The organism is Streptomyces sp. NPDC047022 (genome assembly GCF_040644155.1).
Classification (GTDB): Bacteria; Actinomycetota; Actinomycetes; order Streptomycetales; family Streptomycetaceae; genus Streptomyces.
In genome coordinates, this window is sequence record NZ_JBEYVV010000003.1 from 113,059 (window position 1) to 338,073 (window position 225,015).

At 69.6% G+C, this 225,015-nt stretch carries 201 protein-coding genes, 2 tRNA genes, 1 pseudogene and 1 riboswitch; of the genes and pseudogenes, 82 read left to right on the forward strand and 122 right to left on the reverse strand.

The genetic code is table 11. The annotated features are described in order from the left end of the window. Positions 1 to 2,039: 2,039 nt before the first annotated feature. The 14 genes from ABZ845_RS05620 to ABZ845_RS05685 form a co-directional block, all read right to left on the reverse strand. Positions 2,040 to 2,894 (reverse strand): nuclease-related domain-containing protein, encoded by an 855-nt coding sequence (locus ABZ845_RS05620; protein WP_360973294.1) that lies wholly within the window; start codon positions 2,892 to 2,894, stop codon positions 2,040 to 2,042. Positions 2,895 to 3,084: 190 nt separating this feature from the next. After that, on the reverse strand, positions 3,085 to 4,458 hold the full coding sequence (locus tag ABZ845_RS05625; protein WP_360973296.1) for a site-specific integrase: 1,374 nt from the start codon (positions 4,456 to 4,458) through the stop codon (positions 3,085 to 3,087). Continuing rightward, positions 4,455 to 4,625 carry a helix-turn-helix domain-containing protein gene (locus ABZ845_RS05630; RefSeq protein WP_360973688.1) on the reverse strand — a complete coding sequence of 57 codons (171 nt, stop codon included), beginning with the start codon at positions 4,623 to 4,625 and terminating at the stop codon, positions 4,455 to 4,457. Before ABZ845_RS05630 ends, ABZ845_RS05625 begins: the two co-directional genes overlap by 4 nt. A 16-nt stretch (positions 4,626 to 4,641) precedes the next feature. Next, a complete protein-coding gene (locus ABZ845_RS05635; protein WP_360973298.1) occupies positions 4,642 to 6,108 on the reverse strand; it encodes a replication initiator in 1,467 nt (488 codons plus the stop codon). Next, on the reverse strand, positions 6,105 to 6,275 hold the full coding sequence (locus tag ABZ845_RS05640) for a hypothetical protein (RefSeq protein ID WP_360973300.1): 171 nt from the start codon (positions 6,273 to 6,275) through the stop codon (positions 6,105 to 6,107). The genes ABZ845_RS05635 and ABZ845_RS05640 overlap by 4 nt, the downstream gene beginning before the upstream one ends. A gap of 5 nt (positions 6,276 to 6,280) precedes the next feature. Beyond that, positions 6,281 to 6,463, reverse strand: a complete 183-nt coding sequence (locus tag ABZ845_RS05645; protein WP_360973302.1) for a hypothetical protein — start codon at positions 6,461 to 6,463, stop codon at positions 6,281 to 6,283. A 94-nt stretch (positions 6,464 to 6,557) separates the two neighbouring features. Beyond that, positions 6,558 to 6,875, reverse strand: coding sequence for a SpdD-like protein (locus ABZ845_RS05650; RefSeq protein WP_360973304.1), 318 nt, complete (start codon positions 6,873 to 6,875; stop codon positions 6,558 to 6,560). A 24-nt stretch (positions 6,876 to 6,899) separates the two neighbouring features. Next, positions 6,900 to 7,055, reverse strand: a complete 156-nt coding sequence (locus ABZ845_RS05655) for a hypothetical protein (RefSeq protein WP_360973306.1) — start codon at positions 7,053 to 7,055, stop codon at positions 6,900 to 6,902. An 11-nt stretch (positions 7,056 to 7,066) separates the two neighbouring features. Further along, complete coding sequence (locus tag ABZ845_RS05660; protein WP_360973308.1) at positions 7,067 to 7,258, reverse strand: mobile element transfer protein; 192 nt, start codon at positions 7,256 to 7,258, stop codon at positions 7,067 to 7,069. Between the two features lie 20 nt (positions 7,259 to 7,278). Continuing rightward, positions 7,279 to 7,929: a DUF2637 domain-containing protein gene (locus ABZ845_RS05665; RefSeq protein WP_360973310.1), complete on the reverse strand. Its 651-nt coding sequence runs from the start codon at positions 7,927 to 7,929 to the stop codon at positions 7,279 to 7,281. A 76-nt stretch (positions 7,930 to 8,005) separates the two neighbouring features. Beyond that, complete coding sequence (locus tag ABZ845_RS05670) at positions 8,006 to 8,203, reverse strand: hypothetical protein (protein WP_360973312.1); 198 nt, start codon at positions 8,201 to 8,203, stop codon at positions 8,006 to 8,008. Positions 8,204 to 8,205: 2 nt separating this feature from the next. Further along, positions 8,206 to 8,397, reverse strand: coding sequence for a hypothetical protein (locus ABZ845_RS05675; protein WP_360973314.1), 192 nt, complete (start codon positions 8,395 to 8,397; stop codon positions 8,206 to 8,208). An 84-nt stretch (positions 8,398 to 8,481) separates the two neighbouring features. After that, positions 8,482 to 9,825 carry an FtsK/SpoIIIE domain-containing protein gene (locus ABZ845_RS05680; RefSeq protein ID WP_360973690.1) on the reverse strand — a complete coding sequence of 448 codons (1,344 nt, stop codon included), beginning with the start codon at positions 9,823 to 9,825 and terminating at the stop codon, positions 8,482 to 8,484. Positions 9,826 to 9,827: 2 nt separating this feature from the next. Beyond that, on the reverse strand, positions 9,828 to 10,184 hold the full coding sequence (locus tag ABZ845_RS05685) for a hypothetical protein (protein ID WP_360973318.1): 357 nt from the start codon (positions 10,182 to 10,184) through the stop codon (positions 9,828 to 9,830). 438 nt (positions 10,185 to 10,622) lie between these two features. On the opposite strand from ABZ845_RS05685, the gene ABZ845_RS05690 reads away from it, so the two are divergent. Then, positions 10,623 to 11,666, forward strand: a complete 1,044-nt coding sequence (locus tag ABZ845_RS05690; protein ID WP_360973692.1) for a helix-turn-helix transcriptional regulator — start codon at positions 10,623 to 10,625, stop codon at positions 11,664 to 11,666. Here the strand turns inward: ABZ845_RS05690 and ABZ845_RS05695 are convergent. Beyond that, entirely contained in the window at positions 11,650 to 12,444 is a 795-nt protein-coding gene (locus tag ABZ845_RS05695; protein ID WP_360973320.1) for an NUDIX domain-containing protein, read from the reverse strand. The two genes, ABZ845_RS05690 and ABZ845_RS05695, sit on opposite strands and share 17 nt — an antisense overlap. Before the next feature lie 1,176 nt (positions 12,445 to 13,620). Here ABZ845_RS05695 and ABZ845_RS05700 point away from each other — a divergent pair. The 4 genes from ABZ845_RS05700 (at position 13,621) to ABZ845_RS05715 (ending at position 21,378) form a co-directional block, all read left to right on the forward strand. After that, positions 13,621 to 16,692 (forward strand): N-6 DNA methylase, encoded by a 3,072-nt coding sequence (locus ABZ845_RS05700; RefSeq protein WP_360973322.1) that lies wholly within the window; start codon positions 13,621 to 13,623, stop codon positions 16,690 to 16,692. An 89-nt stretch (positions 16,693 to 16,781) separates the two neighbouring features. Further along, entirely contained in the window at positions 16,782 to 18,338 is a 1,557-nt protein-coding gene (locus ABZ845_RS05705; protein ID WP_360973324.1) for an AAA family ATPase, read from the forward strand. A gap of 987 nt (positions 18,339 to 19,325) precedes the next feature. Further along, positions 19,326 to 19,871: a GIY-YIG nuclease family protein gene (locus ABZ845_RS05710; RefSeq protein ID WP_360973326.1), complete on the forward strand. Its 546-nt coding sequence runs from the start codon at positions 19,326 to 19,328 to the stop codon at positions 19,869 to 19,871. 127 nt (positions 19,872 to 19,998) lie between these two features. After that, positions 19,999 to 21,378 carry a YDG/SRA domain-containing protein gene (locus ABZ845_RS05715; RefSeq protein WP_360973328.1) on the forward strand — a complete coding sequence of 460 codons (1,380 nt, stop codon included), beginning with the start codon at positions 19,999 to 20,001 and terminating at the stop codon, positions 21,376 to 21,378. Positions 21,379 to 21,466: 88 nt separating this feature from the next. Here ABZ845_RS05715 and ABZ845_RS05720 read toward each other — a convergent pair whose 3' ends face one another. Both ABZ845_RS05720 and ABZ845_RS05725 read right to left on the reverse strand, forming a co-directional pair. After that, entirely contained in the window at positions 21,467 to 22,324 is an 858-nt protein-coding gene (locus ABZ845_RS05720; protein WP_360973330.1) for a DUF6551 family protein, read from the reverse strand. Between the two features lie 579 nt (positions 22,325 to 22,903). Continuing rightward, the gene (locus ABZ845_RS05725; protein ID WP_360973332.1) at positions 22,904 to 24,856 is read right to left on the reverse strand and encodes a DUF262 domain-containing protein; all 1,953 of its coding nucleotides are present in this window, start codon (positions 24,854 to 24,856) and stop codon (positions 22,904 to 22,906) included. 1,125 nt (positions 24,857 to 25,981) lie between these two features. Here ABZ845_RS05725 and ABZ845_RS05730 point away from each other — a divergent pair. Together ABZ845_RS05730 and ABZ845_RS05735 are read left to right on the forward strand one after the other, a co-directional pair. Further along, the gene (locus ABZ845_RS05730; protein WP_360973334.1) at positions 25,982 to 26,245 is read left to right on the forward strand and encodes a CopG family transcriptional regulator; all 264 of its coding nucleotides are present in this window, start codon (positions 25,982 to 25,984) and stop codon (positions 26,243 to 26,245) included. Continuing rightward, positions 26,242 to 26,655, forward strand: coding sequence for a DNA-binding protein (locus ABZ845_RS05735; protein ID WP_360973336.1), 414 nt, complete (start codon positions 26,242 to 26,244; stop codon positions 26,653 to 26,655). Before ABZ845_RS05730 ends, ABZ845_RS05735 begins: the two co-directional genes overlap by 4 nt. Positions 26,656 to 26,820: 165 nt before the next feature. On the opposite strand, the gene ABZ845_RS05740 is transcribed toward ABZ845_RS05735, so the two are convergent. From ABZ845_RS05740 to ABZ845_RS05755, 4 genes are all read right to left on the reverse strand, one after another. Beyond that, entirely contained in the window at positions 26,821 to 28,497 is a 1,677-nt protein-coding gene (locus ABZ845_RS05740) for a hypothetical protein (protein WP_360973694.1), read from the reverse strand. A gap of 830 nt (positions 28,498 to 29,327) precedes the next feature. Further along, complete coding sequence (locus tag ABZ845_RS05745) at positions 29,328 to 30,263, reverse strand: ribosome-inactivating family protein (RefSeq protein ID WP_360973338.1); 936 nt, start codon at positions 30,261 to 30,263, stop codon at positions 29,328 to 29,330. Between the two features lie 19 nt (positions 30,264 to 30,282). Next, positions 30,283 to 30,831, reverse strand: a complete 549-nt coding sequence (locus ABZ845_RS05750; protein WP_360973340.1) for a hypothetical protein — start codon at positions 30,829 to 30,831, stop codon at positions 30,283 to 30,285. 488 nt (positions 30,832 to 31,319) lie between these two features. Then, entirely contained in the window at positions 31,320 to 32,342 is a 1,023-nt protein-coding gene (locus ABZ845_RS05755) for a MarR family transcriptional regulator (RefSeq protein ID WP_360973342.1), read from the reverse strand. A gap of 500 nt (positions 32,343 to 32,842) precedes the next feature. Here ABZ845_RS05755 and ABZ845_RS05760 point away from each other — a divergent pair, with 500 nt between their 5' ends. Continuing rightward, positions 32,843 to 33,226 (forward strand): hypothetical protein, encoded by a 384-nt coding sequence (locus tag ABZ845_RS05760; protein ID WP_360973344.1) that lies wholly within the window; start codon positions 32,843 to 32,845, stop codon positions 33,224 to 33,226. 176 nt (positions 33,227 to 33,402) lie between these two features. On the opposite strand, the gene ABZ845_RS05765 is transcribed toward ABZ845_RS05760, so the two are convergent. Together ABZ845_RS05765 and ABZ845_RS05770 are read right to left on the reverse strand one after the other, a co-directional pair. Further along, the gene (locus tag ABZ845_RS05765; RefSeq protein ID WP_360973346.1) at positions 33,403 to 34,599 is read right to left on the reverse strand and encodes an NAD(P)/FAD-dependent oxidoreductase; all 1,197 of its coding nucleotides are present in this window, start codon (positions 34,597 to 34,599) and stop codon (positions 33,403 to 33,405) included. Between the two features lie 34 nt (positions 34,600 to 34,633). Further along, on the reverse strand, positions 34,634 to 35,122 hold the full coding sequence (locus ABZ845_RS05770; protein ID WP_360973348.1) for a hypothetical protein: 489 nt from the start codon (positions 35,120 to 35,122) through the stop codon (positions 34,634 to 34,636). A gap of 106 nt (positions 35,123 to 35,228) precedes the next feature. Between ABZ845_RS05770 and ABZ845_RS05775 the strand changes: the two genes are divergently transcribed. Next, positions 35,229 to 35,888 (forward strand): PadR family transcriptional regulator, encoded by a 660-nt coding sequence (locus ABZ845_RS05775; RefSeq protein WP_360973350.1) that lies wholly within the window; start codon positions 35,229 to 35,231, stop codon positions 35,886 to 35,888. A 302-nt stretch (positions 35,889 to 36,190) separates the two neighbouring features. On the opposite strand, the gene ABZ845_RS05780 is transcribed toward ABZ845_RS05775, so the two are convergent. The 4 genes from ABZ845_RS05780 to ABZ845_RS05795 form a co-directional block, all read right to left on the reverse strand. Next, complete coding sequence (locus tag ABZ845_RS05780; RefSeq protein ID WP_360973352.1) at positions 36,191 to 37,354, reverse strand: metallophosphoesterase; 1,164 nt, start codon at positions 37,352 to 37,354, stop codon at positions 36,191 to 36,193. A gap of 284 nt (positions 37,355 to 37,638) precedes the next feature. Then, positions 37,639 to 38,715 carry a zinc-dependent alcohol dehydrogenase family protein gene (locus ABZ845_RS05785; RefSeq protein ID WP_360973354.1) on the reverse strand — a complete coding sequence of 359 codons (1,077 nt, stop codon included), beginning with the start codon at positions 38,713 to 38,715 and terminating at the stop codon, positions 37,639 to 37,641. A gap of 12 nt (positions 38,716 to 38,727) precedes the next feature. After that, entirely contained in the window at positions 38,728 to 39,174 is a 447-nt protein-coding gene (locus tag ABZ845_RS05790) for a hypothetical protein (RefSeq protein WP_360973356.1), read from the reverse strand. A gap of 149 nt (positions 39,175 to 39,323) precedes the next feature. Further along, positions 39,324 to 39,446 carry a hypothetical protein gene (locus ABZ845_RS05795; protein ID WP_360973358.1) on the reverse strand — a complete coding sequence of 41 codons (123 nt, stop codon included), beginning with the start codon at positions 39,444 to 39,446 and terminating at the stop codon, positions 39,324 to 39,326. 152 nt (positions 39,447 to 39,598) lie between these two features. Here ABZ845_RS05795 and ABZ845_RS05800 point away from each other — a divergent pair, with 152 nt between their 5' ends. Continuing rightward, complete coding sequence (locus ABZ845_RS05800) at positions 39,599 to 41,101, forward strand: hypothetical protein (RefSeq protein ID WP_360973360.1); 1,503 nt, start codon at positions 39,599 to 39,601, stop codon at positions 41,099 to 41,101. Positions 41,102 to 41,304: 203 nt separating this feature from the next. Here ABZ845_RS05800 and ABZ845_RS05805 read toward each other — a convergent pair whose 3' ends face one another. From ABZ845_RS05805 to ABZ845_RS05820, 4 genes are all read right to left on the reverse strand, one after another. Continuing rightward, on the reverse strand, positions 41,305 to 41,910 hold the full coding sequence (locus tag ABZ845_RS05805) for a DUF4232 domain-containing protein (RefSeq protein ID WP_360973362.1): 606 nt from the start codon (positions 41,908 to 41,910) through the stop codon (positions 41,305 to 41,307). Between the two features lie 39 nt (positions 41,911 to 41,949). Continuing rightward, the gene (locus tag ABZ845_RS05810) at positions 41,950 to 43,611 is read right to left on the reverse strand and encodes a trypsin-like serine protease (protein WP_360973364.1); all 1,662 of its coding nucleotides are present in this window, start codon (positions 43,609 to 43,611) and stop codon (positions 41,950 to 41,952) included. Positions 43,612 to 44,287: 676 nt separating this feature from the next. Beyond that, positions 44,288 to 46,228 carry a collagenase gene (locus tag ABZ845_RS05815; RefSeq protein ID WP_360973366.1) on the reverse strand — a complete coding sequence of 647 codons (1,941 nt, stop codon included), beginning with the start codon at positions 46,226 to 46,228 and terminating at the stop codon, positions 44,288 to 44,290. 151 nt (positions 46,229 to 46,379) lie between these two features. Next, positions 46,380 to 47,339, reverse strand: coding sequence for a LysR family transcriptional regulator (locus tag ABZ845_RS05820; protein ID WP_360973368.1), 960 nt, complete (start codon positions 47,337 to 47,339; stop codon positions 46,380 to 46,382). 670 nt (positions 47,340 to 48,009) lie between these two features. Between ABZ845_RS05820 and ABZ845_RS05825 the strand changes: the two genes are divergently transcribed. Beyond that, a complete protein-coding gene (locus ABZ845_RS05825) occupies positions 48,010 to 49,776 on the forward strand; it encodes a beta-ketoacyl-[acyl-carrier-protein] synthase family protein (protein WP_360973370.1) in 1,767 nt (588 codons plus the stop codon). Between the two features lie 49 nt (positions 49,777 to 49,825). Here the strand turns inward: ABZ845_RS05825 and ABZ845_RS05830 are convergent, their stop codons facing one another. Beyond that, on the reverse strand, positions 49,826 to 50,965 hold the full coding sequence (locus ABZ845_RS05830) for a Ku protein (protein WP_360973696.1): 1,140 nt from the start codon (positions 50,963 to 50,965) through the stop codon (positions 49,826 to 49,828). A gap of 42 nt (positions 50,966 to 51,007) precedes the next feature. On the opposite strand from ABZ845_RS05830, the gene ligD reads away from it, so the two are divergent. After that, positions 51,008 to 51,895 (forward strand): non-homologous end-joining DNA ligase, encoded by an 888-nt coding sequence (gene ligD / locus ABZ845_RS05835; RefSeq protein WP_360973371.1) that lies wholly within the window; start codon positions 51,008 to 51,010, stop codon positions 51,893 to 51,895. Positions 51,896 to 51,930: 35 nt separating this feature from the next. Here the strand turns inward: ligD and ABZ845_RS05840 are convergent, their stop codons facing one another. Beyond that, positions 51,931 to 52,734 (reverse strand): nuclease-related domain-containing protein, encoded by an 804-nt coding sequence (locus ABZ845_RS05840; protein WP_360973373.1) that lies wholly within the window; start codon positions 52,732 to 52,734, stop codon positions 51,931 to 51,933. Between the two features lie 97 nt (positions 52,735 to 52,831). On the opposite strand from ABZ845_RS05840, the gene ABZ845_RS05845 reads away from it, so the two are divergent. The 5 genes from ABZ845_RS05845 to ABZ845_RS05865 all read left to right on the forward strand — a co-directional run bounded on the left by ABZ845_RS05845 (position 52,832) and on the right by ABZ845_RS05865 (position 58,495). Then, positions 52,832 to 53,338: a dual specificity protein phosphatase family protein gene (locus tag ABZ845_RS05845; protein ID WP_360973375.1), complete on the forward strand. Its 507-nt coding sequence runs from the start codon at positions 52,832 to 52,834 to the stop codon at positions 53,336 to 53,338. Between the two features lie 88 nt (positions 53,339 to 53,426). Further along, complete coding sequence (locus ABZ845_RS05850; RefSeq protein WP_360973377.1) at positions 53,427 to 54,209, forward strand: hypothetical protein; 783 nt, start codon at positions 53,427 to 53,429, stop codon at positions 54,207 to 54,209. Then, positions 54,206 to 55,507, forward strand: coding sequence for an ATP-binding protein (locus ABZ845_RS05855; RefSeq protein ID WP_360973379.1), 1,302 nt, complete (start codon positions 54,206 to 54,208; stop codon positions 55,505 to 55,507). Before ABZ845_RS05850 ends, ABZ845_RS05855 begins: the two co-directional genes overlap by 4 nt. Positions 55,508 to 55,598: 91 nt before the next feature. Beyond that, positions 55,599 to 56,972, forward strand: a complete 1,374-nt coding sequence (locus ABZ845_RS05860) for an FtsW/RodA/SpoVE family cell cycle protein (protein WP_360973381.1) — start codon at positions 55,599 to 55,601, stop codon at positions 56,970 to 56,972. Beyond that, on the forward strand, positions 56,972 to 58,495 hold the full coding sequence (locus ABZ845_RS05865; protein ID WP_360973383.1) for a penicillin-binding transpeptidase domain-containing protein: 1,524 nt from the start codon (positions 56,972 to 56,974) through the stop codon (positions 58,493 to 58,495). The genes ABZ845_RS05860 and ABZ845_RS05865 overlap by 1 nt, the downstream gene beginning before the upstream one ends. Before the next feature lie 66 nt (positions 58,496 to 58,561). On the opposite strand, the gene ABZ845_RS05870 is transcribed toward ABZ845_RS05865, so the two are convergent. The 3 genes from ABZ845_RS05870 to ABZ845_RS05880 all read right to left on the reverse strand — a co-directional run bounded on the left by ABZ845_RS05870 (position 58,562) and on the right by ABZ845_RS05880 (position 61,338). Beyond that, entirely contained in the window at positions 58,562 to 59,473 is a 912-nt protein-coding gene (locus ABZ845_RS05870) for an ADP-ribosylglycohydrolase family protein (RefSeq protein WP_360973385.1), read from the reverse strand. 41 nt (positions 59,474 to 59,514) lie between these two features. After that, on the reverse strand, positions 59,515 to 60,144 hold the full coding sequence (locus ABZ845_RS05875) for a Uma2 family endonuclease (protein WP_360973387.1): 630 nt from the start codon (positions 60,142 to 60,144) through the stop codon (positions 59,515 to 59,517). Positions 60,145 to 60,225: 81 nt separating this feature from the next. Next, on the reverse strand, positions 60,226 to 61,338 hold the full coding sequence (locus ABZ845_RS05880; RefSeq protein ID WP_360973389.1) for a ferritin-like domain-containing protein: 1,113 nt from the start codon (positions 61,336 to 61,338) through the stop codon (positions 60,226 to 60,228). Positions 61,339 to 61,474: 136 nt separating this feature from the next. Between ABZ845_RS05880 and ABZ845_RS05885 the strand changes: the two genes are divergently transcribed. From ABZ845_RS05885 to ABZ845_RS05900, 4 genes are all read left to right on the forward strand, one after another. Further along, positions 61,475 to 62,413, forward strand: coding sequence for a diiron oxygenase (locus ABZ845_RS05885; RefSeq protein WP_360973391.1), 939 nt, complete (start codon positions 61,475 to 61,477; stop codon positions 62,411 to 62,413). Positions 62,414 to 62,484: 71 nt separating this feature from the next. After that, positions 62,485 to 63,210 (forward strand): helix-turn-helix domain-containing protein, encoded by a 726-nt coding sequence (locus tag ABZ845_RS05890; RefSeq protein ID WP_360973393.1) that lies wholly within the window; start codon positions 62,485 to 62,487, stop codon positions 63,208 to 63,210. A 139-nt stretch (positions 63,211 to 63,349) separates the two neighbouring features. Next, positions 63,350 to 63,664 (forward strand): hypothetical protein, encoded by a 315-nt coding sequence (locus ABZ845_RS05895; protein WP_360973395.1) that lies wholly within the window; start codon positions 63,350 to 63,352, stop codon positions 63,662 to 63,664. A gap of 102 nt (positions 63,665 to 63,766) precedes the next feature. Then, positions 63,767 to 64,957 (forward strand): NlpC/P60 family protein, encoded by a 1,191-nt coding sequence (locus ABZ845_RS05900; protein ID WP_360973397.1) that lies wholly within the window; start codon positions 63,767 to 63,769, stop codon positions 64,955 to 64,957. Positions 64,958 to 64,983: 26 nt separating this feature from the next. On the opposite strand, the gene ABZ845_RS05905 is transcribed toward ABZ845_RS05900, so the two are convergent. From ABZ845_RS05905 to ABZ845_RS05925, 5 genes are read right to left on the reverse strand one after another with little or no spacing between them, the layout of a single operon-like run. Further along, positions 64,984 to 66,219, reverse strand: a complete 1,236-nt coding sequence (locus ABZ845_RS05905) for a styrene monooxygenase/indole monooxygenase family protein (RefSeq protein ID WP_360973399.1) — start codon at positions 66,217 to 66,219, stop codon at positions 64,984 to 64,986. Positions 66,220 to 66,258: 39 nt separating this feature from the next. Beyond that, positions 66,259 to 66,903: an ATP/GTP-binding protein gene (locus ABZ845_RS05910; protein WP_360973401.1), complete on the reverse strand. Its 645-nt coding sequence runs from the start codon at positions 66,901 to 66,903 to the stop codon at positions 66,259 to 66,261. Next, entirely contained in the window at positions 66,884 to 67,318 is a 435-nt protein-coding gene (locus ABZ845_RS05915) for a DUF742 domain-containing protein (protein WP_360973403.1), read from the reverse strand. The genes ABZ845_RS05910 and ABZ845_RS05915 overlap by 20 nt, the downstream gene beginning before the upstream one ends. After that, a complete protein-coding gene (locus tag ABZ845_RS05920; protein WP_360973405.1) occupies positions 67,315 to 67,818 on the reverse strand; it encodes a roadblock/LC7 domain-containing protein in 504 nt (167 codons plus the stop codon). The genes ABZ845_RS05915 and ABZ845_RS05920 overlap by 4 nt, the downstream gene beginning before the upstream one ends. Continuing rightward, the gene (locus tag ABZ845_RS05925; RefSeq protein WP_360973407.1) at positions 67,815 to 70,766 is read right to left on the reverse strand and encodes a nitrate- and nitrite sensing domain-containing protein; all 2,952 of its coding nucleotides are present in this window, start codon (positions 70,764 to 70,766) and stop codon (positions 67,815 to 67,817) included. The genes ABZ845_RS05920 and ABZ845_RS05925 overlap by 4 nt, the downstream gene beginning before the upstream one ends. Before the next feature lie 366 nt (positions 70,767 to 71,132). On the opposite strand from ABZ845_RS05925, the gene ABZ845_RS05930 reads away from it, so the two are divergent. Further along, on the forward strand, positions 71,133 to 71,921 hold the full coding sequence (locus ABZ845_RS05930; protein WP_360973409.1) for a protein phosphatase 2C domain-containing protein: 789 nt from the start codon (positions 71,133 to 71,135) through the stop codon (positions 71,919 to 71,921). Positions 71,922 to 71,950: 29 nt separating this feature from the next. On the opposite strand, the gene ABZ845_RS05935 is transcribed toward ABZ845_RS05930, so the two are convergent. The 3 genes from ABZ845_RS05935 to ABZ845_RS05945 all read right to left on the reverse strand — a co-directional run bounded on the left by ABZ845_RS05935 (position 71,951) and on the right by ABZ845_RS05945 (position 76,302). Next, positions 71,951 to 72,490, reverse strand: coding sequence for a MarR family transcriptional regulator (locus ABZ845_RS05935; protein WP_360973411.1), 540 nt, complete (start codon positions 72,488 to 72,490; stop codon positions 71,951 to 71,953). 312 nt (positions 72,491 to 72,802) lie between these two features. Then, on the reverse strand, positions 72,803 to 75,220 hold the full coding sequence (gene lon / locus ABZ845_RS05940) for an endopeptidase La (protein ID WP_360973413.1): 2,418 nt from the start codon (positions 75,218 to 75,220) through the stop codon (positions 72,803 to 72,805). A gap of 305 nt (positions 75,221 to 75,525) precedes the next feature. Then, the gene (locus tag ABZ845_RS05945; RefSeq protein ID WP_360973698.1) at positions 75,526 to 76,302 is read right to left on the reverse strand and encodes a rhomboid-like protein; all 777 of its coding nucleotides are present in this window, start codon (positions 76,300 to 76,302) and stop codon (positions 75,526 to 75,528) included. A gap of 223 nt (positions 76,303 to 76,525) precedes the next feature. Between ABZ845_RS05945 and ABZ845_RS05950 the strand changes: the two genes are divergently transcribed. From ABZ845_RS05950 to ABZ845_RS05980, 7 genes are all read left to right on the forward strand, one after another. Then, the gene (locus ABZ845_RS05950; protein ID WP_360973415.1) at positions 76,526 to 77,230 is read left to right on the forward strand and encodes a spermidine synthase; all 705 of its coding nucleotides are present in this window, start codon (positions 76,526 to 76,528) and stop codon (positions 77,228 to 77,230) included. A 112-nt stretch (positions 77,231 to 77,342) separates the two neighbouring features. After that, positions 77,343 to 78,080, forward strand: coding sequence for a response regulator transcription factor (locus tag ABZ845_RS05955; protein WP_360973417.1), 738 nt, complete (start codon positions 77,343 to 77,345; stop codon positions 78,078 to 78,080). After that, positions 78,077 to 79,171: a HAMP domain-containing sensor histidine kinase gene (locus ABZ845_RS05960; protein ID WP_360973419.1), complete on the forward strand. Its 1,095-nt coding sequence runs from the start codon at positions 78,077 to 78,079 to the stop codon at positions 79,169 to 79,171. Before ABZ845_RS05955 ends, ABZ845_RS05960 begins: the two co-directional genes overlap by 4 nt. A gap of 294 nt (positions 79,172 to 79,465) precedes the next feature. Next, a complete protein-coding gene (locus ABZ845_RS05965; RefSeq protein WP_360973421.1) occupies positions 79,466 to 83,290 on the forward strand; it encodes a multifunctional oxoglutarate decarboxylase/oxoglutarate dehydrogenase thiamine pyrophosphate-binding subunit/dihydrolipoyllysine-residue succinyltransferase subunit in 3,825 nt (1,274 codons plus the stop codon). A gap of 135 nt (positions 83,291 to 83,425) precedes the next feature. Beyond that, positions 83,426 to 83,605 (forward strand): DUF6104 family protein, encoded by a 180-nt coding sequence (locus tag ABZ845_RS05970; RefSeq protein ID WP_028420339.1) that lies wholly within the window; start codon positions 83,426 to 83,428, stop codon positions 83,603 to 83,605. 180 nt (positions 83,606 to 83,785) lie between these two features. Continuing rightward, positions 83,786 to 84,676, forward strand: coding sequence for a hypothetical protein (locus ABZ845_RS05975; RefSeq protein ID WP_360973424.1), 891 nt, complete (start codon positions 83,786 to 83,788; stop codon positions 84,674 to 84,676). A 1-nt stretch (position 84,677) separates the two neighbouring features. Then, positions 84,678 to 85,724, forward strand: coding sequence for a helix-turn-helix transcriptional regulator (locus ABZ845_RS05980; RefSeq protein ID WP_360973426.1), 1,047 nt, complete (start codon positions 84,678 to 84,680; stop codon positions 85,722 to 85,724). Between the two features lie 114 nt (positions 85,725 to 85,838). Here the strand turns inward: ABZ845_RS05980 and ABZ845_RS05985 are convergent, their stop codons facing one another. The 4 genes from ABZ845_RS05985 to ABZ845_RS06000 form a co-directional block, all read right to left on the reverse strand. Further along, on the reverse strand, positions 85,839 to 86,405 hold the full coding sequence (locus ABZ845_RS05985; RefSeq protein WP_360973428.1) for a Clp protease N-terminal domain-containing protein: 567 nt from the start codon (positions 86,403 to 86,405) through the stop codon (positions 85,839 to 85,841). Further along, a complete protein-coding gene (locus ABZ845_RS05990) occupies positions 86,405 to 86,614 on the reverse strand; it encodes an HTH domain-containing protein (protein WP_360973430.1) in 210 nt (69 codons plus the stop codon). The genes ABZ845_RS05985 and ABZ845_RS05990 overlap by 1 nt, the downstream gene beginning before the upstream one ends. Positions 86,615 to 86,800: 186 nt before the next feature. Continuing rightward, a complete protein-coding gene (locus ABZ845_RS05995) occupies positions 86,801 to 87,766 on the reverse strand; it encodes a zinc-binding dehydrogenase (protein WP_360973432.1) in 966 nt (321 codons plus the stop codon). A 220-nt stretch (positions 87,767 to 87,986) separates the two neighbouring features. Then, on the reverse strand, positions 87,987 to 89,210 hold the full coding sequence (locus tag ABZ845_RS06000) for an NADP-dependent malic enzyme (protein ID WP_360973434.1): 1,224 nt from the start codon (positions 89,208 to 89,210) through the stop codon (positions 87,987 to 87,989). 535 nt (positions 89,211 to 89,745) lie between these two features. Between ABZ845_RS06000 and ABZ845_RS06005 the strand changes: the two genes are divergently transcribed. The 4 genes from ABZ845_RS06005 to ABZ845_RS06020 all read left to right on the forward strand — a co-directional run bounded on the left by ABZ845_RS06005 (position 89,746) and on the right by ABZ845_RS06020 (position 93,363). Next, positions 89,746 to 90,708 (forward strand): ABC transporter substrate-binding protein, encoded by a 963-nt coding sequence (locus ABZ845_RS06005; protein ID WP_360973436.1) that lies wholly within the window; start codon positions 89,746 to 89,748, stop codon positions 90,706 to 90,708. A 30-nt stretch (positions 90,709 to 90,738) separates the two neighbouring features. Then, positions 90,739 to 91,659, forward strand: a complete 921-nt coding sequence (locus ABZ845_RS06010) for an amino acid ABC transporter permease (protein WP_360973438.1) — start codon at positions 90,739 to 90,741, stop codon at positions 91,657 to 91,659. Further along, positions 91,656 to 92,456, forward strand: coding sequence for an amino acid ABC transporter ATP-binding protein (locus ABZ845_RS06015; protein WP_360973440.1), 801 nt, complete (start codon positions 91,656 to 91,658; stop codon positions 92,454 to 92,456). Before ABZ845_RS06010 ends, ABZ845_RS06015 begins: the two co-directional genes overlap by 4 nt. A gap of 277 nt (positions 92,457 to 92,733) precedes the next feature. Next, positions 92,734 to 93,363 (forward strand): CGNR zinc finger domain-containing protein, encoded by a 630-nt coding sequence (locus ABZ845_RS06020; RefSeq protein ID WP_360973442.1) that lies wholly within the window; start codon positions 92,734 to 92,736, stop codon positions 93,361 to 93,363. Here ABZ845_RS06020 and sodX read toward each other — a convergent pair. Next, positions 93,267 to 93,698, reverse strand: coding sequence for a nickel-type superoxide dismutase maturation protease (sodX, locus tag ABZ845_RS06025; protein WP_360973444.1), 432 nt, complete (start codon positions 93,696 to 93,698; stop codon positions 93,267 to 93,269). The genes ABZ845_RS06020 and sodX overlap by 97 nt on opposite strands. Before the next feature lie 145 nt (positions 93,699 to 93,843). Between sodX and sodN the strand changes: the two genes are divergently transcribed. Further along, positions 93,844 to 94,239 carry a superoxide dismutase, Ni gene (sodN, locus tag ABZ845_RS06030; protein WP_360973446.1) on the forward strand — a complete coding sequence of 132 codons (396 nt, stop codon included), beginning with the start codon at positions 93,844 to 93,846 and terminating at the stop codon, positions 94,237 to 94,239. A gap of 264 nt (positions 94,240 to 94,503) precedes the next feature. Here sodN and ABZ845_RS06035 read toward each other — a convergent pair whose 3' ends face one another. Continuing rightward, on the reverse strand, positions 94,504 to 94,986 hold the full coding sequence (locus tag ABZ845_RS06035) for a hypothetical protein (protein WP_360973448.1): 483 nt from the start codon (positions 94,984 to 94,986) through the stop codon (positions 94,504 to 94,506). Positions 94,987 to 95,208: 222 nt separating this feature from the next. Then, on the reverse strand, positions 95,209 to 96,513 hold the full coding sequence (locus tag ABZ845_RS06040; protein ID WP_360973450.1) for a hypothetical protein: 1,305 nt from the start codon (positions 96,511 to 96,513) through the stop codon (positions 95,209 to 95,211). 389 nt (positions 96,514 to 96,902) lie between these two features. On the opposite strand from ABZ845_RS06040, the gene ABZ845_RS06045 reads away from it, so the two are divergent. Both ABZ845_RS06045 and ABZ845_RS06050 read left to right on the forward strand, forming a co-directional pair. Continuing rightward, positions 96,903 to 97,250 (forward strand): GntR family transcriptional regulator, encoded by a 348-nt coding sequence (locus ABZ845_RS06045; protein WP_360973452.1) that lies wholly within the window; start codon positions 96,903 to 96,905, stop codon positions 97,248 to 97,250. Next, entirely contained in the window at positions 97,247 to 98,254 is a 1,008-nt protein-coding gene (locus ABZ845_RS06050; RefSeq protein ID WP_360973454.1) for a DUF1648 domain-containing protein, read from the forward strand. Before ABZ845_RS06045 ends, ABZ845_RS06050 begins: the two co-directional genes overlap by 4 nt. Positions 98,255 to 98,296: 42 nt before the next feature. Here ABZ845_RS06050 and ABZ845_RS06055 read toward each other — a convergent pair whose 3' ends face one another. Together ABZ845_RS06055 and ABZ845_RS06060 are read right to left on the reverse strand one after the other, a co-directional pair. Further along, positions 98,297 to 98,809, reverse strand: coding sequence for a PaaI family thioesterase (locus ABZ845_RS06055; RefSeq protein WP_360973456.1), 513 nt, complete (start codon positions 98,807 to 98,809; stop codon positions 98,297 to 98,299). A gap of 55 nt (positions 98,810 to 98,864) precedes the next feature. Next, complete coding sequence (locus ABZ845_RS06060) at positions 98,865 to 99,161, reverse strand: antibiotic biosynthesis monooxygenase (protein WP_360973458.1); 297 nt, start codon at positions 99,159 to 99,161, stop codon at positions 98,865 to 98,867. A 124-nt stretch (positions 99,162 to 99,285) separates the two neighbouring features. Between ABZ845_RS06060 and ABZ845_RS06065 the strand changes: the two genes are divergently transcribed. Next, positions 99,286 to 100,275 (forward strand): helix-turn-helix domain-containing protein, encoded by a 990-nt coding sequence (locus ABZ845_RS06065; RefSeq protein ID WP_360973460.1) that lies wholly within the window; start codon positions 99,286 to 99,288, stop codon positions 100,273 to 100,275. Positions 100,276 to 100,457: 182 nt separating this feature from the next. Here the strand turns inward: ABZ845_RS06065 and ABZ845_RS06070 are convergent, their stop codons facing one another. Next, the gene (locus ABZ845_RS06070) at positions 100,458 to 103,589 is read right to left on the reverse strand and encodes a BTAD domain-containing putative transcriptional regulator (protein ID WP_360973462.1); all 3,132 of its coding nucleotides are present in this window, start codon (positions 103,587 to 103,589) and stop codon (positions 100,458 to 100,460) included. Between the two features lie 48 nt (positions 103,590 to 103,637). Between ABZ845_RS06070 and ABZ845_RS06075 the strand changes: the two genes are divergently transcribed. Both ABZ845_RS06075 and ABZ845_RS06080 read left to right on the forward strand, forming a co-directional pair. After that, positions 103,638 to 104,081, forward strand: a complete 444-nt coding sequence (locus tag ABZ845_RS06075) for a helix-turn-helix transcriptional regulator (protein ID WP_360973464.1) — start codon at positions 103,638 to 103,640, stop codon at positions 104,079 to 104,081. A gap of 114 nt (positions 104,082 to 104,195) precedes the next feature. Continuing rightward, a complete protein-coding gene (locus ABZ845_RS06080; protein ID WP_360973466.1) occupies positions 104,196 to 104,612 on the forward strand; it encodes a VOC family protein in 417 nt (138 codons plus the stop codon). Between the two features lie 16 nt (positions 104,613 to 104,628). Here the strand turns inward: ABZ845_RS06080 and ABZ845_RS06085 are convergent, their stop codons facing one another. The 6 genes from ABZ845_RS06085 to ABZ845_RS06110 form a co-directional block, all read right to left on the reverse strand. After that, the gene (locus ABZ845_RS06085; RefSeq protein WP_360973468.1) at positions 104,629 to 104,850 is read right to left on the reverse strand and encodes a hypothetical protein; all 222 of its coding nucleotides are present in this window, start codon (positions 104,848 to 104,850) and stop codon (positions 104,629 to 104,631) included. Then, a complete protein-coding gene (locus ABZ845_RS06090; protein ID WP_360973470.1) occupies positions 104,847 to 105,194 on the reverse strand; it encodes a DUF952 domain-containing protein in 348 nt (115 codons plus the stop codon). The genes ABZ845_RS06085 and ABZ845_RS06090 overlap by 4 nt, the downstream gene beginning before the upstream one ends. A 9-nt stretch (positions 105,195 to 105,203) precedes the next feature. Continuing rightward, positions 105,204 to 105,389, reverse strand: coding sequence for a hypothetical protein (locus tag ABZ845_RS06095; RefSeq protein ID WP_360973472.1), 186 nt, complete (start codon positions 105,387 to 105,389; stop codon positions 105,204 to 105,206). A gap of 58 nt (positions 105,390 to 105,447) precedes the next feature. After that, positions 105,448 to 106,044, reverse strand: a complete 597-nt coding sequence (locus ABZ845_RS06100) for a GNAT family N-acetyltransferase (RefSeq protein ID WP_360973474.1) — start codon at positions 106,042 to 106,044, stop codon at positions 105,448 to 105,450. 244 nt (positions 106,045 to 106,288) lie between these two features. Beyond that, the gene (locus ABZ845_RS06105; protein WP_360973476.1) at positions 106,289 to 107,425 is read right to left on the reverse strand and encodes a family 2 encapsulin nanocompartment cargo protein polyprenyl transferase; all 1,137 of its coding nucleotides are present in this window, start codon (positions 107,423 to 107,425) and stop codon (positions 106,289 to 106,291) included. 129 nt (positions 107,426 to 107,554) lie between these two features. Then, on the reverse strand, positions 107,555 to 108,961 hold the full coding sequence (locus ABZ845_RS06110) for a family 2B encapsulin nanocompartment shell protein (RefSeq protein ID WP_360973478.1): 1,407 nt from the start codon (positions 108,959 to 108,961) through the stop codon (positions 107,555 to 107,557). A gap of 196 nt (positions 108,962 to 109,157) precedes the next feature. Between ABZ845_RS06110 and ABZ845_RS06115 the strand changes: the two genes are divergently transcribed. Further along, positions 109,158 to 110,108: a pyridoxal-phosphate dependent enzyme gene (locus ABZ845_RS06115; protein WP_360973480.1), complete on the forward strand. Its 951-nt coding sequence runs from the start codon at positions 109,158 to 109,160 to the stop codon at positions 110,106 to 110,108. Here ABZ845_RS06115 and ABZ845_RS06120 read toward each other — a convergent pair. Then, a complete protein-coding gene (locus ABZ845_RS06120; RefSeq protein ID WP_360973482.1) occupies positions 110,090 to 111,685 on the reverse strand; it encodes a Na+/H+ antiporter in 1,596 nt (531 codons plus the stop codon). The two genes, ABZ845_RS06115 and ABZ845_RS06120, sit on opposite strands and share 19 nt — an antisense overlap. A gap of 87 nt (positions 111,686 to 111,772) precedes the next feature. On the opposite strand from ABZ845_RS06120, the gene ABZ845_RS06125 reads away from it, so the two are divergent. From ABZ845_RS06125 to ABZ845_RS06135, 3 genes are all read left to right on the forward strand, one after another. Beyond that, entirely contained in the window at positions 111,773 to 112,033 is a 261-nt protein-coding gene (locus tag ABZ845_RS06125) for a UBP-type zinc finger domain-containing protein (RefSeq protein ID WP_360973484.1), read from the forward strand. Between the two features lie 321 nt (positions 112,034 to 112,354). Further along, positions 112,355 to 112,768, forward strand: coding sequence for an anti-sigma regulatory factor (locus tag ABZ845_RS06130; RefSeq protein WP_360973486.1), 414 nt, complete (start codon positions 112,355 to 112,357; stop codon positions 112,766 to 112,768). Continuing rightward, positions 112,765 to 113,934, forward strand: coding sequence for an RNA polymerase sigma factor SigF (locus ABZ845_RS06135; protein WP_360973488.1), 1,170 nt, complete (start codon positions 112,765 to 112,767; stop codon positions 113,932 to 113,934). The genes ABZ845_RS06130 and ABZ845_RS06135 overlap by 4 nt, the downstream gene beginning before the upstream one ends. An 89-nt stretch (positions 113,935 to 114,023) precedes the next feature. Here the strand turns inward: ABZ845_RS06135 and ABZ845_RS06140 are convergent, their stop codons facing one another. Then, positions 114,024 to 114,473 (reverse strand): hypothetical protein, encoded by a 450-nt coding sequence (locus tag ABZ845_RS06140; protein ID WP_360973490.1) that lies wholly within the window; start codon positions 114,471 to 114,473, stop codon positions 114,024 to 114,026. A gap of 131 nt (positions 114,474 to 114,604) precedes the next feature. Here ABZ845_RS06140 and ABZ845_RS06145 point away from each other — a divergent pair, with 131 nt between their 5' ends. Continuing rightward, a complete protein-coding gene (locus ABZ845_RS06145; protein ID WP_360973492.1) occupies positions 114,605 to 115,573 on the forward strand; it encodes a diacylglycerol kinase family protein in 969 nt (322 codons plus the stop codon). A gap of 319 nt (positions 115,574 to 115,892) precedes the next feature. Next, complete coding sequence (locus ABZ845_RS06150) at positions 115,893 to 116,150, forward strand: WhiB family transcriptional regulator (protein WP_040248489.1); 258 nt, start codon at positions 115,893 to 115,895, stop codon at positions 116,148 to 116,150. 267 nt (positions 116,151 to 116,417) lie between these two features. Here the strand turns inward: ABZ845_RS06150 and ABZ845_RS06155 are convergent, their stop codons facing one another. Next, entirely contained in the window at positions 116,418 to 117,893 is a 1,476-nt protein-coding gene (locus ABZ845_RS06155) for a PAS domain-containing sensor histidine kinase (RefSeq protein ID WP_360973495.1), read from the reverse strand. A 422-nt stretch (positions 117,894 to 118,315) separates the two neighbouring features. Continuing rightward, positions 118,316 to 119,050: a TetR/AcrR family transcriptional regulator gene (locus ABZ845_RS06160; protein ID WP_360973497.1), complete on the reverse strand. Its 735-nt coding sequence runs from the start codon at positions 119,048 to 119,050 to the stop codon at positions 118,316 to 118,318. A 160-nt stretch (positions 119,051 to 119,210) separates the two neighbouring features. On the opposite strand from ABZ845_RS06160, the gene nagB reads away from it, so the two are divergent. Beyond that, positions 119,211 to 119,996, forward strand: coding sequence for a glucosamine-6-phosphate deaminase (nagB, locus tag ABZ845_RS06165; protein WP_360973499.1), 786 nt, complete (start codon positions 119,211 to 119,213; stop codon positions 119,994 to 119,996). 72 nt (positions 119,997 to 120,068) lie between these two features. On the opposite strand, the gene ABZ845_RS06170 is transcribed toward nagB, so the two are convergent. From ABZ845_RS06170 to ABZ845_RS06185, 4 genes are all read right to left on the reverse strand, one after another. Then, the gene (locus ABZ845_RS06170; RefSeq protein ID WP_360973501.1) at positions 120,069 to 121,562 is read right to left on the reverse strand and encodes a glycoside hydrolase family 3 protein; all 1,494 of its coding nucleotides are present in this window, start codon (positions 121,560 to 121,562) and stop codon (positions 120,069 to 120,071) included. Positions 121,563 to 121,570: 8 nt separating this feature from the next. Beyond that, positions 121,571 to 122,431, reverse strand: a complete 861-nt coding sequence (locus tag ABZ845_RS06175; RefSeq protein WP_360973503.1) for a carbohydrate ABC transporter permease — start codon at positions 122,429 to 122,431, stop codon at positions 121,571 to 121,573. Further along, positions 122,428 to 123,414 (reverse strand): sugar ABC transporter permease, encoded by a 987-nt coding sequence (locus ABZ845_RS06180; protein ID WP_360973505.1) that lies wholly within the window; start codon positions 123,412 to 123,414, stop codon positions 122,428 to 122,430. The genes ABZ845_RS06175 and ABZ845_RS06180 overlap by 4 nt, the downstream gene beginning before the upstream one ends. A gap of 168 nt (positions 123,415 to 123,582) precedes the next feature. Then, complete coding sequence (locus ABZ845_RS06185) at positions 123,583 to 124,863, reverse strand: extracellular solute-binding protein (protein ID WP_360973507.1); 1,281 nt, start codon at positions 124,861 to 124,863, stop codon at positions 123,583 to 123,585. A 423-nt stretch (positions 124,864 to 125,286) separates the two neighbouring features. Here ABZ845_RS06185 and ABZ845_RS06190 point away from each other — a divergent pair, with 423 nt between their 5' ends. From ABZ845_RS06190 to ABZ845_RS06215, 6 genes are all read left to right on the forward strand, one after another. Then, a complete protein-coding gene (locus ABZ845_RS06190) occupies positions 125,287 to 126,051 on the forward strand; it encodes a GntR family transcriptional regulator (RefSeq protein WP_360973509.1) in 765 nt (254 codons plus the stop codon). Positions 126,052 to 126,212: 161 nt separating this feature from the next. Beyond that, the gene (locus ABZ845_RS06195) at positions 126,213 to 126,479 is read left to right on the forward strand and encodes a DUF3311 domain-containing protein (RefSeq protein WP_360973511.1); all 267 of its coding nucleotides are present in this window, start codon (positions 126,213 to 126,215) and stop codon (positions 126,477 to 126,479) included. Continuing rightward, a complete protein-coding gene (gene mctP, locus ABZ845_RS06200) occupies positions 126,476 to 128,107 on the forward strand; it encodes a monocarboxylate uptake permease MctP (protein WP_360973513.1) in 1,632 nt (543 codons plus the stop codon). Before ABZ845_RS06195 ends, mctP begins: the two co-directional genes overlap by 4 nt. A gap of 391 nt (positions 128,108 to 128,498) precedes the next feature. Then, the gene (locus ABZ845_RS06205; protein WP_360973515.1) at positions 128,499 to 129,005 is read left to right on the forward strand and encodes a GNAT family N-acetyltransferase; all 507 of its coding nucleotides are present in this window, start codon (positions 128,499 to 128,501) and stop codon (positions 129,003 to 129,005) included. Positions 129,006 to 129,050: 45 nt separating this feature from the next. Further along, positions 129,051 to 129,204: riboswitch (cobalamin riboswitch) on the forward strand. Between the two features lie 124 nt (positions 129,205 to 129,328). Continuing rightward, on the forward strand, positions 129,329 to 131,707 hold the full coding sequence (locus tag ABZ845_RS06210; protein WP_360973517.1) for a ribonucleoside-diphosphate reductase subunit alpha: 2,379 nt from the start codon (positions 129,329 to 129,331) through the stop codon (positions 131,705 to 131,707). After that, positions 131,707 to 132,726: a ribonucleotide-diphosphate reductase subunit beta gene (locus tag ABZ845_RS06215; RefSeq protein WP_360973519.1), complete on the forward strand. Its 1,020-nt coding sequence runs from the start codon at positions 131,707 to 131,709 to the stop codon at positions 132,724 to 132,726. Before ABZ845_RS06210 ends, ABZ845_RS06215 begins: the two co-directional genes overlap by 1 nt. A gap of 84 nt (positions 132,727 to 132,810) precedes the next feature. Here the strand turns inward: ABZ845_RS06215 and ABZ845_RS06220 are convergent, their stop codons facing one another. From ABZ845_RS06220 to ABZ845_RS06265, 10 genes are all read right to left on the reverse strand, one after another. Further along, positions 132,811 to 134,214, reverse strand: coding sequence for a cytochrome P450 (locus ABZ845_RS06220; RefSeq protein ID WP_360973521.1), 1,404 nt, complete (start codon positions 134,212 to 134,214; stop codon positions 132,811 to 132,813). Then, the gene (gene cyc1 / locus ABZ845_RS06225) at positions 134,211 to 135,296 is read right to left on the reverse strand and encodes an epi-isozizaene synthase (protein WP_360973523.1); all 1,086 of its coding nucleotides are present in this window, start codon (positions 135,294 to 135,296) and stop codon (positions 134,211 to 134,213) included. Before cyc1 ends, ABZ845_RS06220 begins: the two co-directional genes overlap by 4 nt. Before the next feature lie 274 nt (positions 135,297 to 135,570). Then, positions 135,571 to 136,221 (reverse strand): peptide deformylase, encoded by a 651-nt coding sequence (gene def, locus ABZ845_RS06230; protein ID WP_360973525.1) that lies wholly within the window; start codon positions 136,219 to 136,221, stop codon positions 135,571 to 135,573. 168 nt (positions 136,222 to 136,389) lie between these two features. Beyond that, positions 136,390 to 137,394: a hypothetical protein gene (locus ABZ845_RS06235; protein WP_360973527.1), complete on the reverse strand. Its 1,005-nt coding sequence runs from the start codon at positions 137,392 to 137,394 to the stop codon at positions 136,390 to 136,392. A gap of 141 nt (positions 137,395 to 137,535) precedes the next feature. Next, the gene (locus ABZ845_RS06240) at positions 137,536 to 138,807 is read right to left on the reverse strand and encodes an HD domain-containing protein (RefSeq protein WP_360973529.1); all 1,272 of its coding nucleotides are present in this window, start codon (positions 138,805 to 138,807) and stop codon (positions 137,536 to 137,538) included. After that, complete coding sequence (locus ABZ845_RS06245) at positions 138,804 to 140,195, reverse strand: HD domain-containing phosphohydrolase (protein ID WP_360973531.1); 1,392 nt, start codon at positions 140,193 to 140,195, stop codon at positions 138,804 to 138,806. The genes ABZ845_RS06240 and ABZ845_RS06245 overlap by 4 nt, the downstream gene beginning before the upstream one ends. 273 nt (positions 140,196 to 140,468) lie before the next feature. After that, the gene (rsrA, locus tag ABZ845_RS06250; RefSeq protein ID WP_360973533.1) at positions 140,469 to 140,771 is read right to left on the reverse strand and encodes a mycothiol system anti-sigma-R factor; all 303 of its coding nucleotides are present in this window, start codon (positions 140,769 to 140,771) and stop codon (positions 140,469 to 140,471) included. Next, a complete protein-coding gene (gene sigR / locus ABZ845_RS06255) occupies positions 140,768 to 141,451 on the reverse strand; it encodes an RNA polymerase sigma factor SigR (RefSeq protein WP_360973700.1) in 684 nt (227 codons plus the stop codon). The genes rsrA and sigR overlap by 4 nt, the downstream gene beginning before the upstream one ends. Before the next feature lie 257 nt (positions 141,452 to 141,708). Beyond that, complete coding sequence (locus ABZ845_RS06260; RefSeq protein ID WP_360973535.1) at positions 141,709 to 142,365, reverse strand: alpha/beta family hydrolase; 657 nt, start codon at positions 142,363 to 142,365, stop codon at positions 141,709 to 141,711. A gap of 1 nt (position 142,366) precedes the next feature. Next, the gene (locus tag ABZ845_RS06265; RefSeq protein ID WP_360973537.1) at positions 142,367 to 143,182 is read right to left on the reverse strand and encodes an SOS response-associated peptidase; all 816 of its coding nucleotides are present in this window, start codon (positions 143,180 to 143,182) and stop codon (positions 142,367 to 142,369) included. A gap of 50 nt (positions 143,183 to 143,232) precedes the next feature. On the opposite strand from ABZ845_RS06265, the gene ABZ845_RS06270 reads away from it, so the two are divergent. The 4 genes from ABZ845_RS06270 (at position 143,233) to ABZ845_RS06285 (ending at position 146,880) form a co-directional block, all read left to right on the forward strand. Further along, a complete protein-coding gene (locus tag ABZ845_RS06270) occupies positions 143,233 to 143,979 on the forward strand; it encodes a M50 family metallopeptidase (protein WP_360973539.1) in 747 nt (248 codons plus the stop codon). Between the two features lie 105 nt (positions 143,980 to 144,084). Further along, positions 144,085 to 145,401, forward strand: a complete 1,317-nt coding sequence (gene aroA, locus ABZ845_RS06275) for a 3-phosphoshikimate 1-carboxyvinyltransferase (protein WP_360973541.1) — start codon at positions 144,085 to 144,087, stop codon at positions 145,399 to 145,401. A gap of 16 nt (positions 145,402 to 145,417) precedes the next feature. Beyond that, positions 145,418 to 146,428, forward strand: coding sequence for a ribosome small subunit-dependent GTPase A (gene rsgA / locus ABZ845_RS06280; RefSeq protein WP_360973543.1), 1,011 nt, complete (start codon positions 145,418 to 145,420; stop codon positions 146,426 to 146,428). 128 nt (positions 146,429 to 146,556) lie between these two features. Further along, positions 146,557 to 146,880, forward strand: coding sequence for a multidrug efflux SMR transporter (locus ABZ845_RS06285; protein ID WP_360973545.1), 324 nt, complete (start codon positions 146,557 to 146,559; stop codon positions 146,878 to 146,880). Positions 146,881 to 146,922: 42 nt separating this feature from the next. Here the strand turns inward: ABZ845_RS06285 and ABZ845_RS06290 are convergent, their stop codons facing one another. Then, entirely contained in the window at positions 146,923 to 147,531 is a 609-nt protein-coding gene (locus ABZ845_RS06290) for a TetR/AcrR family transcriptional regulator (RefSeq protein WP_360973547.1), read from the reverse strand. Positions 147,532 to 147,739: 208 nt separating this feature from the next. Between ABZ845_RS06290 and hisN the strand changes: the two genes are divergently transcribed. After that, positions 147,740 to 148,540 carry a histidinol-phosphatase gene (gene hisN, locus ABZ845_RS06295; protein WP_360973549.1) on the forward strand — a complete coding sequence of 267 codons (801 nt, stop codon included), beginning with the start codon at positions 147,740 to 147,742 and terminating at the stop codon, positions 148,538 to 148,540. A 404-nt stretch (positions 148,541 to 148,944) separates the two neighbouring features. Further along, positions 148,945 to 149,343: a CBS domain-containing protein gene (locus ABZ845_RS06300; protein ID WP_360973551.1), complete on the forward strand. Its 399-nt coding sequence runs from the start codon at positions 148,945 to 148,947 to the stop codon at positions 149,341 to 149,343. A 106-nt stretch (positions 149,344 to 149,449) separates the two neighbouring features. Here the strand turns inward: ABZ845_RS06300 and ABZ845_RS06305 are convergent, their stop codons facing one another. Further along, positions 149,450 to 150,922, reverse strand: coding sequence for a catalase (locus tag ABZ845_RS06305; protein ID WP_360973553.1), 1,473 nt, complete (start codon positions 150,920 to 150,922; stop codon positions 149,450 to 149,452). Positions 150,923 to 151,049: 127 nt separating this feature from the next. Between ABZ845_RS06305 and ABZ845_RS06310 the strand changes: the two genes are divergently transcribed. Then, entirely contained in the window at positions 151,050 to 151,466 is a 417-nt protein-coding gene (locus tag ABZ845_RS06310) for a Fur family transcriptional regulator (protein WP_360973555.1), read from the forward strand. 371 nt (positions 151,467 to 151,837) lie between these two features. Here ABZ845_RS06310 and ABZ845_RS06315 read toward each other — a convergent pair. From ABZ845_RS06315 to ABZ845_RS06330, 4 genes are all read right to left on the reverse strand, one after another. Then, positions 151,838 to 151,911 (reverse strand) — tRNA-Met (locus tag ABZ845_RS06315). A 77-nt stretch (positions 151,912 to 151,988) separates the two neighbouring features. After that, entirely contained in the window at positions 151,989 to 153,794 is a 1,806-nt protein-coding gene (locus ABZ845_RS06320; RefSeq protein ID WP_360973557.1) for a tetratricopeptide repeat protein, read from the reverse strand. A 231-nt stretch (positions 153,795 to 154,025) separates the two neighbouring features. After that, positions 154,026 to 154,099, reverse strand: a tRNA-Met gene (locus tag ABZ845_RS06325). Positions 154,100 to 154,142: 43 nt separating this feature from the next. Continuing rightward, entirely contained in the window at positions 154,143 to 157,115 is a 2,973-nt protein-coding gene (locus tag ABZ845_RS06330; RefSeq protein WP_360973702.1) for a UPF0182 family protein, read from the reverse strand. A 164-nt stretch (positions 157,116 to 157,279) separates the two neighbouring features. Between ABZ845_RS06330 and ABZ845_RS06335 the strand changes: the two genes are divergently transcribed. Beyond that, a complete protein-coding gene (locus tag ABZ845_RS06335) occupies positions 157,280 to 157,822 on the forward strand; it encodes a PPA1309 family protein (protein WP_360973559.1) in 543 nt (180 codons plus the stop codon). Positions 157,823 to 157,928: 106 nt separating this feature from the next. Here the strand turns inward: ABZ845_RS06335 and ABZ845_RS06340 are convergent, their stop codons facing one another. The 4 genes from ABZ845_RS06340 to ABZ845_RS06355 form a co-directional block, all read right to left on the reverse strand. Next, the gene (locus ABZ845_RS06340) at positions 157,929 to 159,026 is read right to left on the reverse strand and encodes a PDZ domain-containing protein (protein ID WP_360973561.1); all 1,098 of its coding nucleotides are present in this window, start codon (positions 159,024 to 159,026) and stop codon (positions 157,929 to 157,931) included. An 83-nt stretch (positions 159,027 to 159,109) separates the two neighbouring features. After that, entirely contained in the window at positions 159,110 to 159,274 is a 165-nt protein-coding gene (locus ABZ845_RS06345) for a hypothetical protein (RefSeq protein WP_360973563.1), read from the reverse strand. A gap of 186 nt (positions 159,275 to 159,460) precedes the next feature. Next, positions 159,461 to 159,922, reverse strand: coding sequence for a molybdenum cofactor biosynthesis protein MoaE (locus ABZ845_RS06350; protein WP_360973565.1), 462 nt, complete (start codon positions 159,920 to 159,922; stop codon positions 159,461 to 159,463). 248 nt (positions 159,923 to 160,170) lie between these two features. Continuing rightward, complete coding sequence (locus ABZ845_RS06355) at positions 160,171 to 161,226, reverse strand: SDR family oxidoreductase (protein WP_360973567.1); 1,056 nt, start codon at positions 161,224 to 161,226, stop codon at positions 160,171 to 160,173. A gap of 300 nt (positions 161,227 to 161,526) precedes the next feature. On the opposite strand from ABZ845_RS06355, the gene ABZ845_RS06360 reads away from it, so the two are divergent. Beyond that, on the forward strand, positions 161,527 to 162,978 hold the full coding sequence (locus ABZ845_RS06360) for a zinc-dependent metalloprotease (protein ID WP_360973569.1): 1,452 nt from the start codon (positions 161,527 to 161,529) through the stop codon (positions 162,976 to 162,978). Beyond that, positions 162,975 to 163,490, forward strand: a complete 516-nt coding sequence (locus ABZ845_RS06365) for an NUDIX domain-containing protein (RefSeq protein WP_360973571.1) — start codon at positions 162,975 to 162,977, stop codon at positions 163,488 to 163,490. The genes ABZ845_RS06360 and ABZ845_RS06365 overlap by 4 nt, the downstream gene beginning before the upstream one ends. Before the next feature lie 74 nt (positions 163,491 to 163,564). Here the strand turns inward: ABZ845_RS06365 and ABZ845_RS06370 are convergent, their stop codons facing one another. The 4 genes from ABZ845_RS06370 to ABZ845_RS06385 all read right to left on the reverse strand — a co-directional run bounded on the left by ABZ845_RS06370 (position 163,565) and on the right by ABZ845_RS06385 (position 167,565). Next, on the reverse strand, positions 163,565 to 164,320 hold the full coding sequence (locus ABZ845_RS06370) for an AIM24 family protein (protein WP_360973573.1): 756 nt from the start codon (positions 164,318 to 164,320) through the stop codon (positions 163,565 to 163,567). Between the two features lie 16 nt (positions 164,321 to 164,336). Then, positions 164,337 to 165,017 carry an AIM24 family protein gene (locus tag ABZ845_RS06375; protein ID WP_360973575.1) on the reverse strand — a complete coding sequence of 227 codons (681 nt, stop codon included), beginning with the start codon at positions 165,015 to 165,017 and terminating at the stop codon, positions 164,337 to 164,339. A gap of 11 nt (positions 165,018 to 165,028) precedes the next feature. Next, the gene (locus ABZ845_RS06380) at positions 165,029 to 166,735 is read right to left on the reverse strand and encodes a TerD family protein (RefSeq protein ID WP_360973577.1); all 1,707 of its coding nucleotides are present in this window, start codon (positions 166,733 to 166,735) and stop codon (positions 165,029 to 165,031) included. Positions 166,736 to 166,968: 233 nt separating this feature from the next. Next, positions 166,969 to 167,565 (reverse strand): M48 family metallopeptidase, encoded by a 597-nt coding sequence (locus tag ABZ845_RS06385; protein WP_360973579.1) that lies wholly within the window; start codon positions 167,563 to 167,565, stop codon positions 166,969 to 166,971. A gap of 223 nt (positions 167,566 to 167,788) precedes the next feature. Between ABZ845_RS06385 and ABZ845_RS06390 the strand changes: the two genes are divergently transcribed. Continuing rightward, on the forward strand, positions 167,789 to 169,012 hold the full coding sequence (locus ABZ845_RS06390; protein WP_360973580.1) for a TOMM precursor leader peptide-binding protein: 1,224 nt from the start codon (positions 167,789 to 167,791) through the stop codon (positions 169,010 to 169,012). Continuing rightward, complete coding sequence (locus tag ABZ845_RS06395; protein WP_360973582.1) at positions 169,005 to 170,366, forward strand: AarF/ABC1/UbiB kinase family protein; 1,362 nt, start codon at positions 169,005 to 169,007, stop codon at positions 170,364 to 170,366. Before ABZ845_RS06390 ends, ABZ845_RS06395 begins: the two co-directional genes overlap by 8 nt. An 8-nt stretch (positions 170,367 to 170,374) precedes the next feature. Here ABZ845_RS06395 and ABZ845_RS06400 read toward each other — a convergent pair whose 3' ends face one another. The 5 genes from ABZ845_RS06400 to ABZ845_RS06420 all read right to left on the reverse strand — a co-directional run bounded on the left by ABZ845_RS06400 (position 170,375) and on the right by ABZ845_RS06420 (position 174,259). Then, a complete protein-coding gene (locus tag ABZ845_RS06400) occupies positions 170,375 to 170,596 on the reverse strand; it encodes a hypothetical protein (RefSeq protein ID WP_360973584.1) in 222 nt (73 codons plus the stop codon). 113 nt (positions 170,597 to 170,709) lie between these two features. Continuing rightward, entirely contained in the window at positions 170,710 to 171,036 is a 327-nt protein-coding gene (locus ABZ845_RS06405) for a hypothetical protein (protein ID WP_360973586.1), read from the reverse strand. After that, on the reverse strand, positions 171,033 to 171,401 hold the full coding sequence (locus ABZ845_RS06410; protein WP_360973588.1) for a WhiB family transcriptional regulator: 369 nt from the start codon (positions 171,399 to 171,401) through the stop codon (positions 171,033 to 171,035). The genes ABZ845_RS06405 and ABZ845_RS06410 overlap by 4 nt, the downstream gene beginning before the upstream one ends. A 174-nt stretch (positions 171,402 to 171,575) precedes the next feature. Next, complete coding sequence (locus ABZ845_RS06415) at positions 171,576 to 171,896, reverse strand: hypothetical protein (RefSeq protein ID WP_360973590.1); 321 nt, start codon at positions 171,894 to 171,896, stop codon at positions 171,576 to 171,578. Positions 171,897 to 172,060: 164 nt separating this feature from the next. Continuing rightward, a complete protein-coding gene (locus tag ABZ845_RS06420; RefSeq protein WP_360973592.1) occupies positions 172,061 to 174,259 on the reverse strand; it encodes an ATP-dependent DNA helicase UvrD2 in 2,199 nt (732 codons plus the stop codon). A 218-nt stretch (positions 174,260 to 174,477) separates the two neighbouring features. Here ABZ845_RS06420 and ABZ845_RS06425 point away from each other — a divergent pair, with 218 nt between their 5' ends. Then, positions 174,478 to 174,720, forward strand: a complete 243-nt coding sequence (locus ABZ845_RS06425) for a mycoredoxin (protein ID WP_360973594.1) — start codon at positions 174,478 to 174,480, stop codon at positions 174,718 to 174,720. Between the two features lie 83 nt (positions 174,721 to 174,803). Here the strand turns inward: ABZ845_RS06425 and nudC are convergent, their stop codons facing one another. The 5 genes from nudC to ABZ845_RS06450 all read right to left on the reverse strand — a co-directional run bounded on the left by nudC (position 174,804) and on the right by ABZ845_RS06450 (position 185,023). After that, positions 174,804 to 175,745: an NAD(+) diphosphatase gene (gene nudC, locus ABZ845_RS06430; RefSeq protein WP_360973596.1), complete on the reverse strand. Its 942-nt coding sequence runs from the start codon at positions 175,743 to 175,745 to the stop codon at positions 174,804 to 174,806. A 174-nt stretch (positions 175,746 to 175,919) separates the two neighbouring features. Continuing rightward, positions 175,920 to 177,314 carry a dipeptidase gene (locus tag ABZ845_RS06435; protein ID WP_360973598.1) on the reverse strand — a complete coding sequence of 465 codons (1,395 nt, stop codon included), beginning with the start codon at positions 177,312 to 177,314 and terminating at the stop codon, positions 175,920 to 175,922. Between the two features lie 10 nt (positions 177,315 to 177,324). Continuing rightward, positions 177,325 to 180,921, reverse strand: coding sequence for an ATP-dependent DNA helicase (locus ABZ845_RS06440; protein WP_360973600.1), 3,597 nt, complete (start codon positions 180,919 to 180,921; stop codon positions 177,325 to 177,327). A gap of 124 nt (positions 180,922 to 181,045) precedes the next feature. After that, positions 181,046 to 184,459, reverse strand: a complete 3,414-nt coding sequence (locus ABZ845_RS06445) for an ATP-dependent DNA helicase (protein ID WP_360973602.1) — start codon at positions 184,457 to 184,459, stop codon at positions 181,046 to 181,048. 198 nt (positions 184,460 to 184,657) lie between these two features. Further along, positions 184,658 to 185,023, reverse strand: a complete 366-nt coding sequence (locus ABZ845_RS06450; RefSeq protein WP_360973604.1) for an MGMT family protein — start codon at positions 185,021 to 185,023, stop codon at positions 184,658 to 184,660. 186 nt (positions 185,024 to 185,209) lie between these two features. Here ABZ845_RS06450 and ABZ845_RS06455 point away from each other — a divergent pair, with 186 nt between their 5' ends. The 3 genes from ABZ845_RS06455 (at position 185,210) to ABZ845_RS06465 (ending at position 191,438) form a co-directional block, all read left to right on the forward strand. After that, positions 185,210 to 187,954, forward strand: a complete 2,745-nt coding sequence (locus tag ABZ845_RS06455; protein ID WP_360973606.1) for a lysylphosphatidylglycerol synthase domain-containing protein — start codon at positions 185,210 to 185,212, stop codon at positions 187,952 to 187,954. Between the two features lie 186 nt (positions 187,955 to 188,140). Then, positions 188,141 to 189,706 carry an alpha/beta hydrolase gene (locus ABZ845_RS06460; protein ID WP_360973608.1) on the forward strand — a complete coding sequence of 522 codons (1,566 nt, stop codon included), beginning with the start codon at positions 188,141 to 188,143 and terminating at the stop codon, positions 189,704 to 189,706. 196 nt (positions 189,707 to 189,902) lie between these two features. After that, positions 189,903 to 191,438 (forward strand): alpha/beta hydrolase, encoded by a 1,536-nt coding sequence (locus ABZ845_RS06465; RefSeq protein WP_360973610.1) that lies wholly within the window; start codon positions 189,903 to 189,905, stop codon positions 191,436 to 191,438. Between the two features lie 107 nt (positions 191,439 to 191,545). Here the strand turns inward: ABZ845_RS06465 and ABZ845_RS06470 are convergent, their stop codons facing one another. The 10 genes and pseudogenes from ABZ845_RS06470 to ABZ845_RS06515 form a co-directional block, all read right to left on the reverse strand. After that, on the reverse strand, positions 191,546 to 192,205 hold the full coding sequence (locus ABZ845_RS06470) for an NAD(P)H-dependent oxidoreductase (protein WP_360973612.1): 660 nt from the start codon (positions 192,203 to 192,205) through the stop codon (positions 191,546 to 191,548). A 223-nt stretch (positions 192,206 to 192,428) separates the two neighbouring features. Then, positions 192,429 to 193,607: an adenylyltransferase/sulfurtransferase MoeZ gene (gene moeZ / locus ABZ845_RS06475; protein WP_360973614.1), complete on the reverse strand. Its 1,179-nt coding sequence runs from the start codon at positions 193,605 to 193,607 to the stop codon at positions 192,429 to 192,431. Positions 193,608 to 193,671: 64 nt separating this feature from the next. Then, positions 193,672 to 194,427 (reverse strand): spherulation-specific family 4 protein, encoded by a 756-nt coding sequence (locus ABZ845_RS06480; RefSeq protein WP_360973616.1) that lies wholly within the window; start codon positions 194,425 to 194,427, stop codon positions 193,672 to 193,674. Beyond that, complete coding sequence (locus ABZ845_RS06485) at positions 194,415 to 195,374, reverse strand: NAD-dependent epimerase/dehydratase (RefSeq protein WP_360973618.1); 960 nt, start codon at positions 195,372 to 195,374, stop codon at positions 194,415 to 194,417. Before ABZ845_RS06485 ends, ABZ845_RS06480 begins: the two co-directional genes overlap by 13 nt. 183 nt (positions 195,375 to 195,557) lie before the next feature. Then, on the reverse strand, positions 195,558 to 196,703 hold the full coding sequence (locus ABZ845_RS06490) for a hypothetical protein (protein ID WP_360973620.1): 1,146 nt from the start codon (positions 196,701 to 196,703) through the stop codon (positions 195,558 to 195,560). Beyond that, a complete protein-coding gene (locus tag ABZ845_RS06495) occupies positions 196,700 to 198,439 on the reverse strand; it encodes a DUF3492 domain-containing protein (RefSeq protein ID WP_360973622.1) in 1,740 nt (579 codons plus the stop codon). The genes ABZ845_RS06490 and ABZ845_RS06495 overlap by 4 nt, the downstream gene beginning before the upstream one ends. A 350-nt stretch (positions 198,440 to 198,789) precedes the next feature. Next, positions 198,790 to 199,101 (reverse strand): annotated as a pseudogene (locus tag ABZ845_RS06500) (ABC transporter ATP-binding protein); the annotation flags it as partial. A 130-nt stretch (positions 199,102 to 199,231) separates the two neighbouring features. Continuing rightward, positions 199,232 to 199,318, reverse strand: coding sequence for an Ms4533A family Cys-rich leader peptide (locus ABZ845_RS06505; RefSeq protein ID WP_360973704.1), 87 nt, complete (start codon positions 199,316 to 199,318; stop codon positions 199,232 to 199,234). Positions 199,319 to 199,379: 61 nt separating this feature from the next. After that, a complete protein-coding gene (locus ABZ845_RS06510) occupies positions 199,380 to 200,792 on the reverse strand; it encodes a DUF3152 domain-containing protein (protein ID WP_360973624.1) in 1,413 nt (470 codons plus the stop codon). An 8-nt stretch (positions 200,793 to 200,800) separates the two neighbouring features. After that, positions 200,801 to 201,835, reverse strand: a complete 1,035-nt coding sequence (locus ABZ845_RS06515) for an alpha/beta hydrolase (protein ID WP_360973626.1) — start codon at positions 201,833 to 201,835, stop codon at positions 200,801 to 200,803. Between the two features lie 246 nt (positions 201,836 to 202,081). Between ABZ845_RS06515 and ABZ845_RS06520 the strand changes: the two genes are divergently transcribed. From ABZ845_RS06520 to ABZ845_RS06535, 4 genes are all read left to right on the forward strand, one after another. After that, positions 202,082 to 202,303 carry a hypothetical protein gene (locus ABZ845_RS06520; RefSeq protein ID WP_360973628.1) on the forward strand — a complete coding sequence of 74 codons (222 nt, stop codon included), beginning with the start codon at positions 202,082 to 202,084 and terminating at the stop codon, positions 202,301 to 202,303. A 297-nt stretch (positions 202,304 to 202,600) separates the two neighbouring features. Next, on the forward strand, positions 202,601 to 203,245 hold the full coding sequence (locus ABZ845_RS06525) for a TetR/AcrR family transcriptional regulator (protein ID WP_360973630.1): 645 nt from the start codon (positions 202,601 to 202,603) through the stop codon (positions 203,243 to 203,245). Between the two features lie 164 nt (positions 203,246 to 203,409). Next, positions 203,410 to 203,637, forward strand: a complete 228-nt coding sequence (locus ABZ845_RS06530) for a DUF3107 domain-containing protein (RefSeq protein ID WP_360973632.1) — start codon at positions 203,410 to 203,412, stop codon at positions 203,635 to 203,637. Positions 203,638 to 203,898: 261 nt separating this feature from the next. Continuing rightward, positions 203,899 to 204,168, forward strand: coding sequence for a hypothetical protein (locus ABZ845_RS06535; RefSeq protein ID WP_360973634.1), 270 nt, complete (start codon positions 203,899 to 203,901; stop codon positions 204,166 to 204,168). Positions 204,169 to 204,541: 373 nt separating this feature from the next. Here ABZ845_RS06535 and ABZ845_RS06540 read toward each other — a convergent pair whose 3' ends face one another. Next, complete coding sequence (locus ABZ845_RS06540; protein ID WP_360973636.1) at positions 204,542 to 205,279, reverse strand: ferritin-like domain-containing protein; 738 nt, start codon at positions 205,277 to 205,279, stop codon at positions 204,542 to 204,544. A gap of 463 nt (positions 205,280 to 205,742) precedes the next feature. Here ABZ845_RS06540 and ABZ845_RS06545 point away from each other — a divergent pair, with 463 nt between their 5' ends. Together ABZ845_RS06545 and ABZ845_RS06550 are read left to right on the forward strand one after the other, a co-directional pair. Then, the gene (locus tag ABZ845_RS06545; protein WP_360973638.1) at positions 205,743 to 208,106 is read left to right on the forward strand and encodes a DEAD/DEAH box helicase; all 2,364 of its coding nucleotides are present in this window, start codon (positions 205,743 to 205,745) and stop codon (positions 208,104 to 208,106) included. A 148-nt stretch (positions 208,107 to 208,254) separates the two neighbouring features. Then, the gene (locus ABZ845_RS06550) at positions 208,255 to 209,136 is read left to right on the forward strand and encodes an alpha/beta fold hydrolase (protein WP_360973640.1); all 882 of its coding nucleotides are present in this window, start codon (positions 208,255 to 208,257) and stop codon (positions 209,134 to 209,136) included. Between the two features lie 87 nt (positions 209,137 to 209,223). On the opposite strand, the gene ABZ845_RS06555 is transcribed toward ABZ845_RS06550, so the two are convergent. Next, a complete protein-coding gene (locus tag ABZ845_RS06555; RefSeq protein ID WP_360973642.1) occupies positions 209,224 to 210,120 on the reverse strand; it encodes an NYN domain-containing protein in 897 nt (298 codons plus the stop codon). A 252-nt stretch (positions 210,121 to 210,372) separates the two neighbouring features. Between ABZ845_RS06555 and ABZ845_RS06560 the strand changes: the two genes are divergently transcribed. Beyond that, positions 210,373 to 210,528, forward strand: a complete 156-nt coding sequence (locus ABZ845_RS06560) for a hypothetical protein (protein WP_360973644.1) — start codon at positions 210,373 to 210,375, stop codon at positions 210,526 to 210,528. A gap of 105 nt (positions 210,529 to 210,633) precedes the next feature. On the opposite strand, the gene ABZ845_RS06565 is transcribed toward ABZ845_RS06560, so the two are convergent. The 3 genes from ABZ845_RS06565 to ABZ845_RS06575 form a co-directional block, all read right to left on the reverse strand. Next, positions 210,634 to 211,239, reverse strand: a complete 606-nt coding sequence (locus ABZ845_RS06565) for a MarC family protein (protein WP_360973646.1) — start codon at positions 211,237 to 211,239, stop codon at positions 210,634 to 210,636. A gap of 228 nt (positions 211,240 to 211,467) precedes the next feature. Continuing rightward, positions 211,468 to 212,340: a PHP domain-containing protein gene (locus tag ABZ845_RS06570; protein ID WP_360973648.1), complete on the reverse strand. Its 873-nt coding sequence runs from the start codon at positions 212,338 to 212,340 to the stop codon at positions 211,468 to 211,470. Between the two features lie 128 nt (positions 212,341 to 212,468). Continuing rightward, complete coding sequence (locus ABZ845_RS06575; RefSeq protein WP_360973650.1) at positions 212,469 to 213,110, reverse strand: DUF6758 family protein; 642 nt, start codon at positions 213,108 to 213,110, stop codon at positions 212,469 to 212,471. A 200-nt stretch (positions 213,111 to 213,310) separates the two neighbouring features. Between ABZ845_RS06575 and ABZ845_RS06580 the strand changes: the two genes are divergently transcribed. Further along, complete coding sequence (locus ABZ845_RS06580) at positions 213,311 to 214,582, forward strand: MFS transporter (protein ID WP_360973652.1); 1,272 nt, start codon at positions 213,311 to 213,313, stop codon at positions 214,580 to 214,582. An 81-nt stretch (positions 214,583 to 214,663) separates the two neighbouring features. Here the strand turns inward: ABZ845_RS06580 and ABZ845_RS06585 are convergent, their stop codons facing one another. Then, complete coding sequence (locus ABZ845_RS06585; protein ID WP_360973654.1) at positions 214,664 to 215,248, reverse strand: suppressor of fused domain protein; 585 nt, start codon at positions 215,246 to 215,248, stop codon at positions 214,664 to 214,666. Between the two features lie 546 nt (positions 215,249 to 215,794). On the opposite strand from ABZ845_RS06585, the gene ABZ845_RS06590 reads away from it, so the two are divergent. Together ABZ845_RS06590 and ABZ845_RS06595 are read left to right on the forward strand one after the other, a co-directional pair. After that, positions 215,795 to 216,910: a magnesium and cobalt transport protein CorA gene (locus tag ABZ845_RS06590; protein WP_360973656.1), complete on the forward strand. Its 1,116-nt coding sequence runs from the start codon at positions 215,795 to 215,797 to the stop codon at positions 216,908 to 216,910. A 24-nt stretch (positions 216,911 to 216,934) separates the two neighbouring features. Then, positions 216,935 to 217,444 (forward strand): hypothetical protein, encoded by a 510-nt coding sequence (locus ABZ845_RS06595; protein WP_360973658.1) that lies wholly within the window; start codon positions 216,935 to 216,937, stop codon positions 217,442 to 217,444. 23 nt (positions 217,445 to 217,467) lie between these two features. Here the strand turns inward: ABZ845_RS06595 and ABZ845_RS06600 are convergent, their stop codons facing one another. Further along, a complete protein-coding gene (locus tag ABZ845_RS06600; RefSeq protein WP_360973660.1) occupies positions 217,468 to 218,223 on the reverse strand; it encodes a hypothetical protein in 756 nt (251 codons plus the stop codon). Between the two features lie 205 nt (positions 218,224 to 218,428). Here ABZ845_RS06600 and ABZ845_RS06605 point away from each other — a divergent pair, with 205 nt between their 5' ends. Genes ABZ845_RS06605 through ABZ845_RS06615 form a run of 3 tightly spaced genes read left to right on the forward strand, consistent with a single transcriptional unit; the run spans position 218,429 to position 221,461 of the window. Next, on the forward strand, positions 218,429 to 219,712 hold the full coding sequence (locus ABZ845_RS06605) for a CBS domain-containing protein (protein WP_360973662.1): 1,284 nt from the start codon (positions 218,429 to 218,431) through the stop codon (positions 219,710 to 219,712). Beyond that, a complete protein-coding gene (locus tag ABZ845_RS06610) occupies positions 219,702 to 220,283 on the forward strand; it encodes a DUF1003 domain-containing protein (protein WP_360973664.1) in 582 nt (193 codons plus the stop codon). The genes ABZ845_RS06605 and ABZ845_RS06610 overlap by 11 nt, the downstream gene beginning before the upstream one ends. A 44-nt stretch (positions 220,284 to 220,327) precedes the next feature. Then, positions 220,328 to 221,461, forward strand: a complete 1,134-nt coding sequence (locus ABZ845_RS06615; protein ID WP_360973666.1) for an Mrp/NBP35 family ATP-binding protein — start codon at positions 220,328 to 220,330, stop codon at positions 221,459 to 221,461. An 87-nt stretch (positions 221,462 to 221,548) separates the two neighbouring features. Here the strand turns inward: ABZ845_RS06615 and ABZ845_RS06620 are convergent, their stop codons facing one another. The 3 genes from ABZ845_RS06620 to ABZ845_RS06630 all read right to left on the reverse strand — a co-directional run bounded on the left by ABZ845_RS06620 (position 221,549) and on the right by ABZ845_RS06630 (position 224,630). Continuing rightward, positions 221,549 to 222,205: a hypothetical protein gene (locus ABZ845_RS06620; protein WP_360973668.1), complete on the reverse strand. Its 657-nt coding sequence runs from the start codon at positions 222,203 to 222,205 to the stop codon at positions 221,549 to 221,551. Positions 222,206 to 222,438: 233 nt separating this feature from the next. Beyond that, positions 222,439 to 222,882 carry a sec-independent translocase gene (locus ABZ845_RS06625; protein ID WP_360973670.1) on the reverse strand — a complete coding sequence of 148 codons (444 nt, stop codon included), beginning with the start codon at positions 222,880 to 222,882 and terminating at the stop codon, positions 222,439 to 222,441. A 206-nt stretch (positions 222,883 to 223,088) separates the two neighbouring features. Beyond that, positions 223,089 to 224,630 (reverse strand): trypsin-like peptidase domain-containing protein, encoded by a 1,542-nt coding sequence (locus ABZ845_RS06630; RefSeq protein WP_360973706.1) that lies wholly within the window; start codon positions 224,628 to 224,630, stop codon positions 223,089 to 223,091. A gap of 27 nt (positions 224,631 to 224,657) precedes the next feature. Between ABZ845_RS06630 and ABZ845_RS06635 the strand changes: the two genes are divergently transcribed. After that, positions 224,658 to 225,015, forward strand: a 358-nt coding sequence (locus ABZ845_RS06635) for a hypothetical protein (protein WP_360973712.1), incomplete at its 3' end; no start/stop codon positions are given.

Consider the following 225,015-nt stretch of genomic DNA (forward strand, 5'->3'; position numbering starts at 1 on the left):
ATACCGCCGCCTTGCCGCACCAAGCTCGGCAAGGTTCTACTCTCGTGACCCATGACGCACCGCACCCGGTGACGAGCGTTCACCCCAAGCCATGTCACCTCCAGCACGGTCCCGCCCAGCTCAGCCACCCGCGCCTGAAACTCCCGCTCCGCCACCTGCGGATCATTGCCCGCACACGTCCGACAGATACCGCCGCCTTGCCGCACCAAGCTCGGCAAGGTTCTACTCTCGTGACCCATGACGCACCGCACCCGGTGACGAGCGTTCACCCCAAGCCATGTCACGTCAAGCACGGTCCCGCCCAGCTCAGCCACCCGCGCCTGAAACTCCCGCTCCGCCACCTGCGGATCATTGCCGGCACAAGTCCGACAGATACCCCGTCCTCGTTGGACGTTGTTGGGTCGCGGAGTGCAGTCGTGCCCAGCCGCGCACCGTACCCGGTGAGGCACAATCGCCCCGAGCCAGGTCGGTTCCACTACGGCCCCGCCCAACTCGGCCACACGCGCTCGGAACTCCTGCCAGGCTTCGAAGGATTTCCGCGACAACGGTCGTGCTGTGCCCACGCCGTTTCTCCCAGATGCTAAGGCGCTTTTGTGCGCTGGTTGAATCGTAGCGACTGAGTATGACAAGCGGTCGCAACCGACTACTGGAAAAGCACGACAACTTATCGCGACTGCCCCGGGCCGCCAACGCCTGGCGGCATCATGAGCTCATAACCAAGCCGACACCGCGGCCAGCTCTGTTCCACGGCCTTCGCGCACAGACCACCTGGACGGAGGGGCTACCTGGACCGCTCACCGCCGCCAAGGCCAAGGCAACCTGCAAGGCGCAGGCGCCGCAAGGTGTGACCGATCTGGACCCCAACTACGAGAATGGCTTCAACGCGGGTACGACCGCCGCGATCGCCAAGTACTGCTTCACGGTCAACCGAGAGACTCGCTGGTGCTAGCGGGTCTCTCGCCCCGTTAGACCGAGCTCACCGACGCCCACCACACGCTACGGGTCATCGCCGACTCCTCTAAGCGCTTGTCCTCTCTCGACTCCCCCCGGTACAGCACCAGAAATCCAGAGGATGCCCTCGCCCCAAGGTAGTTAGAGCGACGGGTTCTCACTGCAGTGGTCCGATGCCGCTTCAGGTACCGACAGGGCGTCCGGCGCGAAGACGCCCGACACACCTCCGACACAGTCCGTGTCGCTGATGCCCTTCGATGGACTCCGTCACAGGTCAGAGGCTTACGCGAAGTGATCGACGCATTCACTCCGGAGCCGTGTGCGCAGGTTCGAATCCTGCCGGGGGCACCCTGTATGAGGTGCCCAAAGACCCCGTCACCAGCGAGAACGCTGAGGCCGGGGTCTTCGCGTATGTGCAGGCGTATGCGGCCCGAAGCGGCCGTATGCCGGGGCCTGTGGACGAGGCGTGGACGGGATCATGGAGCGTTACCGCAGGTGGGCGCCCAGAAAGCCATGCCGTCGCTGGACGGTCGGTCCACAGCCCCCCTGTTCCGAAACTACCGAATGCCGGTAGGCGTCGAGGCGCGGAAGCGGGAGGGCCGGGCAACCAGAAGGAGAAGAGGCACGCACGCGAGTTCGCCGAGGGCCACGAGCGGGAAGCCGCCGGCTCCGGTCAGGACAGTGACAGCGAGGTGGCCAAGGGCGAGGAAAAGGCAGTCCCGGGACCAAGTCGCGGTCGGCCGGTGGCGGGCGAAGACCCGGAAAGCGCCCCAAAGGCATGCGCCGACCCAGAGCAGAGCGAGGGCGAAGGACACATAGGTCATCCACGTAGGGCCGGGGCGGTCAGGTTCGCGAGGGAAGGCCACAGCGATAACAGTGATGCCGGCGAGCAGAACAAACAGCCAGACGGCCTCGACTATCAGGACCAAACCGAGGGCGATGCAAACGACCCTGCGCACCGGCGCTCCTCTGCGGAGGGGTAAGGGATGAAGGCGACGGAACAATAGCGCCGGAGACGGACACTCAAGTCCTGCGGGGCCGCCCATGGCTCCAGTGGGAACGGCGGCACCCCATCGGGATGCCCCGGCTCAGGCCTGGTTCCAAGCCTGGCGATGGCGAGCAACGCTGTACACCTGCTCCACCTGGTCGGCCGTGAGAACGCCTGAGAGTGGAGCAAGTGCCGATACCTGGCGCTCCTGGTACACCCGGACACTGAGCTGCGTAGCGACCACCTTCAGCTCGGTGACACCAACGAAGACGAGCACTGGCTCCACCGGTACCGGGAAGTCGCAATAGCGCTCAAGCACTCGAACGACCCGCTTGGCCTCGGCCCGGCTCTTGCGCGCGTAGGGCGCCGGTTTCCCGTGATCGACTTTCACGGAATCGTCCCCGACCCATACGGCCCTCTTGTGGTGGTGCTTCGTGTTAATGCTGAACACCCCACCGGGCCCGATCAGTAAGTGATCGATATCCACTTTGTTAGCCAAGGGGATGGAGTGCAAGACGTGCCAGCCGTGGCGCCCTAAGCGGTTCAACTCGGTTCCCACTCGCCGCTCCCCCGCTAATCCCTTTCGCCAGGAGTCCCACTCCGTGGGCCGCCGCAGAAGCCGTGAGACGACTCGTTCCATTAGCCCCGGGCCGGATTCCGCAAGCAGATCACGCAGGGACTGCCCGGGAGGGTTGACGGCCAGGTCGTCAGCCAGCGTCAGAGGTGGCAGCATCGGACGCGCCTGATCCTCGGGCGCCCTGTCTGGCGGGACAGGCTCGGTGAGGCCCTGTAAGTGCTTTGTGAGCACAGCGATCATGTCGTCGCGATACTCGGCCCGCAAGACCGTAATGTCCCCCGTCGTGACATCCGCCCAACCGACCGCGGTGCCATCAGGCAGGTTGGCGTACAGACGGTCATGTCCGTACCGCTTCCAGCGCGTGACGTGCAGCTCCACAAGGCCCCCCGGTGCTCCCGCATTGGCGTTGCCGACATGCCAGCAGCAAGCACGACGAGGGCACAAGACCGCAGGGCACGCGACGCTGCTCAGTTGGCGCCTTTCGTATGAAGCATCGCTGCAGCTAGGGCACGAAACGAGGGAGGCCCTAGGCGGCATGTCTAGGGCCTCGGGGTGGCTGCAGGTTGTCTCACTCGTACTCGCGGAGCAGGTCCTCGATGCGGCGGTTGGCAACGTCCTGCCGACCGTCGAGACACTTCGCGTAGCGGGTCAGCAAGACCTCAACGCTGTTGCCGGCGCGCTCGGCAACCTCGGTGGGATCAACCCCGGCGTTGAGCCATGTCGACAGCGCCGAATGTCGAAGGTCGTACGGCCTACTCGCGAGCGGCGAGGCCGCGACAGCCGGCGGAAGCGCCAGGAGCCGAGCCTCTTGCCACACGCGGTAGTAGGTCGAGGACGGGACGACCGAGCCCTTCTCACTGAAGAAGAGTCGCCCGTCCTCCGCCGTGCCGAAAGTGGTGAGGTGATCGCGGAACACCACGACGAGCTGAGGCGGAATGGGCACCCGCCGAACGTCCTCAGCCGGCCGATTCTTGAGCCCGCGGTCATCGTGGGTCTCGCCCGAATCGGTCCACCGCTTGCCCACCGACGGACGGGTCCGGTGCAGCAGCGCTGAGCCCCATCCGCGTTCGGGGAGGTTCAGGTCAGTCTCGGCGAGGCCGATCACTTCCGCCGGCCGGAGACCACCGAAATACATGGCGGCGAACAGACCCACAAGGCGTCGGCCCCGGGCACGCCGGTAGCCGCCCACGTAGGACACTGCCGTCAGGAGATTACGAGCTTGCTCCGGGTTAGCGACCACTCGCGGATCAACCTGGCTAGCTACCTTGGGTTTCTGCCAGCGAACGGCCGTGATCGGGTTCTCTCGCAGCATTCCCAGGTCAACCGCGTAATTCGCAGCATTGACGAGAGTACGGCGCTTACGCCTGACGGTTTCGGCAGCTGCCCCTGTGCCGTCGAGCTTGAGTTTCAGGGAGTCGAGCACCGCCCGCGCCGTGGCAGGTTGGGCGAGATCCGCGAGCGGTCGGGATGCCTTGGAAACCCAATGAAGAACATTGCGGACGTCGTCCGGCACTTCTCGTTCGTGCGGTGCCGGCAATACGAAAGCCCAGTTGCGAAGTGCTTTGCGGACCATCTCGTCTGACGGTCGTCCGGGACGCTCACCGAGAAGTTCCATGGTCACGCTAGTGAGCGATTCGTTGATGCCGTCTCGTGTGTTGGGGGCAGCATGTGGCCACTTCATCGCGAGATACCCAAGGGCAAAGTCGTACCAAGTCACGGCCGACTTCGTCTCCTGCATCGATGCCGGGAGGCCAGTCCCCGTGTCGAACTCCTCGCCGTCGCGCATCGCACGCATGAGCTTCGTGCGGTAGTGGTCAGCGAGCGCCTTGGTGCGGAAAGACTCGGAGAAGACGTTGCCGGCTACTGACCAACGGACTCCGTAGGAGGGTGTTTTGGTGTCCCGCTTTCGGACGCCCCAGACCTTCACGTCGAGAGACTTCACGCGGCGGTCTCCAACTGCCGCAGCCAGGTCCGGAAGTCGCTCCGCCAAACCCGCAGTTCCCCATTGGGGAGCTTGAAAGCGGCCGGCCCCTGGCCCAGCTCACGCCATCGGTAGAACGTCCGCCGTGAAACTCCCCCGAGCTCATCGAGGATCTGGCGGACGGTCATCAGCTCGTCTTTCACGTCAGGCTCCTTCCAGGGCCGAGAGTTCTTCGCGGGCGGTTTGGCGATTGAGTTGGAGGTCGCGGGCGATGGTGGCGGCGAGGGCGGATTCGCCGGGGGTGTGGCCGTGTCCGGCGTACTGCCAGTCGGCGAGGACGAGGACGGTGTCCGGCTCGACGTCGTCCAGGCCGAGCGCGTCACGTTCCTGGGCGGCACGGAAGTCGGCGCGTGCCTGTCGGAGGGCCCCCAAGGTGGTGGAGTAGCGGCGGGATTTGGAGCTGAAGTGGCCGCGGAAGCCGAGCATGTGGGCCCAGCGGGCGAGGGGGCGGTCGGGATAGTGCGGTTGAAGCTGGACGCAGGCGGCCATGAGGCGGCGGGCGTGGTCGGGGACGTCCAGCCCAGCGAGGTCTTCGCCCAGGCCGGTGCCGCGGCAGGTGACACAACGGCTGAGGGCTGAACCAGCGCGGTCGTACAGGCGGGATCGGCCCATTCCCCGGCAGGAGCGGCAGTAGACGGCCGTGTCGGGGGTGCCGGTGGTCTCGGCGGCTTTGGTGGCGTACTTGGCGACGTAGGAGGCAACTGCCTGTTCGGTCAGATCGGAGCCGTCACCGAAGGCCTTCACGGGCCGCACGTCGAGCTGCTTGCCCCAGCGGAACGTGCGGGTGGGCTGGTCGCCGGAGGCGGGGACGCTGACGCTGGTGTAGGTGTGTGCGGCGGCGGCGCGGATGGCGTCGGTGAGTAGTTCGGTGCTGGCCCAGAAGGGCGGCGCCGACTCTGGGCCGTCGGGTCCGTCGAGGCGGATCACGGCGTGAAAGTGGATGGCACCACGCTTTTGGAATTCGGCGACCTTCCCGTAGGAGACGCGGCAGTCCTCGGCCAGTTCGCGCTGTGTCAGCCCGGCACGAGCGGCGATCTCTCGGCGAAGCCGGTTCGCGAAGCGCACCCACAGCTCACCCGCGTGATTGTTGAAGAGCACGGCGCCCGCGTAGTCGTAGGTCTTGGGGTCGAGTGCCGTACCGAGGGCGGGACTGTCTGGAGCGTGCCGCATGCCGCAGCGACAGACGCCGCGGTCGGGGCGGTTGTGGACGGGACCGAAAGAGGGAGCGGTGAGGGTGGCGAACACGCGGGGGTGGTCGCGGACGGTTGCCGGGATTTCTTTGGCGTCGTCTCCGGCGAGTCCGGCGCGGATGAGGTGGTAGGTGTCTCCGGCGTACGTCCAAGCGCAGGAGGGGCAGCGGGAGGCGCGGCGGTTGCCGCAGGCGATGCGGAGGAGTCCGCCGGGTTCGTTCTCGGTGGTGTAGTGGTGCAGGGTCTGGCCGGTGGTCTTGTCCTTGTGGAGGGTCCAGCCGGTCAGGTGGATGGGGTCGGCGCAGCCGCCGGTTCGGCGGATCTGGTCTTGCCAGCGGTCGAAGCCGGGGGACCCGGCCACCCGGAGGAGATCCCCCAGGGTGGTCGGGTCCAGGTCCGCGAAGGACGCGGGGGTGGTCACTTCGGGTCCTCCTTGGGGGTGTGGTCGTCAATCCACTGCTCTGCGCAGACCTTGTGGACGGGCTTGCCGCGGTCGGAGCGCAGTGGGGTGGGCTTGGTCCAGATCACGCACGGCTTGTCGCCGCTGTGATCGAAGTGCTCGGGCGAACGCCAGTCGAGGAGAGCCACGGCAGTCACCTCCCGGTCCGGATGAGGACGGGGGCGGGGGTGGTGTGGCCGGTGCCCTTGCAGGCCGGGCACGTGATGCGGAGGGTGGCGCGGGTGCCGTCGCGGTGACGGGTGCCGGTGGTGATGGCGGCGGTGGCGAAGCCGTCGCAGTGGCGACAGACGGGCGTGCTCGGGGCATGCTGGGGCATGATGAGGTCTCCCTTTCGGGTCCGTTGGATCTGGAAAGTGGGAAGGCGCCCGGAGCGGACGAAACTTGGCGGTAGAGGCCGCTCCGGGGGCCGGTTAACGCCGCTTGGCCTCGGCGGCGAACAGCGAGCGGACGACGAGGGCGCAGACAGCGACTGAGGCGCCGGTGATGGCGACCGCGAGCAGGAGCGAGACCAGGACGGCGCCGACAACCAGGACCACCGCGGTGCCGCCTGCGACCAGTGCGAGCGCGGTAGCGGGGGTGAGCTGGATCGTCGGCCGCGACGGCACCGGGGCTGCCGGTGCGGGCGACGGGGTGGGGGCCGTGCTGGTGACGGTGGCCTGTTCGGCCACGGCGGGCGGGGCAGCGTGGACTGTCGGGGTGGGCATGGCTGGGATCTTCGGGTGGAGCATCAGTGATCTCCTTTCTGTGTCGGGCTACTTGATGAGGCTGTTGATGGCGGGGGCTAGGACGCTGTCGGCGAGGAGGTAACCGCCCAGGAGCAGTACGGCGATGAGCCAGGTGGGCGGGCGGACGAGCTTGATGCCGAGGTAGCCGACGACGAGCAGGGCGAACCAGAGCGGTACTTGCATGGCGGGTTCTCCTAGCGGACGTGGCAGCGGTGGCCCTGCGCGGCGACCATGGCCGCAGAGACGTCGTCGTACTCGACGGACCAGCCGCAGTCTTCGGCGGCGCAGGCAGCGACGTACTTGACCTGACCGCCGCGGCCGAAGGCGGTGCCGACAGTGACCTGTCCGACGCGGCGCAGGTTGCGGAAGATCTGATAGATGCCCATGGGTGGTGCTCCTTCCGGGATTAGGTGAGTTGGGCGGCGATCGCGTCGGCGAGGTGAGGCGGGACGCCGAGGCGGGCGCGGAGGGTGTCGGTGTCGATCGGGGTTCCGGTGCGGGAGCGGTGGTCGTCAGCGACCTTGCGGGCGTGGTCGACCAGCGCGGCCGGGACCGGGACGGGCGCAGCCGGGGCGGCGGGCAGAGCCGGTGCCGTCTCGGGCTCCAGGGCAGGGGTTGGTGCGGGTGTGGTGTCGGGTTCGGGTGCTGGGGCTGCGGGCGCCGGCGGATCCGGGACCCGGTCTCCGGTCGGGGCGGGTGAGGAGGAGTGGGCGAGCAGGGTGCCGCCGAGGAAGGCCAGGGCAGGCCATCCGGCGATGCCGAGGCGGAGCAGGGCGGGCGGGTTGGCCAGGTCGAGGAATCCGGCGGTGGCGACGTTGGCACCGAGCGAGGCGACCAGGGCGATCAGGAACCAGGACCAGGCCAGCCGGGACGGTCCCTGGCTACGGAGGCGTCGCCAGGCGGCGACCAGAAGCAGGTCAACCGAGATGGGGTAGGCCCAGGCTTTCCAGCCCGACTGCCCGGCCGCAGCGGCAAGGTCATGCAGGTGGGCGAAGGACAGGGCACCGGCGATCACGGCTTGTACGAGGACGGCGTCCGGGCGGATCGAGCGGGTCATGCCTGTCACCTCCTTCGCGGGGTTGAGCCGGGGCGGGGCGGAGATCGGGTCCGGCCGCCCAGCCCCGGACGATGGGTCAAGCGGGTGCTTCGCCGGTGCCCCAGCAGGTGAAGCAGAGACCGGTCTGGTGGTCTTCGGTGATCCGGCTCTTGCGGGCGCCGACGCGGACGGCTTCGGTGATCTCGCCGTGGCCGTGGCAGTCCGGGCACTTCGCGGGCTCAGGCTTGGGCGGGGTCGTCTTGCGTCGGGTGGCGGGCCGTTTCGCGGTGGCCATGGTCACCACCCCTGGCCGGGGTACTCCGGGCCCTCGTTCGGCACGTGGCCGGGCGGGATGTCGGGCAGCGACATGGCCAGGGATGGACTGACGGATTCCACGAAGTCGAGGTCAGCGCCGGTGGTCTCGGCGTAGAGGGCGAGCTGGCCGAGCATCACCACGGTGCGGGCGAAGTCCTCGCAGTCGGGGCACATGCGGGTGGTCTCCCTTGCTTGAGGCATGACGGGGGTAGGGACCTGGCGCGAAGACGGTCGCGCCGGCCATGAAGCGGGGAGGGTTCAGACGGCTTCGACTACCGCGGGCGCCTCGACGGGCGCGAGATCCACCAGCGGCCGGAAGTCGGCCAGCTCCGGCAGATCCGGGACCAGATGGGCGTACCGGTTGCAGGCGGCGACGGCTTGCCGCATGGAGGTGTGCGGGGTGCGGATGCGGACCCATTCGCCGGTCGAGTAGCCGACCACGGCCATGCCACGACGGGTGTTGGGGATCTGCGTGGCGGCGAACACGGCGTGCGGGGAGATGTCGCCGAACGCCATCTTCGCGGTGGCTTCGTCGTTGACGCGGTGCACCATCCGGCCGGTGAGCTGGGCACGCAGCATGGTGATGCCGTCGCCGAGTTCGGAGCCGAAGCGCTGTCCGTAGATGTCCAGGAAGATCCCTGCAGCCCGGCCGAGCTGGGCCAGCCGGATCAGCGCGGTGACGATCCGCTCACGGCGAGGGTCGTTCCTCTTGGTGCTCATGGTGAGTTCGGCGATCTCATCGATCGTGACCACGATGGGCACCGGGCGGCAGTCTTCGGGCAGGTCCCAGATGTTCGCGGCGATCTCCGCGTCAGGCATGTCCGCGCTGATCCGCTGCTCGCGGCGGATCATGTCGTAGATGCCGGCCATGCGGGTCACGAGCGCTTCGAGGAGGTCAGCCGCGTCGTCCGGGTTGTCGGCTATCGCGGAGAAGCGGCGTGCGAACGGACCTAGCTCGATTTTCTTGCAGTCGATCCCGACCAGGGCAACGGGCTGTGCGGCGAGTTCTTTGATCACGGTGCGTTGGGTGACGGACTTGCCGGACTGGGTGGCGCCGACCGTCACCGAGTGCGGGATCTCCCGGTAGTCGCGGTAGTGGACCGAGCCGTCCTCCGCCAGAGCCACCGGGATCTTCAGCGGGCGGCGGTCACTCCTGCCGGGCATCTGTACCTGTTTGAGGACGTCGTATCCGGTCAGCGCAATCTCGACCACGCCGGGTTTGGTCTCGCGGGAGGTGACCTGATGGACGGCGAAGGAGTGGCGCAGCCGGTCCGCGGCGGCGGAGAACTCGAAGGCGTCCTGACCGGGCTGCATCTTGATCCGGAGCCGGAGGCCGATCCGGGTCGGCTTGATCCACAGCAGCCGGGGAACCCTCTGCTGCGGAATCGGCTTGTTGAACCAGCGGGCCAGCGCCAGCCGCATCCGGGAAGCCGGAACGGTGAGCTGACAGGCATCCATCACGGACGCGTAGCGGAACCGGACCCGCAGCAGGGCGAACACGACGCCGAAGGTGAGCCAGTACCAGGCGGGGCGGCGCCACTTCAGCAGCAGCGCCAGCCCGACCACGACCGCGAGCACTACGGCGATCGTTAACCGGTCCATCATCAGGCCGCCTTCGGCTTCGCGGGAGCCTCAACCAGCGAGGTGACCGCGACGGCGCGGAATGAGATCCCGTGCCGCTTCTGCCCGTTGAACTCGTTCTCCCACGGCACGCCCACCAGGCCCGTGAGCGCGACGGGGGTACCCATCGCCAACTCACCGGAGATGTCCGGCTCGGCCACGGTCACCGTGACGACCTCCGCGTTGCCGTTCATCACGAACAGCACGTCCACGGTCACGAGCGTGTGACCGGTGTCCCGGTCGGTAGCAATCACTCCGTTGCGCTTGTCCTTCATCTTCGTCTGCGGGGGCTGAGCGACCATCAGGGTCGCGCCGTTCGTGTCGACGGGAATCTGACGCATGATTGAACTTCCCTTCAGAGGGCGGGGCGGCGTACTTGCTTGGCGGTGGGTCGCCGCTCCTGTGTTGTCGTTGAGCCCGGAGGCGAACGCCTGCGGGTGTCTCACGTTCCCAACTGGTGCGCACCAATAGGTTGCGACTGGTGCGCACCAGATGTCAAGCGGTGTCGCCACTCGGCTTTCTCAACTCGCCTTCCTGCGACACTTCTAGGGAACTGCGCAACTCAACCCAGCGGTAGCCAACAGAGGTTCACGGCAGCACCGTTAAGGTTGGGGTTAACCCCTCACGACCTGCACCAATGTGAGGCATGCTGGTGTTAGGGATCAGTAATCACATGCAGGGCGGTGCACGTGAGTAGCGGACTCCGAACCGTGCGAAGCGCGCGCGAGTGGTCGCAAGAACGGCTCGTGCGCGAGATCGAGAAGTACGCGCGTCAGCACATGCTTGCGATTGCGTCCACGGCAAGCCTGCGCGTCTACGTCTCGGAGTGGGAAAACGGCAAGAGGTCGATCAGCGAGCGGTACGCGAAGATCCTGCGGGCTCTCCTCGGCGTGACCGATGACGAGTTGCACGGCAGGCATGTAGCCTCGGCCGAGCCTCTCCAGACCGACGGCTACGACGACCTAGTCACCCGCATCGATGCAGCACGTAGCGTCAGTCTGACCATGGTCAAGACGTTCATGGATCAGACGGAACTTCTTCGCACGGTCGATCGACAGATGGGGGCCACAAGCCTTGTCGATCAGATGACCGGCCACCTGTCCACGCTGGAGGACGCACTGACCTTTGCCGTACTTCCGGAGACTCGACGCCCCGTCGCTCGCGCGCTGGCGGGAGCGGCGACACTGGCAGCCTGGCAGGCTCTCGACGTCGGCGCCGTCGAACGTGCGTGGCGTCACTATGAGTTAGGCAAGCAAGCGGCCAAGGAGGCTGACGAGCCCATGTATCTCGCGCATGCCACAGCCGAGCAGGCGTACGTGCTCTGTGACGCTGGCCGTCCCGCGATGGCAGTTGGGCTCGTGCGTGATGCTCAACGTCTCGGCGGCAAGATGATGTCGCCGCGACTCCAAGCGTGGCTGTACGCGGCTGAGGCAGAGATCTGCGCCAAGGCCGGGATGCCCGAAGAGTGCCGGCGGGCGCTGGACATGGCTGTGAGCGCGTTGCCGCCGGGCGAAGATGCACGTGATCCCGACATGTTGAGCATCTTCCTGAACGGGGGCCACCTGGCGCGATGGCGCGGGAACGCTCTCGCCTTGCTGGGAGACGACGACGCCGTAGACGACCTGTATGTCGCGCTGGACACCGCGGACCCGACGTTTGTTCGGGCAATGGCAGGAATGCGATGTGACCTTGCGCAAGCCCACCTTGCACGCGGCGAACGCGACCAGGCGCACGAACATCTCCGTCAGGCTCGATTGTTGGCCAACCGAACCGGATCGGTACGCCATCGGCGACGCATCGAGCAGCTCACGCGCTTGTTGTAGGCGGTGGCACAGTTGTACGCGACGCGAGGACGTTGAGCAGGGCGACGAGAGTGCCCGAGCCCATCAGTTCGCCCCGTTCCATGAGCCCAGGGATGTCTGCGAGCGGGACCCAGGCGACGTGCCCAGACTCCTCGATGTCGGTGGGATTACCGATGTGCTGGGCGCCTCGGCCTACGAAGATCTCGTGCGGTGAGTCGACCATGCCCACCATGGGCTGATAGGTGACCACGTGCTCAAGCGAGTCCGGTCGCCATCCGGTCTCTTCCTCAACCTCACGTAGCGCGGCCTCTGCCGGTTCTTCACCCTCGTCCACAATGCCGCCGGGAAGCTCCCAGCCGAATGACTCGGGTACGAAGCGGTAGCGCCAGAGCATGAGCACGCGGTCCTGGTCATCGAGCACAGCAGCGATCGCAACGTGGTGCAGCCGTACAACGTGATGTTCGAACCGCTCTACCCCCGGCGGCTCGACATCGACAAGGCTCAGCTTCACCCATCGGTTGTCGTACAGCGTCCGCTCACCGTGGATCTGCCACGGCTCCAGATCTGTCGGGGCCTGAATGTTCACCGAGCGGTCAGGGAGGCGGTAGGAGCTTCGACCATGAACCTCGATGACGCGCTCATTCACGAGCTTCGCAAGCACCTGGCGGAGAGCCGTACGGCCGATGTCCAACTCCTCAGACAATGTCCGTTCAGACGGGAGCTTGGAGCCAGGCAGGAACTTGCCTGTTGAGATCCACTCGCGAATCGTGCGGTACACCCGCTCCGACTTCGGTCCCATCCGCTGAGCACGCTCCCGTCATCTCATGCTGCCAGCATCAGCGTACCTACCACCTACTAGTAACTAGTAGATGGGCGGTCCGACAGCCGTTGGTGACGATCAGCGGTGCGGTGGGAGTTTCCCTACTTCATCAAGGCTCGCTTCGCTCGCTGGTCCGGCGGCCACCGGCGCTCTTCGATCATCGCCAACCCGACCGCCGCACACTCCGCCCAAGCGCATCAACGGCCGCTCCCGGACCACATGCCGCCGCCACCACGATCCGGCCTCAGGAAGGGAAAGAGGCAACAGCAGCTCGACCCCTACGCCCCGCTCCCGGGGCCACCGCGCACCCTTCCACCCGGTTGCCTACTTCCGGTAGGTCGGATCAAGGACCCGAGGGCCGCGCCAAGCGCGGCGGCGCCGGTCGGTCGCCGCCGCGCCGCCTCTATGTCTCCGCCACCGGCGCACGTCGCCGCCCGCCCGTCGCCGCACGCAGCGGCCACATTCCAACACGGGCACAGGGGCGAACGATGATCCCCAACAGGGCAGGTCAAAGACGCTTTGTGCTACTGAAAGAGGCCGGATCGTGGTGGCGGCGACATGCGGGCCGATGCTGCCAGATGCGCGGGCGTTCGTACGGCCCGCTGATCCCGCACCGGGCTACCGGTCGGCCGGCGGGCGCGGCCATGAGAGGGGGAGAACCCCGCTGTGGCTGGGGCGGTCGGCTCCGCGACTTTAGCCAGCCACTTTGGCGCGAGCCTCGAAGATCACGGCCCCAACGTCGTGCTTTACCGGGCAGGTCCACAGACTGCCCGACTCGCCGGAAGCTTACGGGGCCATGATCACTCGCGCCAAAGCAGCTCCCGGCCAAAGTCGCTCCACCGACCGCAGTCGTTCACAGATCCGTCCCACGGGTGCGGGTCGGCTTCATGCAGCCTGTAGCTGCCAGTGGCCGCAAGCCGGCAGCCCTTGACCGATGGTCTAGGACGAAACACAGACCGCAAGTAGTTCGAAGGGGTGATCATTGGGGCTCCAAGCGGCAGAATGGGTCCGCTACCAGGCAAGCCGCCACGCCACAGTCGACGCTCGCGTCGCGGAAGAGGAAGGAAGGGGACGCCACCAGGACCCGAAGAGGCCACGTCCACGAGTCTTGGACGTCCCCTCGGTCGTCCAGCGAGCAGTGCGTCCATTGTGACTATGACCACTAGCCCACAGAACAATCTCGAAAAACTGCTCGCACGACTACTCAAGCGCACGGCCAGTAGGTCGGAAGCGGAAGTCCAGGCAGACGTGCGCACCTTGCTCCTGGATGGCGGTTTGAACCTAGGTGATGACGACCTCCATGAAGAGGTGATGCCGCGCCTCGAGAGTCAGGTTGGCGATCGTCGGCGCATCGACATCGAAATCGGCTTCACCGCGATCGAGATCAAGAAAGATCTACGCAGCAAAACCCTTCGAGAGGCCGCAGAGGCGCAGCTCGCTGGGTATGTGCGCACACGAACTGAACAGCTGGGGCAACGATACGCGGGCATCCTTACCGACGGGGTCGACTGGCGCGCCTATAGCTTGGCTGGCGATGACTTCATCCAGGTGAGCCGATTCGAGCTCAAGCCCCGCGTGCCGCTCGAAGATCTTTTGCTGTGGCTAGAAGGTGTCCTCGCTACCGCCCAGGGCATCAAGCCCACGCCCTCCGCAATCGAGGCTCGTATGGGCGCGGACAGTGCTTCACACCAGCTCGACCGCGCGACACTCGCCGCGCTCTACGAGCAGCACAAGAATCTACCCACGGTGAAACTGAAGCGTGAGCTGTGGGCACGACTTCTGCGGAGCGCCCTAGGAGCACAATTCGACGACAGCGACGAACTGTTCATCGAACACACACTGCTTGTCAATAATGCTGCGATCATCGCACACTTGGTGCTTGGAATCGACGTCAAGGACGTACGGCCGGCCACCCTCGTTCAGGGGCAGTTGTTCACCAGAGCCAACATCTTCGGCGTAGTTGAGTCCGACTTCTTTGGGTGGCCCATCGAGGTCGATGGTGGTGAATCCTTCGTACACACGCTAGCTCGACGACTGGCGAGGTTCGATTGGCATGAGGTCGAGCATGACGTCCTCAAGGTGCTGTACGAGTCCGTCATTGCACAGGAAACACGTAAGAAGCAAGGTGAGTACTACACTCCGGACTGGCTTGCCGAGAAGATGGTCTCCGAGACCATCACAGATCCCCTGAACCAGCGGGTGCTTGACCCGTCATGCGGATCGGGAACGTTCCTCTTCCACGCTGTCCGCCGGTACCTCGAAGCTGCAGAGGCTACAGGTCAACCACTCAAGCACTCACTTGATGAACTCATCGACCACGTAGCGGGAATCGACCTCCACCCCGTGGCCGTATCCCTGGCCCGCGTTACTTACTTGCTCGCCATTGGACAAGAACGTCTCACCTCAAGTGACCGCAGGTACATAAGGGTTCCGGTATACCTTGGGGACAGCTTCCAGTGGCAGCAACGCACTGACCTACTGGATCACGGTCACCTGGTAATCCGAACGGGCGCCGGCGGCCAATTCTACGAGAATGAGCTTCGATTCTCTGAGAACCTTCTCGCCGACGCCGTTAAATTTGACGACCTTGTCAACGAACTCGCAGACAAGGCAACGAATCGCCCGTCAGGTAAAATCCCTCCCCTTACGGCGGTGTTCAATCGCTTGGCGATCAACTCCGAGCAAGACCGGCAGGAGTTGACTCACAACTTCAGATTGCTGTGTGAACTCGTCGACGAAGGCCGCAATCATATCTGGTCATACTATGTGCGAAACCTTGCTCGACCTATGTGGCTCTCTCGCGCAGAGAACCGAGTGGATGTCCTGATCGGCAACCCGCCGTGGTTGTCCTATCGGCACATGCCGAGAGACATGCAAGAACTTTTCAAGGAGATGTCTCAGTCTCGCAAGCTTTGGCGCGGAGATGAGGTGGCAACTCATCAGGACCTCTCGGGCTTGTTCATCGCGAGGGCAATCCAGCAATATCTTCGCGAAGACGGAATTTTCGCCTTTGTGGTTCCGAATCCTGTACTAGATCGTCCATACTGGTCAGGATTCCGAGCTGGCGACTACCCCGACCCTGAGACACCCGTGAAGGTCGCCTTCTCCGGATCGTGGGACCTACGCCGACTACGCCCCCACTTCTTCCCCCGTGGCAGTGCCGTCATTTTTGGGCGCCGCATCACAGTAGGCATTGGAGCCTCGGCACAGGGAAACAACCCAACTCCGCTTTCCAAGTTCACCGAACGGTGGACCGGGAAAATTTCTCGCACAGCAACAACCTGGGCACAGGTCAAGGGCTGGATTAAGCGGGAGGAAGCTCAACTCAAGTACGCCAAAGAGTCGCTGATCTCCTCTCCTTACCGTTCACGCTTCAACAATGGGGCCACGATTTACCCTAAGTACCTGTTCTTTGTGAAATCGGAACAGGCTAACCCTTTGGGCCTGGGTGGCGGACGCGTCTCTGTACGTTCCGAACGGAATAACCTTGAGAAGACGCCATGGAAAAATCTGCCTGACATGGAAGGGATCGTTGAGAAGGAATTCATCCGTCCCGTCCTTCTCGGCGAAAGCATCCTTCCCTACATGGTATTGGAGTCGAAACAAGCAGTTCTGCCTATCGAGGCTACGGGCACGCTGATGGATGGCGATCACCCTCACTTGGATCGATACCCCGACCTTGCTCGTTGGTGGAGGAACGCCGAAGACCAGTGGAACACGCATCGTCGCAGCGAAAGGCTCTCACTACTGGAACAGTTGAATTTCCGCAAGAAGCTGACGGATCAGTTGCCTGGCACCCCACTGCGTGTGGTGTACGGGGCCTCCGGGATGCACGTGACTGCTGCACTCGTCGACGACCCAAACGCCGTGCTGGAGCACAAGCTCTACTGGGGAACTGTATCGAGCCAAGCGGAAGGCTTCTATTTGACGGCGATCCTGAACACGCCGGCGCTGACCGAATTGGTCCGACCCCTCATGTCCTACGGGAAGGACGAGCGTGACATCGACAAGGCGGTGTGGGAGCTACCCATCCCTACGTACGATCCATCGGAGGCCACACATTCGAGGATCGCTGAGATTGGCGCCGCGGAACACCGCAGAGTCTCCGAACTGCGGCTCGACGAGTCCAAGGGGTTCGTCAAACTGCGTCAAGTAGTCCGACAGGTACTCAGCACTTCTCCGGACGCTGAGGAATTGGACCAACTGGTTCGCCTTTTGATCGAGTAACTCCGGTGAGGTCCGCCGCCCGGGCACACAGCTAGACGCTCACTAGACGCGCGTGCGCCCGGGCGGGCTCGACATACATAAGGGGGGTCATGCAGTTCGAAGTGATACAACAAGGCGAGAGAGAACCAACAAGCCTTCGCTATTGCGCGCTGCTAATCGCGGACAGATGGGCTGACTTGGGATTCGCCACTCTGTTCTACCTGGTTATCTATGACGAGCATGGCGTGCGCCATGATATTGGGGAAGTGAAGATTGGCAAGCATGGGATGCGAGCGCGCTCGCCACTCTCTCTCCCAGCTCGCTTTGACCATTTGTCTGAGAGATTCTTTTCTCTAGGGCAGGATGACAGTTACTACACCAATCTAGTCAACCTGGGGCATCAAACACGAGACGTTGTGCTGGTCGCTTTGCGGGACATGGTCTATGACGAGGACATCTACCAGCAAGCCCGGACTGAACCAGTCACCCAGAAGTCGTTGATGCGTTTTGTGCAGGCCACTGCCGTTCAGGACCAATTCCGCCGGATCGCCCGTGGTGGCGAGCGCATTCGTGGATTCGAAGTCATCTACGAGCCACCAGTACCCGAAGGTAGCAGCGGAGACTCGATACTGCTACCTTTTACTGTTATTCCTCAGTCAGTACCACCAACAAACATTCACGTTCTCATCGGCCGCAATGGCGTCGGCAAATCATATTTGCTGAACAAGCTTACGCGCTGCATCGCGGATAGGCATTCAAATGCAGCGGAGGTCGGCAGGATTATCGAGGCCGGTCGCGGGAATCTGGACACTTTCGCCAATCTAGTGAGTGTCACATTTAGCGCCTTTGATGAGTTTCCTCAGATTCGCGATGACGACGTAGGGATTGATCGGTACTCATATGTTGGGCTAAAGCTACCCGGCCCATTTGGTCAGATCCCTAGAACAAAGGCACCGGATCAACTCGCTCATGACTTCGCCGAAAGCGTGGAGGCCTGTCTAACCGGCAGGCGTGCGCAACGTTGGGCGAATGCCCTTCGCACACTGCGATACGCAGGAAGTGGTTTCTTGCAAGATTCATGGGTGGAGGACTTCCTGGCAATCGAAAGCCCCGAGCAACGCAAGCGGAAGGCCACAAAACTCTTCAAGAACCTGAGTTCGGGGCACAAGGCTGTCCTTTTAACGCTCACGCGCCTCGTTGAACACGTCACGGAACGCACGCTCGTGGTGATCGACGAACCGGAGTCTCATCTGCATCCCCCGCTTCTAGCCGCTTTCATTCGGGCACTTTCCGATCTGCTGACCGATCGCAATGGACTCGCAATAATCGCTACCCATTCGCCAGTAGTGTTGCAGGAAGTGCCGACTTCATGCGTATGGAAGTTGCGCCGTTATGACGATCAGATGGTGGCTGAACGTCCCGCCATCGAAACATTCGGAGAGAATGTAGGAATCCTAACTCACGAGGTATTCAGCCTTGAAGTTACGGACTCTGGGTATCACCGGTATCTGAAACAGCTCGTACGACAGGGGCTGAGTTTCGAGGAGGTGTTGAGCACCTTCGGAGGACAGCTTGGCGGTGAAGCTCGTGCTATTACTCAGGGGCTCATCACTGTGCGCGACCTAGGGGGAGGTCTAGGGCCGGCGGTGGAGGATCGATTCAGATGAGACCATTGCCGCGTCCCGACATACCAGTACTAGACTTCTATCTCGAATGCATTAGTTCCGCGCGCGCAGTCACGCAGCATCGCCTCAAAGCGCTCGCAGGTGATGTTGTCAATGCCACCAAGCACTACGAGGCTGCGGCAGCAAGAACCGCTCTTCACACGTTGGCGGCTCTCAAGGGTATGCCGGAAGACGAGGACGACCGAGCAGAACTCCTCAAAACCTATAAAAGCAGAATGGTGCCATCTGGATCCCCCGGGAATGATGTCTACAATAGACTCAAAAAGGCACCCAAGCACGGCATATGTCCCCTCTGCGGACAGCGTACCGTTGAGACGCTGGACCACCAGATGCCTAAGGCTCATTTTCCGTTACTTGCTGTGTCACCCTCTAATTTGGTGCCCGCGTGCAGCAGTTGCAACTGGATCAAGAGTTCAACCTTCCCCAAGACAGCCAGCGATCAGACCCTTCACCCCTACTTCGATGACGTTACACGTGAACAGTGGCTCCACGCTCACGTCATCGAATCCGAAGTCGCACCCCCAGCGGTAGTTTATTTCGTAGAGCCCCCGAAGGGCTGGGACCACGTCCTGTCAGACCGGGTACGTCTTCATTTTCGCACCTTCGGACTAGCTGAGTTGTACACGTCCCATGCGGGCCAAGAGATCAGCGGGCTCCGCGCTTTTCTCTCATCTTTGCCAGAACAGGCCCTACCCAGCTATTTGGACCGAATGGCCGACAGTATTGCTAGTAGCCAGGACACCGGCGGCCTGAACCATTGGCGGGCGGTTATGTATCAGGCCCTTGCCCACAATTCCTGGTTTATACGGGGTGGGTACAAGAATTTTTGACATGGGCACTCAGGGAGATCTGATGGGCACCACTACACAAGGGGCAAAGCTGATGTCACGAAGCTGCGCAGGCCAGAGGCGCTCTGTCAGCGTCGACCAGTAACCTGCAACGATCAGCCGTGGCACGCCTGGAGGCTCCGTGGAAGCTACCGCTCTCGTAAGTCCCGACCGGTTGTGGTCGGCGCAGGAGGTTTTGGCGCGCCCGAGCCCTGTCCCTGCAGCGGCAGGGGTCTACGGGTGGCATTTCAAGGAACCGCCCCACCCAGACCTGGACGCCGGGCGCCTGCTCTACGTCGGCATAGCCCCGCGGTACATGGCGAACCGGACCAGTACCCAGAATCTGCGCAAGCGAGTGCGCTATCACTACCGGGGCAACGCGGCTGGCTCGACCCTGCGGCTCACCCTCGGGTGCCTGCTCGGACTTGATCTGCGTCGTGTGGGCAGCGGTAAGCAGATGACCTTCTGCAAGGCCGGCGAAGCCGCCTTGAGCCACTGGATGGCGGACAACGCGCGAGTGTGCTGGGTCGAGCAGAATGGGCCGTGGGCCTTGGAGTCACAGCTCATCTCCGAGCTCGACCTCCCGCTGAACCTCGACCAGAACCGCCACAACGCGTTCCACAGCCGCCTGAAGGAGATACGGGCCCAAGCACGTGAGCGAGCCCGGGAACTGCCGATTAGTCCGTAGGTCGTCGGCTGGGCTGCTGACGGACCGATCTTCTCGTCTGCGCATGACCGTGCGGAGCAATCGTAGTGTCCTAGTGACCTCTACAGTCAGGCACAGCGCTACTTGATCACGTCCAGAAGGGGGCGTTGTGCTAGAGCAAGACGGCGTGGAGGAGTTCTGTGCTGCGATTACGGCTCTGCGGGTGGATCATTCCACGGGACTGCCGGCGCGACATCAGCCGATCACGCTGCTGTGGGGACTCGGCCGTGCCGCGGCCGGGCACCCGCGGTTGGTGCCATGGACTGATGCGCGCACCGAGTTGCGCCGTCTGATGAGCAGGTATGGCCGCCCGGGTTCGGATCCCTCACCGGAGTACCCGTTCGTGGCCCTCAGCCGATCCCCACTGTGGGAGCTCGACGGTGTGACCGGCGAAGTGCCGCAGGCGCGTGGTTCAAAGCTACGGCAGTGGCTCACTGCCCAGAACCCGCGCGGTGGCTTGCGTAACGAGGTCTATAGCACCACGGCTGTGGACCCGGCGGCGCGCCAACGAATGGTCGACGCGCTTCTGCTCCGCTTCTTCGACGGCGAAGATCCCTCACTGCTACTACATGACTGCCGACTAACCGACCCGGTTTTCGACGGGTTCGGAGCCATGCCTGGCATAGACGTGGGCCAGCCCTTCCCAGACCGACGAGCGTTGGCAGCCGCGCGGGTTCACCGTCCCAACCAGGCAGGCATCTGCGGGACTGCGGAACAGGGCGCGGAGTCCATCGTGGTCTCGGGCGGCTACGAGGATGACGAGGACTACGGCGATGTGATCGTCTACACCGGCCAAGGCGGACGTGACCCCGACACCGGCCGACAGGTCCGTGACCAGGAACTCACACGAGGTAATGCCGCCTTGGTCACCAGTCTGACCACTGGCGCATCGGTGCGCGTAGTGCGTGGAGCCGGCGGCGATCCTGAGTACTCGCCAACGACTGGACTGCGCTACGACGGACTGTTCCGCGTCGAGGATTATTGGTCCGAGCGCGGACGCTCCGGCTATCTGGTCTGGCGCTACCGGCTCACCCAGCTTCCCCAGATAGAAGCGGCCCCGCAGCCGACCATGCCAGCTCCGCGCCAGCCGGAGGGGCGACAATCCCCTGCACGTACAAGCGTGACCACCCAGCGCATCGTACGCAGCACCGCGGTCGCGGACTTCGTCAAGCGCGCACATGACTACACCTGTCAGGTCTGCGACTTTCGTTTGGCTACCCCAACCGGGGCCTACGCTGAAGCCGCCCACATCCAGCCTCTCGGCCGCCCCCACGCCGGCCCTGACATCGCGGCCAACGTTTTGTGCTTGTGTCCCAACCACCACGTGCTCTTTGACCTCGGCATGCTGACCATCGGCGACGACTTGACCGTCACCAGCCGCGCCGGCGGATTCTATCGGGAACGACTCCGCGAGGTCGCCTCCCACCAAGTCGGCCGCGAATACCTCGCCTACCACCGCACCCACCACAGCGCGACGTACATCGCATGATCAAGCCAACGACCATGACCAGCCTGGGTAAAAAGAGCGCGGTGCCCCTCCCCTCAGGTGAGGGAGCGGGGCACCGTGTGCGCCGGGGTTACTCGAAGATGTTCGGGACGGGAATGCGGTTGACGCGGCGGTTAGCGTTCCAAGCGGCGGCAACCGCCAGGTGAGCGGCCTTGAGGCGGCCCTTGGTGCCGTCGGCGCGGGTGTTGTTGTTGGTGGCGATGGTCTGGATCTTGGCCTTGAAGGCAGTGGGGTCGCCCTGACGCTTGAGCTTCTGCGCCAACTCCTGGGGGTTCAGCACATCGGAGTGTTTGGACATCACCGTGGCGATGCCGCCGATAGTCACGGCGTGCCAGGTGTCGGGAGTGCGACCCCAAGCGTCCTCGGCGATGGTGAGCGACAGGTCCAGTATCTCGGGTCCGTTCTCCATAACGATGCTGAGGATTCCCTTGATGCCGCGCACACCGTTGGCGGTGCTGCTGCCGACCTTGAGCTGGTGCTTCTCCAGGACAGTGTTGGTGTCCTGGAAGAGCGGGTGCCCGGCCAGCACACCGATCCTGAACTCGTCATTCGGTCCGACCTTCGAGGACTCCTTGTTCTTGATGATGAACAGCGACGCCTCGTTGGCCATCGAGAGGCCGGAGTGGACTTCGCAAGTGATGGTCTGGACAGCCTTGCCAACTTCCTCCGGGGCCGAGACCTTCCCGGTCAGGATGAGCTGGCAGGCGTAGACGCGGTGCATACCGTCCACCGCGTACAGACCGTCCTCGCGCTGCGAGATGATCGGCGTTCCGAGGGCGGTGGGGACCAGCTTCTCGGCGATGGCTTCCGCACGGGCCTTGTTGAGGTTGCGCTGCGCGCGGGGGTCGAACTTTATGGTCCTCGGGTCCACCTTGATGTACTCGATGGGGTGGTCCGGGATGTCGTAGCTGTAGTCCTTGCCAGGCAAGGCTTCTCCTCTTGTGTCAGCGCCCCAGTGGGGGCGACGGCGACACATGTCAGCTCCCGAATGCGGGAGACGGCGACTAAGCGCTGATCAGCGTATCGGACAACTGCACTATCTACAGGCTGAGTTGTCGATTGATCCAAATGCCCGCATAGTTGGATCTGTCTGCAATGAAGCTACTTGCAAGGGGGTTGAGTTGAGAGCGCGACCCTCAGTAGCGCACAGAACGCCCGTGGACTATCTGTGGACGAGTCGCGTCCCATCTGTCATCCATGGGACCGTGACCTGCGTGAACGACAGGGACAAGAATGGCCTCCAGATCCACGACCGACGGTCGCATCCGCTGAAGCGGTGCACGACTGTCCCGGTCTTCGATGGGTTTGGAACCTTGCCCCGAATCGACGTAGGCCAGGCCTCGCAGCGCGGTGCTCCCTGACGACCGCGCGCGTCCATCGCCCCTGCGCGCAGGCATCTGTGGTACTGCGGAGCAGGACGCGGAATCGATCGTGGTCTCAGGTGGCTACGAGGATGACGAAGACTACGGTGACGTCATTGGTGCTCCGCATCGTCGGGCCGTCCCCTTCAGGCAGCCTGACCGCCTTGGACGTTGTCGACGTACCGGCTCAGCGACGCAACGCTGTGGAAGACCCGATATTCACTCGCCTCCAAGGCAGCCTGCTCTGCCGGTGTGGTCTCCGGGACGAGGACCACAGGGTCTCCCATCTCCTCCTGAAGCCCCTGAGGCCAGAATGCGACGGCCACGAGGATGGGGCTGCCTGTGTGGGGGTCGGTCACCTCGCTGTCCAGTTCCGGTGACGCGAAACCCTGCTTCTTGAGTGCGTCCAGCAGCCCGTACAGGCCAGGCATGTCCTCCTCCGGCATCCGCTCAGGCATCGGGACGGATTGCCGCCGGGGAAGCGTGGCTGTACCGCCCCTTGGCGTCAGTGCTACTGGTGACGGCCCTTCGAACAATTTGGTGAGGAAGTTGTTGGACGCTTCGGCCAGAAGTTCACGCCTTGTGCTGAGGAATGAGCGGTATGCGTCGAGGCTCCAGAGATCCGGGTCGGTGGGGATCCACTGCGATTCCAGAGCGCCTGGCACGCTTTGAGTGATCTCAGCCAGGTAGTCCTCCGGGCGCTTCGCACTGATCTGCAGGTTGGTGTCCTGGGTAAGGAAACAGAAGTTGGCGACCGCGTTCACCTCGCCTCTGCTGTAACCGTGCTTGTAGAGCTGCGCTTTCGGGAAGATATGGTGCACCTGGAGGGAGCTGAGCTTGCCAAGCAAGCCATCTTTCAAGGGAACTCCACTGGACAGATCTTGTGCACCGTGGACTCGGGAGAGCATGTAGAGGAGCGGATAGAACCGTGACCCCATGCTGGCGCCCTGGAAGTCCTCGGGCCTGATCTCCAGTCGTCCACCGCGGCTTTGCCTCAGGGTTTCAATCAGCTGGTCGACGCCACCGGCGTCGACCGCCGCGAGGTCCTGGTTGAGGGCAGTTTCCGTGGCCCCGGTGTGCCTACCCCAAAGGAAGCTGTGCACGAACCAGTAGAAGAGTCGATCGCGGGTCATGGCGTTGGGGAACTTGAAGGAATGGTGGCGCAGTAGACGGCTCATGACGGGAAACGCAGCCCGGCCGTTGAGCACGCGGTCGTGGTCAAGGCCCAGACGTCCACCCAAGGCGTTGAGCAAGTAGCTGATCGACTCGACGGTGTCATTCAGTCCGGTCTGGAACTCCTGTGGATCCACGTCCGCCAGCTTGGAAAACTGCGCTTCGCCTGTGATGACGGCGTTGACGTTGCGCAGCAGCCAGTCCAGTTTGAAGGCGAAGCCACTGTCCGACCAGTTCTTCAGCGCCTCGTTCATGGTCTGGCGGGCTGGCGACCAAGAGGCACAGATGGCCGCCAGCGCAAGGTCACCCTTTGACAGTTTTGTGCCACCGGAGTTTACCCGGTTGAAGATCTCCACGACCACATCAATGGTCATGCCCTCGCCGGTTACCTCCTCGATGTGAATGTTGCGATCCCTGATCTGGGTAATACGATTCAAACGCTCGATATAGGCAGACAACTGACTGGCATCGCCGTCGGCGAGGGCGGTGATGGAGGGCAGAAGTGCGGTCAGTCCCCCACGGAAGAGTGCGGTAACGTCCACCCAGGACGGGTTGTCCTTCATCTTGGCCGGCGCATAGAACTCGAAGGACTCAGTCTCCAGACTGAAATGAACTCCGCTCAGGGCAGACGGGTTGCCCTCGAAGAAGCGGGGCGAACGGCCTCGCATGACGCCGTAGAGAGTGGTGACCCTCTGCTGCCCGTCGAGGAGCATCTGCACGGTTCCGTCGGTCGCCGGGCTCCCACCACGGGTGCTGGCGCTCTCCGCCTTAGTACTCCAGGTGAGGAATCCCCCGATCGGGTAACCGCGGTACAGAGACTGGAGAAAGCCACGGACCTGGTCGCGTGTCCAGACGTAACCACGCTGGAACTCGGGCAAGGCGATGTCTCCGGAGTCGACCTTGTCCAGGATCTGCGAAATCTTCATATGCCGCCTGCTTCGGTGGGCCCGCCAGTATCCTGCAAGGACTCAGGCCTCTGGGACAACTATGCCGACAATCCTGGAGGTTACACCCACAATCTGACAAGCGGCGGGGAGTTGGTGCTGCGCCAACCACCTCCAGGCTTGGCCGTGACCGGTGGCCGATGGTCCGAGACTCATCGACGACCTCAGATGGCCGATGGAAGAGTGGATGTCCCATTCATCAGCGGGGACAGGCGATCAAGCGCACCGGCTCGGAGAGCACCAGCGCAGCGGCTTCCAGATCCGTCAGCCGTCTCGCCAGTGTCGATGCAGCAAGCTTTCGGGGCAGGGTATCCGCGAACTTCAGGCCCTCGACGGCCCTGTTGCTTGCCCGCAAAGCCAAGGCCTGAGCGAAGGTCGTCCGCCGGGTGCAGCGTTCCAGCACAGCACGTCGTCATCCGCCAACAGCAGCATCCAGCTTCGGACGACGACGCGGCGCCGGCAGTTCGGCAGTAGACCCCATGCGCGACATCTAACGTGCTCGCTGGGGTTGCGGACTATCCGTGGACGCAGTCCACGCGGTTAGCAGTAAGTAACGCTCCTACCTGCTCTTTTGCCGGGTTCCCACGAGGCCTCCGGAGCCGTATGCGCAGGTTCGAATCCAGCCAGGCACTCGCACCCGCGAACCCGACGCCGGCCACAAGGGTGCGCGGCCTGGGGGTGCGCCGACGAGGCGGTCGCGATGCGCTGGATGTCGATGCCTGCGGTCACATCCGCTGAGGCGTGGTGACTCCCAAGAGGTCCAGACCGCAGCGCAGGGCCCTTGAGACGTGTCCACGAGAACGACCAGCAACGGTTCACCACAACGGAAGGTGCCTGCCTCCGGCTCTGTTCGATGGCCTTCTCCTATGTGTGGTGGCGGGCTCACCGAGGCCCAGATGAACGGCCTCCTGCTGTGGTCGCACCGAACATGCGAGGGAGCCTGAGGTGGAGCGCCTCCTGAGCGCCCTCCTTGGACATCCGGCCGACATCCCGCTCCTCGCCGACGCCATGGCCGAGCTTGATGGCTACCGCGCCGACCACGGTCGGGAAAGAGCCGCGGCGGCCGTGCGTCACGGAGCTAGGAGGATGAGAGGTAGGATTAGTAGCATGAGTGAGCCTACCGGCAAGTACTCGATCACTATGCCGCGCGACATCGCCGAAGCGGCCAAGGCCCGCAGCGGCCCCTCCGGCTTGTCCGCCTACGTGGCCGCGGCTGTCGCACGCCAGATCGAGCGGGACGACCTGAACGAACTCATCCAGGTCGCCGAGGCCGAGCACGGCCCCATCACGGACGAGGAGATCGAATCTCTCCGTGATCAGCTCCACCGGTCCCGGCGCGAACAAACACAGGGCGGAGCGAACGCCGCGTGACCCGCTCCCCCGCCGTCCCTGGCGGCACCCTGGTCCTCGACAGCGAAGGGGTGGCCAAGGCTGTCCTGCGCGACCGCACGGTGACCGGCTGGCTGGCCTTGGCCCGCGCAGATGACCTGCGGGTGATCACCTCGGCGGCCACGCTCGTCGAAGCGGTCCACCCGCGGATCAACCGCGCAGCCTTGGAGTGGACACTCTCCCGCCTCGTCGTGGAACCGGTCACCGAGTCGACCGCGCGGCACGCTGCCGCGCTCCTCGCCGACGCCGGTCTCCACGGGCACAAGCACGCCATCGACGCCATGCTCAGCGCCACCGCGCTGGCCGCCCCCGGCCCCGTCACGGTCCTGACTTCCGACGCCGAGGACCTCACCTCGCTGTGCGGCGGACGCGTCACCATCATCAAGGTCTGACTACAGCCGCCTAGACCAGGGCCAGCGACAACGGACCGTTCACATCAGCTGACCGTTCGACCGGCTGGCCGGGTCTCAGGCCGCGCGAAGACCATGACGAGCACCATCCGGTGCCAGGGGGCGAGTGCAGCGCGGGCCGGGTGAGCCTCCGAGACGCCGACCGGCTCACAGACCGTTTTCGTCCATCAGGCGCATCAGGTTCCGCTTGCGCTTCTGGGCAGTGCGGAGGGCCGTGACGTACACCGCGAACTCGTCCTCCGTGCCCAGCCGTCGGTGGCAGTCTCGGCTGCTCAGCAGCAGACTGACGAGCTGCTCGTAGATCGCGTTGCCGGTCTGCTTGGTGAGCGGCTCTGCCAGGCGCAGGTAGACGCCGAGCGCGTCGGCGGGACGGTCGACCCGCGCCTGGTCGGCGAGGGCAAGCCACTGCCTGTCGTGGGCCCCGGTTTGGGTAGCGGCCCGCCAGGCGGCGTCGACGTCCTTGTCGTCGAGCAGGACGTCGACCAGGACCGGTCCGCCGTACCAGCCACTTTGCCGTTGACCCGCGTCGGCGCGCAGCACGTCCAGCGCCCCCTCGCGCTCGGCCGGCCAGCAGTCGGCGGTCTGTGCCGCAGCCCGCAGTTGCTGGTACGCCAGCAGGGAGCGGTGGGCACCGAAGTGGTCGCGGCGCACGGCGACGGCGTCCGACAGGCGGTCCGCCTGGGTGTAGCGGTCGCAGAGGTAGTCGACGACGGCAGTGTCGACGGCGGCGAGGTCCCGGGTTTCCCGGATGCCGCGTTCCGCCCAGCGCAGGGCCTCGTCGGAGCGCCGGGCGGCATCCAACTCGCGGGCGATGACAAGGTGCGTGTGGCCGTCGGGTGAGAGATCGGCGGCGTGCACGGCGATCACCGCGTCGATATCGCCGCCGGCCTGGGCCAGGCGTTCCATCAGATACTTCTCGGCCCAGCCACGGCGGTTGCCCTGCCACGCCTTGACCGTCGACTTCCGCATGACGGCCATTCCCTCTTCGCCGAGGGCATCCTCGTAATCGAGCGGATCGATGTCGGTCAGGCCGCCATAGGTGTCGCCGAGCACATGGCCGACCAGCCAGCGTGCGAGCTCATCGGGATCGGGGCGTGCCGCACGGCAGGCGTCGAGGTGGGCGTCCGCGAGGTCCGCGCCGATCTGGCCGAGCCATCCGTCCGAGTCGTCGATGCTCTCCGCCGCCTCGGCCAGCAGCCGCATCGCCTCCCGGGCCAGGGTGATCGCGTCGACGGCCCGGCCTGAGCCGGTCAGCGCCCTGATCGAGGAAACCGCCTGTCCTGCCTGGTCGGCGTAGGCGCGGGCATCGGCGTACTCGACATACCCGTACTGCGCGAAGGGGTCGATGTCGAGCAGATCACGGATACCGGACCGGACCGCGGCAAGGTCCCCGCGGCCGCTCGCGGCCCGCAGTTCCAGGCGGCGCCGCAACTGCCGGTCCGCGTGGACCTGTTCCCGCAGTAGAGCGAGCAACTCGTCCTTGGACAAGGCGGACAGCCACCCGTCCAGGTCCTGCGCGCGCTCCCGGGCCGCCTTCCGCTGCCGCGGCAGGCTCTCCCGCCGGGCGAGCACCCGCAGGCCCAGGGCGACCAAGTGCTTGCAGAAGTTGCCCTCCATGCCGTACGGGCAGTCGCACTCGCCGGCCAGGCCGCCGGGCCCGTCCAGGGTCAGTTCCACCTCGTACCGTTCCGTGCCGTGAACGCTCGCGGTGATCCATCCGTCACCGATCTCGACTCCGGACACCGCATCCAGGTACCCGAGCGCCCGCTCGAAAGAACGGGCACCGGCCAGCTTCTTGAGATTGGCCTTGGTGAGACTGCCCACGATCGCCGCCCACTCCGCGTTACGCACTTGACAATCCACCAGCCTAGGGCTGCCAGGATGCGAGGAACCACAAGTTCGGCCGCTGGACCGTCAATGCCGCCACCCCACGAGACCCCGGGATGTCGAGGCCCCCGGCGCGAGCCTCTCTCATGAGGTGCCGATGCACCGAGGCCATCAGATACGCCAATTGAGGGATCGCCGCGTACCTGCGGCCCACAGGGGTCCCGGTGTCGAGCACCGATTCAGAGTTCGAATACGTGATCGCCCTTGGAATGGGCGGCGACGATTGTGCGCCGTGCACCGGTGAATCGGCTACACGGGTCCGCTTCCGCCTGACAGAGCGGGGGTCACAGCGGGCACGGTCCTCGGTGCCGAGAGCGGCCATGCCGTAGGCAGCGGGTCACGCCCCGGTAAGCGTCTCTCTGTGCCTCAGTCATGCGCCCCGCCAGGGACTCGAGCCCGCCGCTACGCGCCACGGCCTACCGGTTCAGCTGCACCACTGTTTGAATGACCAACTGCCCGCCAGCGACCAACGGTTCCGACCCCCAAGCTCCGAGCCCCCGCCGGGGGCACCCGCCGGTCGGCCTGCAAGAATCAAGCTCTGACCAGCGCGAATAGCGCGAATGCCGACTTGAGAGAGCGGGAGACAGTCTCACTGTCTCCCGCTCTAGCTCGTTGTCTCTCACTGTCCGCGCACCATCGCGATTCACGCGACACACCTTCGACACGTGTACCCGCAGGGCGCCCCTGACGACGTCGGGCGGCTGTGCGGAAGGATGTGGACATGGCGGAGTACGACTGCGGCAGCCCTCGGTGAGCGGGGCGGTAGGTCAGCGTTTCGGCGGTGGCTTGATCAGGTAGATCCGGCGGGCCAGATCCAGCGCGGTCAGCAGCACGTTGGCGCCATTCCAGGTGTACCGGCGCTGCTGCTGCCACACGGAGCCGAAGGTGCCGCTCGGGTCGGCAGCGTGCGCGTTCACGACGATCGTGGACCGATCGCTCCAGTCATGGAGCTCTTGTTCGTGGGCGCCTACTGTCCAGGTCTGCCCGCCCCGGATGTGCTGGGCGATCAGCCCGGGAATCACCTGGAACCGCGACCCTTCGGCCAGGGCCACGGCCAGCCTCTCGACACCGTCCTGCAGTCCGTGGGTGCTCGTGCCGGGGTCGTGGTCGAACAGTAGGCGTACGGCATCCCTCAGGAGGCCCCGGCCGACTTGGATGCTGGGGAGGTCGCGATAGGTCACGGGGAAGGGGAAGCGCGACCTTCGGACTTGCGGGTACACGTTGCCCGGGATCATGTCGCGCCCGCCCTCGGTGAACGTGTAGACGGTCTCGCGGTTCCCGTTACGCACGTAGAAGCCCAGCAGATACATGTCGGACCGGCGGAAGAGCCCTCGGACCATGCCGCCGTCGACGGTGTCACGCTCAGCGAACCGTCCGATGTTGATCGACTGGAAGGCGTTGGGGTCGGGGTTCCGGATCAGATGGCCGGCCCCGGGCTGCCGGGCGGCCTCGTCCCCCAGCATCGCGCTGCGGATGTTCTGAACCGTGTGCGTGTAGAGGTTGGCGAACTCCTCGTCGCTTCCCACCGCCCTCAGATGAGGCTGGGCCTGCGTCTGCGTCTGCGTCTGCGTCTGCGGCCGGGCCTCCAGCCCGTTCTGGGCGACCGCGCTTCCCGCGCCGAGGGCGCCCGCCAGCACGGAAACCACGACCGTCGCACTGATCAGCCGCCGCCGCAGCGGTCGGTCTTCAGCTCCTCGCGTCATCTCTTCTCGGCCGTCCACGTCAGACCCAGAATTCGAACTCGGCCTGCAGATGGCCCTTGGTGACCCGGCCTCCGTCGCTCCAGTAGCGAGCCTTGAACTCCGCGCCGTGCTGCAGGCTCACGTCGATCAGGGTCGAGCCGTACGCGGCGCAGTGGGCGTTGCCGCAGGCCCAGTCCCACGCGACGCGTTTGCCCTTGCTGTTCACGATCTCGATCCAGTCCCAGCCGTCGTACGCATCCCGCCCCGAGGGCGCCATCCACGTGACGTTGATCCCCTCGATGTGGGACTGGTACCACGAGCCCCGGAACTGCGCGGGCGTCACCTCGTTGATCAAATAGTCGGTGTTGAGCTTCTCCTGCTCCGTCCCGGCTGTACTGAGGTCCTTGTTCTGGTACGTCGGCGGCTGCCAGTGCTCACGCGCCGAGTCGGCAGCCGGAGCGGCCGGCACAGCCGCCTGCGTCGACCTGTCCGAAGTCTGTGAGGCCGCGGTGGATGTCCCCAGCGCCACCACGGACACACCCGCCAGCACCCCGGCCACGACCGCGCCCCGCCGCCGAGGCGTGTTCACCCCGGCGGATAAGGAAGAGATCCGGCCCTTTCCTCGTGTACGGAATAACATGCGTACTCCACCCTGTCGTTGATCGATGACCAATGAGCCAGAAACGCTAGGGAACGGCGTTCAACGTTCCTTTGACGACCGCTAAACGCGAGCGTTCACGCATGTACGCAGGGCATGACGATGGCGTCGCAGACCTTCTCCTCAATGTCCCACAGGGGTTAACAGGCCATCTCATTTGGACGGCTGAAAGGATGATCACTGCTCTCCGACAGGAGTCAGGGCTGTGAGGAGTGCTCGCCTGAGAGGCTCGATTGCTGCATCCTCCGCAATATTCTTGCCACCCCCCATGTGTCCGACTGTCCGGTCGGGACTCTGGCCTTGGTTGATGGGACGCACACCCTCTGAGGGCCGGTGTCCGGGTCTGGAGGCTGCAACTCCGGGGTGTTTCATGATCGGTCGGGTGCTGGCTATTTCCCACAGAGGGGGCACTGATGAAGTCAGACCCGTGCCGAGTGACTGCGCGGCTGTTCGGGAGCCGACATCCTCTCTGTGCCGCGCTCAGGATCGTTGCCAGTGGTTGAGCTGTACACCAGGTCCGTGCCGAGCCGTGTCGGGGCATGGTGGACTGTCTGGCCGTTGCGGACGGTGGCGATGAGCCCGGACTCGCGAAGGACGGCGGCGTGACGCGAGGCTGCCGCGGCCGACACTCCGAGGGTCGTCGCGAGTCCTCCGGTCGTCAGGGCCGGCGCCCTGACCACGGCGACCAGTGCCGCGGCCCTCGTTGCCCCCAGGAGCGACACCAGGGAAGGGGCCGGACCCCGAAGCTCGGGGTCTCGCGTGATGGCGCCGACGGTAGCGGGATACATGACAGTCACAGAGTCGACCAGCGGATCGAAGATGATTCGGGTGGCCAGCGCAGTGGGCTGGAAGATCAAAGGACGCCCCTCGAGGGACTCGTCCGCGTCGACGAGGGTGTTCAGAAGCAGTCTCCGCCCGTCCCACCGGATCGACGGATGCAAGGAGTTCAGCATGCCGTCGATGCCGCCGAGCGCGACACGGACTCCTGCCTGCGCTGAAGCGGTGGCTACTACCGAGGTGATCCTTCGGCGGTAGGGGTCCAGGCCCGTCACGCGGAGACCGGCGAGTACGCGGTTCAGCGTGCTCACCGCGCCCGGGTGGCCGTCGGCGAGCGCACGGGTGAACGGAGTCAGGGCGCCGGAACGGGCCAGGTCCCGCAGATGGGCGGTAGCCGAGAGGGAGTGAAGGTCGATCGTTGACGGTGTCGGCCGGGCGGCCTGATCGAAGAACGCCGGAACATAGAAGTTCGTGTACAAGTCGAACAGTCTGTTGTGGTCCGGGTTCCAGCTCCGGGCGACTTCCAGCCGCCACGCCGACGGTTTCCGCCTGGAGGTCCGGTCGGCCAGGTGGGCCCCGCCCAGCGCGAGCTCATACCCGAAGTCAGGCACGTCGGCGACCTGTAATCGCTCCAGGTCGCCCGCCGACAGACTGATGCGAATCAACCTGGTACCCCCGGGATCATGCGCCGACGAGTCCGCCCCAGACCTTTTGCATGCTGACGCAAAAGCCTAGCCGGTGGGGAATTGGGGGTCGATCGTTGAATCAAGCCTTCGGCAGCGGCCGGCGTCGCCGGCGGCTTCTACCGGGCCTTGCGCAGGGCAGGCCCAAGCAGTCCGAGACAGGTGGCTCCCGAACAGCGGGAGCGGAACAGGGGGACAGCAGCGAAAGGGCGAGCAGGGGGTAATGCGGGCCGCGTTGCGGGGATCGCCGGCGTAATCGCGCCGTCATGGCCCGGACCGGCCTGGCCAATTCTGCACCGGAACGGTGTGTACACACCACGGCGCGGCGCCAGGGAACGCGGCCTCGCCACGGTGCGCAACGGCAGGGCGAGAACAGGACTCCCGGCCCAAGGAAACTGCCGCAACTCGTCACCTTCGTCAGACCACACGGCTGTCGCGGCCATCGTGCCCGCGACGTCGCCACTCGATCAGGAGGAAGACTCATGTACATCGGCAAGAGGTTGGCCGCGACCACGGCGCTGATCGGCGCCATAGCCACGGCCGGGGTGCTGGCCGCAACCCCGGCGAGCGCGGATGTGGGTATCCGGCTGAGCACCAGTCACAACGTGGGTGTGTACGGGGACTACCATGTGATCACCAACAACGACAAGGTCGCCAAGGACCTCTCCCCCGCAATGCACGACGGGATCGACGCCGACTGCTACAGCCGCCTGGGGAAGGACCTGGGCTTCGGGCCCGTCTGGTACCACACCATCGCCGAGTACCACAACGACCTCGGGTTTTCGCAGTACGTGTACGGGTGGACCTACGCTCCCTACGTGGACAACAGCGCCGCCGTGGGCAGTCTTCCCAACTGCGGCTACTGATCTCCACGGGTTCTGAGCAGGGTCGGGGACTGGCACGGTGGCTGTGCCCGGTGTCCAGTCCCCGTCGCGTCAGTCTGGTCAGGTGCCTGAGGCGCTGAAGCTGTCGCTGATCCTCATGCACGCGAACAACCTTCAACTGCCAGCAGCCGGCGGACCTGTCGGATGTCGCCTGCGCGTCAGGCGGGCACCACAGGCGCGTCCCAGTCGATCCGGTATCGGTGCGTCCAGCCGAACATCTTCTCCGGCGTCAGGAACGTCCGCGTCGCCAGCGGCATCAGCAGGGCCATGATCCTCGTCGCGACCGGGCCCATCGACTTCTGGCTGTTGGTCCTCGCGGCCTGGGCCGCGACCTTTTCCACCCGGCCCCGCCTCAGCTGCTCGTACGTCGCGAAGGCCGCGCGCACGTCGGGGATGTCCCGTAGACATCGCGCCAGTTGCACCGCGCTCTCCACCGCGAGGGACGCGCCCTGTCCGGAACTGGAGGACGGCGCGTGGGCCGCGTCGCCGACCAGGACCATCCGTCCCCGGTGCCACTTCGGCACCGAAGGCAGGATCTCCAGCCCTCCGAACGTGAGCAGTTCGTCGTCGCCCGTGCCCCGGAGCAGGTCGCGGCCGGGCACGTCCCTGGCGTACTTCTCCCGCAGGATCCCCATCCATGCGGCCGACGGCGTCGCGCGGGCCTGCTCCGCGCTGAGCGGCTCGTCGTAGGGAAGGTTGCCGAACCAGGCGGTGCCTCCCCCGGGCACAGGCCAGTAGCCGAGGAACGCGTGCTCGCCGAAAGCGAAGTACATGGTGTCCGGCCCCGCCCGAGGGACCTCCGCCTTCGAGTACGCCCCGAAGCCGAGCAGGCCGGCGTACCGGGGGCCGGGCGCTGACGGGTCGATCAGCCGCCGGACCGTCGACCGGATGCCGTCGGCCCCGATCAGGACGTCCGCGGCCACCTGGGTCCCGTCGGTGAACTCGGCGCTGACGCCCGCCGGGGTTTCCTCGACCCCGGCCAGCCGCTTGCCGTACACGGTCGGTACGCCCACCGTGGCGGCCCGCTCGCGCACCGCCCGGTACAGGTCGGCACGCCACATCACCTGGCTGGGCGGCAGGCCCGTCAGCCCGCCGAACTCGCCCATCCTTCGGCCCTGTCCGTCGGTCATGACCATGCGGTGGATCGGCTGGCCGGCCAAGCCCTGGTTCACACCGGCGACCTCGAGGGCGCTGAGCCCGTTCGGGGCGACCATCAGCATGCCGCCGGTGCCGTCCGCGGTGTTCTCGTAGGCCTCGTAGACGGTCGCCTCGATGCCCGCCCTGTGGAGCGCGAGGGCCGTTACCGGTCCGGCTATACCGCCTCCGATGACGGCCGCCGTCTTGATCGCACTCATGGGTCTGCCCCTTTCCCGTGCCTGGGTCGGATGTTCAGTGGCCGTGCGGGCGCGCCGGGTCGTCGACTGTCGGGTGACCGCCGGTCCGGTGAGCGAGCCGCAGGTCCTCGAGGTAGGCGCGGGAGCACATGGCGCTGAGGACCGCGATGCCGCCGCGGTGCACGCGGACCTCACTGTCGGTTGCGGCACCGGTCAGTCGGATCCGACGGGCGCCGGCGATGGCCGGTCCCTCGGCGGTCCTGCCCTGCGCGTCCTTGACCTTGCCGCGGCCCGTCCAGTGCAGGTCCCAGTGCTCGACGACGGCGTCGTCCGGCACCAGCAGCTTGACCGTGGCGCGCTGGAGTTCCAGGCGTAGCTCGATGTCGTCGGGCAGGTCCGGGGAGCGCAGGTCGATCACGGCCAGGCCCCTGCGGGCGCGCACCTGGATGTGTCCGGCGCGGGTCCAGTTGCCCAGCCGCTTGGTCACGGTGTGGTCGGCGTGAACGCGCTCGGCAGCGGTCGTCTCAGTGCTGGTGGTGATCATCTCCGTGGTCTCCGTCCGCTCGTGGTTCCTGCTCTTTCCGCTGAATCGATAGTTGCAATGAAACTAGTCTCATGTCAACTAGTCGCACCGTGGGTAGCATGTGAACATGAGCACCTCGTCCCGCAACTCCCCGCTGGCTCTGACCGTGCTGGCCCTGCTGCATTTCCAGCCGCTGCACCCGTACGGAATCCAGAGATTGATCAAGCAGTGGGGGAAGGACCAGGTCGTCAACGTCGGCCAGCGCGCGAGTCTCTACCGGACGATCGACCGGCTGCTCGCAACGGGCCTGGTCGCGGTCCGGGAGACCGGCCGCGACCAGCAGTACCCCGAGCGGACGGTGTACGAGCTGACCGACGCGGGGCGCTCGACCATGCGCGTCTGGCTGGACGAGATGCTGGCCGCGCCGAAGCAGGAGTTCCCGCAGTTCCCCGCCGCGCTGTCCTTCGTCCTCATGCTCGCCCCGGAGGAGGCCCTGGACGTGCTGGAACAGCGCGCCGCGGCCCTCGCGCAGACCCTTGACGCGCACGACAAGTCCCTGACGGAGGAGTCGGAGGTCCACGGTCTGCCGCGGGTGACCATGCTCGAAGGGGAGTATCTGCGCGCAATGACCGCCGCAGAACTGGACTGGATCCGCGCCGTCACGGACGATCTGCGCAGCGGCCGGCTCAGCTGGAACCGTGAGGAGCTGATCGGCTTCGCCCAGAGCACCGGGCAGCAGGCCCTGGCCGCTCAGACGCCCTCAAAGCCGGACCACGACCTGCGGTGACCACAAGCCGTGCGGCTCGAACACGCCTCACAGGTGGGATGCCCTCGGCACGCCGGGCCTCCGGACGTGCGCCAGATGGACCGTACGAGGTCGGTCGACGCCCGCCGACAACGACAGAAGCCCACGGCATCTGAGCTGTTCAGAGCCGTGGACTTCTTCAGTCCCGCCGGTGAGCGAGATCGTCGATCAGTAGACCGGCTACTGATCGACCGGGGCTGTCCGTCTCTACTCGGCGGGTGCCGCCAACGCCCGTTCCGTCCAGGTGGGAACGTCGGGGATCGGTGTGAGGGAAGGGTGGGGCCTCACTTGCAGGTGCCGCTGCCGGAGTCGTTGTACCGCAGCGCCGTGGAGTCGAAGCCGGGGCCCGGCAGGACGGGCTTGTAGTCCCAGCTGTAGCTGTTGGACTTGAGGGTGAGCTTCATGCCGCCGAAGGCGCTGGCCTGGGCGGTGACCACGTTGGGGTTGTCGTAGTTGCCCGGCGTGCCGGCGAGGGTGTCGATGGCCTCGCCGCCAGAGCCGACGATGAACTCCGGGATGCCGTGGGTCGGGTCGTACTGGCCGGCCGGGTTCATCGGGCGCAGCCGGGCGTACGCGTGCTCGTGACCGTTGAGGATGAGCGTGGCGTGGTGCTGGTAGAGGAGCTTCCACCACGCGTCGGCCGCTGCACCCTCGGTGCCGCCGGCGCCCGGTGCGGACGCCGGCACCGTGGCGGTCGAGGCCGTCGTGGCGCTGAAGGTCGGCTGGTGCCAGTACGCGATCGTGCACTGACGCGTGTTGGCGGCCAGGTCATGCGAGAGCCACTGGGTCTCCTGGCCGAGGAGGCCGTTGTCCGTCGTGGAGCAGTCGTGGTTGAACGCGTCGGAGCCGCACTCGGCATTGAGCGAGATGATGTGCCAGTTGCCGAGGTTGTAGGAGTACCACCCCTGTTTGCCGGCGGTGTCGTCGCCGGCCTGGCCCTGGGTGTTCGGCGTGCCGGCCTGATCGTGGCCGTTGAAGTAGCCGAAGTAGCCGAGTCCGTTCTGCCCGGCCTCGTTGTCGCCCTTCTTGGTGTACGAGTAGTACTCGTGGTTGCCCGGCGCCGGACGCTCGAGCATCTTCAGGCCGCCCCATGCCTGCTCGAAGGACTGCTCGAAGTCGGTCAGCTTGCCGACCTGGTACTGCTCGTCGCCCAGCAGTGCGACGGCATCGGGGTGCATGTCCGTGGCCTGCTTCGCGGTGGCGAACTCGGCGCTCATGCCGCCCAGAGTCGGGCTGCCGCACTTGAGCGACGTCGGGGTGACGGCGTTCTCGGTGTCGTCGGGCTCGCAGGCGATGTCGCCGACAGCCGCCAGGGTGTACGACGCCGCGCTGTGGTGGGCGTAGGGCCAGTCGTTGTCGCTCTGGTTGGCGGCGGCAATGGCGGTTCCGGTGACCGCGAGGACGGCCAGGCCGACAGCTGCGGCGGAGACCTTGGTGGCGCGTCTCATGTGCGTGTCCTTCCAACTACAGAAGTGATCAACGCACGTTAAGCAGTCCGTCCAGCAGTTGCTACAAACGCGTTCTGACGGCTCGGTGAATTGCTCTTCCCCCCTCCCCGGTCGGCCGAGCGGGAGCGTCAAGTCGCCCCGGCGATCCGGTGGAGTCTGTCAGCCAACGGAGTTGCCGGCCTTCCTGTCGGCTGGACCATGCTCAACACCGCCGTAGGGCGGAGTCCGTCTCACCGGCTCCCGCCCTCTTTCGTTGTCACTCAGCGTTCGCGCCACACCGCGTACTACCTGTCGTCGCCGTCCCGGCTGTCTTCGAAGACGAAGAGTGGCTTGGCGCCACGTGCGGGCGTTTCGGCGAGCGCGATCGCTTCGGTGAAGCGTTCGAGCGGGAATGGCCGGCCCTGGGGGATACTCAGCGCTCCATCAGTGACGAGAGTGCGAACCTCGGACAGCGCGCGCAAGGCATCCGCCGGTGAGGCGGTGCCGAACCATCGGTTCAGCCAAAAGCCGCGGACCGCTTTGGTCTCGTAGATGACCGAGCGTGCCTGCAGCGGGATCGCCAGCGCGGCGGGGTCGGTCTCCCGATGGGTGGAGAGCGCTCCGTAGACCACGACCTCTCCTCCCGGAGCGAGTGCCTGGGATACCTGGGCACCCACATGGCCCGCGACACAGTCGATGGCCTTGTGCACGCCGGCCGGTCCCGCGATCTCGGCCACACGCCCCAACAGGTCCTCGTTCTCGGTGCAGATGACCTCGTCACCGCCAAGCGCCTTGATCTCCTCAACGGCATCGCGCCGCCGCACGACATTGATCGTGCGAATACCCAGGTGCCTGGCAAGCTGAATGACGAGCCGGCCGACGGTGGAGCCCGCGGCCGTCTGCAACAACCATTCACCCGGCTGCACGTCGAGTTCGCGTGTCACCAGGAGCAGCGCGGTCAACGGGTTCACGGCGAGTTGGCAGGCGTCGGAGTCGCTCAGTTGATCGGGGACCGGCAGGAGCCGTCGTGTATCGGCGACAAGGTATTCCTGCCAAGTGCCGGTCGTAGGGGGCCCGGGTACCGCCGGGACTGCGACGGCCACCACGCGCTCACCGGTCTTCAGCCCCTCCGCGTCCGGGCCCAGGGCCTCGATACGGCCCACGCATTCCATGTGCCCCCCAACAGTGGGAAATTCGGGGGAGAAGCCGTAGCGGCCGCGCAGCACGTGCAGATCGCTGGCGTGAACCGGGGTCGCCTTCACACGGATCAATGCCTGACCGGCTTCTGGCGTGGGAACAGGCCGGGATTCCAGCCGCAGGACATCGGCCGGCTCGCCGACCTTTCCGGCTACGAGCGCGCGCATGGATTGTGGCACGGTCATGAGATCTCTCCTTCAGCCGCGCTCGGCATCGGCCGACGGGGTGGCGAAGTACTGGGCGTACCGTGTCCCGGCGAAGTGCTCACCCATCAGCCGGGAGAAGAGCAGGACCGACGACAGCGGGCGGTGGTTCACCACCAGATGTTGCGTCTGCCCCTCTGGGTTCCTGTAGACGACGGCGATGTTTGCGATCGGCTCACCGCGCACCTTCGATGCGTAGTCTTCGACGAAGCCATTCTCCCCGTATTCGCCGATGTAGACGAAGTCCTGGTGCTCGTACAGAGTGCGCGCATAGGCCAGCAGCCTGCGAACGTCCTCGGCCCCGCGCACGATCCCGTTCAGAACCGAGCCCTCCATCGTCACATCGTCGGCAAGGTTGTCCAGCCAAAGGGGGTAGTAGTCCGTGCGCTGCCGCGCCGGGTCGCCGCTGCCCAGATACGTCGGCGTCGTCTTGTCGGTCATCTTTCATCCGTTCTGGTAGGAACCGGCTGTGGTGAGCAGCCCTGACGGATACGAAACAACCGTTACACCTTTACCTATTTCCCCCGGTTCCGCAATGAAGCCGCACATTTATGTGATACGGCACATATCGTCACTGTTCCCCTGTCCGGTCAGCCCACACGCTCCGCGACGGGTACGGGCCGCGCAGCCGCCCCGAGCGGCCGGAGGGAGGTCAGCATCCGACTGCGGACGAAGATCGTGGCCAGCCGCGTGACCACCTCGGTCAGTGCCATCGGTTGTCATGCCCTCAAGCCTGCTCTGACCAGGCGGGAAGCGCCTGGACCCGCGGGTGGAGCCAGGGGTGGAGATCGGCGCGCGAGCGCACTCCACCCGAGCCGGGCGGATTGCGTCGACAGGATCGGTTGATCACTGCCACGATGCTTCGATGCCCTCCTCCCTCGCCGAACCGTGGCTCCGCGGCGTCGCCGCCAACACGGCCGCGCCGTCCGACGTCCTGCTGCGCCTGCTGCACCCGGATGCACGCGCAGCCTGGGAGATCCTGTGCCAGGAACGCGCGCTTCCCGCAGACGTGGTCGACGCGGTGATCGCGCATCCGGAACGGTCGGTCCGCCGGGCCTTCGCCCGCAATCGCTACGCCACCCCAGCACAGCGGAGCCGGCTGGTCGACGACCCCGATGCTTTCGTCCGCGCCGACCTCGCCGGCGGCCCCCGCCCGCGGCTGGGGCGGGTCGAAGCGCTCCCCGACGACATCATCGAAATCCTGCTGACAAGGCAGGACAACGCCGATCACGACCAGCCGGTCACGGCTGACGAGATCCGCCAGGAGCTGGCGTTCTCCGGACAGATACCCATGTCCTTCCACCGTGGGATGTGGGCTCACAAGAACCCCGAACTACGGGTGCAGGGAGCCGGCTGGTGGCTCTGGCTCACCCCCGGGCAACGCGATGCCCTGCTGGCCGACCCGGATCCTGCCGTACGCGACGCCGCGCGCAGGAACAGCCGGATCCTGGATCCCGAGGCCATGGAGGCCGACTTGCCGGAGGCCGACTGCCACCACCGGGGGCTCCTGCTCTTCAACTACGCCGTCTCTCGCGGCGTGGCCGAAACATGCCTCGCCGAGGGACGGGACCTGCGGTCGCTGGCCGGCAACCGCTACACGCCCGCCGACGCCGTCGCGCGCCTCGCGCGCCATCCCGATCCCCATGTACGGCAGCGTGTGGCCGGCCGGGCCGACCTCGATCCCCTACTGCTGAAGGAGCTCGCCGAGGATCCGGACCACACGGTGCGGACGCGAGCGGTGGTGCACCCTCTGCCGCGCACCTGGGCCCAGCGCGACGCCATCGACCGGGTCGACGGCCGCACCGCCGAGGCCATCGGCCCGGTCGGTGAGATGCCCGTGGAGCCGGAGACCGACTGGTACGGCGCATGCGCCGTATCCCCGCATCCTCTGCTCCGCCGAGTCGCCGCGACCTGCCCCGGACTTCCCCGGGTACTGGTACATCGTCTGGCCGACGACCCCGACCCACAGGTGCGGTATCTCCTCGCCCACAACCACCCGCTCGCCCCGCCCGTAACGGTGCTCGACGCCTTCATCGCCACTCCACGGCAGCGCCCGTATCTCCTCACGCTGCCCCATCTGCCACGCACCGGCCTGCGGCATCTCCTCGACCATGAGGATCCGGACGTCCGGGGGCTGGCCGCCGCCGACCCCACACTGGACCGGCCGCCCATCCATCTGCTCACCGACACCGACGCCGACGTACGTCGGGCCGCCGCCGCCAGCCCGCTCCTGTCTCTTGATCTGATCGCGACACTTCTGGACAGCCCTGAGACCGCGGAGGGAGCGGCGGCCAACCCGAGCCTGTCCGCCGAACGCCTCCACGAACTGCTCGACCGGGCCGATCTGCCCCGCACCACCGCAAGGTGAACCGCCGCGCCGGCCACGTCTCGTCCGACACCACGGCATCAGCGCATGGCGGCCAGAGCTCTCCATGAGCCAGAGCTCTCCATAAGAAGGAGAGCTCTGGCCTGAAAAGGTGCCCCGAAGTAGGAAAGGGCCCCGATGACCACAATCAGCCGAGACGTCATCACGCTGGCTGTTCACTCTCGGGATTACCTCACGGTCGTTGCTCACGGTGGGGTGTAGCGCGGAGGTGACATGGAGATGGAGCCGCCGCAGGCGTCGATCTGTGCGGCGTGATGGTGTGCGTCCATGACCGGGACGTCCGTGCGGTCGCTGTCGGGGTTGTGCGGGGCCGAGACCAGTGCCTCGCTGTCCCGCACGCAATAGCCGCCGGCGCCCTTCTCATCGCTCGGGGTGTATCGAAGGTCGACCGTCACCTTTGCTCCCTTGCGCAGGGTGACGGCCTTGGGGTGTCCGTGGCCGACGCCTTGGAGGCTGTTCGCCTTGCCGTTGTGGACGAGGACAGCCGGGTAGCCGGAGAAAACACACGCTTCGGGTCCATTGTTGGCAGCGGTCAGTCGCGCGTCGCGGGGACCGCTGCTCTTCGCGGGAAGCAGGACCAGGGTCCACCTCAGGGAGCGGGTTCGGCACTCGGCGGGCTTCGGCGACAGGGGCGGAGAGGCGGCCGGGGAAGCGGGCGGGGTGGCGGATGCATGCGTCGCGCGGTCCGCCGGAGTCGTGGACCCGTCCGCGGTCGAGTGCCCACAGGCCGCGGCGGCCAGGCCGAGCGCGAGTACGGAGATGCCACCGGTGAGACGGGTCGTCGCTCGCATGATTCTCCCGCTGGGAAGTGCGTGTGAACCTTAAGAGTGTCAGGTGCCGGGGTGGACCAGCGTGTTCTCAGTACCCAGATTCCGCGGTGCGGTGTCCGCGTACAGGGTGGTCTCGCCGTCCGACCACCGGACGATCACGTCATCGCTGCGGTTGTCGGATGTGTGGTTGCCCGCCGTCATGACCAGCTCGTGCTTCCACAAGCCGTTGGGGTCGCGCACCCTGGCCTCCCTGCCCAGTCCTGCGGCCGAGGTGGCCACGTACGTGTCGAGTTCGCCGTCCGCCCAGCGGACGAGCAGGTCCCAGTCGCCTTTGCCGCTGAAGTTCCCACTGGTCAGCAAAGTGGCTTTCTTCCAGGTCCCGTTCGGTGCCAGCAGCCTGTTCTCGGTTCCGAAGGTTCCGGCGCCGACGTAGGTGTAGAGGGTCAGTTCGCCGTCGGCCCAGCGGACCATCAGGTCGGTCGCGTACTTCCCGATGTGGTACCGTCCGGCCGAGATCTGGACGGCGTTCTTCCAGATGGAACCGGGAGGCGCCATCCGGATCTCTCTGCTCATGCCGGACCTGCTGACGTCCGGGTAGAGGGTGACCTCTCCGTCCGACCAGCGCACGAGGAGGTCGGACAGATCACTGCCGGTGAAGTCTCCGCTCGTGATGGTTTCCGCATGGGTCCAGGTGGAGTTGGGCTTCTGGAGCCGTGTCCCGGGCAGGAACCCGCCCTTGCCGTCACCGGGGTACAAGGTGACCTCGCCGTCGGACCAGACCACGATCAGGTCACCGCGGTGGCTGCCCGTGCAGTCGCCCGAGGCCATCAGCTTCGCGTGCTGCCACAGCGCCGCCCCTCCAGGAAGCCCTCCAGGAAGCCTTGCCTGCAATCCCTGGTACGGAGGGAGGTCGGCCGGAGGGTCCTGGTTGGCGACGGCGTGGGCGAGGAGTCCGGCGGCGTCGGATCCGAACGCCGGGGCGTAGCTGATGTAGTCGACCTCCGCGTCATTGCCGCCGCCGTTGTAGCCGCCGAGGTTGCCGATGACATGGCCGGTGCGCGCGTCGTCCTTGTAGTCGGTGATCCACGGGCTGCCGGACACGCCGCCGTAGTAGCCGCCGCAGGTCATCGACATCTGGCGGAACCCGGGGAGTTGTCTTGTCGGCACGGTGCACTTGACGGACCGGCCCGCGCCATTGTGGTCGTTGCCCGGGTAGCCCACGACGGTGATGTTCTTGTTGTCGTAGCCGGACGGCTGGGTGAAGGTCAGTCCACCGCCCACGGCGTCCTGGAGTTTCTGGCCGCGCTGATTCGCCGACACGCGGGCGAAGGCGGTGTCCAGGTCCGACACGGCTTTCCTGGTCGTGCTGCGGGGCTTGTCGGGTTTGTAGCGGGGGTCGATGAAGATGTGCTGGATGGGGAAGATTCCGTAGGGCTGCTGATCGGAGCCGGCTCCCCTTTTGAATTTCGGTACGAATACATAGTTGTTGCTGTAGCCCAGTCCGCAGTGCGCCGCGGTGAGGATCACATTCCTGGCCAGGGTGTCGATCACGCTGCCGGTGCACGACCAGTCGGTGCCCGTCGTACTGCTGGAGCCGAAGAACGTTCCTACGAGGCGGGTCCCGGCGAACATGGTGCCCTGGGGAACAGCCGCCGCGATCACCCTCTGTTTGCGGGCGGCGGGCGTCGACCGGAGGGCATCCAGCGGCCGGGCGCTCGCCATACGCTGAGCGGTCCAGTACTTGGCGGCCTCTCGGGCCTCCTGACCTGCGGCCGGCCTCGTGGACGGCGATGAGGGCGCCGGCGCGGACGAGGACGCGGGGGGAGAAGCGGGCGCGGAGGGGCCTCCTCGGGCCGCAGCGGGTGCCGGTGTGGCGGGCAGCGCCCTCGATGCCGGGACGGCGGGCGCGGCACGATGCGTGGCGGAGGACGGATGGCGGGAGGGTGACGGTGACGCCCCCCGGGCGGTCGGCCCCGCGGCGCAGAGTACGGCCGCGCACAGGACGGCTACGACGGGCAGGTGTCGTCGATACGAGAACATTTCCCTTCCCGAAGGCCGGGCCGATCTGCTTGCTTGGTCTGGCTGCTGGACAGAAGGACTGCGGTCTGGTGAGGGGCGGTATTTCTCTTCAAGTTGTTGACCCTCCGTGCAATCTGGCCGTCCGTCATCCGACGCTGGTCGGGCGTCGACGTTCCGCCGATTAAAGGTCAACTTATATGATCAGCATGTTCTGATCTATGAGATCGTTTACGTCGGCGCGTCAAGCTCCGCTACGGCCTGAGCCGGCAGACGCCCGGCAGAGCGACGAGCACCCCTGTCGGCTCCGCCGCTCGCCCGCGCGGCGGAGCCGACATCTCCTTGTTCGTCGGGGCTTCCGGTCTCAGGGACCCTGCTGCGGCTAAACCCCTCGGCCTTGCGCGGCGCAGGCGCCCGAGGCGCAGAGCGTGAGCCAGTGGTCGAAGTCGGCGTCGTAGCGGGTGCCGATGCCGTCGTTGTAGACGGCGTACCCGCCCGGGTAGTCGCCGACGCGGAAGCGGGCCAGCATGCGCTGGACGTCATCCGGGTGGTTCTCGAACATGTAGCGGACCGCCAGATAGCCCCACGGGTAGGTGCGGGTCACGTCGCTGTTGGCGTAGGTGTTCTGGAACAGCGTGCTCAGCCGGTAGCCGTGCTTGCCCGCCTCCGTCACCGCCTCGGTGTCGGGGGTGCCGCGGTAGCTGTAGGAGACGTACTCGGCCAGGCCCTCGATCCACCAGACGTCGGGAACGCTCGTCTGGCGGCCGAAGTCGCCCTTCATGTCGTCGCGGGCGTCGAGGAAGTGCGTGTACTCGTGGTTGAGGTTCCAGATCCGCGCCACGAACCCGTCGTCGTAGGGCTTCTGGTACATGATCGACATCGGCTGGTTGGCGGGGTCGGTGGGGTCTCCCGTCAGGGTGATGCCGCCGTTGTCCGTGTCGACGCCGTAGATCGCCCCGCCGTAGACCTGGTAGTCGGCGCGGCTCGCGAAGACGACGAGCTGGATGGTCGAGACGTGCTGGCCGGGTATGGGGCCGTCGTCCTTGACCACGCCATGGAAGTACGCGTCCTGAGCCAGCACGCTCGCGCAGGCGGCGTCGAGGTCGGCGGGGGTCAGGGACTGGGCGCGGATGGTGTGGTCCGCGTCGCAGGGGTGAGTGACGGGCAGAGCCGCGGCCGTCAGCCGGGCCGACAGGTCGCAGACGTCGTAGTACGCGCAGTTGGAGCCGTCGTAGGCGGAGGCCTGCGTCGCCACCGTGACCCACAGCGCGGCGGTCGGGCCGGTGATGTGGGAGGCGTCCAGCAGCTGCCTGGTCAGGGGCCGGACCGTGGCCTGCAGAGACGGGTGTTCGACGTAGCGGGCCAGGTTCATCCCGGCGTTGGAGTCCAGGTAGGCGCGGTCGGTGCCGAGCAGGTCCATGTGGTCGAGCGCGAAGTCGTCGAGGGTGGCGGCCATGTCCGGGTCGGCGGATACCGCGTCGACGTAGTCCGGGTTCCAGTTGCCGCGCCACAGGGGCGTGTAGACGTCGTTGACGGCCGCGACCATGCTGTAGAACGCGTCGTAGGAGCTGTCGTAGCTGTCGAGCGTCCGTTGGTACACGTCCAGGTAGCGGGCCTGCTGATCGGCGCTGTCGGTGAGGATGACGACGTCGCCGAGCACATCGCCGTTGGCCTCGGTGACGTCCTCGGAGTGCGGGCGGGCGAAGAAGGCGTCCAGGCCGCGTACGGTGGCGCGGGCGAGCGTGGCTCCGTAGGGGCCGACGTCGGCCGGGTTGTTGAACTGCACGTAGTAGCCGGCGCGCAGGAACAGGACGAGCTGCCAGATGTGGGAGGAGTTGTCACCGCGGTAGTGACGCGCCTCGTTCGTGAAGGCCTGTGCGACGGAGACCATCTGGGACTGGCGGAAGATGTTGTGCGCGTTGTTGCCGGTGACCGCGAACAGGGTGTTCACGCAGTCCGTCGTCGAGTTCTCGACGAGGGTGACGAGGGCGTTCCCGGTCCGGCTGCCGAAGTCGGCGGGGTCGCATGAGCCCTGCTTCGATGCCGTGGCCATGGGGTCGCTGCCGGCGCGGTCCCGGTCGGACGCCGGGGCCAGAGGAGGCAGTTGGGCCGGAGTCATGGGCCGTGCCTGGAGGGCGGAACGTTCGGTGCCGACGGCGGTGACGCCGGTCGGGGGCGGCGCCTTCCGGGACGTGTTCACCACTGGGGTGCCGGTCCCTGTGCGGGGTGCTGCCAGCGCCGGTGCCGCGAGCAGAGCGGAGAGGGTGAGGCAGGCGGTGAGGACACCTGCCATGCGTCTGGGCAGCGTCGAGCGATAGCGCATCAAAGCTCCTTCACGGACGGATGCGCCTCGATAGGGGAGTTGAGGCGTGTGCGGCACTGTCTCAACGCCGACTTGCCCCAACAATGGGATGTGGCATAGCACATGGCGCCGGGCGGCCATAACATCCGTCATCACACCCGGTGTTCGACTGCTAGGTTTCGGTCACGCTCCACGCACGCGAAGCCCACGTCTTCAAATGCGGTGATCTGCCGACGAGTTCGCGGTAGGCGGCGGTGGCGGAGTGGAACAGCGCCTCCGTCTCCTCCTCGCCCACCGCGTCACGCCGCCAGGCAAGGACGTAGCGGCACCACAGAGGAGTTCCGGCCAGGGGGCGGATCACCACGTCCCGGGTCGGGCGCAGGGTCGGCTGGACGACGGACACGCCGAGGCCGTCGGCGATCATGCTCTGCAACTGCAGCTGGTCACCGAGGAATTCGTGGACGGCCACCGGCGTGAAGCCGGCCGCCGCGCAGGCCGCGTAGAAGACCCCCGGCCAGCCGGCACCGTCGTCCGGCGTCAGGAACCAGGCGTCCTCGGCGAGATCGGCGAGCGAGACCTGGGCGCAGCGGCCGAGCCGGTGGCGGGAGGGCAGGGCTACGAACGTCGGCTCGGTGACGATGCCGCGGTGCGTCACGGCCGCCGAATGCCGCAGCTCCATGCCCGGGTAGTCCGCGGCGATGGCCGCGTCCACCCTGCCGTCCTCGAGGAGTTCGACGATCCGGGAGGAGGAGTACACGCTGCTCACCACGAGCGCGCGGTCCGGCAGTACGGTGCGCAGCCGGGACACCATGCCCGAGAGCATCGGGGAGTTGGTCGCCGCGACCCGCAGCGCCCGGCGTGTCCCCGGGGGCCCGGTGGCCGGACCGTGGGCGAGCGCTTCCGCACGGGCCAGGATGTCTCGGGCGCGTACGACGACCTCGGCCCCGTAACTCGTGGGCCGCACGCCCATGGTTCCGCGCTCGAAGAGCGCCTGCCCGAAGTGGCGTTCGATGCGCTGGAGCTGGGCGCTCACCGCGGGCTGCGAGTACCCCAGGTCCGAGGCGGCCCGGCCTACGCTCCCCGCGTCGGCGAGCGCGCACAGCACGCGCAGATGGCGAAGCTCCAGATCCATCCGCCCTCCCCGACCCATCCCGCACCAGGCCCGCGACGGAAGGGAAGCGTTCCACCGCACCGGCGCCCGCACAAGACGCGCGTCCGGCCAGGGTGGTCGGCCGGGGGTCCCCGTGCGAGCGGCGCTGTGCCGCGCAGGGCGTCGCGACGGGCGGACGCGCGGCTGCGTTCCCGCGGGGGACCCTGCGGGAACGCACTGCTGGGGCAGGGCGGGCGCGTGGACGCCGTCGTGACGTCCGCTCCCCGATCGCGGACACGGCGAGACAGCGGGACGGACAGCCGTCCCGGAGGTTGGCCCCCACGCGCCCGCCGTCCCGGAACCGGCGGGCCGGTGCCCCAAAGCACCGTCGCGGGGTAACCGGAACCTACGCCTCCACCAGCTGGAAGGGAAGCCCCTCCCGGTATTGACTTGCCCGGCCGGGGACGCTCCGGCCGGAGCCCGCTCGGGACGCGACCGGCAGACCCGTGATCGTTCGCAAACGTATCGCGCAAGCGTGGACTCATTCACGGCATAACCAGCCATTATGTGAGGAGCGTTGAAGACCTGGCCGATCCCGGCCGCGAAGAATCGCGGCACGGTGGCACGCGCGCGACGCCAGACCGCCTGCGCGCCTGCGCGCCTGCGCGCCTGCGCCACGGGCTCGACCAGCCACAGAAAGCACAGACGTACGATGCGCCACTCCTCCGGCAGCCCCCCGGGGCCCCACACCGTCACCGCCGCCGAAGTCCTCCCCGGAGATCTGCTCGCCCTGTCGGAGCGGGATGCGGCCGAGCACACCTGGTACGCCGTGATGCACACCGTGCCGGAGGGGCCGGGGGCCATACGGCTGACCCTGCGACCGCCGCTGGGCGGCACCGATCACGAGGAGGTCGTGGACCGCACGCTGCCGGTGACGGTCTCCGGACCCCGGGTGGACGTCGCCGCCGTCCCCTTGGTCACCTCGAGCGACCTCGACGAAGCCGCCTTCCGCGACGGGGACCGGGTCACGTCCCTGCGCGCCGTGGACCCCCGGGCGGTGGAGCAGACCTACGTACGCCGCTGGGGCGTCTGGTACCGCGACCTGGAGGACCCGGCCGGCCCGCTCCTGACCGACGGGGAGTTGCGGGAGCTGGCGGAGCGGGACCGGGACCGGGGCCATCTCGTACGGCATCACGCGCGTCCGCGCCGCACCGCTCATGGCGCGCGCCCGAGGAGGGTGGTGGTCAGCGGGCTCGGAGCCGTCACACCGCTGGGCGTCGGCGTGAACGAGCTGTGGCAAGGGCTCCTCGGAGGCCGTTGCGGAATACGGGAATTGGCGGGCGAGGAGTTCTCCGGGCTGCCCGTCCGGGTGGCCGGGACGGTGCCCGTGGACCCCGTCCCGCTGTTGCCCAGGCCGCAGGCACGCCGGATGAACCGGGCCGCCCTGTTCGGGGTCCTCGCGGCGCGGGAGGCCTGGCGCGACGCGGGCTTCGACACGGCGGGCACGGCGGCCGGCGGCCTCGACCCCGAGCGCGTCGGCGTCTCGGTGGGCGCGATCCTCGGTGACGCCTCGGTCCTGGTCGGTGGTGACCGCGCCCTGCGCGACCGGGGGCCCCGCGCCGTCTCCCCGCTGACGACTCCGATGACGGTGCCGTCCCAGGCGGCCTCCCAGATTTCGCTCGACCTGCGGATCAGGGGTGAGGCACGAACGCTCACGAGCGCCTGCGCGTCGGGGACCGAGGCGATCGGCCAGGCCATCGACCGGATCCGGTACGGGCATGTTGACGTGGCCCTCGCGGGCGGCGCCGAAGCCGTGGTCACCCCCGCGATCATGGCGTCGTTCGCAGCGATGCGCGCCCTGTCGCACCACGGCGTCGGTGACGTCTCCCCCTCCCGCCCGTTCGCCAGGGACCGCGACGGCTTCGTGAACGGCGAAGGCGCCGGGTTCCTGCTGCTGGAGGCGGAGGAGCACGCGCTGGCGCGGAGGTCCCGCGTCTACTGCGAGGCCGCCGGCTGGGGACTGTCGGCCGATGCCCACCACATGGCGGCGCCGGACCCGTCCGGCAGGGGGGTGGCACTCGCACTGCGCCGCGCGCTGCGGGACGCGGAGGCCCATGCCGTGGACGTCCTCCACGTCAACGCGCACGCCACCGCCACGCCCGAGGGTGACCTCGCGGAGGCGACCGCGCTGCGGGCGGTCCTGGGCGGCGGGGTGCCCGTGACGGCCGTGAAGGGGAACCTCGGCCATCTCCAGGGCGCGGCGGGCGGGGTGGAGGCGGTCGTCACGGTCCTGACCTTGTTCCACGGGGTCGTCCCGCCGACGATCGGCGGCGGGGAGGGCGATCAGGACGAGGAGATCGGCCTCGACGTGGTCCGGGGCGCCCCCCGCCCCCTCCCCGACCGGGGCGATCTGGCCCTGAGCAACTCCTTCGGCTTCGGCGGCCACAACGCCGTACTGGCACTTCGCCGCAGAGCCTGACGGCGGGCGGCCGTACGGCACCTGTCGGTGTGGAGAGCGTGCGGGAACGTCACGCCGTATGCCTGCGCGCCGCCGTCTTCTTGGCTGCGGTCTTCTTGGCTGCGGTCTTGCCGGCTGCGGTCTTCTTGGCCGTCGTCTGCTTGGCCGTCGTCTTCTTCGCCCCTGAGTTCTCCGCGGTCGTCTTCTTCGCGGTCGCCTTCTTCGCCTTGGCTACCGTCTTCTGCGCCGTAGCCTTCTGCGCCGGAGCCTTCTTCGCCGCCGACTTCTTCGCCGCCGACTTCTTCGCCGTCGCCGACGTCGACTTCTTGCCGCCGACCTCCTTCGGCGACCGCTGCCCCGTCTTGCGGGCCGGAAGATGCCTGACCTCGGCCGTCCCGCCCTCCCCCTCGGCCTTGCCGCCATCCCCGCCCCGCGACGCCTTCGCCGCACTCACGCTCTTCTCCAGGGCCGCCATCAGGTCCAGGACCTTGCCGCCCTCGGGCTCGGGAACCGAGGGGAGCTCCTTGCCCTCCGTCTTCGCGGCGATCAGCTCCTCCAGCGCGTGCCGGTACTCGTCGTGCAGGTCATCGACGTCCACCTCCCCCAGGGTGTCCATCAACGCGTCCGCCAGATCCAGCTCCTTGTCACGGACGGTGACGCCGGTGTCAGGAACCACTCCTTCCGGTGCGAGGATCTCGTCCGGCCACAGCAGTCCGTGCATCCCGATCACGTCGCCGACCGCTCGCAGCATCCCGAGCCGCTCCCGCCCCCGCAGCGCGTACTTCGCGACGGCCACCTTTCCGCTGTGCCTGAGGGCCTCCCGCAGCAGCGCGTACGGCTTGGCGGCCGGGGCGCCGTTCGCGGACAGGTAGTACGCCGTGTCCAGTTGCAGCGGATCGATCCGCTCTCCCGGCAGGAAGGCCAGGATCTCGATGGTCCTGGCCGTCGGGAGAGGGAGCTTCGCCAGGTCCTCGTCGGTGACCGGGATGATGGTGCCGTCCGCGTCCTCGTACCCCTTGCCGATCTCGGACTGCGTGACCTCGCGGTCCTCCAGCTCGCAGAACTTGCGGTAGCGGATGCGGCCGGAGTCCTCCAGATGGATCTGGCGGAACGAGATCGAGTGGCTCTCGGTGGCGTTCATCAGCTTGACCGGGATGCTGACCAGACCGAACGAGATGGCGCCGTTCCAGATGGATCGCACGTGCCGCACCTTATCCATGGATATCAGGCGATTTCATGGGACTCTCATGGTATGACGCCGATCACGGAGGTGGAGGGACGGCGGCTCGCGCTCAGCAACCTGGAGAAGGTCCTGTATCCGGCTTCCGGCTTCACCAAGGGCGAGCTGCTGCACTACTACGCGACCACCGCGGACGCGCTGCTGCCCCACCTCCGCGACCGGCCGCTGTCCTTCTTGCGCTACCCGGACGGGCCGGACGGCCAGGTGTTCTTCGCCAAGAACGTGCCGCCGGGTACGCCCGACTGGGTCACCACGGCCGAGGTGCCGCACTCGGAGGGGCCGGCCCGCATGGTGGTGATCGAGAGCCTGGCCGGGCTGATGTGGGCGGCCAACCTCGTCACCGAGTTCCACACCCCCCAGTGGCGCGTCGAAACCCCCGACGAGGCGGACCGGCTGGTCTTCGACCTCGACCCCGGCGTGCCCGCCACCGTCGTGGAGTGCTGCGAGGTCGCCCTGTGGCTGCGGGAGCGGCTCGCGGCGGAGGGCATCGAGGCGTACGCCAAGACGTCCGGCTCGAAGGGACTGCACCTGCTGGCGTCCGTCGACCCGACCCCGTCGCAGCGGACGACGGAGTACGCCAAACAGCTCGCCGTGGCGGCCGAGCGGACCATGCCCCGTCTGGTCGTCCACCGAATGACCCGCAGCCTGCGGCCGGGGAAGGTCTTCGTCGACTGGAGCCAGAACGCGGCCCGCAAGACGACCGCCGCGCCCTACACCCTCCGCGCCCGCGCCGAACCCACCGTTTCGGCGCCCGTGACATGGGAGGAGGTGGCGGACTGCACATCACCCGACGCCCTCGTCTTCCGCGCACCGGACATCGCGCCCCGCCTCCAGGCGTACGGCGACCTGCTGGCCCCGCTCCTCGACCCGGCCCGCACGGCACCGCTGCCCCTGCCATGAACCCGTCGAGCTCCGGGGTGACCCCACCGCCTCCGTCACACCCTCCCCCACGTCCTCCGATCCCGAGCCATCGCGTACAGCGCCTCCACGTCGGCCGGCTTCAGCACACCGCCCAGGCGGGCGAATCCAGGAACATCCGTCTCCGTCAGGACGCGGACCTCCCGCAGCGGGGCGGTGACCTCCAGGCGGCCGGGTTCCACCAGGAGCAGGACCGGGCGGACCTCGGCGGTCAGCGCGTACGATGCCCGGGCCGCGTCGGCGCGCACCCGGCGCAGCAGCGGCCGCGGCGCACGGCGGCCCAGCGTGACCATGGGGTCGGTGACGAGGATCCGCTGTCTGCGGGCGGCCAGCGCGCACACCGCGAACAGGCCGCCGGGGCCGATCACCAGATGGTGGATGCGGTCACCGCCGGGCAGCGGCACCGAGTGCAGGGTGCGCCAGCCTCCCCCCTCCAGACCGTCCAGGGCCTCCCCGGCCGTCTGCTCGGCGGTGAGATCCCGGCGCCGCGGGTCGGTGCGCAGGCGGTGGGCGGGTCCCGGGTCGCGGTCGAGGGCGATGAGCAGGGCCTCGCCGGGACGGTTGGGGGCCAGGTCGTCGTCCGGGTGGAGGGCCAGCCGGGCGAGTTCCGCCGCGGTGGGCACGGGTGGCGGACCCACGGTCACGGGGCCGGTCAGGAAGGGGCCGAGCGCCTCGAGCACGTCCTGGCGCAGATCCTCGCTGAACAGGTGGACCCGGCCCGCCTCACGGTCGTACCAGGCGACGTTCCTGCCGTCGGTGCCGCATACGTACAGGCGTTCCCGCCCGCTCCGCCAGGACGGTATGACGCGCAGTCCGCTCATACACCATCACCTCCCGACCATGGGACCAGGCGGGGTGCTCCAGGGGCAAGAACCCGGTTACCTTTGGGAGCAGTTGGGGATTCGGTCGGAGGCGCCGTTGCGGACCCGCAGAAAGCAGCCCGATGTTCCCGCTCCGGGCAGCCCGTGGAGCGAGATCGTGCCCGGCCTGTGGATGGGCGGACATGAATTCACGGGTCGTACCGGCGCGCTCGAACTCGCCGTCGTGCGCGACGAGTTCGATCTGGTGCTCACGCTGCTGCGACTGCCCGGGCACGGGCCGGACCAAGGGGTCGAGCACCATGTGTGGCCGATTCCGGACGGCCCGCTCGACGGGACGCAGATCGCGGGCGTGATGCGGCTCGCTCAGGCCGCCGACGACGCCCTGGAGGACGGCCGCCGGGTCCTCGTGCGCTGCTACCACGGGTACAACCGCTCCGGTCTGGTGGTCGGCCAGGCCCTGATCCGGGCCGGTCACACGGCCGACGAGGCGATCCGTATGATCCGCGCCCGGCGCGGGCCCTGGGCGCTGCACAACGACCTGTTCGTGGAGTACCTGCGCACGGGCCTGGACACGGCCCGGCTCCTGGAGGAACTCGCGGAGTGACGTCGCACCGGGGCCATCCTCGGCCGCTCCGGCGACCTACGCCATAGAGTGAGCAACCGGCCAACAGGTGACCAAAAGGACGTACCCCGTGTTCTCCAGCAGCCGTGTCCGTCGTGCGTGCGCAGCCCTCGGTCTCGCCGTCACCGCCGTGCTGCTGACCGGGTGCGGCGACTGCGGCTCCCTGCGCGGGGCCGGCCCCACCCCCACCGCGGTCGGGCCGGTGCGCCTGTGGCCCCAGCTGGCTCCCGCCTCCACGCCCGCCGTCGACTACGGGGAGGCGGACACCGCGACCGTCAGGGGCCTCACCCCTCCGGGCGATGACCTCCACCGTGTCGACCCGCTGGAGGTCGTCCTCGCCGAGGTCGCCGCGCACCCGGACGCGTACTCGGGCTCGCACGCGACCTACGCGCGGACCGGGCGGCAGCTGAAGGACTGCGGCAAGAAGGGCGCGCCGGGACGGCAGTGCCCGCTGCTCAAGGCGTACTACGGGGATCTCACCGGGGACGGCAAGGACGACATGGTGCTCGGCATCCGTTTCCCGAGCAATCAGCTGGCGGTGCGCGTCTACACCGTGGAACACCACCGGATCGTGCAGGTCATGGGCACCTCGGACAGCGTGATCAGGGTGGAGCTCGCCGACCGTGATGTGATCATCCGCTCGCCGTCGACGCTGCCCGGGTACGAGTTCCGCACGGTGTGGTCCTGGGACCCGCACCAGCACGCGATGCTGGCGACCCGGGACGAGATCCTGCGCGTGGGCACCGCTCTCCCGAGCCGGCGGCCCGTCTCGGCCGCGGGGCCGGGGCGGCTCCCGGCCCCGGACGTCCCCGCCGGGAGCCCTCCGGCTCTCCCTTCCAGGAGTCCCCGATGAACGCGACGACCCCGGCGAGCCGCACCCTGGTACGGCAGGTGCGGCTGCCCCGCTGGACCGCGGCCCTCACCTGGAAGGCCGCCGCCTTCATCGCCGTGATGTGCTGCGGCCTCGCCGCGCTGCTCGGGGTGCTCGTCCATGTCCAGGTCACCAACCGGACCGTGGGTGAGGCCCGGAACCGGGCCCTCAGCCGGCTCGCTCGGGCGACACAGGCGTACGAGGCGGGCGACCGCCTTCCGGTCGACTCGGGCATCGATCTGCCGGGGCTGCCGCACAGGCTGCGAGCCCTCGCGACGCACGGGCACCGCGGCACGATGGTCGGCACCGACGACCCTCGGCCCACGATGTGGGCGGCGGGTCCCGCCGACGGCGGACGGGCCATCGCCGTCCAGGTCGACTACGCGTCGGGCACCCGCATCATCGCCGCCCTCGACCGCGCGATCCTGTGGTCCTCGGCCCTGGCGATCGGGGTGACGCTGGTCATCGGGGCGTTCGCGGTGACCCGGGTGACCCGGCGGCTGCAGACCACCGCGCAGGTGGCCCGGCGGATCAGCGCGGGCGACCTGGACGCCCGCGTGGACGACCCCCGTACGGCGAACGCGAGGCGCCCGCAGGACGAGGTGGCCGCGGTAGCCGGGGCTCTCGACACGATGGCGGCCACGCTGCAGGGCAAGCTGCTGAGCGAGCAGCGGTTCACCGCGGACGTGGCGCACGAACTGCGCACCCCGCTGACCGGTCTGCACGCCGCGGCGGAACTGCTGCCGCCCGGACGGCCGACCGAACTGGTACGCGACCGGGTGGCCGCGCTGCGCACGCTCACCGAGGATCTGCTGGAGATCTCCCGTCTGGACACCAAGAGCGAGCGGCTCGAACCGGAAACCGAGCGGCTCGCGCCGCTGGCGCAACGGGTGGTGCGGGCGTCCGGCACCGCGACCCGGGTACGGGTGGAGCGCGACGCCCAGGTGGAGACGGACCGGCGGCGACTCGAACGTGTGCTCGGCAATCTGGTGGCGAACGCTCACCGGCACGGGCGGGAGCCGGTGGAACTGACGGTCGACGGCCCCCGGGTCACGGTACGGGACCACGGGGACGGCTACCCGGAGTACCTGCTGGCGCACGGGCCCCAGCGCTTCCGTACCGAGAGCGGCGGGAAGGGGCACGGACTCGGGCTGACGATCGCACTCGGGCAGGCGGAGGTGCTGGGGGCCCGGCTGGAGTTCGCCAACGCCCCGGACGGCGGCGCGGTCGCCACCTTGACGCTGCCTCAGCCAGGAACGCCGGGGAGTGCCGGGGAGTAGCGCGCCGGCACTCCACCCCGGCCGGTACCTCGACGTGCTGATTGCACGTACAAAACGGGACATCCCGGCCCTCGCTTGCTACGTTCCGCTCATGGCTCAGCCCGGAACGCCAGGACCGGCGGGGACAGGGACAGTGGCGTTGGCCTCCGCTCCCGCCCCGCACCTGCCGCGGCGCCGTGGCATCGAGTTCGGCCTCATCGCCCTGGCCGTCCTCCTCTCCGTGTACGGCTACTGCGCCGTCGGGCTCGCGAAATCCGGCACTCTCCCGCCCGGCGCCGTCCGCTACGGCGCCGGGCTCGCGCTGCTCGCGCTGCTCGCGCACTGCGCGGTGCGTCTGCGCGCCCCGTACGCCGATCCGCTGCTGCTGCCCATCGCCGTCCTGCTCAACGGAATGGGCCTGGTGCTGATCTACCGTCTCGACCTGGAGACGCCGGGTGACAGTGCCGCGCCCACCCAGCTGTACTGGTCGACGGTCGGCGTCGGGCTGTTCATCGCCGTGGTGCTGCTGCTGCGCCACCACCGGGTACTCCAGCGCTACAGCTACCTCTGCGTGGTCGCCGCCCTGGTCCTGCTCACGCTGCCGATCTTCTTCCCGGCGGTCAACGGCGCCCGGATCTGGCTGAGGATCGCCGGGTTCTCCATTCAGCCGGGCGAGTTCGCGAAGGTGCTGCTTGCGGTGTTCTTCGCCGGATACCTGGCCGCCAACCGCCATGCACTGGCCTTCACCGGCCGCCGCGTATGGCGGTTGCAGCTCCCCACCGGACGGGTGCTCGGCCCCATCGCGGCGATCTGGCTGCTGAGCGTCGGCGTGCTGGTCCTGGAGCGCGACCTCGGCACCTCGTTGCTGTTCTTCGGGCTGTTCGTGGTGCTGCTCTACGTCGCCACGGGCCGCACCGGCTGGATCGCCGTGGGGCTGCTGCTCGCCGTCCTCGGCTCGCTCGCCGTGGGCCGGCTGGAACCGCATGTGCACGCCCGGGTCGCGGACTGGCTGCACCCCTTCGCCTCCATCGAGGCGGGCCTCGGCCCCAACCAGCTCGCCCAGTCCCTGTTCGCGTTCGCCGCGGGCGGCGCGCTCGGCACCGGTCTCGGCCGCGGCCATTCGATCCTCATCGGGTTCGCCGCCAAGTCGGACTTCATCCTGGCGACGGCGGGCGAGGAACTGGGTCTCGCGGGGCTGTCCGCGCTGTTCCTGGTCTACGCCCTCATCGTCGAGCGCGGCTACCGCGCCGGGCTGGCGCTGCGGGACCCGTTCGGGCGGCTGCTCGCCATCGGTCTGGCGTCGATCGTCGCGCTCCAGGTGTTCGTGATCGCGGGCGGGGTGACGGGCCTGATCCCCCTGACCGGCATGGCGATGCCGTTCCTCGCCCAGGGCGGTTCGTCGGTGGTCACCAACTGGATCATCGTGGCCCTGCTGATCCGGATCAGCGACTCGGCCCGCAGCCAGTACGACGGGACGGCTGCCTGATGAGCCTGTCCGGCGGTCTCGACCCGGCCCGGACAGGGGGAACGCGCGCCATCCGCCGGGCGGCGGCCCTGTGCGCGCTGCTCCTGGTGGCCCTGCTGGTGAACGCCACCCGGGTGCAGATCTTCGAGTCCGCCCGCTACGACGACAACCCGGCCAACCGCCGCGGGTCGATCGCCCGGTACGGCAGTCCGCGCGGCGACATCGTGGTCGGCGGGCGCGCGGTGACCGGCTCCCGCAGGACGAGCGGGATGTTCCGCTACGAACGCACGTACACGGACGGCCCGCTGTACGCCCCGGTCACCGGCTTCGCCTCGCAGGTGTACGGGACGACGCTGCTCGAGAACACCCAGGACTCGCTGCTCGCGGGCAGCGACCCGATGCTGTCGGCGATTCCCTTGTGGAACGACGTCTCCCGCACCCGCCTGCCCGGCGGCGATGTCGTCACGACCCTCAACGACGCCGCCCAGCGCGCGGCGTTCCAGGGCCTGGCCGGGCGCAAGGGCGCGGTGGCCGCGATCGAGCCGTCGACCGGGCGGATCCTGGCGCTGGTCTCGACGCCGTCCTACGACCCCGGCCAGCTGTCCGGATCGGCGGATTCCGTCACGGGCTCCTGGAAGCGGCTGAACGCGGACGCGGCCCAGCCGATGCTCAACCGGGCGATCCGGCAGACGTATCCGCCCGGTTCGACGTTCAAGGTGGTCACGGCCGCGGCGGCGCTGGACGCGGGGGTGGTGCCGCATCTCGACGCGCCGACGGACTCCCCGGACCCCTACCGGCTGCCGGGCACGAGGACCCAGCTGACGAACGAGGTGAACGGGTGCGCGAACGCGTCGCTGCGGTACGCGTTCATGTGGTCGTGCAACACGGTGTTCGCGCGGCTGGGTGTGCAGACGGGGCTGCGGCGGATGGCGGACGCGGCCGGGCGGTTCGGCTTCAACGACGAAAAGCTGAGGATTCCGGTCGCGGTGGCACCGAGCACGTTCGACCGGAAGCTGGACGAACCGCAGTTGGCGATGTCCTCTATCGGCCAGTTCGACACGCGTGCGACACCGCTGGAGATGGCGATGGTCGCGGCGGCGGTGGCGTCCGGGGGAACGGTGAGCGCGCCGTACCTGGTGGAGCGGACGACGACGCGTTCGGGCCAGACGGTCCGGGCGACCACCCCGCGCACGCTGCACCGCGCGATGAGCCCCGCGACCGCGGCCCAGTTGCGGGAGATGATGGCGGACACCGTGAGCGCGGGAACGGGCCGCAACGCGGCGATCCCCGGCGCCTGGGTGGGCGGCAAGACCGGCACGGCCCAGCACGGCGTCGGCAACTCCGCACGGCCCTATGCCTGGTTCATCTCCTGGGCACAGGCGGACTACGCGATCGAGCCGGCGGTCGCGGTGGCCGTCGTGGTGGAGGACCCCGCGGGCCGGCGCGGGGAGATCAGCGGGGGCGGGGACGCGGCGCCGATCGCGAGGGGGGTGATGGAGGCGGTCCTGGCCACGGAGCAACCGGGCCCGGGCCGAGGACGCTGAAGGACCCGGCCGACGGGACGGGGACCGAGGCACCAGCCTGCTGCGCCTGCGAGCGCGGCCTCGGGCTCAGGCCGCCGGTCCGAACGGCGCCTCCCGGCGGCTCAGCCACTCCCGCGGCACGCCGCCGACTCCCGTACGGGCCCCCACGATTCCGCCCGTGATCGCGCAGGTGGTGTCGACGTCCCCGAGGCCCTCGGCCGTGCTCCACAGCGCGGCGGCCAGGTCGTCCGGGTGGCGTGCCGCACACCAGACGGCGAACGGAACGGTGTCGTCGGCGCGGATCCGCTGCCCGTTGCCCAGGATGTCGGCGGCCTTCCACGGCTCGGTGGTGAAGGGCAGCCCGGCGGCCCGCACCAAGCCCTCGCGCACCGTACTCGGCGGGGTGAGGGCCGCCACCTGATCGACGCGCACCCGCGACACGGCGGACAGCGCCGCCGCCACGGCCACGGCGACCGCTCCGGCGATGCCCTCCGGGTGAGCGTGGGTCACCTCGGCCGCCAGGGTCGCCTGCGCCACGACGGTCCGGTGGTCGTCATGGAACCAGGCCCCCAGCGGGGCGGCCCGCATCGCCGCGCCGTTGCCCAGGCTTCCCTCGCCGTCGAAGAGCTGCCGGGACAACTCCCGCCAGCGCTCCGGCTCTTCGAGCAGCAGGGGCAGGAGCTGGTGCATGCCGTACCCGTACCCTCTCGCCGGGTCGGCGTCATAGCCGAGCGCGAACGCCTGGGCCAGCTCCGCCTGGCGGATCTCTCCGTGCTCCTCGAGCACTCGGAGGATGCCGAGCGCCATCGCCGTGTCATCGGTCCAGTGCCACTCCGCTTCCTCGGGCGTGCGCCGGGCGCGAATCTCCCGGTACGCCTGCCGGGGGTCGCGGAAGAGCGGGAACCAGCGCTCGCCGAAGGCATCGCCGAGGGCCAGGCCTTCCAGGGAGCGCCGGGCGGCGGTACGGCGGGATTCGTCGGCACGGGCGGGTGTCGTCATACGGCCATGGTGTCGCCCTGACCGGCGGCGTGCCGCTGGATTTACGCCGTGCCCGTCGAGGGGGGCGCGGCCGATGGGCGCCGGTTGATCGCGGTGAGGTCGATGTCGATGGGGAACGGCTGGCTGAGCTTCAGCCTGTTGTGGAAGATGCCGGTGGGCACGTACGCCTTGGTGGCCGGATCCAGTTCGTAGACGTAGACCACGGGGAGCCCGTCGCTCTCCTCGACGCGCCAGAAGTGCGCGATGCCCACAGCCGCGTACTTGCGGGGCTTGACCTCGCGGTCCCGGGTGCGGGAGTCCTCCGAGACCACCTCGACGGCCAGAATGACGTCACCGCTCAGGAGCCGGGTCTTCTTGGGCCCGATGTCGGCTCCGGCCCGGGCCACCAGCACATCCGGCTCAGGGCGGTTCTGAACGTCGAGGGTCACAGTGAACTCGCGGTAGACATCGAACTCATCCGGCGCCTGGTAGCAGAGGGCGACGTCCAGCAGGCGAATCGCGCGCATGTGGAAACTGGTCTGCGGACTCACGAAGACAAGACTCCCGTCGATCAGCTCCGTGTGCGGAGGCAGGTTGGGAAGCTCGTCGAGGTCGTCCGCCGTCCAGCCGCCCTCCGGCGGACGAGCCCACTCGTAGTCGTCGTCCAGCCCGTAGTCGCGTGCGGCGCTCATGATCGCTCCCATGTGCCGGAGTCTGCCTGGCACGGTCAGCGTACTCGGCGGAATATGCCGATTCGCCCATCGAACGAGTGATCAGCCGCTGAGTCGTTGACCCTCCTCGATCGCCTCCTCCACCTCCGCGACCCGCTCCCGCTCCTCCGCCGCGAAGCGCTCGGCATCCAGTTTCTCGGCGATCTCCTCGTCCTGGGCCATGAGGAGGTCCAGGTTCGAGTTGCCCATCTCGAAGACGCCCATGTCCACGTATGCCTGCTGAAGGCGTTTGCCCCACAGGCCGATGTCCTTGACACAGGGGACTATCCGGCTGAAGAGGAGCTGGCGGAAGAGCTGGAGGTACTCGGCGTGCTCGCTCAGCTCCTCCGCCTCCGCCCTGGGGATGCCGAAGTTCTCCAGCACCTCGACCCCGCGCAGCCGGTCGCGCATGAGGTAGCAGCCCTCGATGACGAACTCCTCGCGTTCGCGCAGTTCCGCGTCGCTGAGCTGCTTGTAGTAGTCGCGCAGCGCCATCCGGCCGAACGCCACATGACGGGCCTCGTCCTGCATGACATACGCCAGGATCTGCTTGGGCAGCGGCTTGTCCGTGGTGTCGCGGATCAGGCCGAAGGCCGCCAGCGCCAGGCCCTCGATGAGCACCTGCATGCCCAGGTACGGCATGTCCCAGCGGCTGTCCCGCAGGGTGTCGCCCAGCAGCGCCTGGAGGTTGTCGTTGATCGGATAGAGCATCCCGATCTTCTCGTGCAGGAAGCGGGCGTAGATCTCCGCGTGCCGCGCCTCGTCCATCGTCTGGGTCGCCGAATAGAACTTCGCGTCCAGGTCGGGGACGGATTCCACGATCCGCGCGGCGCACACCATCGCGCCCTGTTCGCCGTGCAGGAACTGGCTGAACTGCCAGGCGGTGTAGTGCTTGCGCAGCTCACCCTTGTCCCGGTCGGTCATCTTCGCCCAGTACGGCGTTCCGTAGAGGCTCAGCGCCTCGTCGGGCGTCCCGAGCGGATCGTGCGGGTCCACCTCCAGGTCCCAGTCGATCCGCTTCTGGCCGTCCCACTGCTTGTCCTTGCCCTTCTGGTACAGGGCGAGCAGCCGGTCACGGCCACCGTCGTACTCCCAGCTGAACCGAGCGGCTCCGCTCGCGGGGACCTGCCAGTGGGGGTCCCCCGGGTCCTTGGCGTACAACTCATGCGTCGGCATGCAACCCACGCTCACACGTGGTAGACGCCGCGTCAACAAGTCGGACGCAGGGGATTGACGTCCTTGCTGACAGGCAGTCTCATAAGACGTGACCGCCGGTAACGGCGGCCCGTGCGACGACGTGGTGGGGACAGCGATGACAACCGTGACCGACGTGACCGAGGCGGAAGTGCTGCGCGACGCGCTCGGCCTGCTCAAGGACCGGGAACAGGTGGCCGAGCGGTTGCTCGCCTCCTCCGCCAAGCACTCCTTCGACCCGGACAAGGAGCTGGACTGGGATGCTCCGTTCGAGGACGGCAAGTGGTTCTGGCCGCCGGAGCTGGTGTCCCTGTACGACACCCCCCTGTGGAAGCGGATGGGCGAGGAGCAGCGGATCCTGCTGTCCCAGCACGAGGCCGCGGCGCTCGCCTCGCTCGGGATCTGGTTCGAGCTCATCCTGATGCAGCTGCTGGTCCGGCACATCTACGACAAGTCGGCGACGAGCGCGCATGTGCGGTACGCGCTGACCGAGATCGAGGACGAGTGCCGGCACTCCAAGATGTTCGCCCGGCTGATCGCGCACGGCGGGACGCCCTGGTACCCGGTCAGCCGGGCCCACCGGACGCTGGGACGTGTCTTCAAGACGATCTCGACGACGCCCGGCTCCTTCACGGCCACGCTCCTCGGCGAGGAGGTCCTCGACTGGATGCAGCGGCTGACCTTCCCGGACGAGCGGGTGCAGCCGCTGGTCCGCGGGGTCACACGCATTCACGTGGTCGAGGAGGCCCGTCACGTGCGGTACGCACGTGAGGAGCTGCGCCGCCAGATGGTGACCGCCCCGCGGTTGTCGCAGGAGTTCACCCGGGTCACATCGGGCGAGTTCGCACGGGTGTTCTCGGTCGCCTTCGTGAACCCCGAGGTCTACACGAACGTGGGCCTGGACAAGCACGAGGCCATGGCACAGGTGAAGGCGAGCGGGCACCGCCGGGAGGTCATGCAGACGGGCGCGAAACGGCTCACGGACTTCCTGGACGACATCGGCGTACTGCGCGGGGTCGGCCGACGGCTGTGGCGGGCATCGGGCCTGCTGGCTTGAACACGCTTCCGCGCCGGGTTGCCGTATCGGCGCCCGCCTGCTCCCCCGGCAACACGATTACGCTGCGAAGCATGACCTCCGAGGCCCCCACCCGCGCGTACCGTCGGCTCAGTGTGGCGGAGCGGCGCAGCCAGCTGCTCGACGCCGCGCTGTCCCTGTACGCGCACCGTGCTCCGGAGGAGGTCACGCTGGACGACGTGGCGGAGGCCGCGGGGGTCTCACGGCCCCTCGTGTACCGCTACTTCCCGGGCGGCAAGCAGCAGCTGTACGAGGCCGCGCTCCGCTCCGCCGCGGACGAGCTGGAGCAGTGCTTCGCCGAGCCTCCCGAGGGACCGCTCACCTGGCGCCTGGGCCGCGCGCTGGACCGCTACCTCTCGTTCGTCGACCAGCACGACACCGGTTTCAGCGCGCTGCTCCAGGGCGGCAGCGTGGTCGAGACGTCCCGCACCACCGCGATCGTGGACGGGGTCCGCAGGGCCGCCGCCGAGCACATCCTCAGCCATCTCGAGGTGACGAAACCCGGGGCGCGCCTGCGGATGACGGTACGGACATGGATCACCGCTGTGGAGGCCGCGTCCCTCATCTGGCTGGACGAGGACAAGCAGCCGCCGGTCGACGAACTGCGGGACGTGCTCGTGGAGCAGTTCGTGGCCTGCCTGGTGGCAGGCGCGGGCCGCGACCCGCAAACGGCGGCGGTGGTACGGGCCGCGCTGGCGATGGAGAGCGCGGAGGGCCCGATCGGCACGCTGGTCCGGCGCGTACTGCCGGTACTGGCGGACGCGGGGCATCTGCTGTGAGGGGCGCGGAGCCCCGCTGACAGGCGGCTCCGCCGCGCGGGCACCGGAGCCGCCCGTCAGCCACGACGCGCCCGCGGGCGACGGCGTGCCAGCGCTCGCGCGAAGCGCTCCGGTCTCCCCGAGAGGGGACACTGGTGCCGTGAAGAGCCAAGACACCCTGTTCGTGGGCGGCCCCCTGGACGGCCGGGTCCTCCCCATCCTCCTCGGCCCCACCGGACACCCGCCGAAGACATACCGCGTCCCCGTCCCGGACGCGGCCGGCGGCCCCCCGTCCGTCCTCGTCTACCGTCGCGTCGAGGGTGGTCGCAGCAAGCGCCTCGGCCTGCCGCGGGGCTGGAAGTACGAGTACGACCCCGAGGGCGACGACGGCGGCCGGCTGCGCTGGCCCTGGAGCAAACCGCACCGCACACCAGGCGCCACGCCGGGCGACCACGCGGACACCGCCGACGAGTGACCTGACTGAGCCGAACCGCCCACCCGGAGGGCGTCCGGGTTGCGCGCACCCGATCCTGCCGGTGCGAGGTGGACAGGCCGCCTCCGCAACGGAGGTGATGGCATGTCAGGAAGGCTGCTGCGCTTGGTCTGTACGGCGGCGATGACCGCCTCGACCCTGCTCGCCCCCGCACCCGCGGTGGCCACCCCCTCCGCTCCACCCGCCCCGGACCCTTCCCCCGCTCCCAGCACCGGCCCGACAGGCCAGACGGGCACCCGCTCGATCGGGAGCCTCCTGACAGACCTTCAGCAGCGTTACCGGCAGGTGGAACAGGCCGCCGAGCTGTACGACGCCACCACCCAGACCCTCAAGAAGAAGCAGGCCGAGGTCGACCGCCTGGACAGGTCCCTGGCCGGCACCCGGCTGGCCCTGCAGAGCAGCCGCAGCGAGGTCGGCCGGCTCGCCCGGCAGCAGTACCAGAGCAGCAGTGGTGCCATCTCCCCTTATCTACGACTGCTGCTCGCCCGTGATCCGCAGCATGCGCTCGACCAGGGCCACGTCATCGCGCAGCTGACTCGCGAACGTCTGGGCAGCGTACGGCAGCTGACCGGCGCCGAGCAGCAGGCCGACGCACTTGCCCGCCAGGCACGCAAGGCCCTGGACGACGAGCAGACCCTGGCCGGCCGGCAGCAGAAGAACCGGGACACCGTGGAGCAGCAGCTGAAGGACATCGAGAAACTGCTCGCGTCCCTCACCCCCGAACAGCTCGCCGCGCTGGACGAGTTCGAGAACGACGGAACGACCGCCGCGCAGCGCAGCCTGGTGTCGTCCGGAGCCCTCAACGACGACGGCCGCCCCCCGTCCGCGGAAGGCGTCCGGGCCCTGCGCTACGCCGTGGAGCAGATCGGCAAGCCGTACCGGTGGGGCGCTCAGGGCCCGGCGTCGTACGACTGCTCGGGCCTGACGTCGCAGGCCTGGCAGAGCGCGGGGCGAGCCATCCCGCGCACCAGTCAGGAGCAGTGGGCCGAACTGCGGCACGTGCCGCTGACGCGACTACGGCCCGGGGACCTGGTGGTCTACTTCCCGGAGGCCACGCACGTGGCCCTCTACCTGGGCAGCGGAATGGTGGTGCAGGCGCCTCACCCGGGCACGGAGATCAAGGTGTCCCCGATCGCGGCCAACCCGGTGCTGGGCGCCGTACGGCCCGACCCCGGCGCACAGCCCCTGAGCACCTACGTACCCCCGAGACTCCCCCGTGCCGTCCGCTCCCCCGCCATGAAGGCCGGCCACGAATCCGCCGCCTCGGCCTCATAGAGCCGGGGCCGAAGCCCGAGCCACCGTCAGGCCCCGGCGACCGATGTCAGGTAGGCCTGCGTCTTCTCCGGGTCGAAGAAGAAATTCTCGAAGTCCGCCGGGTTGTCGAATCCGTTGGCGAAGCGGTCGGCCACCGGCTGGAGCGTGCCCGCCGCGCCGAGCAGATTGAGGACGTGCTCCGGGGGCACGCCGAGCATCGCGTTCGTCCACTTGGTGGTGTGCCGGGCCACGTCCCAGTAGCGGTCGAAGGTCCCCCGCATCCAGGCCTCGTCGAATTCCTTGTCCCCGTGTTCGAGGATCGAGGCGAGGTAGGACGCGGCGCACTTGGCGGCCGAGTTGGAGCCCTGGCCCGTGATCGGGTCGTTCGCCACGACCACGTCCGCGACGCCCAGGACCAGCCCGCCCCCGGGCAGACGCCCGATGGGGTTGCGGACGGTGGGCGCGTAGCGGCCGGACAGCGTGCCGCCCGCGTCGGTCAGCTCCACCTTGGTGGCCCGGGCGTACTCCCAGGGCGTGAACCGCTCCATGAGTTCCAGGGTCAGGGAGAGGTGCTCCGCCGGGTCCTTGACACCCTTGAAGACGTCCAGCGGGCCGCCGGGTATGCCCTCCCAGAACAGGATGTCGGCACGCCCGGAGTTCGTCAGGGTCGGCATCACGAAGAGTTCGCCCACGCCGGGGACGAGGTTGCATCGGACCGCGTCGTAGTCCGGGTGCTCCGGGCGGGGGCCGAGCCCGTGCACGTAGGAGACGGCGAGGGCGCGCTGCGGCTCGCTGTAGGGCGAGCGCGAGGCGTCGCGGCCGAACATCGAGACCAGTTCGCCCTTGCCCGCCGACACCAGCACCAGGTCGTAGGTGCGGGAGAAGTAGTCCAGGTCGGAGACCGCCGCGCCGTGGATGACCAGCTGGCCGCCGCGCTGCGCGAACGTCTCCATCCAGCCGGCCATCTTCAGCCGCTGGTCGACGGACTGGGCGTAGCCGTCGAGCCTTCCGACCCAGTCGATCACGCGCTGCGACTCGGGGCCGGCCACGGACACGCCGAGCCCCTCGATCTTCGGGGCCTGGGACTCCCAGAAGTTCAGCTGGAGGTCGCGCTCGTGCTGCAGCGCCGTGTCGAACATGCACTGCGTCGACATGACCCGGCCGGTGCGGATCTCGTCCGCCGTCCGGTTGGACATCAGGGTGACCTCATACCCGTGGGACTGCAGGCCGAGGGCGAGCTGGAGTCCGGACTGGCCGGCTCCGACGACGAGTATCTTGCGCATGCGGGGACTGTGCTCCTAACAGGGACAGGGCTACCGGGACTACTCGGGGGTGACGTCGAGCGCGTGGCCGACGAGGGCCAGGAGGGTCTCGATCACCGAGATCCGGCGGCGCGCGTCCATGACCATGACGGGTATGTGTTCGGGGATCGTGAGGGCCTCGCGCACGTCCTCGGGCTCGAACCTCTCACTGGCGTCGAAGTGGTTGACCGCCACCATGTACGGCAGGCCGCTGCTCTCGAAGTAGTCGAGCGCCGGGAAGCAGTCCTCAAGACGCCGGGTGTCCGCCAGGACGACCGCGCCGATCGCACCGCGTACCAGGTCGTCCCACATGAACCAGAACCGCTGCTGGCCCGGCGTGCCGAAGAGGTAGAGCACCAGGTCGTCGTCGAGCGTGATGCGGCCGAAGTCCATGGCCACGGTCGTGGTCAGCTTGTCCGGCGTCCCGGTCAGGTCGTCGGTCTCCTCGCTGGCCTCGGTCATCAGCGCCTCCGTCTGGAGGGGCGTGATCTCGGAGACCGCGCTCACCAGCGTGGTCTTGCCGACGCCGAAGCCGCCCGCCACCACGATCTTCGTGGCGATGGGGGCGCGCGTACGGTCCGTCTGCCAGTTCTGCAGCTGTTCCTCGTCATCGAGGCCGAGGAGTGGGGAGACGCCCGGGGAGGCGTCAGAGACGGCGGAGTCCACTCAGCACCCTTTCCAGCAGAGCGCGGTCCGGCTGTCCCGGGCCGTGACCGGTTCCGTACACACGGATCTTTCCCTGGTCCGCCAGGTCGCTGAGCAGCACTCGGACCACCCCGAGCGGCATCCTCAGCAGCGCGGCGATCTCCGCCACCGTGCGCATACGGCGGCAGAGTTCGACGATGGCCCGCATCTCGGGCATCACCCGGAAGGCCGGCGAGCCTGCCCCGTTGCCAATGGCGCGGGCGGTGCCCCCCGTCAGTTCGCGCCGTTCCTCCGGGGCGTCCAGCGCGGCCACGAAGGTCTCGACGAGCAGTACATGGCCGAAACGGGTACGGCCGCCGGTGAGTGAGTAGGGGCGCACACGGGCGGGTTTGCGGTCGCCGCCGCGCACGGGGAGCCGCTTCGCTGTACCGCTCATCGGGCACTCCCGGCCGACTCGGTCTCCAGGGACTTGCGCAGCTCACTGCGGACTTCGGGGGTCAGGACGTGTCCGGCGCGGCCGACGAAGAGCGCCATGTGGTACGCCACCACGCTCATGTCGCAGCCCGCGGAGCCGTGCACGCCGAGCAGCGAGCCGTCGCTGATGGACATGACGAACACGCTGCCCTCGTCCATCGCGATCATCGTGTGCTTGACCCTGCCGGAGCCCATCAGCTTCGCGGCACCGATGGTGAGGCTGCCGATGCCGGAGACGATGGTGGCGAGGTCGGCGGAGGACCCCTTTGGCCCGCTGGGACTCGCGTTCCGGTCCGCGCGGGCCTGCGCGTTGCGTCCCGGGTCGGAGGAGAGCAGGAGCAGGCCGTCGGAGGAGACCACCGCGACCGACAGCAGTCCCGGCACCTCCTCGACGAGGTTCGTGAGCAGCCAGTGCAGGTTGCGGGCCTCACTGCTCAGTCCGAAGGTACTGGGCGCGGTCAACTGGTTGCCTCCTCGACGGTGCCCCCCGATGCTTCTACGTCCTGTGCCGTGCCGGGTGTCGCGGTGTGCTGCGGTGCTGTGGGTCCGCCGGGGTCCGTAGGTCCGGCGGGGCCGTTGGCGGGCGCCTGCGTCTGACCTGTCCGCTCGGTGGTCTCCGCCTCGGCGTGCCGGTAACCCTCCTTCGCCCCTCGGTGGAATCCGCCGAGCCTGCGGCGCAGTGCCTCGGCGTCCACGCCGCCGGTGCGCGGCTGCGGGGCGGGAACGGGGGCGGAGATCCTGGGGGTGCGCTTGGGGAGGCCCTTCGCGGTGAGGCGGGGGGCGGGTGTCTGCTGCGGCTGCGCCCCCGGCTCCGGAAGCGGCTGCTCCGTGCGCTGCTCCGCCTGGGGTCCCGGGGCCGGCCGCTGCTCGTCCCCGTCGGCGATGCGTTCGTGGGTGTCGGGGCCGATGGCGTAGGGGTCGGCCGAGGTCTGGGCGGGGATCCCGGGGGCGGGGGGGTGCTCGTCCATCCGGGGCGACGGAAGCAGCAGCTCCATCGTGGTCTCGGGGCCGAACTCGGGATCCACGTCGTCGGCGCGCCCGGCAGGCGGCTCGGGGCGCGCGACCGTCGGCTCCGGGGCGGGCTCCGGGGTGGGCGCCTCGTCCGCTCCCGGTTCGCCGGGCTCCCCCGCCTCGTCCCGCTCCCGTACCGCCGCCTCCGCCGCCGCGATCAGCGGGTCGCCGTCCTTCTCGGGTTCCTGGCCGACGGCCGTACGCGCGCGGCCCGCCAGGACGTTGGAGTTGGCCTCGGAGTCCGCGCCCGGCAGCGACGTGCCGTAGGCGCCGGATGCCGCCGGACCGGTGGCGGGCACCGCTGCCGCGGGGGCCGCCGAGAGCAGCGGCTTGGGCAGGACGACGACGGCGGCGACACCGCCCTGCTTCTGCTCGCGCAGCCGGACGCGGACCTGGTGGCGGTGGGCCAGCCGGGCCACCACGTACAGGCCGAGCCCGAGCCCCTCGCCGCCCTCGTGGTCGTAGGGCTCGTCCGGGTCGAAGTCGGCGAGGCGGCCGTTGAGCGTCCGCATCCGCTCGGTGGTCATGCCGATGCCCTCGTCCTGGACGGAGAGCATCACCTCGCCGCTCTCCAGCAGCCAGCCCGAGACCTCCACGGCGACGTCCGGCGGCGTGAAGGAGGTCGCGTTCTCCAGGAGTTCGGCCATCAGGTGCGAGAGGTCGTCGGCTGCGAAGCCCGCGATGTGCGCGTGCGGGGGCAGCGCGGCGATACGGACGCGCTCGTACCGCTCGATCTCGCTGACGGCGGCGCGCACGACATCGACCAGCGGAACGGGACCGGCGTGCTGCTGGACGTGCTCGGTGCCTGCGAGGACGAGGAGGTTCTCGCTGTGCCGGCGCATGACCGTGGCGAAGTGGTCGAGCTTGAAGAGCGTGGCGAGGCGCTCCGGGTCCTGCTCGCGCTCCTCCAGCCCCTCGATGACGCTGAGCTGGCGCTCGACCAGGCCGAGGGTGCGCAGGGCGAGGTTGACGAAGGTCGAGTGGACGCTGTGCCGTACCTGCTCCAGGTGCCCGAGGGCCTCGGTGAGTTCGGCGCGCAGCTTGGCGCGTTCGTCGGCCATGGACTGGCGCTGGCCGACCAGGTGCTTGCGGTCGGTCTCCAGGGTGGACAGGCGCTCCTGGAGGGCGACGGCGTGCGCGTGCAGGGCGTTGACGGAGCGCACGACCTGGGCGAACTCGTCGTTGCGGCCGGTGAACTTCACCGGTTCCTCGGCGGCCGGGTCGGCGGCCACCCGGGCCGAGCCGAGGCGCAGAACGGCCAGGGGGCGCGTGAGGCTGCGGGCCATGCCCATGGCGACGCCGACGGCGACGAGCATCAGCGCCCCGAGGACGGCGATGCGGATCTCCAGCGCGGTGACGTCGTCGTCCCGCACGTGGGCGAGGTCGTGGCCCCGGTTCTCGTAGAGCGAGGACTCCACGCCCCGCATCATCTCGATGCGGGCGGAGAGGGCGTCGTCGACCTTCTTGGTGCTCAGGCCGAGGTCGTCGTCGGACAGCGTGGGCTGGTCGGTGAGGTCCTTGAGGTACTTGTCGGCGGTGCCGACCTCGGCTCCGGTGACCGTGGAGTCGTACGAGTTCCTGGCCGCGTCGGGCGCGTTGTCCCGGAAGTCGGCGAGGGCCGCGTCGGAGCGTACGGAAGCCTGCTGGGCGGCTGCGGAGAGGGCGTCGCGCTGCTTCCTGTCGGCGTCCGAGGAGATCGTGGTGGTGGTCGGCAGACCGGTGACCGGGCTGATGACGGTCTGGGTGGTGTGCGGGACGTTCAGGGCCGCGAGGAGCAGTCCCCGGGCCGCGGCCGACTGCTGGACGGCGCTGTCGAGCTCGGCGAGCGTGTACGCGCCGGAGCCCGCCCGGGCCGGCATCCTCTCGGCCAGCTGGTCGGCGAGGGCGTGCAGCTCGGTGATGGCGGTGGAGTACGCCTGGTGCGTCTCGAGAGCGGTGCTCTTGCCGACGAGCGCCGCCCTGCGTACCGCGGCGATGTCATCGAGGTCCTTGCGCAGCTGTGCCGGGATGTCCTGCTCGGCGCGCAGATCGTCGGCCTCGCGGTCGACACGGGCGCTCTGCTGCTCGGCGGGAGCCTTGGACTTGGGCCGTCCGGCGGCCACCCACGAGGTGACGCCGTCGCGCTCGTCGGCGAGCGCGTGCGCGAGCGAGAGGGCGTCCTGGGTCTGCCCGGCGAGCGTCACCAGGTCCTGGGAGTCGCTCACCTGCCCGGAGGCCGCGATGAGGCTGGGCGCCCCGGCGGCGGCGATCGCGGCGGCGACCACGGCCACCGCGATGACAAGCCGGTTGCGCACGTGGGCGGGACGGCCGGTGCCCGTGGGTCCGGACGAATGGTCCCGGTCGGGGGTCGTCTGCTTGCCTGTGCGCCGAGGCCGCATCTTCTGCACCGGTGCTCGCATTCCTGACTCGTGACTCGTGTACCCATGGACCCGGGTGACGGCCCGTCAACTGGGATGTCGACCCGGTACGACGGTTTCCGACCATCCCAGTGCCAGTGGGCAGAGGTCCCGCTTCGCCTGACCCGCCACCCGAAGGAGTGAACCCCGGGGGTGAGTTGGCGGGCAAGTTCTCCGCACCCGCGCCCGGACCCCTCAGGACGCGCCGGTTGGACGTGGGCGGCGCGCTTTGACAGGATTCGCCGCCACGCCCTACCGGAATCGATTATTCCCTGCCAAAACAGGCGCTTGACCTGGACAGTCGTGCCCATTCGGCAATCGTTGCCAACTGTTCATGACCTATGTGAAGGGGTCGTGCAGACTGGCCGAATGCGCACTGCACTGATTTCCGAACCCGCCGACGCGGAGCGTCCGAACGAGGACTTCGCGGCACTCGCGCTTCCGGCGTCAGGGCAGGGCGGCGCGCTGGTCGTACTGGACGGGGTGACTCCGCCCCGGAGTGACGACGGCTGTCTGCATTCCGTCCCCTGGTTCTGCGCGCGACTTGGCGGTGCACTGACCGAACTGTCCCTTTCCCGCCGGGATCTGACCCTGCCGGAGATCCTCTCCCAGGCCATCGCCCGCACGGCCGAGGCACACGCGGCGACCTGTGACCTTTCTCACCCGCGCACGCCACAGGCGACCGTGGTCGTGGCCCGCTGGGCCGAGGCGGCGGTGGAGTACCTGGTCCTGTCGGACTCGGTCCTGCTGGCCGAAGGCCCCGACGGCACGGTCACCGCTCTCCTGGACGACCGTCTCGACAGGGTCCCGCGCGCCGCCCTGGCGACCGAGGCCATCGCGGACGCCACGGTCCGCAACAAGGAGGGGGGATTCTTCACCGCGGCGGCGGACCCGTCGGTCTCGGCCCGCGCGGTCACCGGCGCACTTCCCCGCGCGGCGGTGCGCACCCTCGTGGCGCTCACGGACGGCGCGACCCGCTGGACGGAGAAGTTCCGCCAGGGCGACTGGACGGACCTGTTCGGCTTCGTGCGCGACGAGGGGGCGGCGGCGCTGGTGGACCGCGTACGGGCGCTGGAGGCCGCCGACCGCGAGAAGCGGGCGCATCTGGGCCGCGGCAAGACGCACGACGACGCGACGGTGGTGTACGTACGGCTGTGACGCGGTCCGCCGCGTGCCTTCCGCGTGTCCTACTTCTCCATGCTCCGGTTCAGCTGGTGGAGCAGATGAGCCAGTTCGGCCACCTCGCTCCGGTCCCAGTGGGAGAGCTGGCTCACGTACCGCGCCCGGCGCGCCTCGCGGACCTTTCCGACACGGCAGCGCCCCTCCTCGGTGAGGTGGACCAGCCAGGCGCGGCCGTCGGCGGGGTCGGGTTCGCGGGCCACCAGGCCCAGCTCCTCCAGGGCCCGCAGCTGGCGGGACATGGTGGCCTTGCCGACGCCGATGTAGGCGGCGAGTTCCGTGGCGCGCTGACGGCCGTGTTCGTCCAGGCGGACCAGGAGTCCGTAGGCCGCGGGCTCCAGATCCGGGTGGACCTCCCGGGCCATCTCGCCCTGGTTGGCCCGGGCCCGCCGCAGGAACACCGTCAGCTCGCGCTCCAGCGACAGGAACTCCCGGTCCGCGCCGCTCTCGTCCACGGCACCGCCCCGGTCCGCGCCTCTTCGGTCCACGCCGGTCCCCGGCGCGCCGGACTCGCCCGGACGCCCCTCGCCGTTTCCGCCCTCGTGCACGTGAGCACCCCTGCCCCGGTTTCCCGTTCCTGAAAGTTTCCGCATAACGCGACAAACACTGCCAACGCCGCCATTGCCGCAGCTCCGTCAGTATTTCGCAGGCTTCGGCCGGCGGTGCCCTCCGACCCCCCTTCCCTACCAGAGAGCCATGGCATGCCCACGCCAACATTCGGCCGACTGTCGGCTTCCGACTGCCGACTGCCGCCCCGTCGGCCGCGACGCAGGCGCAGGCGCAGGCGAAAGGCCCGGGCCCCTGGAAGGCGCCGAGAGCGCCTTCGCGAAGCCCGGGCCCCTCACCGGCCCGGCGCCAGGTCACGCGGCCACCGGCACCTCCGGCTCCACGCCGTTCACGGCCGGCGCGAGCGCCAGCTCCAGGACCTGGCGGACGTCCGTGACCGCGTGGACGTCCAGCTTGTCCAGCACCTCGGCCGGGACGTCGTCCAGGTCGGGCTCGTTGCGCTTGGGGACGATCACGGTCGTCACTCCCGCCCGGTGCGCGGCGAGCAGCTTCTGCTTGACGCCGCCGATGGGCAGCACACGGCCGGTCAGCGAGACCTCGCCCGTCATCGCCACGTCCGTGCGGACCAGCCGGCCCGACAGGAGCGAGGCCAGCGCGGTCGTCATGGTGATGCCCGCGCTCGGGCCGTCCTTGGGCACCGCGCCCGCCGGGAAGTGGATGTGCACGCCCCGGTCCTTCAGATCGCCCACGGGCAGTTCGAGTTCGGCGCCGTGGGAGCGCAGGAAGCTCAGCGCGATCTGCGCCGACTCCTTCATCACATCGCCGAGCTGTCCGGTGAGGGTCAGGCCCGCCGCGCCCGTCTCCGGGTCGGCCAGGGACGCCTCCACATAGAGCACGTCGCCCCCCGCGCCGGTGACCGCGAGTCCGGTGGCGACACCGGGGACGGCCGTGCGCCGCTCGGCCGGGTCCTGGGCGGACTCGGGCACATGGTGCGGGCGGCCGATCAGAGCGCGCAGGTCCTCGTCCCGGACGGTGAGGGGCAGTTCCTTCTCCCCCAGCTCGTGCTGGGCGGCGACCTTGCGCAGCAGCCGCGCGATCGAGCGCTCCAGGTTCCGTACACCCGCCTCCCGCGTGTACTCCCCGGCGAGCTTGCGCAGCGCGCCCTCGTCCAGCGTGACCTCGTCCGGTTTCAGGCCGGCGCGCTCCAGCTGGCGCGGCACCAGGTGGTCCCGGGCGATGACGACCTTCTCGTCCTCGGTGTAGCCGTCGAGGCGGACCAGCTCCATACGGTCGAGCAGGGCCTCCGGGATGGCTTCGAGGACGTTCGCCGTCGCGAGGAACACCACGTCGGACAGGTCGAGTTCGACCTCCAGGTAGTGGTCGCGGAAGGTGTGGTTCTGGGCCGGGTCGAGGACCTCGAGGAGCCCCGCGGCCGGGTCGCCCCGGAAGTCCGAGCCCACCTTGTCGATCTCGTCGAGCAGGACGACCGGGTTCATCGAACCGGCCTCCTTGATGGCGCGCACGATCCGGCCGGGCAGCGCGCCCACGTATGTGCGCCGGTGGCCGCGGATCTCGGCCTCGTCCCGTACGCCGCCGAGCGCGACGCGGACGAACTTGCGTCCCATGGCGTGCGCGACCGACTCGCCGAGGCTCGTCTTGCCCACACCGGGCGGTCCGACCAGCGCGAGCACGGCACCGCCGCGCCGCCCGCCGACCACGCCGAGGCCCCGGTCCGAGCGCCGCTTGCGCACCGCCAGGTACTCGGTGATCCGCTCCTTCACGTCCTCCAGACCGGCGTGCTCGGCGTCGAGGACGGACTTGGCGCCGCGAATGCCGTACGCGTCCTCGGTGCGCTCGTTCCACGGCAGTTCGAGGACGGTGTCGAGCCAGGTCCGGATCCAGGAGCCCTCGGGCGACTGGTCGCTCGACCGCTCCAGCTTGTCGACCTCCTTGAGCGCGGCCTCGCGGACCTTCTCGGGCAGGTCGGCGGCCTCGACGCGGGCCCGGTAGTCGTCGGACTCCTCGCCGTCCTTGGCGTCGCCGTTCAGCTCGCGCAGCTCCTTGCGGACGGCCTCGAGCTGACGGCGCAGCAGGAACTCGCGCTGCTGCTTGTCGACGCCCTCCTGGACGTCCTTGGCGATGGACTCGGCGACGTCCTGCTCGGCGAGATGGTCGCGCAGCTGCTGGGTGGCCAGCTTGAGCCGGGCGACCGGGTCGGTGGTCTCCAGCAGTTCCACCTTCTGCTCGGTGGTCAGGAAGGGCGAGTAGCCGGAGTTGTCGGCGAGCGCGGAGACGTCCTCGATGGCCTGGACGCGGTCCACCACCTGCCAGGCACCGCGCTTGCGCAGCCAGCTGGTGGCGAGGGCCTTGTACTCCTTGACCAGGTCGGCGACATGGCCGGGCAGCGGCTCGGGAACGCTCTCCTCGATCCTCGTGCCCTCCACCCACAGGGCCGCGCCCGGGCCGGTGGTCCCGGCTCCGATCCTGACGCGGCCACGGCCGCGGATCAGGGCGCCCGGGTCGCCGTCGGCCAGCCGGCCGACCTGCTCGATGGTGCCGAGCACACCGGTGCTCGCGTACGTCCCGTCGATGCGCGGCACCAGCAGCACCCTGGGCTTGCCGGGCTCCGAGCGGGCGGCGGCCTGGGCGGCCTCCACTGCGGCGCGCACCTCGGAATCACTCAGGTCCAGCGGAACAACCATCCCGGGCAGCACGACCTCGCCGTCGAGCGGCAGCACGGGCAGGCTGAGCGTAGTGGACGTCGAAGCCATGATCTCCCCTTCGGCAGTCAAGTTGAGCTATGTCGACTCAATGCACGGAGAGATGCGATTGTTCCCCTGAGCGTGTTCGCTGTGAGCGATCACGGCGGGCAGTCCTGTCGAGCGCTTCCAGTCCAAGCGGGCATGACGAGCAGTCATTCCCGAGTGGCCGGGCAGCCGTTCCCGGGTGGCCGGGCAGCCGTTCCCGGGTGGCGTGCCGAGTGGTCATCGCGAACGGTCACTCGAAGCGGTTACCCGCAGCCGTTGCGCGCAGCCGTTGCGCGAGGCGGTCACGCCTGACGATCGGCCAGAACCCGTCAGGCCACCGTCGGCGCCCCGGCCAGGCCGCCGACGGTGGCCCGCCGACCGGTCCGGTGCCAGCGCCGCACCACCGGCCACAGCGCGATGCCGACGACCAGCGACAGCAGATGCCCCCAGTTGCTCATCGGGTCCGCGAACGCGGCCAGGTCCTGAAGGAGTATCGAGGCGAAGGCGATCAGCACGGGCCAGCGCAGCCACGGCCGCATCAGGCCCGTCAGCGCGCCGAGGCTCGCCGCGACTCCGAAGCTGATGCCGTAGTCGAGCCGGTGCAGCGAGGTCTCCGGAAGATGGCCCGCCAGCACGGCGAGGCCCACGGAACCCTCGGTGGCCAGAGTGGCGAGCACATGCCCCGCCAGAAAGACGGCCGCCGCGCGCCGTGCCCCTATCCGCCGCTCCAGAGCCGTCAGAACCAGCAGGAAGACCAGTGTGTACGTGGAGGTGATCCCGCCCGCGATCCACAGCGCGCTCGCCACCAGCACCAGCGCTGGATCGTGCACCAGATGGGCGACGTCGGTGCTCGATGCCTGGTACAGGGCGCGTATCAGGGACGGCGCGGCGTAGCGGGCGAACAGCGACGTCACACAAAGGACGACGGCGTATCCGAAGGTGAACGGCGTGCTCTTGGGGCTCGGCAGCAGCAGCCAGGGGCGCGGATCCGCGGTGCGCGCCGGGAGCGTCGGCGCCGTGACCGGGGCGACGCGCCCGGGCGGTGCGGTGCGCTGGCGCGGCATGCCGTCCAGGAGGGGCGCGCCCGTCTCGGGGTCCGTGAGCATGGCGTCAGCCGCCGAGACCGTACGTTCCAAGGCGTGGCGCTCCTTCCGTTGTGCACCACCCTTGGCGGCAGCAGGGGCGGTGTCTATGACCGACGCCACCCGAGACGCGATTCATAGCAACTTTTCAGGTGCCGTGTGCGTCCGGGGCCCGAATCCCGACACCGTCCATACGCGCCGGGAAAATCCCTCGTACGTGATCAGGCCCGTCACCAGAATGTGACCCATGCCTCCTCCGTACGACACTCACGACACGTACGACACCTACGACGCCCCGGAGGTCCTCGACCGCCGTCAGGGGCCCCACGGCGAGGTCGTGCTGCGACGGCACGGTGTGCTGCTGCAGATCGTCGCCAACGGCTGCTTCCTGATGGACACCTCCGACGGCCGCTCGGAACGGCTGCTCGTCGACGCCGCGCTCGGCGCCCTCGGCGGAAGGCCGGAGCCGAGTGTGCTGATCGGCGGCCTCGGCGTCGGCTTCTCTCTCGCACACGCGGCGGCGGATCCCCGCTGGGGAGAGATCGCCGTCGTGGAGCGTGAGCAGGCGATCATCGACTGGCACCGCGACGGCCCCCTGTCCGCACTGTCCGCGAAGGCGCTCGCCGATCCGCGGACCCGCGTCCTGCCGACCGATCTCGTCACCTACCTCGATGAGACTTCGGACACGTACGACGCCCTGTGCCTGGACATCGACAACGGGCCCGGCTGGACCGTCACGGAGGACAACAACAGCCTCTACGGAGCGACCGGACTGGCAAGCTGCACAAGGGTGTTGCGGCCTGGTGGGGTACTCGCGGTGTGGTCGGCCCGGCCCTCTGAGGATTTTGAAGGATCTCTCAGGAATGCCGGATTCCGGCAGGTGCATACCGAAGAGGTCCCCGTTGCCCGGGGCGTTCCCGACGTCGTGCATCTCGCTGTCCGCCCTGGATAGCCGACCGGCGGTAACTCCCCGTACGCTGCTCCCCTGGCGCGGATCATTCAAGCGTCAAACGCAGTCATGGGATCACCCCACGGATTCCGGAAAGCAACCCCAGGGGCGGGCGATGGAGCAGACACACACCTCGCACAACGGCACGACGACGACCCCGGGCGCGCAGCGGCGCGTCCTGGTGGTCGAGGACGACACCACGATCGTCGAGGCCATCGCCGCCCGCCTGCGCGCCGAGGGATTCCTCGTGCAAACGGCAGGCGACGGGCCGTCCGCGGTCGACACGGCCGAGGCCTGGCAGCCTGACCTGCTGATCCTCGACATCATGCTGCCGGGCTTCGACGGCCTGGAGGTCTGCCGCCGGGTGCAGGCGCAGCGGCCCGTGCCGGTGCTGATGCTGACCGCGCGCGACGACGAGACCGACATGCTGGTCGGGCTCGGTGTCGGCGCCGACGACTACATGACCAAGCCGTTCTCGATGCGGGAGCTGGCGGCGCGCGTCCATGTGCTGCTGCGCCGGGTCGAGCGCGCGGCGCTGGCGGCGACGACGCCGCGCAGCGGCATCCTGCGCCTGGGAGAGCTGGAGATCGACCACGCGCAGCGCCGCGTCCGGGTGCGCAACGAGGACGTACATCTCACGCCCACCGAGTTCGATCTGCTCGTCTGCCTGGCGAACACGCCGCGCGCCGTGCTCTCGCGTGAGCAGTTGCTCGCCGAGGTGTGGGACTGGGCGGACGCGTCGGGGACCCGCACGGTGGACAGCCACATCAAGGCCCTGCGACGGAAGATCGGCGCGGAGCGCATCCGTACCGTGCACGGCGTCGGCTACGCGCTGGAGACCCCGACGCCATGAGCGGCCCTCCGGCGAGACGGAGAGGCCCCGGCGAGCGCTGGGGGGGCGTACGCCCGTTCTCGATCAAGACCAAGCTGGGCGCGCTGGTCGTCATCTCGGTGCTGATCACCACGGGCCTGCTGATGATCGCGGTGCGCACCGAGACCGAGCTGCGCTTCATCACGGTGTTCTCGATGATTGCCACACTGCTCATTACGCAGTTCGTGGCCCATTCGCTCACCGCACCGCTGGACGAGATGAACGCGGTGGCCCGGTCCATCTCGGGGGGTGACTACACCCGCCGGGTGCGTGACACGCGCCGTGACGAACTGGGTGACCTGGCCCAAACGATCAACCTGATGGCCGACGAGCTCGAGGCCCAGGACCGCCAGCGCAAGGAACTCGTGGCGAATGTCTCGCACGAGCTGCGCACGCCCATCGCGGGTCTGCGTGCCGTGCTGGAGAACATCGTGGACGGCATCTCGGCCGCCGACCCGGAGACCATGCGCACGGCGCTGAAGCAGACGGAGCGGCTCGGGCGCCTGGTGGAGACCCTGCTGGACCTCTCACGCCTGGACAACGGTGTGGTCCCGCTGAAGAAGCGCCGCTTCGAGGTGTGGCCGTATCTCTCCGGCGTGCTCAAGGAGGCCCAGATGGTGTCCTCCGCGCGTGCGGGCATAGCCTCCGGCTCCGGCAGCCACACCCGTACGGACGTCCATCTGCACCTCGATGTCTCTCCGCCGGAGCTGACCGCGCACGCGGACCCGGAGCGCATCCACCAGGTCGTCGCCAACCTGATCGACAACGCGGTCAAGCACAGCCCGCCGCACGGCCGTGTCACGGTGAAGGCCCGGCGCGGCGCCGGTCCTGAGTCACTGGAGCTGGAAGTGCTCGACGAGGGTCCCGGCATCCCGCAGTCGGAGTGGCACCGGGTCTTCGAGCGCTTCAACCGCGGCGCCGTGAGCGCGCCGCACGGTCCGGGCAGCGACGGCGGCACGGGCCTGGGGCTGGCGATCGCCCGCTGGGCGGTGGATCTGCACGGCGGCCGGATCGGGGTGGCCGAGTCCCCTCGGGGTTGCCGGATCCAGGTCACTCTTCCGGGAGAGCCGTAACCGTCGAGTTGACGTAGAGTTCGAAGCGGAACGACAAGATCCACGCAGCTTCACGCCGATGGACACGTGTGATCAGGCACAGACCCGCGCATCCCCCGCGCCGGGCCGGGCCCGTCGCACCCGCCGCGTACCGGAACCCCGCTTGTTTCCCGCCATTTCCGGCCCCGAAACACGCTCTCCGGTGTGACTTACACGACGAAGAACCGGCCCGACCTGACCTTCACTGCCGGGGAGGCGTAGCCTTAATCCCCGCTGTCCAGTCATCTTGTGAAGCGGAAGAGGGCGGTTACCGCCGTGTCGTCACAGTCCCCCAGTAACTCGAGCATCTCCACCGACGACCAAGCCGGGAAGAACCCGGCGGCTTCGTTCGGCGCGAACGAGTGGCTCGTCGACGAGATCTACCAGCAGTACCTCCAGGACCCGAATTCGGTCGACCGTGCCTGGTGGGACTTCTTCGCCGACTACAAGCCGGGTGCGCCGGCTTCCCCGGCCGCACCCGTCTCCCCCGCGCCGGCGGGCACTGCGGCCGCGGGGGCCGCAGAGACCACCGCCGCGGTCCAGGCCGCCCCGGCATCCGTCGCCCCGGCCGTGCCCGCTCCTGCGCCCATGAGTGCCGCGCCCACGAGCCAGGCCGCGCCCGCCGCCGCGCCCGCGAAGCCGGCCGCCGCGCCTGCCGCCGCCCCGGCGAAGCCCGCCGCGGCGCCCGTCGCCCCGAAGAAGGTCGAACCCGTGGCCGAGGCGCCCCAGGGCCCCGAACTGGTGACGCTGCGCGGTCCCGCCGCCGCCGTCGCGAAGAACATGAGCGCCTCGCTGGAGCTCCCCACGGCCACGTCCGTGCGCGCGGTGCCGGTGAAGCTGCTCTTCGACAACCGCATCGTCATCAACAACCACCTCAAGCGCGCCCGGGGCGGGAAGATCTCCTTCACGCACCTGATCGGCTACGCGATGGTGCAGGCCATCAAGGCCATGCCGTCGATGAACTGGTCCTTCGCCCTGAAGGACGGCAAGCCGACCCTGGTCAAGCCGGACCACGTCAACTTCGGTCTCGCCATCGACCTGGTCAAGCCCAACGGCGACCGCCAGCTCGTCGTCGCGGGGATCAAGAAGGCCGAGACGCTGAACTTCTTCGAGTTCTGGCAGGCCTACGAGGACATCGTCCGCCGCGCCCGTGACGGCAAGCTGACGATGGACGACTTCAGCGGGGTCACCGTCTCCCTCACCAACCCCGGCGGCCTCGGCACGGTCCACTCGGTGCCGCGTCTGATGCCCGGCCAGTCGGTGATCATGGGTGTCGGCTCGATGGACTACCCGGCGGAGTTCCAGGGCACCTCCCAGGACACCCTGAACAAGCTCGGCATCTCCAAGGTCATGACACTCACGTCGACCTACGACCACCGGGTGATCCAGGGCGCCGCGTCCGGCGAGTTCCTGCGCATCGTCGCGAACCTCCTCCTCGGTGAGAACGGCTTCTACGACGAGATCTTCGAGTCGCTGCGCATCCCCTACGAGCCGGTCCGCTGGCTCAAGGACATCGACGCCTCGCACGACGACGACGTCACCAAGGCCGCGCGCGTCTTCGAGCTGATCCACTCCTACCGGGTCCGCGGCCATGTCATGGCCGACACCGACCCGCTGGAGTACCGCCAGCGCAAGCACCCCGACCTGGACATCGTCGAGCACGGCCTCACGCTGTGGGACCTGGAGCGCGAGTTCGCCGTCGGCGGCTTCGCCGGCAAGTCGATGATGAAGCTGCGCGACATCCTCGGCGTGCTGCGCGACTCGTACTGCCGCACCACCGGCATCGAGTACATGCACATCCAGGACCCCAAGCAGCGCAAGTGGATCCAGGACCGTGTGGAGCGCCCGCACTCCAAGCCGGAGCGCGAGGAGCAGCTGCGCATCCTGCGCCGCCTGAACGCGGCGGAGGCCTTCGAGACCTTCCTGCAGACCAAGTACGTCGGCCAGAAGCGTTTCTCCCTGGAGGGCGGCGAGTCCGTCATCCCGCTGCTCGACGCGGTGATCGACTCCGCGGCCGAGTCGCGTCTGGACGAGGTCGTCATCGGCATGGCCCACCGCGGCCGGCTGAACGTGCTGGCGAACATCGTCGGCAAGTCGTACGCGCAGATCTTCCGCGAGTTCGAGGGCAACCTCGACCCGAAGTCGATGCACGGCTCCGGCGACGTGAAGTACCACCTGGGCGCCCACGGCACCTTCACCGGCCTCGACGGCGAGCAGATCAACGTCTCGCTGGCCGCCAACCCCTCCCACCTGGAGACGGTCGACCCGGTCATCGAGGGCATCACCCGGGCCAAGCAGGACATCATCAACAAGGGCGGCACGGACTTCACGGTCCTGCCGGTCGCGATCCACGGCGACGCGGCCTTCGCGGGCCAGGGCGTGGTGGCCGAGACCCTGAACATGTCGCAGCTGCGCGGCTACCGCACCGGCGGCACGGTCCACATCGTCATCAACAACCAGGTCGGCTTCACCGCGGCCCCCGAGTCGTCGCGTTCCTCCATGTACGCGACGGACGTGGCCCGCATGATCGAGGCCCCGATCTTCCACGTGAACGGCGACGACCCGGAGGCCGTCGTGCGCGTCGCGCGGCTCGCCTTCGAGTTCCGCCAGGCGTTCAACAAGGACGTGGTGATCGACCTCATCTGCTACCGCCGCCGTGGTCACAACGAGTCGGACAACCCGGCCTTCACCCAGCCGCTGATGTACGACCTGATCGACAAGAAGCGCTCGGTGCGCAAGCTCTACACCGAGTCCCTGATCGGTCGCGGCGACATCACCCTGGAAGAGGCCGAGCAGGCGCTGCAGGACTACCAGGGCCAGCTGGAGAAGGTCTTCACGGAGGTCCGCGAGGCGACCACCTCGCAGCAGCCGGCCGCGCCCTCGCCGCAGGCGCCTCAGGACGGCTTCCCGGTGGCGGTCGACACGGGCGTGTCCGCCGAGGTCGTCAAGCGGATCGCCGAGTCCCAGGTCAACATCCCCGACCACTTCACCGTCCACCCGCGCCTGCTGCCGCAGCTGCAGCGCCGTGCGTCGATGGTCGAGGACGGCACGATCGACTGGGGCATGGGCGAGACCCTGGCCATCGGTTCCCTCCTCCTCGAGGGCACGCCGGTCCGCCTCTCCGGCCAGGACTCCCGCCGCGGCACCTTCGGCCAGCGCCACGCGGTTCTGATCGACCGCGAGACGGGCGAGGACTACACCCCGCTGCAGTACCTGTCGGAGGACCAGGCGCGTTACAACGTCTACGACTCCCTCCTGTCCGAGTACGCGGTCATGGGCTTCGAGTACGGCTACTCGCTGGCCCGTCCCGACGCGCTCGTGATGTGGGAGGCGCAGTTCGGAGACTTCGTCAACGGCGCGCAGACCGTCGTCGACGAGTACATCTCGGCGTCGGAGCAGAAGTGGGGCCAGACCTCCGGCGTCACCCTCCTGCTCCCGCACGGCTACGAGGGCCAGGGCCCGGACCACTCCTCGGCCCGCCCGGAGCGGTTCCTCCAGCTGTGCGCACAGAACAACATGACGGTCGCGATGCCGACCCTGCCGTCGAACTACTTCCACCTCCTGCGGTGGCAGGTGCACAACCCGCACCACAAGCCGCTGGTGGTCTTCACGCCGAAGTCGATGCTGCGCCTGAAGGCCGCCGCGTCGAAGGCGGAGGAGTTCACGTCGGGCCGGTTCCGCCCGGTCATCGGCGACTCCTCGGCGGACCCGGCCGCGGTCCGCAAGGTCGTCTTCACCTCCGGCAAGGTCTACTACGACCTGGAGGCGGAGCGTAAGAAGCGCGGTGCGACCGACACGGCGATCATCCGTCTCGAGCGCCTGTACCCGCTGCCGGGTGCGGAGCTCCAGGAGGAGATCAAGAAGTACCCGAACACCGAGAAGTACCTGTGGGTCCAGGAGGAGCCGGCGAACCAGGGCGCCTGGCCGTTCATCGCCCTGAACCTCATCGACCACCTGGACCTCGCGGTCGGCGCGGACATCCCGGCCGGCGAGCGCCTGCGCCGCATCTCGCGCCCGCACAGCTCGTCCCCCGCCGTCGGCTCCGCGAAGCGGCACCAGGCGGAGCAGGAGCAGCTGGTGCGTGAGGTCTTCGAGGCGTAACGCTCGCCGCGAGGGGTTCACCAGCCCGGTGTGAAGGGCCCGTTCCCGAGCTTCGGCTCGGGAACGGGCCCTGTTCTTTGCCGCCTATCCTTTTCCTGTCGCCTTTTCCCTTACCGAACCGACGGAGCACCACTCATGTACTTCACCGACCGCGGCATCGAGGAACTGGAGAAGCGGCGGGGCGAGGAGGAGATCACCTTCGAGTGGCTCGCCGAGCAGCTGCGCACGTTCGTCGACCTCAACCCGGACTTCGAGGTACCGGTGGAGCGGCTGGCCACCTGGCTGGCGCGGCTGGACGACGAGGACGACGAGTAGGCGCGCACGGCTGCGCGCCCGCCCTGAACGTTCGTTCCCCGAGGCCCCCGAACGAGTGGGGGCCTCTTGACTTTCCCGGGCCGCGATATATCGTGAATCACGTAAGACGCGATATGGCGCGTCGGGGGGGTGGCCTCGCCGTCGCGCACGCCGTCCGCACCGGCCGAGGAGGTCAGCACCATGTCCGAGTGGTCCGTCGGCGAGCCGAGGAAGCTCTCCTTCGACGCCCCTGTCACGGCACTCCATGTACGCATCGTCAACGGAACGGTGAACGTGGTGGGCACGGACGAGAGTTCCGCGCGTCTGGAGGTGTCGGCGATCGAGGGGCCGCCCCTCACGGTGACCCAGAAGGACGGCGCTCTCACGGTGGCGTACGACGACCTTCCCTGGAAGGGCTTCCTCAAGTGGTTCGACCCCAAGGGCTGGCGCCGCAGCGTGGTGGTCTCCCTGGCCGTGCCGGCGTCCACCCGTGTGGAGGTGGGCGTGGTCGGGGCCACGGCCGTGGTCTCGGGGATCGACGCCGGTGCCGACGTGAAGGGGGTCACGGGAGACACGACACTCGTCGGCCTCTCCGGACCGGTCCGCGCCACCACGGTCTCGGGCAACGTTGAGGCACAGGGCGTCGCGGGCGATCTGCGGCTGAACTCCGTCTCCGGCGACCTCACCGTGATCGAGGGCACCTGCCCGTCCGTCAAGGCCGACTCCGTGAGCGGCTCGATCATCCTGGACCTCGATCCCTCCGGCGGCCCCACCGACGCCCGCCTGACGAACGTGTCGGGTGAGATCGCCATCCGCCTGCCGCACCCGGCGGACGCCGAGGTCGAGGCGAACACCGCGAGCGGCGCCGTGTCCAACGCCTTCGACGATCTGCGCGTGACCGGCCAGTGGGGAGCCAAGAAGATCACCGGACGGCTGGGCGGGGGCACCGGCCGCCTGAAGGCGACCACGGTCTCCGGATCCATCGCGCTGCTGCGCCGCCCGCAGTCGGAGGACGAGCCATGGGACGCACCACGCCCGCAGAAGGCGCCCGCCGGCACCGACGACGCTCCGACCGAGCAGAAGGGGCTCTGACATGCCTCCCGTCTTCGCCCATGGACGACTGCGCCTCTACCTGCTGAAGCTGCTCGACGAGGCACCGCGCCACGGATACGAGGTGATACGGCTGCTGGAGGAGCGGTTCCAGGGGCTGTACGCGCCCTCCGCCGGCACCGTCTATCCGCGGCTGGCCAAACTGGAGGCCGAGGGGCTGGTCACCCATACCACCGAGGGCGGCCGCAAGGTGTACGCGATCACCGACGCGGGCCGTGCCGAACTCGCGGACCGCAGTGGTGAACTGGCCGACCTGGAGCTGGAGATCCGCGAGTCGGTCGCCGAACTGGCCGCCGAGATCCGCGCCGACGTCCAGGGGGCGGCGGGTGATCTGCGGCGCGAGATGCGGGCGGCGTTCTCCGAGGCCAGGAAGGGTACCAAGGCCCACGGCGACGCCCATGGGGAGTACATCGACGCGTCCGAAAAGGAGGCGTGGCGTGCCGCCAAGGAGGAGATGCGCCGCGTCAAGCAGGAGTGGAAGGAGCAGGCCCGGCGCGCCAAGGACGAGAGCCGAAGGGCCCGCGAGGAGGCACAGCGGGCACGCCACCAGGCCAAGGAGGCGCAGGACCGGGCCCGCGCCCAGGCGCAGGAGGAGATGCAGCGCATAGCGCGCCGGGTCCAGGAGCATGTGCAGGACCATTTCTCACGGGGCGACTGGCCGACGGGCGTACGGGAAGGGCTGACCGAACTGGCCAAGGAATTCGGAGAGTTCGGGAAGGAGTTCGGCTTCGGGCGCACGGGTGCCGCGGACACGACGAAGAATGCGGGCTCCTCGCGGGACACGTCGGAGCCCGAGTACGCGGCGACACCCGAGGACTTCCCCGGCGCGTACGAACCCTCCTGGGCGCACGAGGACTCCACGGGCGACCCGGCCCGCGACCTCGACCGGCTCCTGGACCGCTTCCGGGACGGCATCAGGGACGCCGCCCGCGACCACGGGGTGACGGAGCAGCAGCTCCGTGACGCCCGGCGGCACCTGTCGACAGCGGCGGCGCACATCGGGGCGGCGCTTCGGGCGCACCAGGACTGACGAGGGGCACGCCCAAGGTCCGCCCCCTGGAACTGCCGTGCGTGGCCGTATGGTCCGGTGCCGCCCTCTCCCGCCGGGTGCGGGAGAGGGAGCAGCACCGAGTCGCTCATCCGGTCAGCCGGTCCCCGCCTCGCCCTTGCCGCCCCACAGCGCGCGTTCGACTGCCGCGCAGGTCACTCCGTGATCGGCGAGGACCTCGGCCGGGACGCCGGGGCGCAGAGTCAGGGCGAGCAGGAGATGCTCGTCCCCGATGTGCCGGTCACCATGGGCGACGGCGGTGCGCAGGGATGCCGCCAGTACGCTCTTCGCCTCGCGGGTGAACGGCCGGCGTCCCGTTCGTCGCGCCCCGCCCCTGCCGCCCGCCGTCAGCGCGCCCTCGCCGTGAGTGCGCTCGACCCGGGTGACGATCTCCGCGAGATCGATGCCGAGACCGGCGAGGGCGTCCGCGTCGGACCGGGACAGACCGCCTCGGCGGCGTGCCTCGGCGAGGTCCCGCTCCACCGCGTCACGCCGCCCGGCGAGACCGAGCGACGACAGCGCGCCGGCGGCCCGGCCGCCCTCATGGTCAAGGAGGGCGAGCAGCAGGTGCGCCTGGTCGACGCGCTCCTCGCCCATTCGTTCGCAGCGCTCGACCGCGCCGGTGACCACCGCGCGGGCGTCCTTGGTGAACCTCTCGAACATCACTGCCTCCCGTACTTCTTGTGCACGGCCTGCCTGCTGACTCCGAGTTCCGCGGCGATCTCCTGCCACGACCAGCCCTGATTGCGCGCGCTGCGCACCTGCACCGCCTCCAGCTGCTCCAGCAGCCTCCGCAGCGCGGCGACAGCCCGCAGCCCGACCCGTGGATCGCGGTCGCCGGCGCGCTCGGCGAGATCCGTTGCTTTGGTCATGATGTCAACCTAGATTGACAAGCCTCGTTTGTCAACCATAGTTGACAAACGGGGCCCCGGACATACGGACGGCGGGCCCGGAAGAGGAGATCCGAGCCCGCCGTGGAAGCGGAGGGAGCCGCGGCAGCGGAAGGAGGTCGGCGGTGGGCCGTACGCCCGGCGGCGTGATCCGGGCAGGCGCGGAGGTCAGTTCGCGGTGAGCACGATCTTGCCGAACTGGTCGCCCGCCGCCAGCCTCTCGAAGCCCTCGCGTGCGCGGTCGAGCGGGAGGACCTCGTCGATGACGGGACGCACTCCGGTGACCGCGCAGAAGGAGAGCAGATCCTCCAGTTCGTCCTTGGAACCCATGGTGGAGCCGACGACCTTCAACTCCAGGAAGAAGATGCGGGTGAGTTCGGCATGGGAGGGGCGGTCGCCGCTCGTGGCCCCGGAGATGACCAGCGTGCCGCCGGGACGCAGCGACTTGACGGAGTGCGACCAGGTCGCGGCGCCGACCGTCTCGATGACGGCGTCCACCCGCTGCGGCAGCCGCGCCCCGGACTCCAGGGCCTCCACGGCGCCCAGTTCGAGGGCCCGCTTGCGCTTGGACTCGTCACGGCTGGTGGCGAAGACCCGCAGTCCCGCCGCCTTGCCGAGCACGATCGCGGCTGTCGCGACACCACCGCCCGCCCCTTGGACGAGGACGGAGTCGCCGGGCCGTACACCGGCGTTGGTGAACAGCATGCGGTAGGCCGTGAGCCATGCGGTGGGAAGACAGGCGGCCTCCTCGAAGGAGAGCCCCTCGGGCTTGGGCAGGAGGTTCCAGGTGGGCACGGAGACCTGCTCGGCGAAGGTGCCCTGGTAGCGCTCGGTGAGGATCGACCGGGGCTCGTCGGGCCCGACCCCGTGGCCCGTCTGCCCGATGACGGAGTGCAGGACGACCTCGTTACCGTCCTCGTCCACACCGGCCGCGTCGCAGCCGAGGATCATCGGGAGCTTGTCCTCGGAAAGCCCGACGCCCCGAAGGGACCAGAGGTCATGGTGGTTGAGGGACGCGGCCTTGACATTCACGGTCGTCCAGCCGGGCCTGCGCCCGGGGGCCGGGCGCTCTCCCAACTCAAGGCCGGTGAGCGGGTGGTCGCGGTCGATGCGGGCGGCGTAGGCAGCGAACATGACCTTGACGATAGGCAACACCGGGGCCGGAGGGAACGAAGGTCCGCTGTGACACACGTCCCGCCACGGAACCTTCGAGCCTCCGCACACACGTGAGCGGGCGGGTGCACCACCCGCCCGCTCGATGTGAGGCGCGCGAAGCGCGCTCTTGAGGGGCGCGGGGAACTGCGCGCCCAGCCACAACAAACTCGCGGCTGAGAACCGGCATCCCCGCGGATCGCTACCGGCGCGCGACCCCTTCGGCCCGCGCGGCGGCGGCGACCGCCGCCGTCACCGCCGGGGCCACCCGCTCATCGAACGGCGAGGGGATCACATAGTCCGCCGCGAGGTCGTCCCCGACGACCGCGGCCAGCGCCTCGGCCGCCGCGATCTTCATCCCCTCCGTGATGCGGGACGCCCGCACCTGGAGGGCTCCGGCGAAGATGCCGGGGAAGGCCAGCACGTTGTTGATCTGGTTCGGGAAGTCGGAGCGGCCGGTCGCAACCACGGACGCGTACTTGTGCGCGACGTCCGGGTGCACCTCCGGGTTCGGGTTGGCCATCGCGAAGACGAAGGCACCCTCCGCCATCGAGGCGACGGCCTTCTCCGGGACCGTACCGCCGGAGACGCCGATGAAGACGTCGGCGCCCGCCAGGGCGTCCTCGAGGGACCCGGTGATTCCCGCCTTGTTGGTGAACCCGGCGAGCTCCTGCTTGACCTGAGTCAGATCGCTCCGGTCCGGCGACACGACACCCTTGCGGTCCGCGACGGCGACATCGCCGATGCCCGCCTCGATGAGCATCTTGGCGATGGCGACCCCGGCCGCGCCCGCGCCCGAGATGACCACACGCAGCGCACCGATGGAGCGCCCGGTCAGCTTCGCCGCGTTCCGCAGTGCCGCAAGCGTCACCACGGCCGTACCGTGCTGGTCGTCGTGGAAGACAGGGATGTCGAGCCGCTCCTGGAGCCGGCGCTCGATCTCGAAGCACCGCGGCGCCGAGATGTCCTCCAGGTTCACGCCTCCGAAGGAGGGCGCGAGCCGGACCACGGTCTCGATGATCTCGTCCACGTCCGTGCAGTCGAGGGCGATCGGGACCGCGTCCACCCCGCCGAACTGCTTGAACAGGATCGCCTTGCCCTCCATCACCGGGAGGGACGCCTCGGGACCGATGTCCCCGAGGCCGAGGACCGCCGTTCCGTCGGTCACCACGGCGACGACCGACGACTTCCAGGTGTAGTCGTGGACCAGCTCCGGCCGTTCCGCGATGGCGGTGCACACCCGGGCGACGCCGGGCGTGTACGCAAGGGACAGGTCGTCCTTGTCGCGGACCGGCACGGTGGCCTGCACGGCCATCTTGCCGCCGCGGTGCAGCGCGAAGGCGGGATCGAAGGAATCGTGGGGCTCGGCCCCGCCGTCCTGATCCGCATGGTTGTCGCTGCGAGGATTGACGATCTCCGCTGCCACTGTGTCGTACCCCTTAGGTGTTCTGGTTTGAGGGTGACCGCTCCTGATTGAGGAGCGGGCGGGCACCACGCATGACCCTGATGACTGATGCGTACGGGTGCATACGCGACGGGCGCGCCGCACACGCGCCCTGAGCCCCGGATGAGGGGTGTAAAGAACCTTCTTACCGGACGGATGGTGTCCCGGACGAGTCCATAAAACGAAGGTCACACGCCGGTGAGATGACTCATGGCGGAAAATGTGGACAAGACGGCGCCACCCATGCTCATGATCACGTGTACGGACAGCGACCGGCCACATCGTGAGACACGTCGAAGATCCTGCGGCCGGAGGGAGTGATTCCGGTATAACCTCCGGCGCCGGTCGGCCCCGTGAGGCGGTTCGGGGGTCACCCGTTATGCGATTTTGACACGGCCGGCCCCCTGAGTTCGTCCCAATGGATGGCAAGATGCCTCAACCAACGAGGTCGCGGCACCCGATGGTGTGTGTCCTCGTCGACCCACGGCAGCATCTCATCCCGCCGGAGGAACCGATCATGACCGCAAGCACCTCCCGCCGTACGACCGTCAAGCGTTCCCGGATAGCTGCGGTCGGCGCCATCGCGGTTGCGGGCACCCTGCTGGTGACCGGCTGCGGCGACCACACCGACAAGGGCAGCGGCAACGGCTCCGGCACGTCGAACGCCTCGGCGCCGCTCGGCGGCAAGCTCCCCGCGGACATCAAGAAGGCGGGCGTCATCAAGGTGGGCTCCGACATCGCCTACCCGCCGGTCGAGTTCATGAAGGACGGCAAGGCCGTCGGTATCGACCCCGACATCGCGGACGCCCTCGGCAAGCAGCTGGGCGTCAAGTTCGATTTCCAGAACGGCAAGTTCGACAACCTGATCGTGGGCCTCCAGGCGAACCGGTTCCAGATGGTCATGTCCGCCATGAACGACACCAAGAACCGTCAGAACGGCATCGACTCCGACACCGGCAAGAAGGTCGGGGCAGGCGTCGACTTCGTGGACTACTTCACCGCCGGTACCTCGATCCTGGTCCAGAAGGGCAACCCGAAGGGCGTCAAGTCGCTGGACGACCTGTGCGGCAAGGTCGTGGCGCTGCAGAAGGGCACCACGTCCGAGGGCATCGCCAAGACGCAGAGCAAGAAGTGCACGACGGACGGCAAGAAGGCCATCGACCTGCAGACCTTCGACACCGACCCCGAGGCGCTGCTCCGTCTCAAGCAGGGCGCGTCCGTCGCCGACCTGAACGACTTCCCGGTGGCCGCGTACAACGCGAAGACCTCCGGCGGCGGCAGTGACTTCGAGGTCGTCGGCGACCAGATCGAGGCCGGCCCGTACGGCATCGCCGTCAGCAAGGACAAGACCCAGCTGCGCGACGCGCTGCAGGCCGCGATGAACGCGATCATCAAGAACGGCGAGTACCAGAAGATCGTGCAGAAGTGGAACGTCACGCAGGGCGCGGTGACCGAGGCGAAGACCAACGGCGGCTCCTGAGTCTTCGCACAGCGCTGAAAGGCCCTCACCGTGACTGACACCGTCGACCAGTCCCCGGCGCCGCCGGAACAGATCAAGGCCATCCCCGTTCGCCACTACGGCCGCTGGGTGGCAGGAGTCGTGGTCCTCGCCCTCGTGGCGCTGATCGCGGTCGCCTTCTCCAACGCGAAGATCAACTACAGCGTCATCCCGGACTACCTGCTCGACCCGGGCATCGTGTCGGGCGCCTGGACCACGCTGTACATCTCCGTGCTGGCCATGGTGCTCGGCGTCGCGCTCGGCGTGGTCCTCGCCGTGATGCGGCTGTCCTCGAACCCGGTCACCAGCACCGTGTCCTGGTTCTACATCTGGTTCTTCCGCGGCACGCCGGTCCTGGTCCAGCTGCTGCTCTGGTACAACATCTCGCTCGTGTTCCCCATCCTGAACCTGGGGTTCTACAAGGACGAGATGAACCAGGTGATGACACCCGTCCTCACCGCGCTGCTGGGACTCGGCCTGAACGAGGCCGCGTACATGTCCGAGATCGTCCGCGCCGGCATCCAGTCGGTCGACGAGGGGCAGACGGAGGCATCGCACGCGCTGGGCATGACCCAGGGCCGGACGCTGCGCCGGGTGATCCTGCCGCAGGCGATGCGGGTCATCATCCCGCCGACCGGCAACGAGTTCATCAACATGCTGAAGACCTCTTCGCTCGCCTACGCGGTCCAGCTCCCGGAGCTGATCAAGAGGGCGACGGACATCTCCAGCACCTCGCTCGCGGTGGTCGAGATGTACTTCGTGGCCTGTATCTGGTACCTGCTGCTCACCACCGTCTTCAGCATCGTCCAGTACTACATCGAGCGGCGTTACGCCCGCGGTTCGACGCGCAACCTGCCGCCGACCCCGTTCCAGCGGCTGAAGAAGAACCTCCGCATGTTCGGTTCGTTCCGCCGTCCGGAGGTGGCCCGATGACCGGTCTCAGCAAGGACATCACCCCGCCCAGCAGCGGCGCCCCGATGGTCAAGGCCGAGAGCGTGCACAAGTCCTTCGGGCTCGCGCACATCCTCAAGGGCATCGACCTGGAGGTGAATCCGCGTGAGGTGTTCTGCCTGATCGGCCCGTCCGGTTCCGGCAAGTCCACCTTCCTGCGGTGCATCAACCACCTGGAGAAGATCAGCGCCGGCCGGCTGTACGTCGACGGCGAGCTGGTGGGCTACCGGCAGAAGGGCGAGAAGCTCTACGAGCTGAAGGAGAAGGAGGTCGCGGCACAGCGACGGGACATCGGCATGGTGTTCCAGCGCTTCAACCTCTTCCCTCATATGACGGCTCTGGAGAACGTCATGGAGGCGCCGGTCCAGGTCAAGCGCGAGTCGAAGGCGGTGGCCCGGGAGCGCGCGGAGCGTCTGCTCGACCGGGTGGGCCTCGGCGACCGCAAGGGCCACTTCCCGGCGCAGCTCTCCGGCGGCCAGCAGCAGCGCGTCGCCATCGCCCGCGCGCTGGCGATGCAGCCGAAGCTGATGCTCTTCGACGAGCCCACGTCGGCCCTGGACCCGGAGCTGGTCGGCGAGGTTCTCGATGTGATGCGGGACCTCGCCGAGGACGGCATGACGATGATCGTCGTCACGCACGAGATGGGCTTCGCGCGCGAGGTCGGCGACTCGCTGGTGTTCATGGACGACGGTCTGGTGGTCGAATCCGGCCACCCGCGCGACGTACTGACGAACCCCCAGCACGACCGGACGAAGTCGTTCCTGTCGAAGGTGCTGTAGCACCGTCGATGACGGTGATGGGCCCTGTTGTGCCACTCCGGCACAGCAGGGCCCTTCGCCTTGCCGCCGGCTGCCTCGGCTGCCTCTGCGCGAGCGGCAGCGGCAGGAGCCCGGGCCGGCCGTGGTCCGTGAGTCCGGCCTCGACGAACATCACACGGCTGTCCGCCGATGTCCGCCATGTCCCCCTCCATCAGGTCCGCCACGTAATACCCTGGATGCGCGACCGTCTGTTACGTGACCGCCACACGACCATAGAGCGCCCCCGTAAGGACTACAAGTGGAATTGGCCTATTACTCGGACTACGCCGTGCGTCTCGTGAACAGCGAGGAGCCGACCCGGGGCAAGGACTCGCTCACCTCGGTGGAGGCCGTCCGCGACCTCTTCGGCGTCAACCAGTCGGCGGCCCGGCGTGCCACCGACGCGGATGTGACCCGCTTCCGTTCGGTCAGGGCCCGCCTTCGCGCGGTCTTCGAGGCCGCCGACTCCGGCGACGAGACACTCGCCGTGGACCTGCTGAACTCGCTCCTGCTGGAGTTCCCGGTGAGCCCGCAGATCTCCGGGCACGACCATCGCGACGACGACGGGCGCCCGCTCTGGCACATGCACCTCGCCGACCACCCCTCGAACGCGACCGCCGGCTACGCGGCGATCGCCACGATGGGGCTCGCGTTCCACCTCACCGAGTACGGCGTGGACCGCCTCGGTCTGTGCGAGGCGGCCCCCTGCCGCAACGCCTACCTCGACACCTCGACCAACCGCTCCCGGCGCTACTGCTCGGACCGCTGCGCCACGCGCGCGAACGTGGCGGCCTACCGCGCCCGCAAGCGCCTGGAGGCGGACCGGCCGGAGAGCACGGGCCTTGCCGCGGAGAACGCCCAGCGCGCCAGCGCGAAGGGCGCGCGCTGACCCTTCAGCGGCCGGTAGCGCAGCCACACCTTCCCGAGCACGAGTTCCTCGGGGACGGTGCCGTAGTCGGTGCTGTCCCCGCCCGCGTACGGATTGTCCCCGAGCACCCACCAGCCGCCCTCGCGCAGTTCCACCGCGCGCTTGACGACCAGCAGGTCCTGCTGGAAGGGATGCCGCAGGACGATGACGTCGCCGGGCCTGACGCGCGCCCCGTACTGCACGAGGAGCCTGTCCCCGTGCTCGAGCGTGGGCACCATGGACGGTCCCGTCACCTCCGCCGCCCCGAACGGCAGAAGAGCTTTCGTACGCTCGGTCTCCTGTGACAGCTCCGGCATCGCCGGCACCTCCCCGGTCCGATCCTCCACCTGTCCAAGTCTCACCCGGGACTTTTGACGTAAGCCCATGGGGGCACTCGCAAAAACCCGTCCCTCACGGAGTAATGTCCCACCTGAGAAGACGATCACGAGGAAGGACAGCTTCATGCTCTCCCGCCTGTTTGCCCCCAAGGTCAAGGTCAGCGCCCACTGCGACCTGCCCTGCGGCGTGTACGACCCGGCCCAGGCCCGCATCGAGGCGGAGTCGGTGAAGGCCGTGCAGGAGAAGATGGCCGCCAACGACGACCCGCACTTCCAGGCGCGCGCCATCGTCATCAAGGAGCAGCGCGCCGAGCTTGCGAAGCACCACGTCTCGGTGCTGTGGAGCGACTACTTCAAGGCCCCGCACTTCGAGAAGTACCCGGAGCTGCACCAGCTGGTCAACGACACCCTGAAGGCCCTCTCGGCCGCCAAGGCGTCCTCGGACCCGGCGACGGGTCAGAAGGCCCTGGACTACATCGCCCAGATCGACAAGATCTTCTGGGAGACCAAGAAGGCCTGATCTTGGATCATGTCATCTGACCTGCGTTTTCCTTGTTCGCAGTGTCTCCCTGTCCGCACCCGGTCCGCAGGCCGCCGAGCACGGCGTCCATGGCGGACCGGGTGCGGTCGTCTTCGGGGAAGCCGTCCCGGAGGATCCGGGGCGGTTCGCTCGGTACCTGTGCTGCCTCCGCAGTGACATGCGCGCGTGCGGTAGTGAGCTGCGCAGAGGTACGTCCATGGAACTCATGGGCACGCATGAGGTCTGCGGTACAGCCGGAGACTCCTAGTAGACGATGTCCCAGTGGTTGCGTTCATCGCAGTACAGGTCGCCCGATCCGGACTTCCACAGCGCGAAGCCGTCCTCGCGGAGGCCGACGTACTCGAAGGTGCGCCTGATGTAGCTGTTGAGAGCGGGGCTGGGCCGAAGGTCGATCTTGTAGCCGTTGGCGTGGCTGTACTTGCCGTCCGCGCCGTGGCCGACCTCGGTGCCGCCGATGACGGTGAGGCTGTCGAGGCCGCTGGCCTTCTTGAGGTTGATCACTCCGTCCACCGTGCCGCTGAGGATCCCGTCGTACGAGACGCAGCTCGGATTGTTCCTGTCGGTACAGTTCCCGGGGGATTCGGCCGTGATGCCGTTGGGGATCAGCCGTGCCTCCGCCTGATCCTGGGTCAACGGCGTGCCTGCGGCCGTGGCGATCCCGGCGGTGAGCATCAGAGCGGCCCCGATCCCGGTGACAGTGAATGTCAGTTGGGGCAGTACGCGCATGGTGCCTCCTGAATGTGGGGGGATGTGACGCCTACCGTGCGTCTCGAAATACAACGAGCGTTCTGTGAACTGGTGCCGGGTGGCCAACGCTTCCGGCCGAAGCCAGGAGCAGCGGTCGCGCACCCACGGCAGTTGCCGACGCCGACGGGCGGGTCGGCCCCGGCGCATCGCGGGAATACCCCCGCGCCACGTTCACCGGGGCGCGGGCGTCCGGGTGGCGTGTCAGCCGCTGCAGTTGGTGACGGGCTGGGGGCTCAAGAGGCAGTTGGTGGGGGTGTTGCCGGTGAAAGTGGTGCCCGCGTCGACGGTGGTGATGGCCACCGTGGTGTACACGCCTCCGGGGGCGGGCGCGAGCGGCGCGGTGTTGTTGTTGACGCTGGAGACGTTGCTGAAGGAGAAGGTGCCGCCGTTGTTGTAGACGCCCGCGACGGCGGAGCCGGTGCCGGTGACCTTGTTGGCATCGATGTGGGAGCCGTCCACCGACACGGTCAAGCCGTTGGTGGAGGTGTCGGCGTAGAGTCCGGCGCCCTGTGAGTAGCGGCCGGAAGCGAGGTTGCCGGTGACAGCGGTGTCTTGCTGCAGCGTCAGCGTGGCCGCTGAAAGGAGTCCTTCCGCCGCGATGCCCGCGCCTTGGCCAGAGGTGCCGATGAGCCGGTTTCCGGTGACCCGGGTGTGGTTCAGGGTGAGGGAGCCGCCCAGACTGAAGATCCCGCCGCCCCGGTTGCTGAAGCCGTCGGGCGTGGTCCACCCGGTGACGGTGTTGCCGCTGATCATGGAGTCCGCGATCGTCGCGGTCGCGCCGGCCAGCGGATTGAACAGGATTCCGCCCCCGCCGTTGAAGCTTTGGGGGACAAGGTTGTCCGTGATCGCGGTGCCTGTGACGGACAGCGAACTGGAGCCGCTGTAGTTGATCCCGCCGCCTTGCTGCTGTGCGGTGTTGTCGCGGATGGTGCTGTTCATGATGATCGCCGGCGAGCTGACGCTGCTGAAGTACAGGCCCCCGCCGATGGCCCTGGTGCGGTTGCCGGAGATGGTCACCGAGTTCAGGGTGACCGGAACCGACCCGAAGGCGAGAATGCCGCCACCACCGTTGGGGGCATGGTTGTCGCTGATGGTGCCGCCGGTGACGGAGAGCGTCGTATGGGGCCCGGCGGCGATGCCGCCGCCGGTGCTGGCCCTGTTGCCCTGGAAGTTCACGCCGGTGGTGATCAGCGACGCGTTGGTGGTGTTGAGCAACACGCCACCGCCTTGGCTGCCGCCCGCGTTGCCGTTCATGACGGTGAGGGTGTCCATGGTCAGCGAGGTGGCGCCGACACGGAAGATACGGAAGTTGGTGGTGGCTGCGGGATCGCGGCGGATGGTGGCGTTGTTGCCGTGGATGATGAGCGGCTGGATGATCTGCGGGAGCTGGCCGTCGGCGTCGGTCATTGTGTAGACGCAGTACGACGTCAGCGACAGTGTGTCTCCGCCCACCATTCCGTTGGACGCGTTGATCGCCGCGATCAGGTCGGTGTCCGAACACCCCACGTTTGTCAACGCATGCGCCGGGACTGTCGCCGACGCGGCCAACAGAACGCCCGCCACCAGCGTCACCCCGACCCGCACACCCCGCCTGCCCATTTGGTTCCTCCGCTGACTCGTACGGGCTCATCCGGTCCGCCGATGCGGAACAGCAGCACCAAACCTAACCGGGGCATCCCACCGCGAGCGCTGACATTTCCTCACATATTGGGTCGTCACACGGTCGGCCCACACCGGCCGGGCAACGGCGAGAAGCCCACCGAGGCTTCTTCGGTGGCAGCGCCCGGCGTTCGGCCTTCAGCGCTCACCGAACTCGACACCCTGCACCCGCCCCTTGGACCAGCGACGGCGAGCCGGTCCTCCATCGAATGGTTGGTGCTATTGTCATTAGCACCATGCTGCTGCGTCTGGACAAGAGAGACACCCGCCCTCTGCACGAACAGGTGGCGGGCGCCATCCGTCGCGCCATCGCCGACGGTGAATGCGGGCCGGGGGATCGCCTGCCTGCGGCACGCGATCTCGCCGAGGCGCTGGACATCAACGTCAACACCGTCCTGCGAGGACTGCGCAGCCTGCGGGACGACGGTGTGCTGGAGTTCCGCCGGGGCCGAGGCGTGACCGTGGCCGAGGGAGCCGGGGGGCGGTCGGATCTGCTGGACCGCGTCCATGCGCTGGTGACCGAGGCCGCGTGCCTGGGCTACAGCAGGGCCGATCTCATCGAGATGATCAGGGGGATGCAGTGAACGACCGCAACGAGGCCGAACGCGGAGCGCGTTGGGGCACCGCAGTGTGGACAGCGGGCACCGCGGCCTTGATCGCCGCGCTGCCCTGGGCCGCGAGCGGACGGCTGCCGGACCGGCTGGCCACCCACTGGAGTGCCGGTCGCACCGCACCTGACAGCTCGATGCCCCTCTGGGCGGCTTCGCTCTTCCCGGCCCTGATGTGGCTGGTGCTGGCAGCGGCCGTGACCTTGACGCTACGGCAGGTCGGCGCTGCCGCGCGTACCGCGACTCGCCGCTGGACCACCTGCGCACTTCTGTCGGGGGGCGTACTGCTGTGCGGTGCCCAGGCGTCCATCATCCGCGCCAACCTCGATCGCGAGGACTGGCACCAGGCGGACCTGCCGAACGTCTGGATCGTCGCCGCCCTGGTGGCCGCGGGTGCCGCGGGAATCGTGGGATGGCTGGTGAGCGCACGCGAACAGGCCGCCACCACTGATGCGGTGGCGGCCCGTCAGGAAGGGCCCACCATCGAGGTCCCCGCGGATCAGCGTCTGGTCTGGTTCTCCCGCACCGCCAACCCCTGGATACAGCTGGGGGCGGCGGTGACCGGCCTGATCGCCGTCGGAGCGGTCATCGCCCTCGTGAGCGGCATCGCCGCCCCGGGGGCATCGTGGGCACTGCTCGTTCCTTTCGCACTCGCCTCCATCGCTCTGACCTGCTGCGCGTCGGTACAGGCGCGCGTGTCGGAGCAGGGACTGGCGGTGGCGTTCGGCCCGCTCGGCCGGCCGGTCCGGCGCTGGCAGGCCGCGGAGATCGAGTCCGCCCGTGCCGAGTACCGCACCCCCGCCCAGGCCGGCGGCTGGGGATACCGGCTCAGCGGCCTCGGCACCACGGTCATGCTCCGCGGCGGGGAGTGCCTGGTCATCCGTACGCGCGGCAAGGGAAAGGAATTCGCCGTGAGCGTGGACGACGCCGAGCGGGGTGCCGCCCTGTTGAACTCACTGAACGCTCCTCGGCCGAGCTGAGCGCGGCGCCCTCGACGGTCCCGCGACCGCACCCGGGCCGTGTCAAGGGAGTGCGAGGATCGCGCAGGTCGTCGTCGCGTGGGCGTACAGCTTGCCGTCGGCGGCGCCGATGACCCTCCCCTCGGCCGTCGCCATGGTCCGGCCCACATGGACGGTGGCCGCCTCGCACCTCAGCCGGGGGGTGTCGGCGAGGACCGGGCGCACCATGTGCACGTTGAGCTGCATCGTGGTGTAGACGCGACCCCTGGGCACCACGGTGGCGATCGCGCTGCCCAGGGCGGAGTCGAGCAGCGTGGCCACGAAACCCCCGTGCACGGTGCCCATCGGGTTGAGCAGGTGCTCGCCGGGATCGCCTTCGAACGCCGCCGCCCCCTCCCCTGCCTCCACCAGGCGGAATCCGAGCGTGCCGCCGATCGGCGGCTCCGGGATCTCCTCCTTGAGGATCTTCTGGAGCATTTCCAGGCCGGTCAGATCACCGGCCTCGTTCCAGGGCAGGGGCGGGCGCCAGGTGTGCGTCCGTGAGCGAATCTCGTGGGGGTTCGTGGTCGCTGTCATGCTGTTCCGCTCTCCTGACTCACTCCTGGCTCGGACGTACCGCGCGGGCTCCCCGTCAGGGGACCTTCACTCCGAGCAGGTCCACCGGGGAGATGACGGGAGCCGAACTGAGCATGGTCTCCGCGGCACCCATGAGCGCGGCGGCGATCTTGCCCTCCAGGTGGCCCTGCCGCCCCTGCTCGTCCTCGAACGTGTCGAACACCCCGAAGGTGGTGGCGTCCAGGCGGAACGAGAACCAGGCGACCGTGTGCTGCTCCTGCTCGGCCAGCGCCACCGCGTCGCGCAGCATCGCCTCGACCTTGTCGGCGTACTCGGGCTTGGCCTCGATACGCGCCAGCAGACCGATCTTCATCGTGGTCACTCCTCATGCGGAAACGGTTGGGAACGTCGCCGGATCTCCGGCACACAGCGAACCTACGGCGCCGGCCGACACCCCCATCAGTGGCAGAAACGACATCATCGATATTGTTTACGCCATGAAGATTGCGGTTCTTGTCTACGACGGGGTGTTCGACTCCGGCCTCTCGGCGATCCTCGACGTCCTGGACGGCGCCAACGCGATGGGCGAGGAGGCCGGCACGATGGGCGAGGAGATCCATGAACCGCCGTCCTGGGATGTGACGACGGTCGGCCTCCAGCCCCAGGTGCGCACCGGAGCGGGACACCTGATCGCCGCCAAGCCCCTCGCGCACGCCGAGACCGCGGACCTCGTGGTCCTGCCCGCCCTCAAGGAACGACGCCCCGCGGCGCTGCTCGAATACGTCGGCGGCGACCGGTCGCTTCCCGTCCGCAATCTGATCGCACGGACCCGTGACCGCGGCACCCCCGTCGCCTCGGCCTGCACCGGAACGTTCCTGCTGGCCGAGGCGGGAGTACTCGACGGCCGGCGTGCCACGACGTCCTGGTGGCTGGCGCCGCTCTTCCGCGCCAGGTACCCGCAGGTCCGGCTGGACCAGAGCAGCATGGTCATCGCCTCGGAAGGCGTCACCACCGCGGGTGCTGCCTTCGGCCATGTCGACCTCGCCCTGTCGATCGTCCGGGCCCGCAGCCATGCGCTGGCCGACCTGGTGGCCCGCTACCTGGTGGTCGACGAACGCCCGTCCCAGTCCGCCTACACCATCCCCAGCGCCCTGGCACAGAGCGATCCCACCGTCGCGGCCTTCGAACGCTGGGTCCGCGAGCGCCTCGCCGAGCCCATCAGCATCCCCGACGCCGCCCGGGCCATCGGCGTCAGCAACCGCACGCTGCAACGCTCCGTCCAGCGCGTCCTCGGAACCTCCCCCATCCGCTTCGTCCAGGACGTCAGGATCGAGCAGGCGTCCCACCTGCTGCGCACCACCGGACTGTCCCTGGAGACCATCGCCCGGAGAGTGGGCTACGAGCACCCCAACACCCTGCGCGTGCTCCTTCGCGAACGCACCGGCAGGACCACGACGGACCTCCGGGGGACTGAGCGGAGCACCTGAGGTCCACGGCCCTGTACCAGCCCTTCACCCCGGTCACCGAGATCCTGCGCGGTCTGCTCACGGGCACGGAGATCGGCGGCAGCGGGAGCATCGCGGCCGCCTGGTGCGTCGGCCCCACCGCCCTCGGCTGCCCGAGGGCGCGCTCGGCCTACGACAAGGTGTGAGCGATGCCGGGCGGCGCGTCACCGGCGGCTGTCGAAGGCGTCGAGCAGCCCCAGTGCCTCGGCCCGCAACTCCTCACGCCCCAGGGCGGCGTACGCGGACACAGCGTCCTCGTAGGCCGCCCTGTCGGCGTGCGCCAGTGCCTCCCGCACGCGCGCTGAGGACATCGTCGGCTGGAAGCTGCGCAGCATCCGGCAGCGTTCGGCCAGGGCGATCGACCGGGCCGCCGGGGTCGGGGCACCCCGGTCGAGATCCACGACGGCCAGCGCGAACAGCAGGACCCCGCAGACGGAGAGATGCGCGGCGTACGCGGGCCGGTCGACGGCCGGTCCGGACAGCAACGCACGCAGCTTGCCCGGGAGTTCCTCCACGAGGCCCGCCACCCGGTCGAGACGCCCGTGCCGGGCGTGAGCGACGACCGCGACGCCCTGGGCCTCCAGGGCCCATGTCTCCAGTCCGCGTGGTTCGATGTTCAGGAACGGCTGCTGCATCACCGGGGCCGGCTCCGCGGTCCGGCGCCACATGCGCAGCCCCGCCTCGGTCTCCCCCCGGGCGAGCAGGATCTCGGCGCGCACCCCGCTCCGGAACGTGGCTTGTCCATAGGTGTCGTCCGCGTCCTCGGCGTACTGGGACGTCGTCAAGTCGTACCAGTGCTGCGCCTCGTCGACCTCGCCGAGCAGCAGCGACGCCATGACGAGCCCCCAGCGGATCCCGATCTCCTCGCAGGCGCTGCCGAGCAGCCGTTCCTGGAGGTGCAGTGCCACCCGCAGATGGTGCCGGGCCCGCTCGCCCTGTTCGGTCTTCAGGCTGAGCTCGCTGATGCGGGAGTGGGCGTGGAGCAGGACGACGGGACCCTGGCCGTTCCCGAGGGCGTCGAGCACGCGGTCGGCGGCGGCGAGGGCGCCCTCGATGTCGCCCCGCGCCTCCCGTACATAGCCCGTGACGGTCCCGGCGACGGCGACGGCCAGCGGTGCGTCGTACACCGCGGCATCGTGGTCCGGGCCGAACACGGCGGGCACGTCGGCAAGGACCGCCGCGAGGGCACGGGGGACGGTGTCGGGCGGGGCGGACGGCAGCCGGCGCAGCACGGCCACGAACCGCAGGGCACGCGCGCCCTGCCCCTCCAGCAGGAAGAGGTCGGTGGCGAACAGGGCGGCGGCCGTGCGGGTGGCTTCCACGAGTGCCGGCTCGGGCCGGAAATGGCTCAGCAGATGGCCGGTCTCCTCGATGAGGGTGGCCATACGGACATAGCGGGGCTCGATGTTCCACAGGCCGGCCAGCACGGCGGCGCAGGCCACGACCGTGGGCCGCTCCTCACGCGCGAGCGCCAGGCGCAGGGCGTGCAGCAGGTTGTCCTGCTCGTCGCGGACCGGGTTCAGGTCGGCGATGGAGTCGGCCTGGGCGACGGACGTGTGGCGCGCGAGGCCGAACTCCCGCGCCCACTCCAGGAACTGCCCGGTCACCCGCTCCGTCTCGCCCGCGTCCGCTCGGCGGGCGGTGCTGAACTGCCGCACCGTCTCCAGCATGCGGAAACGTGCCCCGGAAGGAGTGTCGGCGACCTTCAGCAGGGACTGGTCGACCAGGTCCTCCAGCACCCAGGCGTCGCCGACCAGGTGTTCCGCCGCGTCCGCGGTGAAGCCGTCCGGGAAGACGGACAGGGCACACAAGGCGCGCTGTCCGGTCTCGTCGAGGAGGTGCCAGCTCCAGTCGACGACGGCGAGCAGGGTGCGGTGCCGTTCGGGCGCGTCGCGTGCGCCGCCGCGCAACAGGGCGAAGCGGTCGTCCAGGCGGCGGGCTATCTCGGTGACGGACATGACCCGCACTCGGGCGGCGGCCAGTTCCGCGGCGAGGGGCAGCCCGTCCAGACGACGGCACAGCTCCTCCACGGGTCCGGCGGGGAGTTCGGCACCGGGGCGGGCCGCACGCGCCCGCTGCTCGAACAGTTCGACGGTGGTCGCCAGGCTCAGCTCGGGCAGCAGGTACACGGATTCGGAACTCAGTCCGAGCGGGGCCCGGCTGGTGGTGAGCAGGCGCAGGTCACGGGTGAGGGAGACCAGGGCCTGGACGAGGGCGGCGGCGCCACGGACCACCTGTTCGCAGTTGTCGAGGACGAGCAGGGCGGGGCCGGGGCCCAGAACGCTCGCGATGCCGGTGCTCAGGTCGGGGTGCACGGCCTCGCCGACCCCGAGGGCGGTGGCGACCTCGGAGGCCACGTCGTCGTCCCTCGTCACCCCGGCGAGCGGTACGAAGTGCACGGACTTCTGCCCGGCCTCGCGTCCGACCACCTGTGCGAGCCGGGTCTTGCCCAGGCCGCCCGCCCCGACGACCGAGACGACGCGTGAGGTGCGCAGCAGCCCGGCCACGGCCGCGATGTCGTCGGCCCGGCCGAGCAGGGGGTTCGGCTCGTGCGGGATACCGCGGCGGACGCCCGGTGCCTCGTCCCGCAGCAGCTCCTGGTGGACCGTGCGCAGGGCGGGCCCCGGGTCGGTGCCGACGTCGTCGCGCAGGGCGCGGCGATAGGCGTCGTAGCGGGCCAGCGCGGCGGCGGGCCCCTTGGTGGCCGCTTCGCAGCGCAGCAGTTCGGCGAGGATCTCCTCGTCGCGGGGATGAGCGGCCGCGAGCCCGGTGAGGGGTCCGGCGGCCTCGGCGTGCCGGCCGAGCCGTGCCAGCGCGAGTGCACGGGCGCTCACCAGTGCGGCGTAGGTCGTCGCGCGCGCCGCGCGCAGGGCGGAGACGGGGTCGCCGGGGGCCTCGTCCCCGGGCGGACCGTCCCAGTGGGCCAGCGCGGCCTCGGCGTGCGCGAGGGCGGCGGCGTGGTCGCCGGCGCGGGCGGCGCGGCCCGCGCGGGTGGCGGCGAGCAGCACGGCGGAGGTGTCGACGGCGTCGGCGTCCAGGGTGAGCCGGTAGCCGGTGGCGGTGCTTGCGATGGTGTCGGCGCCGAGCTGGGAACGGGCCCGGGAGACCAGCACCTGCAGGGCCTTGGCGGGGTTCTCGGGCTGTTCCTCGGGCCACAGCCCGTCCATCAGACGGGCCGCGCTGCACCCGGTGCGGAGCTCGTCCGCGAGCAGCGCGAGCAGTCCGCGCAACCGGGGTCCGGCGATCTCCCGGCCGCGATGGGACACCCGTGCGAGGAAGGTCAGCTCGGTCGTCACCCGAGTAGGTTAGAACGCTCCCATCTCCCGCTGTCGGTGGTCCGTGCCATGCTGTGGGACGTGGATGTGGAGGACCTGGTCCGGCTTCGGCGGGCCCGCGACCGGATGGACCGCGAGTACGCGGAGCCGCTGGACATACCGGCGCTCGCGCGCACCGCGCTGATGTCCCCGGGGCACTTCCAGCGCAGCTTCCGGGCGGCCTACGGGGAGACGCCGTACAGCTACCTGATGACCCGCCGTGTCGAGCGGGCCAAGGCGCTGCTCAGGCGCGGCGACCTGACCGTGACGGAGGTCTGCCTCGCCGTCGGGTGCACCTCGCTGGGCTCGTTCAGCTCACGCTTCACCGAGCTGGTGGGCGAGACCCCGAGCGCCTACCGCGCACGCTCACACGACCAGAGCGCGCCGATCCCGCCCTGTGTGACCAAAACCCTGACCCGCCCCCGCCGAGGCCACTCGCCCACGACCCGGACGGATCCCCGCACCCAGCGTTAGAGACGCCCGGCATGTGCCGGGCCCCGCGCGAGCCCCGGCCCGGTCGACACGCGGCTGAGCCGCGCGAGCGCGATGGGCCACCCCAACCCGCGCGGAGCGCATAGCGTGGGCCACATGGACCTGAAACTCTCCCAGTGCTTCATCGCCGTAGACGACCACGACAAGGCACTCGCTTTCTACTGCGACGTCCTGGGCCTGGAGGTCCGCAACGACGTCGGCTTCGAGGGCATGCGCTGGGTCACGGTCGGCTCACCGCTCCAGCCGGACGTCAAGATCGTCCTGGAACCCCCCGCCGCCAACCCGGACATCTCGCCGGCCGACCGCCAGGCGATGGCGGAGCTGCTCGCCAAGGGCATCCTGCGGGGCGTGATCTTCTCGACCGAGGACTGCGACGCGCTGTTCGCCCGTGTCGAGGCGTCCGGCGCGGACGTCCTCCAGGAGCCCATGGACCAGCCCTACGGCGTGCGGGACTGCGCATTCCGGGACCCGGCGGGCAACCTGCTGCGCTTCACACAGCGCCGCGCCGCCTGACTCCCCGCCGGTCCCTCTACCCGCAGAACACCGGCGTCGGCCGCGTCGCGTGGACCGGCACCGGGCACGCCGGGTCCGCGGTCTGCTGCGGAGTCGGCGCCTCCTGCCACTGGGCGGGCGGAGGCGGCTCGTTCGCGTCCTGGAGCCACAGCGTCAGTCCGCCGCCCGTCACTGCGAGCGCGGCCCACACCCCGGCCGCCCACCGCCAGGCCCTGCGCCGTCCCCCCGCCCCGGTCACGCGGGCGCCGCAGTGCCGCCGTCCCAGACCTCCACGTCCACCACGGCGGACACGGGTATCGGCCCGTAGATGTGCGGGAACTCCTCGCCGCCGGGCTCCGGGGCCTCGTGGCGTACAGGGGCGGTGAGGCGGTCCGGATCGATGACGAGCAGCACCAGTTCACCGGGCCCGGTGTACTCGCCGTACACCCAGCGCGCCACGCGGGGAACCTGGTGCCGCAGTGAGCAGTGGATGAAGCCCTCTTCCTGGAGGGTGCGGCCACGGGTCGACATCTCGTAGGTGCCCGTTGTGAGGGCCGCCTCCCACAGGGAGCGCTCGGTGAGGTGCACAAGAGGTTCCGGCATACCGCCAACCTATGCCCTGCCCCGCTTGTCCCGTGACTGCTCGGGGTGCTCCCGGCCCGCGTACCGGGGGCATCGCGGGTTTTGGCAAGGACCGGGGCGCCATACGGGAACGAACGCGCCCAGCGTCTTGTGGCGCCTTACGACGGCGGCGACGGGCTGCCCGCACGACGGACAGACCTGGTGCTCTCTGTCCATGTCCTCAGGGTAGGACGACCCCGGCGGCCGGGCCCCCCGGCCCCCAGAGCAGAGCGGCTCAGCGCGGCTCGCGCCACATCGGCCACATGCGGGGGCCGTCGGGAAGGTCGACAGCACGGTTGGTGAAGCCGAAACCCAGGCGTTCGTACAGCTTGGCGCTGCGGGCGGTGCTCGCCTCCAGATAGGCGGGCTGCCCTTCGCGGTCGCAGCGGTCGATGACTTCCCGGATCAGTGCGGTGCCCAGGCCCTCGCCCTGGCGTGCGGGCGCCACAGCGATCATCCAGAGGTACTCATGGGCCCGGTCCACGGGGTGTACCTCGGCCATCAGCCGGGCGACGCGCTCGACCCTCTCGTTCCCCGGGTCGACCGCCTCGCGCAGCCGCGCCGCGCCGTCCGGGTCCTCGGCCGTGGAGTGGCGGCCGGGGGATATCGGCAGCCACAGCGCGCACGCCGAACCGTCCTCGGTCACATCGATGCGCCCCTCGGCCAGCACGATGCCGGTGAAGGCCGCCATCAGTCTGTGGTGCGTCGTGCGCCGGTGCTCCTCGCCCGGAAAGACCCACCTGCTGACCGGATCGTTCTGGAACGCGTCATCCAGCAGCCGGACGATCAGCTCCCGGTCGTTCCCCTCCGCCTCCCGGATCGCCACGCCCATCCCTTCACCACCTCTTCGTGTCTGTTGAGCTCCCTACCGTCAACTTCCCCATTCTGTATAGCTGTTGCCACTCATCCGGAACAGTCGCGTCCGAGTCAGGACACCCGGGCGGACAAAACGGACAAGACGGGCCCCGCACACAGTGGGGAGGTGCGGGACCCGCCCCGGCCCCGAGCCTCCCGGTGCCGAGCGGGGTCAGGACCAGCACGGCACCTGGGCTCGGGGGGTCCTGCGCCCGCGCCTGTCAGCTGCTGCGCCGGGTCACGAACTCGGCCAGGGCCAGCAGACCGCCCGCCGCCTCGGGATCGGGCACCGCGCGGGACAACTCCTGCATCGCCCGGCCCATGCGGTCCGCCGCCTGAAGCTGCGCCCAGTCCCGGCCGCCCGCCTGCTCGACGGCGAGCACCGTGCGCTCCAGCTCCCCCTCCGTGTAAGGGCCGCGATACAGCTCGGCCAGATCCGCCGCCGCCGGGGTGCCGGAGGCGAGCGCGGCGACCACGGGCAGCGACTTCTTGCGGGCCATGAGGTCCGCCCCGGCCGGCTTGCCGGTGCGGCTGGGATCCCCCCAGATCCCGATCACGTCGTCGATGAGCTGGAAGGCGAGCCCGGCCTCGCGGCCGAAGGCGTCCAGCGCCTCGACGTCCTCGTCGTCGGCTCCCGCGTACAGCGCGCCCAGGGAGCAGGCGCAGCCGAGCAGTGCCCCCGTCTTCGCCTCGGCCGTGGCGAGCACCTCGTCGAGGGTGACCTCGTCGGGGCCGCGCCGCTCCATGGCCGTGTCCGTCTGCTGGCCCGCGCACAGCTCCACGACGCAGGCGGCCAGCCGGGCGGCCGCGGCCCCGGACACCGGGTGCCGGTCCTGGGCGAGCAGGCCCAGGGCCAGTGCCTGCAGGGCGTCCCCGGCGAGGATCGCGTCGGCGTCGCCGAACACGGTCCAGGCCGTTGGGCGGTGCCTGCGGGTGGCGTCCCGGTCCATGAGGTCGTCGTGCAGCAGCGTGAAGTTGTGGATCAGTTCGACGGCCGCGGCGGCCCTCACGGCCACGGCCTCACGCCCGCCGAGCGCTCGGGCCGCGGTCAGCACGAGTGCGGGGCGTATGGCCTTCCCCGCGTTTCCGGACGCCGGTGTGCCGTCCGCGTGCTCCCAGCCGAAGTGATAGCGCGCGATACGCCGCAGGGGCCCGGGAAGCGAGTCGACGGCCCGGCGCAGCTCCGGGTCGACCGCGGCGCGGGCCCGCTCCAGGATCGCCGTCGCCTCCTGCCCGTCGGCCGGTACCGCGATCGGTACCGCCGGGGCGGGCAGTGTGTCGCGCCGGCCGCGGGAGCCGGCCGGGCCCCGCCGCCCGAGCATCGTGCCCGGCTTCGGCCCCGTCATGAACTCACCCATGAAACCGCCTCGAAGAGTCCCCGGACGGTGACGCCTCCGCTGCCGCCGGGTCAGTATTCCGAGGGTGTACCCGCCCTGACGGGCGGGCACACGGCGTGCCGCTTGCCTGCGGCGACGGACGACTGGACGTCACCTCCAGCGGCCGATCTCGACGTTCTCCAGGACTCCCAGCGCGTCGGGCACCAGGACCGCTGCGGAGAAGTAGGACGTCACCAGGTAGCTGATGACCGCCTGTTCGTTGATGCCCATGAAGCGGACCGACAGGCTGGGCTCGATCTCGTCGGGGATGCCGGACTGCCGCAGGCCCACCACACCCTGGTCGTCCTCCCCGGTACGCATGGCGATGATCGAGGTCGTACGGGCGTCGCTGACCGGGATCTTGTTGCAGGGGTAGAGCGGCACACCGCGCCAGGTGGGGATGCGGTTCCCGCCGACGTCGATGGTCTCCGGGACCAGTCCGCGCTTGTTGAGTTCCCTGCCGAAGGCGGAGATGGCACGCGGGTGGGCGAGGAACAGCTTGGTACCGCGACGCCTGCTGAGCAGTTCGTCCAGGTCGTCCGGGCTCGGCACGCCGTCGTGCGGCTGGAGCCGCTGGTCGTACTCGCAGTTGTGGAGCAGTCCGAAGTCGCGGTTGTTGATCAGCTCATGTTCCTGGCGCTCCTTCAGTGCCTCGACCGTCAGCCGCAACTGGTGCTCGGTCTGGTTCATCGGCTGGTTGTAGAGGTCAGCCACGCGTGTGTGGATGCGCAGGACGGTCTGCGCGATGCTCATTTCGTACTCGCGGGGCACGGCGTCATAGTCGACGAAGGTGTTCGGGATGTCCGGCTCGCCGCTGTGGCCCGCGGCCAGGTCGATCGCCTTCTCGCCGTACTTGTTGGTGCGCTGCGCGGGGATCGAGCGCTGCTGCCTGAGGTGCTCGCGCAGCGACCCGGCGCGCTCCGCGACCTGTTCCACGTCCCGGCGGGGCAGGGCGAGCACCGTGCAGGCGGTGACCGCGCGGGCCGTGTACTCCCAGATGGCGTCCGGGTCCAGCAGCGCCTGATCCCCGAAGTAGGCACCGTCGGCCAGTACTCCGAGCACGGCGTCGCCCCCGTACGGCCCGGTGCCGATCTTCTCGACCTTGCCATGGGCGAGCAGATAGACCTCGTCCGTCTGGCTCCCGAACTCGGCGAGCACGTCCCCCGGTGCGAACCTGCGTTGCTGGCACCGCTGGGCGAGTTCGGCGAGCACGTCCTGGTCGTCGTACTCGCGAAGGGCGGGAAGCTCGCCCAGTTCGGCGGGGATGACCGTCACCTGGTCCCCCGTCTTCACGAACGTCACGCGTCCGTCGCCCACGGAGTAGGTGACGCGACGGTTCACCCGGTACGTACCACCCTGCACATTCACCCACGGCAGCATTCGCAGCAGCCACCGTGAGCTGATCTCCTGCATCTGGGGCGCGGACTTGGTGGTGGTGGCCAGATTCCGTGCGGCCGCGGTGCCGAGACTCTGCTGCGGCTTGTTCTCGTCCGCGCGGACCTCTTCGCCTACCGACATTGAGATTGTCCCTCCCGGTCTTGCACCGATCTGCCTTGCGCTGATCTGCGAAAAGAAGCCTCTCAGCACGGAGCGTGCCCGTGCCATTACCCAAATGAGCGGGAATGGATCATCCGCGGCCTGGGCAGAGGGAGGCGCGTTCCACCGGCCGGTCCCCGACCGGGCCGCCCCGCGCCGGGTGTTCGACAATGGCCGGGTGACCAGCCCCGATGCGCCGAAGCCCGGAACGCTCGACCTGGCCCTGCTGCGCCCGCGCCTGCCGTCGCCGCTGCAGGAGGCCGCGGACGAACGCTTCGCCCGGCACGGTGTCCGGCTGCTGCTGAAGCGGGACGACCTGATCCACCCCGACCTCGTCGGCAACAAATGGCGCAAGCTGGCCCCCAACCTCGCCGCCGCCGCGGGGCGCCCCCTGCTCACCTTCGGCGGCGCCTACTCCAACCACCTGAGGGCGACGGCCGCGGCGGGCCGGCTGCTGGGCCTCGAGACCATCGGCGTGGTCCGCGGCCAGGAGCTCGCGAACCGCACGCTGAACCCCTCTCTGGCGGTGTGCGCGTCGGACGGCATGCGGCTGCACTTCGTCGACAGGTCGACGTATCGGCGTAAAGCGGAGCCGGAGACCCTGGCAGGGATCCTGCGCGCCGCGGGCGCCGACGATGCGTACGTGGTGCCGGAGGGCGGCAGCAACGCGCTCGCCGTGCAGGGCTGCCTCGCCCTCGGCGAGGAACTGCGCGACCGAGCCGACGTCGTCGCCGTCGCCTGCGGCACCGGCGGCACGCTCGCGGGCCTGGCCGCCGGCCTCGGACCCCGCCAGCGGGCGCTCGGCGTGCCGGTCCTCAAGGGCGAATTCCTTGCCGCCGACACGGAGGCCCTGCAGACCCGGGCCTTCGGCGGCCGACGCGGGAACTGGTCCCTGGACACCCGCTTCCACTTCGGCGGATACGCCCGCATACCCAGCGAACTGGAGGAGTTCGCGCTCGACTTCGAGTCCCGCCACGGCCTGCCCGTGGAACATCTCTATGTCGCCAAGCTGCTGTACGCGCTTGTCGCCCTGGCCGAGGAGGGCGCGTTCCCGCGGGGCACGGCACTGGCCGCCGTGATCACCGGAAGGCCCCTCCCCCAGGCGCCGGTTCAGGCCGTCTCGCGGTAGGCCGCCGCCTCCTCCAGGTCCAGGCGCCGCAGCAGGGTCCGGAGCATCTCGTCATCGATGTACCGGTGGTTGCGGAGCCTCACGAAGACCTCCCGTTCCGCGCCGATCATCTCCCGGGACAGCCTGCGGTAGGTGTCGTCGGCCGTCTCACCGGTCACCGGGTTCACCGCGCCCAACCGCTCCCAGACCGAGTTGCGCCGGCGCTCCAGGACATGCCTCAGCCGGTCGGCGAGCGGCGGTGGCAGGGCGTTCCCCTGGTCGTCCAGGAGCTCGTCCAGGCGCTGCTCGGCGGCCCTGGACGCCTGCGCCTGGGCGTTGGCCTCGGCGAGGGTCTCCGCCTGGGGGTCCCGTCCCGGCAGCCGCAGCAGCCGGATCAGCGGGGGCAGGCTCAGGCCCTGCACCACGAGCGTGCCGATCACCGTCGTGAAGGTGAGGAAGAGGATCAGGTTGCGGTCGGGGAACGGGGAGCCGTCATGCATGCTCTTCGGGATCGAGAAGGCGATGGCGAGCGAGACGACGCCCCGCATGCCCGCCCAGCTGATGACGAACGCCGACTTCCACGTGGGGGCCTCCTCGGCGTCCCGGACGCGCCTGGACAGCAGGGGCGGAAGGAAGGTGGCCGGATACACCCAGACGAACCGCGACACGACGATCGCGAGGAAGACGGCCACCGCGTACCAGGCCGCGCGTGTGCCCTCGTACCGGCCGAGCCCCTTGAGGACGACCGGCAGTTGCAGGCCGATGAGCGCGAACACCGATGACTCCAGGACGAACGCGACCATCTTCCACACCGCCTCCTCCTGGAGCCGGGTCGCGAAGTCGACCTGCCAGTTGTGATACCCGAGATAGAGGGCGACAACGACCACGGCGAGCACCCCGGACGCGTGGACCCACTCAGCGGTGCCGTAGGCGACGAACGGGATCAGCAGGGAGAGGGTGTTCTGCAGCAGCGCCTCCTTCATGTGCGTGCGCAGCCAGTGGATCGGCACCATCAGCAGCAGACCGACCGCCACGCCCCCGACCGCCGCGAGCAGGAACTCCTTCACCCCGCCCATCCAGGTCGCGCCCTCCCCGACCGCTGCCGCGAGCGCCACCCGGTAGGCGGTGATCGCGGTCGCGTCGTTCACCAGCGACTCCCCCTGCAGGATCGTGGTGATCCGCGACGGCAGCCCCACCCGTCTGGCGACCGCGGTCGCCGCGACCGCGTCCGGCGGGGCGACCACCGCGCCCAGCACCAGCGCGGCCGTCAGCGGCATGCCCGGCACGAGCAGATACACCGCCCAGCCCACGACGAGCGTCGAGAACAGCACATACCCGACGGACAGCAGCGCCACGGGCCGCATCTGCGCGCGCAGGTCCAGATACGAACTGTCCGTGGCGGCCGTGTAGAGCAAGGGCGGCAGCACCAGCGGCAGGACGATCTCCGGGTCGAGGGTGTACCCGGGCACCCCGGGCAGATACGACACCACGAGCCCTACCGCGACGAGCAGCAGGGGTGCCGGCACCGGGGTGCGGCGCGCCGCACCGGCGACCGCGGCGCTGCCCGCGACCAGCAGCAGCAATGGCAACACGTTCATCGTCTTTTGCCCGCCCTCGTCATCCGCGCGGCTTCCCGCCCTCGAATTCCGCGCCGCATCGCGCGGAGCCGTCGTAACCTGGCCATCATGAAACAGTGCACGCACGCGGGAGCGCTGCCGCACCCCGAGCCCACACCCCAGAGCGCCACATGCCTGGAGTGCCTCGAAGCCGGCACAGACCCTGTGCAGCTGCGGATGTGCCTGGAGTGCGGGCACGTGGGCTGCTGCGACTCCTCACCCCTGCGGCACGCGACGACGCACCACCACAACAGCGGTCACCCGGTGATGCGCACCTTCGAACGGGGCGAGAACTGGCGCTGGTGCTTTGTCGATCATGTACTTGTGTGACCTCGATTCCGTCCTCGGGCGACGCCGGCCATCCGTACGCGTGCACCTGTGGAGATCCGTACTCATGTGACTCCGGATCCGGACGGTTCGACGGTCTGACGCCGGGGTACGTCAAACCGGCGCGCGCTCTTCCCAATTGGGCCCGCAGGCCTCTAGCCACTGTGCGTATTCACAGGTTTACTATGAGTGACAGCAGGGGTCGGGGCCCAGGGGACAGGAAAGTCATCAGCGCGATAGCGTCACCGCTGAACCACGTAGGGCGTTACCCCGGGGGGCGACCCTCGGCCCCCGGATAGAGCTTGTACCACCTTGGAGGTGAGGGTGTCCGAGATCGCAGGCGAGCCCGCGACCCAGGACTTCGTGGAAGTCCGGCTGCCGGCGGCGGGTGCCTACCTGTCGGTGCTGCGCACGGCCACGGCCGGTCTCGCGGCACGTTTGGACTTCACCCTGGACGAAATCGAGGACCTGCGTATCGCGGTCGACGAGGCATGCGCGATCCTGCTCCAGCAGGCCGTGCCCGGCTCGGTACTCAGCTGTGTCTTCCGGCTCATCGACGACTCACTCGAAGTCACTGTCGCGGCCCCGACCACGGACGGTCACGCCCCCTCGCGTGACACCTTCGCCTGGACCGTCCTGTCGGCCCTGGCCGGCAAGGTCTCCTCAGCGGTTGCCGACGACAAGACCGTGTCCATCAGCCTCTACAAACAGCGCGGCGCGGGACCCGGGCCGGCGTGACGAACGGGGACGGGCCGGTGCGGGACGACGAGCGCGGCACACGGGAGCTCTCCGCGGGCAGCGGCGATCCTGGCGGATCGCGCCGCATGGCGGACGGCATGGACGGCATTCCCGAACAGGCCCGTCCGCACCCGGAGGACGAGACCTCGGCGGCCGGAGCCTCCGCACAGGCGGGGCCGGTCGCCACGGGTGGACCGCCCTCCGTCCGGGGCGACGGACGCCCGGATCCGGACGGACGCGTCGCGTCCTCCCAGGACATCGGGACCTCCCCGGCTCATGGGGGTCCCCCCGCTCGAGCGCGGTCGAGAGTGGGGGAGGAGGCGGGAGCGCGGGGAAGGGTGACGGGCGGGACGATGAGCGAGCACGAGCGAAACGCTGAGCAGAGTGTGCCGGTCGGCGCACGGCACGACCCACAGGACCGCACGGGAGCGCGGGCCATGTTCGTGGAGCTGCGCACGCTGAAGGAGGGCAGCCGGGAGTACGCCGAGCTGCGCAACAAGCTGGTCCGTATGCACCTGCCGCTCGTCGAACACCTCGCGCGCCGCTTCCGCAACCGAGGCGAGCCGCTGGACGATCTGACCCAGGTCGCGACCATCGGCCTGATCAAGTCCGTGGACCGTTTCGACCCGGACCGGGGCGTCGAGTTCTCGACGTACGCGACCCCGACGGTCGTCGGCGAGATCAAGCGCCACTTCCGTGACAAGGGCTGGGCGGTGCGGGTGCCGCGGCGTCTGCAGGAGCTTCGCCTGGCCCTGACGACGGCCACCGCGGAGCTGTCCCAGCTGCACGGACGCTCTCCGACCGTCCATGAGCTGGCCGAGAAGCTGGCCATCTCGGAAGAGGAGGTCCTGGAGGGGCTGGAGTCCGCCAACGCCTACTCGACGCTGTCCCTGGACGTCCCGGACACGGACGACGAGTCGCCCGCGGTCGCCGACACTCTCGGCGCCGAGGACGAGGCCCTGGAGGGCGTCGAATACCGCGAGTCGCTGAAGCCGCTGCTGGAGGATCTTCCGCCGCGAGAAAAGCGGATCCTTCTCCTCCGGTTCTTCGGCAACATGACACAGTCACAGATCGCGCAGGAGGTCGGCATCTCGCAGATGCACGTCTCACGTCTGCTGGCCCGGACTCTGGCGCAACTCCGGGAGAAGCTCCTCGTGGAGGAGTGACACCTCCCGGCGGAGCGGCCGGGGAACGACAAAGGGCGACCGGCGATCCGATCGCCCCGAGGCGCACGCTCCGGCAGGAGCCCCGGCGGCTACTTCTGGTCGGGTGCGCTGCCAGGGGTCCTGATGCCCAGGGCCCGCGTGGTCGCCGGATTCACCAGGAGCACCAGGGCGGCCACCGCGACGACCGCGAGCGCGATCCCTCCCGGGATCGCGACGCTGTCGGCCTGAAGCAGGCTGTAGGCCACCGGAAGCGCCATGATCTGTGTGATGACCGCGGGCCCCCGGCTCCAGCCGCGCCGCAGCAGCAGGCCGCGCGCCGCCAGCAGGGGCAACAGCGCGAGCACCACGAGGGTGATGCCGCCCGTGACGGCCGGCACACGGCTGTCCGACGAGCCGGTCAGTCCGCGCACGAGCATCCAGATGCCGCCGACGACCAGGACAAGGCCCTCCAGTCCGGCCAGTGCCGCCGCGGCGGTCAGCCGCGCCGGACGCTGCCCGGCTTCGGGGGCCGGAGGGGTGGGGTTCTGCTCAGCGCTCACCCCTGAAGGGTAGCCGCCGGCCGTATCCGCGCGGCCGGCACCGGCATTGTGCCCAAGACCACTCCCTCATCTCTTACTGGTTCCCTACCTCGGCATGGGGCGAGTACCGCCCAGTAGGTACGCTGCACCCCATGCGTGCACTTCTCGTGGTCAATCCGGCAGCTACTACGACAGGCGCACGTACCCGTGACGTACTGATCCACGCGCTGGCGAGCGAGATGAAGCTCGAGGTGGTCACCACCCAGTACCGGGGCCACGCCCGGGACCTCGGCCGCCAGGCCGCCGAGAGCGACGACATAGAGCTGGTGGTGGCGCTCGGCGGCGACGGCACGGTCAACGAGGTCGTGAACGGCCTGCTGCACCACGGCCCCGACCCCGGCGGTCTGCCCCGCCTCGCCGTGGTCCCCGGCGGCTCCACCAATGTCTTCGCCCGCGCCCTCGGCCTGCCCAATGACGCCGTGGAGGCCACCGGAGCGATCCTCGACGCCCTGCGCGAGAACCGCGAGCGCGAGGTCGGCCTCGGTCTCGCCGCGGGCACGCCGGGCACGGTGGACGAGGCCGTACCCTCCCGCTGGTTCACCTTCACCGCGGGTCTCGGCTTCGACGCGGGCGTGGTCGGCCGCGTCGAGCAGCAGCGCGAGCAGGGCAAGCGCTCGACCCATGCGCTGTATCTGCGCCAAATGGTGAGGCAGTTTCTGGACGAACCTCACCGCAAGAAGGGTCTGATCACTCTGGAGCGCCCCGGAGAGGACCCGATCACCGGTCTCGTCCTGTCGATAATCTGCAACGCGACGCCTTGGACGTTTCTCGGCAATCGTCCGGTGTACGCGTCACCTAAAGCATCGTTCGATACAGGACTCGATGTGACGGCTCTCAGCCGCATGTCGACGGCCTCGGTTGCCCGGTATGCCACCCAGTTGCTCACTTCGTCCCCCGATCGCGGCCCGCGTGGCAAGCATGTGGTCTCGCTGCACGACCTGAGCGAGTTCACCTTGCATTCGAAGGCGCCCCTCCCCCTTCAGATGGACGGTGACCACCTGGGGCTGCGTACGAGCGTGACGTTCACAGGCGTACGCCGTGCACTGCGTGTGATTGTGTGAGCAGAAGACGCCAAAGTCCTTTCACTCGAACGTTTAGGCCAGGATCCACCCCTTGGAAGTACGGCTGTGACCTAGTCGACACCAAGGAATCAAAAAAAACTTTCCGGAAGGGGTTGTATCCGCCGCTGAGGTTTGCGAGTCTCTACGTGGCGCTCGGGACGGCCCGCAACACCGGCCCCCACAGAGAGCCCGAACCCCTCCTCAAACCACAGGACCACGTCAGTGAGTCTGACGATCGGCCCTTCACTTGTTGAGGGATTCGTGAAAGCGTTCACATTCACAAGCAATCTGCACGTAATACCACGGAGAGGTAACAGCCATGGACTGGCGTCACAACGCCGTTTGCCGCGAGGAAGACCCCGAGCTCTTCTTCCCCATCGGCAACACCGGTCCTGCGCTGCTGCAGATCGAGGAAGCCAAGGCCGTCTGCCGTCGCTGCCCGGTTGTCGAGCAGTGCCTGCAGTGGGCGCTCGAGTCCGGCCAGGACTCCGGCGTCTGGGGTGGCCTCAGCGAGGACGAGCGCCGCGCCATGAAGCGCCGCGCCGCCCGCAACCGGGCCCGTCAGGCATCCGCCTGACCCACCCACCCCGTACGGGCCTGAGCTTGGCGGCGCGTATGCCTCAGGGCATCACCGAGTAGACAGCGAGTACGCTTCTCCCGCCTCCGAGCCGCAGCGCGCAGTACCCCCGATGCGCCCAGCACTAGCGGGGAACGAGCTTTTAGCCCCGGACCACTTGAGGTCCGGGGCTCATTGCTGTCCGGAGCCCATTCCTGTCCGGAGCCCCTGGCCGTCCGGGCCCTGCGCGTCGTTCACGGTCCGATGTCCCCGCCCCGCGCGGTGGGATCACTTCTGCGAGCGGACCGGAATGTCCAGGATGACCCGAGTGCCGCGCTCCGGGGCGGGGACCATGTCGAAGGTGCCGCCCAACTCGCCCTCCACCAGCGTCCGTACGATCTGCAGACCGAGGTTGCCCGCCGTGTGCGGATCGAAGCCTTCGGGCAGACCGACCCCGTTGTCCTGGACGGTGACCAGGAGGCGCTCCTCCTTCGTCGTGCCGCCGCGGACCGCCGAGACCTCGACCGCGCCGGTGTCGCCCTGACGGAAGCCGTGTTCCAGGGCGTTCTGCAGGATCTCGGTCAGCACCATGGACAGCGGGGTCGCGATCTCGGCGTCCAGGATGCCGAAGCAGCCGCTGCGGTGGCCGGTGACCGAGCCGGGCGAGATCTCGGCGACCATCGCGAGCACCCGGTCGGCGATCTCGTCGAAGTCCACCCGCTCGTCCAGGTTCTGAGACAGCGTCTCATGCACGATGGCGATCGAGCCGACCCGCCGTACGGCCTCCTCCAGGGCCTCCCGGCCGCGCTCGGACCCGATACGACGAGCCTGGAGGCGGAGCAGGGCGGCCACCGTCTGGAGGTTGTTCTTGACCCGGTGGTGGATCTCCCGGATGGTCGCGTCCTTGGTGATCAACTCGCGTTCGCGGCGCCGCAGTTCCGTGACGTCCCGGAGCAGGACGAGCGAACCGATGCGCGTGCCCTTGGGCTTGAGGGGGATCGCCCGGAACTGGATCACCCCGTCGTTGGCCTCGATCTCGAACTCGCGCGGCGCCCAGCCGCTGGCCACCTTGACCAGCGCCTCGTCGACCGGACCCCTGGTCGGGGCGAGTTCGGCCGTGGTCCTGCCGAGGTGCTGGCCGACCAGGTCGGAGGCGAGACCCAGACGGTGATACGCCGAGAGTCCGTTCGGCGACGCGTACTGGACGACACCGTCAGCGTCCAGCCTCATCAGCCCGTCACCGACACGCGGTGAGGCATCCATGTCGACCTGCTGGCCGGGGAAGGGGAACGCTCCGGCCGCGATCATCTGGGCGAGGTCGGAGGCACTCTGGAGATACGTCAGCTCAAGACGGCTCGGGGTCCGCACGGTCAGCAGATTGGTGTTGCGCGCGATGACGGCGAGGACGCGGCCCTCGCGGCGCACCGGGATGGACTCGACCCGGACCGGGACCTCCTCACGCCACTCGGGGTCGCCCTCGCGCACGATCCGCCCCTCGTCGAGCGCCGCGTCCAGCATCGGGCGCCGGCCGCGGGGGACGAGATGGCCGACCATGTCGTCCTGGTACGAGGTGGGGCCGGTGTTGGGGCGCATCTGGGCGATCGACACGTACCGCGCGCCGTCGCGTGTGGGCACCCACAGAACCAGGTCCGCGAAAGAGAGGTCGGAGAGCAGCTGCCACTCCGACACCAGCAGATGCAGCCACTCCAGGTCGGAGTCGCTGAGGTCGGTGTGCTGGCGGACCAGTTCGTTCATGGAGGGCACGTCAGCGAGAGTACCCGGGGGTTCGGACACCGATCGAAACAGGCCAGGTGGCCGACCCGGCACTCCCCCGAAAACACCCGCGGGCCGCGGCGCCTGAGAGGGACCCTCAACCCTCCCGGCACCGCAGCCCGGAGCAGCAACGGCCGTGGGGTGTGCGGTCCCGGTCGGCCGAAGGCCGAGGAGCCGGAGCGGTCAGGGCAGAGAGCGCCGGATCCTCGGTCCGCCTTCCTGTGCGGGGAAGGCGGAAGTCTGTGTGTATGCGTCGCGTCCTCTCGCCGGTGGAGCGAGAAGGCTTTACCGATTTTACCCAGTGCGTCGGCGTCCCTGCGCCCGCGCATCATGGACTAGACCACATCCATGAACCATGTTCCTGCGTCCGGCGGCATGTGTCCATGCGTTGGCGGATGTTTGTTGTTGTCTCTTTATCGGACGTCCGCCGTCGGCTCACGCGCAGCGTAGCCTCCTTCGGCCCCCGCCGGGGGCCAGATCGCCATGGCGATGTCCGCGAGTGCCTCCAGCTCTTCCCGGCCGGCCCCGTCGCGCGCCTGCTGGGACATGCCCTGGATGACCGCGCCGGTGTACCGGGCGAGAGCACGGGCGTCGGTACCGGCGGGCAGTTCGCCCGCAGCGGCACCGGCTCTGATCCTGGCCTCGTAGGCGGCGATGTGCGCGTTGCGCCGGGCCCGCAGGGACTCTTCCACCTCGGGGGTCGCGCAGTTGGTGGCGGCATGGAGGACGAGGCAGCCGTGCGGACGTCCGGGGGCCGTGTACAGGGAGGCGGCCTCACGGAGCATCCGGCGGAAGGCGTCGCGGGCCGTGGGCTCCTCGGCGAGGGCGCGGTCGCCGAAGGACCCGTAACGCTCGTCGTAGACGGCGACGACCTCCTCGAACAGCGACCGTTTGTCGCCGAACGCCGCGTACAGGCTGGGGGCGCCGATGCCCATGACCCGGGTGAGGTCGGAGACGGATGTGGCCTCGTACCCGCGCTCCCAGAAGGCCATGACGGCCTTCTCGAGCGCGGTGGCCCGGTCGAAGGAGCGGGGGCGGCCACGCGGCCGGGGAGGGGCCGGGGAGGGGGCCGGACGGCCGTTGTCCGGCCCCTCCCCGGCCGAAGGTCCGGGCACGGATCGCACTTCCTGCTCCCGCCTGTTCACCATGGGGTGGATTTTATAGCGAGCGCTAGAGAAATGTCAGCGGGCCGTAGTAGCTTCTTTTGCACGGCACCTCCGCGGCGGCCGCTTCTGCTAGATTGGTCTATACCACACGTGATGTCCCTCCGGTTCCCCTGCGAGCCCTCTTCAGATCGGCAGGCCCAGCGTGGAAGTTGTCATCGTTCCGGATGCCAAGGCGGGTGGCGAGCTGATCGCCGAGGCCATGGCGCAGCTGCTTCGGCGCAAGCCCGATGCCCTGCTCGGCGTGGCCACCGGGTCGACCCCGCTGCCCATCTACGAGGCGCTGGCGGCCAGGGTCCGCGCGGGCGCCGTGGACACCTCGCGTGCGAGGATCGCCCAGCTCGACGAGTACGTGGGGCTGCCGGCCGACCATCCGGAGTCGTACCGTTCGGTGCTCCGCCGTGAGGTGCTGGAGCCGCTCGGCATCGGCATGGGGGCGTTCATGGGGCCGGACGGCACCGCCGAGGACGTGCCGGCGGCGTGCGAGGCATACGACAGGGCGCTCGCCGCGGCGGGCGGGGTGGACCTCCAGCTGCTCGGCATCGGCACCGACGGGCACATCGGGTTCAACGAGCCCTGCTCCTCGCTCGCCTCGCGCACCCGGATCAAGACGCTGACCGAGCAGACCCGGGTCGACAACGCGCGGTTCTTCGGCGGCGACATGGACCAGGTGCCGCATCATGTGATCACCCAGGGCATCGGGACCATCCTGGAGGCACGGCATCTGGTGCTCCTCGCCACCGGCGAGGGCAAGGCCGATGCCGTCGCCGCGACGGTCGAGGGCCCGGTCGCCGCGGTCTGCCCGGCCTCGGCGCTCCAGCTCCACCCGCATGCGACGGTCGTCGTGGACGAGGCCGCGGCCTCCAAGCTGAAGCTCGCCGGCTACTTCCGCCACACCTACGCCAACAAGCCCGGCTGGCAGGGCATATAGGGATCCTTGCGCGGACGGGGTTGCCGGCCGCTCCCGGAAGAGCGGCCGGCGGCTTCGCCGCACCGGACCCGCTCACGCGCCCGCGATGACCTCCGCCGCCGCGCGCCCGCACACCCGCGCCGCCCCGTGCGTGGCGATGTGCAGGGCACCACGGGGAGCGGCCCGCGGGACGCCCATCTCGACCACGACAGTGTCCGGGCGTTCCCGCAGGAGCGTGCCGAGGGCCGCGGCCATCCAGGGGTGGCGGTGCTCGTCGCGGACCACCGCGACGATCCGCCGGGCCCCGGCCGCCTCCAGCGCCTCGCGCCCCGCGTCCTGACCGGCGAAGCTGCCCGTCCCGGTGCCGGGGAGCAGCCGGGACAGTTCCGCCGCCAGACCCCAAGGGGTCTCGTCGCCCACCGCGATGTTCGCGACGGGGGTGAACGCCACGACGTAGGGCGGCCGGGTGAGCGGGGTGAAGCCCTCCGCCCCGGTGACCGTCAGCGCGCGCCGGGCCGCCAGCAGACCGACATCGGTTCCGGCGGACGGCTGCGCGCCGGTACCTCGCGCGTTTGCCGACGCGGTCCACCGAGCCAGGTCCCGCACTCGCTGCGCCGCCGCGGCCAGCCGCTCCTCGGCCAGTTCACCCGACCGTACGGCCGTGACGAGGGCGTCCCTCAGGCGTCGTACCGTCTCGTCGTCCGCGAGGCCACCGCCCACGCAGATGGCGTCCGCCCCGGCCGCGATGGCGAGCACGCTGCCGCGCTCGATGCCGTACGTCCCGGCGATGGCCCGCATCTCCATGCCATCGGTGACGATCAGGCCGTCGTAGCCGAGTTCGCCGCGCAGCAGGTCGGTCAGGATGCGCCGGGAGAGTGTGGCCGGACGGTCGGGGTCCAGGGCCGGGACCAGGATGTGCGCGCTCATCACCGCTTTGGTGCCCGCCTCCACGGCCGCGCGGAACGGGACGAGTTCACGCTCCTGGAGCACCGAAGGGGCCGCGTCGATGCGTGGCAGGGCATGGTGGGAGTCGACCGCCGTGTCGCCGTGTCCGGGGAAGTGCTTGGTGCAGGCCGCGACGCCCGCCGACTGCAGGCCCCTGACGTAGGCGGCGGTGTGCCGGGCCACCAGGCCCGTGTCGGCCCCGAAGGAACGTACGCCGATGACCGGGTTCGCGGGGTTGGAGTTGACGTCGGCCGAGGGGGCCCAGTTGAGGTTCACTCCGCACTCCGCGAGCCGCCGTCCGAGTTCGTGGGCCACCTGGCGGGTCAGGTCCACATCGTCCACCGCCCCCAGGGCGTTGTTGCCCGGGAAGGAGGATCCGCACCTCACCTCCAGCCGGGTGACATCGCCGCCCTCCTCGTCGATCGCGACGAGGACATCGTCCCGCTCGGCACGCAACTGGGCGGTCAGGGCGGTGAGCTGCTCGGTCGAGTCGATGTTCCGGCCGAACAGGCCCACGGACGCCAGCCCCTCGCCGAGGTGGCGCAGCAGCCAGTCGGGGGCGGTGGTGCCGGTGAAGCCGGGCTGGAGGACCGTCAGCGCGTCGCGCGTCAGGGTGTCGGTACCGCTGGCGAAGGTCGTCATCAGGGGCGTCATCCCTTCACGGCGCCCGCGGTGAGACCCGCGGCCATCTTGCGCTGGACGAGGAGGAAGAGCACGACGATCGGTACAGCCATCATCGTGGCGCCGGCCATCATCGGGGCGTATTCGGTGCCGTGCTTGGTGGTGAAGTTGCCGAGCCAGACGGTCGCGGTCTGGTTCTCCTGGCTCATCAGCATCAGGGCGTAGAGGTATTCGTTCCACGCCTGGATGAATCCGTAGACCGAGGTGGCGACGAGCCCGGGGGCGAGCAGCGGGAAGACGACCCGCAGGAAGGCGCCGGTGCGCGAGCAGCCGTCCACCATCGCGGCCTCCTCCAGTTCGCGCGGGATGTTGACGATGAAGCCCCGCAGCGTCCACACCGTGAAGGGGAGGATGAAGGTCAGATAGGTGAGGATCAGGCCGGACAGCCTGTCGTACTGCCCCAGGTCGTTGAGGAGCAGGAAGACAGGAATGATCATGGCGACGAGGGGCACCATCTGGACCGCCAGGATGCCCACGATCACGGCCTTCCGGCCGCGGAAGGCGAAGCGGGAGATGGCGAGCGCCGCCAGTATGCCGACCACGATGCCGATCGCGACCACCGACAGCGACACGATCAGGCTGCGGCCCACCGGCCCCCAGAAGTCCGCGATGTCCAGCGCCCGGCGGAAGTTGTCCAGGGTGATGCCCGTGGGCAGCAGGCTCGGGTCCGGGTCGATGGCGTCCTTCGCGGGTTTGAAGGCCGTGTCGGCCATCCAGTAGGCGGGGAAGCCCGCGGTGACGAAGACGAGCAGGCCGAGAAGGTTCCAGCCGAGCCGGGACCTCCCCCGGCGGCGGGCCGCGGTGCGGCCGGAAAGGGCCGTCGCGCTCATTCCACCTCTCCGATCTTCAGCATCTGACGCATGTAGACGGCGACGACGCCGAACAGCAGCAACACGGTGATCAGTGCGATCGCGGAACCCTGTCCGTAGTCGTTGACCACGAAGGCCTTGTCGTACGAGTACGTGGTGAGCAGCTGGAACTCGGCCTCGGGGTGACCGCCGCGCATCACGAAGACCTGCGGGAAGACACCCATGTCCCAGATGACGGAGAGGGTCGTGAGCATCACGATGACCGGCTTGAGGATCGGCAGCGTCACAAAGCGGAAGACGCCCCAGGGCCCCGCTCCGTCGAGCCGGGCCGCCTCCTGAAGCTCCTTGGGCACCTGGGTGAGACCCGCGCCGAGTGTGATGACCACGAACGGTACGGCGCCCCAGACCACCAGGAGCATGATCACGGCCAGGCCCTGCGGCCCGCTCGCGAACCAGTTGTGGCCGATCAGATCGACCCCGGGCAGCTTGCTGAGCAGCGCGTTCAAGACGCCGTAGTCCGAGTCGAAGAGCCACTTGAAGACCGTGGTCGCGACGATGACCGGCATGCCCCAGCTGGCCACCAGCACGATGTTGACCAGTGTCCTCACCCAGGCGGAGACCCGTTGGAGCAGCAGTGCGACCAGCATGCCGATGACCATGGTGAAGATCACCGAGCCGGCTGCGAAGACGATCGTGCGCAGCACGACCGCCCAGAACTCCCCGTCCCCGAGCACCTCGGTGAAGTTGGCGAAGCCGGCCGGCTCCGCGGGCTGGAAGCCCCACAGCTGCGACTGGCCGAACTTCTGGAAGGAGAGCGTGACCAGTCGGACCAGCGGATAGCCCATCACCAGGGCGAGGATCAGCAGACAAGGGGCGAGCAGCGCCCAGGGGACGGCGCCCGCGCCCGGCGTCCGCGCTCTGCCCCGTCGGCCGGCGAGCGCCGGGGGCGGGGCGGCCCGCGGCGGCGGCACCTTGGCGGGGGTGGTGGTGTCTGCGGCACTCATCGCGCGCTCCTTGGGTCCCTCAGGTCGTACGAGGGCGAGACCCCGCACGGTCGTAGGTCGTACGCAGGCGAAACCCCGTACGCCCGCACGCGGAGGAGCCGTCGCCCGGCCGTACGGAAGCGGGGCCCGTCACCCGCAGGTGGACGGGAGACAGGCCCCGCATTCGGCTCACTTCGTGTTGATGACCTTGTCGATGGCGGCGTCCGCGTCCTTCGCGGCGGCCTCGACCGACTTCTTGCCGGTGCCGATGTCCTGCAGCATGGTCTGCAGAACCTGCGCCTTCTCCACCTGGCCCCAGCCCGGTGCCATCGGGACGAACCAGCTGGACTCGGCGGCGGTGGCCGGTACCGCCGTCGCCGGGTCGCTCTTCAGCGTGGCGAGGTCGGTCTTGTTGTTGGGCAGGTTGCCCTTGGCGATCAGGCCCTTCTGGCCCTCGGAGCCCGTGAACGCGTTGATCCACTCGGCGGCCAGCGACTGCGCCTTGGACTTCACCGGGACCGCGAGGTCCGAGCCGCCCAGGAACACCGGGATGTTCTTGCCCGAGGGGCCGGGCATCACGAAGTTCTCCAGGTTGTCCTTCAGCTTGCCGGTCTTGTCGTTCTTGGGGTCTGCGGCGGTCGCGCCCTCCCAGGCGGCGCCGAAGATCATGGCGGACTTGCCCTGGCCGTAGACGATGTACCGGTCCGACTCGTCCTTGGTCTTGTCGCCGTGCATGTACTTGTCGACGATCTCCTTGAACGCGTTCAGCCCCTTGAGGGACTCCGGCGAGGAGAGGTCGGCCTTCCACTGGCCGCCCTCCTGCTTGGCGATCGAGCCGCCCGCGTCGTAGACGAAGGACATGGCCGCGTACCAGTCGCGGGTGGGCTGGTACCAGGCGTTGAACGTCGAGCCCTCCTTCTTCTGGATCTTGTCCAGGTCGGCGGTCAGCTCGTCGTACGTCTTCGGCGTCGACTTGATACCGGCCGACGCGGCCACGTCCTTGCGCCAGTTGGCGACTCGGCCGCCGGCGTAGTAGGGGACGCCGTAGGTCTTGCCGTCGTACGTCACCGAGGACTTGAGGCCGTCGAGCCACTGCCCGGAGTTGTCGAACTTGGCCGGGTCGACGGGGGCGAAGGCGCCCTTGACCATGTAGCCGAGCATCTCGGTGTTGCCCATCTCGACCACGTCCGGCGCCTTGTCGGTGGCAAGGACCGCGTCCAGCTTGGTGTTCTTGTCCGGCCAGCCGTAGTACTCGTGCTTGATCTTGAGTCCGGGGTGCTTCTTCGCCACCGCGTCGTCGGCGGCCTTCACCAGGGCGGGCCAGTTGTTCTGGGCGTCGACCGTCAGCCAGACGGTGAGTTCCTTGGCGTCCGCCCCCTTGTCCGACCCGGCCTTGCCGCTGCCCCCGCACGCCGCGATGGAGACCATCATGCCCGCGACACCGATCGCCGCTATCAGCTTGCGCTTCACGCCACCCTCCTCAGGGATGCCACCAACCCCCCTTGTCCCCGCGGCGACTGACGCGCGTACCGCTCGTGGGGCCGGGACCTGGACCAATGGTGTAGACCAGTGCGGGCAGCTTGGCCCAGACCAATAGGCCTGTCAAGGGAGTTCACCACGCTCAGGGCGTCCGTTATGGGACCTACATATGCAAGGACCTTTAAGTAGGAACCCAGCGAAATCGGGTGGACCACTTCCGCCCCACCCGACTGGACCACTTCGGCCCGGTGGACTAGACCAGCGGGAGCGGGCGCGGGTATACAGAGGGGATTCCCGGCCGCGGGGCCGGGGATCGCGGAGCATGTGGGCCCTCCACGTGAAGCCGTGCCACGATGTGAGCCGTGACCGGTGCCGTGCCGGTCGCTTCGGCATCAGGAGCCGGAAAGGCGGGGCATGAGCAGCGACGTCAGCAGTGCGGAGAACGAGGGCGGGCCGACCGTCCGCACCGCGCGTGTGCCGAAGTACTACCGTCTGAAGAAGCATCTTCTGGAGATGACGGAGACGCTGCCGCCCGGTACACCGGTACCGCCCGAGCGCACGCTGGCCGCGGAGTTCGACACCTCGCGCACGACCGTCCGCCAGGCCCTTCAGGAGCTGGTCGTGGAGGGGCGCCTGGAGCGCATTCAGGGCAAGGGCACGTTCGTCGCCAAGCCGAAGGTGTCGCAGGCGCTGCAACTCACCTCGTACACGGAGGACATGCGGGCCCAGGGCCTGGAGCCGACCTCGCAGCTGCTGGACATCGGCTACATCACCGCCGACGACACCCTCGCCGGGCTGCTCGACATCTCGGCCGGCGGCCGGGTGCTGCGCATCGAGCGGCTGCGGCTGGCGAGCGGCGAGCCGATGGCGATAGAGACGACGCATCTCTCCGCCAAGCGCTTCCCGGCACTGCGCCGGAGTCTGGTCAAGTACACGTCCCTGTACACCGCGCTCGCGGAGGTCTACGACGTCCATCTCGCGGAGGCCGAGGAGACCATCGAGACCTCGCTCGCCACGCCGCGCGAGGCGGGGCTGCTCGGCACGGACGTGGGCCTGCCGATGCTGATGCTGTCCCGGCACTCGCTGGACCGGGAGGGCAAGCCGGTGGAGTGGGTGCGGTCGGTGTACCGCGGCGACCGGTACAAGTTCGTGGCACGGCTCAAGCGCCCACAGGAATGACCCGTTCCGTCCCGGAGCGGACCACCCGCGAACGGGGCAGGGTTCCCACCGCTCTCACGGATCGTCATCGATCTGCGGACGAGGACTTCCGTTTTCGTGACGGCGTCACCTAGATTGCCTGCGCGTTACATCGGTGATCACTGAGGGGACGGAGCCGCCAGATGCCACATCAGCCGGATATGTCCAGATCGGCGGTGGTGACGCCCGCGCGCGTCGTCATCGCCCTCTGCCTCGTAGCACCCTTCGTCGCACTGCTGTGGGTCGGCTCCTACGCCAAGGCCGGCCCCGCGCTCATCGGCATCCCGTTCTTCTACTGGTACCAGCTGCTGTGGGTGCCGGTCTCCACGGCGCTGACGGTGACCGCCTACGTGCTGTGGCAGCGCGACCAGCGCTCCCGCGGCAACCGGAAGGGAGGTGCGGCGGAATGAAGGACGGCGTCAACGGCGTCGCGCTCGGCGTCTTCATCTTCTTCTTCCTGGCCGTCTCCGTCATGGGCTTCCTGGCGGCCCGCTGGCGCAAGGCCACGAACGAGCACAGCCTCGACGAATGGGGGCTGGGCGGACGGTCCTTCGGCACTTGGGTCACCTGGTTCCTGCTCGGCGGCGACCTGTACACGGCCTACACCTTCGTGGCCGTCCCGGCGGCGATCTACGCGGCGGGCGCGGCGGGGTTCTTCGCGGTGCCGTACACCGTCCTGGTCTACCCGATCATCTTCACGTTCCTGCCCCGCCTGTGGTCGGTGTCGCACCGGCACGGATACGTGACCACCTCGGACTTCGTGCGCGGCCGTTTCGGCTCCCGGGGCCTGTCGCTGGCCGTGGCGCTCACCGGAATCCTGGCGACGATGCCGTACATCGCGCTCCAGCTCGTCGGCATCCAGTCGGTGCTGGACGTGATGGGCGTGGGCGGCGGCACCAGCACCAACTGGTTCGTGAAGGACCTGCCGCTGCTGATCGCGTTCGGCGTGCTTGCCGCGTACACCTACTCTTCCGGTCTGCGCGCGCCCGCGCTGATCGCGTTCGTGAAGGACGCGCTGATCTACATCGTCATAGCGGTGGCGATCATCTACATCCCGATCAAGCTCGGCGGGTTCGACGACATCTTCTCCAAGGCGGGCCACGCGCTCAGCCAGGTCAACCCGGCCACCGGGAAACCGCGCGGGGCCCTCGTCCCCGCGGAGGCGAACCAGTGGACCTACGCCACGCTCGCGCTGGGGTCGGCGCTCGCGCTGTTCATGTACCCGCACTCGATCACGGCGACGCTGTCCTCCCGCAAACGTGAGGTGATCCGCCGCAACACCACCATCCTGCCGCTGTACTCGCTGATGCTGGGCCTGCTGGCGCTGCTCGGCATCATGGCGATCGCCGCCGGTGTGAAGGTGCAGAACGGGCAGCTGGCCATCCCGCAGCTGTTCGAGGACATGTTCCCCGACTGGTTCACGGGCGTGGCCTTCGCGGCGATCGGCATCGGCGCGCTGGTTCCGGCGGCCATCATGTCCATCGCCGCCGCGAACCTGTTCACGCGCAACATCTACAAGGACTTCATCAATCCGGACGCCACGGCCGCGGAGGAGACCAAGGTCTCAAAGCTCGTGTCCCTGCTGGTGAAGGTGGGCGCCCTGGTCTTCGTCCTCACCATGGACAAGACGGTGGCCATCAACTTCCAGCTGCTCGGCGGGATATGGATCCTCCAGACCTTCCCCGCGCTGGTCGGCGGGCTGTTCACCCGGTGGTTCCACCGCTGGGCGCTGCTCGCGGGCTGGGCGGTCGGCATGGTGTACGGCACGTACGCCGCGTACGGCGTCGCCTCCGCGACCCAGAGCCACTTCGGCGGCTCGGCCAAGGAGATCCCGGGGATCGGCGAGGTCGGGTACATCGGGCTGACGGCGTTCGTGATGAACCTCGTGGTCTCGGTGGTGCTGACGTTCGTCTTCAAGGCGGTGAAGGCGCCGGAGGGTCTGGACGAGACCAGGCCGGAGGACTACACCGCGGATGCGGGTGATCCGGAGGTTCAGGTGGAGTTGCCTCCGGCGACCGCGGGGACGGCGCCGCTGTAGGCGCTCGGCGCGGGGGTCGGGCGTTGTCGCCTGCGGGTGCGTCGTGGGGATTGCGCAGTTCCCCGCGCCCCCCTCGGGCGTCCCCACGGTGCGTTCGTACCTGCCGGTGCGTCGTGGGATTTGCGCAGTTCCCCGCGCCCCCATCAGGCGTCCCCACGGTGCATTCGTACCCGCCGGTGCGTCGTGGGATTTGCGCAGTTCCCCGCGCCCCCATCAGGCGTCCCCACGGTGCGTTCGTACCCGCCGGTGCGTCGTGGGGATTGTGCAGTTCCTCGCGTCCCTGTCAGGGGTGCTCACGGTGCGGTCGTGCCTGTGGGGCCGTGCTGTTGTCGGGCGGGGCGTTGGGAGAATCGGCGGTCCGTTGCCGTGTGGGTCGGGGACACTCGGGGGCATGGATATCGTCATCCGGCAGGTGGAAGCCGGCGAGTACGAGGCCCTTGGGGAGATCACCGCTCAGGCCTACCTCCGGGACGGGCTGCTCGACTTCGGGGAGGATGACTTCTACCTCGGCGAGCTGAGGGACGTGGCCAAGCGGGCGGCCTCGGCCGAGGTGCTGGTCGCCGTGGAGCACGCGCGGCTGCTCGGCGGGGTGACCTTCGTGCCGGGCGTCGGGCCCATGGCCGACATCGCCGGACCCGGGGAAGCCGAGATACGGATGCTCGCCGTCGCCCACACGGGCCGCGGGCATGGCGTCGGCGAGGCGCTCGTGCGCGCCTGCCTCGACCGTGCCCGCAGCGTGCCCGGCTGCGGGCGGGTCGTACTGTCCACCCAGCGGTCCATGCACGCCGCCCACCGCATCTATGAACGTCTCGGTTTCACCCGCACTCCCGAGCGCGGCTGGAGCCCCGTCCCGCACCTCACGGACCTCGTACTGCTCACCTATGAGTTGACGCTCTGACACGCTCCGAAGCCGACACGGCACAACATCTGGGGGTGCCACCGCTACCCGGCACAAGATGTATGCTCATGCTCGCTGTCGCCACAGGGGAATCCGGTGCGAATCCGGAACTGTCCCGCAACGGTGTACTCGTGCGTGCCCTCATCCAGGACGCCCACGAGAGTCAGTCCGAGGACCTGTAGACAGCGCGCCCCGGCCGTCCGGCCTCGGGCGCGTGACGTCCGGGCCTCGTGGAGTGGGCTGGTGGACGCGACGCCGCGTGCGCTCGCGAGCTGCCCCCTGCCCTCCGCCAGGCCCCCGTGCCGAGCGAGGGAGAGCCCCACGTGACCATCGCGCCAGCCGATCCGGCTTCAGCGACCCAGGTCGAGACCGACGGGATGGACGGTCCCGGTGCCGCGCTGCTGCGCATCCTGACCGAGCTGACCGCCGACCTCCCCGACGCGGACCCCGGACGGGTCGCCGCAGCCGCCCTGCGCGGCCGTTCCGCGCACGCGGACGAGGCGGAACTGCGCGAGCTGGCCACCGAGGCGGCCGCCGGCCTCATCTCCGAGGACCCCGCCTACTCGAAGCTGGCGGCGCGGCTGCTGACGATCGGTATCCGCGCAGAGGCCGCCTCGCAGGGGGTCACGTCCTTCACCGCCTCCATCACGGTCGGGCACCGCGAGGGGCTCATCGCCGACCGCACCGCCGAGTTCGTACGGCTGCACGGCGCGCGGCTCGACGCGATGATCGACCCGGCCGCCGACGACCGCTTCGGCTACTTCGGCCTGCGCACCCTGCACAGCCGCTATCTGCTCCGGCACCCGATCACCCGCAAGGTCATCGAGACGCCCCAGCACTTCATGCTGCGGGTGGCCGCCGGGCTCGCCGAGGACGACACCGCGCGGGCTGCCGACGAGGTGGCGGCCCTCTACGGGCTCATGAGCCGCCTCGATTACCTGCCCTCCTCCCCCACCCTCTTCAACTCCGGTACGCGGCACCCGCAGATGTCGTCCTGCTACCTCCTCGACTCGCCCAAGGACGAGCTGGACTCCATCTACGACCGCTACCACCAGGTCGCCCGCCTCTCCAAGCACGCCGGCGGCATCGGGCTCTCGTACTCGCGCATCCGCTCGCGCGGCTCCCTCATCCGCGGCACCAACGGGCACTCCAACGGCATCGTGCCGTTCCTGAAGACCCTGGACGCCTCCGTCGCCGCCGTGAACCAGGGTGGCCGCCGCAAGGGCGCCGCCGCCGTCTACCTGGAGACCTGGCACTCCGACATCGAGGAGTTCCTGGAGCTGCGCGACAACACGGGTGAGGACGCCCGCCGTACGCACAACCTCAACCTCGCGCACTGGATCCCGGACGAGTTCATGCGCCGGGTCGACAGCGACGGGCAGTGGTCGCTGTTCTCGCCGTCCGACGTGCCCGAACTGGTCGACCTGTGGGGCGAGGAGTTCGACGCCGCGTACCGCAGGGCGGAGGCGGCGGGCCTGGCGAAGAAGACGATGCCCGCCCGGGACCTGTACGGCCGCATGATGCGCACGCTCGCACAGACCGGCAACGGCTGGATGACGTTCAAGGACGCCGCCAACCGCACCGCCAACCAGACGGCCGAGCCGGGCCGCGTCGTCCACTCCTCGAACCTTTGTACCGAGATCCTGGAGGTCACGGACGACGGGGAGACGGCGGTCTGCAATCTGGGGTCCGTCAACCTCGGCGCGTTCGTCGACACGGCACGCGGCGGCCTGGACTGGGAGCGGCTGGACGACACCGTCCGCACCGCCGTCACCTTCCTCGACCGGGTCGTCGACATCAACTTCTACCCGACCGAGCAGGCGGGCCGCTCCAACGCCAAGTGGCGTCCCGTGGGCCTGGGCGCCATGGGTCTGCAGGACGTCTTCTTCAAGCTGCGCCTGCCGTTCGACTCCCCCGAGGCGAAGGCCCTGTCCAGCCGGATCGCCGAACGCATCATGCTCGCCGCGTACGAGGCGTCCACCGACCTCGCCGAGCGCAACGGCCCGCTGCCGGCCTGGGAGAAGACCCGCACCGCCCGGGGCGTGCTGCACCCCGACCACTACGGCGTCGAACTGGCCTGGCCGGAGCGCTGGGCCGCCCTGCGTGAGCGGGTCGCCTCGGTCGGCATGCGCAACTCGCTGCTGCTGGCCATTGCCCCGACCGCCACCATCGCCTCCATCGCGGGCGTGTACGAATGCATCGAGCCGCAGGTCTCCAACCTGTTCAAGCGCGAGACGCTGTCCGGTGAGTTCCTCCAGGTCAACTCCTACCTGGTGCGGGAGCTGAAGGAGCTGGGCGTGTGGGACGCCCGCACCCGCGAGGCGCTGCGCGACGCGAACGGCTCGGTGCAGGAGTTCCGCTGGATCCCCGAGGACGTGCGGCGGCTGTACCGCACGGCGTGGGAGATCCCGCAGCGCGGTCTGATCGACATGGCCGCGGCCCGGACGCCGTTCCTGGACCAGTCCCAGTCCCTGAACCTCTTCCTGGAGACGCCGACCATCGGCAAGCTCTCCTCGATGTACGCGTACGCCTGGAAGCAGGGCCTGAAGACGACGTACTACCTGCGCTCACGCCCGGCGACCCGCATCGCCCGCGCGGCCCGGGCGCAGGCCCCCGCCACCGTCCCCGTGCAGCAGATCGCCGACCCCGACGCGGTCGCCTGCTCTCTTGAGAACCCCGAGTCCTGCGAGGCCTGCCAGTAATGACCAGCACCACCCGTAACACCAACCTCCTGGACCCGGGCTTCGAGCTGACCCTCCGCCCGATGCGCTACCCCGACTTCTACGAGCGCTACCGGGACGCGATCAAGAACACCTGGACCGTGGAGGAGGTCGACCTCCACTCGGACGTGGCCGACCTCGCCAAGCTGACGCCGGCCGAGCAGCATCTGATCGGCCGTCTGGTGGCCTTCTTCGCGACGGGTGACTCGATCGTCGCGAACAACCTGGTACTGACGCTGTACAAGCACATCAACTCCCCGGAGGCGCGCCTGTACCTGTCGCGCCAGCTGTTCGAGGAGGCCGTGCACGTCCAGTTCTATCTGACGCTTCTGGACACCTACCTCCCCGACCCGGAGGACCGGGCCGCCGCGTTCGCTGCCGTGGAGAACATCCCCTCCATCCGCGAGAAGGCCGGGTTCTGCTTCAAGTGGATGGACGCGGTGGAGAAGCTGGAGCGGCTGGAGTCCAAGGCCGACCGGCGCCGCTTCCTGCTGAACCTGATCTGCTTCGCCGCGTGCATCGAGGGCCTGTTCTTCTACGGTGCCTTCGCGTACGTCTACTGGTTCCGCAGCCGGGGCCTGCTGCACGGTCTGGCCACCGGCACCAACTGGGTGTTCCGCGACGAGACGATGCACATGTCGTTCGCGTTCGACGTGGTGGACACCGTCCGCAAGGAGGAGCCGGAGCTCTTCGACGACGAACTGCAGCAGCAGGTCACCGACATGCTGAAGGAGGCCGTGCAGGCGGAGCTGCAGTTCGCGCGAGACCTGTGCGGTGACGGTCTGCCGGGCATGAACACCGAGTCGATGCGGCAGTACCTGGAGTGCGTCGCCGACCAGCGCCTCACACGGCTCGGCTTCGCCCCGGTGTACGGCTCGGAGAACCCCTTCTCCTTCATGGAACTGCAGGGGGTTCAGGAGCTCACCAACTTCTTCGAGCGGCGTCCGTCCGCGTACCAGGTGGCGGTGGAGGGCACCGTCGACCTGGACGAGGACTTCTGAGGCCGGGCCGGGACCGGACTGAAGCCGGACGGCGCACGCTCAGGGGCTCGCAAGCCGCCCGATCGTGCGCCGTCCGTGCGTTGCTCAGCGGGGCAGGGCCCTCAGCAGCAGCTTGCGCGGGCGCAGGGTGATGCCGATGCGGGGCCGGTCGTCCGACCCGGGTGCCTGCTCGAAGCGGTAGGCGGACGCCACCGCCGCCGTGATCAGCGTGAGCTCGGCGATCGAGAAGTGGTCACCCGGGCATTTCCGGTTGCCCACGCCGAACGGGGTCATCGCGTACTTGGGGACGCGTTTGGCGCGCTCGGGGAGCCAGCGGTCGGGGTCGAACTCCTCGGGCCGCTCGTACGACCGGGGGTCGTGCTGGATGGCGTACGGGCTGTACACGACGTCGGCTCCGGCGGGAATGCGGTATCCGCCGAGCCGGGTGTCGGCCACGGCCCGCCGCGTCAGTATCCATACGGCGGGGCGTACGCGCATTGTCTCGTAAATGACATTCGCGGTGTGCGGCAGCTTTCGGACATCGCCGAATGAGACCGGCCGCTCACCCACGACCGTTTTCACCTCCTCGCGGATCTTGTCCGCCTGATCCGGGTGGTCCGTCAGAACCTGGAGGAGCGACATGACCACGGAACCGACGGTTTCGCTTCCGGCCGTCACTATGGCGACGACCTGATCATGAATCTCCTGCTCTCCAATCGGTCGGCCATTCTCGTCCTTCGCGTCAAGCAAAGCCGTCAGCAAATCGTCCGGCTTTTGACTTGATGCGCGGCGGGCGGCGACGATCTCGTCGACCAGGAGATGCAAATCGGCCAAGGCGTGGTTGAATTCACGGTTGGCCGGGAGCGGCAGGCGATACAGCGGTCCGAGGGGCATCACCATGCGCTGGTACATGCCGCTGAAGAGCGTGGCGAGCGCGGCGCATATCCGCTCGGACCGCTCGTCCATGTAGCTGCCGCGCATCAGGCAGCGCGCGGCGACCCGGACGGCCACCCGGAACGACTCCTCCATGACGTCGATGGCCCGTCCGGACGACCAGCGCTCCACGAGGGCGTGCGCCTCCTCGGCCATGACGGGACCGTAGGCCGGGATGGCCTCCAGCCGGAAGGCGGGCTGGATCGACCGCCGCTGACGCTGGTGGACGGGCCCGTTGGAGGTGGCCACCCCCTGCTTGCCCAGCAGATCCTCAAGGGACTCCCACAGCGGGCCGCCGACCTCGAAGTCGGTGCTGAGGGCGAGGGCCCCGGTGAGCTCCGGGGTCGTGATGGCGTACACCGTCTTCGGCCCGAGCTTCAGCCGTACGACCTCGCCGTCGTCCCGGAGCCGGGACAGGAACCCCAGCGGGTCGCGGGCCAGCTTCCAGCCGTGGCCGAGGACCGGCCACATGCCCGCGGCGAGGGGCGGGACGCGGAGCCCGTCCGGAGCCCCGGGTGACGGGGATGCCCCGCTCTCGGACGGAGCCGAGAGTCCGGGGGAGGATTTCAGGGTCATTGCTCACCTGCCGCCTCGTTGTCGACGTACGGGGGTGTCGAGCGGTCGTCCCAGTTGTCGACCATGTACCGGCCGGACTCGTGGTGGAACCAGTAGACGGTGCTGAACCAGTTCCGCATATTCCCGACGATCGCTTCCACGGCGACACTCAATTCCCGGCCGCGCACGGTACCGTCCGCGAGGGTTCCGGCGAATCGCAGCGCCTCTTCTTCGGCGACGAGGAAATCCGACACGCATTCCTCGACCCGCCGCCGTACTTCTTTTATGGCTTCTTCGAGCGTCAACCCCTCATGATGGATGAGACTGATTCCGAGATTGTGCACCTCATCTCCCGCGATTTCCTTGGGAAGTGAGCACAGATCGTTGTACCAGGCTGCGAATTCCTGGCTCAGCAGAGCCGCCCGCCGGTACCCGGGGTGTTTCCGTACGACGTCCGGCAATTCCACCCGTGCGCTCGGCTCCAGCAGATCGGTCCAGATCCAGTGCGCGAAGGTGAGCCGCCGGAGCTCGAGATACTCCTCGACCGTAGGGACGGTTTCGGAGGTCCGGTTCTCGAACTCCCTGTCGTACGCCTCGATCACCGCGTGGAAGTGCCGCGCGAAGCGCGCGTTCCACCTCTGACCCTGGAACGAGTACAGGCGCGCCACACTGTCCGCGAAGCCCCCCACCAGCGGGTCACGGTGGTACAGATGACCCGCGGGGGCGTCCAGGGCCTCGTGCAGCTGGAGCCGCAGCCGCCGCCAGGCGGCGGGTCGCCGGTGGACGATGTCGCGGTCGTGCCGGTCGTCCCAGACGAAGAACCACGCGCTGTAGTCCGCTATCGCCTGGAGGACGTCGTCGGGGGCACCTACGTAGTAGCCCGCCATGAGGTCGGTGTAGCACAGTCCGTCGGCATATTCTTCGACCTTGTCCGCCGGCATGAGCCGTTTTTCCAGCAGCCAGCAACGTGTCTTCTCCTGCAGACGGGGCCAATACGGGTGCAGCCGCCTTGGAAACGCGGTCTCGATCACCGGTAGGCGCAGCGCCGGTGGAACCGCGACCGCGGTCGCGGTCGATGAAGTGCTGTGTGGGAAAGCTGGCACGAACAAACCCCTCTCAGCCGCCGGTTGACACACGCCCCTCCCGCCGTGCCGGGCGCGCGCCGTTGCGTATCCCCGCGCTTTCTATTCAGCACCACAACTGACCGGTCTGGGAACGGATTTGCTCCACTCACTACCCCACGATGCCGAGAATCTCCCTTACCTGACTGAATATGGGTCAGTTCGTGTGTACAAGGGTGCGAATGTGCGACGTACACATGAGCGACGCCCGGCCGGGGGCATGCCCGGCCAGGCGTCATGTCAGGAGCAGGTGCTCTCAGTCGTTGGCGACCACGGGGTAGCGGGGCTCGTTCTCGGCCATCTGCCGCAGGGCGTCCTTGCGCTCGCGCTTGGAGAGCCGGTCGATGTAGAGGTATCCGTACAGATGGTCCGTCTCGTGCTGCAAACACCGAGCGAAGTACCCGGTGCCGCGCACCTTGACCGGATTGCCCTTCTCGTCCTGCCCGGTCACCTCGGCGTAGTCGGGGCGTGCGAGCGGCGCGTAGGCGGTCGGCACGGACAGACAGCCCTCATTGCTGTCGTCCAGGCGGCGCTTGTCGGCGGGCAGCTCGACCACCTTGGGGTTGCACACCACGCCGACGTGCCGCACGCCCTCGTCGTCCTGGCAGTCGTAGACGAAGACCTTCAGGTCGACACCGATCTGGTTGGCGGCCAGGCCCACGCCCTCGGCGGTGCGCTGGCTGGCGAACATGTCCGCGACCAGCTGCTCGAGCTCGTCGCCGAACTCGGTGACGTCCTTGCACTCCTTGTGCAGCACCGGGTTCCCGACCACCGTGATCGGCCGCGAGGTGCCGCGCTCGCGCCAGGCGGTCTCGCGCTCCTGGGGCTCCTCGGTGTCGATGACGAAGCCTTCGTCGTCCACGGGGAGCACGCCCCCGTGCTGCTGATCGGTGTCCTGCTGCGCCATGACCGACGTACGCCTTCCTCAAAACAAAGGGGTGAACCAAACAAAGGGTGAACTTGCTGATACAGGGTAAAGGGAGGCCGTGCCCCGAGGGGGCGCGGGCAGTTTCGAGGGGCGGCTTCGCCGCGTGGGCGCGACCTGCCCCGGCGCGACCCCGGTCGGCAATGGTCCTCAGCAGACCTCTTCCAGATCCCGCCAGTCCCGCGAGTCGGGGCTGTCCGCGACCCAGCCGTCCAGCAAGCCTTTCACCAGCGAGGCGGGCGCGGCCACCCCGCACTCGCGCTCGGGCACCCACAACTGCCCGTCCGTGCGATGGCCCAGCGGTCCCGGGTGTCCCGGCTCGCTGTGGTCGTGCGGGTCGAGGTGCTCGCCGTCGCCCTCGTCGGACGGCATCCGGGACTCGGAACATGTACGGCACAGCAGCCGCACGGACGACGACCAGTCCTCGGCCGCGAAGCCGGCGTCGGCTGCCAGCTGCTCCAGGGCGTCCCGGTCGTCCTCGGTCGCGGCCTCCAGCAGCACCACCCAGGTGGGCACCGGCGAGGGCGCCCACAGCTCGATCTCGTCGAAGACGGGATACGCGTGACCGGCGGCCGTGGTGCGCTCGCCGTGCGGTACTCCGTCGTGCAGGACGACCTCGCCCCAGCGGCGCCCGGAGGACGGCAGCGGGATGGAGAGCACCTCTATCCGGGCGGGGTCCAGCCTGCGCCCCCAGACGACCTCGGCCTCGCCCTCCGGAGACAGCCGCACGGCCGCGCTGCCCAGTTCCATCCCGGCGGGCTCTCCGACGGCGGCGCCCGTCCCGGACTTCGGCCAGGAGGGGCCACCGGGCACCCTCAGCCCGTACGCCTGCCAGGCCCGGCGGGCCAGCGGCCAGTCCTGCAGAGCGGTGGCGGCGATGCCGACGTTCCACCAGTCGGGCGCCCCGGTCTCCCGGTCCAGCAGGGCCACGGCGCGCAGTCCGGCGGCGCGGGCCTGCTCCCAGTCGTGGCGGAACTTGTGCAGCAGTGCGAGGTTGAACCAGGACTCCGACAGCCAGGGTTCCAGATCCGCGGCGCGGGTCAGCAGGGCTCCCGCGTCCTCGTACCGGCCGTCGCCGATAAGCGTGAACGCGCGGTCGGTGGCCTGCCGCCAGGAGGCGGAGGGCCGGTGCCGTCCCTTGCCGAAGATCCTCACGATTCCCGCCTGCCAGTCCCTTGCGATTCCCGCCTGCCGGCTTCTTGACGTCCGCGGGGGCCACGGGCCGAGCTGTGCCCCCGAACACCCTCTTCTCGCATCCAACCACGTACCGCCGGACGGGCGCTCATTACCCATGGGTTACCCCGCCGTCGGCAAGGTCAGACCGTCTCTCTGCAACACCCTGGCGAGTGACTCCACCACCTCCGGCTGGTAGTCACGGCCGCAGGCCAGCCGCAGCCGCTCCAGCGCGCTGAGCGGTCCTCCTGGTCCCGTTCCTTCCCGCGCCATCTCCTCGTACGCGTTCACCGCCCGGACGATTCTGGCGCTGACCGGCTGTTCCCGGTAGGGGTCCGCCTGACGTTCCACGACGACCGCGACCTCGGCGTCCACCCCGGTCTGGCGTACGACGGCGCCGCCGAGGAGCGCGATGCGCCGCTGCTCCTCGGCGGGCAGCGCGGCGGTGGCGCCGGCCGGTACGGGGTCGACCAGGCTGAGCTGCCCGATGTCGTGCATGAGGGCCGCGTACTCCAGGACCGTCAGCTCGGGTTCGGACAGGCCCAGCTCCCGGCCCACGGCCCGGCTGAGCGCCGCAACCCGGCGGGCGTGCCCGGCGGGCGTGTACCCGGCGATCTCGGTGGCGCGTGCCAGGGAGGCGATGGTCTGCCGGTAGGTGGTGCGCACGGCCGCATGGCGCCGGTAGGAAAGCTGGGTGAGCAGCAGCGGCAGACAGAAGACGGGCAGCGCCCACAGCCCCACGACACCGACCGCGAGCGACATCACGGCGCCGGTCGCGCACACGGCCGAGCCGATGCCGAGCCGGGCCCGCAGTTCGTCGCGCAGCAGCGGCCCGAACGGCCAGCGCGTCCTGGAGTGCTCCAGAGCGGAGGCGAGCACGGCATCACACAGGGTGGTGAGGACGAGGAGTGCGACCACGAGCAGCGCGTACGCCGGTCCGCTCCAGCCGTGCGCCCTGCCGTGGCTGTAGAGGGGCTGGAAGCAGAGGGCGGCGAAGCCGACGGTGAGCAGGCGCCGGGTGAGGTGGTCGGCGGTGGATCCGCGGCCCTGGGCGACATGCGGTACGCAGCCGGCGAGGGTGGCCGCGAGGATCACGGCGACCACCTGCGGCATCCCGTGGTGGGTGGGGTGCCCGGCGTTCTGTCCGAGCAGGGCGTACGACAGTGCCCCCGCCGCCCCGAGAGGAGCGGGCTCCCGCTCCCCGCTGCCGCTCCATCGGGACAGCTCCCCGACCGCGACGAGCGCGCCGAAGGCGAGGGCCACGGCGGGTTCGTCCAAGCCGTGCCAGAGGGTGAGGCCGAGGCAGCCGGCTGCCAGGAACACGGCGGCCGCGTGGGCGAGCAGGGGGGTGGCCGCCGCATGGGCGAGCACAGGGGTGGGGCGGCCCGGGATCATGCGCCTCCCCCGCCGCGGCGGGGCCCCGCCGGTTCGCCGGGTCTGGGCGCGGCCCGCGGCGGTACGTTTCCGCGCGCCTCGTCGGCGGTCACCACCGGATGCCAGCCGTGGCGGGCGAGCGCGCGGGCCAGCGCATGGACCATCGCGGGGTCGAACTGCGCTCCGGCGCACCGTTCCAGTTCCGTGAGCGCCGCCTCCACTGGACGTGCGCGCCGGTAGGAGCGGGTCGATGTCATCGCGTCGAAGGCGTCGGCGACCGCCACCACCCGGGCGAACTCCGGGATCTGGGCGCCCACGAGGCCGTACGGGTATCCGCTGCCGTCGAGGCGCTCATGGTGGTGCAGGATCGCGGAGCGCGCCTCTCCGAGGAATCCGATCCCGCGCACCATCTCGTGTCCGTACTCGGGGTGCAGTTCGATGATCCGGCGCTCCTCGGGGGTGAGCGGCCCGTCCTTGCGTAACAGCCGGGTGGGCACGCCGAGTTTGCCGACGTCGTGCAGGATCCCGGCGAACCGGAGCACCTCGATGCGCTCGGCGTCCATGCCGAGCTCGCGGGCGATCATCACCGACGCCTCTCCGACCCGCTCGCTGTGCCCGCGGGTGTAGCCGTCCTTGATGTCGACCGCCTGTACGAGGGCGCGGATCGTCGCCTGGTGTGCGGCCCGCTCCCGGTGGTACTGGGCAAAGACCCAGCACGACACATACATGGGGAGCAGGACGAGCAGCGCGGCGGCCGGGCCGTAGGGGCTGCGCCACAGGACCGCCATCATCAGCCCGGCGAGCCCCTGGACGGCGACGGGGGCCAGCGAGCGCAGGAACAGCCCGCGCCAGGCCGCCCCGACCTCCCGGGTCCGTTCGGGCAGGGGGCCGCGCCCACGGGCCGGCACCCTCTCGGCCAGCGCCAGGATCCCGGCGTCAAGGGCGGTCAGCACCAAGCAGAACGCCACGACGGCGGCCCCGGCGGTCAGGAGGGCGTACGGGAAGCGGGGGCCGACGACCGCGTCCCGGCCGCCCAGTGCCCCGTGCACGCGCGAGGCGGCCCAGACGGCGAGCGAGAGCTGGGCGGCCCGCCAGGCGCGGCGCAGCCACGAGGGCCGCTCCGCGACGCGGACGAGCAGGGCCCCGGGCAGCGGCACCAGGGCGGCTGCCGGGGGCGGCAGCAGGAAGGCCGCGGCGAGCAGCACGGGGAAGAAGGTGCCCATGTCCTCCGGGGCACGGTCGCCGACGGCACGGCCGCGGGGGATCTGCTCGCAGCCGGCGTGCAGCGCGGCGAGCAGCGCCAGCGCCCACCAGCAGGCGGGGGCTCCGGGCACGGGAGCGGCGCACACCAGCGCGGCGAGGACGGTACAGCCCACGTATACGCGCGCCCATGGCCGTACAGGCCCCATGACGCACCTCCCCCCGAACCCGCGCCCGTCGTACAACCGGCTTGAACCGTCATGAATCAGGGCGAGCCCGGTCATGCCCCTTTCAGGCTCCGGAGCCTAGAGGGGAGGGCCCCGCACGGGGGCGGCATTGGGGGAATCCGCCGGTCCAGGGCCCGCGGATTAGCACATTCGGGTGACATTGCGACGGAAGTTGACGCGTGTTGCTCGAACGGGAGTTCAGGCCTCCCGGGCCGGGCTCCGGCGATCGGGTCTCCCGGGCCGGAACCCCGGGGGTCAGGACTCCTGCGGTGTCGCGGTCACATCGTGCTCGGGCACCGCCTGACCCGAACGGATCAGCTCGATACGGCCCATGACCTTCGCGCGCAGGTCGCTCGGCACGTCATCGTGTCCGCAGCACCGCTTGACCAGCTTCTTCACGGCCTGCTCGAGCCCGTACTTCTCCAGGCAGGGCGAGCATTCCTCGAAGTGGTGCTGGAACTTGGACCGGTCGACGTCCGGCATCTCGCTGTCGAGGAACTCGTAGAGATGGTCGAGGACCTCACTGCAGTCCGTCTCGTGCGGGTCTCCGCAGCTCATGAGCCCGAACCTTTCGCTTCGTTCGACTCTCCGGCGCCGGCCGGGACAAGCCCGCGCTCGCGGGCGTAGTCCTCGAGCATGCCGCGCAGTTGACGGCGGCCCCGGTGCAGCCGGGACATCACCGTACCGATGGGTGTCCCCATGATGTCCGCGATCTCCTTGTACGCAAAGCCCTCTACGTCCGCGAGATACACGGCGATGCGGAATTCCTCGGGGATCGCCTGCAGCGCTTCCTTGACGTCCGAGTCGGGCAGGTGGTCGAGCGCCTGTGACTCGGCGGAGCGCAGGCCGGTCGACATGTGCGACTCGGCGCGGGCGAGCTGCCAGTCCTCGATCTCCTCGGCCGCGCTGCGCTGGGGTTCGCGCTGCTTCTTGCGGTAGGAGTTGATGAACGTGTTGGTCAGGATCCGGTACAGCCAGGCCTTGAGGTTGGTGCCCTCACGGAACTGGTGGAAGGACGCGTACGCCTTGGCGTACGTCTCCTGGACCAGGTCCTCGGCATCGGCCGGATTGCGCGTCATGCGCAGCGCGGCCGAATACATCTGGTCGAGGAACTCCAGAGCGTCCCGCTCGAAACGCGCACTGCGCGCGGCGGACGACTCCGCGTCCACGCCCCGGCCCTCGGGCTGCTCCGCCTGGCCGTTGTCGGTCCCTGCGTCGGTACCGGTGACCGGACCCACCTCCTCCAGTGACGTGGCAGGACCGAAACCGGTCCCACTGGATTCGGAGGATAGACGAACATCCTTGCCCGCCGCCGCCCGAATAGGGCCGCTCTGGGTCGCGTGCAGCACCGTCCAGTCCAGGTCAGCACTGCTGCGACGGCTCGGGCAGGCGATCGAACCCATGCGGCGGACTCCCTCTCGTACGTACGGTGCGGCACTGTCACCGTGCCGTCTGATCCGCACAACAGCGGTCCGCCCCGCGGCATTCCCTGGGGTCACCCGAGTGACATGGCCCACTTCACCGCGGCACCGGTGATGACCTCCAGCGCCTCCTCCTGGGTGATGTCCGCGCGCTTGGGTACGGCGAAGCCGTGATCGCCGCCCGGCACCTCCACGAGCTCGTACGGCCCCTTCGGGAACTCCCCGGGCTTCCCGAAGGGATCGTTGCCGCCCTGCACGACGAGCGTGGGCACCTCCGTGCCGAGCAGTTCACCGGCCCGGGACTTCTCGGGCTTGCCCGGCGGGTGCAGCGGGAAGCTGAGCGCGATGACGGCGGCGGCGCCGAGGTCGCCTGCCGTACGGCAGGCGACCCGGGCCCCGGCGCTGCGTCCCCCGGCGATCACGGGCAGCCCGGGGCTCTCCAGGGCGGGCCAGACCCCGCGCCAGCCCACGTCCAGCGTCTTCGGCGCGGGCGCCACCTTCTTGCCCGCGACACGCCAAGGCTGCTCCACGAGGGCGACTGTCACACCGTGCGCGGGCAGCACCTGGGCCAGCGCCCGCAGGTCACGCGCCTCGATGCCGCCGCCCGCGCCATGGCTCGCGGCCAGGACCAGCCTGGCCCCCGGGGCCCTGTGCCAGGTGATCCGGGCCGTACCGGCACCCGTCTCGACACTCTCTGCGGCATCGGGGGAAGAAGTGGAAGAGTCCGTCACGTCAGAAGAGTGTGCCCTCTTCGGGGGCTTCGAGCTCCTTCAGCAGCTCCGGGCCGTTGTTGCGGACGTTGCTGACCGCCGTGGAGACCGGGTAGGCGCGCATCAGCCCGGGTGGCGGCGGCTCCAGCAGGGTGCGCAGATCGTCGGGGTTCGTGCGGGCCGGGTCGAGCCAGGCGTCCCAGCGGTCGGAGGTGAGCATCAGCGGCATGCGCGGGTGGATGTCGGCCAGGGACCTGGGGCCGTCGGCCGGGGCCACGGCCAGCGGTGTCGCCTCCGCCTCCGTCGTGATCACCGAGCAGGTCACCCACCAGGCTCCCGGGTGATCGTCGGGCAGGGTCCTGTCCCGCCAGAACTCGTACAGACCCGCCATCGCGAAGACCGAGCCGTCGGCGGGCAGCACGAAGTACGGCTGCTTGCGCGGGCGCTTCTTCTTGCCCTCGGTCTCCAGATCGCGCTCTTCCTTGCCGGTGACCCACTCGTAGTAGCCGTCGGCAGGGATGATGCAGCGCCGGGCGGCGAAGGCGCGGCGGTAGGAGGGCTTCTCGTGCACGGTCTCCGCGCGCGCGTTGATCATCCGCGCGGCGCCCTCGGGCGTCTTCGACCAGGACGGGACGAGTCCCCACCTGAGCCTGCGCAGCTGGCGAACCGGCCGCTCGTCGTCGGCGTCCTTCACAGGACGGTCCAGGACGACGTAGACCTCCTTGGTCGGGGCCACGTTGTAGTCGGGCGCCAGGGTCTCCTCCGGCTCCCTCATCTCGATCTCGAAGACTCCTGCGAGATCCTCGGGCCTGCGACTCGCCGCGTAACGTCCGCACATACGTGCCAGACTGCCAGATCCGCCGCCTCGCCCGGGAGCCAACGCCGATCATGCACAGCCTCGCCTCGACCTCTCTGAGCGCGATCTCTCTCAGTTCGCTGCCCGACCTCTGGGACCGCGTCTTCGGCACCCAGCCCGATCCGGACCTGTGGGTGGTGATCGCCACGCTCGTGGCCGCACTCGCCGTGGTCGTCCCGCGGGGGGTCTGGCGTGTCTCCCGCAACGCCATCACCATCGCGCACGAGGGCGGCCACGGACTGGTCGCACTGCTCACCGGCCGCACCCTCACCGGTATCCGGCTCCACTCCGACACCAGCGGCCTCACCGTCAGCCGGGGCAAGCCGTACGGCATAGGCATGATCCTCACGGCCGCCGCGGGCTACACCGCTCCCCCGCTCCTGGGCCTCGGCGGCGCGGCACTGCTCGCGGCCGGGCACATCACCCTGCTGCTGTGGCTGGCCACCGTGCTGCTCCTGGTGATGCTGGTGATGATCCGCAACGCCTACGGGGCGCTGACCGTGATCCTCACCGGGGGCACGTTCGTCCTCGTCTCCTGGCTCACCGGTCCGCAGGTCCAGGCGGCCTTCGCCTATGCGGTGGTGTGGTGCCTGCTGGTCGGCGGCGTACGGCCGGCCTTCGAACTCCAGGCCAAGCGCTCCCGGGGCGGTGCCGGGGACTCCGACGCGGACCAGCTCTCCCGGCTCACCCATGTGCCTGCGGGCCTGTGGCTCTTCCTGTTCCACGTGGTGTCGCTGTGCTCCTTGATGGGCGGCGCCCAGTGGCTGCTGCAGCTCTGAGGGGCGGACCGAGCGTGCGGACCTCGTATCAGACGGGGATTTCGCTCGCATTTCGCCGCTTTTGATCAAGATCCGCGGACTGGACCAGCCACTACAGTGGGGCGCATGACCGTGAACTCCGCGCACACCGCCCTCTGGCCCGCCCCGCACGCGAGCGGAGCCGTCGACGCGACGGTCCACGTGCCCGGGTCCAAATCGGTCACCAACCGGGCGCTGATCCTCGCCGCCCTGGCCTCCGAGCCCGGCTGGCTGCGCCGCCCGCTGCGCTCCCGCGACACCCTGCTGATGGCCGGCGCCCTGCGTGCGCTGGGCGTCGGGATCGAGGAAGGGGTGGGCCCGGACGGTTCCGGCGAGACCTGGCGTGTGATCCCCGCGGCGCTGCACGGCCCGGCCACGGTCGACGTGGGCAACGCGGGCACCGTGATGCGCTTCCTGCCGCCGGTCGCCGCGCTCGCCGACGGCTCGGTCCGCTTCGACGGCGACCCGCGCTCGTACGAGCGCCCCCTGAACGGCGTGATCGACGCGTTGCGCGTCCTCGGCGCCCGTATCGACGACGACGGCCGCGGAGCACTGCCGCTGACCGTCCACGGCGGCGGCGCCCTGGACGGCGGTCCGGTGTCGGTCGACGCGTCCTCGTCCTCCCAGTTCGTCAGCGCTCTGCTGCTCTCCGCTCCGCGCTTCAACCAGGGTGTGGAGGTCCGGCACACCGGCTCCACGCTGCCCTCGCTGCCGCACATCCGTATGACCGTCGACATGCTGCGCGCCGTCGGCGCCCAGGTGGACACCCCGGAGTCGGGCGGAGAAGCCGACGTGTGGCGGGTGACGCCGGGTGCGCTGCTCGGCCGGGACCTGACCATCGAGCCCGACCTGTCCAACGCCCAGCCCTTCCTCGCCGCCGCCCTGGTGACCGGCGGCACCGTGGTCATCGCCGACTGGCCCGCCCGCACCACCCAGCCCGGCGACCGGCTGCGCGAGATCTTCACCGAGATGGGCGGCTCCTGCGAGCTGACCGAGCGTGGTCTGGAGTTCACCGGTTCGGGTGCCCTGCACGGCATCGACGTGGACCTCGGCGAGGTCGGCGAGCTGACGCCCGGCATCGCGGCGGTCGCCGCCCTCGCGGACTCCCCGTCGACCCTGCGCGGCGTGGCCCATCTGCGGCTGCACGAGACGGACCGCCTGGCCGCGCTGACCAAGGAGATCAACGAGCTGGGCGGCGATGTCACCGAGACCGCGGACGGCCTGCACATCCGCCCCCGCCCGCTGCACGGCGGGGTCTTCCACACCTACGACGACCACCGCATGGCGACCGCCGGTGCGATCATCGGACTCGCCGTCGACGGGGTGCGGATCGAGAACGTCGCGACGACGGCCAAGACACTGCCGGACTTCCCCGAACTGTGGGCCGGGATGCTCGGGAACTGACGGGCGGACCTGGATCATGCGCCGCTACGGCAAGCACACCGACGAGGACGACATCCGGACCCGTCCCAACCGCAAGGGCAACCGCCCGCGGACCAATATCCGGCCCAAGCACGAGGACGCGGCCGAGGGACTGGTCCTCACCGTCGACCGGGGCCGGCTGACCTGCCTGGTCGAGGACCGTACGGTCATGGCGATGAAGGCCCGTGAACTGGGCCGCAAGGCCGCGGTGGTCGGTGACCGGGTCGCCCTGGTCGGTGATCTGTCGGGTATGAAGGACACCCTCGCCCGCATCGTGCGCATCGAGGAACGAAGCTCCGTCCTGCGCCGCACCGCCGACGACGACGATCCCTACGAGCGCGTCGTCGTCGCCAACGCCGACCAGCTGGCCATCGTCACCGCGCTCGCCGACCCCGAGCCGCGCCCCCGCCTCATCGACCGCTGTCTGGTCGCGGCCTACGACGGCGGCCTCGAACCGCTCCTCGTGCTGACGAAGTCGGACCTCGCGCCGCCCGACAAGCTGCTGGAGCTGTACGGGGCGCTGGACATCCCCTATGTCGTCACCAGCCGTGAGGAGCTGGAGAGCGGCGGCGCCGCGGACCTGGTGCGCGAGCAGTTGGACGGCAAGGTCACGGCCTTCGTCGGACACTCCGGTGTGGGCAAGACGACGCTGGTCAACGCGCTCGTGCCCGAGGAGCGACGGCGCACGACCGGCCATGTCAACGCGGTGACCGGCCGCGGGCGGCACACCACGACCTCGGCGCTCGCGCTGCCGCTGTGGGGAGCGGACGGCTGGGTCGTCGACACCCCTGGCGTACGGTCCTTCGGGCTCGCGCACATCGACCCGTCCCGTGTGATCCACGCCTTCCCGGACCTGGAGCCCGGCACCGAAGGCTGCCCCCGGGCGTGCAGCCACGACGAACCGGACTGCGCGCTGGACACCTGGGTGACCGAGGGACACGCGGATCCGCAGCGCCTCCACTCCCTGCGCCGGCTGCTCGCCACACGTGAGCGGAAGGAAGGGGACTGAGCTCCGCGTGTTTGGGTGCCTCGTGCGCCGGTAAATGCTTACTCGCATCGAGCCTGATCCGATCGTACGAAGCCGATCGACGGTCCGTCGTACGAAGCACTCGACGTGGGGACGCGGGAGGACGAGACATGGCGTGGCTGCTGGTCATCGTGGCCGGTGTTCTCGAAACCGGCTTCGCCGTCTGTCTCAAGCTCTCGCACGGCTTCACCAGGCTCTGGCCGACGCTCGCGTTCGCCTGTTTCGCCCTCGGCAGCTTCGGCCTGCTGACGCTCTCCCTCAAGAAGCTGGACGTGGGACCGGCGTACGCGGTCTGGACGGGCATCGGCGCGGCGGGTACGGCCCTCTACGGCATGGTCTTCCTCGGCGACCTGGTCTCCACACTGAAGATCATCTCGATCACACTGGTGATCATGGGTGTGATCGGCCTGCAGCTGTCGGGCTCGGCCCGCTGAGACATGTCCCGGGCCGGCGGCCTCATTGAGGCGTGCTCCCAGTCACCGCACCTGCCGGGGCAGGGCGCCGCGCACAAGCTCCGCGATGCCCCCTTCCGCCGGTGGGGCAGCCACGCACGAGAGCGACAGCCGGACGATCAGCTCGCAGGCGCGGGACAGTTCCGGGGCATCGCCCTTGGCCGCGCCGGGGCCGCCCAGCGCGGCCACGGCCCGGTCGCGGACCAGCGCCACGAAGTCCGTGGGCGAGGGCAGCGGACCGTCGGCACGCCGCTGGGCGGGCACCGCGGAACTGGACGGCACCGCCGAGAGCGTCGGCGCGGGCAGCCGCTCACTCCAGCAACCGGTGAGCATGGCCCGTACGAGAGCGTTGCCGCGGGCGGCCTTCGCGGTCCACTCCGCGACCGCGGCCAGACGTTCGCGTGGATCCGAGTGGCCGGCGAGCGCGCGGTCGACCCCTGCCAGGTAGGCGTCGGCCTCCCGGCGCACCAGGGCCCGTGCGAGCCCCTCCTTGCTGCCGAACTCGTTGTACAGCGTCTGGCGGGAGACGCCGGCCACGGCGGCGACGTCCACCATGCGCACGGTGGACCAGGGGCGGCGCAGGAGCGCCGTATACGCGGCGTCCAGCAAGGATTCCCGCGCTGCAGGCATCATCGCCTCCCTCAGGGCCGGGGGCTCTGACGCACAGGTTTGACGCGCGCACGTGCAGTGTCAAGGGTTCGCGGCGGCGCCAAGGGGCGCACATCGGCCATTGCGCGCCATGCATTGTGATCGCGCGCCGCGATGACACGCCGGCACGGGATCCCCGGCGAACCCGCGTCCCGTGTGGATCCTCCCGGGAGGGGGCAGATACGGTTCGCTCATGCCCGACTATCTCGATGACCTGCGGCTCGCCCATGTACTCGCGGACGCGGCGGACGCGGCGACGATGGACCGGTTCAAGGCGCTCGATCTGAAGGTCGAGACCAAACCGGACATGACGCCGGTGAGCGAGGCCGACAAGGCCGCCGAGGAGCTGATCCGCGGTCAGCTGCAGCGGGCCCGCCCGCGAGACGCGGTCCTCGGGGAGGAGTACGGCATCGAGGGCACGGGCCCGCGCCGCTGGGTGGTCGATCCGATCGACGGCACCAAGAACTATGTGCGGGGCGTTCCGGTGTGGGCGACCCTGATCTCCCTCATGGAGGCGGGCGAGGGAGGCTTCCAGCCCGTCGTGGGCGTGGTCTCCGCCCCCGCGCTGGGCCGCCGCTGGTGGGCCGCGAAGGGACATGGCGCGTTCACCGGCCGCAGCCTGTCCTCGGCGTCCCGGCTGCATGTCTCGCAGGTCGCCAGGCTGTCCGACGCGTCCTTCGCGTACTCCTCGCTGTCGGGCTGGGAGGAGCAGGACAGGCTGAGAGGTTTCCTCGATCTGACCCGCGCGGTGTGGCGCACCCGCGGCTACGGCGACTTCTGGCCGTACATGATGGTCGCCGAGGGCTCGGTCGACATGTGCGCCGAGCCCGAGCTGTCGCTGTGGGACATGGCGGCGAACGCGGTCATCGTGACGGAGGCCGGCGGCTCCTTCACGGGCCTGGAGGGCCGCCCGGGACCGCACAGCGGCAACGCCGCCGCGTCCAACGGTCTCCTCCACGACGCGCTGCTGGACTACTTGAACGACCGGTACTAGGACGCTCCCGTGCGGGGGCCGGGTGCGTTGCGCGCCCGCGGGCGCGGTGTGCTCTCTCGCGCAGTTCCCCGCGCCCCTGCAGGGGCGCTCCGCGCGGGTGGGGTGTGTTGTCCGCGGGTGCGGTGTGACTGCGCGGCGGAGTCGCTTGTCGACGGCGGCTCGCGCCGCTGTGGGGCGCGGCCGAGCGGTACCTGACGCCACCGAACCTGCTCAACGCACCATGGGCGCCCCCTGACACACGACGCGCGCCCTCTTGTTGACCCGCCCTTTGCCTGCGACTCTGAAGGTCCCCCCACTTGTGAATTTGTGAAGCACTGCACGGGGGTACCCGACGGTCGGCAAGCCGACGGACAGGGGCCCCCAGGCGTGTCTTCCAGCGCATTCCTAGGAGGTGGCTCCGCCCCATGCTCGTTCGCGACGCCATGAGCACGATGGTCCTCACCATCGGCCCCGCACACACCCTCCGCCAGGCAGCAGCCCTGATGTCCGCCCGCCGTGTCGGCGCGGCCGTGGTCCTCGACCCGGACGCGGGAGGGCCGGGAATCCTCACCGAACGCGACATCCTCATCTCCGTCGGCCTGGGCCAGAACCCGGACGCCGAGCCCGCCCACGCCCACACCACGACGGACGTCGTGTTCGCGGCGCCGTCCTGGACCCTCGAAGAGGCCGCGCTCGCCATGGCTCACGGCGGCTTCCGGCATCTGATCGTGCTCGACAGCGACGAACCCGTCGGCGTCGTCTCTGTCCGCGACATCATCCGCTGCTGGGCCCCGGCCCGAGCGCCCGTCCCGGCCGCGACGTAGGTCCGTCCCGCCCACGAGTACGGGAACACGAGCACGGGAAACCGTACGGGCCGGGTACCCCGGGGGGTCTCCGGCCCGTTCTACACGGCAAGCGGTCCAACCCGGTTCAGCCGCGCAGTGCCTGGACCGCGGCCTCCAGGCGCTTGCCGAAGTCTCCGTCGGCCTGACGGAAGTTGCCGATCGCACGCTCGACGATGTCGTCGCGCGACACCTTGGCGATGAAGCCCGCCAGGTTCTCGATCAGACGGCCCTTCTCGTCCTCGGACATCAGGCGGTAGAGGTTGCCCGCCTGCACGAAGTCGTTGTCCTCGGCGTGGACCGGCGCCGGGTGGTTGCCGGTGCCGGCCGTGAAGTTCGCCGTCGGCTGCCACAGCGGCCGGTCCGTCTGGAACGGGCCGCCGAAGCTGTTCGGCTCGTAGTTCTTCGCTCCCTTGTGGCGCCCGTCGTAGAGGAAGCCGTCACGGGAGTTGGTGCGCGCCTCTGTGGCGTGCGGGCGGTTCACCGGCAGGTGGTCGGCGTTGATGCCGACGCGGTAGCGGTGCGCGTCGCCGTACGCGAAGAGGCGACCCTGGAGCATCTTGTCCGGGGAGGGGCCGATACCCGGCACGAAGTGCGCCGGGCTGAAGATCGACTGCTCGACCTCGGCGAAGATGTTCACCGGGTTGCGGTTGAGCTCCAGCTTGCCGATCTCGATCGGCGGGTAGTCCTCGTGCGGCCACACCTTGGTGAGGTCGAACGGGTTGAAGCGGTAGGCCGCCGCATCCCGGGCGGGCATGATCTGCACCTGCACTGTCCAGGTCGGGAAGTCGCCCCGCTCGATGGCCTCACGCAGATCGCGCTGGTGGGAGTCGGGGTCCTCACCGGCGAGCTTGCCGGCCTCGGCCTGGGTGAGGTTCTTGATCCCCTGGTCGGTCTTGAAGTGGTACTTGACCCAGAAGACCTCTCCGGCCTCGTTGTTCCACTGGTAGGTGTGCGAGCCGTAGCCGTTCATGTATCGGTACGAGGCCGGTATGCCCCGGTCACCGAACAGCCAGGTCACCTGATGGGTGGACTCGGGCGACAGACCCCAGAAGTCCCAGACGTTGTCCGCCTCCTGCGAGCCGGTGTACGGGTCGCGCTTCTGGGTGTGGATGAAGTCGGGGAACTTGATGGCGTCCTTGATGAAGAACACCGGGGTGTTGTTGCCGACGAGGTCGTAGTTGCCCTCTTCGGTGTAGAACTTCAGCGCCCAGCCGCGCGGGTCGCGCACGGCGTCCGCCGCACCCAGGTTCCCGGCCACGGTGGAGAAGCGCAGGAACGTCTCCGTCCGCTTGCCCACCTCGGAGAGGAACCTGGCGCGCGTGTACCGCGTGACATCGGCGGTGACCGTGAAGGTGCCATAGGCGCCCGCGCCACGGGCGTGCACCACACGCTCCGGGATGCGCTCCCGGTTGAAGTGGGCCAGCTTCTCCAGAAGGAGCTGGTCCTGAACGAGCACCGGGCCACCGACGCCTGCCGTCTCGCTGTTCTGGTTGTCGGCCACCGGAGCACCGGCTTCCGTCGTGAGCGGTCCCTGCGTCACGTGCGCCTCCTGCGTCATATCCGGCCATTCCTGTTACTTGGCCAAAGTCGTTTTCGATCCTACAATGGACATTGTCTAAGTCAAGCAGGCATCCAAAGTCACAATCGTTCGGGATCTGGTCCTTCTTGCTGTTAGGCTGGTCCGCATGAGTGACCTGTTGGAACGGCTGCGCGGACGCGGATGGCGGATGACCGCGCAGCGGCGTGTCGTGGCCGAGGTCCTGGACGGCGATCACGTGCATCTGACGGCCGACGAGGTGCATGCACGGGCTGTCACCCGGCTGCCCGAGATCTCCCGGGCGACCGTCTACAACACGCTGGGTGAGCTGGTCTCCCTCGGTGAGGTCCTCGAGGTCACCACGGACAAGCGCGCCAAGCGGTACGACCCGAACGCGCACCGGCCGCACCACCACCTGGTGTGCGCCCACTGCGGCGCGATCCGTGATGTGCACCCGACGGGCAATCCGCTCGCGGACCTGCCCGACACCGAGCGCTTCGGCTTCACGGTCTCGGACGTCGAGGTCACCTACCGCGGTCTGTGCCCGAACTGCGCGGCGGCTTGACCGCGACCGACTCGCAAGCCCCGTCGTCCGAGAGATGCCGGGGCTTTTTCGTGCCCGGCCACGTGTCCCGTCTCGTGTCCGGCCTTATGCCCGACTTCGCGTCGGCGTTGCGCCCGGCATTGTGTCCAGCTTCGCGTCGGCGTTGCGTCCGGCATTGTGTCCGGCGTCGTGATCCGGCGCGCTGAGCGCCGCCCGGGGCGCGTGATCGCCGAGTACGGCACGTCGGCTGAATCCGGCGTTCGGTCATGTCGCACATCGCCGGGGCGACATGTTCCGCGCGCGGAAGGCAGAAAGGTGCGGTGCGAAGGAGTACGGGGAGCGGAAACACGCCAGGGCCGGAACCCTCATGGGTTCCGGCCCTGGACTTTCAGTAGCGGGGACAGGATTTGAACCTGCGACCTCTGGGTTATGAGCCCAGCGAGCTACCGAGCTGCTCCACCCCGCGTCGGTGAACGCAACATTACGTCAAGGACGCGGACAGAGGCAAATCCCTTGTCGGGAGGCCTGGAGCCGGGGCGCGCGTCACGCCGACAGCTCCTGCCTCAGCGCGTCCCGCAGCCGTGCCGCACGCTCGGAGACCTCCCCGGGTCCCAGCGTCACGGCGCGTTCGGCCCACCTCTGCCCCTCCGCCAGCTCCCCCCGACGCGTGTAGACGAGCGCCAGACGCAGCGCGGCCCGGCCGTGCCCCGCGTCCGCCGCCCTGGTCCACCACAGGGCGGCCTCGGGCTCGCTGCCCTCGCGAGCCAGCAGCAGCCCCAGGTTGAACGCCCCGTTCCGCGATCCGCCCTCGGCCGCCTCGCGGTACCACCGGGCCGCCTCGACGACATCGCCGCGCGCGGCGGCCAGCATCCCGACCCTTACCTGCGCCCGGCGGTGCCCCTGATGCGCCGCCCGCTCGTACCACTCCTCGCACTCGCTCTTCTCGTGCGAGGGCTCCCCCAGCTCGTGCGCGGGCGCCGGCGGCCTGCGAGCGTCCAGCAGGGTGGCCAGCCGATAGGCCGCCTCCGCGCTCCCGCCCCCGGCGGCGCACCGCAGATGCCGCTCGGCCGCCCGCTCGTCGCCCTCACGCAGCCGCGCGATCCCCACCTGGAGGGCCGCCTCGGTGTGCCCTGCGGCGGCGGCCCGCTCGTACCATCCGAGCGCCGCCTCGTCCTCGCCGCGCCCCGCGTACAGGATCCCGAGGTTGAACGCGGCGTCCACGCTCCCCGCCTCCGCGGCCTTGGAGAACCACGGTTCGGCACCCGTCTCGTCCTCGCCCTGGAGCAGCAGGACGGCGAGTGCGTTCGCGGCCTCGCGGTGCCCGGCGTACGCCGCCCGCCGGTACCACTGCTCGGCCTGCGCGGTCCGTTGCTGCTCCGCGCAGAGCAGGCCGAGGTTGTACGCGCCGTTGACATCGCCCGCGTCCAGCGCCGCCCGGTACCAGCGCTCCGCCGTCTGTGTCTCCCCGCGCTCGGCGTGCAGGGCGCCCAGCGCGTTCGCCGCGTTGCCGTCGCCCTCCTGGGCGGCGCGCAGCCACCAGACGGCGGCACTCCCGGTGTCCCCCGCGTCCCGCAGCAGAAAGCCGAGGGCGCAGGCCGCCCGCGGTTCGCCGTCCTTGGCGCTCGTCAGATACCAGCGCCCGGCCTCCTTGAGGTCGCCCCGCTGCTCCAGGATCGCCCCGAGGTGCAGCGCGGCCCGGCGGTGTCCGCGCGCGGCGGCCTGCCGGTACCACTGCTCGGCCTCGTCGAGCCCCGGCGTCCCGACACCGTTGTCACCGCTGCTCTCTCGCTCCTCGAGCGCCCTGCGGTCGAGGGAGCGCGCCAGGCGGTAGGCGGCCTCGCGGTGCCCTCGCTCGGCGGCGGAGCGCATCCACTGCCCGGCGGTGTCGTCGCCGCGGTGCTCCAGCAGATCGGCGAGCGCGTACGCGCCGAGGGTGTGACCCTGTTCCGCGGACTGGCGCAGCCAGTACTCGGCCGCGGGCTCGTCGCCGCGCTCGCGGTGGTGCCGCCCCAGGGCGTGCGCCGCCGCGGCGGACCCGGCGACCGCCGCGATCCGCCACCAGCCCGCGGCCTCCTCCGCATAACCGCGCTGGTGCAGCAGGACACCCAGGTTGTTGGCGGCGGCACGGTCGCCCGCGGCGGTGGCGGCGCGCAACTGGGGCTCGGCCGCGTCAAGGTCACCGCGGCGCAGCAGCATGGCTCCGAGGACACTCATCGCCTCGATGTCCCCGGCCTCGGCCGCGAGCCGACGGCGCGCCTCCTCGGCGGCTTCGCCGGCCTCGTCCTGACCGGCAGACTGCACATTTCGTCCCGTCTCGAACAGAGCTGCCTTGTCCCCCATAACGTCCATCGTCGCACCACCTGCAACCTGGGTACACCTCGTATACCGCAGCCAGTGAGGTCACTTCAGCGTTTTGTCGACATGCCCACAGAGAGACAAGTCAAACACAGATCGGCCAACTCCCCGCGCAGGCGGCCGTACTTCACAAGAGTCACCAGGTCACGCCGTACTCCTCCTCGTGTCGCGCGCACATGCGAAGGGCCCGGATCCTCGTTCAGGATCCGGGCCCTTCGACTTCAGTAGCGGGGACAGGATTTGAACCTGCGACCTCTGGGTTATGAGCCCAGCGAGCTACCGAGCTGCTCCACCCCGCGCCGTTGCTGATCAACCGTATCACGGCGCGGGACGGAAGCCGATTCAGCCCCCGTTCGAAGCGCTCGGGCTACTGCTCGGCGAACTGCCGGGCGGACCGCTGGGTGAGCTGCTGGGCGAGCCACTCGGTCCGGAGGACGGTCCGCCGCTCCCGCTGCCGCCCGTCCTGCCGGACTTGGCCTGGGCCTCCGCAGCGCGCTTGAGCGCGTTCTCGAGGTCCTGCTGTGCCCGTCCGTAGGCTGCGAAGTCGCCCTTCTTCAGGGCCTCCCGGCCGGCATCGAACGCCTTCTGGGCGTCTTCCACCGCCTGCTGGACCGTCGGATTGGCGGACGTCGGCGGTGTGGTCGTACCCGTGCCCGGCGGCTCGGCCGAACTCTGCGCTCCCAGGACCTTGTCGAGCGCCTGGTCGAGCGTGTCCTCGAACGCGGTGGTGCCGCCGTACGTCACCAACACCTTGCGCAGCAGCGGGTACTTGAGCCCGCCGCCGCGGACGTAGACCGGCTCCACATACAGCAGGCCCCCGTCGAGCGGCACCGTGAGCAGATTGCCGTACTCGACCTCGGAGTCCCCGCGCTTGAGCAGGCTGATCGCTGCGGCGACCTGCTGCTCCGAGTTGAACTTGCTCTGCACCTGCTTCGGGCCGTCGACCGTCTTGCTCGTAGGCAGCTTCAGAATTCTGATCTTGCCGTAGTCGCTGCTGCCCGCCTCGGAGTCGACCGACATGTAGGCGCTCAGGTTGTCACGGCCGTTCGGGTTGAACGTCGTCGTCAGGGAGAACGCCTGCGCGGGCTGGTCGGGCATCCTCATGCTCAGGTAGTACGGCGGCACCGCGTCGCCCGACTTGTTGGTCGGGTCGTCCGGCACCTGCCAAACCTCGCTGCCGCTGAGGAACGTCTGGGCGTCCTTGACGTGGTAGCGGGTCAGCAGCTCACGCTGGACCTTGAACAGGTCCTGCGGATAACGAAGATGGGCCATCAGGGACGGTGAGATGTCGCTCCGCGACTTCACCGTGCCGGGAAACGCCTTCATCCAGGTCTTCAGGACCGGGTCCTGGGTGTCCCACTGGTAGAGCTTCACCTCGCCGGTGTAGGCGTCGACGGTCGCCTTCACCGAGTTGCGGATGTAGTTGACCTGGTTCTGCTGGGCCACTACGGCGCGCTGCGTGTTGTTCGCGGTCAGCGAGTCGGCCGTCGTGTCTCCCAGGGTTGTACGGGAGGCGTACGGATAGCTGTCCGTCGTCGTGTAGGCGTCCACGATCCACTGGATATGGCCGTCGACGACCGCCGGGTAGGCGTCACCGTCGATGGTCAGCCATGGCGCGACCGCCTCGACTCGTTCCTTGGGCGTGCGGTTGTAGAGGATCCGCGAGCCCTTGCCTATGGCTCCCGAGTACAGGATCTGAGGCTCGCCGAAGGCCACCGCGTACGCGGCCCGGTTGACCGGGTTGGCGAGGCTGACCCCGCTCCCGCCCTGGTAGCTGGTGGTCTTCTCGCCGCTGTCCGTCGAGTAGTCGATCTCCTTCTGGGGACCGCCGACGATCGAGTACGTGGTGGTCTTCTCGCCGTAGTAGATCTGCTGCTGGTCGATGGGGATGTCGCCGGTCGACGGCAGGTCGGACTCGGTGAACTCGGGCTGCCCGTTGGCGTCGGCCGCGGTGCCCTTCGCGGCGACCACACCGTAGCCATGGGTGTAGCGGAAGTGGTCGTTGATCCAGTTCCGCTTGGGGACGCCCTGGAGGTTCAGCTCACGCAGACCGATGACCGTGTCCTGGTCCTTGCCGTCCTTGCTGTACCGGTCGACGTCCAGGTTGGTCGGGAACGCGTAGTAGTTCCACATCTGCTGGAGCTGCTGGAACGTCGGGGAGACGATGTTCGGGTCGAGAAGACGCACGCTGGCCGTCGAGTCGACGTCGTCGCGAAGCCTGGTCTTGTCCTTGACGCTGCTCTCTCCCGGGTACTCGGTGACCTGGGCGTCGTCGATCCCGTAGGCCTCGCGGGTCGCCTTGAGGTTCTTGTCGACGTACGGCGCCTCCTTGGCCTGCTCGTTCGGCTGGACCTGGAACTTCTGGACGATCGCCGGGTAGAGCCCGCCGACGAGGATCGCAGAGAGCACCATCAGGCCGAAGCCGATGAGCGGAAGCTGCCAGGTCCGCCGCCACAGGGCGGCGAAGAAGAGCAGCGCGCAGATGACGGCGATGCAGAACAGGATCGTCTTGGCCGGCAGATAGGCGTTGGCGTCGACATACCGCAGGCCCGTCCAGTTGTCGGTCGCCCTGAAGTCGCTGGACTTGACCGCGAGGCCGTACCGGTCGAGCCAGTAGGCGACGGCCTTCAGGGCGACGAAGACGCCGAGCAGCACCGACAGGTGCCCGGTCGCGGCGGCCGTGGCGCGCGCTCCCGGGGAGGTGATCCTCAGACCGCCGTACAGGTAGTGCGTGAGCGCGGCGGCGATCAGCGACAGCACCGTGGCGGCGAAACCGAAGCCGAGCAGGAAGCGGTACCAGGGGAGGTCGAAGGCGTAGAAGGCGATGTCCAGGTGGAACTGGGGATCCTTCTGGTGGAAGGGCACGCCGTTGACCCACATCAGCCACGTCTGCCACTGGCTGGAGGCAGACGCGCCCGCGATCAGGCCCACCAGGGCGGTGATCCCGAGCAGCAGCCACCCCTTGTAGGGCGCGATGCCCATCCGGTAGCGATCGAGGCTCTGCTGCTCCATGGACATGGCGCTCAGCGGCGGGCGCAGCCGGTGCGCGAGCCAGATGTTGAAGCCGACCGCGACCGCCATCAGCAGACCGAAGACGGCGAAGAGCCCGATCTTGGTCCACAGCACGGTCGTGAAGACGGACGAGTACTTCACCGACCGGTACCAGAGCCAGTCCGTCCAGAAGCCGGCGAACATGACGAACGCCATACCGAGGACGGCGAGGACCCCCAGTGTCATGAGCAGGGTCCGGGCGCGTCCGGACGGACGGCCGACTCTGATCCGTGGCCCCGTCGGGCCTCCGCCGCGGTCCGGCATCTGGAAAGCCAAGGTGCGCACCTCGAAGTTCGCTGTCGGTTCTTCCGGCCCCCGTGAACGCGGACCATGGATGAGGCTCCACGATCGCGGAGCCCTACCTATGCAACTTACTGGCGCTTTACTCGGTTCCCGCTTCCGGGTGTGAAGGAGGCAGGATTGTGGCCATGTCCAACACACCCATGGCGGCGAACCCGCTCACCCGGGCCGTTCTCGAGATCGACGAGTACGCCTCCGGCCTCGGCTGGGACCAGCCCGCTCGCCTCTTCGCCCTCGTCGACACCGCGCGGCTGCGGAACCAGGAACCCGCGCTCGCCGCACAGCTCGGTCTGGAGGACGAGTCCCCGGCTGCCGGTCTCACGCCCATCGAGCAGGACGAGATCCCCGCGGGGAGCCCGCTGGACGAGTTCCTCGGCACCATCGCGTGGCCCGACGCCGTCGTCGGCTGCGCGCTCACGGTGGAGCGGCTGATGCTGCCGCCGTCCGCCGAGTCCCAGGTCCCCGAGGGTCTGGGCGAGAAGAAGCTGGCGAAGTGGGTCGCCGAGCACCCGGACCGCCAGGAGGTTCGGATGACCGTGGCGGTGCTGCGGGACGGTGCGCGGGAATCGGCGCTGCGGCTGCGCGAGAAGGACTCGGCGACGGAGGTGCTGACGGGCCCCGACCTGGTACCGGGTCTCGCCGAGGCGCTGTCGGCGACGTTCGAGGACTGAGTTCCGCGCCCGGCCGTTCGTCACGCTCGTACGCGACGAGGGGGCGCCCGGAGACTTCCGGGCGCCCCCTCGTCGCGTCAGCCGCCGACCGCAAGGCATTCGACCGTCAGCCCTTGGTGGTGCACTTCGGCAGGTCGGCCGTCTTGCCGGTGCGGATGTCCTTGAGGGCGTTCAAGGCGTCCTCGATGGTGTTGACCTTGACGAGCCTGAGCCCCTCAGGGGTGTCCTCGGCGGCCTGGGCGCAGTTGTCCTTGGGAGTCAGGAAGTACTGGGCGCCCTGGCTGCGCGCACCGATCGTCTTCAGCTCGACGCCGCCGATCGGGCCGACCTGGCCGTTGTCGTCGATCGTGCCGGTACCGGCCACGAACTTGCCGCCGGTGAGGCTTCCCGGAGTGAGCTTGTCGTAGATGCCGAGCGCGAACATCAGGCCTGCGCTCGGTCCGCCGACATCGGCGAGCTTGATGTCGATGGTGAACGGGAACGTGTGGTCGGTCCCGGCCGAGATTCCGACGATGGCCCGCTGCTGACCGCTGTCGTGGGACCGCGTCGTGGTGATCGTCACGTCCTGGGTCACGGTGGCCGTCTTGTGTGCCTTCTCGGCGGCGGCCTGCTCCTTGGCCGGAATGATCGTGAACACGACCTGCTGGCCCGGCTTGTGCTTGGTGACCAGCTTGGCGACGTCGTCGGGCGCCTTCACGGGTGACCCGTCGACCGCCTTGATGACGTCTCCGGCGTGGAGCCTGCCCTCGGCGGGCGACCCCTTGAGGACGGTGGAAACGATCACCCAGGACTTGACGGGGATGCCGAGTTCCTTGAGGGCCGCGACCTTGGCGCTCTCCTGGGACTGGCTGAACTCCTCGGCGTTCTCCTGCGTGGACTGCTGCTCGGTCTTGCCGTCCGGGTAGAGAGTGGCATGCGGGACGATCTTGGTGTCGTGCGCGAGCCACCCGTAGACCGCCTCGACCAGGTTCATTTGGTAGTCGGCGCTGGTGACCCGGACGGTGGTCATGTTCAGGTGACCGCTCGTGGGATAAGTCTTGCGGTCGGTGATCTGCAGCACCGGCTCGCCCCCATGCTCGGCAAGGGTGTTCACCGTCGGCCCCGGGGACATCTCCGAGTACGGCGCTTTGATGATCACTCCCGCGCACAGGATCGCGATCAGCATGAGGGTGGAGGCGAGCATCGTCGCGGTGCGGCGTGGCATGGAACGACAGTACGGGACAGTCCCCTAGGAGCGCCGTCGGGGCCGTCCGTCCGAGCGGACCGCCCCTCCCGGTCCCGGAGGACTCAGCCGCCCGAGTGGGACCGCTCCATGGCTTCACAGAAACGGGCATATCCGGCAAGCTCGGAACCGTCGCCCGCCGTCTTGCGGTTGCGACTGGCCCAACCGCCCCACAGGCCGGCGCCGATCGCAGCCAACAGCGGAATCAGCAACCAGGCGAGCGCCGCCATGCCGACCTCCCAACCCCATGAGCGACCGCAACTGACTGATCAGCAGATTAACCATCCACCATGTCAACGCTCACGCCAGGGGTACGGTTACGCAACCTGAGCCCAGGTGAGAGTTCGGTTAACCCTATGAGCGGTACCCCGGGGGCTCAGAAGGCCGTGGGAAGCCTTCGGGAGTCCGGTCTGTGATCAGCAGGCGCCGACCCACTCCTCCGTCCCGTCGGAGAACGTCTGGTGCTTCCAGATGGGCACCTCGTGCTTGAGATCGTCGATCAGTTTGCGGCAGGCATCGAACGCCTCGCCCCGGTGCGGACACGCCACGGCCACGACGACGGCCAGATCGCCGACCCGCAGGTCCCCCACGCGGTGCACGGCGGCGAGCGCCCGCACCGGATACTCGGCGACGACCTTCTCGGCGACCCGCCGCAGCTCCGCCTCGGCGCTCGGATGGCACGAATACCCGAGTCCGTCGACGTCGGCCCCGCCGTCGTGATTGCGCACCGTCCCCACGAACAGCGCGGTCCCTCCCGCGGCGTCGTCACCGACGGCCCGGAAGACCTCGTCCAGGGAGAGCGGCGCATCGCGTATCGCGAGCAGCCGGATGGGGTCGTCCGCCGTCCGCTCACCGGGGTGATCGCTGTGGGGTGCCATGGCCCCATCGTGCCGTACGCGGAGGACGAGGGGGAATCGACGATTCGGCCGGTACGCGCGCGTGCCGCTTTGGAGCGTCGTACGAGGCGGCGTCGTACCGGGCGGCGGCCGAAGCCTCCGCCGGCATACCGCGCCGGGCGACCCATGTGGCGGAACGTCCTGGATCGGCGTTCGGGGCCGACAGCGGGCAAACGAAGTGCCTGGTGCCGCGGCAGGGAACCTTCGCCCCGCCGGGCAGACAAGAGGCACTAGATCCGTCGCCGGGCCTTCCGCGCCCGCCGGACCACGGCCGCCGCGCCCAGCAGCGCCACCGTCGCACCCGCGGCCCCCGCCGCCGTCGCGTCCTTTCGGCCCAGTCGCCGCCCCACCACCGTGTGCCGCCCGGACGCCTCTTCCAGGAGTTCCGCCAGGACCTCCTCGTTCGTCCACTGGGGCCGCCATCCCGCGTCGTGGAGCCGGCTTCCGCTCACCACCCAGGGATACATCGTGTACGCGAGGTCCCCGGCGGGCGAGGGGGTCAGCCCGATCCGGTGCAGCCGGGCCGCCGCGCCGAGGGCGACCGCCGAGGGGAGTTCCATCCGCCGGATCCCGCTGAGCTCCTCGACCTCCTCCTGCTCCAGCCAGCCCTCGCACCCGACGGCCAGTTCCCCCTCCACCTTCTCCAGGACCGCGAACTCGAGAGCACTGCACAGGTCCTCGACGTGACAGAACTGCCAGGCCGGCCGCGAGCCCGCCACCACCAGCAGCCGAGGCGACTCGAAGTACCTGGTCAGCGCCGTGTCGGTGCCCCCGACCAGGACAGCGGGGCGCACGACGGTGACATTGAGGCCCGGATGCGCGCGGGGAGCACGGCGGGCGAGCCGCTCGATCTCCAGCAGGTCCCCTACACCGGTCGCCTCCGCCGTCGCCCGCAGCTCGGCGTCCTCGGAGAGCGGCAGCTCGTTGTCCGGCAGCGCCCCGTAGACCATGGAGGAGGTGCACAGCACCACCCGGTGCACCCCGGCCGCCGCGGCGGCGGTCAGCACGGTCTGCGTGCCCCGGACGTTGTATGCCGTACGCGCCGCGGAATCGGTCTCCAGATCGAGATCGAGGGCGAGATGCACCACGACATCGGCGCCCCGCAGCTTCTCGGCGATCGCCGGATCCCGCACGTCGAGGATGTGCCACTGCGCCGCCGCGCACTCGCCGCGCCGCTCGTCGATGGCCACGACCTGCTTGATCTCCCCGGAGGCGGCGAGCCGCTCGGTGAGCAGCGCTCCGACCCCGGACGCGGCGCCGGTGACCGCGACGACCGGGCCACGCATACCGGAGGACTCGCCCGCGCGCGCCGTCGCCGCCCAGGAAGATTCGTCGGGCGTCGGAGGGGTCTGTTGGTTTCGCGCTGCGCGAACCTGCGGATCTGGGGAACTCACCGGGCGTCTCCAGCGGTTGTCTTCAATGCGAACGCGAAAGCATGCGTGCGTACCAGGTGGCATCCATCCTGCCGTAGGGCAGGTGTCGGCGGAGCACCCAGGCTCGATCCCGTCCGGGTGTCTACGCTGGGTGGTGTTGTCGGGCAGCCAGCCGCCGGAAGGAACCGGTGGCCTTACCAGCCGAGGAATCCCGTGAGTGACACCCCATTCGGATTCGGCCTTCCGCCGGAGGAGCCGGAGAACGGCGACGAGGGCAAGAAGAAGGACCAGCAGAGCGGTGGTGGTCAGGGTCCGGCCAACCCGTCCGGTTTCGGGTTCCCCGGAGCCGGCGGTGCCGACGCCGACAATCCGCTCGCAGCGATGTTCGGTTCCCTGAACCCCACCGACCTGGGCGCCGCCTTCCAGCAGCTGGGCCAGATGCTCTCGTACGAGGGCGGTCCGGTGAACTGGGACATGGCCAAGCAGATCGCCCGCCAGACGGTCTCCCAGGGCGCTCCGAACGGCACGAAGGACGCGAGTGTGAGCTCCGGCGAGCGCTCCGCCGTCGAGGAGGCCGTCCGCCTGGCGGACCTGTGGCTCGACGGAGCGACGTCGCTGCCGTCCGGCGCGGGCTCCGCCGTGGCCTGGAGCCGCGCCGAATGGGTCGAGGCGACCCTGCCGGTGTGGAAGGAGCTCGTCGACCCGGTCGCCGAGCGCGTCGGCACGGCCATGGGCGATGTGCTGCCGGAGGAGATGCAGGCCATGGCGGGCCCGCTGATCGGCATGATGCGCTCGATGGGCGGTGCCATGTTCGGCACTCAGATCGGGCAGGCCGTCGGCATGCTCGCGGGCGAGGTCGTCGGTTCGACCGACATCGGCCTGCCGCTCGGACCGGCCGGAAAGGCCGCGCTGCTGCCGCTGAACATCGAGGCGTTCGGAAAGGACCTGGGCGTACCCAAGGAGGAGGTGCGGCTGTACCTCGCGCTGCGCGAGGCGGCCCACCAGCGTCTGTTCGCCCATGTGCCCTGGCTGCGCTCGCACCTCTTCGGCGCGGTCGAGGGCTATGCGCGCGGCATCAAGGTCGACACCGCGAAGCTGGAGGACGTGGTCGGCCAGTTCGACCCGCAGAACCCGGAGGAGCTGCAGCAGGCACTCCAGCAGGGCATGTTCCAGCCGGAGGACACCCCGGAGCAGAAGGCGGCCCTGGCCCGTCTGGAGACGGCCCTCGCCCTCGTCGAAGGCTGGGTGGACGCGGTGGTGCACTCTGCCGCGAAGCCGCGGCTGGCGTCCGCGGACGCGCTGCGCGAGACCCTGCGCCGCCGCAGAGCCACGGGCGGCCCGGCCGAGCAGACGTTCGCCACGCTGATCGGTCTGGAACTGCGCCCGCGCCGGCTGCGGGACGCCTCCCGCCTGTGGGCGTCACTGACCGACGCGCGCGGTGTGGACGGCCGCGACGGCCTGTGGGCCCACCCGGACATGTTGCCGACGGCCTCCGACCTGGATGACCCGGACGGCTTCGTGCACCGCGAGCAGCTGGACTTCTCCGAGCTCGACAAGATGCTGGGCGAGGCCGCGACCGGCTCCGCCGGGCAGCCGGACCTGAAGAAGGACACGGACGGGGACGGCAAAGGCAGCGAGGGCGGCAAGGACGACGAAACCGAGTGAGCCTTCATGACGACGCGGTCCTCGTGCTGAAGAACTACGAGGGCCAGGACGACTTGCGCGATGTCTACCTGGACCACCTGACGGCACGCCCGGACGGCATGTGGAAGGCGTGTGAGGACGGCCACATCACGGCGAGTGCCCTGGTGATCGACCCGGGGCAGGGCCGGGTGCTGCTGACCCTCCACCGCAAGATCAGGATGTGGCTGCAGATGGGCGGCCACTGCGAGCAGACCGACGAGACGCTGGCCGCGGCCGCTCTGCGGGAGGCTGCAGAGGAGTCGGGCATCGGGGGACTTGTCCTGCTGCCCGGCGGGCCGGTGCGCCTGGACCGCCATCACACACCGTGTGCCTGGCACCTCGATGTGCAGTACGCCGCCCTCGCCCCCGCCGGGGCCGTCGAGACGATCAGCGACGAGTCCCTGGACCTTCGCTGGTACGCGTACGACGAGGTCGACGAGGTGGCGGACGCATCGGTCGTACGCCTGATGGAGGCGACGCGCGCCCGTCTGTGAGCGGGTGACGCGCCCCTGGTGCGATACGGGTGCGGGGTGACCGGCCGCACGGACGGTCACCCCGCAGGGCCCGCTCAGCTCCAGACGTTGCCCTGATTCTGCGCCCGCGCCCCGTACTGGCCCATGCCGTACTGGGCGCGCAGCCCCTGGCCGATCGCCGCGTTCTGGGGCGGCAGCAGCTCGCTGGGCTGGACGAGCGCGAAGCCGCTGCCCATGAAGCTCAGCTCCCAGCCCTCTCCGGTGTTGCCGCGACGGCGCCACACTCCCGAGGAATGGGTCTGCGCCTGCATCTGGACCCGCAGACCGGTGGACCAGGCGACGATCGCGTCGGCGTCGCAGTTGACGTACTTGTCCGGGGTGACCTGCATCAGCAAGGGCGCCCCGGATGTCATCAGCGCGACCTTGCCCCGGCCGGTGATGTTGAGCTGGTACTTGCCGGAACCGGAGATGCCGTACTGGCTGTCCACGGCGATGACCTCGTGGTGCAGCGAGGAGTCCATCGCCAGGACGTAGCTGCTGTCCACGGTGAGCCCGTCCTGCTCGACGTCCAGGACATGGACGTGCTGGGCCAGATTGGCGAGGTAGACGGTGCCCTGCCCGTGACAGCGCATCAGGTCCAGGCCCTCGCCCGTGTAAGCGCGTGCGCGCTGCTGGCCGTGGCTCTGGTACTCGGCATCGAACTCGATGAGCCCCTGGTAGGCGACCATCGTGCCCTTGCGAGCGAGGATGTCGTCGTGGCCCTCCAGGAGAACGCGCAGCATCTGCTGGTTCTGCAGGCTGTAGCGCTCCTGGGTCTGCTGTTCGTTGTAGCCGAAAAGCGTGCTCTGCATGGTTGCGACTTCCCCCTCAGCCCCGGAACCGGAGGCGGTCGGTGCTGTCCTCGCTGGGCTGGACGACCACGATGCCCTGTCCCGAGAACGCCATCTGGTATGCCTCACCGCTGCCGCGCCCGATGAGCGACTGCGCCTTGAAGCTGCGCTTGCCCTTCACCTTCAGGTTCGGCGACCAGGCCACAAGGGCGTCCGGGTCGACGTACGTCTCGTCCTCGCCGCCGCCGCAGTCGACGACGATGGGCGTGCCCCGGGCGGTCAGGGCGACCCAGCCCTGACCGGAGATCTTCGTGTTCCACAGGCCCTGACCGGCGAACTTGGCGAGCCCCTTGACGCGTTCGACACCCCATTGAAGGTGCGCGTCGAAGGCGAGCAGATTGGTGGCGTTGACGGAGATCGCGTCGCCGTTCAGGTTGATGACGACGACGTTCGCCCCGTAGTCGGCGAGGTAGAGCAGACCGTCACCGGTGCACTTCATCAAAGGCGCACCCTCACCCGTGATCCAGTCCCGTGCGATCTGGCGCACGGCGGGCGGGTTGGGCTCGTACTGGACGAACCCTTCGTAGGCGACCATCGACCCCACGCGCGCGTAGAGGTCGTTCCCGGTCTGCATGGCGACCTTCAGCATGTGGCTGCCGTGGTTCTCCATACGGGCGGTGACGGGTGCGGGAGCGAAGCCCGCGAGCGGCTGGTTCATGACGGGCTCCCTCAGACCTCGTAGGGCTGGACGACGACGAAATTCCCGGCTGCGGCGCGGAACTGCAGGTTGACGCCCTCGCCGGTGTCCCCTGGGTAGGCGTTGCGGCGCATCCGCACCTGGCTGGAGACGATCACCTGGGCGGCGGCCGACCAGGCGACGACGGCGTTGCTGTCGACGAACGTCGTCGGCGTCACGGGCAACACCACGGGGGCGCCGTGCGTCTTCACGACGATCGTGCCGGTCCCCTGGAACTGCATCGTGAACAGCGCACCGCCGGGGATTCCGTGTCCCTCGATACGCCGGACCTCGTACTGGAGGGACTCGTCGAAGGCGAGGACGTTCTCCGCGGAGACACAGATCGCCTCCCCCTGGAGTTCGACCGGGTGCAGATGGGTGGCGTTCTCCGCGAGGAACACCTGCCCCTGGCCCGTGCAGCGCATCAGCTGCATCTCCTGGCCGGTCGCGTTGCCCACGATCCGCCCGGCGAAGCCGGCGCCCTTGTAGCTGAAGTCGACCTTGCCCTGGTAGAGCACCATGCTGCCCTGCCGGGCCAGAACGGGCTGGCCCCCGATACCCAGGTCGACACGGACGAGCTTCTTGTTCTGCTGCGTCCACCGCTGTCCGGTCGGTGTCTCCTTGAACGCCTGAAGAGCGGCGGTCACGCCGGCGCCGCCCTGCGGGGCGCCCTGGGGGGCGCCGTACGGGGAGGGGGCCGCGGGCGCACCGGGGAACTGCCCCGGGACCTGCCCGTAACCGGGCGGCATCGGGGCGGACGGCTGCTGTCCGTAGCCGGGAGGCGCGGACGGGGGCTGCTGTCCGTAGCCGGGGGGCGCGGACGGGGGCTGCTGTCCGTAGCCGGGGGGCGGGCCCGGCTGTCCGATCGGCTGCGCATACGGCGGGGGTCCGGGCGGAGGGACGCTTCCGCCGGGCGAGGTGTGCAGGGGCGCGATGATGGTGGGCGCCCCGTGCACGGAGGGAGCGGGCGCCGGGGCGGGAGGGGTGAGCCCGGCGGGCTGGGGGAACCCTTGCGGGGCGGGCTGCTGCGGAACCGGTGCGGGCGTGGGCACCGGGGTCGGGGCCGGAACCGGTGCGGGCGTGGGCGCCGGGGCGGACGGGGCGGCGAACGCGGGTGGGGCGAACTCCGGGGCGGCACCGGACTGCGGCTGCTGCGGGGCGGGTGTCTCCTCCTCGAGGACCTCGCCGCCGAAGTTCTTCAGCAGCGCTTCGAGCCCGCCGTCGAAGCCCTGGCCGACCGCCGCGAACCGCCAGACGTCCTTCAGATAGAAGTCGCCCAGCATGACGGCACGCTCGGTGGTGAACTCCGAGCCGCTGAACGGGTAGCGGGCCACTTCCTCGCCACCCGCGACGATGCGCAGGTAACCGGGTGCGATCTGCGACATCTGTCCGGCGCCGTCGATCGTCGCCGTGAAGGACAGCTTGTGGATGTGGGACGGGATCCTGTCGAGCGTGACCCGGAACGACTCCGTGTCGCCCGCCTGGGAACCGAGGAGCTGGACGGACTCCTCCGGGGTCTTCGGCTGGTTGAAGAAGACGAAGTAGCGGTCGTCAGAGAGCCGTTCGTCGGCGTCCAGACCGAAGCAACTGATGTCAAAGGTCAGTCCGGGAGCCGAGATCTGCACACCGACGTACAGATCCGTGCCCGCCGTGAGATCACTGATCCTGGCCTTGTGGCCGCGTTGGAATTCCCTGGCCATACGTAACGACCGTCCCCCATCCCGAGTGAGTACGTCGCGCCAGGCTAACGGCAAACCCCCGCTGCGAACGAAGCCGGTACACAGCCGGTACATAACCACCGGCCCGCAGACGACAACACGCCGGAGCAAGCTCTCCAGGGGCACGAGGAACTACGCAAAACACCCAACGTGCCCGCGGCCGACAACGCACCCCGGGTCACGACACACCGGAACCCGCACGGATCGGACCACGCTCAGTCCTCCGCCGCCGCGGGCTGCCTCGGCAGCCGATCCGCCGCAACCACGCCCTCAAGATATCCGCGGGCGCGCTCCGTACGCGGATAGGCCTCCAGCAACCGCCAGAAACGCGGCCCGTGTCCCGGCACCAGCAGATGGGCGAGTTCGTGCAGCAGGACGTAGTCGACGACGTACTCGGGCATGCCCTGCAGCCGGTGCGACAGACGGATGCTGCCCTCGGCGGGCGTGCACGAGCCCCAGCGCGTGTTCTGGTTGGTGACCCAGCGAACCGAGGTGGGCCGCGCCCGGCCCTCGAAGTACTGCGCCGACAGCCGTTCGGCACGCGCGGCGAGCTCGGTGTCGCCGATCACGCGCTTGCTCTCCTGAGCGGCCAGCTTGTCGAGCATGACGGTCACCCAGCGCTGTTCCTCCGCCTCGGACATCCGGGCAGGGATGAGCACAACGGTGCGATCGCCCTCTCGGTACGCGGAGACGGTTCTGCGGCGGCGCGCACTCCTGCGGACCTCGATCGCGCTCGCCCCCGAGCCGCTGGACGGCAGGCTCGTCGTGCTGCGCTGTGGTTTCGCGGCGCGGTGCAGTGGGTCGGCGGGCACGCCCCGACGTTACCCGCTGCGCAGGGGAGAAGTCCCGCCTCCGGGACGGTTCCGTGCCGATCCGCACTCCGTGCGCTTGATTTGTACGACCGAAGCGCCCACCTGTGGACAACTTCCGGCAGACCCCCGGCCGGCCCGGGCATGCTGACATGCGTCGGCGGATCAGAACATCCGCCGACGAACATGACATACCAGGAGCAACGAGGGACAACGGGGGCCGGTCATGCATCCGATGGTGAAGCCCGCGCTGCGGCGCGGCTGGCGCGACCTGAATACCGTGCAGTTCGGGATGGCACCGTCACACGCGATGGTGCTGGGCCCTGTGGACACCGCGACGGGCAGTTTCCTCGGTCTGCTCGACGGCACCCGGGGGCTGCCGCTGCTGCGTGAGGAGGCCCATCGCATGGGCCTGCCCGACGGGCATGTCGACGCTCTCGTCGACCGCCTCTCCGGTGCGGGACTGCTCGACGACGCGACGGGCGGCGGGCCGGCGGCGGATGCCCTTCGCTCGAGAGCCGGCGTTCTGGACCGCCTCCGCCCTGACCTGGCGTCACTGTCGCTGGTCGCCCGCGCACCCGGCGCCGCGGTCGGGCGTCTGGCCGCGCGTCGCCGCCTGCGGGTCCAGGTCCGAGGCGCGGGCCGGGTGGGAGCCCTGCTCGCCTCGCTGTTGTCGGGCGCCGGGGTCGGCGAAGTCGACGTCCGTGACACGGGCTGTGTCGAGCCCTGGGACGTGGCGCCCGGTGGCTTGCCCGCGGAGTCCATCGGTGAACGCAGGGAGGAGGCGGCCCGCCGCGCGGTACGCGCCGCCGCCCCGGGCCGGCCACCGCGCCGTCGGCGCCCTGCGCGACGCTCGTCCCACGACGACCTCGACCCGGCTCTGTCCCTGGTGGTCCTCGCCCCGCGCGAAGCCGTCGACATCCACGCGCCCGACCCCTTCTGCGCCGAACCGCTGATCGCGTCCGGAACTCCCCATCTGTACGCGGGTGTGGTGGAGGGCACGGGAATCGTCGGCCCGTTCGTCCTGCCAGGTGACACAAGCTGTGCGGGCTGCCTCCACCACGGACGCACCGACCGTGATGAATCCTGGCCGCGTCTGGTCGCCCAGTGGCGCTCGGGGCGTCCTCGGCAGGTCCAGTCGTGCGATCTCGCTCTGGCGACGGCCGTCGCCGGGGTCGCCGCCGGGCATGCCCTCGCTTTCCTGGACGGCGAGGTGCCCTCCAGTACGGGTGCGCGCTGGGAGGCGTCCGTTCCCCGGCTCGACTGGCACGCCCGGCCGGTCTGGCCCCATCCCGCATGCGGCTGTGGCGCGGCGGAGAAGGGTAAGGAGGAACACACCCCAAAAGACGGGGAGTCGCACGAGACAATGGGGGAGCAACGGCCGGCGACGCACCTGTCCCGCAGGACAGATGCGGCCCGGCTGTCTGGGACTAGGAGGGCGCATGTCTGATCTTCCCCGGAAGGCGGTCACCCGGACCGCCAAGCTCGCCGCGCTCCCGCTCGGCTTCGCCGGGCGGGCTACCTGGGGCCTCGGCAAGAGGATCGTGGGCGAATCCGCGGAGATCGTGGGACGTGAACTCCAACAGCGCACCGCTGAACAGCTGTTCAAGGTCCTCGGTGAGCTGAAGGGCGGCGCCATGAAGTTCGGGCAGGCTCTGTCCGTCTTCGAGTCGGCGCTCCCGGAGGAGGTCGCCGGGCCCTACCGCGCCGCCCTGACGAAACTTCAGGAGGCCGCCCCGCCCATGCCGACGCGCACGGTGCACGCGGCGCTGGACGAGCGCCTGGGCGACGACTGGCGCCAGTTGTTCCTGGAGTTCGAGGACAAGCCGGCTGCCGCGGCCTCGATCGGCCAGGTGCACCGCGCGGTCTGGCACGACGGGCGCGAGGTCGCGGTCAAGGTGCAGTACCCGGGCGCCGGTGACGCGCTGCTTTCCGACCTGAACCAGCTCAGTCGCTTCGCCCGCCTGCTGGGCCCGTTGATCCCGGGCATGGACATCAAACCGCTGATCGCGGAGCTGCGCGACCGTGTCTCCGAGGAACTGGACTACGGCCTGGAGGCCCAGGCTCAGCGGGCGCACGCGGAGGAGTTCGCCGGTGACCCGGATGTCATGGTGCCGGAGGTGGTGCACCAGAGCGACCAGGTCCTGGTGACGGAGTGGGTCGAGGGCATACCGCTGTCCGAGGTGATCTCCAACGGTACCCAGGATCAGCGGGACCGCGCAGGCCAGCTGCTGGCCCGTTTTCTCTTCTCGGGCCCGGCCCGCACGGGTCTGCTGCACGCCGACCCGCATCCGGGCAACTTCCGCCTTCTGCCCGGCCGCGGCAACGGCACCCGTAAGGACGACTGGCGCCTCGGTGTCCTGGACTTCGGCACGGTCGACCGTCTGCCGGGCGGACTGCCGGCCACCATCGGGCACTCCCTGCGCCTGACTCTGGAGGGTGACGCCCAGTCGGTCTACGAACTCCTCTGCCAGGAAGGCTTTGTCAAGGAGTCCATCGAGCTCGACCCCGACGCCGTCCTCGACTATCTCCTCCCGATAATCGAGCCCGCCCAGGCCGATGAGTTCACGTTCACCCGCGGCTGGATGCGCGGCCAGGCGGCCCGCGTCGCCGACCCGCGCTCCCCCGCCCATCAGCTCGGGAAGCGGCTGAACCTGCCTCCGTCCTATCTCCTCATACACCGGGTCACGCTCAGCACGATCGGGGTGCTGTGCCAACTGGGTGCGACGGTGCGTCTGCGCGACGAACTGGAGGAGTGGCTGCCGGGCTTTGTGGAGGAGGAGGCGCCCGCGGCGGAGGCATGATCGGTCTCCTACCACCAGGAGGAGTCCAGGCGCCCTTCGATGGCTCTGAGGTTGTCGCGGGCGCATTCGTCGCAGAAGTAGCGGCGAAGACCGTTCTCCACGGAGCAGGTCCAGGTGGGGCGGGGGCCTTCGGCACGGGTGCCGCAGCGGGCGCATACGAGGTGCGCGTCCGGTGCGTTGTCCGGCGGCGCGGAATCGCGGTCGTCACTGTCTCCAGGAAGACTCGTCACTCCTGTGACGATATCGCCGTCGGCCCGGATCGGGCCGCGCAACGCACCGCGGGGGCCGGTCCCTTCGGACCAGCCCCCGCAAGGGTTCCGGGTGCCGACGAACGGCACCGGTCTTACTGCATCACGGCCATCGCGAGCGCGCGGCGGGCACGCATCGAGGCGCGTTCGGCCCGGCGCTGCATCCGGCGGGCCTTCGCAACGCGCACGGCCTGGCGTTGCTGCTCGGCCTGATGCAGGTATTCGTGCATATGCGCACGGGCCAGGGCTTCTTGCATGAGTTGCATTTCTCGGGTCCTGTTCTGGCGAGAGGCGGTCGCGCCGGTGGTGGTGAAGTCTGGGATCGCGGAGCCTGTGGGCTCGCTGGTGGACGGCTTCATCGGGGCCTGCTTCTTGGGGTCGTGCGTGAGGGGGCGATCGATCGTTCCTGTGGCGGTGTTCATGCCGCGACCGGGTTCTTGCGCGGGCGGCCACGCGGCCGCTTCCGGGCGACGACGACGCCCTGGACGAAGAGCTCGCCACCCCAGACGCCCCAAGGCTCACGCCGCTCCTTGGCGCCGGCGAGGCAAGCCTCCATCAGCGGGCAGGTGCGGCAGAGGGACTTGGCGTACTCGACATCGGCCGGCGACTCGGCGAAGAAGACCTCCGGGTCGTAGGAGCGGCAGGGGACGGGCACGCCGAGGTTCTCGATGGCGTCGTCGAGCGCGGTGAGCGCAGTGAGGGGGGTCAAGGTGGAGTCCTCCGTGAGGCAGGGCGGGGGGATCGTTTCGGAAGGCGGTACGGACGGGGCGTGCGCTTCGAGTTGCACGGTTCGTTTTCCTCGTCTGGTCGTTCCGGCCCTGTTGGACCGGGTGTCGGCTGGTACCGGGTTCTTTTCTTGTCCCGAGGCCCCTTCGTTCCGCTGTCCCCGTTCGGGGAAACAGAAGGGCCGCGGATCCCGGATGGGGTTCCGCGGCCCTGAAGGCGCCGGCCTGATCGACGATCAGGCTGGATCACTCCAGGGGTCTGGCCCACGGAAGGCCCACATCAGGTGGTGCTGCGTCGTCTGCTTCCGGAATCCGGCACCGGCCGCTGCAAGGGCATAGGCATGTGCCTGTGCCGCTACTGCTTCCAGTGCCTTCGTCGGTCGCTCATTGCCCTCACGGACGGGAAGACCCGCGAGGGACACGGAGGACGCCGGACGGGCGGCACGGATGCCGGACAGACCGGTGCCCTGAGCAAAGACGCCGAGCATGCACGTAGAGACGACCGAGAGATCGGTCATTTTGACGGTGCTGGTGGAGCTGGTCTCGATGCTGATCACTTCAATCGCCTCCTCTCGGCGTCTAAGGGGACCGAGCAAGCCGGTCCGGCGGATATGCAAGTACAACACGGAATCGGGGCCTCCGAGAAGGCCGCCGTCCCCGTGCCTAAGAACCTATGGGGATTGCTGGGGCATGCGCAAACTATTTTTTCGACGAGTTCGTATCAGTCGTCGCCGCCCCCGTCCGCGGGGTCACCGCCTGCGCAGATGGCCAGGACATCAGCCCCGTAGCGGTTGAGCTTGCGGACTCCGACCCCGGGGATGCGCGCCAGTTCGCCCGCGTCGTCGGGGGCGGCCTCGGCGATCGCCATCAGGGTCCGGTCGGTGAAGACACAGAACGCGGGCTGCCCACTGCGCTGCGCCTGCGCCGCTCTCCATGAGCGCAGCCGCTCGTAGAGGCCCTCGTCCATGTCGGAGGGGCAGTCGTCGCACCGCATCAGCTTCATCTCGCCGGGCTCCGACAGCGTGCGGCCGCAGACCCGGCAGCGGGCGGGGGTCCGGCTGACACGACGTGGTGCCGACGGTATGCCGGCCGTACTGAAGCCTCGTTCGACGCCTCCGGGGCCGGCGACGGCCATGCGCCCGGAGGCCGCGGACGAGCCGGGGCGCAGTCCGTCCAGGAACCGGCTGGGCCTCCGGCTGGGCCGGCCGCCGGGTGCGCGGGACAGTGCCCAGGAAACGTGGAGGTGTTCGCGCGCACGGGTGACGCCGACATAGAGGAGACGGCGCTCCTCCTCGATCTGCTCGTCGGTCCTGGCGTAGCTGATCGGCATCATGCCTTCGGCGACCCCGACGACGAAGACGGCGTCCCATTCCAGGCCTTTGGCAGAGTGCAGGGAGGCGAGGGTGACGCCCTGCACGGTCGGCGCGTGCTGGGAGTTCGCCCGCTCGTCGAGTTCCGCCACGAGGTCGGCGAGGGTCGAGGCGGGTCTGGCCGCGGCGAAGTCCTGGGCGAGGTTCACCAGCGCGGCCAAGGACTCCCAGCGCTCTCTCACGGCCCCGGAGCCCGCGGGGGGCGTCGGTGTCCAGCCTTCCCCGGAGAGGACGGCACGCACCTGGGAGGGCAGGTCCACGGCGTCGTCGAGGAGGGAGTCGTTGGCTCCGAAGCGGGCCGCGCCGCGCAGGGCGATGCCCGCCTTGCGTACCTCGGGGCGGTCGAAGAACCGCTCCGCGCCGCGCAGCTGGTAGGGGATCCCCGCGTCAGCGAGGGCCTGTTCGTAGATTTCGGACTGCGAGTTGGTCCGGAACAGGATCGCGATCTCGGCGGGCGACACTCCGGCGGCGAGCAGGCCGCGGATACGGCGGGCGGCGCCCTCGGCCTCGGCGGGCTCGTCGGCGTACTCGGTGTAGACGGGTTCGGGCCCCGGGACGCGCTGGGAGATCAGCTCGAGGCGGTGGTCCGCGGCTCGTCCGCGGGCCTGGGCGAGCAGACCGTTGGCGAGGCGCACCACCTGGGGCGAGGAGCGGTAGTCCCGGACGAGCTTGACGACGGTGGCCCCGGGGTGGCGGATGCGGAAGTCGAGGAGGTGGTCGGGTGTGGCGCCGGTGAAGGAGTAGATCGTCTGGCTGGCGTCACCGACGACGCACAGGTTGTCGCGGTCGCCCAGCCACAGCTCCAGCAGGCGCTGTTGGAGTGGGCTGACGTCCTGGTACTCGTCGACGACGAAGTGCTGGTACTGGGCACGGACCTCGTCCGCGATGTCATGACGGTCCTGGAGGATGCCGACCGTGAGGAGAAGGACGTCCTCGAAGTCGATGACGGAGCGGTCGCGCTTGAGGTCCTCGTACGCCGCGTACAGCTGGGCGATCTCGGCGGGGTCGCGGGGGGCTTCGCGGCCCGTCTTCGCGGCTGCGGCGACGTAGTCGGCCGGGACGGTCTGGGTGACCTTGGACCATTCGATCTCCGCGGTCACATCCCGCAGTTCATTGCGGTCGAGACGGATACGGCAGGAGGCCGCCGCGTCCGCGACGATCTGGATCTTCCTGTCGATGATCTTCGGGATGCCACCACCGACGGCTTTCGGCCAGAAGTACTGGAGCTGGCGCAGGGCGGCGGAGTGGAACGTACGGGCCTGGACTCCTGCGGCGCCGAGCTGCCTGAGGCGTCCGCGCATCTCACCGGCGGCGCGGGCGGTGAACGTGACGGCGAGCACACTGGACGGCTGGAAGACCCCGGCACGCACCCCGTAGGCGATGCGGTGGGTGATGGCCCGCGTCTTGCCGGTACCGGCGCCCGCCAGCACGCACACCGGGCCGTGCAGGGCGGTGGCCACCTCGCGCTGCTCGGGGTCGAGCCCTTCGAGCACCGCGTCGGCCGAGTCCGGGACCTGCGGGAAGAGGGTGGAGTGCGTTGCTGCTGTCACCCCGCCATGCTGCCAGGTCGGCGGAGACGGGTGCGGCGGGTTGTCCACAGGGAGGCGTGCGCGGTCGTACGAATGCGGCCGGTGTCACAGTCGCGGGTCCGGGAGTGCCCAGGTCCGGGGCCTGAGCGCCCTGTCCCGGGCTCCCGGGAATGGTGGAACCTTCACATACGTTGACTCCCTGCGAATGAGTATCCCCACCGCAAAGGAGCGCGACCGCCATGCCGGGCACTGTGACGATGTACAGCACCTCTTGGTGCGGCTACTGCCGCCGGCTGAAGAGCCAGATGGACCGTGAGGGCATCGCGTACAACGAGATCAACATCGAGCAGGACCCGGAGTCCGCGGCATTCGTGGAGAAGGCGAATGGCGGAAACCAGACGGTCCCGACCGTGCTGTTCTCCGATGGTTCGACCCTCACGAACCCCTCGCTGGCGCAGGTCAAGCAGAAGATCGGCGCCTGACCGCCCAGCATCGCGGTTTCGCGGAAGGCGGTCCCCGAGGTGACTCGGGAACCGCCTTCTTGTAGTCCGTGCCGGTGCTCGTGTCAGACGTTTCTCGTCGGCAGGGGCTTGCCGTACCAGAGTTCGATCAGGCGGGCGGCGATGGAGATGCCGTACGGCGGCAGCACCTCTCCCGACTCGAAGGCCGCGCGCAGTTCCTCGCGGGAGAACCAGCGGGCCTCATGGATCTCGTCGCCGTCGACGGTGATGCCGGTGGAGGTGGCGTGGGCCATGAAGCCGAGCATCAGGCTGGAAGGGAAGGGCCAGGGCTGACTGGCGATGTACTCGACCTCTCCGACCGTGATGCCCACCTCTTCGAAGACTTCGCGGCGTACCGACTGCTCGATGGACTCGCCCGGCTCGACAAAGCCGGCGAGGGTCGAGAAGCGGCCTTCGGGCCAGTGCACCTGGCGGCCGAGCAGGACGCGGTCCTCGTCGTCCGTGACGGCCATGATCACCGCTGGGTCGGTGCGCGGGTAGTGCTCGGCGCCGCAGGCCGGGCAGCGGCGGATGTGACCGGCGGCGGCGATGACCGTGCGCTCGCCGCACCGCGAGCAGAAGCGGTGCATGCGCTGCCAGTTCTCCAGGGCGACCGCGTGCACCATCAGGCCCGCGTCGCGCGGGGACAGCAGCAGGCCTGCCTCGCGCAGGCCCGCCGGGCGCGCGGACTGGTCCATGCGGCCCGGTAGCGCGTCCTTCTGGAGTGCGAAGTAGCTGACGCCTTCCTCATCGGTGCCGAGGAAGTAGCGGTGGGCCTCCGTGAGGGGCGCCTCGAAGGACGGGGTCATGACGAGCTCGGTCCGCCCTTCGGGCGTCTCATCGATGAGGGCCTGGCCGCCGGAGACCACGAAGCAGCGGGTCGTCGGATGGCTCCACGCCGCTGCGAGCCATGCCTCGTCGAGGCGGTGGTGGGCGGCGCGGTCGATACCGCTCGGGGCCGTGAGTGAGATGGGTCGGTCGGCGGTGTGGTCGGTCCAGGTGGTCACAGGTGCTTCCAACTCCCCCGGTGCGGCGATGGTTTCGGCGGGCGGTTCAGCGGGACGTACGACTGGAGGAGACCAGGCCCGGTGGGCCTTGGGCGTACGCGGCGGCCCTTCCAGTGTGCCGCGCCCGGCCGCTCCCCCAGCAGGCCGGCCGCCTCGTGAGACGGTCAGTGGGCGTCACACCGGCTCTCCCCCCAGGTCGCCCCACAGGTACGCGGCGGTCTCGACGCCCTTGAGGAGAAGATCCAGTTCGACCTTCTCGTTCGGGGCGTGCCAGCCGTCGGACGGGATGGAGATGCCGAGGAACAGCACCGGCGCGCCGAGGACTTCCTGCAGGTCGGCCGCGGGCCCGGAGCCGCCCTCCCGGGTGAAGCGGACGGGCTGCTGGAAGGCGCGGCCCATGGCGCGCACGACGGACTGCAGGGCCGGGTGGTCGAGGGGCGTCAGGCAGGGCCGGGTGGCGGCGCCGAAGATGATCTCGTGCCGGATCCCGGCGGGCAAGCGGTCGGCGGCCCAGGCCCGGACGGCCTTCTCGATGTGGTCGGGGTCCTGTCCGGCGACGAGCCGGAAGGAGAGCTTCACCATGGCCGAGGACGGGATGATCGTCTTGCTGCCCGGCCCCTGGTAGCCGCCGCCGATGCCGTTGACCTCGGCGGTCGGGCGGGCCCAGATGCGCTCCAGCGTGGTGTGTCCTCCCTCACCGCGGGTCGCGGTCGACCGCGCGGTACGCAGCCACTGCTCCTCGTCGAAGGGAAGCTCGGCGAAGAGCTCGCGCTCCCGGTCGGTGAGCTGGGTGACCCCCTCGTAGAAGCCGGGAATCGCCACGCGCGCGTGCTCGTCGTGCAGGGCGGCCACCAGGCGGGCGGCCTCCGTGGCCGGGTTGGGCACGGCGCCGCCGAAGGAACCCGAGTGGATGTCCTGTCCGGGACCGTGCAGGGTGATCTCGCACTCTGCGAGGCCGCGCATGCCCGTGCACACGGTGGGTGTGTCCGCGGACCACATGCCCGTGTCCGACACGATCACGGCGTCGGCGGCGAGCCGGTCCGCGTGCCGCTCGACAAGGGTGCGGAAGTTCGGCGAGCCGGACTCCTCCTCGCCCTCGATCAGCAGCTTCAGGTGGACCGCGGGGGCGCTGCGGCCGGTGGCGGCGAGGTGCGCGCGTACACCGAGCGTGTGGAAGAACACCTGCCCCTTGTCATCGGCGGCCCCGCGCGCGTAGAGGCGGCCGTCGCGGATCACCGGCTCGAAGGGGTCGCTGTCCCAACCGTCCTCGCGAGCGGCGGGCTGCACGTCGTGGTGCCCGTAGACCAGCACGGTGGGTGCCTCAGGATCGTCGGCGGGCCACTCGGCGAAGACGGCGGGGGCGCCGTCCGTCGGCCACACCTCGGCCGTGGGGAAGCCGGTCTCCTGCAGTTTCGTGGCGAGCCACTCGGCGCTGCGCCGCACATCCGCCGCGTGCTCGGGCTGGGCGGACACCGACGGGATGTGCAGCCACTCCACGAGGTCGTCGAGGAAGGCGGCACGGTGCTGGTCGATGTACGTGCGGACGGCACTGTCCGGGGTCTCGCTCATGCTCACGAGCCTATCGGCCCGCGCCGACATCCTGGTCGGCCGGTTCCCGCGAGGAGGGCCCGTCCAGCAGCAGCCGTTCCAGAGCGGCCCGGTCAGGCAGTCCCTCGGGGCGTACGACCTCGCCGCTGCGGACGTACAGGAACACGGCCGAGACGGCTTCCAGGGCCACGCCCTGGTGCTCGGCCCAGGCGAGCCGGTACAGGGCGAGCTGGAGCGGGTCGCCCGTCGTGTGGCGCCCCGTCTTCCAGTCGACGATCTCGTACGCCGCCCCGTCGCCGTCGTCCGTGCTGTAGACGGCGTCGATACGGCCCCGCACCACACGCCCGGCGATCGCGAGCTGGAAGGGGACCTCGACCCGGTAGGGGGTCCGGTGGGCGTATGCGGTGCGCTCGAAAGCGTCCTTCAGCGCCTCCAGGTCCCGTTCGTCGGCGATCTCGGCATCACTGCCGGGCAGTTCCTCCGGCTCCAGCATGGGCAGCCTCAGTTCCTCGAAGCGCGCCTCGACCCAGGCATGGAAACGGGTGCCGCGGCGCGCCGCGGGTTGCGGAGGACGCGGCATGGGGCGTGCGAGCTCCCGCGCGAGCCCGTCGGGGTCGGCGGCCAGGCGCAGCACCTGGGACGCTGTCAGCGACGGTGGCAGGGGGACGTCGGTGACGAGCGCGCGAGCGCGGAGCAGTTCTCCGGAGAGGGCGTCCAGGTCGCGGTCCCAGGAGGCGATGGTCCGGGCCTCCTCCGGGGTGAGCGCGGGGGCTTCGCCGGCCGGGCGGCGGGCAGAGGGGACGGCCGGGGCACCGTCGTCCAACGGCACGCGCGCATGGGGTGCGCGGGGCACGCGGGGTGCGCGCGGCGGATCCGGCCGACCGTGTGGCTCCGGACCGTCGTACGGATCCTGGTCGTCGTACGGATCCCGATCTGCGAACGGGTCCTGGCCGTCGTGCGCATCCGGACCCGCGAACGGGTCCCGGTCACCGTACGGATCCGTACCGTCATTCGGATCCGGCTCACCGTACGGATCGTCCTCGTCCGGTGGCGGCGGCCACTCCGGGTCGTCGTAGGCGGGGGTGTCGTGGAGGGCCGTGAGGTGGGTTCCGCCGTGTGACACGGGCGACGCGGACATCTCCAGGTGGGCCAGCACGGCCTCGGCGGCGGCGCGCCGGCGGGCGAGTGCCGTCTCGTCCAGGGGAAGCGGCCAGGCGTGGTCGGCGGTGGCCCGGTGGAGTGCGGGGTTCTCCTCGTCCTCGTCCGGTTCGTCGGCCCAGACCTCGATCTCGCCGTACCCGGCGGCACAGTGCTCGTAGAGGGCCAGCAGGAAGTCCGAGGGACCACGGGAGCGCTTCTGGGTGGGACCCCACCAGTGACCGGAGCCGAGGAGCAGGGACCGGGGGCGGGTGAAGGCGACGTAGCCGAGACGCAGTTCCTCGATGTGCTGATGCTCCTTCATGGCCTCGTGGAACGACTTCAGGCCCCGGGAGTCCCACGTCTCGACGTCGGGCAGCGTGTCGGCGTCACCGCGCAGGGCGTGGGGCAGCACCTTGCCCTGCGCGGTCCACTTCTCACGGCCCTGGGCGCTCGGGAAGGTGCCGGTCACCAGGCCGGGAACGGCGACCACGTCCCATTCCAGGCCCTTGGACCGGTGCGCCGTGAGCACCTTGACGGTGTTCTCGCCGCCCGGCAGGGCGTTGTCCAGGCCCTTCTCGTACTGGGCAGCCGTGCGCAGGAAGCCCAGGAAGGCCAGCAGGGAGGCGTCATGGTCGCCCGAGGCGAACGACGCGGCGATGTCCAGGAAGTTGGACAGCGTCTCCCTGCGGCGGGCGGCCAGCGCGTGCGGGGAGGCGGACAGCTCCACTTCCAGTCCGGTGACGGCGAGAACCCTGTGCAGGACGTCCATCAGGGGATCGGCGAGGCAGCGGCGCAGCTCACGCAGCTCGGCGGCCAGGCGCGCGAACCGCACGCGCGCGTCGGGCGAGAAGGGCAGCCCGTCGTCGTCCTGCCCGGGCTCCATGGGCAGCTCGAGGAAGGTGTCCAGGGCGTCCGCGAGCGATATCACCTCCGAGGGGTCGATGCCCTCGACGGCCGCAGCGAGCCTGCGGTCCGGATCGTCGTCTCCTACGCGCGCGTAGGAGACGAGCAGCCGGGCGCGGCGGCCCAGGAGGGCGAGGTCGCGGGCGCCGATGCGCCAGCGCGGACCGGTGAGGAGGCGGACCAGGGAGGCGTTGGCTCCCGGGTCCTGGAGCACCTCGCAGACGGCGACGAGATCGGCGACCTCGGGCAGGTGGAGCAGACCGGACAGGCCCACGACCTCCACCGGGATGTCGCGGGCGACGAGCGCGCCCTGGATCTCGGCGAAGTCCGTCGCGGTGCGGCACAGCACCGCGATCTCGCCGGGCGCGGTGCCGGTGTGCACCAGGTGGGCGATGGAGTCGCCGATCCAGCCGATTTCCTCGGCATGGGTGCGCAGCAGCGCGCAGCGGACCTGTCCTTCGTGCTCGGCGCCGGGAGCCGGCCGGAGCGCTTCCACGCCCGCGTGCATCGCGCGCAGGGGCTCGGCGAGGCCGTTGGCGAGTTCGAGGAGACGCCCGCCGCTGCGGCGGTTCTCGCTGAGTGCCTGGCGGGCGGCCGGGCGGCCGTCGGCTCCGGGGAAGTGCTCGGGGAAGTCGTCCAGGTTGGCGACGGACGCGCCGCGCCAGCCATAGATCGCCTGGCAGGGGTCGCCCACGGCGGTCACGGGATGGCCGGTGCCGCCGCCGAACAGCCCGGAGAGCAGGACGCGCTGGGCGACCGACGTGTCCTGGTACTCGTCGAGCAGGACCACACGGAACTCGTCGCGCAGCACACGTCCCACCTCGGGCATGCGCGCGAGAGTGGCGGAGAGGGCGATCTGGTCGCCGAAGTCGAGGAGATCGCGCTCACGTTTGGCCTCGCGATAACGGCTGACCAGCTCGGCCAGTTCGCGGCGGGCGGCAGCCGTCTCGGGAACCTTGCGCAGGTCGGCGTTGCTGAGCCGGACGCCTTCCAGGGTGCGCAGCAGACCGGCGTCGTACGCGCGTACCTGTTCGGGGCGTACGAGGTGCTCGGCCAGTTCGGAGTCGAGGGTGAGGAGGTCGCTGACAAGGTCCGGGAAGGAGCGGGTCAGCGCCGGGTAGGGGCCCGGTGCCGCCCGCAGCACACGCGCGGCGAGCTGGAAGCGGGTGGCGTCGGCGAGCAGGCGCGAGGCCGGTTCCAACCCGATGCGAAGGCCGTGGTCGGTCAGCAGCCGGCCCGCGAAGGCGTGGTACGTGGAGATCACCGGTTCGCCCGGCGGGTTGTCCGGGTCGATCGTGTCCGGGTCGGTGACCCCCGCCTTGACGAGCGCCTTGCGGACGCGCTCGGCCAGTTCACCCGCCGCCTTGTTGGTGAACGTGAGACCGAGGACCTCCTCGGGTGCGACCTGCCCGGTGCCGACGAGCCACACCACGCGGGCCGCCATCACCGTGGTCTTGCCCGAACCGGCTCCGGCCACGATCACCTGCGGGGCGGGCGGTGCGGTGATGCAGGCCGTCTGCTCCGGAGTGAACGGGATGCCGAGGAGCTCCTTGAGCTCCTCGGGGTCGGTGATACGGGCGGGCACGTCGAAGAGGCTATCGGCGGCCACTGACAGCGGTTGCCGCCTCGCCTGCCGTGCTGGAAGAACCCCTGGTCAGCGCGTGTGGTGCGGTGCATCACACGCGCCCGCACACCTGCATGCGCAAGTGTCACTCCACCACGTGACGGCCCTCCGGCCGTGCGCTGCAGGAGGCCCGGAACGCGCAGTGCGCGCAGTGCTGCCCGGCGGTCGGCGAGAAGCGCTCGTCGAGGACCTTGCCCGCGGCGGTGGCCAGGAGGTCGCCGACCCACTCCCCCTCCAGTGGCTCCTGGGCCTGGACCTTGGGCAGGGTGTCGCCGCCGTCCTTCTTGGCGGCGCCCTGCCTCAGGTGCACGAGTTCGGCGCCGCCCGGTTCGGGGCGCTGACCGCCGAAGGCTTCGTCGGCGGCTCCCTCGCGCACGGCGAGCTGGTACACGGCGAGTTGCGGGTGGCGCGCCACGTCGGTGGAACTGGGCGCCTGCTTGCCGGTCTTGAAGTCGACCACGTAGGCGCGGCCTTGGCCGTCCCTCTCGACGCGGTCCATGGAGCCGCGGATGCGGACCTGGTAGTCGCCTGCTTCAAGGGTCACGTCGAAGTCCTGCTCGCTCGCCACCGGCGTGCGTCCGGTGCGGTCGGCGACATGCCATTTCAGGAAGCGTTCGAGCGCCATGCGCGCGTTGTCCTGCTCCTGAGCGGATTTCCACGGCGCGTCGAAGGCCAGCGCGTTCCACACCGAATCGAGCCTCTCCATGAGGACGTCGAGATCGGCCGGGGTTCGTCCGGATGCCACCTCGTCGGCGAGGACGTGCACCACGTTGCCGAAGCCCTGGGCGGCGGTCGCGGGTGCGTCGGCCTTCACCTCGCGGCCCAGGAACCACTGCAGGGCGCAGGTGTTCGCGAGCTGGTCGAGGGCGCTCCCGGACAGTGCGACCGGCGTGTCTCTGTCGCGCAGGGGCACTTTGCTCTCGGTCGGGTCCCACATGCCCCACCAGCGGTAGGGGTGCGCGGCCGGCACGAGGGGCCGGCCGTCCTCGTCGGCGAGTGCGGCGAGCCGGGCGAGCCGCCGGGCGGCGGCCTGCCTGAGCGCGTCGGACACGCGCGGGTCGACGGTAGTGGCGCGCAGTTCGGCGACGAGCGCGGCGGCGGACAGCGGGCGGCGCGGACGGCTGGTGACGTCCTTGGGCTCGACGCCTAGTTCGGTGAGGAAGCGGGAGGGCTGGTCTCCGTCGTCGGCGGGTGCCTTCACGGCGGTGACGACAAGGCGTTCGCGCGCGCGGGTGCAGGCGACGTAGAACAGACGGCGTTCCTCGGCGAGCAGCGCACCGGGGGTGAGGGGTTCGGCGAGTCCGTCCCGGCCGATGCGGTCCGCCTCCAGCAGGGAGCCGCGGCGGCGCAGGTCGGGCCACAGTCCGTCCTGGACGCCCGCGACGACGACCAGGCGCCACTGCAGGCCCTTGGAGCGGTGCGCGGTCATCAGACGTACGGCGTCGGGACGCAACGCCCGGCGGGTGAGCGTGTCGGCGGCGATGTCCTGGGCCTCGGTCTCCTCCAGGAAGTTCAGGGCGCCCCGGCCGCCGGTGCGTTCCTCGGCGCGCGCGGCGGTCGCGAACAGGGCGCACACGGCGTCGAGGTCACGGTCCGCGTTGCGTCCGGCCGCGCCGCCACGCCGGGAGGCGCTCTCCAGGCGCCTGGGCCAGGGCGTGCCGTCCCACAGGTCCCACAGGGCCTCTTCGGCCGTACCGCCGCTCGCGAGGCGCTCACGTGCCGTGCGGAGCAGCCCGCCGAGGCGCTGGGCTCCGCGCGCGTATGCCGGGTCGTGGGCCACCAGCCGCTCCGGCTCGGCCAGCGCCCGCGCGAGCAGTTCGCTGGAGGGGGGCGGTACGGGGTTGCCGGCGGCCCGCTCCTCGTCCCGCAGAGCGCGGCCGAGGCGGCGCAGATCGGCGGCGTCCATTCCGGCCAGCGGGGAGGAGAGGAGGGTGAGCGCGGTTTCGGTGTCGAGCCACGGCTCGGGGACGGCGCCCTGTTCTCGCGCCGACTCGGCCTCAGGCTCTCGCGCCGCCGCATTCGGCTCGGGTTCTCGCGCCGCCGCATTCGGCTCGGGTTCTTGCGCCGCTTCCGGATCAGGCCGACCGTGCTCCGCGCCCACGGCCTCCACTGCCGACGCCACCGCGCGCAGTGCTGTCAGCAGCGGAGTCACCGCCGGTTCATGGCGCAGCGGCAGGTCGTCACCGTCGATGTCCAGCGGGACCCCGGCGACCGTCAGGGCGCGGCGGACCGCCGGGATGGTGCGGGCTCCGGCGCGCACCAGGACGGCCATCTCGCCCCATGGCACACCGTCCTCGAGGTGGGCACGGCGCAGGATGTCGGCGATGGTGTCCGTTTCCGCGCCGGGCGTCGGGCAGGTGAGCACCTCGACCCGGCCGCCCTCGTGGACCGCGGCGAGTTCCCGGTGCGCCCGTACCTTCTCGGCGGGGAGCCTGGTCAGGGGCATGCGCAGGGTGAGAAGCCGCGTCGCGGCCAGGAGGGCGGCGCCGGAGCGGCGGGAGGTCCTGAGGACCTCCACGGGCGCGGGTGCGCCGTCCAGGCGCGGGAAGTCGTACGGGAAGTCCAGGATGCCGCCCACGTCGGCGCCCCGGAACGCGTAGATCGACTGGTCGGGGTCGCCGAAGGCCACCAGGGTCCTGCCACCGCCCGCGAGTGCCTTCAACAGACGCACCTGCGCGGCGTCGGTGTCCTGGTACTCGTCCACGTAGACCGCGTCGTACCGGGCGGCCAGCTGCTCGGCGACGTGGGGGCGGCGGGCCAGCAGCACCGCGCGTTGGACGAGCTCCGCGTAGTCGATCACTCCCTGGAGGTCCAGGACGTCCAGGTATTCGGCGAGGAAGGCGGAAGCGGCCCCCCAGTCGGGGCGGCCGATGCGCTCGGCGAAGCGGCGCAGGGCGTCCGGGCCGAGGCCGAGCTCACGGGTGCGGGCCAGCACGGCGCGGACCTCGTCGGCGAAGCCTCGGGTGGTCAGGCAGGCACGCAGTTCGTCGGGCCAGCGCACATGCGCGAGGCCCAGGCGTTCCAGGTCCGGCTGCCCGGCGAGCAGCTCACGGACGGTCACGTCCTGTTCGGGGCCGGACAGCAGGCGCAGCGGTTCCACGAAGAGGTCGCTGTCCTGGTGGGCGCGGACCAGGGCGTAGCAGAAGGAGTGGAACGTGGTGGCCTGGGGCGCGTGTGCCGCGCCGGCGCGCAGGGCCATCCGGTCGCGCAGGTCCATGGCGGCCCTGCGGCTGAACGTCAGCACGAGGATGCGTTCGGGGTCACCGCCACGGGCGACTCGGGCGGCGACGGACTCGACGAGCGTGGTCGTCTTGCCGGTGCCGGGACCCGCGAGGACGAGCAGCGGGCCTGCCTCGTGGCCGGCCACGGCGCGCTGCGCCGTGTCCAGCGCAGGGGGCTCGATCCGGGACGGAGGTGTACGCACCAGTCGGTAGGCGCCACGGCTCCCCTGCCGCACCTGTGGGTGCGGCAGGCGCCTTGTGGAGAAGGAGGAGCTCACGTGGTTCGCCGGTCCTGGTGGTCGTACTCGGGCTGTCCGATGTCCGCGCGGGGCGGCGTCGGGGGCGGGGCCGGGTCGCTCGTGTCCCCCGCCGTCACGAATCCCCCGCCGCACGAACGTACGGCATCTCACGGAGGTGCCGCGTATCCCCCGTACGGGGCATGGATTCCCCTCCGCCGCGGCCGGTGGCGGAAGCTGTCAGGTGTGACCCTGCGCACGCTCGCCGCCGTCCCACCGGGCCCGCCGCATGTCGACGCGCGGCAGATGGCTCCCGGAGGCGTGACCGGTTTCACGCAGCGGGGTTCCCTCCTCCCGGTAGTGGTCCAGCGCCTCCAGTTCATGGCCGGGCAGCAGCACGCCGTCCGCCCGGATGACACGCCACCAGGGGACGGCTCCGCCATAAAGGGCCATCACACGGCCCACCTGGCGCGGACCGCCCTCCTCCAGCCACTCGGCCACATCGCCGTACGTCATGACGCGCCCCGGCGGAATACGTTCGGCCACGTCAAGGACCCGTTCCGCGTAGTCCGGCAGCGTGTCCGCCGGAAGGCTTTCCTCGCTCATCCGCCCCATCCTGCCCCACCCCACCGACAATGAGATGTGAGAGTGGGCGAGCGTATGCCTCGCCCTGAGGCAGCGCTTCGGGCAGACTGTGCGCCCCCGCATTTGCACCCTGATGCCCCCGTGTGTCGGGTGGACATGCCACCATCGTGCGGGCGGTGACTGGTGATACGAGATCAAGAAGAGACGATGAAGCAGCAGGGCGTGCATCCCGACGGTGCGGAGGGCACCTCTGAGGGTTCGTCGCGCCCGGACACCGCTGACGGCGGCCGGAAGGCAAGCGAGATGGCAGACGACGGCGCCGACGAGCACCGTCAGGACGCCCACTGCGACGCGGTCGAGGGCGACGAACCGCTCCTCCCCGCGCGCGTGCACCGGCCTTCGGACCTGATGCGCTTCCTGGTGGGCGTGCTCTCGATCGTGGTGCTGCTCGCGATCGCGGCCTTCGCGCACGGCACCACGTCGGGGCTCGAACAGGACATCAACAAGGGCACTGGCCAGGCACCCGATCTGCTGATCAAGATCGCGGGCCTTGCCTCGAGCATCGCGATCCTCCTGGTGCCGGTCGCCTTCGCCATCGAGCGGCTCATCAAGAGGGACGGGCTGCGCATCGCCGACGGTGTGCTCGCGGCGGTGCTCGCCCATGGCGTGACGCTCGCCACGGACCTGTGGGTGGCCAAGGCCGCCCCGCCCTCCATCCAGGACGCGCTGACCCAGCCCTCCCCCGGCGACATCCACGCCCTGACCGACCCGGTGCACGGCTATCTCGCGCCCGTCATCGCCTATATGACGGCCGTGGGCATGTCACGCAGACCGCGCTGGCGGGCCGTGCTGTGGGTCGTACTGATGCTCGACGCCTTCTCGATGCTGGTCACCGGCTACACGACCCCGTTCTCGATCATTCTGACGGTGCTGATCGGCTGGAGCGTCGCGGCCGCAACGCTGTACGCGGTGGGCTCACCGAATGTGCGGCCCACCGGGCGGACCCTGATGGCCGGGCTGCGCACCGTGGGCTTCCGCCCGGTCAGCGCGGCGCGCGAGGACATGCAGGACACCACCGACAACGGCGACCGCGGCCGGCGCTACTTCGTCACGCTGGAGGACGGACCGCCTCTCGACGTGACCGTCGTCGACCGCGAGCAGCAGGCTCAGGGCTTCTTCTACCGCGTGTGGCGGCGGCTGACGCTGCGCGGCATCACCACGCGCAGCAGCCTGCAGTCGCTGCGCCAGGCCCTGGAGCAGGAGGCGCTCCTCGCGTACGCGGCCATCGCGGCAGGCGCCAACGCGCCGAGGCTGATCGCGACCTCCGAGCTCGGCCCCGACGCCGTGATGCTCGTCTACGAGCACACCGGCGGCCGGACCCTGGACCAGCTGCCGGACGAGGAGATCACGGACGAACTGCTGCACGACACCTGGCACCAGGTACGTGCCCTGCAGTCCCGGCGCATCGCACACCGCCGGCTGGCGGGTGACGCCATCGTGGTGGATCGTTCCGGCACCGTCGTCCTGACCGACCTGCGCAACGGCGAGATCGCGGCCGGTGACCTGGTGCTGCGGATGGACATCGCCCAGTTGCTGGCGACGCTCGGCCTGCGGGTCGGCGCCGAGCGCGCGGTGTCCTCCGCCGTCGGCGTACTGGGCCCGGACGCGGTCGCCGACTGCCTGCCCATGCTGCAGCCCATCGCACTGACCCGTTCCACGCGCGCGACGCTCAGGAAGCTGGCCCGGCAGCGGGCCGAGCGCGAGCGGGAGGCGGTCCTGGAGGCGTCCCGCCAGACCAGGGCGGCGCGGTCGCAGGAGAGCTCCGACGGCGCCGAGGCGGCCCTCGACAAGCACGGCAAGAAGGCCGCACGCGCCGAGCAGCGGGCCGAACAGCGAGCGGAGAAACGGGCACTCGACGAGGCGCTCGACGAGGCGCGGGAAGAAGACCTGCTCACCCAGATCCGCCACCAGGTGCTGCGGATCCGGCCGCAGGCCCCGGTGGAGCCGGCCCGCCTGGAACGGGTACGGCCCCGCACACTGATCAGCTTCATCGCCGGCGCCATCGGCGCGTACTTCCTGCTGACGCAGCTCACGCACATCGAGTTCGGCACGCTCTTCGCCAACGCCGAGTGGAGCTGGGTCGCGGCGGCCGCCCTCTTCTCCGCTCTGAGCTACGTCGCGGCGGCGATGGCGCTGCTGGGCTTCGTACCCGAACGGGTGCCGTTCTGGCGCACCGTGGCGGCGCAGGTCGCCGGGTCGTTCGTGAAGATCGTGGCTCCCGCGGCGGTCGGCGGTGTCGCGCTCAACACGCGCTTCCTTCAGCGTGCGAAGGTGCGGCCGGGCCTGGCGGTGGCGAGCGTCGGCGCGTCGCAGCTGTTCGGACTGGGCTGCCACGTACTGATGCTGCTGTCGTTCGGCTACCTCACGGGCACCGAGAAGACCCCGTCCCTGTCGCCGTCCCGTACGGTCATCGCCGGTCTGCTGACGGTCGCGGTGCTCGTCCTGGTGGTGACGTCGGTGCCGTTCCTGCGGAAGTTCGTCGCCACGCGTGTGAGGTCGCTGTTCGCGGGAGTGGTGCCGCGCATGCTCGACGTGCTGCAACGGCCGCAGAAGCTGGTCACGGGCATCGGCGGCATGCTGCTGCTCACCGCCTCGTTCGTGATGTGCCTGGACGCCTCGATCCGGGCCTTCGGGCATGAGGAGCCGACCACTCTCAGCCTGGCGAGCGTCGCGGTGGTCTTCCTGGCGGGCAACGCGCTCGGCTCCGCCGCTCCGACGCCCGGCGGGGTGGGAGCGGTCGAGGCGACCCTCACGGTCGGTCTCATCGCGGTGGGCCTGCCCAAGGAGGTCGCGGCGCCCGCGGTGCTGCTGTACCGGCTGCTGACGCTGTGGCTGCCTGTCCTTCCGGGCTGGCTGTTCTTCAACCATCTCACGCGCAAGGGCGCGCTCTAGGACGCCTGCTGAGGCGTGCACACGGGCGTGGCCCAGGCTGCGTGCCAGGGACGTCCGTTCGCGCGGCGGCTGCGGGGCCGCCGCGGCGACCGCCGTGCAACGCGACACGCGGTCCGCGGCAAGGGGACTCACCCACACGGACCTTGTCCCGGGGCGCCCGGCGCCGGGCGACCGCACGATGGGAGCATGCCGAACCCTCACCGGATCCGCGCCCTCTCCGTGGCCGCCACTGCCGCCCTTGCGTCCCCCTTCCTGACGGGTTGCGCCACCGCGACCTCAGGCAGCGTGGACCTGTCGCCCCCGACGCGGGACTTGTCGGACCAGAAGCTGAACTGGACCGACTGCACCGCGCCGTCCGAGGCCGAGGGGGGCGGCAGCGCCCCCGCGCCCCTGCCCGACGGCACCCGTTGGCAGTGCGCGACCATGAAGGCGCCCCTGAACTGGAACAACCCGGGCGGCGCCACGATCGGCATCGCGCTGATCCGGGCGAAGACGAGCGGCCCGCCCAGCCAGCGCATAGGCTCGCTCATCTTCAACTTCGGCGGCCCCGGCGGCTCCGGCGTCGGCGCGCTGCCCGCCTTCGCGCAGGACTACTCGACCCTGCGCACCCGCTACGACCTGGTGAGCTTCGACCCGCGCGGCGTCGGCCGCAGCGCGCCCGTGCTCTGCAAGACCGACAAGCAACTGGACGTGTTCTTCCAGCAGGACGCGACACCCGACACCGTGGCCGAGCAGAAGGCGCTCCTCAACAACACCAGGCAGTTCAACAACGCCTGCGAGACGCGCTCCGGCAAGGTGCTGCCGTACGTACGCACCACGGACGCGGCTCGCGACATGGACCTGATGCGCCAGGTCCTCGGTGACACCAAGTTGCACTACTTCGGCATCTCGTACGGCACCGAGCTCGGCGGCGTCTACGCGCACCTGTTCCCCCACAACGTCGGGCGGGCCGTTCTCGACGCGGTCGTCGACCCGACGGAGAACCCGGTCCAGAGCTCTCTGGGGCAGGCCAAGGGGTTCCAGCTGGCGCTCGACAACTACGCCCGGGACTGCACCTCGCACCCCGGATGCCCCGTCGGCAAGACGCCGAAGGACGTGGAGAACCGGATCGCCGAACTGCTGAAGAGCCTCGACACCAAGCCGCTGCCCGGGATCTACCCCCGGAAGCTGACCGAGACCGCGGCCACCAACGGCATCGCCGAGTCCCTGTACTCCAAGGACTTCTGGCCCTACCTCACCGAGGGCCTGCAGCAGGCGTACGCAGGTGACGGCAAGGTGCTGATGCTGCTGTCGGACTCGCTGAACGGACGCAACGAGAACGGGCAGTACAGCAATCTCATCCCCGCCAACATCGCCATCAACTGCGCCGACCAGAAACCCCGCTACACCATCGCCGATGTGAAGGCGCAACTGCCGCAGTTCCGCGCCGCCTCACCGCTGTTCGGCGACTTCCTGGCCTGGGGCCTGCTCAGCTGCGTCGACTGGGCCGTGCCGGGAGCATGGAACCATCCGACCGTGAGCGCGCCCGGTGCCGCCCCGATCCTGGTGGTCGGCAACACCGGTGACCCGGCCACCCCGTACGCCGGGGCGAGGAGGATGGTGGAGGCACTGGGCAAGGGAGTGGGTATCGAGCTGACGTACAAGGGGCAGGGACACGGCTCCTACGACAGCGGCGACAAATGCGTACAGAACGCCGTGAACAACTATCTGCTGAATGGGAAGGTTCCCTCGCTGGGGACCGTCTGCACCTAGCCGCCGGACCCCGCTGCGGCCGGATCCCCCATCCGGCCGCAGCGGGGTCCAGGCAGGAGCGCCGCCCGTAGGCACACACCAGAAAAGTGCAGGTCAGCGAGTTATCCACAAGCGGAAATAGGCTCGGCTCGATCTGTCTACTATGGCCTGACTGCTCCTCGCGGATCCGAGCGGGGAGCGCGTCAGGGGGGTGCACATGTCACTTTTCGTACGATGCACCGCCGCGATCGCCGCCGCGGTGCTGATGACCGGCTGCGGCAGCGGCTCGTCCGGCGGAGGAAAGGACGACGCGAAGAGCGGGTCCGGCTCGCGCTCGGCACCGCCGCCCGCGGCTTCCTCGGGACTGCCGTCCTCGCTCACGTCCCAGAAGCTCGGCTGGGGCCGCTGCACGGGCGCATCGGCGCCGGGCGGCGCCTGGCAGTGCGCGACCATGAAGGTGCCGCTGGACTGGTCGAAGCCGGACGGCGGGACGATCGGCCTGGCGCTGATCCGCTCCACGGCGACCGGCGGCGAACGCATCGGCTCGCTCCTGTTCAACTTCGGTGGTCCCGGAGGCTCCGGCGTCTCGACCATGCCCGCGTACGCGGCCTCGCTCACCAAGCTCCATACGCGCTACGACCTGGTGAGCTGGGATCCACGCGGAGTCGGAGCGAGCGAAGGGATCCGCTGCCGCGGCGACAATGCGATACAGGCGGCCGAGTCCATCGACGCGACGCCGGACAACGCCGCCGAGGAAAAGGCGTACCTCGATGACGCCGCCGCCTTCGGCAAGGGCTGCGCCAAGGCCGCGGGCAAGCTGATCTCGCACGTCTCGACGACCGACACCGCACGCGACATGGACCTGATGCGCCAGGTCCTCGGTGACACCCGGATGCACTACTTCGGGATCTCGTACGGCACCGAACTCGGTGGTGTCTACGCGCACTTGTTCCCGAAGAACGTGGGAAGTGTGGTGCTCGACGCGGTGGTCGACCCGACCGCCGACAGCATCGGCCACGCGAAGAACCAGACCCGTGGCTTCCAGCGTGCGCTGGACGACTACCTCAAGTCGACCGGGCAGGACCCGCAGCAGGGCTCTCGGAAGATCGCGGACCTGCTGAAGCGGATCGACGCAAAGCCGCTGCCGACATCGTCCGGCCGCAAGCTGACCCAGTCCCTGGCCGTCACCGGCATCGTGCTGCCCCTCTACAGCAAGGACAGCTGGCCCGCGCTCACCGTCGCGCTGCAGTCGGCCGAGGCGGGCGACGGTTCCGCGCTGCTGAGACTCGCCGACGGCTACGACGAACGGGATGCCTCAGGGCACTACGGCACGACCACGCATGCCCAGCGGGCCATATCGTGCCTGGACGACAAGCAGCGGCCCACACCTCAGGAGGTGAAGAAGCTGCTGCCGGAGTTCGAGAAGATCTCCCCCGTGTTCGGCGACTTCCTGGGCTGGGACACGGCGGGCTGGTGTCACGACTGGCCAGTGGCCGGGGAGTTCGACCACCCCGAGGTCAGTGCCGCGGGCGCGGCCCCTGTGCTGGTGGTGGGCAACACCGGGGACCCGGCGACGCCGTACGAGGGCGCTCGGAAGATGGCCGACGGCCTGGGCAAGGGCGTCGGTGTCGAACTGACCTGGAAGGGAGAGGGCCACGGGGCGTACGGCAGCGGCAGCGGCTGCGTCGACTCCACGGTGAACGAGTACCTGCTGAACGGAAAGGCCCCGAAGGACGGCAAGGTGTGTTCCTGACGCCCCTGGCGTGGACAGGTTGACGACGGAGGCCCACGGCAGCTGAGTGGGTCACAGCCGTGGCAACGGGGACCGGACAGTTGACCTGAACTCGTGTCGTCCCGGCATCACTTCTCGGCCCGCTGGGTGATCGCCGCCTCGGTACAGTCCCCCAGGAACTCGTACCAACGGCGTTCGAGGCATACGTAGCGCACGTCCGCTTCGACGAGGCTGAGGAAACCCGACACAGTCTCGGTGAGACGTTGTTGCAGCCCCGGGTCGGCCAGCGTTCCGTCTTCGGCGAAGGCCTGGTAGCTGTCGGGCACGCTGAACATGTCCGGGTAGACACGGGTGCCCAGGTGTTCCAGGGGAATCCTCAGGGTCCACAGCCCGCGGTTGCCGCCGACCAGCGACGGCGAAGCGGAGACGAGCATCGCGTGTTTGGTCTTGAACGGCTGCGGCCGGACACGCGAGACCCAGTCGATCGCGTTCTTCAGCACTCCCGGCACGGAGGCGTTGTACTCCGGCGAGGAGATGACGAAGGCGTCGCTCTGATCGAGTCGGTCGCGCAGGGCGAGGGCGCCGTCCGGCAGCCCTTCGCCGGCCTCCATGTCGCCGTCGTACAAGGGCATGTCGAAGTCGCGCATGTTGGCGAGGTCGACGGCGGCACCGGTGTCGGAGATGATCCGGGCCACGAGGGAGGCGAGGCGGGCGTTGGTCGAATCGGCCCGCAGGGCCGCGCCGAAGACCAGGAAGCGCAGCGGGCCGGGAAGCGTGTCCGTGGGCATGGATCCGTCCTTCCGTCGCGGGCAAGCGCCTCCGAGAGGGCGCCCCTGCGACCAGTGTGGTTCCCCGGCTGACGTCACGCGACAGGGCCAGGACCCGAGGGAACGAGCCGGTCAGGACGAGGGCCCGACCCTTGACACCGGTCGGCAATGACAGAAGCCCACGGCATCCGACCTGGTCAGAGCCGTGGGCTTCTTCTGTCTCGCCGGTCAGCGAGACCGCTGATCAGTAGACCGGCTTGTGCGGTTCGATCTGGTTGACCCAGCCGATCACGCCGCCGCCCACATGGACCGCGTCCGCGAAGCCCGCCGACTTCAGGACCGCGAGCACTTCCGCACTGCGGACACCCGTCTTGCAGTGCAGGACGATCTTCTTGTCCTGGGGGAGGCTCTCCAGGGCGGTGCCCAGCAGGAACTCGTTCTTCGGGATCAGCCTGGCGCCCGGGATGGCGACGATCTCGTACTCGTTCGGCTCGCGGACATCGATGATCTCGATGTTCTCTCCGTCGTCGATCCACTCCTTGAGCTGCTTGGGAGTGATCGTCGAGCCGGCCGCCGCGGCCTGGGCTTCCTCGGAGACGACGCCGCAGAAGGCCTCGTAGTCGATGAGCTCCGTGACGGTCGGGTTCTCGCCGCAGACGGCGCAGTTCGGGTCCTTGCGGACCTTGACCTGGCGGTACTGCATCTCCAGGGCGTCGTAGATCATCAGTCGGCCGACGAGCGGCTCGCCCGTGCCGGTGAGGACCTTGATCGCCTCGGTGACCTGGATGGAGCCGATGGACGCGCACAGCACGCCGAGGACGCCGCCCTCGGCGCAGGAGGGAACCATGCCCGGCGGCGGGGGCTCCGGGTACAGGCAGCGGTAGCAGGGGCCGTGCTCGGACCAGAAGACGGAGGCCTGGCCGTCGAAGCGGTAGATCGAACCCCACACATACGGCTTGTTCAGCAGCACGCACGCGTCGTTGACCAGGTATCGGGTCGCGAAGTTGTCCGTGCCGTCGACGATCAGGTCGTACTGGCTGAAGATGTCCATCACGTTGTCGGCCTCGAGCCGCTCTTCGTGCAGGATCACGTTCACGTACGGGTTGATGCCCTTGACCGAGTCACGCGCGGACTCGGCCTTGGAGCGGCCGATGTCGGACTGGCTGTGGATGATCTGGCGCTGAAGGTTCGACTCGTCGACTTCGTCGAACTCCACGATGCCGAGCGTTCCCACGCCGGCCGCGGCCAGGTACATCAGCGCCGGCGAGCCCAGTCCGCCGGCGCCCACACACAGCACCTTGGCATTCTTCAGCCGCTTCTGCCCGTCCATCCCGACATCGGGGATGATCAGGTGGCGGGAGTACCTGCGGACCTCGTCTACGGTGAGCTCGGCAGCCGGCTCGACCAGGGGTGGCAGCGACACGGGGACTCCGTTGGTCGGTCAAACACTACGGTTGTTCTACCCGTAAACACTGCCACGCCCTTCTTCATTCCGAGACACCCGTTCCGATGCGCGAGACGATTTCGTCCCAGTAGCCGGGCATCGTCTCGAAGGGGTCGACGCGACCGCCCTGATCCGTGCGGTCCGTGAACCAGATCGTCGCGGCCCCCTGCCAGCGCGCGATGCGCAGCGCCTCCTCCAGATGGCCGCGGGGCACACCGTGCACGAAGTGGCAGAAGCGCTCGGCCGGGTAGTCGGCGGTCCATTCGGCCACCTGCGACCAGCGGTAGTCGCTCCAGGAGCCGCGGTAGGTGACCAGTTGGTCGGCGTTCTCCGCGTATCCCGGATACGGGTGGCTGCCGTGCCCCAGCACGATGTGCCCCGGGGCGGGTGCGAAGAGAGTGCGGAGCGCGGTGACAGCGCGGCGGATCTCGGGAAGCGCGGCCCGTTCGGACGGGCAGCGGTCCAGCAGGAACCCGTCGGCCCGGTACCAGTCGAGATACCGCTGTGCCTCGGAGATCAGTTCGGCCGGCAGGCGTGCGCCGTACCTGACGTCGAGGTGGCCCAGGACACGGACACCGGCGTTGTGCAGTCGTCCCGCGGCCTCCAGGCAGTGCGGGTCGGGCCGTGTGCCGGGACCGTCGCTCACATTGAGGACGGCCCAGTGCACGGGGGTGCCGGGGCGGGTGAGTTCACTCCATTCCAAGGGGGCCACGAGGGGGTGCGCATAGCCGGGGATGCCGAGGCCGGCCCCGAGACCGGTGCTCGCGGTGCCCGCCGAGGCACTGGTCAGATGCGGCATGCCGCCTCCATCCAGATGTCGGCGAGCGACTCCTCCAGGTTGATCCGGGGTCGCCAGCCCAACCGGTCGCGGGCGGTACGGACGTCTGCCTGCTGCCAGCTGCCGCAGCCGTCCGGATAGGGGTAGGCGATCGGCGGGGCGTGCTCCGGGTCGTTGCGCGGGTGTCCGATGGACGGCCGCATCGGGCCGGCGGGGCCGTCGAGTTCGTGCAGGTTGCCGCCGTAACCGGCCACACGGGCGAGGACGGCGGCTGCGTCGCGGAGGCGCACGGCGCGGCCGGAGCCGATGTTGATCACACCTTGGGCGGCAGACAGGGACGCCGCGTGGACGGCGCGGGCGACGTCGCGGACGTCCACGAAGTCACGCTGGACGCCAAGTCCGCCGAGCTTCAGTTCGCCGTCGCCGGACTGCATGGCGCGGCGCAGCGCCTCGGCGAGGCGGCCGAGCGGGGATCCGGCGGGGGTGCCGGGCCCGGCGGGCGAGAAGACTCGGAGCACGACGGCGTCGAGTCCGGAGCCGAGGACCAGTTCCGTCGCGGCGAGCTTGCTGACGCCGTAGGGGCCGCCGGGGCGCGGGATGGCGTCCTCGGCCGTGGAGGAGCCGGGCTGGCTGGGGCCGTACTCGGCGCCGCAGCCGATCTGCACCAGGCGGGCCCCGCATCCGCTGCGGCGCAGGGCCTCGCAGATCGTGGCGACGGCGACGGTGTTGTGCCGGGTGAGTTCTCGTGCACCGCCGCGGATGGCACCGGCGCAGTTGATGACGACCCCGGGGTGCACGGCGTCCAGGAAGCGGGTGAGCGCGCCGGGGCTGCCGGAGGCGAGGTCGAACCGTACGTCGGCGTCGTCGCCCCGGCCGAGCGCGGTGAGCTGCACGGCGGGGTCGGCCAGCAGGCGGTCGGCGACGAATCGGCCGAGATATCCGTTGGCTCCGATCAGCAGGACCCTCATCGGGCGGCTCCCGGGGCGGATTCTCCGGTTCGGGAGGTGATCATCTGGCGGTCTCCTTCAGGGGTGGTGCCGTGGGATGAGAGGGCCCGCGGTGTCGGCCCCGCGGGAGAGGGGTGCCGGGACGGAGGTCCGGGCGGCGGTTGCGGCTCATGACGTCGGTGATGGGGTGTCGTGAACCGTCGCTCAGGGGGATCCGGGCGGGCGGGCGTGGGAGGAGGCCCGGGTCAGGGTGCGGACCGCGTGGGCCAGCAGGGTGAGGGCGGCCAGGGCGCAGCTCAGGGCCGGGACGGCGTCCGCGCCCCAGCCGTCGGCCAGCGTGCGCACCGGCACGGCCAGGATCGAGCAGCCGGGCAGCCGGCCGGCGAAGACCAGGGCCATGGCCATCGCTTCGGCGGCGGCCGCGGTGCCGAGGGCGGCGGCGGGGGCGCGCCGGGAGCCGTGGGTGATGAGCAGCCGGGCGAGCAGCAGCAGTGCGGCGAGGGCCCCGGCTCCCGCGTACTCGGCGGGTTCGCCGAGCAGCGCCCCGCACAGTGCGAGCAGCACGCCCACGGCGCACAGGAAGAGTCCGAACGCGCCGAGGAGCACCGGTGTGACCGAGGACGCGAACTCCCGAAGGCCGCGGCTGGCGGCGAGTTTGCGCCGCACGCTCACCGAGAAGAGGCGGGCGCACCAGACGGCGGGGGCGCAGGCCAGCGTCAGGGCGAGGACGGACGCGGTGGCGTGGGGCCAGGAACCGTCGGGGCCGCCGTCCAGTGCCGCGCGCAGCAGCCCGTCACCGAGAACGGCGTATCCGAGCAGCCAGCCCGTCCACGCCACCGGCGCGATGGACGGGACGCGGGCGGGCGCGCGTACGGGACCCCGGGCGGGTGCGCGCAGCGAGCCGCGGGCGAGTGCCGCGCGCAGGCCGAGCGCTACGGCCACGGTGCCGAGCGCGGCGACGACGAGATGGAGCCTGCCTTCCGTGAAACGCAGCCCGATGACCGTGGCCGCGGACAGCGCGCCCGGGAGCAGGGCCGGGAGTTCCCAGGCCCAGTGTTCGGGCGGGACGTCCACGGTGGCGGGCCGCGAGGGTGACCCGTCGCCGTCGCGTGGCACGCGCGCGTACATCTCCTCCGCGAGGGAGAACACGTCCCGGTGCCGGAAGCGGGCGGCGGTGCGGTCGGTCAGGCCGTGTGCTTCCAGAGCGGCCGCGATCTCCAGGGGGTCGACGGCGTGCTCGCACAGATCCCGGTGCTGGTGCATCAGGGTCTTGACGGGGTCGGCGGCACCGCGGCGGGGGCCGGGGCCGCCCGGGGTGGAGAGGTGGTCCAGTTCTCCCACGTCTGTCATCGCGCGCCCTCCGCCGCCGTGACGGGTTCCTGGGACCGGCCGGTGGCGCGCACGGGTGCCGTGGTCCCGTCGGGCGCCCATGCCCAGCGCGGCCTTCCGCCCAGCGCCCGGGTCCCGGTCCACAGTCCGGGCACGTGCGACTCCGCCGGAGCCCCGAAGGGCAGGGGGTCGCCCGCTTCGTCCACGAGCACTCTCCGCACCGGCGCGTGGGAGACGATCTCCAGATAGATGCCGTGGAACGCCTCGACGTTCTGTTCGACTGTGAACAGTTCGAGGGCTCGTGCGCGGGCGGCGGCGCCGAGGCGTTCACGGCGCTCGGGGTCGCGCAGCAGCGCCACGCACGCCTGCGCGAGCGCCCGCGGGTTGCGTGGCGGCACCACGAGACCGGTACCGCCGATGACCTCCACCACCGCGCCCGCGTCCGTTGACACCGTCGCGCGGCCGCAGAACATGGCCTCCACCAGACTGGTCGGGAACCCTTCGACGACGCTCGACAGCACGACGACCGCCCCGGCGGCGTAGACCTCCGCCAGGTCGGGGGCCTCGGGGCCGCCGGCCTCCTCGAAGGAGACCGGGTTGTCGCCGACGTCGTGCACGCCCTCGGCCTCGTCGGGGAAGAGCTGGGCCGCCAGCGCCTTGCAGTGGCCGAGGTAGGCCTGGCCCTCTGCGTCAGCCGGGGCTCCGACCAGCCTCAGCCGCGCCCTGGGCACCTCCTTGCGGACCTCCGCGAAGGCGTGCAGCAGGGAGACGAGATCCTTGCCCGGCTCGACCCGGCCGACCCAGACCAGCGTCCAGGGGTCCGAGCGGTCCGCGGACTCCCCGACCTCCGTGAACCGGGATGCCTCCATGCCCGGGTGGACCGTGCGCAGCCGGGACCGGTCCGCGCCGCACCGTTCCTGCCAGCGACGGGTGTGGGCGTTGCCGGGAGTGATGCAGGCGGCCGTCCGGTACACCTCCGCTGCGAGCCGACGGTGGAACGCGGCGAGCAGCGTGCGCACCGGCGACGTCCCCTCCGTCGCGCCCAGCGCGCCCAGGTAATGCGCCCGCAGCTGTGCTCCGTACTCGGTGACCAGCAGGGGAACCCCGGTGAAGTGTCCGGCGAGCAGCCCGGTGAGGGCCGCGGCACCGCCGGAGGTGGCGTGGCAGAGGTCGACCGCGCCGAGTGTGTCGTCCTCGTACCAGTCGAGCGAGAGGGGGCGCAGAGCGCGTTCCACCTGGGCGGCGATGTCGAGCAGATCGGAAACGCGCGCCGTGCGCGGGGCGTGCGGAGCACGGCATGCGTGCTCCAGGGCGCGCAGGGCGGCCTCGGAGCGCAGGGCGCCGGTCAGTCCGCCCACGTCGCGGGCGAGTTCGGCCAGTGAGTACAGAGCGCTGCGGAAACGGTCCGCCTCGGGATCGGCCGGTCCGGACGCCGAGGACGCCTCCGGAGGCGCCGCGGACCCGGGTGCCGTGCACAGTACGGTCGCCAACTCCCCGTAGACCTCGGCGAACCGCCGCCGCGCCCGGCGGCCCAGTGCGGCCCCGTCTTTCCCGGCGGTCCACAGGGGCGCCGTCCGTACCCGCCCGGCGCCCGGCGGCAGCGGGACCCAGCCCTCGGCCTCCTGGCGCTCGGTGCGGCTGAGCGCATAGATGTCGAACTCATGCTGCCCGAGCCCGCGCACGAGCCGGTCGCACCAGAGTCCGGCGTCACCGATCACATACGGGTAGCCACCCTCCGTGATGAGTCCGATGTGCACGAGTGCACCCCCGATCTCCCGTTGGGGAGCCGCCGTTCCCCTGGCGGCTCGCAGCGGGACGAACGTATGCGGACATGGCGGTGGCGCGATGGACGGTTGTCCATCGCGCCACCAAAAGGGGTGAACGGACGTAACTTTCCCGCGCGCACCGCGTTCAGTCGCGCTAAGAGATGGCCGGATCACGTTTGGTCGCCGGAAACCGTCCCACGGAACGACCGTTCGGGGACGGTCCCAGAACGGGCGGTCCGTTCGGGGACGGTCCGTTCGGGACCGCCCGTTCGGTGGTCGCGGGCCGAGGGGCTGGCCGTCCGGGGACCATCAGTCGCGAACCACCGGTCCCCCGCAGGTCCTCACGCCGCCGACGGCTCCCCGCGCGCCGCCCACCGCCGGGCCGCGACGGCCGGGTCCAGGGCCGGCACGGCGGCCAGGAGCTGTTTCGTGTAAGGGCCGCGCGGTGACCCGTACACCTCGTCGGCAGGCCCGTACTCGACGATCCGCCCGCGCCACATCACCGCGACCCGATCGCTGACCTGGCGTACGACGGCCAGGTCGTGCGCCACGAAGACGAGCGCCAGCCCGAGTTCACGCTGCGACTCGCCGAGCAAGGCCACGACCTGGGCCTGGGTGGTGACGTCGAGCGCGGAGACCGGTTCGTCGCAGACGACCCCGGCGTCGGGTCGTCGAGAAGCAGTGAGACCGATCAGCTGGGCCGACGGATCACAGGGAAAGGAGCCGACCGGCCGCAGAAGGAAGGAAAACGCGCGACACGAACGCCAGGGGCGGGCGTCAGCGTCAGTGGATGTCGGCCACGCAGAGCGCGGTCACGCCGATGAGCGCCAGCTCGATGGCAGCGCGGGCGGAGGCGTGACGGGACGACATGGTTGAAATCCTGAACGAACTGTTTGCGTATACGTCGTCAGTGTGACGCAGGTAGCACGCCTCAACCTCGGGGGAAGGGCCACGGGTTGGGCAGGCAGTGGATGCCGTCGTGGTCGAGGAACTTCGTCTGCTGCTGCATGACCGGCGCCAGCTCGCCGTCCTTGTCGCAGCTCACATGGCCGTATCCGAGGCGGTGCCCCACCTCGTGGTTGATCAGCATCTGCCGGTAGGCGTACATCGCGTTGCCGTACGTCGTCGAGCCCTGGGCCCACCGGTAGGCGTTGATCATCACGCGCTCGGTGGAGGCCGAGTCGCACGAGACGTTTTCCTCCGCCGTGTCGAGGTCGGACTTGGCGCACCAGACGGCGGTGGTCCCGGGACTGGCGAGCGTGATCACGAAGTCTGGCTTGCCCGAGGAGACGCGCTCGAAGGTACGGGCTCCCTTGTGTGCCCAGCTGCGGTCGTCGTTGAGAGTCTTCTGGACGGCCTCGGCGAACAGCTCTCCGTCGAGGCCGAGCCCGTTCTCCATGTCCACGCGGTAGGTGTACTTGTGACCCGTGCCGGGCGCCTTGGCCGAGCCGGGGACCACGGAGAACGTCCCCGGGCCCTTCAGCGTGGCACCGAGCGGGTATTTGACGGCCATCGCCTGCGCGTACGCCAGCGGCGTCGCGTTGGGCCCGGCGGAGGGACTCTGCTGGGGCTCGGCACCGTGGATGTCGCGGGCCGGGCTGGTGGCCCGGGACTGAGCGGTGCTTCTTCCCGCCCCTTCGGCGAACTGACCGGCGACGACGACCGCGAGCACGGTGACGACGGCGGCGGCCGTGATCCCGGCTGCCGTACGGCCCTTGCCGCCCGTCCTGGGCGGCGTCTGACCGGTCTCGGTCGCGGCCGTGCCGTCGGTCCCGGCGGCCGCCTCGCCCCCCTCCGCGTCCGCCCCGGCTTCACGGTCGCCGGTGGGCGGGCCGGGCGGGGAGCCCGGTGTGACGCCTCGGCGTGGCGCGAATACGTCGTCGTCGAAGGCGTCGACGTACTCCTGGCGGGGGCTTCCGGAACGCGACCGCTGGTGCGGGATGCGGGGTATGGAGCGCCCCGGGGCGACGGCCCCCGGCGGTGCGGCCTGAGGCGGTGCCGCAGCGGGTGCCGTCCCGCGGCCGAACTCTCCCCAGCCACCGCCGGGTTCACGCTGCTGCGGATGGCCGCCCCGGACCCCCGGGGTGCCGTGCGCCGGGGTCCCGTCCGGGAAGCGCGGCACACCATGCGCCGGAGTGCCGACCGGGTGCAGCGGCACTCCACCGGCCGGGGCCCTCTCGGACGGGCGCGGAACGCCGGGGTCCGCAGCCCCGCCCGGGAAACGGGGCACTCCCCGCGCCGGCGTACCCTCCGCGTACCGCGGAGCTCCGCCCGTGTCCGTATTCGAGTTCGCGGTGTCCGCGTTCGTCCTGTTGCCCCGCCCCTTGCGGCTGTGCCGTCCCACGCCGCGCCTCAGCTCCCCGCGCCCTCGGTGTCGGATCCGTCCGTCTTCTCGTCGCTCCCGGCCGCCGCTGCGGCCGTCGTCTCGGGCAACTCACCGGCGTCCGCGAGCAGTTCGCGGAACGCGGTGGCCACCACATCGGGATACTCCATCATGGCGACGTGCCCCGCCTCCGGCAGTGTCAGCAGCCGGGAGTCACGGAAGGCCCGCGCCGCCCGCTGGGCCATGCGGAACGAGACCAGTTGGTCCCTGCCTCCGTAGACCAGCAGCGTCGGCGCGAGCACCCGCTCCGCCTGGCGCCACAGACTGTGCTGCCCGCCCAGGGTGTAGGCGTTCACGATCCCGCGCGCCGAGCGCGCCATCGCGTCCCAGAAGTACGGCAGACGCAGCCGCCGCTCCATCTCCTCCACCGCACTGCGGAAGCCCTCCGGGGTGACTCGTGCGGGGTCCCCGTAACACAGCGCCATCACCCCGAGCACGCGCTGCTCAGCCGTCCAGTCCCTGGTCCAGCGGGTGAACAGCGAGGCGACGCCGGGCAGTGCGAGCAGTCCCGTGGGAACGGCACCGCGCTGGACGAAGATCTCCGGGAGGGCCGGCGAGACCAGCGTGAGAGTGCGGACGAGATCGGGTCGCACGGCCGCCACGCGGGTGGCGACGGCACCGCCCATCGAGTTGCCCAGGAGGTGCACCGGTCCGCGCCCGGCCGCGTCGAGAAAGCGGATGACCGCGCGCGCGTGCCCCGTGACGGAGTAGTCGCCGTCGTCCGGCGGCGGCGAGTCGCCGAAGCCGGGCAGGTCGACGGCCTCGCCGTCCACGAGCCCGTCGAGCCGGGCCATCAAGGCCGACCAGTTCCGGGAGGAGCCGCCCAGTCCGTGGAGGTACAGCGCGGGCGGAAGTCCCTCACGCCGCGGCGGCCTCGACCGCACCGTCAACGTGACTCCCGGCAGCCCCACCGACCTGACCCGTTCGCCCTGCTCGACCGCGACGGGCGACACCTTGGGGAGCACATTGGAGGCCGGCACGGACGGCAGTTCGGTCGAGGACATGCCGCAATGTTACGAGACGATCACGTAGTGGCTCGCGTGGCGGCTGTCACAGTCCACCGCGGGGCCGCGGGCCGCGAGCACCCCCGGGCCGCCACCGGCGCCACTCCGGCACACGGCGATGCATGGCGATGCATAGCGTCCCGATCGGGTGTCTCCTAGGCTCGTACCAGGGCACCCGTGTGTGGACCCTGCCTCTTTCAGGGACATTCCAGGAGTTCTACAGGAGTTCTAGGAAGGGAGCCCGCCATGACCGTCGACCCCACTGATCCCGAGACGTTCGACGACGAGGGGACCGAGGCCGCCGAGCTCGACGTGGAGGCCCCGGAGAACGACGCCGCCGAACAGCTCACCGAGCTCTCACCGGAGGGGGACGACCGCCTGACGGAGGAGGAGGTCCTGCGCGCCAACGAGGCGGACCTCGTGGAGCAGAAGCGCGTCGTGACCATAGATGAGGACGACTACCGGTGAGACACGAGGACGGCTACCGGTGGGACGCCCGGGACACCGGTGATCGGTGAGTGCCCCCGAGGTACGAGATCCTTGAGACCGGGCATGAGATCAGTGAGGTAGACACCCAAGGGAACCGTGCCCACCACCCGGCAGCGGGGCGCTTTTCGTCCGCCCTGCCCCATTCCGCGCGCTCCGCGCCGCTTTCGCCGCGGTCGGGTCCATGAAATTCTGCGTTCGCACCGCGCACAGCAGGGTTACCGAAAAGTACGATGGCAGCGCGGCGCACACCGCATGTGGACGATTTTGGGAGGCGGCGTGACAGCCATCGAGCAGACAGAGGCGGCACGCCCGCGGGGCACACGCCTGCCGCGCCGTGCCCGACGGAACCAGCTGTTGGGCGCCGCCCAGGAAGTCTTCGTGGCACAGGGGTACCACTCGGCCGCGATGGACGACATCGCCGAGCGCGCCGGCGTCAGCAAACCGGTGCTCTACCAGCACTTCCCGGGCAAACTCGACCTCTATCTCGCCCTGCTGGACCAGCACTGCGAGGCGCTGCTCCAGGCCGTACGCGGAGCGCTCGCGTCGACCACCGACAACAAGCAGCGCGTGCGGGCCACCATGGACGCGTACTTCGCCTATGTGGAGGACGACGGCGGCGCCTTTCGGCTGGTCTTCGAATCGGACCTGACGAACGAGCCCGCGGTGCGCGAGCGCGTCGACAAGGTCACGGTCGAGTGCGCCGAGGCGATCTGCGAGGTCATCGCCGAGGACACCGGTCTGTCGGAGGCGGAGTCGATGCTGCTGGCCTCGGGGCTGGGCGGCCTCGCCCAGGTCGTGGCGCGCGCATGGCTGCACAGCGACCGCAGCGTGCCGCGCGAACAGGCGGTGCAGTTGCTGACGTCGCTGGCCTGGCGGGGCATCGCGGGATTCCCGCTGCACGGCAACGAACAGCAGCACTGATCGCCACGCCCCCGGGGCGTGCGGCCGTGGCGCGGTTTTGTTCCCGGTCGCTGTTCGCTCCTGGCGTTCCGGAGCAGAGCGTGTACGTCCCCTCACCGGGCTAATGTGTGCAGGTACGGCGCGGACGGCCGCGCACATCACTGACCGTCGGAGGGACAAAAGCCGTGGAGGTCAAGATCGGCGTGCAGCACGCGCCCCGCGAGATCGTTCTGGAGAGCGGTCAGACTGCCGAGGAGGTCGAGCGCGTCGTGGCCGAGGCGCTGGCCGGCAAGTCGCAGCTGCTGAGCCTCGTGGACGAGCACGGCCGCAAGCTCCTCGTCCCGGCCGACCGTCTCGCGTACGTGGAGATCGGCGAGCCGGCCCCGCGCAAGGTGGGCTTCGGCACGCTGTAGTTTTCGGACAAAGTCCGGACCGTTCGCGGTCCGAGCACAGCGGCGGGAGGTCCCGGAGGCGAGTCGCCTTCGGGACCTCCCGTTCTTGCTGTCCCGGCCCCTCCCGGCCCTCGGCTACTCCGTCCGGCGTTCGTTCCGGACCGGAGACACACAGACGGAGCACAACTTCCCCAGGGCGCAGGATTGCGTTCCGCGCGCCGCGGGTAGTACCGGCTACGACCGATTTGCCCAGGCAGCAGCCGTGCGGGAGGGACATTCGTCATGCTCTTGGAAGCACTCGGCTCCGCCGTCCTCGGGTTCGCCCTGGCGTGGGCGGCCGCGCACCGGCTGGCCCATCGGCTGCCGGCACGTGCCCTGGTGCTGTCGACCGGCGTGGCGGGTGCTGTCTTCGGCGCGTTCGTCACCCACAGCGCACTGGGAGCGGCCGACCTCCTGATCGTCCTCGTCGGCGCGCTCGTCGTCTCGGCGGCCTCGTTGTCGCTGCTGCTGCGCCCCGCGGAAAGATTTCGCCGCCGGTCGGCGACGGCCTGAGGCCGGTCGCCGGGCCCGGCGACGCCGGGACAGCACGCGGGGCGCCTTCGAGGACATGCCCCGACGAGATGCCCCGAGCGACCGATGAAGAGATGCCCCCAGCGGCCGATGAAGCGGTGCAGCCCGGACGGTCCGGGCAGACCGCGAGAGGGCCGCAGACGCCCGGCGGCGCGCCCGGACGGCAGGTGCGCGAGGTGCGCCAACCCTCGCGAGGCCACCGCCGGGGTCGATGACCAAGCGGGTCCGGCACGGTCGGGTGCGGTTCAGTGGCGCCCCGAGGGGCGCGGGGACGTGTCGGTATGCGGCTCCGCCGCGCGGGCGCGACCGGCCACGGCGGACCCGCAGATTTCGGACCGCGATTCCCGCGGAGCGCTCAGGCAGCCAGCCCCAGGGCTGACATCCGCTTCGTGTGCGCCTCGGTGATGCGGGAGAACATCCGGCCGACCTCGGCCAGGTCGAAGCCGTCCGCGACGCCGCCGACGAGCATGGTCGACAGCGCGTCCCGCTCCGCGACCACCCGCTGCGACTGCGACAGGGCCTCGCCCATCAGCCGTCGCGCCCACAGTGCCAGTCGGCCGCCCACCCTCGGGTCGGCATCGATCGCGGCACGCACCTTCTCCACGGCGAAGCCCGCGTGCCCGGTGTCGTCGAGCACCGCCAGGACGAGTTCGCGCGTGTCGGAGTCCAGGCGGGCCGCGACCTCACGGTAGAAGTCACTGGCGATCGAGTCGCCCACGTACGCCTTGACGAGCCCCTCCAGCCAGTCCGAGGGTGCCGTCTGCTTGTGGAAGCTGTCGTACGCCGCGACGAACGGTTCCATCGCCCCGGTCGGCTCGACCCCGATCTCGGTGAGCCGGTCCCGGATCCGCTCGAAGTGGTGGAACTCGGCGGACGCCATCTTCGCCAGCTCCGCCTTGTCCGTGAGCGTGGGGGCCAGCTTCGCGTCCTCCGCGAGCCGTTCGAACGCCGCAAGCTCGCCGTACGCGAGCGCGCCGAGCAGGTCCACGACCGCGGCGTGGTACTGAGGGTCGACGGAGGCCTTCGCCCAGTCCTGGGCGGCGACCGAGGTGGGTTCGGCGGTTGCGTCGGGAACGTTGTCAGGCGTCGTCATGAAGCGCACAATAGCCCGCTCGGCGGGCACGGGAAGGCCCTGCTCAATCACTGTGACGACGGCTACGTGACCGAATCGGCCAACACATGTGCGGGATTCCGGGGTATGGTGGTAATGCGCCTGCCGAGTATTCGACGGGCCGCACGTATGAGGATGCCCGGTCGGTGGCCCGATCGGCTCCGACCCGACAGCCCTCCCTGTCCGTACGGCACTGTGCGTACGGAGTCCGGAGGGACCCTCAGCGGTACGAGCGCTGGAGCGTCGGCGTGGTCCCGTGCCACAAGGCCCGTCCCCCAAGCAGGCCGACGTCATCGGTACGGTCACGACCCCCGCGTTCGCCTCGCACCGCGTACACAGAAGAGGCAGCACCCTGACTACGACTTTCAGAGATCTCGGAATCCTTCCCGAGACGGCCGAAGCCCTTGAAGCAGTCGGCATCGTCACCCCCTTTCCCATCCAGGAGATGACCCTCCCGGTCGCCCTCTCCGGCACCGATGTCATCGGCCAGGCCAAGACCGGCACGGGCAAGACCCTCGGATTCGGCCTTCCGCTCCTTGAGCGCGTGATCGTCCCGGTGGACGTCGAGGCGGGCCGTGCAAAGCCCGAAGCGCTCACCGATGCTCCCCAGGCGCTCGTCGTCGTCCCCACGCGCGAGCTGTGCACCCAGGTCACCAACGACCTGCTGACCGCGGGCAAGGTGCGCAATGTGCGCGTCACCGCGATCTACGGCGGCCGGGCCTACGAGCCTCAGGTCGAGGCCCTGAAGAACGGCGTCGACGTGGTCGTCGGCACCCCCGGCCGACTGCTCGACCTGGCCGGTCAGAAGAAGCTGAACCTGAAGCACGTCAAGTGCCTGGTCCTCGACGAGGCCGACGAGATGCTCGACCTGGGCTTCCTGCCCGACGTCGAGAAGATCATCAACATGCTTCCGGCCAAGCGCCAGACCATGCTGTTCTCGGCGACCATGCCGGGCGCGGTCATCGGCCTGGCCCGGCGCTACATGTCGCAGCCCACGCACATCCGGGCCACCGCCCCGGACGACCAGGGCGCGACGGTCGCGAACATCGCGCAGCACGTCTACCGCGCGCACTCCATGGACAAGCCCGAGATGATCGCGCGCATCCTCCAGTCGGAGGGCCGCGGACTCGCGATGATCTTCTGCCGTACGAAGCGCACGGCTGCCGACATCGCCGAGCAGCTCCAGCGGCGCGGGTTCGCGTCCGGCGCGGTCCACGGCGACCTGGGCCAGGGAGCGCGCGAGCAGGCCCTGCGGGCCTTCCGCAACGGCAAGGTGGACGTGCTCGTCTGCACCGACGTCGCCGCCCGCGGTATCGACGTCGAGGGCGTCACTCACGTCATCAACTACCAGTCCCCCGAGGACGAGAAGACGTATCTGCACCGCATCGGCCGCACGGGCCGCGCGGGCGCGTCGGGTACGGCGATCACGTTCGTCGACTGGGACGACATCCCGCGCTGGCAGCTGATCAACAAGGCGCTGGAGCTGGGCTTCAACGACCCGGTGGAGACGTACTCCACCTCGCCGCACCTCTTCGCCGACCTCAGCATCCCCGAGGGCACGAAGGGTGTCCTGCCGCGCTCCGAGCGCACCCGCGCGGGTCTCGCGGCGGAGGAGCTCGAGGACCTCGGCGAGACCGGCGGCCGGGGAGGACGCGGGAGCCGCACGTCGGCCCCGTCCGCGGAGCGCGAGCGTCCGGCGCGCGCGCCGCGCCGCCGTCGCCGTACACGGGGCGGGGAGCCCCTCGGTACGCCGGCCGGCGCAGAGGCCACGGATGCCACGGATGCCACGGCGGCAACTCGGGCCCCGGAAGCGGCCGATGGCGAGGCAGCACGCACACCTCGTCGCCGTCGCCGCATGCGCGGCGGGATGTCGGCGGAGCCGGTCGCCGCGGTGACCGAAACCACTCCGTCCGCGGCCCCGGAGGCGGCGGACGCAGCGGTCGCGGCCGTGGAGACGGCCGATTCGGTCAAGCCGCGCCGCCGCCGCACCCGGAAGACCGCCGAGACGGTTCCGGCCGCCGCCGTCGTGGAGGCCCCGGCCTCGGAGGCGGCTCCCGCCGCCGCTGTGGCCGTGGTGGACACCGCCGAGGCGGCGGAGGCGGAAGTCAAGCCGCGCCGCCGCACCCGCAAGACGGCGGAGACCGCTCCGGCCACCACCGAAGCCGAAGCCGTCATCGACACCGCCGAGGCCACGGAGGCCAAGCCCCGCCGCCGCACCCGCAAGGCAGTGGCGACCGAGGCCGAAGCCGCCGCCGACACCGCCGAAGCGACGGAGGCCAAGCCCCGCCGCCGCACCCGCAAGGCAGTGGCGACCGAGGCCGAAGCCGCCGTGGACACCGCGGAGGCCACGGAGGCCACGGAGGCCAAGCCGCGCCGCCGCACCCGCAAGACGGCGGAGACCGCTCCGGCCACCACCGAAGCCGAAGCCGCCGCCGACACCGCCGAGGCCACGGAGGCCAAGCCCCGCCGCCGCACCCGCAAGGCCACGGCCGCCGAGGCGGCGGTCGACGCCGTCGAAGGCGAGGCGCCCGCCAAGCCGCGGCGTACGCGGAAGACGGCCGAGCCCGCCGTGGAGAGTGCGGAGACCGCTCAGGCCACGGAAGCCAAGCCGCGCCGCCGTACGCGCAAGGCCACGGCCGCCGCCGAGCCCGAGATCCCCGCGCAGACGGCCGAGGAGCCCGAGGCCAAGCCGCGCCGCCGCACCCGTAAGGCGGTGGCCGCCGAGCCCGAGATCCCGGCTCAGGCGGATGACGCTCCGGCCAAGCCCCGGCGTCGTACGCGCAAGGCCGCGGAGCCTGCCGAGGGCTGACGCGACAAACGCCCGACGGCCCGTTTCCACCACCCGTGGAAGCGGGCCGTCGGCGTTTCTCCCGCCCCATGAGGTGCGACAGAGCGCGATGTCACCCCGAGCCCGTCCCGCCCCCACACGAACCCAACCGACCGGTAACATCGCCTCCATGAGCCGTCCCCCCACCTTCACTCCTCCCCCCGGCGTCCGGGCGCACCACCTCGTCACGGACCGCGGGGAGTTCGCCGTGCTCGAAGCGGACGCGGCGACCGCGCGGGTCAAGGGGACTGCCGTGCTGCTGCCCGGGTTCACCGGCAGCAAGGAGGACTTCATCGTGGTGCAGCCGCTTCTCGCGGCGGCCGGGTACCGGAGCATCGCCGTCGACGGACGGGGGCAGCACGAGTCCCCCGGTCCCCGGGACGACGAGGCGCCGTATGCGCAGGCCGAGCTGGCGCGGGACGTGCTCGCGCAGGCACGGGCCCTTGCAGGCGGGCCCGTTCATCTCCTCGGGCACTCCTTGGGGGGTCAGATCGCCCGGGCCGCCGTCCTCCTCGACGCCTCCCCGTTCCTCTCGCTCACGATCATGTCCTCAGGACCGGCCCAGGTCGCCGAGGGCCAGCAGCAGCGAGTGAAGCTGCTGCGCGACGGCCTCGCCGTCATGACCATGGCCGAGGTCTGGGAGGCGATCCAGGCCATGGAGCCGCCCCAGGACGCCGACGCCGGGGACATCGACGAGGGGCTCTCCGACGGGGACGACCTGCGCCGCCGCTGGCTGAACAACAGCCCGGCCCAGCTCATCGCCACGGGCCGCCAGCTGTGCGAGGAACCGGACCGCGTGGCGGAGCTGGCCGCCATCGGCCTGCCGCTGCATGTGCTGTCCGGCGATCACGACGACGCCTGGCCCGTGGAGCTCCTGGACGACATGGCCCTCCGGCTGGGCGCCGAGCGCACCGTCGTACCCGACGCGGACCACTCCCCCAACACGGACCAGCCCGCGGCGACCGCTCGCGCCATCGCCGCGTTCTGGGACCGGCTTCCCGCGCCGTCCTGACCGTTCGAGCCGGAGCCCCTGCCGCCCGGTGCCGCAACAGGCAGCGTTCGCCCCGTCCTTGACGGGCAGAGGTTGCCTGCCGCGGCCCTAGTACTGCCCCTGCAGATACCCCCAGAAGCCGTCCCGCAGCGCGCGTCGCAGGTCCGACTGGCCGCGCAGTGAGTACTGGAGCAGCGCCTCCGCCTCCACCAGCAGATCCTGGTCGACGGAACCGGGCAGATAGGGGTGGCCGGGGAGCAGGTCGGCCAGGGACTCCCGGCCGCGCGCCGACAGCCATTTCGCCGCGATCTGCGCGCCCACGAAGCGGACGTCATCACGCGTGGGGCGCGCCGCGGACGACGCCTCGTAGGTCGCGGCCGTCCGCCGACTCACATACGGCTTGAAGAAGTCGAGCTCAAGGGTGCGCTGACTGTCGACCTCCCACAGCAGCGGTTCCGCCTGGTTGCGGCCCTCCGGCGCCTCGATGCCCCACAGGTGCACACGCGCCCCGTATCCCTGTGCCGCCTCGACCGCCGACACCAGGTCCTCGTCGCCGCCGATGAGCGCGGCATCGCTGATGGCCCGGTGCCGGGCCAGTGACTCGAGGTCCGACCTGATGAGGGAGTCGACGCCCTTCTGCTGGTTGTTGGCGTTGAGGTTGCCGAGCCGCACCTTGACGTCGGGGAGTTCCGCGATGGACTGCTGCTCCGCCGTGTGGATGCGGCGGCGCGCGCCGTCGTACCAGTACACACGCAGCAGTCTGCTGTCCGCGAAGATCGTGCGCGCCTTGTCGATCAGCGCCTCGATCAAGCCCTCGGCGTCCAGGTCGAAGGCCCGGCGGTCCTCGGTACCGGCGATGAGGCGTCCGGCGGCCGCGTACAGATAGCCGGCGTCGACGAAGATCGCATGGGTCGAGGGCGTCTTCGCCACTTCGGCGAGCATGCGCTGGAGCAGCTCGTTCGTACGGTCGATACGGGCGCCGAGCGCCGCGAGGTCGTCGTTCATACTGCGCCCATTGTCCCGGCGGTCACGCTGCGGACACAACCGAGCGGCATCGGTGCACGGCCCGCTCGGACCCCCTCGCCGTAACGCTCGTAACCTGCGAGTCATTAGCGACTCGAAAATTTTCCTTAGCGTAGGGAATGTTTGTAACAAGCATCCCGTTGACTCACTACAGGAGGGGGCACACCACCGCCCCACGCTCCGCACGCCAGTAGTTCTCCTCACGGAGGATGACCAGACGAAGGGAGAAGCTTTATGCGCTTCGAAATCATGCGACTCGACGACGTCGACGGCACGCCCGTGGACACCACCGTTGTGGACGCCGCCTCCGTCAAGCAGATCGTTCAGCATGCCGCGGCCATCGGGCAGCGGCTGTGGATCCGCCCGGCCGATCCGTCCGTCGTCTCGTAATCCGCACGACGTTCGCCGGTTCGCCGGTTCGAGACTTCTCAGCCCCGTACGGCATCTGTGCCGTACGGGGCTGAGCGCGTCACGGGGCGCGCACTGCGGAAACGTTCAGCCTCCGTGGATGACCTGTGTGATGCCGTTGATGATCTGCTGCACGGCGATGGCGGACAGCATCATGCCCGCGAGCCGGGTCACCAGGACCACACCGCCGTCCTTGATCACCCGGATGATCAGCAGCGAGTAGCGCATCACCAGCCACAGCACTACATGGATCGCGAGGATCGCCGTCCACACCGACACCTGGGTGGCCACGCTGTCGGCCTTCTGGACCGCCAGGATCACGGAGACGATCGCGCCCGGTCCGGCGAGCAGCGGCATGCCGAGCGGCACCAGGGCCACGTTGACGTCCTTGGTCTGCTTCGGCTCGTCGGTCTTGCCGGTCAGCAGGTCGAGGGCGATCAGCAGGAGGAGCAGTCCGCCCGCGATCATCAGGGCGGGGACGGAGACATGCAAGTAGTCCAGGATCTGGTGACCGAGGACACCGAACACCGCTATGACTCCGCCGGCCACGCAGACGGCCTGGAAGGCCATCCGCTTCTGCACCTTGGCGGGGCGCCCGGCGGTGAGCGCGAGGAAGATCGGGGTGATCCCGGGGGGATCCATGATCACGAAGAGGGTGAGGAACAGGGAACCGAAGACAGCGACGTCGAACATGAGGGCCTTGCGAGGAGTACGGACGAGGACATGACGATGGGCACGCCGTGTCCACCGGAAGTCGTCGCGCCGTGCGGCGCGTGACGTCGAGGACGCGTCGGCTGACGCCGGGCGACCTCAGGAAGGGGAATTACGGCAGAGCTGGTGGAACGGGGGATTACAGCGCGGCCAAGGACCAGGAACCTGAGGGCCAGGAACTAAGGCGGCGGGCCCGGGGACACGATGGGACTAGGCGCTCCGCCGCCCGCGTCCACCCGTGCCCGGCACCGGGAACGCCCCGGTGGCGCGCCGCGTGATCTCCCCGTAGACCTCGGGATCGGTGGTGAACTGCCCGGGCACGCAGGTCTTGCGGCTGCCGTGGTAGTCGGAGGACCCCGTGGCGAGCAGGCCCAGTTCGCGGGCGAGACCGCGCAGCCGCGCCCGGGTCGCCGGGTCGTGGTCCATGTGGTCGACCTCGATGCCGTCGAGTCCCGCTGCGGCGAGGTCGGCGATGGCGGACTCCGGCACGGTCCGCCCGCGCTTGACGGCGGCCGGGTGCGCGAAGACGGTGACTCCGCCCGCCGCCTTGACCAGGCGGATCGCCTCGAACGGATCGGTCTCGTGCTTCTCGACGTACGCACGCCCGCCGTCGGCCAGCCATGCGGGCGTGAACGCGTCCGAGACGCCGTCCACGACGCCGAGTTCGACCAGCGCGGAGGCGATGTGCGGCCGGCCCACCGAGCCGTCGCCCGCGATACGGGCCACCTGCTCCCAGGTGATCGGCACGCCCAGTTCCCGGAGCCTGGCGATCATGGCGTGGGCCCGCGGCACCCGGTCGTCCCGCACCAGCTCGCGCTCGGCGAGCAGTTCGGATTCCTCCGGGTCGAAGAGGTAGGCCAGCATGTGCATGCTGATGCCGTCCAGGCGGCAGGAGAGTTCGGCGCCGGTGACCAGGGTCAGCCCCTCGGGGAGGGCATCGATCGCCTCCGCGTGGCCGCGGGTGGTGTCGTGGTCGGTGAGCGCGACGACGTCCAGCCCGGCCGCCGCGGCAGCCCGCACCAGCTCCGCCGGGGTGTCCGTACCGTCGGAGGCGGTGGAGTGGGTGTGCAGATCGACGCGCACGACACGGACTCCAAGCGGTGACGGGACGGAAGGGACGCTCCAGGATAACTGGCTTCCAGGGTCCCGTGTGTCACACCCGCTACCGGGACGAGCCCCCTACGCCTCCCCCACGCTCCCCGCTCTCCGTGTCACGGCTTCAGCAGGCGCGGCGACAGCGCCCCGCAGGGCAGCAGGTCCACTTCGGCACCCGCGTCCCGCAGGTCGGTCAGCACCAGTTCGTCGTACATGAGGATGCCCGTCTGCTCGGGCCAGACCACCGCCCACAGCCACAGGCCCAGCGCCTCGCCTGCGAAGACCGCGCGGTCGACGGGGCTTCCGGAGACATGCCACAGCGGCGTGGGGCGGCCCGCGGCCAGCACCTTCGCCTGCGGCGGCTTCTCGACGTTCAGATAGGGGCCGGGGTCCGGGCCGTCCACGCCGGCGTACCGGGCACCGAGCCCGACGCCCAATTCCTCGGCGACCAGGATCAGCTCCCCCATCCCGCCGAGCGGCCCCGGGCCCGAGCAGGCGACCGCGGTCGCCTTGCCCCCGCTGCGGTCGTCACCCGCGTAGGCCACGCCCGTGAACAGCCAGCCCACCGGCAGCGGCCACGGCATCCACACCGGCACCTTGGCGCGGTGCACCACCACGCTGAGGGCCTCGACGCTGGGCGGGATCACGGGCTGCAGCGGATGCACGTTGCCGTGCACATCGCACTGCCAGGAGTCGGCAAAGAGTCCGGGAGCCCTGACCCGGCCACCACACTTCGGGCAACTGGGTTCGCCCCTCATAGGGCCCCACGGTCCTCCCCGTCCAGCGCCACGTCAAGGACGATCACCCGTCCGGAGTGCGCCTCGCACGTCTTGTTTCACCGGTCATAATTAGATGTAGGTTGCATTAATTAGCTCGTCTAACATAATATGTGCAGACGCCAACGATTCATTCGGCCAACCGAAGACCGAAGGACCGCGAGAAGACTGCGAGGACTCACATGCACAGCGGGAACAGCGGTACGGGAGCGCCCGCCACACCGGCCGGAGCCGAGCCGTTCGACGCGGGAGCCGGCGGCCTGCTGCGCCAGCCGAAGGCCGTCTGGGCCACGGCGGGAGCCTCCGTGGTCGCGTTCATGGGCATCGGGCTCGTCGACCCGATCCTGCCGTCCATCGCCAAGGGCCTTCAGGCCACACCCAGTCAGGTCTCCCTGCTCTTCACCTCGTACTTCCTGATCACCGCCGTCGCGATGCTGGTCACCGGGTTCGTCTCCAGCCGGATCGGCGGACGCAGGACGCTGCTGGTCGGCCTCGCCTTCGTCGTGGTCTTCGCGGGTCTCGCCGGCACCTCGGGCTCGGTCGCCCAACTCGTCGGCTTCCGGGCCGGATGGGGCCTCGGCAACGCCCTCTTCGTCTCCACGGCCCTCGCCGTCATCGTGGGCGCGGCGGCGGGCGGCAGCGCCGCGGCGATCCTGCTGTACGAGTCGGCGCTCGGCCTCGGCATGGCGTGCGGACCGCTGCTGGGCGCGGTGCTCGGCAACTTCAGCTGGCGCTACCCGTTCTTCGGCACGGCCACCCTGATGGCGATCGGCTTCCTGTGCATCACGGCGTTCCTGAAGGAGCAGCCGAAGCCGGCCCGGAAGACCTCGCTGCTGGACCCGGTCAGGGCGCTCGGCCACGGCGGTCTCGCCTCGGCGGCGGCGTCCGCGTTCTTCTACAACTACACGTTCTTCACCGTGCTGGCCTTCACGCCGTTCGTGCTGAACATGACCCCGTACGCATCCGGTGCGGTGTTCTTCGCCTGGGGTGTGCTGCTCGCCGTCTTCTCGGTGATCGTGGCGCCGCGCATGCAGAGGCGCTTCGGCTCGCTGCGCGTCCTCGGCGGCTCGCTCGTGCTGCTGGCGGTCGACGTCGCCGTGCTCGGCTACGGCGACCACACCACCGCCGTCGTCTGCACGATCCTGTCCGGCGCGTTCATCGGCGTGAACAACACCGTCTACACCGAGCTGGCCCTCGGCGTCTCGGACGCGCCACGCCCGGTGGCCAGCGCCGGCTACAACTTCGTGCGCTGGTTCGCCGCCGCCGCTGCCCCCTTCTTCGCGCCGAAGATCGAGGAGTGGACGGATGTGCACACCCCCTTCGTGGTCGCGGCGGCCACCGCCGTCATCGGCGCACTCGTGGTCCTCGTACGGCGCGACGCGCTCAACGGCGAGGCCGAGGAACTCCGGACGCGCCACGCCGCGGAGGACAGCGTCGGCGTCTTCGCCAACTGACCTGAACCGGCCATCGATTGGTGAGCTTGCTCACCAACGGACCGGCCGGACGGACCAGACAGACCGGCTGGAACAGCCGGATCAGTCCAGCGGTACGGATCGGCGGGACGGATCCCGCAGATCCGTACCGTTCGTCAGCCAGCGCTCCTGGAGGGCCGGGGCGCCGTGCACCCGCTTCCAGGCGGCCTCGTTCGGGGTCATCGGCAGCAGCGGCAGGAACCGCACCGGTTCGAGGGGCTCGTCCAGTTCCAGGTCCTCGACCAGGCCGCCCGGTTCGCCGACCAGGACCGAGCTGAACGGGGCGCCGGGCCACAGCGGCTCACCCACGTCCAGTGAGGCACCGGGGGCCACGATCACCCCCTCGACCTGCGGGGACGCGGCGAGCACGGCCAACGGGCGCAGCACCTTGTCGGTGTCGGCCAGGCCGCCGCGCACGGAGAGGACCAGCTCGGCGCGGGGGCCCTTCACCGGGTCGGCGAGCATCGCGGCGGGGTCCGTCATCGGCTGGGCGGACATGCCGAGCGTGGCGTAGCGCAGGACGCCCTCCTCCTGGAAGCGCAGCACCTCGATGCGTTCGGTACCCAGAAAGGTGACCGCGGCGCGCGCGTCCGGTTCGCCGAGCGCGGTACGCAAACGGGCCTCGACCAGAGGAAGGACATCAACCATGCGCCGAGCATAGAACTCGTCAGCAGCGGGCAAAGCGGCGCCTTGACACTTCGGCGTGCTGATACTGTTGGCCGGTGGTTTCGGGCAGCACGCAGAAGCGTCGCGATCGGGTCCCGACGCCGTACGAACTCCCCTACGGGGATTGGATCGTCCCTCACCAGGGACTGGCCGGAGGAGGTGGGGCTGTCATGGATCGAAGTCGACCGTGCAGTACCACCCGCTCTTCCGGCCGCTGATGTAGCTGCTTCGGCTCTGGCTGACCGCCACCTCTCGCACACGCGCCGCGTTTCCGTACGGATCCCCGGGGACCCGGAATCGCATCGGATTCACCCGTGCGCCACGGAAGAGCACTTCGTTTCGTTCTACCTGATTTGTCTGATCTGTCTGATCTGAGTCAAGTAGCGAAGCCGGCCACCGCAACGGTGCGGTGCTCCCCGCTTTGTGGACGTGCCAAACGTCTTCATCCAGGACGTCCTCATTCCGGGTAGTTCCACCCGTCGTCGTGTGCCTTCGCTGCTCGTCGCTCGTTGCGAAGGAGCCTGCCCCATGTCGATGATTCGTGACCTGCGCGCCGCGGTTCGCCCGTCCCGCCCGATGCCGCGCAAGGACACCGGCACGTACGACACCACGCGCGACCCCGCCACGCCGTCCGCCGTGGTCGACTGCGCCGTCTACCGCGACGGCGTGCGCGTCGAGACGCGTGCGCCGCTGTCGCCTCAGGAGGCGATGCGGCTGGTGCGGCGCGACGGGGGCTTCGTGTGGATCGGTCTGCACGAGCCGACGGAGGCCGAGTTCGCCGGTATCGCGGGCGAGTTCGGGCTGCACCCGCTCGCCGTCGAGGACGCCGTGCAGGCGCACCAGCGGCCGAAGCTGGAGCGGTACGACGACTCCCTCTTCACCGTCTTCAAGACCATCCACTACGTGGAGCACGACCGGCTGACCGCCAACAGCGAGGTCGTGGAGACCGGCGAGGTCATGTGCTTCACCGGACGGGACTTCTTCATCACCGTCCGGCACGGCGGGCAGGGCTCGCTGAGGAGCCTGCGCAGCCGGCTGCAGGACGACCCCGAGCTCCTCGCGAAGGGCCCCTCCGCCGTGCTGCACGCGATCGCGGACCATGTCGTGGACGGGTACGTCGCGGTGGCCGACGCCGTGCAGGACGACATCGACGAGGTGGAGACGGAGGTGTTCTCGCCGGGCCGCAAGGGCACGCCGCGGGGCACGGACGCGAGCCGTATCTACCAACTCAAGCGCGAGGTGCTGGAGTTCAAGCGCGCGGTGGCGCCACTGCTGCGGCCGATGCTGCTGCTGAGCGAGCGGCCCATGCGGTTGGTCGACCCGGACATCCAGAAGTACTTCCGGGATGTCGCCGACCATCTGGCGCGGGTCCACGAGCAGGTGATGGGCTTCGACGAGCTGCTGAACTCGATCCTCCAGGCCAACCTGGCGCAGGCGTCCGTCGCGCAGAACGAGGACATGCGCAAGATCACGGCATGGGCGGCGATCATCGCCGTGCCGACGATGGTCTGCGGGGTGTACGGCATGAACTTCAAGTACATGCCGGAGCTGCACTGGAAGTACGGCTACCCGGTGATCATGGGCATCACCGTGGTCATCTGTCTGGGCATCCACCGCACGCTGAAGCGCAACGGGTGGCTGTGAAGCAGGCGGCACTAGGCTGGGCGTATGACTAGCGAGCTGCTCGAGGTGGCCCTCGTAGAGGAGGCCACGAAGAAGTCCGGGCTGATCTGGGTCCAGGGCGCGGGGGCCGCTCCCGCGCGTCCGCTGTGGCACGTGTGGCACGAGGGCGCTGCCTGCGTGCTGGGCGACGGCCCGGGCGAGCAGCCGCTGACCGGTCTGGCCGACGGCGGGGAGGCCGTCGTCACGGTCCGCAGCAAGGACAAGGGCGGCCGGATCGTCACCTGGCCCGCGACGGTCGTGGAGCTGGCACCGGGTTCGCCCGAGTGGGAGGGCGCGGTCGCCGAACTCAAGGGCAAGCGGCTGAACGCCGGTGACGGCGAGGAGATGCCGCAGCGCTGGCGCCGGGAGTGCCGGGTGCTGCGGCTGGAGCCGCGCGGGACGACGCTGCCTCTGCCGGACGGCTCGCTCGCGGCCCCGCCGCCCTCGACCCCGGCCACGACACGCCTGCCGATGCCGGCGGCGCTGCCGCGGCTGCTGCGGCGCAAGCGCCGGTAGCCCCCGTCGTCCTGGCTGAGCCGTCAGGACGACGGCAGCTGCCGGCCGTAGTCCACCGTCTCCTCCTGCGGCGGCAGCGCCAGCGTGAAGTCCTTCCCCCACTCCGACAGGGTCAGCGTTCCCGCGTTGCCCGCGCGGACCAGGCGCAGCGGGTAGGGCTGCCCCTCCAGGGAGACGTCCAGTGTGCCGCCGGAGCCCTTGTCCCCGGTGATCCGGATGGTCCTGACGCCGTTCTGCTCATGGTGGCCGTCCGTCGTCAGGGCGCCGTGCAGGCTCAGGAGCCCGTCCAGCAGGAGGTCCTTGTCGGTGAACCCGCTGAAGCGCTTGTAGGCCGGGTCGGACGTCGGCACCTTCACGTACTTGCCGTCCAGCTTGTTCGCCGCGGCTTCCGAGCCCCCGCCTCCCTTCCCGCCGGCCTGCCGGTTCCAGAACTCGGCGTCGGCCTTCAGGAAGAGGTGCTCACCCACCCTCAGCAGTCCGAAGGCGCCGTTCTTCGAGGTGACCGATCCGGTGCCGCCGTCGCCCTTCAGGCGCATGTCCAGCTTGAACGTGCCGCCGTTGCTCACGACCGTCCCGGCCAGCCGCACCGCGGGCGCCGACTTCGCCGCCGCACGCGTCCGGCTCTGGATCTGTTCGACCGGCAGCTTCCCCACCCCGTTCGTCCCGGCATCTGGGTCGTCGCTGCCGCACCCCACGAGCCCGGTCCCCGCGACGACCAGCGCGCACATCGCGGCCACCAGCGCGGACCTGCGGGTACGGGGCTGGGGAATCTCAGTCACGGGTGGCGCTGCCTCTCCTGCGGAAGTCTGCCGAAGTCGGTGAAGTCCTCAACGGCAGACGGCAGCGTACCGGGGGGGACGGAACGCCTCCGGAGCTGGTCCGTGCGCGCCTCTCGCCAGGGCGTAGCGCACCGGGACGGGCTAGCCTGAAGCCCACGCGAGCGGACAAAACGGCTTAGACAGGACTGGAACAGGAGGCGCGGGCATGGCGGCAAGCGCCCCTCGTATCTTCGTCTCGCACCTGGCCGCCGTCGCCGTCTTCGATCCGAACGGCGACCAGGTGGGTCGCGTACGCGACGTCGTCGTCATGCTGCGCGTGGGGCGGCGCCCTCCGCGTCTGCTCGGCCTGGTCGTGGAACTGACCACGCGCCGCCGTATCTTCCTGCCCATGACCCGGGTGACCGGCATCGAGTCCGGCCAGGTCATCACGACCGGTGTGCTGAACGTGCGCCGCTTCGAGCAGCGGCCCACCGAGCGGCTGGTCTTCGGGGAACTGCTGGACCGCCGCGTGAAGCTGGTCGAGGACGGCGAGGAGGTCACCGTCCTGGACCTTTCCGTGCAGCAGCTTCCGGCGCGCCGCGAATGGGAGGTCGACAAGGTCTTCGTACGCAAGGGGAAGGGCGGGGCGTTCCGGCGGGCCAAGGGCGAGACCCTCACGGTGGAGTGGTCCTCCGTCACCGGGTTCTCCCTGGAGGAGCAGGGACAGGGCGCGGAGAGCCTGCTCGCCACCTTCGAACAGCTGCGCCCCGCCGACCTCGCCAACGTCCTGCACCATCTGTCCGCCAAGCGCCGCGCGGAGGTGGCCGCCGCCCTCGACGACGACCGCCTCGCCGACGTTCTCGAACAGCTGCCTGAGGACGACCAGATCGAGATCCTCGGCAAGCTCCAGGAGGAGCGCGCAGCCGACGTCCTGGAGGCGATGGACCCGGACGACGCCGCCGACCTGCTCGCGGAGCTGCCCGAGGACGAGCAGGAGCGGCTGCTGAGCCTGATGAAGCCGGACGACGCGGCCGACATGCGCCGGCTGATGGCGTACGAGGAGAAGACCGCGGGCGGTCTGATGACCACCGAGCCGATCGTGCTGCGGCCCGACGACACCATCGCCGACGCGCTCGCCCGGGTCCGCAACCCGGACCTGTCCCCCGCGCTCGCCGCCCAGGTCTATGTCTGCCGCCCCCCGGACGAGACCCCGACGGGCAAGTACCTGGGGACCGTGCACTTCCAGCGGCTGTTGCGCGATCCCCCGTACACGCTGGTCAGCTCCATCCTGGACGACGACCTGCAGCCACTGTCCCCGGACGCACCGCTGCCCCTGGTGGCGGGGTTCTTCGCGACCTACGACATGGTCTCGGCACCGGTCGTGGACGAGTCCGGCTCACTGCTCGGCGTGGTGACCGTGGACGACGTACTGGACCACATGCTGCCGGACGACTGGCGCGAGACGGAGTTCCACCTGGAGGAGGACGAGGGGGCCGCGCATGGCTCCTGAGCGCGAGAGGATGCCCTCCGGCGCGACCGCCGCCACCCGTCCGCACCGTGTCCGCCTCGACCAGCCGCAGCCGCGCCGTACCAAGGTGCTGCCCGAGTGGGACCCGGAGGCGTTCGGGCGTCTGTCGGAGCGGATCGCGCGGTTCCTGGGCACCGGACGGTTCATCGTCTGGATGACGGTCGTCATCATCATCTGGCTGGTGTGGAACATCGCCGCCCCGCACTTCCTGCGCTTCGATCCGTACCCCTTCATCTTCCTGACCCTGATGCTGTCCCTCCAGGCCTCCTACGCGGCCCCGCTGATCCTGCTGGCGCAGAACCGCCAGGACGACCGCGACCGGGTCAATCTCGAACAGGACCGCAAGCAGAACGAGCGGTCGATCGCGGACACGGAGTACCTGACCCGCGAGGTGGCCGCGCTGCGCACCGGACTCGGCGAGGTCGCCACCCGCGACTGGATCCGCTCCGAACTCCAGGACCTCGCGAAAGATCTCGACGGCGGGCGGCGCTCCGACGGACAGGCCGTATTCCCGGCGGAACGGGCAGTTGGACGTGACGTAGACGACCGCTGACGGGGCTTTCCCGAGGCCCCGCCGGGCGCCGTACCATCGTCCTTATGGTTACGGAAGACGCGGTGCGCGAAGCACTGGCGACGGTGAACGACCCCGAGATCCAGCGGCCCATCACCGAGCTGGGGATGGTCAAATCGGTGGAGATCGGCGCGGACGGAGCGGTCGCGGTCACCGTGTTCCTGACGGTCTCCGGCTGCCCGATGCGCGACACGATCACGCAGCGGGTCACGGAGGCGGTCTCCCGCGTCGAGGGCGTCACCGGTGTGGACGTCAGCCTCGATGTGATGAGCGACGAGCAGCGCCGCGAGCTGGCGACCGCGCTGCGCGGCGGCCAGGCCGAGCGTGAGATCCCCTTCGCCAAGCCCGGTTCGCTGACCCGTGTGTACGCGGTGGCGTCCGGCAAGGGCGGTGTCGGCAAGTCCTCGGTGACGGTGAACCTGGCGGCGGCGATGGCGGCCGACGGCCTGAAGGTCGGAGTCGTGGACGCCGACATCTACGGCCACAGCGTGCCGCGCATGCTGGGCGCCGACGGCCGTCCCACCCAGGTCGAGAACATGATCATGCCGCCGCAGGCGAACGGCGTGAAGGTGATCTCGATCGGCATGTTCACCCCGGGCAACGCGCCCGTCGTCTGGCGTGGCCCGATGCTGCACCGGGCGCTCCAGCAGTTCCTCGCCGATGTCTTCTGGGGCGATCTGGACGTCCTGCTGCTCGACCTCCCCCCGGGTACGGGCGACATCGCGATCTCGGTGGCCCAGCTGGTGCCGAACGCGGAGATCCTGGTGGTCACCACCCCGCAGCAGGCCGCCGCCGAGGTCGCGGAGCGCGCGGGTTCCATCGCCGTGCAGACCCACCAGAAGATCGTCGGCGTGGTCGAGAACATGTCGGGGCTGCCCTGCCCGCACTGCGGCGAGATGGTGGACGTGTTCGGCACGGGCGGCGGTCAGACGGTGGCCGACGGCCTCACCCGCACGACCGGCGCCACGGTTCCGGTGCTCGGCTCCATCCCGATCGATGTCCGTCTGCGGGAGGGCGGCGACGAGGGCAAGCCCGTGGTCCTGACCGACCCCGAGTCCCCGGCGGGCTCGGCCCTGCGCTCGATCGCGGGCAAGCTGGGCGGGCGTCAGCGGGGCCTGTCGGGCATGTCGCTGGGGATCACGCCGAGGAACAAGTTCTGACGCCGTCGAGGCAACCGGTTCCGTACGCCGATGGGGCGCCGTCCACTGACAGGACGGCGCCCCATCGGCGTATCCATGCCTGGATGGCTACGCGTAGGCCGAGATGTCGGCGATCGCGGCGAAACCCAGCCCGTACGCGCTCATGCCTCTGCCGTACGCGCCCACATGGACGCCCGCCTCCGTGGATCCGGCCAGGACCCAGCCGAACTCGGACTCGCGGTAGTGGAAGGGCGTCGGGACGCCGTCCACGGGCAGGGACAGGGTGGACCAGGAGGACCCGTTCAGGTCGTCCGCGAGGACCCACGCCGTCTCGGTCTGCTGGTCGAGCCAGTTGTCCCGCAGACCGTGGTCGAGCTGGCCCGGCCAGGTGAACGACAGCAGGCCCACACCCGCGAGCCAGGCCGCGGAGGATACGGACGTGGCCTCCAGCACGCCGGTGCCGTCCGGGCTGTGCCGTACGGGATTGGCGGCGACGGTGACCACCACCGCGAAGCGCTCCTTGTCCTCGGTGGCCTCGCTGCGCACGGAGGGCTCCTCGCCGTGCCCGATCGCGCCGTGCTCCACGGTCCCGTCGGCCGCCGTGCCCACCTGCATCAGCCAGCGCGGACCCGTGAACGCCTCGTCGAGGCCGTACCACGGGAAGGTCGCCCGGAGGTAACCGTCGGCCGTTCGCCGGGCGAAGGGGAGCTGTGATCCACCCTCCGCGACCGGCGCCTGTGCGCCCACCCGACTCGTCGTCTCCATATGCCCGGACGCCTCCTCGCTCTCGTCGGACCCGACCGGCCCGCCCCCCACGGGCGTCCGTGCTCCGAAAACGGTCCGCACAACAACTGGGCAGCATAGCCACAGCGCTGCGAACTGCCGGAAAACGCCAGGCTCTGAACACCCTCTTCAGGTCGCAATGTGGCCGTGCTCACGCCGATCGGCGTATGGTCTGCGTCACATCGTGCCGTGCCGGCGGACGTCCGCGTACGGCCTCAGGTGGCATCCGCGTCGAAGGGCGGGCGCTCCTCCGGGTCGGCCTTCTCGGGCTTCTTCGTCATGTCGACGGAGCCGGAGGACGGGTGCGAGGAGGACGCCGAGCCCGGGGATTCGACGTCTCGGCTGTTCACCGCGTCCGTGACCTCGGCCATCTCCTTGCGCAGGTCGAAACCGTTGCGGATCTCCTTCAGCCCCAGGTCGTCGCCGTCCAGCTGCTTGCGCAGGAACGTCTTGGGGTTGAGGTCCTCGAACTCGAAGTCCTTGAACTCGGGACCCAGCTCGGTGCGGATGTCGTTCTTGGCGCTCTCGGAGAACTCACGGATCTTGCGGATGGTCCGCGAGACGTCCTGGATCACCTTCGGGAGCTTGTCCGGACCGAAGACGAGCACGGCGATGACGACGATCGTGACCAGCTCGAGCGGTCCTATGTCATTGAACACCTGAAGCTCCTTGCGATGTCCTCGGCCCTCAGCCCTCGGCCCTCAGTGGTCGGTGCGGGTCTTCCGTGGTCCGGGCCGGTTCAACGGTACCCGGCGTATTGGTCGGACTGGTACTGTCCCGGCGCTCCATCGGCGTGTACCGGACGGGTTTTCCGGGTTGTTTGCCTTACGGGACGGGTTTTGTTCCCGTGCCTTTGCCGTCGATGTCAGTCGCCGCCCGCGGACCCGAGGACCAGTGTGATCGTCCGCTGCGCACCGCCACGGACGACACGCAGCCGCAGCCGGTCGCCGGGGCGGTGGGCGCGTGTCCTGACGATCAGTTCCTGCCCCGAGTGGACGCGCACGCCGTCGATCGCGGTGACGACGTCCCCGGGCCTGATCCCTGCCTTGTCCCCGGGGCCGCCCGCGACGGAACCCTTGGCGCCGACACGGGCGCCGTCTCCGGAGTAGTTCATGTCCAGGGTGATACCTATGACCGGATGGGTGGCCCTGCCGGTGTTGATCAGCTCCTCGGCCACACGCTTGGCCTGGTTGACCGGGATGGCGAAGCCGAGCCCGATGGAACCCGGCTCGGCGCCTTCGCCGGAGCCGCCGTCCGCGGAGCGGATGGCCGAGTTGATGCCCACGACCCGGCCACGCGCGTCGAGGAGCGGGCCGCCGGAGTTGCCGGGGTTGATCGGGGCGTCGGTCTGAAGGGCGTCGACGTACGACACATCACTCCCGTCGCCCTTCTCGCCGCCCGCCGTGACGGGGCGCTCCTTGGCGCTGATGATCCCCGAGGTGACGGTGCCGGCGAGGTCGAAGGGTGCGCCGATGGCCACTACCGGGTCGCCGACCTGGACGTTGTCGGAGTTTCCGAGGGGCAGGGGGTTCAGGCCGTGGACGCCGCTCACCTTGACGACCGCGAGGTCGTATCCGGTGTCCCGGCCCACCACGGTGGCCGTCGCAGTCTCACCACTGCCGAAGGCCGCGGTGATCCGGCCGTCGGGTCCCGCCGCTTCGACGACATGGTTGTTGGTGAGGATGTGTCCCTGCCCGTCGAGCACGAACCCGGTGCCGGTGCCCTGCCCGTCGGCGCCCTTGACGTGCAGGGTCACGACGCCGGGCAGCGCGTGGGCGGCGATCCCGGCGATGCTGTTCGGGGAGCGCCGCGCGGGCTCCGCCCCCGCCTGCGGCAACTGAACGTTTCCTGCCCCTGCGTCGCGCTCCAGCAGGGCGCCGACGACACCGCCGGCCCCGCCGGCGAGCAGCGCGATCAGCGCGGCCCCGAGCACCAGCGCCCTCCGGGACCGCATGCGCCGCCGCTCCTGGCCGGCCACCGGGGCACCGTTTCGCTGGAAGGGCCCCCGGGCTGCCCAGGGGTCGTAGTTCTGCCAGGGGCCGCTGATACGCGGGGCGGTCCCCGGCGGGACGGCGGCGACGGGCTCGGGCGCGGGGAGCGCCGTGCCGGTCGCGGGCGGGGCGTCCCCTGGGGGCACGGGAACCGTTCCGGGGACCTGTGCACCGGCCGGTGGCGCAGGTGTAGGACCGGGCGCGGGCACCGTACCGGGGACCGGTGCCGTAACGGGGGCCATCGCATCATGCGGTGGCACAGGTGCCGCGGGAGCAGACGGGTCGTGCGGCCCGTGCGACGGGAGTGCCGTGCCCGCCGCGGGCGTCGTCATCGCCGGGCGCTGAACGGGTGGGGCGGGGGCCCAGGGTCCGGGCTGGCCGTACGGCGGGGTGCCGTAGGCGTCGGGATCGTGCAGCGGCCTGGGGCGGTCGGCGGGGGCCGCGTGACCGTCGGCACCGGGGTGAGGGCGGCCGGAAACGACCGGCTCGGTGCCCCCGGAGCCATCTGGGCCGGCGGCCGGGCCAGTGCTCGCGGAACCCACCGGCTCCGCATCGACGCGACCGACCGGGCCGGCCTGTACGGACTCGGCCGGTTCGGCCGGTTCGGCCGGTTCGGCCGGTTCAGCCGGTTCAGCCGGTTCAGCTGGTTCGGCCGGTTCGGCCGGTTCAGCCGGTTCGGCCGGTTCGGCCGGTTCGGCCGGTTCGGCCGGTTCGGCCGGTTCGGCCGGTTCGGCCGGTTCGGCCGGTTCGGCCGGTTCGGCCGGTTCGGCCGGTTCGGCCGGTTCGGCCGGTTCGGCCGGT

What these genes read in the sequence shown, in the direction of transcription:
- ABZ845_RS05630 (WP_360973688.1), bottom strand. Translation starts at nt 4,625, where the DNA reads ATGACCGTCCGCCAGATCCTCGATGAGCTCGGGGGAGTTTCACGGCGG.
- ABZ845_RS05645 (WP_360973302.1), bottom strand. Translation starts at nt 6,463, where the DNA reads ATGCCCCAGCATGCCCCGAGCACGCCCGTCTGTCGCCACTGCGACGGC.
- ABZ845_RS05650 (WP_360973304.1), bottom strand. Translation starts at nt 6,875, where the DNA reads ATGCTCCACCCGAAGATCCCAGCCATGCCCACCCCGACAGTCCACGCT.
- ABZ845_RS05655 (WP_360973306.1), bottom strand. Translation starts at nt 7,055, where the DNA reads ATGCAAGTACCGCTCTGGTTCGCCCTGCTCGTCGTCGGCTACCTCGGC.
- ABZ845_RS05660 (WP_360973308.1), bottom strand. Translation starts at nt 7,258, where the DNA reads ATGGGCATCTATCAGATCTTCCGCAACCTGCGCCGCGTCGGACAGGTC.
- ABZ845_RS05665 (WP_360973310.1), bottom strand. Translation starts at nt 7,929, where the DNA reads ATGACCCGCTCGATCCGCCCGGACGCCGTCCTCGTACAAGCCGTGATC.
- ABZ845_RS05670 (WP_360973312.1), bottom strand. Translation starts at nt 8,203, where the DNA reads ATGGCCACCGCGAAACGGCCCGCCACCCGACGCAAGACGACCCCGCCC.
- ABZ845_RS05675 (WP_360973314.1), bottom strand. Translation starts at nt 8,397, where the DNA reads ATGTGCCCCGACTGCGAGGACTTCGCCCGCACCGTGGTGATGCTCGGC.
- ABZ845_RS05680 (WP_360973690.1), bottom strand. Translation starts at nt 9,825, where the DNA reads ATGGACCGGTTAACGATCGCCGTAGTGCTCGCGGTCGTGGTCGGGCTG.
- ABZ845_RS05685 (WP_360973318.1), bottom strand. Translation starts at nt 10,184, where the DNA reads ATGCGTCAGATTCCCGTCGACACGAACGGCGCGACCCTGATGGTCGCT.
- ABZ845_RS05690 (WP_360973692.1), top strand. Translation starts at nt 10,623, where the DNA reads ATGCTTGCGATTGCGTCCACGGCAAGCCTGCGCGTCTACGTCTCGGAG.
- ABZ845_RS05695 (WP_360973320.1), bottom strand. Translation starts at nt 12,444, where the DNA reads ATGGGACCGAAGTCGGAGCGGGTGTACCGCACGATTCGCGAGTGGATC.
- ABZ845_RS05700 (WP_360973322.1), top strand. Translation starts at nt 13,621, where the DNA reads ATGACCACTAGCCCACAGAACAATCTCGAAAAACTGCTCGCACGACTA.
- ABZ845_RS05705 (WP_360973324.1), top strand. Translation starts at nt 16,782, where the DNA reads ATGCAGTTCGAAGTGATACAACAAGGCGAGAGAGAACCAACAAGCCTT.
- ABZ845_RS05725 (WP_360973332.1), bottom strand. Translation starts at nt 24,856, where the DNA reads ATGAAGATTTCGCAGATCCTGGACAAGGTCGACTCCGGAGACATCGCC.
- ABZ845_RS05730 (WP_360973334.1), top strand. Translation starts at nt 25,982, where the DNA reads ATGAGTGAGCCTACCGGCAAGTACTCGATCACTATGCCGCGCGACATC.
- ABZ845_RS05745 (WP_360973338.1), bottom strand. Translation starts at nt 30,263, where the DNA reads ATGACGCGAGGAGCTGAAGACCGACCGCTGCGGCGGCGGCTGATCAGT.
- ABZ845_RS05760 (WP_360973344.1), top strand. Translation starts at nt 32,843, where the DNA reads ATGTACATCGGCAAGAGGTTGGCCGCGACCACGGCGCTGATCGGCGCC.
- ABZ845_RS05765 (WP_360973346.1), bottom strand. Translation starts at nt 34,599, where the DNA reads ATGAGTGCGATCAAGACGGCGGCCGTCATCGGAGGCGGTATAGCCGGA.
- ABZ845_RS05770 (WP_360973348.1), bottom strand. Translation starts at nt 35,122, where the DNA reads ATGATCACCACCAGCACTGAGACGACCGCTGCCGAGCGCGTTCACGCC.
- ABZ845_RS05775 (WP_360973350.1), top strand. Translation starts at nt 35,229, where the DNA reads ATGAGCACCTCGTCCCGCAACTCCCCGCTGGCTCTGACCGTGCTGGCC.
- ABZ845_RS05780 (WP_360973352.1), bottom strand. Translation starts at nt 37,354, where the DNA reads ATGAGACGCGCCACCAAGGTCTCCGCCGCAGCTGTCGGCCTGGCCGTC.
- ABZ845_RS05785 (WP_360973354.1), bottom strand. Translation starts at nt 38,715, where the DNA reads ATGACCGTGCCACAATCCATGCGCGCGCTCGTAGCCGGAAAGGTCGGC.
- ABZ845_RS05790 (WP_360973356.1), bottom strand. Translation starts at nt 39,174, where the DNA reads ATGACCGACAAGACGACGCCGACGTATCTGGGCAGCGGCGACCCGGCG.
- ABZ845_RS05795 (WP_360973358.1), bottom strand. Translation starts at nt 39,446, where the DNA reads ATGGCACTGACCGAGGTGGTCACGCGGCTGGCCACGATCTTCGTCCGC.
- ABZ845_RS05800 (WP_360973360.1), top strand. Translation starts at nt 39,599, where the DNA reads ATGCCCTCCTCCCTCGCCGAACCGTGGCTCCGCGGCGTCGCCGCCAAC.
- ABZ845_RS05805 (WP_360973362.1), bottom strand. Translation starts at nt 41,910, where the DNA reads ATGCGAGCGACGACCCGTCTCACCGGTGGCATCTCCGTACTCGCGCTC.
- ABZ845_RS05810 (WP_360973364.1), bottom strand. Translation starts at nt 43,611, where the DNA reads ATGGCGAGCGCCCGGCCGCTGGATGCCCTCCGGTCGACGCCCGCCGCC.
- ABZ845_RS05815 (WP_360973366.1), bottom strand. Translation starts at nt 46,228, where the DNA reads ATGCGCTATCGCTCGACGCTGCCCAGACGCATGGCAGGTGTCCTCACC.
- ABZ845_RS05820 (WP_360973368.1), bottom strand. Translation starts at nt 47,339, where the DNA reads ATGGATCTGGAGCTTCGCCATCTGCGCGTGCTGTGCGCGCTCGCCGAC.
- ABZ845_RS05825 (WP_360973370.1), top strand. Translation starts at nt 48,010, where the DNA reads ATGCGCCACTCCTCCGGCAGCCCCCCGGGGCCCCACACCGTCACCGCC.
- ligD (WP_360973371.1), top strand. Translation starts at nt 51,008, where the DNA reads ATGACGCCGATCACGGAGGTGGAGGGACGGCGGCTCGCGCTCAGCAAC.
- ABZ845_RS05840 (WP_360973373.1), bottom strand. Translation starts at nt 52,734, where the DNA reads ATGAGCGGACTGCGCGTCATACCGTCCTGGCGGAGCGGGCGGGAACGC.
- ABZ845_RS05855 (WP_360973379.1), top strand. Translation starts at nt 54,206, where the DNA reads ATGAACGCGACGACCCCGGCGAGCCGCACCCTGGTACGGCAGGTGCGG.
- ABZ845_RS05860 (WP_360973381.1), top strand. Translation starts at nt 55,599, where the DNA reads ATGGCTCAGCCCGGAACGCCAGGACCGGCGGGGACAGGGACAGTGGCG.
- ABZ845_RS05865 (WP_360973383.1), top strand. Translation starts at nt 56,972, where the DNA reads ATGAGCCTGTCCGGCGGTCTCGACCCGGCCCGGACAGGGGGAACGCGC.
- ABZ845_RS05870 (WP_360973385.1), bottom strand. Translation starts at nt 59,473, where the DNA reads ATGACGACACCCGCCCGTGCCGACGAATCCCGCCGTACCGCCGCCCGG.
- ABZ845_RS05875 (WP_360973387.1), bottom strand. Translation starts at nt 60,144, where the DNA reads ATGAGCGCCGCACGCGACTACGGGCTGGACGACGACTACGAGTGGGCT.
- ABZ845_RS05880 (WP_360973389.1), bottom strand. Translation starts at nt 61,338, where the DNA reads ATGCCGACGCATGAGTTGTACGCCAAGGACCCGGGGGACCCCCACTGG.
- ABZ845_RS05885 (WP_360973391.1), top strand. Translation starts at nt 61,475, where the DNA reads ATGACAACCGTGACCGACGTGACCGAGGCGGAAGTGCTGCGCGACGCG.
- ABZ845_RS05890 (WP_360973393.1), top strand. Translation starts at nt 62,485, where the DNA reads ATGACCTCCGAGGCCCCCACCCGCGCGTACCGTCGGCTCAGTGTGGCG.
- ABZ845_RS05900 (WP_360973397.1), top strand. Translation starts at nt 63,767, where the DNA reads ATGTCAGGAAGGCTGCTGCGCTTGGTCTGTACGGCGGCGATGACCGCC.
- ABZ845_RS05905 (WP_360973399.1), bottom strand. Translation starts at nt 66,219, where the DNA reads ATGCGCAAGATACTCGTCGTCGGAGCCGGCCAGTCCGGACTCCAGCTC.
- ABZ845_RS05915 (WP_360973403.1), bottom strand. Translation starts at nt 67,318, where the DNA reads ATGAGCGGTACAGCGAAGCGGCTCCCCGTGCGCGGCGGCGACCGCAAA.
- ABZ845_RS05925 (WP_360973407.1), bottom strand. Translation starts at nt 70,766, where the DNA reads ATGCGAGCACCGGTGCAGAAGATGCGGCCTCGGCGCACAGGCAAGCAG.
- ABZ845_RS05930 (WP_360973409.1), top strand. Translation starts at nt 71,133, where the DNA reads ATGCGCACTGCACTGATTTCCGAACCCGCCGACGCGGAGCGTCCGAAC.
- lon (WP_360973413.1), bottom strand. Translation starts at nt 75,220, where the DNA reads ATGGCTTCGACGTCCACTACGCTCAGCCTGCCCGTGCTGCCGCTCGAC.
- ABZ845_RS05945 (WP_360973698.1), bottom strand. Translation starts at nt 76,302, where the DNA reads ATGCTCACGGACCCCGAGACGGGCGCGCCCCTCCTGGACGGCATGCCG.
- ABZ845_RS05950 (WP_360973415.1), top strand. Translation starts at nt 76,526, where the DNA reads ATGCCTCCTCCGTACGACACTCACGACACGTACGACACCTACGACGCC.
- ABZ845_RS05955 (WP_360973417.1), top strand. Translation starts at nt 77,343, where the DNA reads ATGGAGCAGACACACACCTCGCACAACGGCACGACGACGACCCCGGGC.
- ABZ845_RS05960 (WP_360973419.1), top strand. Translation starts at nt 78,077, where the DNA reads ATGAGCGGCCCTCCGGCGAGACGGAGAGGCCCCGGCGAGCGCTGGGGG.
- ABZ845_RS05970 (WP_028420339.1), top strand. Translation starts at nt 83,426, where the DNA reads ATGTACTTCACCGACCGCGGCATCGAGGAACTGGAGAAGCGGCGGGGC.
- ABZ845_RS05975 (WP_360973424.1), top strand. Translation starts at nt 83,786, where the DNA reads ATGTCCGAGTGGTCCGTCGGCGAGCCGAGGAAGCTCTCCTTCGACGCC.
- ABZ845_RS05980 (WP_360973426.1), top strand. Translation starts at nt 84,678, where the DNA reads ATGCCTCCCGTCTTCGCCCATGGACGACTGCGCCTCTACCTGCTGAAG.
- ABZ845_RS05985 (WP_360973428.1), bottom strand. Translation starts at nt 86,405, where the DNA reads ATGTTCGAGAGGTTCACCAAGGACGCCCGCGCGGTGGTCACCGGCGCG.
- ABZ845_RS05990 (WP_360973430.1), bottom strand. Translation starts at nt 86,614, where the DNA reads ATGACCAAAGCAACGGATCTCGCCGAGCGCGCCGGCGACCGCGATCCA.
- ABZ845_RS05995 (WP_360973432.1), bottom strand. Translation starts at nt 87,766, where the DNA reads ATGTTCGCTGCCTACGCCGCCCGCATCGACCGCGACCACCCGCTCACC.
- ABZ845_RS06005 (WP_360973436.1), top strand. Translation starts at nt 89,746, where the DNA reads ATGACCGCAAGCACCTCCCGCCGTACGACCGTCAAGCGTTCCCGGATA.
- ABZ845_RS06015 (WP_360973440.1), top strand. Translation starts at nt 91,656, where the DNA reads ATGACCGGTCTCAGCAAGGACATCACCCCGCCCAGCAGCGGCGCCCCG.
- sodX (WP_360973444.1), bottom strand. Translation starts at nt 93,698, where the DNA reads ATGCCGGAGCTGTCACAGGAGACCGAGCGTACGAAAGCTCTTCTGCCG.
- sodN (WP_360973446.1), top strand. Translation starts at nt 93,844, where the DNA reads ATGCTCTCCCGCCTGTTTGCCCCCAAGGTCAAGGTCAGCGCCCACTGC.
- ABZ845_RS06035 (WP_360973448.1), bottom strand. Translation starts at nt 94,986, where the DNA reads ATGCGCGTACTGCCCCAACTGACATTCACTGTCACCGGGATCGGGGCC.
- ABZ845_RS06045 (WP_360973452.1), top strand. Translation starts at nt 96,903, where the DNA reads ATGCTGCTGCGTCTGGACAAGAGAGACACCCGCCCTCTGCACGAACAG.
- ABZ845_RS06055 (WP_360973456.1), bottom strand. Translation starts at nt 98,809, where the DNA reads ATGACAGCGACCACGAACCCCCACGAGATTCGCTCACGGACGCACACC.
- ABZ845_RS06060 (WP_360973458.1), bottom strand. Translation starts at nt 99,161, where the DNA reads ATGAAGATCGGTCTGCTGGCGCGTATCGAGGCCAAGCCCGAGTACGCC.
- ABZ845_RS06065 (WP_360973460.1), top strand. Translation starts at nt 99,286, where the DNA reads ATGAAGATTGCGGTTCTTGTCTACGACGGGGTGTTCGACTCCGGCCTC.
- ABZ845_RS06075 (WP_360973464.1), top strand. Translation starts at nt 103,638, where the DNA reads ATGCTGTGGGACGTGGATGTGGAGGACCTGGTCCGGCTTCGGCGGGCC.
- ABZ845_RS06080 (WP_360973466.1), top strand. Translation starts at nt 104,196, where the DNA reads ATGGACCTGAAACTCTCCCAGTGCTTCATCGCCGTAGACGACCACGAC.
- ABZ845_RS06090 (WP_360973470.1), bottom strand. Translation starts at nt 105,194, where the DNA reads ATGCCGGAACCTCTTGTGCACCTCACCGAGCGCTCCCTGTGGGAGGCG.
- ABZ845_RS06095 (WP_360973472.1), bottom strand. Translation starts at nt 105,389, where the DNA reads ATGGACAGAGAGCACCAGGTCTGTCCGTCGTGCGGGCAGCCCGTCGCC.
- ABZ845_RS06100 (WP_360973474.1), bottom strand. Translation starts at nt 106,044, where the DNA reads ATGGGCGTGGCGATCCGGGAGGCGGAGGGGAACGACCGGGAGCTGATC.
- ABZ845_RS06105 (WP_360973476.1), bottom strand. Translation starts at nt 107,425, where the DNA reads ATGGGTGAGTTCATGACGGGGCCGAAGCCGGGCACGATGCTCGGGCGG.
- ABZ845_RS06110 (WP_360973478.1), bottom strand. Translation starts at nt 108,961, where the DNA reads ATGTCGGTAGGCGAAGAGGTCCGCGCGGACGAGAACAAGCCGCAGCAG.
- ABZ845_RS06120 (WP_360973482.1), bottom strand. Translation starts at nt 111,685, where the DNA reads ATGAACGTGTTGCCATTGCTGCTGCTGGTCGCGGGCAGCGCCGCGGTC.
- ABZ845_RS06125 (WP_360973484.1), top strand. Translation starts at nt 111,773, where the DNA reads ATGAAACAGTGCACGCACGCGGGAGCGCTGCCGCACCCCGAGCCCACA.
- ABZ845_RS06145 (WP_360973492.1), top strand. Translation starts at nt 114,605, where the DNA reads ATGCGTGCACTTCTCGTGGTCAATCCGGCAGCTACTACGACAGGCGCA.
- ABZ845_RS06150 (WP_040248489.1), top strand. Translation starts at nt 115,893, where the DNA reads ATGGACTGGCGTCACAACGCCGTTTGCCGCGAGGAAGACCCCGAGCTC.
- ABZ845_RS06160 (WP_360973497.1), bottom strand. Translation starts at nt 119,050, where the DNA reads ATGGTGAACAGGCGGGAGCAGGAAGTGCGATCCGTGCCCGGACCTTCG.
- ABZ845_RS06170 (WP_360973501.1), bottom strand. Translation starts at nt 121,562, where the DNA reads ATGACGACCTTCGCCAGCGGTACCGACACCCTGACGCGCGACGCGCTG.
- ABZ845_RS06175 (WP_360973503.1), bottom strand. Translation starts at nt 122,431, where the DNA reads ATGAGCGCGACGGCCCTTTCCGGCCGCACCGCGGCCCGCCGCCGGGGG.
- ABZ845_RS06180 (WP_360973505.1), bottom strand. Translation starts at nt 123,414, where the DNA reads ATGAGTGCCGCAGACACCACCACCCCCGCCAAGGTGCCGCCGCCGCGG.
- ABZ845_RS06190 (WP_360973509.1), top strand. Translation starts at nt 125,287, where the DNA reads ATGAGCAGCGACGTCAGCAGTGCGGAGAACGAGGGCGGGCCGACCGTC.
- ABZ845_RS06195 (WP_360973511.1), top strand. Translation starts at nt 126,213, where the DNA reads ATGCCACATCAGCCGGATATGTCCAGATCGGCGGTGGTGACGCCCGCG.
- mctP (WP_360973513.1), top strand. Translation starts at nt 126,476, where the DNA reads ATGAAGGACGGCGTCAACGGCGTCGCGCTCGGCGTCTTCATCTTCTTC.
- ABZ845_RS06205 (WP_360973515.1), top strand. Translation starts at nt 128,499, where the DNA reads ATGGATATCGTCATCCGGCAGGTGGAAGCCGGCGAGTACGAGGCCCTT.
- ABZ845_RS06215 (WP_360973519.1), top strand. Translation starts at nt 131,707, where the DNA reads ATGACCAGCACCACCCGTAACACCAACCTCCTGGACCCGGGCTTCGAG.
- ABZ845_RS06220 (WP_360973521.1), bottom strand. Translation starts at nt 134,214, where the DNA reads ATGACCCTGAAATCCTCCCCCGGACTCTCGGCTCCGTCCGAGAGCGGG.
- def (WP_360973525.1), bottom strand. Translation starts at nt 136,221, where the DNA reads ATGGCGCAGCAGGACACCGATCAGCAGCACGGGGGCGTGCTCCCCGTG.
- ABZ845_RS06240 (WP_360973529.1), bottom strand. Translation starts at nt 138,807, where the DNA reads ATGATCCCGGGCCGCCCCACCCCTGTGCTCGCCCATGCGGCGGCCACC.
- ABZ845_RS06245 (WP_360973531.1), bottom strand. Translation starts at nt 140,195, where the DNA reads ATGGGGCCTGTACGGCCATGGGCGCGCGTATACGTGGGCTGTACCGTC.
- rsrA (WP_360973533.1), bottom strand. Translation starts at nt 140,771, where the DNA reads ATGAGCTGCGGAGACCCGCACGAGACGGACTGCAGTGAGGTCCTCGAC.
- ABZ845_RS06265 (WP_360973537.1), bottom strand. Translation starts at nt 143,182, where the DNA reads ATGTGCGGACGTTACGCGGCGAGTCGCAGGCCCGAGGATCTCGCAGGA.
- ABZ845_RS06270 (WP_360973539.1), top strand. Translation starts at nt 143,233, where the DNA reads ATGCACAGCCTCGCCTCGACCTCTCTGAGCGCGATCTCTCTCAGTTCG.
- aroA (WP_360973541.1), top strand. Translation starts at nt 144,085, where the DNA reads ATGACCGTGAACTCCGCGCACACCGCCCTCTGGCCCGCCCCGCACGCG.
- rsgA (WP_360973543.1), top strand. Translation starts at nt 145,418, where the DNA reads ATGCGCCGCTACGGCAAGCACACCGACGAGGACGACATCCGGACCCGT.
- ABZ845_RS06285 (WP_360973545.1), top strand. Translation starts at nt 146,557, where the DNA reads ATGGCGTGGCTGCTGGTCATCGTGGCCGGTGTTCTCGAAACCGGCTTC.
- ABZ845_RS06290 (WP_360973547.1), bottom strand. Translation starts at nt 147,531, where the DNA reads ATGATGCCTGCAGCGCGGGAATCCTTGCTGGACGCCGCGTATACGGCG.
- hisN (WP_360973549.1), top strand. Translation starts at nt 147,740, where the DNA reads ATGCCCGACTATCTCGATGACCTGCGGCTCGCCCATGTACTCGCGGAC.
- ABZ845_RS06300 (WP_360973551.1), top strand. Translation starts at nt 148,945, where the DNA reads ATGCTCGTTCGCGACGCCATGAGCACGATGGTCCTCACCATCGGCCCC.
- ABZ845_RS06305 (WP_360973553.1), bottom strand. Translation starts at nt 150,922, where the DNA reads ATGACGCAGGAGGCGCACGTGACGCAGGGACCGCTCACGACGGAAGCC.
- ABZ845_RS06310 (WP_360973555.1), top strand. Translation starts at nt 151,050, where the DNA reads ATGAGTGACCTGTTGGAACGGCTGCGCGGACGCGGATGGCGGATGACC.
- ABZ845_RS06320 (WP_360973557.1), bottom strand. Translation starts at nt 153,794, where the DNA reads ATGGACGTTATGGGGGACAAGGCAGCTCTGTTCGAGACGGGACGAAAT.
- ABZ845_RS06330 (WP_360973702.1), bottom strand. Translation starts at nt 157,115, where the DNA reads ATGCCGGACCGCGGCGGAGGCCCGACGGGGCCACGGATCAGAGTCGGC.
- ABZ845_RS06335 (WP_360973559.1), top strand. Translation starts at nt 157,280, where the DNA reads ATGTCCAACACACCCATGGCGGCGAACCCGCTCACCCGGGCCGTTCTC.
- ABZ845_RS06340 (WP_360973561.1), bottom strand. Translation starts at nt 159,026, where the DNA reads ATGCCACGCCGCACCGCGACGATGCTCGCCTCCACCCTCATGCTGATC.
- ABZ845_RS06345 (WP_360973563.1), bottom strand. Translation starts at nt 159,274, where the DNA reads ATGGCGGCGCTCGCCTGGTTGCTGATTCCGCTGTTGGCTGCGATCGGC.
- ABZ845_RS06350 (WP_360973565.1), bottom strand. Translation starts at nt 159,922, where the DNA reads ATGGCACCCCACAGCGATCACCCCGGTGAGCGGACGGCGGACGACCCC.
- ABZ845_RS06355 (WP_360973567.1), bottom strand. Translation starts at nt 161,226, where the DNA reads ATGCGTGGCCCGGTCGTCGCGGTCACCGGCGCCGCGTCCGGGGTCGGA.
- ABZ845_RS06370 (WP_360973573.1), bottom strand. Translation starts at nt 164,320, where the DNA reads ATGCAGAGCACGCTTTTCGGCTACAACGAACAGCAGACCCAGGAGCGC.
- ABZ845_RS06375 (WP_360973575.1), bottom strand. Translation starts at nt 165,017, where the DNA reads ATGAACCAGCCGCTCGCGGGCTTCGCTCCCGCACCCGTCACCGCCCGT.
- ABZ845_RS06380 (WP_360973577.1), bottom strand. Translation starts at nt 166,735, where the DNA reads ATGGCCAGGGAATTCCAACGCGGCCACAAGGCCAGGATCAGTGATCTC.
- ABZ845_RS06390 (WP_360973580.1), top strand. Translation starts at nt 167,789, where the DNA reads ATGCATCCGATGGTGAAGCCCGCGCTGCGGCGCGGCTGGCGCGACCTG.
- ABZ845_RS06395 (WP_360973582.1), top strand. Translation starts at nt 169,005, where the DNA reads ATGTCTGATCTTCCCCGGAAGGCGGTCACCCGGACCGCCAAGCTCGCC.
- ABZ845_RS06405 (WP_360973586.1), bottom strand. Translation starts at nt 171,036, where the DNA reads ATGAACACCGCCACAGGAACGATCGATCGCCCCCTCACGCACGACCCC.
- ABZ845_RS06425 (WP_360973594.1), top strand. Translation starts at nt 174,478, where the DNA reads ATGCCGGGCACTGTGACGATGTACAGCACCTCTTGGTGCGGCTACTGC.
- ABZ845_RS06435 (WP_360973598.1), bottom strand. Translation starts at nt 177,314, where the DNA reads ATGAGCGAGACCCCGGACAGTGCCGTCCGCACGTACATCGACCAGCAC.
- ABZ845_RS06450 (WP_360973604.1), bottom strand. Translation starts at nt 185,023, where the DNA reads ATGAGCGAGGAAAGCCTTCCGGCGGACACGCTGCCGGACTACGCGGAA.
- ABZ845_RS06455 (WP_360973606.1), top strand. Translation starts at nt 185,210, where the DNA reads ATGAAGCAGCAGGGCGTGCATCCCGACGGTGCGGAGGGCACCTCTGAG.
- ABZ845_RS06460 (WP_360973608.1), top strand. Translation starts at nt 188,141, where the DNA reads ATGCCGAACCCTCACCGGATCCGCGCCCTCTCCGTGGCCGCCACTGCC.
- ABZ845_RS06465 (WP_360973610.1), top strand. Translation starts at nt 189,903, where the DNA reads ATGTCACTTTTCGTACGATGCACCGCCGCGATCGCCGCCGCGGTGCTG.
- ABZ845_RS06470 (WP_360973612.1), bottom strand. Translation starts at nt 192,205, where the DNA reads ATGCCCACGGACACGCTTCCCGGCCCGCTGCGCTTCCTGGTCTTCGGC.
- ABZ845_RS06480 (WP_360973616.1), bottom strand. Translation starts at nt 194,427, where the DNA reads ATGCCGCATCTGACCAGTGCCTCGGCGGGCACCGCGAGCACCGGTCTC.
- ABZ845_RS06485 (WP_360973618.1), bottom strand. Translation starts at nt 195,374, where the DNA reads ATGAGGGTCCTGCTGATCGGAGCCAACGGATATCTCGGCCGATTCGTC.
- ABZ845_RS06490 (WP_360973620.1), bottom strand. Translation starts at nt 196,703, where the DNA reads ATGACAGACGTGGGAGAACTGGACCACCTCTCCACCCCGGGCGGCCCC.
- ABZ845_RS06505 (WP_360973704.1), bottom strand. Translation starts at nt 199,318, where the DNA reads ATGTCGTCCCGTCACGCCTCCGCCCGCGCTGCCATCGAGCTGGCGCTC.
- ABZ845_RS06515 (WP_360973626.1), bottom strand. Translation starts at nt 201,835, where the DNA reads ATGTCCTCGACCGAACTGCCGTCCGTGCCGGCCTCCAATGTGCTCCCC.
- ABZ845_RS06520 (WP_360973628.1), top strand. Translation starts at nt 202,082, where the DNA reads ATGACCGTCGACCCCACTGATCCCGAGACGTTCGACGACGAGGGGACC.
- ABZ845_RS06535 (WP_360973634.1), top strand. Translation starts at nt 203,899, where the DNA reads ATGCTCTTGGAAGCACTCGGCTCCGCCGTCCTCGGGTTCGCCCTGGCG.
- ABZ845_RS06540 (WP_360973636.1), bottom strand. Translation starts at nt 205,279, where the DNA reads ATGACGACGCCTGACAACGTTCCCGACGCAACCGCCGAACCCACCTCG.
- ABZ845_RS06545 (WP_360973638.1), top strand. Translation starts at nt 205,743, where the DNA reads ATGACCCTCCCGGTCGCCCTCTCCGGCACCGATGTCATCGGCCAGGCC.
- ABZ845_RS06550 (WP_360973640.1), top strand. Translation starts at nt 208,255, where the DNA reads ATGAGCCGTCCCCCCACCTTCACTCCTCCCCCCGGCGTCCGGGCGCAC.
- ABZ845_RS06555 (WP_360973642.1), bottom strand. Translation starts at nt 210,120, where the DNA reads ATGAACGACGACCTCGCGGCGCTCGGCGCCCGTATCGACCGTACGAAC.
- ABZ845_RS06560 (WP_360973644.1), top strand. Translation starts at nt 210,373, where the DNA reads ATGCGCTTCGAAATCATGCGACTCGACGACGTCGACGGCACGCCCGTG.
- ABZ845_RS06565 (WP_360973646.1), bottom strand. Translation starts at nt 211,239, where the DNA reads ATGTTCGACGTCGCTGTCTTCGGTTCCCTGTTCCTCACCCTCTTCGTG.
- ABZ845_RS06575 (WP_360973650.1), bottom strand. Translation starts at nt 213,110, where the DNA reads ATGAGGGGCGAACCCAGTTGCCCGAAGTGTGGTGGCCGGGTCAGGGCT.
- ABZ845_RS06580 (WP_360973652.1), top strand. Translation starts at nt 213,311, where the DNA reads ATGCACAGCGGGAACAGCGGTACGGGAGCGCCCGCCACACCGGCCGGA.
- ABZ845_RS06585 (WP_360973654.1), bottom strand. Translation starts at nt 215,248, where the DNA reads ATGGTTGATGTCCTTCCTCTGGTCGAGGCCCGTTTGCGTACCGCGCTC.
- ABZ845_RS06590 (WP_360973656.1), top strand. Translation starts at nt 215,795, where the DNA reads ATGTCGATGATTCGTGACCTGCGCGCCGCGGTTCGCCCGTCCCGCCCG.
- ABZ845_RS06595 (WP_360973658.1), top strand. Translation starts at nt 216,935, where the DNA reads ATGACTAGCGAGCTGCTCGAGGTGGCCCTCGTAGAGGAGGCCACGAAG.
- ABZ845_RS06605 (WP_360973662.1), top strand. Translation starts at nt 218,429, where the DNA reads ATGGCGGCAAGCGCCCCTCGTATCTTCGTCTCGCACCTGGCCGCCGTC.
- ABZ845_RS06610 (WP_360973664.1), top strand. Translation starts at nt 219,702, where the DNA reads ATGGCTCCTGAGCGCGAGAGGATGCCCTCCGGCGCGACCGCCGCCACC.
- ABZ845_RS06615 (WP_360973666.1), top strand. Translation starts at nt 220,328, where the DNA reads ATGGTTACGGAAGACGCGGTGCGCGAAGCACTGGCGACGGTGAACGAC.
- ABZ845_RS06620 (WP_360973668.1), bottom strand. Translation starts at nt 222,205, where the DNA reads ATGGAGACGACGAGTCGGGTGGGCGCACAGGCGCCGGTCGCGGAGGGT.